205 protein-coding genes, 2 tRNA genes, 1 rRNA gene and 2 pseudogenes (2 of these 210 cut by a window edge) are annotated in these 230,686 nt (G+C 41.6%); 77 read left to right on the forward strand and 133 right to left on the reverse strand.

Annotated elements, in window-relative coordinates; all coding sequences use genetic code 11:
- The 28 genes and pseudogenes from K6V21_RS22355 to K6V21_RS22490 form a co-directional block, all read right to left on the reverse strand.
- On the reverse strand, nucleotides 1-705 hold the start of the coding sequence (locus tag K6V21_RS22355) for a tape measure protein (protein ID WP_224319925.1). 3,864 nt of this gene lie to the left of the window's left edge; the window shows 705 of its 4,569 coding nt (coding positions 1-705); the start codon lies at nucleotides 703-705; its stop codon lies off the left edge, out of view.
- A gap of 189 nt (nucleotides 706-894) precedes the next feature.
- Complete coding sequence (locus tag K6V21_RS22360) at nucleotides 895-1,281, reverse strand: hypothetical protein (protein WP_224319926.1); 387 nt, start codon at nucleotides 1,279-1,281, stop codon at nucleotides 895-897.
- A 69-nt stretch (nucleotides 1,282-1,350) separates the two neighbouring features.
- Nucleotides 1,351-1,893, reverse strand: a complete 543-nt coding sequence (locus K6V21_RS22365) for a hypothetical protein (protein WP_224319927.1) — start codon at nucleotides 1,891-1,893, stop codon at nucleotides 1,351-1,353.
- A 4-nt stretch (nucleotides 1,894-1,897) separates the two neighbouring features.
- Nucleotides 1,898-2,293 (reverse strand): hypothetical protein, encoded by a 396-nt coding sequence (locus tag K6V21_RS22370; protein ID WP_224319928.1) that lies wholly within the window; start codon nucleotides 2,291-2,293, stop codon nucleotides 1,898-1,900.
- Complete coding sequence (locus K6V21_RS22375) at nucleotides 2,290-2,586, reverse strand: hypothetical protein (protein ID WP_224319929.1); 297 nt, start codon at nucleotides 2,584-2,586, stop codon at nucleotides 2,290-2,292. The genes K6V21_RS22370 and K6V21_RS22375 overlap by 4 nt, the downstream gene beginning before the upstream one ends.
- On the reverse strand, nucleotides 2,577-2,900 hold the full coding sequence (locus K6V21_RS22380) for a hypothetical protein (protein WP_224319930.1): 324 nt from the start codon (nucleotides 2,898-2,900) through the stop codon (nucleotides 2,577-2,579). The genes K6V21_RS22375 and K6V21_RS22380 overlap by 10 nt, the downstream gene beginning before the upstream one ends.
- Nucleotides 2,897-3,211: a DUF6706 family protein gene (locus tag K6V21_RS22385; RefSeq protein ID WP_224319931.1), complete on the reverse strand. Its 315-nt coding sequence runs from the start codon at nucleotides 3,209-3,211 to the stop codon at nucleotides 2,897-2,899. Before K6V21_RS22385 ends, K6V21_RS22380 begins: the two co-directional genes overlap by 4 nt.
- Nucleotides 3,208-4,287, reverse strand: coding sequence for a hypothetical protein (locus tag K6V21_RS22390; RefSeq protein ID WP_224319932.1), 1,080 nt, complete (start codon nucleotides 4,285-4,287; stop codon nucleotides 3,208-3,210). The genes K6V21_RS22385 and K6V21_RS22390 overlap by 4 nt, the downstream gene beginning before the upstream one ends.
- Before the next feature lie 17 nt (nucleotides 4,288-4,304).
- Nucleotides 4,305-4,904, reverse strand: a complete 600-nt coding sequence (locus K6V21_RS22395) for a head fiber protein (RefSeq protein WP_223126662.1) — start codon at nucleotides 4,902-4,904, stop codon at nucleotides 4,305-4,307.
- A gap of 5 nt (nucleotides 4,905-4,909) precedes the next feature.
- Nucleotides 4,910-5,554, reverse strand: a complete 645-nt coding sequence (locus tag K6V21_RS22400; RefSeq protein ID WP_224319933.1) for a hypothetical protein — start codon at nucleotides 5,552-5,554, stop codon at nucleotides 4,910-4,912.
- 285 nt (nucleotides 5,555-5,839) lie between these two features.
- A complete protein-coding gene (locus K6V21_RS22405) occupies nucleotides 5,840-6,670 on the reverse strand; it encodes a hypothetical protein (RefSeq protein ID WP_224319934.1) in 831 nt (276 codons plus the stop codon).
- A gap of 67 nt (nucleotides 6,671-6,737) precedes the next feature.
- Entirely contained in the window at nucleotides 6,738-7,130 is a 393-nt protein-coding gene (locus tag K6V21_RS22410; RefSeq protein ID WP_138291663.1) for a type II toxin-antitoxin system HicB family antitoxin, read from the reverse strand.
- 35 nt (nucleotides 7,131-7,165) lie between these two features.
- A complete protein-coding gene (locus tag K6V21_RS22415; protein WP_004288889.1) occupies nucleotides 7,166-7,354 on the reverse strand; it encodes a type II toxin-antitoxin system HicA family toxin in 189 nt (62 codons plus the stop codon).
- 132 nt (nucleotides 7,355-7,486) lie between these two features.
- Nucleotides 7,487-9,016 carry a phage portal protein gene (locus K6V21_RS22420; RefSeq protein WP_224319935.1) on the reverse strand — a complete coding sequence of 510 codons (1,530 nt, stop codon included), beginning with the start codon at nucleotides 9,014-9,016 and terminating at the stop codon, nucleotides 7,487-7,489.
- An 11-nt stretch (nucleotides 9,017-9,027) separates the two neighbouring features.
- Nucleotides 9,028-10,296 (reverse strand): PBSX family phage terminase large subunit, encoded by a 1,269-nt coding sequence (locus K6V21_RS22425; protein WP_224319936.1) that lies wholly within the window; start codon nucleotides 10,294-10,296, stop codon nucleotides 9,028-9,030.
- Entirely contained in the window at nucleotides 10,293-10,808 is a 516-nt protein-coding gene (locus tag K6V21_RS22430; RefSeq protein ID WP_224319937.1) for a hypothetical protein, read from the reverse strand. Before K6V21_RS22430 ends, K6V21_RS22425 begins: the two co-directional genes overlap by 4 nt.
- Before the next feature lie 5 nt (nucleotides 10,809-10,813).
- Nucleotides 10,814-10,996 carry a hypothetical protein gene (locus K6V21_RS22435; RefSeq protein ID WP_224319938.1) on the reverse strand — a complete coding sequence of 61 codons (183 nt, stop codon included), beginning with the start codon at nucleotides 10,994-10,996 and terminating at the stop codon, nucleotides 10,814-10,816.
- 3 nt (nucleotides 10,997-10,999) lie between these two features.
- Nucleotides 11,000-11,740 (reverse strand): annotated as a pseudogene (locus K6V21_RS22440) (ParB N-terminal domain-containing protein).
- 178 nt (nucleotides 11,741-11,918) lie between these two features.
- A complete protein-coding gene (locus K6V21_RS22445; RefSeq protein ID WP_224319940.1) occupies nucleotides 11,919-12,593 on the reverse strand; it encodes a phosphoadenosine phosphosulfate reductase family protein in 675 nt (224 codons plus the stop codon).
- 200 nt (nucleotides 12,594-12,793) lie between these two features.
- On the reverse strand, nucleotides 12,794-13,183 hold the full coding sequence (locus K6V21_RS22450; protein WP_224319941.1) for an ASCH domain-containing protein: 390 nt from the start codon (nucleotides 13,181-13,183) through the stop codon (nucleotides 12,794-12,796).
- Between the two features lie 32 nt (nucleotides 13,184-13,215).
- Nucleotides 13,216-13,288: transfer RNA gene (locus K6V21_RS22455), tRNA-Val, on the reverse strand.
- A gap of 71 nt (nucleotides 13,289-13,359) precedes the next feature.
- Nucleotides 13,360-13,566, reverse strand: coding sequence for a DUF3873 family protein (locus tag K6V21_RS22460; protein ID WP_224319942.1), 207 nt, complete (start codon nucleotides 13,564-13,566; stop codon nucleotides 13,360-13,362).
- On the reverse strand, nucleotides 13,563-13,886 hold the full coding sequence (locus tag K6V21_RS22465) for a hypothetical protein (protein ID WP_147401441.1): 324 nt from the start codon (nucleotides 13,884-13,886) through the stop codon (nucleotides 13,563-13,565). The genes K6V21_RS22460 and K6V21_RS22465 overlap by 4 nt, the downstream gene beginning before the upstream one ends.
- A gap of 2 nt (nucleotides 13,887-13,888) precedes the next feature.
- Nucleotides 13,889-14,083 carry a hypothetical protein gene (locus K6V21_RS22470; protein WP_224319943.1) on the reverse strand — a complete coding sequence of 65 codons (195 nt, stop codon included), beginning with the start codon at nucleotides 14,081-14,083 and terminating at the stop codon, nucleotides 13,889-13,891.
- Nucleotides 14,084-14,271: 188 nt separating this feature from the next.
- The gene (locus tag K6V21_RS22475; RefSeq protein WP_118462722.1) at nucleotides 14,272-14,484 is read right to left on the reverse strand and encodes a hypothetical protein; all 213 of its coding nucleotides are present in this window, start codon (nucleotides 14,482-14,484) and stop codon (nucleotides 14,272-14,274) included.
- A 13-nt stretch (nucleotides 14,485-14,497) separates the two neighbouring features.
- Nucleotides 14,498-14,695: a hypothetical protein gene (locus tag K6V21_RS22480; RefSeq protein ID WP_118462724.1), complete on the reverse strand. Its 198-nt coding sequence runs from the start codon at nucleotides 14,693-14,695 to the stop codon at nucleotides 14,498-14,500.
- 43 nt (nucleotides 14,696-14,738) lie between these two features.
- Entirely contained in the window at nucleotides 14,739-14,912 is a 174-nt protein-coding gene (locus K6V21_RS22485; RefSeq protein ID WP_224319944.1) for a hypothetical protein, read from the reverse strand.
- Between the two features lie 69 nt (nucleotides 14,913-14,981).
- Nucleotides 14,982-15,230: a hypothetical protein gene (locus tag K6V21_RS22490; protein ID WP_118462730.1), complete on the reverse strand. Its 249-nt coding sequence runs from the start codon at nucleotides 15,228-15,230 to the stop codon at nucleotides 14,982-14,984.
- A 189-nt stretch (nucleotides 15,231-15,419) separates the two neighbouring features.
- On the opposite strand from K6V21_RS22490, the gene K6V21_RS22495 reads away from it, so the two are divergent.
- Entirely contained in the window at nucleotides 15,420-15,665 is a 246-nt protein-coding gene (locus tag K6V21_RS22495) for a helix-turn-helix domain-containing protein (protein ID WP_224319945.1), read from the forward strand.
- Nucleotide 15,666: 1 nt separating this feature from the next.
- Nucleotides 15,667-16,272 (forward strand): hypothetical protein, encoded by a 606-nt coding sequence (locus K6V21_RS22500; RefSeq protein ID WP_118462733.1) that lies wholly within the window; start codon nucleotides 15,667-15,669, stop codon nucleotides 16,270-16,272.
- 11 nt (nucleotides 16,273-16,283) lie between these two features.
- Here K6V21_RS22500 and K6V21_RS22505 read toward each other — a convergent pair whose 3' ends face one another.
- The 18 genes from K6V21_RS22505 to K6V21_RS22590 all read right to left on the reverse strand — a co-directional run bounded on the left by K6V21_RS22505 (nucleotide 16,284) and on the right by K6V21_RS22590 (nucleotide 26,960).
- A complete protein-coding gene (locus tag K6V21_RS22505; RefSeq protein ID WP_224319946.1) occupies nucleotides 16,284-16,721 on the reverse strand; it encodes a hypothetical protein in 438 nt (145 codons plus the stop codon).
- 88 nt (nucleotides 16,722-16,809) lie between these two features.
- Nucleotides 16,810-16,989 carry a hypothetical protein gene (locus K6V21_RS22510; RefSeq protein ID WP_224319947.1) on the reverse strand — a complete coding sequence of 60 codons (180 nt, stop codon included), beginning with the start codon at nucleotides 16,987-16,989 and terminating at the stop codon, nucleotides 16,810-16,812.
- A 19-nt stretch (nucleotides 16,990-17,008) separates the two neighbouring features.
- Entirely contained in the window at nucleotides 17,009-17,383 is a 375-nt protein-coding gene (locus K6V21_RS22515; RefSeq protein ID WP_224319948.1) for a helix-turn-helix domain-containing protein, read from the reverse strand.
- A 25-nt stretch (nucleotides 17,384-17,408) separates the two neighbouring features.
- A complete protein-coding gene (locus tag K6V21_RS22520) occupies nucleotides 17,409-18,353 on the reverse strand; it encodes a site-specific integrase (RefSeq protein ID WP_224322080.1) in 945 nt (314 codons plus the stop codon).
- Nucleotides 18,354-18,419: 66 nt separating this feature from the next.
- Nucleotides 18,420-18,599, reverse strand: a complete 180-nt coding sequence (locus K6V21_RS22525; protein ID WP_224319949.1) for a hypothetical protein — start codon at nucleotides 18,597-18,599, stop codon at nucleotides 18,420-18,422.
- A 29-nt stretch (nucleotides 18,600-18,628) separates the two neighbouring features.
- Nucleotides 18,629-18,826, reverse strand: a complete 198-nt coding sequence (locus tag K6V21_RS22530; protein ID WP_224319950.1) for a hypothetical protein — start codon at nucleotides 18,824-18,826, stop codon at nucleotides 18,629-18,631.
- A 17-nt stretch (nucleotides 18,827-18,843) separates the two neighbouring features.
- Entirely contained in the window at nucleotides 18,844-19,095 is a 252-nt protein-coding gene (locus K6V21_RS22535; protein WP_224319951.1) for a hypothetical protein, read from the reverse strand.
- A 26-nt stretch (nucleotides 19,096-19,121) separates the two neighbouring features.
- Entirely contained in the window at nucleotides 19,122-19,400 is a 279-nt protein-coding gene (locus tag K6V21_RS22540; protein ID WP_224319952.1) for a hypothetical protein, read from the reverse strand.
- Between the two features lie 521 nt (nucleotides 19,401-19,921).
- On the reverse strand, nucleotides 19,922-21,007 hold the full coding sequence (locus tag K6V21_RS22545; RefSeq protein WP_224319953.1) for an IS110 family transposase: 1,086 nt from the start codon (nucleotides 21,005-21,007) through the stop codon (nucleotides 19,922-19,924).
- Nucleotides 21,008-21,127: 120 nt separating this feature from the next.
- Nucleotides 21,128-21,367: a hypothetical protein gene (locus K6V21_RS22550; protein ID WP_224319954.1), complete on the reverse strand. Its 240-nt coding sequence runs from the start codon at nucleotides 21,365-21,367 to the stop codon at nucleotides 21,128-21,130.
- 13 nt (nucleotides 21,368-21,380) lie between these two features.
- Nucleotides 21,381-21,656 (reverse strand): hypothetical protein, encoded by a 276-nt coding sequence (locus tag K6V21_RS22555; RefSeq protein ID WP_224319955.1) that lies wholly within the window; start codon nucleotides 21,654-21,656, stop codon nucleotides 21,381-21,383.
- Nucleotides 21,657-21,672: 16 nt separating this feature from the next.
- Entirely contained in the window at nucleotides 21,673-21,978 is a 306-nt protein-coding gene (locus tag K6V21_RS22560) for a hypothetical protein (protein ID WP_118437364.1), read from the reverse strand.
- A gap of 504 nt (nucleotides 21,979-22,482) precedes the next feature.
- Nucleotides 22,483-22,896, reverse strand: a complete 414-nt coding sequence (locus tag K6V21_RS22565; RefSeq protein ID WP_224319956.1) for a hypothetical protein — start codon at nucleotides 22,894-22,896, stop codon at nucleotides 22,483-22,485.
- A 24-nt stretch (nucleotides 22,897-22,920) separates the two neighbouring features.
- Complete coding sequence (locus tag K6V21_RS22570) at nucleotides 22,921-23,121, reverse strand: hypothetical protein (RefSeq protein WP_195669419.1); 201 nt, start codon at nucleotides 23,119-23,121, stop codon at nucleotides 22,921-22,923.
- A 3-nt stretch (nucleotides 23,122-23,124) separates the two neighbouring features.
- Nucleotides 23,125-24,483, reverse strand: a complete 1,359-nt coding sequence (locus tag K6V21_RS22575; RefSeq protein WP_224319957.1) for a replicative DNA helicase — start codon at nucleotides 24,481-24,483, stop codon at nucleotides 23,125-23,127.
- Nucleotides 24,473-25,216, reverse strand: a complete 744-nt coding sequence (locus tag K6V21_RS22580; protein WP_224319958.1) for a hypothetical protein — start codon at nucleotides 25,214-25,216, stop codon at nucleotides 24,473-24,475. Before K6V21_RS22580 ends, K6V21_RS22575 begins: the two co-directional genes overlap by 11 nt.
- Before the next feature lie 98 nt (nucleotides 25,217-25,314).
- Complete coding sequence (locus tag K6V21_RS22585) at nucleotides 25,315-26,487, reverse strand: DEAD/DEAH box helicase (RefSeq protein WP_224319959.1); 1,173 nt, start codon at nucleotides 26,485-26,487, stop codon at nucleotides 25,315-25,317.
- Nucleotides 26,484-26,960 (reverse strand): recombination protein NinG, encoded by a 477-nt coding sequence (locus K6V21_RS22590; RefSeq protein WP_224319960.1) that lies wholly within the window; start codon nucleotides 26,958-26,960, stop codon nucleotides 26,484-26,486. The genes K6V21_RS22585 and K6V21_RS22590 overlap by 4 nt, the downstream gene beginning before the upstream one ends.
- A gap of 36 nt (nucleotides 26,961-26,996) precedes the next feature.
- Here K6V21_RS22590 and rrf point away from each other — a divergent pair.
- Nucleotides 26,997-27,107, forward strand: a 5S ribosomal RNA gene (gene rrf, locus K6V21_RS22595).
- Between the two features lie 224 nt (nucleotides 27,108-27,331).
- On the opposite strand, the gene K6V21_RS22600 is transcribed toward rrf, so the two are convergent.
- The 14 genes from K6V21_RS22600 to K6V21_RS22665 all read right to left on the reverse strand — a co-directional run bounded on the left by K6V21_RS22600 (nucleotide 27,332) and on the right by K6V21_RS22665 (nucleotide 33,898).
- Nucleotides 27,332-28,204, reverse strand: coding sequence for an RNA polymerase subunit sigma (locus tag K6V21_RS22600; protein ID WP_224319961.1), 873 nt, complete (start codon nucleotides 28,202-28,204; stop codon nucleotides 27,332-27,334).
- On the reverse strand, nucleotides 28,161-28,418 hold the full coding sequence (locus K6V21_RS22605) for a hypothetical protein (protein ID WP_224319962.1): 258 nt from the start codon (nucleotides 28,416-28,418) through the stop codon (nucleotides 28,161-28,163). Before K6V21_RS22605 ends, K6V21_RS22600 begins: the two co-directional genes overlap by 44 nt.
- Before the next feature lie 2 nt (nucleotides 28,419-28,420).
- Nucleotides 28,421-28,858 carry a hypothetical protein gene (locus tag K6V21_RS22610; RefSeq protein ID WP_224319963.1) on the reverse strand — a complete coding sequence of 146 codons (438 nt, stop codon included), beginning with the start codon at nucleotides 28,856-28,858 and terminating at the stop codon, nucleotides 28,421-28,423.
- A 3-nt stretch (nucleotides 28,859-28,861) separates the two neighbouring features.
- Complete coding sequence (locus K6V21_RS22615) at nucleotides 28,862-29,326, reverse strand: DUF3127 domain-containing protein (RefSeq protein WP_224319964.1); 465 nt, start codon at nucleotides 29,324-29,326, stop codon at nucleotides 28,862-28,864.
- An 8-nt stretch (nucleotides 29,327-29,334) separates the two neighbouring features.
- Nucleotides 29,335-30,237 carry a hypothetical protein gene (locus K6V21_RS22620; RefSeq protein ID WP_099147145.1) on the reverse strand — a complete coding sequence of 301 codons (903 nt, stop codon included), beginning with the start codon at nucleotides 30,235-30,237 and terminating at the stop codon, nucleotides 29,335-29,337.
- Nucleotides 30,224-30,808 carry an ERF family protein gene (locus K6V21_RS22625; RefSeq protein ID WP_099147144.1) on the reverse strand — a complete coding sequence of 195 codons (585 nt, stop codon included), beginning with the start codon at nucleotides 30,806-30,808 and terminating at the stop codon, nucleotides 30,224-30,226. Before K6V21_RS22625 ends, K6V21_RS22620 begins: the two co-directional genes overlap by 14 nt.
- 23 nt (nucleotides 30,809-30,831) lie before the next feature.
- On the reverse strand, nucleotides 30,832-31,059 hold the full coding sequence (locus K6V21_RS22630) for a hypothetical protein (protein ID WP_055167878.1): 228 nt from the start codon (nucleotides 31,057-31,059) through the stop codon (nucleotides 30,832-30,834).
- A complete protein-coding gene (locus K6V21_RS22635) occupies nucleotides 31,056-31,418 on the reverse strand; it encodes a DNA-binding response regulator (protein ID WP_224319965.1) in 363 nt (120 codons plus the stop codon). Before K6V21_RS22635 ends, K6V21_RS22630 begins: the two co-directional genes overlap by 4 nt.
- 18 nt (nucleotides 31,419-31,436) lie before the next feature.
- Nucleotides 31,437-31,661: a hypothetical protein gene (locus K6V21_RS22640; RefSeq protein ID WP_224319966.1), complete on the reverse strand. Its 225-nt coding sequence runs from the start codon at nucleotides 31,659-31,661 to the stop codon at nucleotides 31,437-31,439.
- Nucleotides 31,662-31,688: 27 nt separating this feature from the next.
- Nucleotides 31,689-31,815 (reverse strand) — tRNA-Val (locus tag K6V21_RS22645).
- A 259-nt stretch (nucleotides 31,816-32,074) separates the two neighbouring features.
- Entirely contained in the window at nucleotides 32,075-32,272 is a 198-nt protein-coding gene (locus K6V21_RS22650; RefSeq protein WP_138291696.1) for a hypothetical protein, read from the reverse strand.
- A 71-nt stretch (nucleotides 32,273-32,343) separates the two neighbouring features.
- Nucleotides 32,344-32,940: an NUMOD4 domain-containing protein gene (locus K6V21_RS22655; protein WP_224319967.1), complete on the reverse strand. Its 597-nt coding sequence runs from the start codon at nucleotides 32,938-32,940 to the stop codon at nucleotides 32,344-32,346.
- 414 nt (nucleotides 32,941-33,354) lie between these two features.
- Complete coding sequence (locus tag K6V21_RS22660) at nucleotides 33,355-33,564, reverse strand: hypothetical protein (RefSeq protein ID WP_138291697.1); 210 nt, start codon at nucleotides 33,562-33,564, stop codon at nucleotides 33,355-33,357.
- A gap of 1 nt (nucleotide 33,565) precedes the next feature.
- Nucleotides 33,566-33,898 carry an SH3 beta-barrel fold-containing protein gene (locus K6V21_RS22665; protein WP_224319968.1) on the reverse strand — a complete coding sequence of 111 codons (333 nt, stop codon included), beginning with the start codon at nucleotides 33,896-33,898 and terminating at the stop codon, nucleotides 33,566-33,568.
- 202 nt (nucleotides 33,899-34,100) lie between these two features.
- Here K6V21_RS22665 and K6V21_RS22670 point away from each other — a divergent pair, with 202 nt between their 5' ends.
- From K6V21_RS22670 to K6V21_RS22710, 9 genes are all read left to right on the forward strand, one after another.
- On the forward strand, nucleotides 34,101-34,448 hold the full coding sequence (locus K6V21_RS22670) for a helix-turn-helix domain-containing protein (RefSeq protein WP_224319969.1): 348 nt from the start codon (nucleotides 34,101-34,103) through the stop codon (nucleotides 34,446-34,448).
- A 3-nt stretch (nucleotides 34,449-34,451) separates the two neighbouring features.
- The gene (locus K6V21_RS22675) at nucleotides 34,452-34,718 is read left to right on the forward strand and encodes a hypothetical protein (RefSeq protein ID WP_224319970.1); all 267 of its coding nucleotides are present in this window, start codon (nucleotides 34,452-34,454) and stop codon (nucleotides 34,716-34,718) included.
- Between the two features lie 13 nt (nucleotides 34,719-34,731).
- Nucleotides 34,732-35,724, forward strand: a complete 993-nt coding sequence (locus tag K6V21_RS22680; protein WP_224319971.1) for a hypothetical protein — start codon at nucleotides 34,732-34,734, stop codon at nucleotides 35,722-35,724.
- Between the two features lie 95 nt (nucleotides 35,725-35,819).
- A complete protein-coding gene (locus tag K6V21_RS22685; RefSeq protein WP_224319972.1) occupies nucleotides 35,820-36,785 on the forward strand; it encodes a YbjQ family protein in 966 nt (321 codons plus the stop codon).
- A 10-nt stretch (nucleotides 36,786-36,795) separates the two neighbouring features.
- A complete protein-coding gene (locus K6V21_RS22690; protein WP_118424376.1) occupies nucleotides 36,796-36,990 on the forward strand; it encodes a hypothetical protein in 195 nt (64 codons plus the stop codon).
- 257 nt (nucleotides 36,991-37,247) lie between these two features.
- Nucleotides 37,248-38,285 (forward strand): endolytic transglycosylase MltG, encoded by a 1,038-nt coding sequence (mltG, locus tag K6V21_RS22695; protein ID WP_224319973.1) that lies wholly within the window; start codon nucleotides 37,248-37,250, stop codon nucleotides 38,283-38,285.
- A 98-nt stretch (nucleotides 38,286-38,383) separates the two neighbouring features.
- Complete coding sequence (locus tag K6V21_RS22700) at nucleotides 38,384-39,976, forward strand: thiamine pyrophosphate-dependent enzyme (protein ID WP_224319974.1); 1,593 nt, start codon at nucleotides 38,384-38,386, stop codon at nucleotides 39,974-39,976.
- A 4-nt stretch (nucleotides 39,977-39,980) separates the two neighbouring features.
- A complete protein-coding gene (locus K6V21_RS22705) occupies nucleotides 39,981-40,562 on the forward strand; it encodes an indolepyruvate oxidoreductase subunit beta (protein ID WP_007217792.1) in 582 nt (193 codons plus the stop codon).
- A 22-nt stretch (nucleotides 40,563-40,584) separates the two neighbouring features.
- Nucleotides 40,585-41,892 (forward strand): phenylacetate--CoA ligase family protein, encoded by a 1,308-nt coding sequence (locus K6V21_RS22710; protein WP_044272092.1) that lies wholly within the window; start codon nucleotides 40,585-40,587, stop codon nucleotides 41,890-41,892.
- Between the two features lie 499 nt (nucleotides 41,893-42,391).
- Here K6V21_RS22710 and rplT read toward each other — a convergent pair whose 3' ends face one another.
- The 15 genes and pseudogenes from rplT to K6V21_RS22785 form a co-directional block, all read right to left on the reverse strand.
- Entirely contained in the window at nucleotides 42,392-42,742 is a 351-nt protein-coding gene (rplT, locus tag K6V21_RS22715) for a 50S ribosomal protein L20 (protein WP_007214085.1), read from the reverse strand.
- A 96-nt stretch (nucleotides 42,743-42,838) separates the two neighbouring features.
- Complete coding sequence (rpmI, locus tag K6V21_RS22720) at nucleotides 42,839-43,036, reverse strand: 50S ribosomal protein L35 (protein ID WP_007214084.1); 198 nt, start codon at nucleotides 43,034-43,036, stop codon at nucleotides 42,839-42,841.
- Nucleotides 43,037-43,104: 68 nt separating this feature from the next.
- Entirely contained in the window at nucleotides 43,105-43,701 is a 597-nt protein-coding gene (infC, locus tag K6V21_RS22725) for a translation initiation factor IF-3 (RefSeq protein ID WP_044272088.1), read from the reverse strand.
- 122 nt (nucleotides 43,702-43,823) lie between these two features.
- Nucleotides 43,824-45,764, reverse strand: a complete 1,941-nt coding sequence (gene thrS, locus K6V21_RS22730) for a threonine--tRNA ligase (RefSeq protein ID WP_224319975.1) — start codon at nucleotides 45,762-45,764, stop codon at nucleotides 43,824-43,826.
- 79 nt (nucleotides 45,765-45,843) lie between these two features.
- Nucleotides 45,844-47,883 carry a tetratricopeptide repeat protein gene (locus K6V21_RS22735; protein WP_217713564.1) on the reverse strand — a complete coding sequence of 680 codons (2,040 nt, stop codon included), beginning with the start codon at nucleotides 47,881-47,883 and terminating at the stop codon, nucleotides 45,844-45,846.
- Nucleotides 47,884-47,999: 116 nt separating this feature from the next.
- Entirely contained in the window at nucleotides 48,000-48,554 is a 555-nt protein-coding gene (gene def, locus K6V21_RS22740) for a peptide deformylase (RefSeq protein WP_217713563.1), read from the reverse strand.
- A gap of 59 nt (nucleotides 48,555-48,613) precedes the next feature.
- The gene (gene ruvX / locus K6V21_RS22745; protein ID WP_007213998.1) at nucleotides 48,614-49,036 is read right to left on the reverse strand and encodes a Holliday junction resolvase RuvX; all 423 of its coding nucleotides are present in this window, start codon (nucleotides 49,034-49,036) and stop codon (nucleotides 48,614-48,616) included.
- A 128-nt stretch (nucleotides 49,037-49,164) separates the two neighbouring features.
- Nucleotides 49,165-50,052: pseudogene (locus K6V21_RS22750) on the reverse strand (OmpA family protein); the annotation flags it as partial.
- Nucleotides 50,053-50,429: 377 nt separating this feature from the next.
- Nucleotides 50,430-51,179, reverse strand: a complete 750-nt coding sequence (locus K6V21_RS22755; RefSeq protein WP_224319977.1) for a YjbH domain-containing protein — start codon at nucleotides 51,177-51,179, stop codon at nucleotides 50,430-50,432.
- A gap of 54 nt (nucleotides 51,180-51,233) precedes the next feature.
- On the reverse strand, nucleotides 51,234-52,745 hold the full coding sequence (locus K6V21_RS22760) for a carboxypeptidase-like regulatory domain-containing protein (protein WP_224319978.1): 1,512 nt from the start codon (nucleotides 52,743-52,745) through the stop codon (nucleotides 51,234-51,236).
- A gap of 10 nt (nucleotides 52,746-52,755) precedes the next feature.
- Nucleotides 52,756-53,754 (reverse strand): hypothetical protein, encoded by a 999-nt coding sequence (locus K6V21_RS22765; protein WP_224322081.1) that lies wholly within the window; start codon nucleotides 53,752-53,754, stop codon nucleotides 52,756-52,758.
- A gap of 359 nt (nucleotides 53,755-54,113) precedes the next feature.
- Complete coding sequence (locus K6V21_RS22770; RefSeq protein WP_224319979.1) at nucleotides 54,114-55,235, reverse strand: OmpA family protein; 1,122 nt, start codon at nucleotides 55,233-55,235, stop codon at nucleotides 54,114-54,116.
- A gap of 51 nt (nucleotides 55,236-55,286) precedes the next feature.
- Entirely contained in the window at nucleotides 55,287-56,036 is a 750-nt protein-coding gene (locus K6V21_RS22775; protein WP_224319980.1) for a YjbH domain-containing protein, read from the reverse strand.
- A gap of 48 nt (nucleotides 56,037-56,084) precedes the next feature.
- Nucleotides 56,085-58,178 carry a hypothetical protein gene (locus tag K6V21_RS22780; protein WP_224319981.1) on the reverse strand — a complete coding sequence of 698 codons (2,094 nt, stop codon included), beginning with the start codon at nucleotides 58,176-58,178 and terminating at the stop codon, nucleotides 56,085-56,087.
- A gap of 16 nt (nucleotides 58,179-58,194) precedes the next feature.
- Nucleotides 58,195-59,076: a hypothetical protein gene (locus K6V21_RS22785; protein WP_224319982.1), complete on the reverse strand. Its 882-nt coding sequence runs from the start codon at nucleotides 59,074-59,076 to the stop codon at nucleotides 58,195-58,197.
- Nucleotides 59,077-59,513: 437 nt separating this feature from the next.
- On the opposite strand from K6V21_RS22785, the gene K6V21_RS22790 reads away from it, so the two are divergent.
- The 5 genes from K6V21_RS22790 (at nucleotide 59,514) to K6V21_RS22810 (ending at nucleotide 66,823) form a co-directional block, all read left to right on the forward strand.
- Nucleotides 59,514-60,653, forward strand: coding sequence for a site-specific integrase (locus K6V21_RS22790; RefSeq protein WP_224319983.1), 1,140 nt, complete (start codon nucleotides 59,514-59,516; stop codon nucleotides 60,651-60,653).
- Between the two features lie 1,220 nt (nucleotides 60,654-61,873).
- The gene (locus K6V21_RS22795; RefSeq protein ID WP_224319984.1) at nucleotides 61,874-63,121 is read left to right on the forward strand and encodes a hypothetical protein; all 1,248 of its coding nucleotides are present in this window, start codon (nucleotides 61,874-61,876) and stop codon (nucleotides 63,119-63,121) included.
- Nucleotides 63,122-63,185: 64 nt separating this feature from the next.
- Complete coding sequence (locus tag K6V21_RS22800) at nucleotides 63,186-64,727, forward strand: carboxypeptidase-like regulatory domain-containing protein (RefSeq protein ID WP_224319985.1); 1,542 nt, start codon at nucleotides 63,186-63,188, stop codon at nucleotides 64,725-64,727.
- A gap of 66 nt (nucleotides 64,728-64,793) precedes the next feature.
- On the forward strand, nucleotides 64,794-65,543 hold the full coding sequence (locus K6V21_RS22805; RefSeq protein WP_195426044.1) for a YjbH domain-containing protein: 750 nt from the start codon (nucleotides 64,794-64,796) through the stop codon (nucleotides 65,541-65,543).
- Nucleotides 65,544-65,602: 59 nt separating this feature from the next.
- The gene (locus K6V21_RS22810; protein ID WP_224319987.1) at nucleotides 65,603-66,823 is read left to right on the forward strand and encodes an OmpA family protein; all 1,221 of its coding nucleotides are present in this window, start codon (nucleotides 65,603-65,605) and stop codon (nucleotides 66,821-66,823) included.
- 91 nt (nucleotides 66,824-66,914) lie between these two features.
- Here the strand turns inward: K6V21_RS22810 and K6V21_RS22815 are convergent, their stop codons facing one another.
- The 17 genes from K6V21_RS22815 to K6V21_RS22895 all read right to left on the reverse strand — a co-directional run bounded on the left by K6V21_RS22815 (nucleotide 66,915) and on the right by K6V21_RS22895 (nucleotide 99,407).
- A complete protein-coding gene (locus K6V21_RS22815) occupies nucleotides 66,915-67,886 on the reverse strand; it encodes a PCMD domain-containing protein (protein WP_044264024.1) in 972 nt (323 codons plus the stop codon).
- Nucleotides 67,887-67,905: 19 nt separating this feature from the next.
- Complete coding sequence (locus K6V21_RS22820; RefSeq protein ID WP_044264026.1) at nucleotides 67,906-69,012, reverse strand: sulfotransferase family protein; 1,107 nt, start codon at nucleotides 69,010-69,012, stop codon at nucleotides 67,906-67,908.
- Between the two features lie 12 nt (nucleotides 69,013-69,024).
- The gene (cysN, locus tag K6V21_RS22825; protein WP_224319988.1) at nucleotides 69,025-70,488 is read right to left on the reverse strand and encodes a sulfate adenylyltransferase subunit CysN; all 1,464 of its coding nucleotides are present in this window, start codon (nucleotides 70,486-70,488) and stop codon (nucleotides 69,025-69,027) included.
- 104 nt (nucleotides 70,489-70,592) lie between these two features.
- On the reverse strand, nucleotides 70,593-71,501 hold the full coding sequence (gene cysD / locus K6V21_RS22830) for a sulfate adenylyltransferase subunit CysD (RefSeq protein ID WP_007214383.1): 909 nt from the start codon (nucleotides 71,499-71,501) through the stop codon (nucleotides 70,593-70,595).
- An 11-nt stretch (nucleotides 71,502-71,512) separates the two neighbouring features.
- Entirely contained in the window at nucleotides 71,513-72,118 is a 606-nt protein-coding gene (gene cysC / locus K6V21_RS22835; RefSeq protein ID WP_044264033.1) for an adenylyl-sulfate kinase, read from the reverse strand.
- A 10-nt stretch (nucleotides 72,119-72,128) separates the two neighbouring features.
- Complete coding sequence (locus K6V21_RS22840; protein WP_217716155.1) at nucleotides 72,129-73,682, reverse strand: SLC13 family permease; 1,554 nt, start codon at nucleotides 73,680-73,682, stop codon at nucleotides 72,129-72,131.
- A gap of 21 nt (nucleotides 73,683-73,703) precedes the next feature.
- Nucleotides 73,704-74,522 carry a 3'(2'),5'-bisphosphate nucleotidase CysQ gene (gene cysQ, locus K6V21_RS22845; RefSeq protein ID WP_224319989.1) on the reverse strand — a complete coding sequence of 273 codons (819 nt, stop codon included), beginning with the start codon at nucleotides 74,520-74,522 and terminating at the stop codon, nucleotides 73,704-73,706.
- 243 nt (nucleotides 74,523-74,765) lie between these two features.
- Nucleotides 74,766-76,325 carry a Gfo/Idh/MocA family protein gene (locus tag K6V21_RS22850; protein WP_217716154.1) on the reverse strand — a complete coding sequence of 520 codons (1,560 nt, stop codon included), beginning with the start codon at nucleotides 76,323-76,325 and terminating at the stop codon, nucleotides 74,766-74,768.
- 60 nt (nucleotides 76,326-76,385) lie between these two features.
- Nucleotides 76,386-79,754 carry a glycoside hydrolase family 2 TIM barrel-domain containing protein gene (locus K6V21_RS22855; RefSeq protein WP_408912626.1) on the reverse strand — a complete coding sequence of 1,123 codons (3,369 nt, stop codon included), beginning with the start codon at nucleotides 79,752-79,754 and terminating at the stop codon, nucleotides 76,386-76,388.
- 79 nt (nucleotides 79,755-79,833) lie between these two features.
- Complete coding sequence (locus K6V21_RS22860; RefSeq protein ID WP_224319990.1) at nucleotides 79,834-82,512, reverse strand: glycoside hydrolase family 2 TIM barrel-domain containing protein; 2,679 nt, start codon at nucleotides 82,510-82,512, stop codon at nucleotides 79,834-79,836.
- Nucleotides 82,513-82,529: 17 nt separating this feature from the next.
- Nucleotides 82,530-84,020, reverse strand: coding sequence for a sulfatase family protein (locus tag K6V21_RS22865; protein WP_224322083.1), 1,491 nt, complete (start codon nucleotides 84,018-84,020; stop codon nucleotides 82,530-82,532).
- Nucleotides 84,021-84,053: 33 nt separating this feature from the next.
- A complete protein-coding gene (locus K6V21_RS22870) occupies nucleotides 84,054-85,280 on the reverse strand; it encodes a glycoside hydrolase family 88 protein (protein WP_224319991.1) in 1,227 nt (408 codons plus the stop codon).
- Nucleotides 85,281-85,412: 132 nt separating this feature from the next.
- Nucleotides 85,413-87,092, reverse strand: a complete 1,680-nt coding sequence (locus K6V21_RS22875; RefSeq protein ID WP_224319992.1) for a RagB/SusD family nutrient uptake outer membrane protein — start codon at nucleotides 87,090-87,092, stop codon at nucleotides 85,413-85,415.
- A 14-nt stretch (nucleotides 87,093-87,106) separates the two neighbouring features.
- Nucleotides 87,107-89,881: a SusC/RagA family TonB-linked outer membrane protein gene (locus K6V21_RS22880; protein WP_224319993.1), complete on the reverse strand. Its 2,775-nt coding sequence runs from the start codon at nucleotides 89,879-89,881 to the stop codon at nucleotides 87,107-87,109.
- A gap of 30 nt (nucleotides 89,882-89,911) precedes the next feature.
- Nucleotides 89,912-91,774 (reverse strand): RagB/SusD family nutrient uptake outer membrane protein, encoded by a 1,863-nt coding sequence (locus K6V21_RS22885; RefSeq protein WP_224319994.1) that lies wholly within the window; start codon nucleotides 91,772-91,774, stop codon nucleotides 89,912-89,914.
- A gap of 21 nt (nucleotides 91,775-91,795) precedes the next feature.
- On the reverse strand, nucleotides 91,796-94,939 hold the full coding sequence (locus K6V21_RS22890; protein ID WP_224319995.1) for a SusC/RagA family TonB-linked outer membrane protein: 3,144 nt from the start codon (nucleotides 94,937-94,939) through the stop codon (nucleotides 91,796-91,798).
- A 433-nt stretch (nucleotides 94,940-95,372) separates the two neighbouring features.
- On the reverse strand, nucleotides 95,373-99,407 hold the full coding sequence (locus K6V21_RS22895; protein WP_224319996.1) for a hybrid sensor histidine kinase/response regulator transcription factor: 4,035 nt from the start codon (nucleotides 99,405-99,407) through the stop codon (nucleotides 95,373-95,375).
- Between the two features lie 306 nt (nucleotides 99,408-99,713).
- Between K6V21_RS22895 and K6V21_RS22900 the strand changes: the two genes are divergently transcribed.
- From K6V21_RS22900 to K6V21_RS22915, 4 genes are all read left to right on the forward strand, one after another.
- Nucleotides 99,714-101,093 carry an alpha-L-fucosidase gene (locus K6V21_RS22900; RefSeq protein ID WP_224322084.1) on the forward strand — a complete coding sequence of 460 codons (1,380 nt, stop codon included), beginning with the start codon at nucleotides 99,714-99,716 and terminating at the stop codon, nucleotides 101,091-101,093.
- 11 nt (nucleotides 101,094-101,104) lie between these two features.
- Nucleotides 101,105-102,214, forward strand: a complete 1,110-nt coding sequence (locus K6V21_RS22905) for a glycoside hydrolase family 105 protein (protein ID WP_224319997.1) — start codon at nucleotides 101,105-101,107, stop codon at nucleotides 102,212-102,214.
- A 2-nt stretch (nucleotides 102,215-102,216) separates the two neighbouring features.
- On the forward strand, nucleotides 102,217-104,286 hold the full coding sequence (locus tag K6V21_RS22910) for a glycoside hydrolase family 2 protein (RefSeq protein ID WP_224319998.1): 2,070 nt from the start codon (nucleotides 102,217-102,219) through the stop codon (nucleotides 104,284-104,286).
- Nucleotides 104,287-104,401: 115 nt separating this feature from the next.
- A complete protein-coding gene (locus K6V21_RS22915) occupies nucleotides 104,402-106,552 on the forward strand; it encodes a polysaccharide lyase 8 family protein (RefSeq protein WP_224319999.1) in 2,151 nt (716 codons plus the stop codon).
- 193 nt (nucleotides 106,553-106,745) lie between these two features.
- Here K6V21_RS22915 and K6V21_RS22920 read toward each other — a convergent pair whose 3' ends face one another.
- Nucleotides 106,746-107,252, reverse strand: a complete 507-nt coding sequence (locus K6V21_RS22920; protein WP_224320000.1) for an SPOR domain-containing protein — start codon at nucleotides 107,250-107,252, stop codon at nucleotides 106,746-106,748.
- A 43-nt stretch (nucleotides 107,253-107,295) separates the two neighbouring features.
- Entirely contained in the window at nucleotides 107,296-107,706 is a 411-nt protein-coding gene (locus K6V21_RS22925) for a lipocalin-like domain-containing protein (protein ID WP_217716140.1), read from the reverse strand.
- A 409-nt stretch (nucleotides 107,707-108,115) separates the two neighbouring features.
- Here K6V21_RS22925 and K6V21_RS22930 point away from each other — a divergent pair, with 409 nt between their 5' ends.
- Genes K6V21_RS22930 through K6V21_RS22940 form a run of 3 tightly spaced genes read left to right on the forward strand, consistent with a single transcriptional unit; the run spans nucleotide 108,116 to nucleotide 108,991 of the window.
- A complete protein-coding gene (locus K6V21_RS22930; RefSeq protein WP_007214520.1) occupies nucleotides 108,116-108,325 on the forward strand; it encodes a YtxH domain-containing protein in 210 nt (69 codons plus the stop codon).
- Between the two features lie 32 nt (nucleotides 108,326-108,357).
- On the forward strand, nucleotides 108,358-108,723 hold the full coding sequence (locus tag K6V21_RS22935; RefSeq protein WP_149926246.1) for a phage holin family protein: 366 nt from the start codon (nucleotides 108,358-108,360) through the stop codon (nucleotides 108,721-108,723).
- A complete protein-coding gene (locus tag K6V21_RS22940; protein WP_217716139.1) occupies nucleotides 108,707-108,991 on the forward strand; it encodes a hypothetical protein in 285 nt (94 codons plus the stop codon). The genes K6V21_RS22935 and K6V21_RS22940 overlap by 17 nt, the downstream gene beginning before the upstream one ends.
- 77 nt (nucleotides 108,992-109,068) lie before the next feature.
- On the opposite strand, the gene K6V21_RS22945 is transcribed toward K6V21_RS22940, so the two are convergent.
- Nucleotides 109,069-110,043 (reverse strand): type I phosphomannose isomerase catalytic subunit, encoded by a 975-nt coding sequence (locus K6V21_RS22945; protein WP_217716138.1) that lies wholly within the window; start codon nucleotides 110,041-110,043, stop codon nucleotides 109,069-109,071.
- Nucleotides 110,044-110,243: 200 nt separating this feature from the next.
- Here K6V21_RS22945 and K6V21_RS22950 point away from each other — a divergent pair, with 200 nt between their 5' ends.
- From K6V21_RS22950 to galK, 3 genes are read left to right on the forward strand one after another with little or no spacing between them, the layout of a single operon-like run.
- Complete coding sequence (locus K6V21_RS22950; protein WP_224322085.1) at nucleotides 110,244-111,341, forward strand: aldose epimerase family protein; 1,098 nt, start codon at nucleotides 110,244-110,246, stop codon at nucleotides 111,339-111,341.
- 45 nt (nucleotides 111,342-111,386) lie between these two features.
- Nucleotides 111,387-112,730, forward strand: coding sequence for an MFS transporter (locus tag K6V21_RS22955; protein ID WP_217716137.1), 1,344 nt, complete (start codon nucleotides 111,387-111,389; stop codon nucleotides 112,728-112,730).
- Between the two features lie 54 nt (nucleotides 112,731-112,784).
- Complete coding sequence (galK, locus tag K6V21_RS22960) at nucleotides 112,785-113,939, forward strand: galactokinase (protein WP_217716136.1); 1,155 nt, start codon at nucleotides 112,785-112,787, stop codon at nucleotides 113,937-113,939.
- Nucleotides 113,940-114,052: 113 nt separating this feature from the next.
- Here galK and K6V21_RS22965 read toward each other — a convergent pair whose 3' ends face one another.
- Together K6V21_RS22965 and K6V21_RS22970 are read right to left on the reverse strand one after the other, a co-directional pair.
- Complete coding sequence (locus tag K6V21_RS22965) at nucleotides 114,053-116,035, reverse strand: alpha-L-arabinofuranosidase C-terminal domain-containing protein (RefSeq protein WP_224320001.1); 1,983 nt, start codon at nucleotides 116,033-116,035, stop codon at nucleotides 114,053-114,055.
- A gap of 25 nt (nucleotides 116,036-116,060) precedes the next feature.
- Nucleotides 116,061-117,548, reverse strand: a complete 1,488-nt coding sequence (locus K6V21_RS22970) for an arabinan endo-1,5-alpha-L-arabinosidase (RefSeq protein ID WP_224320002.1) — start codon at nucleotides 117,546-117,548, stop codon at nucleotides 116,061-116,063.
- 173 nt (nucleotides 117,549-117,721) lie between these two features.
- Between K6V21_RS22970 and K6V21_RS22975 the strand changes: the two genes are divergently transcribed.
- The 23 genes from K6V21_RS22975 to K6V21_RS23085 all read left to right on the forward strand — a co-directional run bounded on the left by K6V21_RS22975 (nucleotide 117,722) and on the right by K6V21_RS23085 (nucleotide 154,678).
- Nucleotides 117,722-121,990: a two-component regulator propeller domain-containing protein gene (locus K6V21_RS22975; RefSeq protein ID WP_224320003.1), complete on the forward strand. Its 4,269-nt coding sequence runs from the start codon at nucleotides 117,722-117,724 to the stop codon at nucleotides 121,988-121,990.
- A 973-nt stretch (nucleotides 121,991-122,963) separates the two neighbouring features.
- Complete coding sequence (locus tag K6V21_RS22980; RefSeq protein ID WP_224320004.1) at nucleotides 122,964-126,173, forward strand: SusC/RagA family TonB-linked outer membrane protein; 3,210 nt, start codon at nucleotides 122,964-122,966, stop codon at nucleotides 126,171-126,173.
- 38 nt (nucleotides 126,174-126,211) lie between these two features.
- The gene (locus K6V21_RS22985) at nucleotides 126,212-127,963 is read left to right on the forward strand and encodes a RagB/SusD family nutrient uptake outer membrane protein (protein WP_224320005.1); all 1,752 of its coding nucleotides are present in this window, start codon (nucleotides 126,212-126,214) and stop codon (nucleotides 127,961-127,963) included.
- A 31-nt stretch (nucleotides 127,964-127,994) separates the two neighbouring features.
- On the forward strand, nucleotides 127,995-129,779 hold the full coding sequence (locus K6V21_RS22990; RefSeq protein ID WP_224320006.1) for a bacterial Ig-like domain-containing protein: 1,785 nt from the start codon (nucleotides 127,995-127,997) through the stop codon (nucleotides 129,777-129,779).
- Between the two features lie 83 nt (nucleotides 129,780-129,862).
- Nucleotides 129,863-131,764 (forward strand): arabinan endo-1,5-alpha-L-arabinosidase, encoded by a 1,902-nt coding sequence (locus K6V21_RS22995; protein WP_224320007.1) that lies wholly within the window; start codon nucleotides 129,863-129,865, stop codon nucleotides 131,762-131,764.
- Between the two features lie 165 nt (nucleotides 131,765-131,929).
- Nucleotides 131,930-133,069, forward strand: a complete 1,140-nt coding sequence (locus K6V21_RS23000) for an aldose epimerase family protein (RefSeq protein ID WP_044264098.1) — start codon at nucleotides 131,930-131,932, stop codon at nucleotides 133,067-133,069.
- Between the two features lie 25 nt (nucleotides 133,070-133,094).
- The gene (locus K6V21_RS23005) at nucleotides 133,095-134,789 is read left to right on the forward strand and encodes a sodium:solute symporter (protein WP_022392534.1); all 1,695 of its coding nucleotides are present in this window, start codon (nucleotides 133,095-133,097) and stop codon (nucleotides 134,787-134,789) included.
- Nucleotides 134,790-134,889: 100 nt separating this feature from the next.
- A complete protein-coding gene (locus K6V21_RS23010) occupies nucleotides 134,890-135,567 on the forward strand; it encodes an NUDIX hydrolase (RefSeq protein ID WP_217714381.1) in 678 nt (225 codons plus the stop codon).
- A 79-nt stretch (nucleotides 135,568-135,646) separates the two neighbouring features.
- Nucleotides 135,647-136,330 (forward strand): L-ribulose-5-phosphate 4-epimerase, encoded by a 684-nt coding sequence (locus K6V21_RS23015; RefSeq protein ID WP_007663863.1) that lies wholly within the window; start codon nucleotides 135,647-135,649, stop codon nucleotides 136,328-136,330.
- Nucleotides 136,331-136,372: 42 nt separating this feature from the next.
- Entirely contained in the window at nucleotides 136,373-137,881 is a 1,509-nt protein-coding gene (gene araA / locus K6V21_RS23020; protein WP_217714298.1) for an L-arabinose isomerase, read from the forward strand.
- A gap of 2 nt (nucleotides 137,882-137,883) precedes the next feature.
- Nucleotides 137,884-139,482 (forward strand): xylulokinase, encoded by a 1,599-nt coding sequence (locus K6V21_RS23025; RefSeq protein ID WP_217714299.1) that lies wholly within the window; start codon nucleotides 137,884-137,886, stop codon nucleotides 139,480-139,482.
- A 275-nt stretch (nucleotides 139,483-139,757) separates the two neighbouring features.
- Nucleotides 139,758-142,106: a glycoside hydrolase family 127 protein gene (locus tag K6V21_RS23030; protein ID WP_224320008.1), complete on the forward strand. Its 2,349-nt coding sequence runs from the start codon at nucleotides 139,758-139,760 to the stop codon at nucleotides 142,104-142,106.
- Between the two features lie 35 nt (nucleotides 142,107-142,141).
- Nucleotides 142,142-143,686, forward strand: a complete 1,545-nt coding sequence (locus K6V21_RS23035) for an alpha-N-arabinofuranosidase (RefSeq protein WP_224320009.1) — start codon at nucleotides 142,142-142,144, stop codon at nucleotides 143,684-143,686.
- Between the two features lie 175 nt (nucleotides 143,687-143,861).
- Entirely contained in the window at nucleotides 143,862-145,871 is a 2,010-nt protein-coding gene (locus tag K6V21_RS23040) for a transketolase family protein (protein ID WP_217714302.1), read from the forward strand.
- 128 nt (nucleotides 145,872-145,999) lie between these two features.
- A complete protein-coding gene (gene rpiB, locus K6V21_RS23045; RefSeq protein ID WP_007217730.1) occupies nucleotides 146,000-146,434 on the forward strand; it encodes a ribose 5-phosphate isomerase B in 435 nt (144 codons plus the stop codon).
- 277 nt (nucleotides 146,435-146,711) lie between these two features.
- On the forward strand, nucleotides 146,712-148,115 hold the full coding sequence (locus tag K6V21_RS23050; protein WP_217714303.1) for a glycoside hydrolase family 28 protein: 1,404 nt from the start codon (nucleotides 146,712-146,714) through the stop codon (nucleotides 148,113-148,115).
- A 170-nt stretch (nucleotides 148,116-148,285) separates the two neighbouring features.
- Nucleotides 148,286-148,561: a tetratricopeptide repeat protein gene (locus K6V21_RS23055; RefSeq protein WP_224320010.1), complete on the forward strand. Its 276-nt coding sequence runs from the start codon at nucleotides 148,286-148,288 to the stop codon at nucleotides 148,559-148,561.
- 21 nt (nucleotides 148,562-148,582) lie between these two features.
- Complete coding sequence (locus tag K6V21_RS23060) at nucleotides 148,583-148,810, forward strand: indolepyruvate ferredoxin oxidoreductase subunit alpha (protein ID WP_007217729.1); 228 nt, start codon at nucleotides 148,583-148,585, stop codon at nucleotides 148,808-148,810.
- A 19-nt stretch (nucleotides 148,811-148,829) separates the two neighbouring features.
- Entirely contained in the window at nucleotides 148,830-149,915 is a 1,086-nt protein-coding gene (locus K6V21_RS23065; protein WP_022392544.1) for a 3-methyl-2-oxobutanoate dehydrogenase subunit VorB, read from the forward strand.
- Nucleotides 149,916-150,097: 182 nt separating this feature from the next.
- On the forward strand, nucleotides 150,098-150,859 hold the full coding sequence (locus K6V21_RS23070) for a thiamine pyrophosphate-dependent enzyme (protein WP_044264126.1): 762 nt from the start codon (nucleotides 150,098-150,100) through the stop codon (nucleotides 150,857-150,859).
- Between the two features lie 24 nt (nucleotides 150,860-150,883).
- Nucleotides 150,884-151,426, forward strand: a complete 543-nt coding sequence (locus K6V21_RS23075) for a 2-oxoacid:acceptor oxidoreductase family protein (RefSeq protein WP_007215003.1) — start codon at nucleotides 150,884-150,886, stop codon at nucleotides 151,424-151,426.
- Between the two features lie 213 nt (nucleotides 151,427-151,639).
- Nucleotides 151,640-153,829, forward strand: a complete 2,190-nt coding sequence (locus K6V21_RS23080) for a putative porin (RefSeq protein WP_317197603.1) — start codon at nucleotides 151,640-151,642, stop codon at nucleotides 153,827-153,829.
- Between the two features lie 12 nt (nucleotides 153,830-153,841).
- Complete coding sequence (locus tag K6V21_RS23085) at nucleotides 153,842-154,678, forward strand: transporter substrate-binding domain-containing protein (RefSeq protein WP_081743648.1); 837 nt, start codon at nucleotides 153,842-153,844, stop codon at nucleotides 154,676-154,678.
- A gap of 93 nt (nucleotides 154,679-154,771) precedes the next feature.
- On the opposite strand, the gene K6V21_RS23090 is transcribed toward K6V21_RS23085, so the two are convergent.
- Nucleotides 154,772-156,700 (reverse strand): NAD(+) synthase, encoded by a 1,929-nt coding sequence (locus K6V21_RS23090; protein ID WP_224320011.1) that lies wholly within the window; start codon nucleotides 156,698-156,700, stop codon nucleotides 154,772-154,774.
- 138 nt (nucleotides 156,701-156,838) lie between these two features.
- Between K6V21_RS23090 and K6V21_RS23095 the strand changes: the two genes are divergently transcribed.
- The 4 genes from K6V21_RS23095 to K6V21_RS23110 all read left to right on the forward strand — a co-directional run bounded on the left by K6V21_RS23095 (nucleotide 156,839) and on the right by K6V21_RS23110 (nucleotide 164,200).
- Nucleotides 156,839-158,731 (forward strand): ATP-binding protein, encoded by a 1,893-nt coding sequence (locus K6V21_RS23095; protein WP_224320012.1) that lies wholly within the window; start codon nucleotides 156,839-156,841, stop codon nucleotides 158,729-158,731.
- A gap of 106 nt (nucleotides 158,732-158,837) precedes the next feature.
- Complete coding sequence (locus tag K6V21_RS23100; RefSeq protein WP_007215009.1) at nucleotides 158,838-159,248, forward strand: Fur family transcriptional regulator; 411 nt, start codon at nucleotides 158,838-158,840, stop codon at nucleotides 159,246-159,248.
- 50 nt (nucleotides 159,249-159,298) lie between these two features.
- Nucleotides 159,299-159,856, forward strand: coding sequence for an NADH peroxidase (locus K6V21_RS23105; protein WP_022210016.1), 558 nt, complete (start codon nucleotides 159,299-159,301; stop codon nucleotides 159,854-159,856).
- A 216-nt stretch (nucleotides 159,857-160,072) separates the two neighbouring features.
- Complete coding sequence (locus tag K6V21_RS23110) at nucleotides 160,073-164,200, forward strand: two-component regulator propeller domain-containing protein (RefSeq protein WP_224320013.1); 4,128 nt, start codon at nucleotides 160,073-160,075, stop codon at nucleotides 164,198-164,200.
- 70 nt (nucleotides 164,201-164,270) lie between these two features.
- Here K6V21_RS23110 and K6V21_RS23115 read toward each other — a convergent pair whose 3' ends face one another.
- Nucleotides 164,271-166,850: a glycosyl hydrolase 115 family protein gene (locus tag K6V21_RS23115; RefSeq protein WP_408912627.1), complete on the reverse strand. Its 2,580-nt coding sequence runs from the start codon at nucleotides 166,848-166,850 to the stop codon at nucleotides 164,271-164,273.
- A 362-nt stretch (nucleotides 166,851-167,212) separates the two neighbouring features.
- On the opposite strand from K6V21_RS23115, the gene K6V21_RS23120 reads away from it, so the two are divergent.
- The 12 genes from K6V21_RS23120 to K6V21_RS23175 all read left to right on the forward strand — a co-directional run bounded on the left by K6V21_RS23120 (nucleotide 167,213) and on the right by K6V21_RS23175 (nucleotide 184,851).
- Complete coding sequence (locus K6V21_RS23120) at nucleotides 167,213-170,359, forward strand: SusC/RagA family TonB-linked outer membrane protein (protein WP_217714308.1); 3,147 nt, start codon at nucleotides 167,213-167,215, stop codon at nucleotides 170,357-170,359.
- A 16-nt stretch (nucleotides 170,360-170,375) separates the two neighbouring features.
- A complete protein-coding gene (locus tag K6V21_RS23125; protein WP_217714309.1) occupies nucleotides 170,376-172,253 on the forward strand; it encodes a RagB/SusD family nutrient uptake outer membrane protein in 1,878 nt (625 codons plus the stop codon).
- Between the two features lie 32 nt (nucleotides 172,254-172,285).
- Entirely contained in the window at nucleotides 172,286-175,111 is a 2,826-nt protein-coding gene (locus K6V21_RS23130) for a SusC/RagA family TonB-linked outer membrane protein (protein ID WP_224320014.1), read from the forward strand.
- Between the two features lie 27 nt (nucleotides 175,112-175,138).
- A complete protein-coding gene (locus K6V21_RS23135) occupies nucleotides 175,139-176,896 on the forward strand; it encodes a RagB/SusD family nutrient uptake outer membrane protein (RefSeq protein WP_224320015.1) in 1,758 nt (585 codons plus the stop codon).
- Nucleotides 176,897-176,932: 36 nt separating this feature from the next.
- Nucleotides 176,933-177,967: a DUF5627 domain-containing protein gene (locus tag K6V21_RS23140; protein WP_022210020.1), complete on the forward strand. Its 1,035-nt coding sequence runs from the start codon at nucleotides 176,933-176,935 to the stop codon at nucleotides 177,965-177,967.
- A gap of 34 nt (nucleotides 177,968-178,001) precedes the next feature.
- Nucleotides 178,002-180,215, forward strand: a complete 2,214-nt coding sequence (locus K6V21_RS23145) for an endo-1,4-beta-xylanase (RefSeq protein WP_224320016.1) — start codon at nucleotides 178,002-178,004, stop codon at nucleotides 180,213-180,215.
- Between the two features lie 11 nt (nucleotides 180,216-180,226).
- The gene (locus tag K6V21_RS23150; RefSeq protein ID WP_224320017.1) at nucleotides 180,227-181,867 is read left to right on the forward strand and encodes a glycosyl hydrolase; all 1,641 of its coding nucleotides are present in this window, start codon (nucleotides 180,227-180,229) and stop codon (nucleotides 181,865-181,867) included.
- Between the two features lie 149 nt (nucleotides 181,868-182,016).
- Nucleotides 182,017-182,538: an RNA polymerase sigma factor gene (locus K6V21_RS23155; protein ID WP_195653630.1), complete on the forward strand. Its 522-nt coding sequence runs from the start codon at nucleotides 182,017-182,019 to the stop codon at nucleotides 182,536-182,538.
- A complete protein-coding gene (locus tag K6V21_RS23160; protein ID WP_224320018.1) occupies nucleotides 182,535-182,951 on the forward strand; it encodes a hypothetical protein in 417 nt (138 codons plus the stop codon). Before K6V21_RS23155 ends, K6V21_RS23160 begins: the two co-directional genes overlap by 4 nt.
- A gap of 24 nt (nucleotides 182,952-182,975) precedes the next feature.
- Nucleotides 182,976-183,419, forward strand: coding sequence for a DUF6108 family protein (locus tag K6V21_RS23165; protein WP_224320019.1), 444 nt, complete (start codon nucleotides 182,976-182,978; stop codon nucleotides 183,417-183,419).
- Nucleotides 183,420-183,453: 34 nt separating this feature from the next.
- On the forward strand, nucleotides 183,454-184,329 hold the full coding sequence (locus K6V21_RS23170) for an outer membrane beta-barrel protein (protein WP_007215026.1): 876 nt from the start codon (nucleotides 183,454-183,456) through the stop codon (nucleotides 184,327-184,329).
- A gap of 54 nt (nucleotides 184,330-184,383) precedes the next feature.
- Entirely contained in the window at nucleotides 184,384-184,851 is a 468-nt protein-coding gene (locus K6V21_RS23175; protein WP_195653626.1) for a nucleoside deaminase, read from the forward strand.
- Nucleotides 184,852-184,958: 107 nt separating this feature from the next.
- Here the strand turns inward: K6V21_RS23175 and K6V21_RS23180 are convergent, their stop codons facing one another.
- Both K6V21_RS23180 and K6V21_RS23185 read right to left on the reverse strand, forming a co-directional pair.
- Nucleotides 184,959-186,614 carry an OmpP1/FadL family transporter gene (locus K6V21_RS23180; protein WP_224320020.1) on the reverse strand — a complete coding sequence of 552 codons (1,656 nt, stop codon included), beginning with the start codon at nucleotides 186,612-186,614 and terminating at the stop codon, nucleotides 184,959-184,961.
- Between the two features lie 33 nt (nucleotides 186,615-186,647).
- Nucleotides 186,648-188,036 carry a hypothetical protein gene (locus K6V21_RS23185; protein WP_224320021.1) on the reverse strand — a complete coding sequence of 463 codons (1,389 nt, stop codon included), beginning with the start codon at nucleotides 188,034-188,036 and terminating at the stop codon, nucleotides 186,648-186,650.
- A gap of 283 nt (nucleotides 188,037-188,319) precedes the next feature.
- Here K6V21_RS23185 and prmA point away from each other — a divergent pair, with 283 nt between their 5' ends.
- Nucleotides 188,320-189,162, forward strand: a complete 843-nt coding sequence (prmA, locus tag K6V21_RS23190; protein WP_224320022.1) for a 50S ribosomal protein L11 methyltransferase — start codon at nucleotides 188,320-188,322, stop codon at nucleotides 189,160-189,162.
- 122 nt (nucleotides 189,163-189,284) lie between these two features.
- Here prmA and K6V21_RS23195 read toward each other — a convergent pair whose 3' ends face one another.
- The 16 genes from K6V21_RS23195 to K6V21_RS23270 form a co-directional block, all read right to left on the reverse strand.
- Entirely contained in the window at nucleotides 189,285-190,235 is a 951-nt protein-coding gene (locus K6V21_RS23195) for an MraY family glycosyltransferase (RefSeq protein WP_224320023.1), read from the reverse strand.
- Nucleotides 190,236-190,332: 97 nt separating this feature from the next.
- Nucleotides 190,333-191,229: an NAD-dependent epimerase/dehydratase family protein gene (locus K6V21_RS23200; RefSeq protein WP_224320024.1), complete on the reverse strand. Its 897-nt coding sequence runs from the start codon at nucleotides 191,227-191,229 to the stop codon at nucleotides 190,333-190,335.
- Between the two features lie 30 nt (nucleotides 191,230-191,259).
- The gene (locus K6V21_RS23205; RefSeq protein ID WP_224320025.1) at nucleotides 191,260-192,459 is read right to left on the reverse strand and encodes a glycosyltransferase family 4 protein; all 1,200 of its coding nucleotides are present in this window, start codon (nucleotides 192,457-192,459) and stop codon (nucleotides 191,260-191,262) included.
- A gap of 8 nt (nucleotides 192,460-192,467) precedes the next feature.
- Nucleotides 192,468-193,319, reverse strand: a complete 852-nt coding sequence (locus K6V21_RS23210; protein WP_224320026.1) for a dTDP-4-dehydrorhamnose reductase family protein — start codon at nucleotides 193,317-193,319, stop codon at nucleotides 192,468-192,470.
- Between the two features lie 19 nt (nucleotides 193,320-193,338).
- The gene (gene wecB, locus K6V21_RS23215; protein ID WP_044264168.1) at nucleotides 193,339-194,469 is read right to left on the reverse strand and encodes a non-hydrolyzing UDP-N-acetylglucosamine 2-epimerase; all 1,131 of its coding nucleotides are present in this window, start codon (nucleotides 194,467-194,469) and stop codon (nucleotides 193,339-193,341) included.
- 17 nt (nucleotides 194,470-194,486) lie between these two features.
- Complete coding sequence (locus K6V21_RS23220) at nucleotides 194,487-195,560, reverse strand: polysaccharide biosynthesis protein (RefSeq protein ID WP_044264170.1); 1,074 nt, start codon at nucleotides 195,558-195,560, stop codon at nucleotides 194,487-194,489.
- 47 nt (nucleotides 195,561-195,607) lie between these two features.
- Nucleotides 195,608-196,918, reverse strand: a complete 1,311-nt coding sequence (locus tag K6V21_RS23225; protein WP_224320027.1) for a UDP-glucose dehydrogenase family protein — start codon at nucleotides 196,916-196,918, stop codon at nucleotides 195,608-195,610.
- A 1-nt stretch (nucleotide 196,919) separates the two neighbouring features.
- On the reverse strand, nucleotides 196,920-198,080 hold the full coding sequence (locus tag K6V21_RS23230; RefSeq protein WP_044264174.1) for a glycosyltransferase: 1,161 nt from the start codon (nucleotides 198,078-198,080) through the stop codon (nucleotides 196,920-196,922).
- A 149-nt stretch (nucleotides 198,081-198,229) separates the two neighbouring features.
- Complete coding sequence (locus K6V21_RS23235) at nucleotides 198,230-199,330, reverse strand: glycoside hydrolase family 99-like domain-containing protein (RefSeq protein WP_224320028.1); 1,101 nt, start codon at nucleotides 199,328-199,330, stop codon at nucleotides 198,230-198,232.
- Nucleotides 199,331-199,348: 18 nt separating this feature from the next.
- A complete protein-coding gene (locus K6V21_RS23240; RefSeq protein ID WP_081743650.1) occupies nucleotides 199,349-200,545 on the reverse strand; it encodes an O-antigen polymerase in 1,197 nt (398 codons plus the stop codon).
- A 39-nt stretch (nucleotides 200,546-200,584) separates the two neighbouring features.
- Nucleotides 200,585-201,532, reverse strand: coding sequence for a glycosyltransferase (locus K6V21_RS23245; protein ID WP_224320029.1), 948 nt, complete (start codon nucleotides 201,530-201,532; stop codon nucleotides 200,585-200,587).
- Between the two features lie 22 nt (nucleotides 201,533-201,554).
- On the reverse strand, nucleotides 201,555-202,607 hold the full coding sequence (locus tag K6V21_RS23250; RefSeq protein ID WP_224320030.1) for a glycosyltransferase: 1,053 nt from the start codon (nucleotides 202,605-202,607) through the stop codon (nucleotides 201,555-201,557).
- Nucleotides 202,608-202,640: 33 nt separating this feature from the next.
- Complete coding sequence (locus K6V21_RS23255) at nucleotides 202,641-203,723, reverse strand: polysaccharide pyruvyl transferase family protein (RefSeq protein WP_052356196.1); 1,083 nt, start codon at nucleotides 203,721-203,723, stop codon at nucleotides 202,641-202,643.
- A gap of 99 nt (nucleotides 203,724-203,822) precedes the next feature.
- Nucleotides 203,823-204,371, reverse strand: a complete 549-nt coding sequence (gene rfbC, locus K6V21_RS23260) for a dTDP-4-dehydrorhamnose 3,5-epimerase (RefSeq protein ID WP_224320031.1) — start codon at nucleotides 204,369-204,371, stop codon at nucleotides 203,823-203,825.
- A gap of 163 nt (nucleotides 204,372-204,534) precedes the next feature.
- Complete coding sequence (locus K6V21_RS23265) at nucleotides 204,535-206,103, reverse strand: ATP-binding protein (RefSeq protein ID WP_224320032.1); 1,569 nt, start codon at nucleotides 206,101-206,103, stop codon at nucleotides 204,535-204,537.
- 177 nt (nucleotides 206,104-206,280) lie between these two features.
- Nucleotides 206,281-206,433: a hypothetical protein gene (locus tag K6V21_RS23270; protein WP_224320033.1), complete on the reverse strand. Its 153-nt coding sequence runs from the start codon at nucleotides 206,431-206,433 to the stop codon at nucleotides 206,281-206,283.
- 109 nt (nucleotides 206,434-206,542) lie between these two features.
- Here K6V21_RS23270 and K6V21_RS23275 point away from each other — a divergent pair, with 109 nt between their 5' ends.
- Both K6V21_RS23275 and K6V21_RS23280 read left to right on the forward strand, forming a co-directional pair.
- Nucleotides 206,543-207,505, forward strand: coding sequence for a hypothetical protein (locus K6V21_RS23275; RefSeq protein WP_224320034.1), 963 nt, complete (start codon nucleotides 206,543-206,545; stop codon nucleotides 207,503-207,505).
- A gap of 39 nt (nucleotides 207,506-207,544) precedes the next feature.
- The gene (locus K6V21_RS23280) at nucleotides 207,545-209,551 is read left to right on the forward strand and encodes a bifunctional DNA primase/helicase (protein ID WP_224320035.1); all 2,007 of its coding nucleotides are present in this window, start codon (nucleotides 207,545-207,547) and stop codon (nucleotides 209,549-209,551) included.
- A 132-nt stretch (nucleotides 209,552-209,683) separates the two neighbouring features.
- Here the strand turns inward: K6V21_RS23280 and K6V21_RS23285 are convergent, their stop codons facing one another.
- Nucleotides 209,684-209,941, reverse strand: coding sequence for a DUF4248 domain-containing protein (locus K6V21_RS23285; protein ID WP_224320036.1), 258 nt, complete (start codon nucleotides 209,939-209,941; stop codon nucleotides 209,684-209,686).
- 229 nt (nucleotides 209,942-210,170) lie between these two features.
- Here K6V21_RS23285 and K6V21_RS23290 point away from each other — a divergent pair, with 229 nt between their 5' ends.
- The 3 genes from K6V21_RS23290 (at nucleotide 210,171) to K6V21_RS23300 (ending at nucleotide 211,367) form a co-directional block, all read left to right on the forward strand.
- The gene (locus K6V21_RS23290; protein WP_224320037.1) at nucleotides 210,171-210,710 is read left to right on the forward strand and encodes an HU family DNA-binding protein; all 540 of its coding nucleotides are present in this window, start codon (nucleotides 210,171-210,173) and stop codon (nucleotides 210,708-210,710) included.
- A 100-nt stretch (nucleotides 210,711-210,810) separates the two neighbouring features.
- A complete protein-coding gene (locus tag K6V21_RS23295) occupies nucleotides 210,811-210,924 on the forward strand; it encodes a smalltalk protein (protein ID WP_217714328.1) in 114 nt (37 codons plus the stop codon).
- Nucleotides 210,921-211,367, forward strand: a complete 447-nt coding sequence (locus K6V21_RS23300) for an N-acetylmuramoyl-L-alanine amidase (RefSeq protein ID WP_217714329.1) — start codon at nucleotides 210,921-210,923, stop codon at nucleotides 211,365-211,367. The genes K6V21_RS23295 and K6V21_RS23300 overlap by 4 nt, the downstream gene beginning before the upstream one ends.
- On the opposite strand, the gene K6V21_RS23305 is transcribed toward K6V21_RS23300, so the two are convergent.
- The 13 genes from K6V21_RS23305 to K6V21_RS23365 form a co-directional block, all read right to left on the reverse strand.
- The gene (locus K6V21_RS23305) at nucleotides 211,364-212,245 is read right to left on the reverse strand and encodes a hypothetical protein (RefSeq protein ID WP_224320038.1); all 882 of its coding nucleotides are present in this window, start codon (nucleotides 212,243-212,245) and stop codon (nucleotides 211,364-211,366) included. The genes K6V21_RS23300 and K6V21_RS23305 overlap by 4 nt on opposite strands.
- A 213-nt stretch (nucleotides 212,246-212,458) precedes the next feature.
- Entirely contained in the window at nucleotides 212,459-213,328 is an 870-nt protein-coding gene (locus K6V21_RS23310) for an aldo/keto reductase family protein (protein ID WP_217714331.1), read from the reverse strand.
- Nucleotides 213,319-214,851, reverse strand: a complete 1,533-nt coding sequence (locus K6V21_RS23315) for a lipopolysaccharide biosynthesis protein (RefSeq protein WP_217714332.1) — start codon at nucleotides 214,849-214,851, stop codon at nucleotides 213,319-213,321. Before K6V21_RS23315 ends, K6V21_RS23310 begins: the two co-directional genes overlap by 10 nt.
- Before the next feature lies 1 nt (nucleotide 214,852).
- A complete protein-coding gene (locus tag K6V21_RS23320) occupies nucleotides 214,853-215,437 on the reverse strand; it encodes an MBL fold metallo-hydrolase (RefSeq protein ID WP_217714333.1) in 585 nt (194 codons plus the stop codon).
- The gene (locus K6V21_RS23325; protein ID WP_217714334.1) at nucleotides 215,438-216,517 is read right to left on the reverse strand and encodes a 3-oxoacyl-ACP synthase III family protein; all 1,080 of its coding nucleotides are present in this window, start codon (nucleotides 216,515-216,517) and stop codon (nucleotides 215,438-215,440) included.
- Nucleotides 216,518-216,529: 12 nt separating this feature from the next.
- Nucleotides 216,530-216,910 (reverse strand): hypothetical protein, encoded by a 381-nt coding sequence (locus K6V21_RS23330; RefSeq protein WP_217714335.1) that lies wholly within the window; start codon nucleotides 216,908-216,910, stop codon nucleotides 216,530-216,532.
- A 9-nt stretch (nucleotides 216,911-216,919) separates the two neighbouring features.
- Nucleotides 216,920-218,023 carry a 3-oxoacyl-ACP synthase III family protein gene (locus K6V21_RS23335; RefSeq protein WP_217714336.1) on the reverse strand — a complete coding sequence of 368 codons (1,104 nt, stop codon included), beginning with the start codon at nucleotides 218,021-218,023 and terminating at the stop codon, nucleotides 216,920-216,922.
- An 11-nt stretch (nucleotides 218,024-218,034) separates the two neighbouring features.
- A complete protein-coding gene (locus K6V21_RS23340) occupies nucleotides 218,035-218,775 on the reverse strand; it encodes an SDR family NAD(P)-dependent oxidoreductase (protein WP_217714337.1) in 741 nt (246 codons plus the stop codon).
- Between the two features lies 1 nt (nucleotide 218,776).
- Nucleotides 218,777-219,814: a 3-oxoacyl-ACP synthase III family protein gene (locus tag K6V21_RS23345; RefSeq protein ID WP_224320039.1), complete on the reverse strand. Its 1,038-nt coding sequence runs from the start codon at nucleotides 219,812-219,814 to the stop codon at nucleotides 218,777-218,779.
- Nucleotides 219,815-219,818: 4 nt separating this feature from the next.
- The gene (locus tag K6V21_RS23350; RefSeq protein ID WP_217714339.1) at nucleotides 219,819-220,049 is read right to left on the reverse strand and encodes a phosphopantetheine-binding protein; all 231 of its coding nucleotides are present in this window, start codon (nucleotides 220,047-220,049) and stop codon (nucleotides 219,819-219,821) included.
- Nucleotides 220,050-220,092: 43 nt separating this feature from the next.
- Nucleotides 220,093-221,925 (reverse strand): Coenzyme F420 hydrogenase/dehydrogenase, beta subunit C-terminal domain, encoded by a 1,833-nt coding sequence (locus tag K6V21_RS23355; protein WP_224320040.1) that lies wholly within the window; start codon nucleotides 221,923-221,925, stop codon nucleotides 220,093-220,095.
- Nucleotides 221,926-222,283: 358 nt separating this feature from the next.
- The gene (locus tag K6V21_RS23360) at nucleotides 222,284-222,760 is read right to left on the reverse strand and encodes a UpxZ family transcription anti-terminator antagonist (RefSeq protein ID WP_224320041.1); all 477 of its coding nucleotides are present in this window, start codon (nucleotides 222,758-222,760) and stop codon (nucleotides 222,284-222,286) included.
- 43 nt (nucleotides 222,761-222,803) lie between these two features.
- Entirely contained in the window at nucleotides 222,804-223,343 is a 540-nt protein-coding gene (locus tag K6V21_RS23365; protein ID WP_025831502.1) for a UpxY family transcription antiterminator, read from the reverse strand.
- A 691-nt stretch (nucleotides 223,344-224,034) separates the two neighbouring features.
- Between K6V21_RS23365 and K6V21_RS23370 the strand changes: the two genes are divergently transcribed.
- From K6V21_RS23370 to K6V21_RS23390, 5 genes are all read left to right on the forward strand, one after another.
- The gene (locus K6V21_RS23370; protein WP_224320042.1) at nucleotides 224,035-224,919 is read left to right on the forward strand and encodes an Abi family protein; all 885 of its coding nucleotides are present in this window, start codon (nucleotides 224,035-224,037) and stop codon (nucleotides 224,917-224,919) included.
- Between the two features lie 314 nt (nucleotides 224,920-225,233).
- Nucleotides 225,234-226,724, forward strand: coding sequence for an amino acid adenylation domain-containing protein (locus tag K6V21_RS23375; RefSeq protein ID WP_224320043.1), 1,491 nt, complete (start codon nucleotides 225,234-225,236; stop codon nucleotides 226,722-226,724).
- Nucleotides 226,725-226,736: 12 nt separating this feature from the next.
- Nucleotides 226,737-226,979 (forward strand): acyl carrier protein, encoded by a 243-nt coding sequence (locus K6V21_RS23380; protein ID WP_217714344.1) that lies wholly within the window; start codon nucleotides 226,737-226,739, stop codon nucleotides 226,977-226,979.
- 3 nt (nucleotides 226,980-226,982) lie between these two features.
- A complete protein-coding gene (locus K6V21_RS23385; RefSeq protein ID WP_224320044.1) occupies nucleotides 226,983-228,371 on the forward strand; it encodes an MBOAT family O-acyltransferase in 1,389 nt (462 codons plus the stop codon).
- A gap of 21 nt (nucleotides 228,372-228,392) precedes the next feature.
- Nucleotides 228,393-229,430: a histidine kinase gene (locus tag K6V21_RS23390; protein WP_224320045.1), complete on the forward strand. Its 1,038-nt coding sequence runs from the start codon at nucleotides 228,393-228,395 to the stop codon at nucleotides 229,428-229,430.
- 40 nt (nucleotides 229,431-229,470) lie between these two features.
- On the opposite strand, the gene K6V21_RS23395 is transcribed toward K6V21_RS23390, so the two are convergent.
- On the reverse strand, nucleotides 229,471-230,292 hold the full coding sequence (locus tag K6V21_RS23395) for a glycoside hydrolase family 25 protein (RefSeq protein ID WP_007217682.1): 822 nt from the start codon (nucleotides 230,290-230,292) through the stop codon (nucleotides 229,471-229,473).
- 112 nt (nucleotides 230,293-230,404) lie between these two features.
- Nucleotides 230,405-230,686, reverse strand: the end of a protein-coding gene (locus K6V21_RS23400) for a diphosphate--fructose-6-phosphate 1-phosphotransferase (protein ID WP_044264258.1). It continues 1,365 nt past the right edge of the window; only the last 282 of its 1,647 coding nucleotides appear in the window; its start codon lies beyond the right edge, outside the window; it ends in the stop codon at nucleotides 230,405-230,407.

The raw sequence follows: 230,686 nt of genomic DNA on the forward strand, positions 1-230,686 counted from the left end.
TTGCGCCATGAGCGCATCGGCTTTCTCCTTGCTACCTAACAACGTTTGAATGGCAGTATCGGCCGCTTGAAACTCACCACGCACACGAATCATTTCAGAGCCTAATGCTTTTAATACGCCAGCTCCACCAATAACAGCCAAAGCTTTCTTCCACGAGACAGCAACCCCATTGTTTGCTTCAGTGACATCTTTTGCATCATCCTTGTAAAGCGCATATTCATCACGGATCTTTTTTACTGAAAGACGTGCTTCTGCTTGCTGCTGAGTAAGATTAAACAAAGCATCCCGTTCTTTGCCAAGTGCTCTTTCTTGCTCTCTGATATGGTTAAGTAGCGCTTTATCTTCACCACCTCTTGAAACAATATTCTTATATAGTTCCTTATTTTTACGGATAGTTGTTTGAAGAGAGCCAACAGCATTCTTTTGGGCAATAATCTTTTCTGTAAACCCGTTAACGGATTGTGAGGCGTCGAAGATTTTCTTCTTAAAATCCCCCTCCATTACAGCACCAGCTTGGGCTGCCTTTGCCACCAATCCGTCAAGCTGTTGAGTAGATGCCGCAAGTTGGGTATTAAGTGTTTTGAAAGTGGCAGGAGATTGTGTGCTGTCCATGCTCTTCAATTCCTGCTTTAACTTTACAATCTCATTACGAAGTTTTACAACTTCTTCCCAGTCGCTACTTACTTTGAAATATAATTTAGACATACTTATTTCTTCGTTTTACCAATTCTTTACCACTGATTTTCTTAACCTTTTGTCCGCCATATACAGCGTGTAATTTATCCCTTTGCATCATCAACAGGTTTCTATAAGGAATAACCTCAAACACTTCTGTGTAACTTAGATGAAGCGTATCTATAAGATGAGCTATCTGCCCAAAGAATGTTGTGTTTCCTACTGTTTCGGTTTTGCTGCCAGCATCGACACATTCTTCATCGAGCTGACACACTGAAAAGCCGAAATATCCATCATAGAAAAACACACTTCCAAAGTTTCTTTAATTTCTTCAAAAGTCCCATTTTTCAAAGCCTTAGCCATTTTTTCATTACCGCAGATAAAACATGAAATTCCTTTCAGCATATCATTGGTAGCTTCAGGAAGTTCATTGATTGCTTCCATGATGTTATCTCCAACCATACCGATATTAGAAAAATGTCGTATGGCACGGCAAATAACTTTAATAGTAGGCGGTTTGATAGTATAAACCATTCCTCCTATCTCTACATTTTTGAAATCCAATCCCAGCAAGGCATCAGATACTATTTTCGCAGCTTGATTCATAATCTTTAAATTAAAAAGGGCAAAGCAAACACCGTCCACCCTGCCCTTTTATTAACTAATCATTTTACCTTACCCTGCCGGAGCTACTACTTCCGACTCATCAAACCATTTCTCAGAAGCCAAACCATCCACTCCAGTAGTAAGCGGAACGGCTGCAACAGCTAATCCGATGGCCTTATCGGTATTCGACCCGCGGGCGTTGATAGCCGCTTTCGGGAACACCACATAAACTCCGTCTTTGGTTTTACCAATCACACATTTATGAATAGGCTTATACTTGCCTCTTTCCCAATTCTTTTCAGTGGCTTTTCCGCCTTGCAAATCAGCCTTTGTAGCATAATCATACTCACCAATGGTAAAGTTGATTTTCACCTCACCTGGTTCGGACGTTTCCCGGTAGTACTCACCCGTCAAAGCGTTTTTGTAACGAGTTACACTCGCCTCCGCTTCTTCGTACTGATACGTGTCACCGTGTACGTTCTTGACCCGCTTCGTTGCTGCATTTTTCAAGATAGCAGCAACCTCCGCACCAGTCAATCCAGTTGCTGCGGCTGCAACCGTCGTTATAGGTTCCGCATAATACAATTCGTCAATTTCTACAGCTGTAATCATAATCTTATAGTTTTACATTTAATACTTCAAACAAAATTCTCACATTCACATAATGACACTTCAAAGCTGTGTCCGCTTCCGTGCCGATAGAATCAATGGAGTAACGATAGGTCGTGCCGTCATAGGCGCTTACCACATCATCAAATCGTTTGTTTGCTTCTCTTTCGAGTTCATTCAAGCGGATGGTGTTTGCTTCATTTTCGCTTAAATCAGGAACACAAAGATTCACTTCCGCGAAAGACTTCTTCCAATAAGTCCCCGGCTGTTGCTTCTTTGCATGGATAACGATTCTTTCAGACTTCAATTCGCCCGTCAGCGTTTCACCGTCAGGCACTATGTCTATTCCGAAAGCCTTGCAGTCCCGGTAGAGGATGTTTCCTATGTCGGTGGTTACTATCATTCAAATTCTTCTTTTAATCGTTTCTCCGCATATAAAGCGGCACCACTTAAAACATCATATCCCTTAGATTCAACGAATGAAGCGTATTCCGCTTCGTTTTTCAGAGTTAAGCCATTTTCGTCAACATCGTAATCATTGGACGTTCTCAGAGTGAGTGTGTGGTCTTGATAGTCGCCATGTTCCTCTGCGTATTTCACAGCTTCATCACCCACATCAATCATCTTCTTCTCAACTTCCCATTCTCCTTCATCGAAGAAATCATCGACATCTGAAAAATCGAAATCTACATCCATAATTCCGAGTAGTTAAAGTAGTTTGTACTCTTCACCGTGTAAACCTCGCCTTGACCTCTCACGTTCTCGTCATCCATACAACGGACTTCATCACCTGCCTTAACAGTGATTCTTTTCTCGCACACTACATGATAATTCGGACGATATACAGAGCCGTTATTGGATGAAAATTCTTTGGTAGTATTATCATCACAACGGCACTTACATACATCCTGCCAGCTCTCACCACCAGTTCCGGGGATAGGTCTGCCAAACTCATCCTTTTCCATCGGCGTGATAACCTTTACCTGCAATATGTGTGGAGCGAATATCATAAGAAGGTACATTTAGGTTTGTTACTCAGTTCGTCTTTCAAACCGTACTGTTTACATAAAAATGAATAGTAGTCCTTAACGCCTTCAAGATTCCAAGACATCGAAAAACCGCTTTCACTGATTGAAGTGGCACGAAGCAATAGAGAGGGGATGAACTTCGCAATTGCCACAGAAACACGACTGTAGTAACCCTCGTTCATCTCATCCTCTCCGCTTATCTTCGAGGTAAGACACATATCCAAAAGGTCAGCCTCCGACAATTGAATGCCGAAGGTCTGAAGCTTCTGTGATATGTATTCATTTACTGTCATGCGTTCATCGTTGAAAGGTCGAAGTTCACAATCTTGTTCGGAGCTATAAACTCAGGAATCCACTCTGCGGTGTATTCCATGTATCTACCCTCTCCATCACGATAGTTGCATACGGACATCTGACCTTCTGCTTTATTGTAAGAGCGTCCCGGAACTGGGTCAGTCATCACATACGGCTTATGGTGGCGCATCTTCATTACACTATCTGTCCGCAATAAGGTAATGCGGTCATCTGCATAAATCTGCACATTTTCACCGTTCTGATTCTCTACGTAATCTTCCTTGATTTCGATTGCAGGAAGACCGATGCCCGTAAAGATGGTAGAAGCAAGTTGTGATGTTATCAACCCAGTAGAAAGGTACATTTCATTAGCGGTAAGATTCATCTTAAACTTGTCACCGAACTCACTGGAACCGATAATGTTCTTAGCAAATGTGCTACGAGACATAATCATTTTGGAGAACACACCGTATTTGGCTTTAAGCTTCTGAATCTCCTGCTGCAAGTAAGAGATAAATTTCGCTTTTTCCGCTACTGTCGGAGTGATGAAATGGAACGGTAGTTCAATATCAAGCAACTCAATGTTTTCCTTGTTGTCTGCAAGGTGAACCTGAGCCTTACCGGTCATCAGAAGCTCGGGAACGACAATATCCATACGCTTGTGCGGAGCAAGCAAAATCTGACGGTAATCATCAACGATAAAGTCAATAATTTCCTGCAAAATCGTACGCTGGTCAGCGGTGTTTGCTGCATTGAACTTATCAATAATGTCCTGCAATTGTGACAGACGTTCAATATCCATCTGATAACGGTCGCCCAAATAGGCGATTTCAGTATAACCGCTTCCGAGTGAGCGTCTTTCGCGAATGGGCTTCTGGTCATTCTTGCCAAGGATGGAACCGGCAACGACACCTGTAACTGTTCCCAAATAAGTTTTGAAAACACGCTGCTTGGTTTCCAAGAAATCTCCGTATTGCTTCCAATAGATTGTATCCAATCTCAATTGAAGAACACGGTCAATAATCGCTTGGACGATATTGGGATCTGTAAATAAAGTTTGTATGGTCAAATTCATATCTAAACTTTTAATGATTAATACTCAAACTGGAAACGGCTTGTCAATCCCACCTTATCCATCTCATGGATCGGAAGAACCAACTTGCTTTCCTTTACCTCATAGGCTTGCATCAAGAGAGTGCAGAGAACCGCTCCATCGCTCTCAACTTTCTTCGCATCATAAAGAACGAAGTTTGCAGTGTTCTTCTTCACTGTTCCACCCACTGCGGTAGCTTCGAAAAGAACCGTATCCTTAGCGATATTTTCTCCGAAAGCCGCTTTGATGGTTAATACATCATAATCCTTGGTTGACTTGTCGATAGATGCTACCTCTGCGCCTTTCTTTCCGCTTCCGATGAACATACCCTGATAAGCCAAAGAATCTTTTGCCACCTTGATGGTGAGATTAGAGTCTCCTGTGGTATAAGCTTCAACCACTTTCACATTGCGGACGGGAACGAGTGTCCGTTTCTTCAAGTCCGCTTGTACAGGTGTGAATACAGGAAGAACAGAGCCTACTACAAGGTTGGTAATATCCAACTTCCACGGTCCGCTCTTTCTGACACCCGTCTCAACACGGTAGAACTCTTCCGGTTTGTATTCCGGGGTCAAGTTATACTTAGTACCTGCTGCCATAAATTTTACTTTTTAGATTCAACAATAGTTTTTGTTCCTTCCGAAATCATATTCGCAATAGATTCAGCTTCCTTCTCCATCTTTGTTTCCGCTGATTCAGGAGGAGTCACACCACTAAAGCCGATATTGGCAAGTTCCTGTTTAGCGTCCTTGAAATAAATGTCTAAGTCTGCATCATCAGGAATCGCATAACGCTTTGCGAATGTTTCGGGAATACCATACTCCTTTGCCTTTGCCAAAATCTGCTCTTGTCGGGTAGCCTGTGACTTCTCCGTTTCAAACTGAGCGAGCTTGTCAGAAAGCGGTTTAACGGCTGCACTCACTGCATTGGCAATGATGGTAGCCATATCATCCGGCTTGTCTTCCGCTTTGGTGGTTGTGGTAGTAGTGGTAGTCTCGACTGGCTTACCGTCTTTAAGGTTATGCTTCTTCTCGTAGTTAGTCACTGCCGTTTTTGAAGCATCCCCGGCACGGAAATCACCATAGGAATTAAGCACGTCCGAAAAGCTGATACCCTCAACAATGGAGTTTACCTTTGTCTCGTCCGTTACACCCTCTGCCTTTTTGGTGGCAATTCGGGTTAAGATAGCAGTGTCCACCCCAGAGAATTTCTGTTGTAGTCCTGCTAAAATTTGTTCTAAGATTGTCATACCGTATGAATTATTAAATTTGAAATTCAATTTGTGGAAGTAAAAATACCACCAATACAAATGATTAGTAAATATTTGAACTCCTGATTCGTGACCTTCGCGTTGATGTCACAAATACGGTATAAAAGTAAAAAGTAAGTGGGTGGAAGGGAAATAATTAGATAGGTGATATACGACAATGAAACGATTGTCGTAAAATGATATAAAAAAGGCGTGAAACCAAATGGAACCACGCCTACAAAATTATTAATATACACTTTATATGATTTTGACTATAACTGAAAACTAATATTCAAGATTTCTTATTTCAACCTCCAATTCTTTTATTTTTTCATTTTCATCATTAAGCAAATCAGTTGATGCACAATTCAACGCTTTGGTAAGTTTATCCATATTATCTTTTTGAATATCAAAAACATGAATAAATTTATCTTTCCACTCATATATCATATTATTTCCTGCCATTTTTAGCATTGACAATTGTAATTTATCTTTCTCTTCTACAAAAGGCAATAAAATATCAACATTAGCAAAACTCTTATGAGCGCTCTTATCCATAGTGTTCAAATACTTAATATATGCTGGTAGTATTTTATTATAGATATTCACAAACTCATTAACAACCCCGTGATAAACAATATACTCTGCACTTTTTTCTTTATTCTGAAAAAAGAATTCTATTCTCTTAAGTGCATTCAATACAGAAGATTGATAATCGTATACCTTTGCAATCAATTCAGCATTTGTTGTTTTATAATCAATATACTGTATTAACTTAATAAACTCATTGAACTCAAGTATTGATATATTACTTTCTATAATTCCTTTTAATTCTTTGTATAAAACTTTGTAATTATCTACTTTATTACGTAATGAAATAAGCTTTTGTTCTTTTACATATTCCCTTCGACTATAATTCCGCTGCATTACAACTCCAACAGATGTTGCAATAACCGACGATATTATATTACCCCATATTGTTAACCAAACTTTTTCATCACCTATAACAGGAAAAAATGATTGTAATGGTAATATGAAATTTAATAGCAATAACAATGAAGTTAATATTATTACAATCCATATCCATCCTTTCCAGTATATATGTTTCTTTCTCATATCAACATCTATTAACGGATAAACCATTATTCCAGTCTCTACCTTAAATCTCAAAAAGCTGACGTATTCACAATAGATTTATGGCAGACAGTTCCTTTGTCAATGATTGAATACCCCTCTGAATTTTCTCTAACTGCTGCCTGCGAGGTTTGTGAACTCCGGCAGCATAATGCCACAACTGGCGTTCATTGATTCCTGTAATACGGCTCAATGCAGCCTTAGTAAAGATATTACTGTAATAGTTGATAAATGTAGCAGCATCAATCTTAAACTTCAACTCAAACTCCCCAGATAACACTTCGCAGGGACTATCGTTATCTTCCAAATATAACTCGATCGCCTCCTTCATATTATCCTCCAACTCCTTCATGTCATTACCTACAGTTATGACCGGAGCACCTTCGATATAAGCACTCAAATTCTTTCCTGCATGTTCTACAATCACTTCTACTGTTTTCATATTACCTCCTTTTTAAAATTGAGAGAACAAGGGGGCTACTTTAGCCCCGCTTGTCTCAAAATGCTGTAATAAGTGCCTTTCTCAACGCCTTTGCTATTATGATTCGGTACAATAACCACTTTACCATCTTTTTCAAATTTCATGTGGCTACCTTTCTGACTCTTTAGAACAAAACCGTTTTCTTGCAACATAGTTACAACGTCTTTTACTGATTTGTAACTCATAACGCTTTGGACTTAATTACCATGCAAATATAGTAATAATACGAATATTATCAAAGCATTTATTCGTTATTTTACTATGAATATAAAAATAGCGGTAACTCCGAAGAATTACCGCTAACCATTCTATTTTTCTTATACTAAAATTATAAACCTCGTAATTTTTCTGACTAAGAAGCGTTTTTTTTGTCCCTTATTTCCGATTTGCTCATTCTTTGCTGCTTGCTCCTCTTTGATTTCTGCAAGTTCCTCTTCTACCCTATCAGCATTCCCGGCAAACATAATCCCCTCACGTGTTGACCAAATGCCACCACTGACAGCGGAGACGGCAGTAGTCACCTTGTCGTTCAAATCATCAATCATATATGGAACAAGGTCTGTTTCTATGTCAATGGTCTGTGATGCCTTACTAAACTCGGAAGGATTGATAGAACCTAAAGCAGAAACAAGGAAATTAACCCTTCGCTGTAAAAACTCACCTATCACTTCCGCATGATTACTTACGCTCATATGGGCACCCATGAACATGAAACGGAAAGCGGTTCCTGATGCTTTGCCTACACCCTTCAATGTCTCAAAGGATATTCTTGGAGTATTGGACATATCATAAGCGTTGTTCGTAAGTGTTTCGGCTTCAAAACGTATTGTTTCTGGGACTTGGTTCCACGTCAAATATTGAGCATCTGCACCTTGCCCGGTAAGCTTCACGATTTTGTCTTTATTCTTCCCGACAAAGCCTTCCACATCACCGACTAATTTTAGCAATGGGAAAAAATGATAATCTATGCAATCGGCATAATTGGATAACAGTTTCTCTAATCGGACACGGAAGGTCTTTATCTTCTTGCAATAAGGTTCGGGACGATAGGCATAGAGAATCGGCAGTTTGGGGAATCCATGAGCGAAAGCTATTCTTTCTTCGTACCCCTTAGATAAATCCCACTGATAAACCATCTTGTCCGTAATAGTCATAAAGCAGATGACTTCCGAATCATCCATGAGCTTCTTTTTGTACTCACGTGAGAAAGCAATCATTTTACCTTCATCGTTGAAGAACGGATAAAGCTTATCCCCACGGAACGGAGACCATAATACGCTTTTCAGCTTCTTGGTAGGTTTTACCTTGCCTCCGAATGTAGTCTTAACTTTCTTCCAAAACTTAGCCCAAAACGAATCATCATCGGTCACATACCAATATTCGGCTACTTCCTGCTCAGAAAGCCAAGAACGGACAATCTTCTTGTTCTGATACTTGATTTTATTGGACTTAAATACAGCCTTGACAGCATCCAGCAGCTTTTTCTCGTCATCATCGGTCGGAGTGCAATCCATAGATGGCTCGGTCCCGACAGTGAAAGCTGTTTGAATGTTCACTATATCCTGTTCCAATGGAATAGAAATACGGTTTACCGGTTCGTCCTTGTACTTCGCTTCAATTTCGTATGTTTTACCGGTCTCTTCATCGAAAACTTTCTCCGCTTCTTTTTCAAGCACCTTTCTGTCTGGATACTTCTCTTTATCCACCATGATTTCATGGCGCTCCGGATTCCAATCATCCCACAATTCGCAACGGTTGGGAAGCTCGGTTTTTCTACCTTTCTTCAAGTAGCTTATTTTCTGCCCGATGTCAGGCAATGCTAATATTTCTTCAAGCGTTAATGGCATAATCTATATTTTTAGTGTGTGAATATTCCAGTTAAATCTTTCGGCTTCAAAATGCGTCCAAGCAAACAACCCAATACATAATATCTAATGGCATCCATCAAATGATTATATTCATCTACTGGCTCATTGATGTAGTTTCCATCCTTATCTTTGTCCCAAACATATTTCCGAAGTTCAGTAATAATATTGTAAGAGCGTTCTGTTACAAAGAACTCCATGTCTTTAATCTTATCAATACCCGCTTTGATTGAGCCGGGAAACTTATCTACCGGATAAATATTCACGCCTCTGTTCTTTATCTCTTGAATCAATCGAGGGTCTTGCGAATCGGCAAAAACTTTCATAGAGAAAGGTTTTAATCTGTTGGCAATAGCCGACGAAAGCATATCCGTTTCATAGAAAAGTTCATCAACATACAAACGGTTATCAATGATGCCACATCTTACAGCAGCGGAAGGATCATTAGTAAATCCAAAGTCCTGCCCTATTCCTACCTTTTTGCATTCCCGTGGGAACTCCTTCACAATACCCCACTTCTTGAATACCGCACCTTCCGCCACGTCAGCCCACCGACCGATAACCACATGAGCATATTTTTCGGGGTTGTTTACCTTCATATCCTCCACTTCTTTCAAGAACTCAGGTGAAAGATTCTCCAAGTTATCAAAATACGTAGTATGGATATGAAGTACATTCGGATGAGTGGAGATTTGAACCTGCACACCGTCAATCTCCACCAGCTTGTGAGTTTTCTCAATATACTTCTGGTAGATGAAGTGATTGGAATCGCACGGATTCATTATGATGATAATCCGGTTCTGAATTCCTTTTTTACGGATGGAGAGCATTATTTTATCGAACTCTTCTTCATTCGTCCACTCTTCCGCTTCATCACAGACGAAAGTAGTGATGCCTTGAATAGATTTCAGTTTTGCCGTCTGATTCCCGGAAGAAGTCTTGATGCCTCGGAACATGATACGGCTCTTAGTCATTTTATTGACTATATCCGTCTTGGTAGTTTTGAAATACTTGGTTGTTCCGTCTAACTCTATCTTCTCCATCATTTCGGGGATGATAGACATACCGGCAGAAACCATCGTGTAGCGGGTGTAGAGAATCTGATGAACAATCTTCTCGGCCTCCGTCATTTCAAAGGTCAGCCGTTCGATGAAGGTTGAAGCGTTGAAAGACTTACCGGAGCCGCGACCACCGGTGATAAGGATAATGAATTTCTCATTATCGGTGTATAGAGGGTGGTATATTGCCTGGGGTTCTATCATTTCAGTTTGTCTTTAATCCAGGAATCAATACTGATACCGTGGTTTATGTCAGTAGGAATGTCAGCTTCTTCATCCTGCTTACGTTCAACTTTTCTCCAATCTTCATCGTAATGATATAACCAAACAGACTGCGCTTGTAAACTTGGAGCCAGTTCACCTTCTACGATTTGAACTTCTTCCTCGCCCGTCAGGTTGCCCTCTCTGTCCTTAATTTTTCTGATAGTGGTGTTCTTAGTCTTAATACCACCAAGAGCCATAGCAAGGAACTTAGCACGTACAAGAGCGTTTATAGCACAACGCGCACGCGATAATACTTCGTTCAATTCGGGGTACTCACCTTTCTTCTCACAAAAAGTTTGAGGACATAACCCAACGGCATGAGCAATTTCCTTATCAGTGAATCCCTTTTTAGCATACGATTCTACGAGAGAAAGAAAGTCCTCGCTTGTATAGTCAAACTTTGGCTTTCTTCCTCCTTTACCTTTTCTGCTTTGAGATTCACTATTGCTCATATTACTTATTCACTCCAAGGATTTTCGTCTTCTTCCTCAACGTAAATCCGTTTTAGTCTATCAGATACTTCTTTCAATTCATGTTTCATCTGCTTTACATGAAATTCGGCAGGCATGGGAATTTCCATTGCGCCTAATAGGTTATCTATCGTGTCGATAACTTCCGCAAATTCATCTGGTGCAATCATATATCAATCTATTCTTTCTACTTGTTCATCAAATACCTCTCCCTTTATAAACTTCATATCTGGTTCATACCCGAACCTTTCGCAGAAAGCGGCTTTAGCTTCATAGGTATCGAAGGACAACATCACATAGGCATCCATGTTCTCGGCTTGCTTCTATGCGTTTTCTTTCACCCGTTGCTTGACCTCTTTCATGTGGGCAACCTTTTCGGCACGTTCCAACTGTTTGGCGGCCTTATCGGCTTCTTTCTGTTCGGAAACTGGGACCATCATATCAGACAGAGCATCTGCGATAGAGCTTTCTTCTTCGGTTTGTAACAGGTAATCGACACCTATCATGTTCAAATCGGCATCCGTTAAACCGGCGTCTTTCCAATCAATATCGGGAACAATTCGGGCAAGAGCATCAAAATCCCAAGTACCTTGTGCGTTAGGGTTGTTCATCAAAATGTTCAACTCTTTTTCCTGCTGTTCATCCACATCAATGACATCGACACGGATACAGTAGTCGTTATCGGGAAACTTCTGTAATTCGTCCATGACGGATAAACGCTGGTGTCCGCTGACTACGGTAAACCCTGTACGTTTGTTCACGACAATTCCACCTACCAGTCCAAATTTCTTGATACCACGTTTTAATGTCTTGCGTGATTCCTCGGATAGTTTTCGGGGATTATAGTCTGCAAGGTGAATGGCGGAACGGTTAAGCTCCACCGATTCACTCTTTATGTATTTACTCAGTTCCATGTTAGCCATTGCTTAAACCTCTTGCAGCCTGCTGCGCTCTTGCATTCTGATATGCACGATTTACTCTATATGCACGGGCATAAGCACCGCTTCTGTTCCAATTGATGTTGCTATAAACTCTTCTTGCTTGTTCTGCAAGTTGGGCTTCTGATTTTCTTCTAACTCGGCAATCCTCCAATTATTTTTGTTGATTATGATACTCCCAAAGCACTCTTTCAGCCATTGGGAAAACTTTATAAATTCTCTGTAAATCCTGCGGGTAATTCTTCTCCATCCAAAGCATACAATCAAGATTGAAGCCTACTCCCGAACTGGCTTTCAATGAATACCGAACTGGTTCGGGTAAATTATGCTGCCTCATATAAGCAAGAATATCTTTCTGTGTCCAGTCAGCCAAAGGATAAACCATACCGTTATTCTCGTAACTATTTGCCTCATAGACTTTCAGCATCAAACGCCTATTCATTCCATCAGCCTTTTTCATACCCATGAATGTGTAATAAACACCATGAGCAAGCTGCATAGCTTTTACCACATCAGCAAGTTTCAGCAACTTTACTTTCGGATTAGGTACGCAGTACATGCCACCTCTAAGAATGTAGGTAAGATTCCAATGAGGCACTTGTACAAACTCTATCTTCGGATATTTGGCTTTAGTCCAGTTTATCCAACGGTTAATATGCTCTAAATCCTTGACGAAGTACATGAACACACAAACAATCCGGTCAAACTTCGGATAGATTAAATCAAGCAGAACAAGCGAATCTTTACCCAAGGATAAAAACAGTAAAGCCTCATTCGATTTTACCCGAATGAGGTCTATATACCGGTTCGCTTGCTCTACCTTATTCATAGCTAACCACCTGATAATCCAAATGAAACACGGAGGTCACTGTAACGTTGTCTACGTGAACCTAACTGGGTGGCGCTTGCCGTACCCCTACGATTAGCAACTAATCTACCGCCTGCACCTGCACCGTTCATGTTCCGACGGGGGCCGGCTACTTTGTTAATCCTTCTTCTGACTCAGCAAATCAATTTTTAATAAAACAATTAATCTATATGTTTCTCTAATATCTTGCCCAACGTGTAATCAATTTGAGCAGCTAAATACTCTTCACCTTGATGCTCGTAAATAATATCGTTACCGTTTTTATCGGTAAGGATAACCGCTTCTGCCGACTTTACCTCAACAACGATATAAGGGCGTTTGCCTGTATAAGCACCTGTAAGAAGTTTGATGGCATCATACTGAATTGGCTTCAACTCAACTTCACCTTCTTCAGGTAATTCTGCATCAGCCGGATATTCTTTACCACCACAAAGGTAGGTGATATACTTCTTTGCGTTGGTAGGCCTGATTTCACGGTATTCGTGAGTTTTCTTACCGGTCAATATTTCATCAAAATACTTTTGCTTAATACTAAGCGTCAAAATGTTCATAATCGTGTCAATTTAAAAGTTAATAATCATTGTTGCGGGACAGGGATTCGAACCCCGGACCTCTACCAAGTCAAAGTAGCGAGCTGACCACTGCTCTACCCCGCGATAGTACCCCAAAGATACTACCGCAACCAAAGATAATGAAATATCTTCAATCGTTATACACGACAATCGGTTTATTGTCGTGAACTAAGCCAAATATCTCTTTCTTCTCTGCAAGCTTTCAGTGTTGGGGCTACAGTTGCAAACAGATCACCTGATTCTGTTCGATAATCATACTGATACATTCGCTTTGGCTTACCTTTGATTTTCACTGTGAAGGTGCAATAATTCTCTTTACCTGGTTGGCATACGCTGCAACCGTTTTCGTTTATTGAGTTCATAAGCTATATTTTACTGTATTATCTTCAATCCAAACCTCAGACGCATTTCGTCTTTGCATCACACTATCATGGTAAACTTGATTTTCTTTGGATATTCTCGCAAATTCAGTTTTAACTTGGCTTAATTCACGCTCTAACCTTAATACTTTTTGAGAATCCGATTCACCGTTATCTTTCATAAATGGTGTCATTTCCATATCTCGCATTGCATCCAAATGGTCTATAAAATCACTTGCAACTTTCTCGATTACATCGGTTGATGCAGAAATATCATATTCTTGAAATATATCTGCCATTGCTTCTATATCTTCATTTCTCATAATCATTCAGTTCTATAAGTTTTACCACCAAATTTCTCATCGCCATCTACCAATATATGATAGCTGATATAAGGCTTGTTCTCTTTATCGTTATGCTCTTTGCATTTAACCCTTGCTTCTTCAATTGTATCGCATTTGCACATGGTGTATTCGGGATAGCCATCGAAGTATCTTACAACTCTATATTCTTTGCTCATAATCATTTACGTTTTTCAATATTGCTTTTAATTCTACACAACACAAGTAATATATATATATCAATGTCATACAGATAATATACAATAAGCAATCTGTTTTGCTAATTGATTTTGTAACATGAGAGGCTGAAATGAAAACAAACATTACAAAATACGTGATTACATCTGCTCTATTCATACGCTTTTATTTATTTTATTGGTTTCCAATGTGTAATATATCCATCATCTAAATTGCTATAATACTCTTCTTCGTCACTTAAACCTAAACACACCCAAACTTCACCATCTTTATCTACAGTGCCAGTATATTCATAGTCACCGGTATGTAATTTCACCTTTTCGTTAACGGGAGGAATGCAATCAGCAATCCTTATCCACCCTTCATTATCCAATGTTTCCATAATAATCCAACATTTAAAATTTCACATTCAATCTCTCTTCACTCGTATAAGCCACAACAAGACCAGTTTCATCATGCTGTATGGTGATGTACTTTTCACCCCTCTCTATAGTAGAGAAGTCGTACGGCGTACATAGCTTACCCAACACTTTGCCCAGTTGCTTCATCAATGGGGCTTCGGGGCTGATAACTAAAACTAAATCCGCTTTCATAATCGTGTGTATTGTGGTAGCCCGAAGGCTACCGGATTAAAACTTAGAACTTCTCTATTTTGAGATTGTCGTTAATGATAAACATACGTCCACACTCTAAAATCACATGAGTATCCGTGACTCTCTTTATCACTCTTACTACATCATCGTGCGATATGCGTGGTGTGCCATCTGCATAGTGACCATTAGCTAAATCACCTGAAATTCTGTATCTCAAACCAATTTCTATTTCTTTTATATTCATAATCTTCTATATTGCGCAGGGCAAAAGCCCTGCCGGTTAAACTTATAATATTGTAATCTCTTTGCTACCTATTTCTGTATCTACATTCAGAACCTCATACTTTTGAGCCTTGTAGTTGTAAACGATCTCACAAGTATTGAAACCTCTACCATCTTCTCTTTGGTCATAAACAGTATTTATATGCTGATACATTTTATTGCCTAACATGAAGTTTACCTTACCTGACGTGCAGAAGTAAAATGCTACTGCATATTTCAATGTCTTCTCTTCATCAATCTTCTTTGTTGCCATATCTTATATATTTTAATTGTTATTCAAACTATGTTTTTATTATCACGATGCAAATATCAAATTTTATTTTGAATAAAACAAATTTTGATAGAAAATTTTTCAAATTATTTTTTGATACTATTCTTTATATATTCTATGTATAATTTGAAAACTATTCCTATCTTTGCATCAAATTATAATTTGAATATCATGCTAAGAGTACAAGAAATCTGCAAACAGCAGGGCATTACCATGCAAGACCTTGCTAAAAGAATGGGAGTGACATATCAGGCCTTGTATGCCGCAGTGTCCGGCAACCCTACCATTGGGAAGTTAGGTGAAATAGCAAAGGCATTAGATGTAGGAATAATTGACTTACTGAATGAGGATAAAGAAGAAAACGCTATTATTTGCCCCCATTGTGGAAAAAAGATAAAAATAGAGAAAGGAGAATGATATGGATGTCAATACAATTATCAATATTATTGCTGTCATTTTAGCCATAGGGAACTTTATATTCTTGTGCAGTATATCTCGAAAGAAAGCATATAACGAAGAAAAAGGGAAGAATCTTGCTACCAAAGAAGACATAGAAAGCATTACTAATATCATTAAATCAGTAGAATCCCAATACAATAATTCATTAGAATTGTTCAAAATGGAATTACTCAATGAATATGAGTTTTCAAAATCACTTTTTGAAATATGCAATAATTTAGACAAAGAGTTAATAAATCATCTAATTGAATGTAAAAAAGACATTGAAATGGATGAAAGTTATGAGTCACAAGGACAATTAGGACAAGCTATTAAATCTATCAATGATTTAGGAGATTTCTTACACTGTTACGAATCTAGATATTCAAATTTAAAGAACTTCAACAAATTAATACAAGAATGCGATAAAATGTATGGTGTCTATATTGATTTAGATAGCGGAAGAGATATTCAATTTACAAATTATCGTCCCATAACAAAGAAGGTTCAGAAGTATATAAAAGACATACTTAAAATAATAATTCCACCAATTAAAGTAGGTAACGCAGAAAAGCCGGAGCACTAAACTCCGGCTCATTAATTGATTAGCCCTTTGAATTTTAACCGATTTACGATTTCGGTGTAAAGATACTCTATATCCCCACTGAAATCCCCATAGTTCTGATACAGAAACACGACATCCGCACAGTTGTCGGAAATGGTACATTCTGATTGAACTCCAAGAACCTTTGCTATTTCTGGACGTAACCCTGATGCCATTTTCCCACCGGCAAGCGAGCTTGGAGAAAACAGGTACAGGATAATGAAAATGAACTTCTTTCGTTGTGTTACACTATCAATACAAGGGGGAAGACTTCTGCTATTCAACAACTCAACGAAGATTTTATAGATATCCCCAATAAGGCTTTTATCTCTCAAAATCGGTAAAGCTAAGGTATTTTCTTCTTCTGAAAGTTCTGATTTCTCAATTCTGATTTTTTTAAGACGAATTATTTTGTTAAAATCCAGTTCCATAACACAATTATTTTAAAAGTAAATAGTATATTTGCATCATAATCGTGTGAGGAGCTGGTTCATAGTCGTGTGTGGGCTGGCTCTTTCTTTATTTTACAGACTTATCTTTTCTCTGAATAGTCTCATCCTTTTCGTCGATTCCTCTACCCCACATCATTGCAGAATATAGAGCGCCTGCATATAAAAAGAGCTCCTCACTATTGGTAAGGAACTCAACTTTCAAAGCCTTATCAAAAGCTTTGCTGTATAAGTATTTATTTATTTCCATTTTTTCTCAAATCATATTTTTATATATATTTACTAACCGTAGTTCGACTTACTCCAAGTGTACGAGCAATGTCTTTAAGAGGCATCCCTTCCTGTACAAGTTTGCCTACCTCTTCAACTTCAATATGCACGCGAGGATTTCCTCCTTTCCTTTCTGGAGAGGGTTCAATCCCAAACTGACGCCGCCTCTTTTGAGCGTATTCCTTGGTACATTTGTCTTTGGTTACATAGATAACAGTACGCTGGTCGATGCGTAGAGGATATAACCTTTTCTCAATCTCCCTGTGCTCTTCTACGAGACGTTCGGCATCTCCGTTGACCGTTGTATCAACTTTCTTGTATCTGTCTGAAATAACTTGTTTATTACGTTTTCTGATATTGGAATTTACATTCATAGTTATATTTACTGTTTATTGGTTATTACTTTCTAAAAAACATATCCCCGGAAATTGATCGGGCTGTATCGTCACCTGTCAACCGGATGTAACGGAAGAAGTTCTGTTCAGTCCGGTGTCCGGTGAGTTTCATAATCTCAAAGGTCTTCATCCGGCCAGTGAGGTACATGTTGGTAGCTGCGCTTCTCCTCGCAGTATGACTGCTGATCAATTCCCATTTCTCACGAGTGACGGTCTTTAATTTACCACCTTGTGTATAAGAGTAAGTCACAAGATCATTCAGTCCGATTTCCTTCATAATCACCTTTAGATACTTATTAAAGTATTGGATGCAAAGTCCACCGGGAATATCACCGCCATATTTCTCAAAGATTTCTTTCACATAATCATGTGCAGGTACTTTAACGTCTACATTGGTTTTCTTGGTCCGTTTGATAATATAATCGCCCTGATAGTTATCCTTCGTCAGTGTGGAGTAATCAGAATAACGAAGAGCAGTGAGGCACCCTACCACAAACAAATCACGGATGCGCTCTTTAGCCCTGCGTTTATCTTGTTTCTCGAACTTATAATAATAAATGCGTGTAATTTCGTTCATGCTGAGGAATACGGCTGAGGTTTCCTCCAGCCGGATGTCAATCCCTTCATAAGAAGGGTCTACCGCATAATTATACTGGCTTGCCTTTCGTACCATAGACTGAATTTTTAAGATGTAACCAACGATTGTATTATGTCGTAATCCGTATTCTTCGAGATAGACAATGAAATCATCCAGAAACTCCTCAGTGATTGAGTTGGTGAAAATATCGCAATCATACAACTCTGAGAATTGATCGATATGCTTCATGATTGCATCATAGACTACTGCATAGTTTGCAGACTTGCGTCTGGATCTCTTTTCAAGTACTTCGCGTGCAAAACCTGTGAAGTAAATTCCTTCAAGCGGTTTTTCTTGCCGGAAGTGGTTAATATAGTCCTTTCTCGCTTGGCGGGGCTGGACCGAGGAAAATACTTGTAATGTTGCGGCTGTATCATTTTAAGGGTTATTATCATCATTATCCGTATCGGAGGAAATATCCTCTTCTATTTCGATTCCATCTTCACAAGCTACATTCTCACAGAATGCCTCTTTTTGATGAAATTCACACCATCCGTTACCGAATGAATCTTCATTGGTGAATAGCTTGCATTCGCCACATACTTGTTTCTCATTCATATAAATATTCCTTTCTATTTCGATTTACGTTAATCTTCATCATATACACAAAGCACCTCAATGTCTTTAAAAGAATAGCTTTCGGCACAATATTTTATTTCGTCTATCTTATCCGCTATATCCTTTTCTGTAAAGTCTATTGGCAGATTCAATATCGTGTCAATACGATTTGTAAAACTTGTACTGGAAACATAGTTCCCTGTAACCCTTACTTTTGCTTTCTTCATATCATTTCTTATTTGATTTACGTTAATTGATTTAATGATGTATTATCAAAATATTCACAAGCAACATCATCAGCTTTTGCAGCATTTTTACCGCCTAAACAACATTCACAAAAAGAGTCACAATCGCCGCAATGGTGTGTCATAATATCAGAATATTTTATACTTGTACACGTTCCATACTCAGGAGGTGTAAGATTACGTAGACAAATCGGTTCACCGTCTTCGTTTATTTGACAATGAGCACAATATTCACAATCAAAATGTGCCATAATGTTCCTTTCTTATTTGTTTAGAATTACTTCTTTAAAATCTTTTTAGCAGCAGTTTCAATGACTTTTATGAGTTCATTCACCTTGCTGTAATCACTATTCTTATTACTCAACCTTAGTTGAATTACAGTACAAAAGGCAGTTTCAAATTCTTCTGCTTCCCAGTCTCCGAAGTCATAATGAAAGAACCAATTATTAAAATTAGATATGCTTTCGTCAGATGGTACATGAAGTGAATAACCTGCCTGTGAGTCCGTATTTATCTCTATGGTAATGTGCGCAGCACTAACGCCGAGTTTCTTCATATCAGATAAAAATCAAATGACCGCAACGCTTGTTAGGGCAAATTGCAAACTTATCTTCCTCTGTAATAGTGATAGTGTGCCACTTGTGGCACTTCTCGCAAAAAATCTTCTTATTCATATTTATCTTTCCATTTAAAATCCAAACAAAGTTGGATAATTCATTAATAATTAACTTTTGTCTATTATCTTTGTATCAGGATGTTAAGAGGAAGTAGGCTCTGCTGAGGAGCAACCTACCAGCAATAAGCATCCTGACGGTACGCAGTAATGCTACTTAGGGAGGCGGTCACACGCCTCTCTTTTTGTATTACTGATATCGTCTGATATGGCTAAGAAAACCTAACCATAATCCTATGGTAAAACAAACTTTCCATAGCAGACACCGCATAAGGGGCTGCAAGTTCCTTTATCAGTCAAACCATAAATGAGGGTTACAAACTTGTTTGAGCGGACTTCAAAGCCGCATAAATATGATAGCATTTCCCTCAAAAGAAAGCTGTTTTACCTTATAGGATTCTGTATCATTTGACAACACACGGTATATATTCCTTTTCATGTTTGAGTACATAATATATTCTGTTTACAAGCCGTCTGGCAATCTTTATGATCGACTTCTGGGGATTCATACGTTTACGGTATTCTGTATAGGCTACTGTCATTGCAGGATCCTTACGGATTGCAATCCATGCAGCTTCTACCAAAAGGCACCGGAGCATGAAATGGCGGCGTACCGTTATATCTCCTGTGCCGTTACTCTCACCGCTCGAATGGCACATGGGTACCAGACCGATGAAAGAAGTCAGATGGTCAGCATTCTTGAAACGCACTATATCGTCAAGTTCAACCATTAGGGTGGCGGCTGTTGTAACGCCTATTCCGGGAACAGAAGTCAGAAGACGTATCGGCTTCTCAAAAGGTGCTTTACGTGATATCTCACGGATGGCACGTGTCTCCTGGAGAAGCATCATGCGCAAACGCACGAACTGTTCCAAGTGCAGTTCCAAAGTTTTCTTGCCATACTCCGTTGAGAGTTCGAGAGAATGCAGCCAGGTCAGGAAACGTTTTGACCAACAGCCTATCGAGCATCGGGTAAACTCTTCGGGTATCTCCACTCCATGAAAACGAAGCAATGACTTGATGCGGTTCTTCGCACGAGTGCTGTCTTTTACTATCAGGTTTCTCATCCTTATCAAAGAGCGCATTTCGAGGACATCTGCCTTGGGAACGTATATCCCTTCCAGCGAACCCGAACGTAATTCACGAGCCAGCTTGTTGCAGTCCACGGCATCCGTCTTACGAAGTTTTTCCTTACTCATGGTCGGTACATCGGCAGGATTGACCACGATGTTGGTTATTCCTAAATCCATCAGCTTCTCGTGTATCCAAAAGCCGCAGAATCCTGCTTCATACACAGAGAAGTAATTGGCTCCCGGATAATTGCTCACAAGATACTTGTGCAATGCTTCAGGTTCAGGAATTTGGCTGAACCGCTTCAGAACACTGTGTTCTGATAAAATTGCAACCGACCAACTCTTCAGGTGGACATCAATTCCTACATAAATATTTTGTCCACTAAAATCTAATTTGTTACTTTGTACACGTTTCATAAGCTATATCGTTTTTAGTTAATAATGTATCCGCTATAATACAAAGTTAACTAAAATGGTATAGCTTTTTTGCGCTACATGTCACTATCCGTCTTTTCCGATTTTAAACATAGGAACTTGTTAAGAATTAATTCTTTTAAAATGCGTAATACCTTCTTGGCGTTTGCAACCCAAAGCCCATCCGCCTAATCGAACGTGGCAAGAAGAAGGATTAAACGCCATATACGGCTTATCAAATCTCATAGTTTCCACTTTACCGTAGGATAATACTTCTACAATCTCCCCATCTTCCGGCATATTAGTAAAAGACCACTCTTCAAACCCTGTCGGTATTTGATTTTTATCTGGATAATAGTTCATATCTTTTCTGTTATTAGTTATTCTTTGAAATCCAGTTATCAGTATCACAGTGAAAGCAATATCCACTTTTAGGATGTTCCGCACCGTCTTTAGCTCCACAAGTTCCACAATAATACTCCTTATCATATTCCGGGGAAAGACCTTTATTCCGTTCTTTGACGACTGCTTTTCTTTCTTCAAGCATCATCATTTTATCGGGATTACGGCTCAAATAAAACTTTCTGACTTTATGTATTTGCTTTTCAAATAGTTCGTCAGATTCAGCTATTTGCCTTGCTGTATATTTCATATTTTTCTATTAAAAGTTAAACTTCGGGTATAAGCATCCAACAATCAACTTTATCCCAATCACAATATATATGATTCACTTCTGGATAAAGCCATTCTTGACTCAGATTATCCCAACGCAAAACGACTTTTCCGTATATTTGGGAAGAACATAATACAAGTTGTTTATCCTCCGGAAATTCTTCATCAATACTTATCCACGGGGATTGCTTTGCCTGCCATCTAGCTCCTTCTTTAAATCCTATTCTAAAACAAGTTATTTTGTCCCAATCAGGATGTACTCCACCAATTTCATTTATGGCTTCTTCTAAGGTCTGTTTCATGGTTAATCAGTTAATGTTTACGTTTTACATCTATCCAGGCCGTTACAATTGCGCATACAAGGTTTACTATGCTTATCCCTGCAAGAATTCTTGCAAGCCATAGTATCCCTATATCATAAGCCGTCAAACACGCAATAAGTGAAAGCCAAAATGTTATTTCCTCAAATTGATATCTCTTCATTACTAATTTGATTTTACTTAATATCTACTCAATAAGTTGTAAAATATTCGTTTCTTCTCGATGTACTTAAGTCCGTTTCTACGAAGTTCCCTCTTTATATGAGACACAACCATCTGATAACCATTCACACCAACATAGATGCAGTCCTTGTGGTGTCTTTCAGCTTCGTGAAATGCAAACCAAATTGATGTATCACAATATCGGTAACTGTCATTCTGTACACCTTCATAGCCTTTACTCATTATGAAGTGGCCAACTTCATTTGCTTCTTCTTCTGAATAGCAAATAGTAAATATATTATTCATATTTTATCTGGATTTGAATTAGTTTTTAAATGGCAGATAATCGTTTTCGTATAGCCAACAAAGCATATCATAGGCTGCATCAATAATACTCTCAGAACTAAAACTTGCGCATTCATGTTCTGCATTCATACGAGCGTATTTAATTTTCCATTCGTTCTTTCGCCTATCCATAACTTCTAATGTAAGCCAATATACTTCGTCAATTATTGGCGGCAGCTTTTCAAGAATATCCTGCAATGTATAGACGTTGACAGATTCCTTTATACTATCATCGTTCAGATAATGATTTTCCTCAACTAATATTGAAATAAGATGCCTATTTTCTCCGTCATGTTCATCATATTCAAGCTTCACAAATGATGCATTACTTGTATCTATTCCAAGTTTTTGCAAATGATTCATCTGCTCTATTGATAATACCTGTTTACTCATTATTTTGCCTCCTTCCTTTATTGTTTATTTATTTCTTATTTGTATATATCCCCTGCGTTCAGTTTCCCGAAGAAGTTCCATATCTTCATCTTTGATGTCACAGGGAGTCTCACCATTCACGGTAGTGTAGTCCGGGATATTAAACTTATCCCTGATTCTCTTTTTGATTCTGGGGATGTCTTTGGGATCAAGATGCCTTGTTTCCCAATAAATGGTAACTCTCATCATTTAAAATGGATTATCGTCTTCCACATCAGCAACACTGCTTCCTGATAATGGAACGGAGTCAAGATTATAAAAACAAGTCGTAGCGGCATTGAACCCACAGATGAACCGTAGCAATCCAATGTTTCGTCCTTTAGCAATATCTATCATAGCCGTTCCTCTAGTATCTACATTGGAAAAATCGGTCGGATAAGATTTCTTATTGACCTCAGGACGGTAGATAAGAATAACAACATCGGCGGCTTCTGCTATTTGTCCACTGTCACGAAGCCGTGCCAACGTAGGAACCGGATTCATGGTATCCCTATTCAACTGGGAAAGGGCTATAATCCAGATATCAAGCTCCTTGGCGAGGTTCTTCAACCGCCTTGCCACATCACCCATTTGCTGTTCCTTATTAGCTCCCTTCATGTTGACATTGAGAATCTGCAAATAGTCTACGATTGCACCATCAATCCCAAACTTTAGCTTCATGTAACGGATTGAGGATAGTATCGTATCAATATTGGAGGTACTTCGGTCATCAAAGTAAATACCCTTACCTGATACCTTGCCAATACCTTTGTCAACCGCCTGTAACTGCGAATCTGTCAAGCGTGAGTACATGATCTGATTGGCAGGAACACCGCTCTCCATAGAAAGAATGCGAGCTGTTATTTGCTCTTTCTTCATTTCCATAGAATACATGGCAATCTTAGCTCCTAAATCAGCCGCATTTCGCATCATTGACACTGCCAGACTAGTTTTTCCCATGCTTGTTTCTCCAGCAATGATTATCAAGTCCGACTTCTGTAATCCTCCTGATTTGGAATCTATCTTTTCAAATCCGGTAGGAGTTCCAGTCATTGGTCTATCACCGGATAGATTTTCATTTATCATGCTGTAAACACTTTCAAGCCCATCATTAATGGTCGTGACAGTCGTACTGCTGGATTTGAAAAGAGAAGCAAGCTCATCACTTACAGAATTAGTAACATCAAGAATATCTTCTGATTCCGAGTAAGAGTTTGAAACGAGATATTGACCTATGACATAGAACTTACGCCTTATGGTCAAATCATGAAGTCTGGCTGCGTACTGATACAGGTCAAAAGTACTGTTAGAGGCAATTTGCATGTATTCCACCAGATTAAACTTCACTCCATTGGTGATAAGTCTGCTTTTGACAGTTATCATATCCGGTCTGTTACCGGATGATACCACCTGGAGAATGGCTTGGTATATCTGTTTGTGAAACGCATTATAGAATGATTCTTCTGACAGTAATTCCCTGACCTCCTCAAGAGCATTGCGCTCTATTATAATGGTGCCTAAGACCAGTTTCTCAGCATCGTCATCACGTAGTTGAATATTAACTTCCATATTCTTTCTTTGCCCAGTTTAACACCGTCCGATAAAGGTTGGTGTATCGTTTACGTAAATCCTTTCGATTCTCTATCTGTTCAATGATGTCCGCTATCTGTTTACCCGTATACTTCTCTTTGAGTTTTAGGAACTCAGCTTCTGTGATTTGAGAAGGGAAGTTTTTAGAATTGCTACAAAAAGGAGCTTTCCGGTCTAGCCATTCATTGAATTTTAGATAATCAGGATTGAGAGAGGGTGAAGAAGGTTCACCTTCTTTCTTATCTCCGTTAGGAGATTCTTTCTTATCTTCCTTTTCCTCTTCCTTTTCCGCCGTAGTGTTCACGTCGTTATCACGTAGTGTTGACGTAGCGTTCACGTTGTTATCATTTAAAGCCTTATTAATCAAACTTTTTGCTATATCCTTACCGATATATGATTTATCGTATCTCTTATCAAGGATTTGATGACTACGGAATGTGCGGATATAATAGTAGCTTTCTTCTGCGTGAATAATAGGTACTAACATCCGGGCATCCACTAAGGAATCTATCCACTTTTTTATTTCAGATACGCGTAAACTCTCATCGTAAGGGAATATTTGAGACTTGAGTAATGCAGCATTACCTTTGATAACTCCGAAATCATCAGCGAAGTTCCAGCAACCAATAAAGAAAAGGCGGCACGGGATTGGTAATTTACCAATCTTTTCATCTTCCCAAAATTCAGGTTTTATCGTCCTTATTCGTGCCATATAAACATTTAATTAAGTAATACAGATTTATTTCTCCACTTCTCGGACATTTCGGTATATGTTCAATGTCCTTAACTACTTCTTTTATACTTTTCATATTAGAATCTTACGTTAGTTAATTGTCTATCATTAGAATAAACTGCCCACTTACCGTTACCACTATCAAACAGCCGTAAGTCCGACACCTCCCCGAAACGCTTGATGTTACCGCAAAGGTCAACGATCCATCCTGCTTCCTTTGAAGGATGCGGACGGATAGCTCGACCGACTATCTGGTACCACATGGCGAGTGACATCGTAGGACGTGCCATAACTACCGTATCAAGTTCAGGATAATCAAAACCTGTAGTCAATACTCCAACATTGGCAACAACCGGGATTTCACCGGATTTAAAATGCTTGAGAATCATATCACGAGTAGAGTTTGGGGTATCACCGGAAACGATAGCACAACCAGGTATAGACACAGTTAATCGTTCGGCTTCTTTTAAGAACCGGGTAAATACCAAAATGCCTTTTCTCTTACCACCTGCTCTGGGATTCATCAACCTTTGGACGATGTGAACAAGATAACCGTAAAAGTCTATTCGTTCGTATTCCCTTTGGACCGATTTATCCGTATAGTCGGCACCGGTGGTATTTACTTTCAAGTTGAGTTCATTCCACCCTGATGGGTTCATCGGGTAGTAGTTCAACTTCGCCAGATAGCCCATATCAAGTAAAGTTGATACCTGTACATGGTAAATGACCTCTGAAAAAACATGGGGCTTTGTCCGGGTGATGAATTTCAGCATAGAACCGAAATCACGCGAGGAAGACAACCTATAAGGAGTTGCCGTCAAGCCAAGAACCTTACACTTCACCGCATCGAAGAAATCCTTGTACATACCTTCTTTCGGATTTACAAGGTGACATTCATCCACGATGATGTTCTTGAAGTGGATGAACAGTTCGGGATGATTCTTTACCGATCCGATTGTTGCGAATGTTATCCGACTTATTTCCTTTGAGTTGAAGGAAGCCGAATAGATTGAGCAGTCAAGTATGCCGTATGAACATAGCTTTTTGAAGTTCTGTTCAAGTATTTCCTTGCTTGGCTGAAACACCAAAGTGTGCCCCTCAAGCCTTGCGGCTATATCCGCTATGATAAGCGATTTGCCACTTCCCGTAGGCAAAACCATGATGGCATTTGTTTTCTTCGCTTTGTTGTTGAAGAAAGAAACGGCTGCATCAGAGGCTTTCTGTTGGTAATCACGCAATACATAACTCATAAACCTTTCTCCTTTCGTAACTTCTTATTGAGTGCTTTGTAATACTTAATTAGTTGCTCGTACTCAAAATCTGACATCTTAGAAGTACCAGCAGCTTTCACTTTCAGCAAGTCAAATTTCAGTTGCCCGATTTTGGCTATCAGATTCACCCGATAGCCTTCAAGGTGGTCGGCACGGAAACGGTTGCACGCCCGGCATTCGGCATGGCAATTGTTCTCATCAAATCGAGTAGCCAGATGCGTGCGGCTGAAATAGTGCCCGCAGTCGGCTTGCCCGAATGGTTTTATCTGTCTGCATGAGATACATTTGAAATAACCGTTTGGCATACAATCACGAAGCCGGATGAAAAGGGAAAACTCTTTATCGAGTTTCGCTTTCAAATCCGGCTTCTTCTTTACTGTTATCCCTGCTTTATCAAACAAGGGTAAAGGCTTGTCTTTCTTTTTTTTCTTTTGTTTTATGTAGTATGGCATAAATGTATTATTTTTGCACGCCTCTTTACGAAAGGGGCAAGTGATTATAGCACGAGGGTTCCACCTCTTCCCATTCCGAACAGAGAAGTTAAGCCTCGTCACGCCGATGGTACTGCGTAACAGTGGAAGAGTAGGTAGTCGCTGGTTAAAAGATTATTTTATAAAGTTTAAAAGATTAGGGAGTACTCCCAATATACCATAGATAATTTTATAATAACCAAAAAAAATTAAAACAATGGTAAATTTTTTAACTGCCGTTTTAGTTTTTGTAGTAGGAACATATACAGTTCGGCTGATAGACTATTGCTATAATAACTATATTATAAGATAATTTCCAATCATGGAACCCCGGTCAAAATACCGGGGCTTTTTTATTCCATATAAGCCATTGAAAACTCTTTCGGAATAAACCGCCCAACTGGAATAGGTTTGGCAGATTCAATAGCTGTATGAACTTCCCTCTTTTTGAACTCATGTCCCTTTTCTTTGGCTTGTTTCTCACATTCTTCCTCTTTATTTTTGAGGTAGTGAGTAATAAGCATCATCGCTCTGTCAACGTTGAAGGTGTTCACGACAAAGGTTTGGACTCTTTCGTCTTCATTCTCCCCTTCCGTAAATGTGATTTTCGTCTCAATCTGGTAGAATTTCTTTTCATTCGGTTTAGATTCTTCGTCACTATCTTCCGTCTCATCGTCCATCTTGTCAACGTATTCTGCCATAGTGATTTCATTTTTGAGATAGGCAAGCGAAGCATCGTCAACCTTGCGTTCTTTCAAGTTGTCAGTAAGAATTACGCAGGAATCGAACTCCTTTATCATTGTCAAGGTGAATCCAAACTGGTAATTAAGTTCAATGTAGTCTTTCAAGATAAGGCAAGCATTCTCTAGCCCAGTGGCATACAACAAGAATTTATACTTCTTGTCGCTTATTTGCGCTTGTGCAAGATAAGGATATAAGAACTTGTTCTCATTCTCGAACGCCAAACGGTTCTGGTTGCTGACCTCCACTTCCTTGATACCGTCTGCTTCCATACTGAAACGAATTTTCGCCAAAGTGTCTTGGTCTATTAGCGTACCACGATCAAAAAGGACTTCATTACGTTCAATGTTTACCGTTTCACCGGTATCTTCATCAATGAAAGATTCCTCCCATGTTTTGAGAACACGCTTTGCAAGGTACATGTTAAGCATCTTCTTTGGATCAGATGTCACGTACCGGATTTCTGTTTTTCTTGTTTCTATCATTATTCTTTAATTTAGAAATTAGTTCATCTTTCATTCTCAATATTCTGGCCATGCCTCTCATCCGGGACTGAGCAGCGAGATACATTTGTTTATACTTAGCCGCATCCGTTAAGGCACGCTCGTATTTGGCTGTCTTTTCATCGGCAAACCTGCCTATGCTGTCACGCTTATAAAGCTTTGGAGGCTTAACCTCATTCCCGAATAAGTCGTTCATGACTAAATAAATTCTTTGTTACGTTCGATTTCTTGTTCTATATGGATAAGAAACTCATTCTCATTCGGTGCAGGCAAATAAATACCAGCTTGCGCTTGAGACCAGTTTCTAAATCTTTCAATTGCAGTTGTCATTTCGCCAGTGGTAAGTTCCGAACTGCTTCTCATGTAGGTTATCTCCTTACCCTGCTTATTGATTTTCTTACGTTCAAATAAATCACGATTACAAGTTTTTTTAAAATAGTCAAGTTTGACTTCTTCAAGGCTGTAGCCAAATTCACAAGCAAAGAAAGACAGTAGTAAATGAAGATAGGAGTTCTGTGCTAAAGAGCGATTGGGAAGGCGTTTTTTGACCTCTACAACCGCCCTTTGCTGAAAGAGTTTGTTTACATACTCTTTGTACCTGTCAATCTCATAAGGATTATTTAGATTGAAAATCATACGCTAAAAAGGTAAATCATCTTTTACATTACCATTCGCATCAACAGGAGGCGGAAAGTTCTGCGGTTGCTGCTGATAAGTCGGCTGCGGTGCCGGTTGTTGAATTGGGTGCTGTACCGATACAGTCTGTGGAGATTGCGATACACCGCCACGCGCTTCTATTTTATAGCATCGAATAGACGCCATACGTTTAAGTTCCCCATCCTGATTTGTCCATGAACGCCCCTGTAAGACAAATGATATAGTCACTACATCATCATTTTTATAGCGGTCAAGTTCTGCACATTTGTCACCCGAAAACTCCAAAGGAATAACATTCTCATACTCGCTACGCTCACCTGTATAAGGGTCATATGTGGTTGCATCAAGAATAAACTCTCGTTTGGTAAATGGATTTCCTCCATTCTTGGATAGTATTTGGACGGTCTGACTGATTTCGATTATCCGTCCGGTTATTTGATTTGCCATAATGAATATTATATTACTTTTAATGTTACGCTACCAACTATCGGAGATTCTTTCAAATATTTGTTATAAACTCCCGGATAGTCTTTCTCGAATTTTTCTTTATCGAATGATTTTCGAATGCTATCCTTTTTACGGATAAATTGTATTGAATCACTCTTCCAATTATAGACTCCGGATTTCACCATCTCTTTCATTACTCCATCCGTAAGTTCCTTCTTCTTGTCTGCCCAATATTTCGCTTGTTTTTCTATTTCAATTATGGATAGTTCCATTTCTTGATAATGAGATGGTAAAGTAATATTGGATATGGGTAGGGCGTAGGGGTTAACGAACTGGATGCCATTCATATCACAAGTCAAAAGCGATTTTATAACATCAGAAGGGATTCGTTCTACATCTATCAATTCAGCGATAGAGCCTCGCAACCAGATAGCAAACAATCTATCAACTTTTGCGCCTGGATTCTGCAATTCAAAGAGATAAGCATAAATAGATAATTGCCAACGCACATACTCCTTATCCAATTTATATGTGGTTTTAATATCACCCAAGTGAAAGGTATCTTCATTTTCTCGATAAACCTTATCTATTGAACTTGCATAATGTTCATTGTCGGATACAAGGTATTCACTATCTTCAATAATCAATCCATTAAGTTGTATTAAGTTGAGATAGTTCTTCGCTTCTTCACAATCAGGAATAACCCCTAATGAATCGGCTATTTCACAACATTCATGTATATAAGAACCTTTTTCTGCTGCGTTATCAATCCGATATTGAGGAATCCCTTTTAACTTATCGGGAAATAATTGCCTTTCAATTATCCCTGTAATTCCTGAGAGAAACACACCGTTCAGTATATAGGTGTGTTTCTCTTGGTTGAATACAACTTGCGATTTATTGAGCTGCATTGTTTAATTCTTTTTTCTTAGTGGATAATGCGTTCATAAAATCTTTGTTCCCCTGCAAACTGTTATAGCTATTAAATATCTGCGTTAGTGTCTGCACACTTTGCGCGCCTTTAACTTCTTGCAGAGCCATTGCCAGATAATCCGTTTCTTCCGGTGTAATTGAGTCTGGGTCTTTTGATTCTTCTGTAGGGATGAGAAACATTTGCAACAGTGAATACTTTAAAGCAATACTCATTGCCTTATTCATTCCTTTATCACCTGAATCCATCGCTTCTCCTACGTTAGTGGTTTCTACAAAAGAACCATCAGTAGTCATATAGCGGAACTTTATCATCGCACGGGTGAATGTATTAGTACCACCGCTTTTCGTTGGTCTATTTTCAGTGGTGAAATTCTGTACTTCTTGAAGGATGAACACATCATTTTTTGAGAATAACTCATGAAGTTCATTCATAACGTTATCAATGCCACGGAATTTAAAACCTTGTTGCTGGTTTTTTTCCGACTTTGTTATAGCCTTTGTTTCTTTTAGAATACTGGCTATCTTAGTGTATATAAGTTGGTCACTCATAATCGTAAAATTTAAAGGGTTAATTATATTCTTTGTTCTTTAGAATCAATAGCATAGAGAAGTACATCACAAGCATTGATTGCATAAGGAGACATTTTCGTGGTTCCGGTCTTTTCTGCCCGTATTTTCTTTTCTGCTATCAGCTTTTCAAGTCTATAACGACCGCCTACAAACTCTTTTGCTTGCTCTTTATTGAGAGACACTCTGCTACCTATTCGATAGAGAGTGTTTAATTTTGCTTCTGCATTCATTCTAACCTCCTTACTCTTTCAATAGTTTCAACTCTTGTTCTTCGTGCCCTTCTCATATCGCTCTGTTCGTGGTAAAGCGACAAAGAAAAGACACATAATAAGCCACAAGCAACGGATGTACGAATGATAGGTGAAAAATCCATTGTGAATTTCACACCAGCTATCCGTTCATAAAGCATGGTTGCCAATTCCCGACCATTCCTCACCTGCAAAACATCAAAAGCTTTCTGCAATTGGTTGTTTATCGTGCTAACTGCTCGGCATTTGAGATCAGCAATTTCTTTCTTTTCATACCCTTGTGCATACATTCGTGCTGTAATCTCGCATTCAGGGGTGAGTTCTGTTAATACTCTATTCATAATCGTGTGAGTTAATGATTAGTAGTTCCTTACTACATAAAACTTTCCTTTAGGAGCTCCTTCTTGTTGAATAGAATAAAGTACATCTTCCGGTTCTACAATTCGATTGGCTCTCGCCAAACGATTCAAATCTTGAACCATACGGGATACTTTCACATAAAGAGATAAAGAGAAAGGTAGCTTATCATTTTTCTTTATCAGCTTCTCTTTGACTTTTTTTCTTTCTTCTGATTCTTTTGCCATAAGATTTAATTTTAAATTAATGATTCGTGGACAAGCCCGGGCTCGAACCGGGATGAGATGTCTGCTTTCATGATGCGTCCAACATTACTTGCATACAGATTTTCACTGAACTCGCTCTGGTATTGAGTGCGTCTACCAATTCCGCCACTTATCCCCAATAATAAAGGTGCACTATCTTCACAGACCGCACACCCCAGTACAAACACAAAATAAAACACGACAAAAACAGTTATGTCAATAATCCTCTTTCAACTCCGAAAATGTCAAAACAGTGAGTATAATAGATAAGACAAACATTATAGATGTCAGTATGACACCGGACACATACATGGGACTATCCTTGATAACAGCATTACATAGTATCACTGTCATACATAATAATAAGATCACTGAAAAAGAAAACATAATCACTTTCATGGCAACTTCTCCTCTACTTTAGCAAGCGTGCATTTACTTTGGTGAACTGCGTCATCAATACGCAGCATTAAACTATCCATTTCTCTTGTACGTCTAATAGACAAAGCCGCCAAACAATCAGTAGTAGCTTTCAATTCAAGTGAAAGTTCTTTTACTGTATCTTCCAAGAACTTAAGGTACTCATTTACTTCCATAAGAATAAGTATTAGTTTGTGCCCGCCAACCTTTTAGACAGTTGTACCAGTAATCGAGAACTGACGGTCTTTTATATCAATACCAGTACGGACGCCCAACCCGAAAACATCCACTTAAATCCATAACATGTTTTCTTTACACCTTTACAACACCTTGCAATGTTCGCTCTGTTGTAGCCAAATTCTCTCTCAATGGCATGGAGACTTTTGAACTCCCTTATGAAGTTCCCGTTTAAATCAAGCTGTATTACTTTCTTTTCAAGAACTTCAAGCCATTTTCTCTTAGCTTTTTTATTCGATATTTTATTTGAGATTTTTGTGTTAGGGTTATTCCTGTTTTCTTTCTTCGTAACCCATTTTAAATTGCAAACACGATTATCATCACGAATGGTATTTATGTGGTCTATTTCGGGCTTGTTACTTACATTTGGTATGAATGCAAGAGCAACCAACCTATGAATCAAAAAGAAAGATTTAATTTTGTTTTTTATTAGAAATACATACACATAACCTACATTGTTATACCTCAACTTCAAATTGCGTCCATGTGTAAACACTTTTCTACCAGATAAATATAATGTGATTCTGTCAAGGCTTCTTACTTTACCTAAATTGGATACTTGGTATAAACCTTCATATCCTTCAATATTTTTCCAAATTTCGTCCATATACTTTTAAAAATTAGTGCTAACAGAGGAATTCGATTCCAAGCATCACGCTTTTCTGTTAGCTATATGTTTCGATGTGCGTGTCGGTCGCCAAATCCGTCATTACTTACACCTCAGTGACTATGGTTACACATCTGTTAATCGTTAAACATTGCACAACTCACAAGCTCCAACTTGCTTATGTGCGTTCATTATCTTTGGTTGACCTAAACGGCTTATGAATTACACCGTAAAGGCTTTTACAATATTTCAAAGAACTAATCAATAGTGCCCGTGTAGAATATTCTCTACGTCTGCACGGGCTGTCGTGCGTGATATAATCGTGTGATTAATCATCATAAAAGAACTTCTCACCCGGCTTTCTGAATAGCCTATACCCAGCGTACAGGCTCATTAATGTTATTGCTATTTCTATCATACCGCCATTCTGTTAAGTTGAAACTCTATGTAATCAATCTCTTCTTGAATACCTTGCAGCGCTTCTTCTTTGGTGTCAGTATTACAGTATGTGCAAGCTTCTGCCTCTGACATACCGTCCACTCTATCAAGCTCAGTACAAGCCTTATCTAAAGACTTTTCAAACTCATAAGCATCTATGCTGTCACAAACTCTATACTGTCTCATATCAAGCGATTTTTAAAAGGTTAGCCTTTTTATAGCATCTGAACTCTTGGCGTTCAGTATCGAAATAAGTTTGAACAGTATCGTTCTTTGCTCTCTTATCTGTACCAGTAATAGCAGGCATCAATTTCTCACAAAGAGTACCATATGCCTCTCTCACAGAACCATCTACTTTTTGAAAGTAGAACTTTACAATCTTACTTTTCATTTCAGCTTTCAGCTTCAAGTTAGCCCAAGCAACTTTTAATGCTTCACTTATTGAAAAACCGTTTCTCTTCACGAAAGACCATGCAAGTGACATGACCTCTTTCATTTGATTTTTAAAATTCGCGCTCATAACCGTGTGATTTAATATGTTTATACTATTTTATCCTATCAATCAGTTTTGCATCTTTGTTGCGTCAATGAATGATTGATGACGCAAATGTAATCAAATATATTACATGTAATATCTTTAGATTACATTATTATCATTATTTAACATTTTAGATATTACGCACTAATTTCTGCTAATGAAAAAACTTTAATAACTTTATTATATGAAAATCAATAGATTAAACATTGGAGAAGAAGTCCGTAAAAAGGTAGATGAAAGCGGATTATCAAAGGCTAAATTTGCTGAATTACTGGGTATTGCAAGACAGAATATCGAAAAAACAGTATTTCAAAAGCATAGCCTTGACACCGATTTGCTATGTAATATTAGCGAGGTGCTAAATTGTAATTTTTTCGATTACTATAAATCTGGTGATTCGTGTAATAACACAGATTACATAAAACAAAAGGAAATTAAAGCCACTTTATCTATAGAAATGGGTAGTGAGAAAAAAGAGCAGGTTCTTCGGTTTGTATTTGGTGATAATAATATTGAAATCTTAAATAAATAGACTATGCGGATATATATTTTTGAATATAACGAAAGCGATGGAAATTTTCATCAAAATTATAATGGCATTGAACAAGGAACAAATGGTTATCAAACTGTCTGTGAAACTTATGAATACATTTGGGACCCATTTTCACGAATGCTTCATAGACGATATAATTTTTATTCAAACGAACGTCCTTCTTTTACCACTATACAAACGGAGTGGGAAAATTATCTTTTATTAAGAAAGGATATTGAAGATTACAAAAAACTCAATACTATAGATTAATAAAGGATAGAGAATGAATAAAATAACATACATTTTGGGTGCTGGAGCAAGCTATGGTGAACGCGACCAGAAAGGAAAAATCAAAAGAGGAGTTCCCATCATATCAGAATTTAGTATAGCTATTCATTCATTGATAAAATTGCTTTCTGAAAAATGCAACGGATTTACTGGTAAAGAGAAAGAAACCCTCTTATTAATTAAGGATGAGCTAAAATGGCTATCAGATAGATGTGGAGATTATCCAACTATTGATACTTATGCAAAAATGTTATTTATCACTCAAAAGAGTGAGATATACAATCGAGTAAAAAATGCTCTATCCATCTACCTAACACTTAATCAGTTATTTCTTCCACATGATTTACGTTACGATGGTTTTATAGCATCACTATTGAATGAAGACAAGAAGTTCCCTTCAATAGATATACTAACATGGAATTATGACGCACAGTTTGAATTAGCATATTCCGATTATTCTAATGACGGAAAGTATATAATGAAGCTATGGGAAAATTTGAATGTAATTAGCAAGACTATTACCACAAAAAATAAAAATAAAGATGTATTTTCTATTGCAAAATTAAATGGAACTGCATTATTTATAGATAGGCAAGATGAGAAAACAATTATAGATATTTTCAATGGAGGATATGATCTTAATAAAGCTATAGTAAAAATAGGAGAGATATTGCATTATAATAATTTATATAGAAATACACTTTCTTATTCTTGGGAAAGAAACGATGAATTTATTAAAAGTATTATAGAGCGCGTAAAAAATACAACATCACTGGTAATCATTGGATATTCTTTTCCTTATGTCAATAGAGAAATTGATAGATTAGTAATACAAAGCATGGAATATCTAAAGAAAATTTACATTCAAGACCCTTTTGCTGATGATATAAAAGAAAATGTACAAGCTATCTTGCTTGATAGCGGGAAAGAAGTAACAATTATTACTAAAAAGAATACGAAGCAGTTCTTCATTCCTAATGAACTATAAATTAAATATAGACATCAGTTTCATAGTAAGTGAATAATTTAGCCCCATCCCGGACGCTTTCAACGAATTAAAAAACAAACTAAATATCTGATACTATGATAATAACTACAACAAACAATATCGAAAATCACTCTATAAAGCGATACTTGGGAGTAATAAACGCCAACATAGTTATTGGCGCAAATTTCTTCTCCGATTTTGCAGCATCGCTAACGGATGTTTTTGGCGGTCGTTCCAATACTTACCAAAACAAGCTGAACACCATATACAAGGATGTTATGGCTGAATTAGAAGAAAAAGCCAAATATTTTCAAGCTGATGCCATAGTTGGATTGCATATTGACTTTGACGAAGTTTCAGGTGGAGGTAAATCAATGTTCATGGTTTCTGCCTCTGGAACTGCTGTTATGATAGAAAGCAACTTTGAGGATAGATATTTCATGTACAAAGCTCTCAGCGATATTCATGATTATTGGACAAAAGGATTTCTATCAGAAGAAGAATATAACTATGGAAAAGCAAGGATTATAGAAAAATACAACAGTGCAATTTCCGAAGAAATCAAAGTTGTCAAAGAAACAAAGGAATATGAAGCAAAAAGATTAAAAGAGCAAGAAGAGCAAAAAGCTCATGCTAAAAAAATATTCGAAGAAAAACTTTACGAAGCGAAGAAGAATTTAGAAAACAGATGCCCATGTTCAGAAGAAGTTATTAAAGCAACTACTCCATTTCAAATACAAGCAGCTGATTATGATTCAATCTCTTACAATACAAATGATTCCATGGAATCAATCATTGCTAAATTTATTAGATTAAATAAAATACCAGAAGCATGTAAATATTATATAGACGAAACAGGCCTATCAGAAAACGATGCAATTGAATATGTCCTTGACACATTCAAAAAAATAGATGTTATAGATAAGGAAGTATTTGAAAAACTTCTCAATAAACTAAAAGTTCTAAAAAGCAAAGGATTTATAGAACAGGCTATTAATGAATATCAAAAATTCACACTGTCAGAAAGAGATATAGCAGAAATATATATCAATACCTTATAAAATAAGAAATATGATTGACTTATTAACCATTATACTCCTAATATTTGGAGTATTGCAAATCATCCTCTTCTTCAAAGTATGGGGGATGACGAACAACATCAAAGATATACGAAACAAATACCTCAAAGATGAGGACGAGAAACGAAGACAAGAAGCGGAGTACGATCCTCCTAAAATCAGCAAAGGGACAAAGCCAACAATGTAACCTCATTATTAACAGTTCAATCCTACTACCAAACTAACAATTGTATAGCAGATTGTGCTTTAAAGAATTCTGACAATCGTAGGAACCTACATGAATATCAGCAACATACGTAGGAATCTATAAGAGACTTCGTAACGCGTAGGTCGCCAGTTCAAGTCTGGCTAGCGGCTCAAAGGAAAGGAGATGCTTATGCATCTCCTTTTTTATTTCATAGATTCTTCTTACCTTTGCCTGACTAAAGAAAACTGTAGAAACCGATGAAAAAGAAGACAAAAAGAATTCTCATAGGAGGGTTGATAGCCCTGTTCCTTATTGGCGCAGCTTGTGCCGGAACATTCTATTATTATTTATTCTATCCACAGTTTCATCCCTCCAAAACAGCTTATATTTATATCGATAAAGACGATACACCGGATTCCATATATAACAAGGTAAAAAAACAGGGACATCCGAAAAGTTTTTCAGGCTTTCTCTGGATGGCTAAATGGCGTGACTACAATTCAAACATCCACACTGGACGCTATGCCATCCGCCCAGGAGAGAGTGTTTACCACGTCTTTAGTCGTTTATATAGAGGATATCAAGAACCTATAAATCTGACCATTAGCAATGTACGTACTTTAGATAGACTTGCTCGCAGCGTAGGTAAACAACTTATGATTGATTCTACTGAAATTGCAGCAATAATGAACGACTCGCTATTTCAAAAGAAAATGGGATATACAAAGGAAACAATGGCCAGCCTGTTCATTCCCGAAACTTATCAAGTATACTGGAATATGAGCGTACAGGATTTCTTTGACCGTATGAAGAAAGAACATGAAAAATTCTGGAATCAGGAACGACTAGCCAAGGCCACAACCATAGGCATGACACCGGAAGAAGTATCAACGCTCGCCTCTATTGTAGAAGAAGAAACAAATAACAATGAAGAAAAGCCCATGGTTGCAGGTCTCTACATAAATCGTTTAAATAAGGGTATGCCCTTACAGGCCGATCCCACCATTAAATTCGCACTTCAAGATTTCGGTCTAAGAAGAATTACGAATGAGCACCTGAATGTAAAGTCACCCTACAATACTTATCTAAATGCCGGATTACCACCGGGACCGATACGTATTCCTTCAACCATCGGCATTGATGCTGTGCTGAATTATGCAAAGCACAATTATATTTATATGTGTGCCAAAGAGGACTTTTCAGGTACCCATAACTTTGCTTCCAATTACGCTGATCATATGAAAAATGCTAGAAAATATTGGAATGCTTTAAACGAAAGAAAGATTTTCAAGTAAAATCGTAATAAAATAAAAGCAAAAGGCTATATTTGCGAGTGAAAAACGCAGATTATTTTCTTATTAATAATCCATGACTAACATTAAAACAATCAGATATGAGCAAGCAACTCTTACTTGGCGATGAAGCCATTGCACAAGCTGCATTAGATGCCGGACTCTCAGGTGTTTACGCCTATCCCGGCACTCCTTCCACGGAAATAACAGAATACATCCAAATGGCACCCATTACGACTGAACAAAATATTCACAGTCGTTGGTCTTCTAACGAAAAGACCGCAATGGAAGCCGCTTTGGGTATGTCATTTGTTGGTAAACGAGCATTAGTCTGTATGAAACATGTAGGTATGAATGTAGCTGCCGACTGTTTTATCAATTCAGCCGTTACCGGTGTAAAAGGTGGATTAATCGTAATAGCAGCGGATGATCCCAGCATGCACTCTTCACAAAATGAACAAGACAGCCGCTTTTACGGTGATTTCTCACTTATTCCCATGTACGAACCAAGTAATCAGCAAGAAGCGTACGACATGGTTTATAACGGCTTTGCATTCTCTGAAAAAATCGGTGAACCGATATTATTGCGTATGGTCACCCGTCTCGCCCACTCTCGTTCAGGTGTAGAACAAAAGGCCCAACAAGTCCAGAATGAAATATCTTTCAGTGAAGACCCACGCCAATTTATCCTATTACCAGGTAATGCACGCAAACGTTACAAAGTTTTGTTGGAACGTCAGGCTGAATTCATTGAAGCCTCTGAAAGTTCTCCATATAATAAGTATATAGATGGTCCTAACAAAAAAATGGGTATCATAGCTTGCGGTATCGGCTACAACTATCTGATGGAAAACTATCCTAACGGCTGTGAATATCCTGTATTAAAGATTGGGCAATACCCATTACCCAAGAAACAACTTCTACAGCTGGTAGAAGCCTGCGATGAGATTCTGGTATTGGAAGATGGACAACCTTTCGTTGAGAAACAGTTGAAAGGTTATCTCGGCATTGGCGTTAAAATAAAAGGACGTTTGGATGGCACATTGCCACAGGACGGTGAATTAAATCCGGACAAGGTAGCGCGCACCGTAGGAAAAGAAAACAAATCAGAGTTTGGAGTGCCTTCTCTTGTAGAAATGCGTCCACCTGCACTTTGCGAAGGTTGTGGCCATCGTGATATGTATACTGTACTGACGCAAGTACTAAAAGAAGAATATCCAACTCATAAGGTATTCAGTGATATCGGTTGTTATACTTTAGGAGCCAATGCGCCATTCAATGCCATCAATTCATGTGTAGACATGGGGGCATCCATTACAATGGCAAAAGGTGCCTCTGATGGTGGTCTTCACCCTGCAGTGGCAGTCATCGGAGACTCAACTTTTACCCATTCCGGCATGACAGGACTTCTAGACTGTGTCAATGAAAATGCTAATGTTACCATTGTCATCTCAGACAATGAAACTACCGCTATGACAGGCGGTCAGGATTCCGCCGGCACAGGACGTATCGAAGCAATCTGCGCTGGTATCGGTGTAGCTCCTGAACACATTCGCGTAGTAGTTCCCCTTAAAAAGAATTATGAAGAAATGAAACAGATTATCCGTGAAGAAATCGAATATCGTGGTGTATCTGTTATTATTCCACGCAGAGAATGCATTCAAACTTTAGCACGTAAAAAACGAAACAAGTAAAACCATGAAAAAAGATATCATACTTTCCGGCGTTGGTGGACAAGGCATCCTCTCTATCGCCACAGTAATTGGTAAAGCCGCCCTTAAAGACGGATTATATATGAAACAAGCGGAAGTACATGGCATGAGCCAACGTGGCGGTGACGTACAATCCAATTTACGTATCAGTGATCAACCTATTGCCTCTGATCTTATTCCTTCAGGCAAATGCGATTTGATCATCTCACTTGAGCCCATGGAAGGACTACGCTATCTCCCCTATTTAAGTTCTGAAGGCTGGCTGGTAACTAACGAAACTCCGTTCGTTAATATCCCCAACTATCCAGCAGAAGCTGATGTGCGGGCAGAGTTGGATAAATTACCCCATAAAATCGTTCTGAATGTGGATAAGGTGGCTAAAGAAATTGGTTCTATTCGCGTAGCAAATATTGTTTTGCTTGGGGCTACCATTCCCTTTCTGGGAATTGATTATGAGAAAATACAAACCAGCATCCGCGAAATCTTCGAACGCAAAGGCGAGGCTATTGTAGAGATGAACCTCAAAGCACTGGCTGCCGGAAAAGAAATTGCCGAAAAATTAATGTAAAGACCCTCCAAAACAAACTACCATGAATAACAAATACTGGGAAGAAGACATAGAGACCATGAGCCGTGAGAAGTTGCAGGAATTGCAACTTCAGCGGCTTAAAAAGACGATAAATATTGCAGCTAATTCACCGTATTACCAAAAAGTGTTCCAAGAACATAATATCACAGCTGATAGCATTCAAAGCCTCGAAGATATTCGAAAAATCCCATTTACCACTAAAGCTGATATGCGTGCCACCTACCCTTTTGGTCTAGTTTCAGGTAATATGCAGGAAGATGGGGTACGTATTCATTCTTCAAGTGGAACAACCGGTACTCCGACTCTGATTGTTCATTCTCAGCACGATCTGGACTCTTGGGCAAACCTGGTAGCACGCTGTCTCTATATGGTAGGCATACGCAAAACGGATGTTTTCCAGAATAGTTCCGGATATGGTATGTTCACCGGAGGATTAGGTTTCCAATATGGAGCAGAACGTTTGGGAGCACTGACAGTTCCTGCTGCTGCCGGAAACAGTAAGCGACAGATTAAATTCATCACTGATTTCAAAACAACTGCGCTTCATGCTATTCCCAGCTATGCTATTCGCCTGGCAGAAGTCATTCAAGAAGAAGGTATAGATCCGACAAGCACCAGCTTAAAAACACTTGTCATTGGTGCTGAGCCTCATACAGATGAACAACGGAAAAAGATCGAACGTATGTTAGGTGTTAAAGCTTATAACAGCTTTGGTATGACAGAAATGAACGGTCCTGGAGTTGCTTTTGAATGTCAGGAACAAAACGGCATGCACTTCTGGGAGGATTGCTATCTGGTTGAAATTATTGATCCTGAAACAGGAGAACCAGTTCCAGATGGAGAAATTGGTGAGTTAGTATTGACCACTCTCGACCGCGAGATGATGCCGCTTCTACGGTATCGTACCCGAGATCTCACCCGTATTCTTCCCGGAGAATGTCCATGTGGACGCACCCACCTACGCATTGACCGTATTAAAGGACGTAGCGATGATATGTTCATCATTAAGGGAGTTAACATCTTCCCAATGCAAGTAGAAAAGATATTGGTACAATTCCCACAATTAGGCAGCAATTATCTTATCACACTGGAAACAGTAAACAACCAGGATGAAATGATTGTGGAAGTAGAACTCAGCGATCTTTCTACTGATAATTACATTGAATTGGAAAAGATACGCAAAGAGATCACACGTCAATTGAAAGACGAGATATTAGTGACTCCCAAACTGAAACTAGTGAAAAAAGGTTCCTTGCCACAAAGCGAAGGAAAAGCAGTCAGAGTAAAAGACCTACGTCAAAATCACTAATTCTTTCAAGAGATTACTCTCTCTACATAAAAAAACATCCCATGAAGCGAAATAAACTCATGGGATGTTTTTTTATGTAATAACTCCAAAGATGACGAAGTGGCATTAAAAGAAAAAAGGAACGGTAATCAACCAAGACTACCGTTCCCCTTTATAAAAAAGCCGCACCGATGATGTGATGAAACTCCGAATGACATGATTTGAGCGCTCGTCCTCTTTGTAATCCACTGACTCAAAGGTTACCCCGAAGGGCGTGGCCCGCCATTGAGAAGCGAAGCTTGTCTCGGTATTTCATAATAGTTTGATGAGTTTCCCGATCCAATCAATGCGGCTATATTTTCTACAACAAATGTAGTAAGTTTCCGTCAAAGAAACAAGGAAAAACATGATTTTGTTTCCTTCTGACAAGACATTTTATATAATATCTCCCCTAGTATAAGCAAAAAGTGCCGATTACTCATTCGTAATCAGCACTTTGTCAACTATTTGCTAAATAAACTTAAGCTGCTTTTGCTTTAGCTACGATAGCCTTGAAAGCTTCCGGATGGTTCATCGCTAAATCAGCCAAAACTTTACGGTTGATTTCGATTCCTGCTTTGTGCAAAGCACCCATCAGCTTAGAATAAGACATACCTTCCAAACGAGCTGCAGCATTGATACGCTGAATCCACAAAGCGCGGAAGTTTCTTTTCTTGTTCTTACGGTCACGGAACGCATAAGTCAAACCTTTCTCCCAAGTATTCTTGGCAACGGTCCATACGTTCTTTCTTGCACCAAAGTAGCCTCTGGTTAATTTCAAAATTTTCTTTCTTCTTGCTCTTGAAGCAACGTGATTTACTGATCTTGGCATAGTTTTACTAATTTTTGAATGTTAGCGCCATTACTTCACGCAACGGACTTAAAGCTAATGCATTCGGTTAATACTTTAAAATACTTTGTACGCTTTTTACTTCATTGCTAAGAGTTCCTTAACTTGGCTTACGTTTGTCACGTCAACTGTAGTTGAATGGCACAAGTTTCTTTTTTGCTTCTTAGTTTTCTTAGTCAAGATATGACTGTGAAAAGCGTGCTTTCTTTTGATTTTACCTGTTCCGGTAAGAGTAAATCTCTTTTTAGAACCGGAGTTAGTCTTCATCTTTGGCATCTTACTTATTTTTAAATTATTTAAATTATATGGCAACGCACTATACCTGTGGCGTTACTCATTTCTTTTTATTCTTCTGTTTCAGCCGGAGCCGCTTTCGATCCTTCTGCGGATTTCGGTGCTGCAGGCTTCTTTGGTGCCTCTTTCTTTTTTGGAGAAAGCTGAATGGTCATTCTTTTCCCTTCCAATACCGGCATTTGGTCTACTTTCGCATAGTCTTCCAAATCATTGGCAAATCGCAGCAATAGCACCTCTCCCTGTTCTTTAAACAAGATTGAACGACCTTTAAAGAATACATAGGCTTTCACCTTATCACCATCTTCCAAGAATCCTCTGGCATGTTTCAACTTGAAGTTGTAATCGTGATCATCGGTTTGTGGCCCGAAACGAATCTCCTTCACATTTACTTTAACCTGCTTTGCCTTCTGTTCCTTCTGACGCTTCTTCAGCTGATAAAGAAATTTAGAGTAATCAACGATTCGACAAACAGGGGGTTGCGCGTTTGGAGAGATTTCCACGAGATCCACCTCACGCTCTTCGGCAAGCTTTAATGCCTGAGCTATCGGATATACGTTTGGTTCTACTTCATCGCCCACTATGCGGACTTCTTTGGCACGGATTTGCTCATTAATCCGGTATTGCCCTTTTAAGCTGTCATTTTTCATTAAATAACCTCTATTTCCAGTTTGTTTCTTATTTATTACTCCCAAATTATTATTTTTTAAGTTAGATAAAAGCTATCTTTAAGACATCACTATATGCTATGCTTTTATAAGTGGGCGCAAAGTTACCATTTATTTATCATATTCTGAACTTCTTCGTTCAAAATTTTAGCAAATTCTTCAAATTTCATGGTACCCTTATCGCCTTCCCCTTGCTTGCGGACAGAAACTTCTCTATTCTCAGCTTCTTTTTCACCCACAATCAACATGTAAGGAATACGCTTCAATTCGTTATCGCGAATCTTACGTCCTATCTTCTCGTTACGCTCATCCACAATTGCACGAATATCGTATTGTTTCAAGAATTTCTTCACTTCTTGTGCGTAGTCATTGAATTTTTCGCTGATGGGCAGAATAGCCACCTGTTCAGGAGTCAGCCACAATGGGAATTTACCAGCCGTATGCTCAATAAGCACAGCAACAAAACGCTCCATAGAACCAAACGGCGCACGGTGTATCATTACCGGACGATGTTTCTGATTATCAGCGCCTGTATATTCCAATTCAAAACGCTCCGGCAAGTTATAGTCCACCTGAATGGTACCCAACTGCCAACGGCGGCCGATAGCATCTTTCACCATAAAATCCAACTTCGGACCATAGAAAGCAGCTTCACCATACTCAATTCTGGCAGTCAAGCCCTTTTCTTCACAAGCCTCAATGATAGATTGTTCAGCTCTTTCCCAGTTTTCATCGCTACCAATATATTTTTCACGATTCACTTTGTCACGCAAGGAAATTTGAGCCTCTACATTGGCAAAGTCCATGGAACGAAATACAATTGAAATAATATCCATCACACGCAAGAATTCATCCTTCACCTGATCGGGACGGCAGAAGATATGTGCATCATCCTGCGTAAAACTACGTACACGCGTTAATCCATGTAATTCACCACTTTGCTCATAACGACAAACCGTACCAAACTCAGCCAAGCGCAAAGGCAGATCTTTATATGAACGCGGAGAATTCTTATAAATCAGACAGTGATGAGGACAATTCATCGGTTTCAAGAAGTACTCCTCTCCTTCTTCGGGCGTATGAATAGGCTGGAACGAATCTTTACCATATTTTGCATAGTGGCCGGAAGTGATATACAACAACTTGTTACCGATCGGGGGAGTGATAACCTCCTGATAATCGTAACGTGCCTGGATACGACGCAAGAATTCCTGCAGACGCAAGCGCAACGCAGTCCCCTTCGGCAACCACATCGGCAGTCCTTTACCCACTGTGTCGGAGAACATAAATAAATCCATTTCCTTACCGATCTTACGATGATCACGCTTCTTGGCTTCTTCCAGCATAGCCAGATATTCATCCAACATTTTCTTTTTCGGGAATGTGATACCATAAATACGCGTCATCATCTTACGATCCTCATGTCCACGCCAATATGCACCGGCCACCGACATCAACTTAATAGCCTTGATCGGCGCGGTAGTCATCAAGTGTGGACCACGGCATAAATCCGTGAAAGCACCTTGTGTATAAGTTGTTATGCGACCATCTTCCAATTCGGAGATCAACTCACACTTATAGTTCTCACCACGGTCACCGAATTTCTTCAATGCATCCGTTTTTGAAATATTTTCTCTTACAACAGCTTCCTTCTTCGCCACTAATTCTGCCATCTTGGCTTCAATAGCCGGAAGGTCAGATTCTTTAATGACAGCTTCACCCGGATCCACATCATAATAGAAACCGTTTTCGATGGCAGGACCAATACCGAACTGAATACCCGGATACAATTCCTGTAAAGCTTCGGCCAGCAAGTGAGCACTGGTATGCCAGAAAGCGTGTTTACCCTGCTCATCTTCCCATTTATAGAGAACAAACTCAGCATCCTCATTGATAGGACGTCCCAAATCATAAATCTCACCGTTCACGCCACATGCCAGCACTTCCTGTGCCAGGCGTGAACTGATACTTTCTGCAATCTGCAGTCCCGTTACTCCTTCGTTATACTCACGTACGGAGCCGTCTGGAAATGTTATCTTTATCATAATGTTGTGTATATTTCAATTTTCAGAACGCAAAAATAGCTAATTCTTTTTTGATATTTTATTTTTTAGCAAAAAAATGTTATTCACGCGTATCGGTAAACCTCTTTATAATATTATAAGCCGATACGATACCCAATTCACCCGCCTTACTCAGATCTGTAATTCCCTGCTTGTTGTTACCCAAGAAGATATGAGTCAAACCACGGTTGAAATAAGCTTCAGCAAAATCTTTGTTCAATTCAATAGCCTTATTATAATCCTCTAATGCCCCACGATAATCTTTCAACATTGATGATACATTGGCACGGTTATAATAGCCATAAACAAAATCAGGAGCCAATTGGATGACATGATCCAAATCATTTTTCACAATATCATAATCTATTGACGTTACTTCTGGTTGTTTCTTACTATCGGAAGAAGCTCCGGGAACACCTTCAGTTAACTCAGCTTCCGCTTTTTTATATTCCAGCTGTTTGTAGCGCACCAATGCTCGCATGAAATAAGCCGGGAAGAATTTATCATCCAGCAAAATCGCCTGCGTAAAGTCATCAATGGAGCTGGCAAAGTCTTGAACCAAATAGAAGTCAAGCCCACGTAAGAAACGTTTCTTGGCATCTTTGTCATCTGCTACAATATCCGAGGTATGCGAGTCGACCAAAGCAAAATGGAATCTCACTTGTTCTTCCGTCAACGGAGCTTCCATATTAGTGATACGCAAAGGCTTCGGGAACAATTTAGAATGGTTCAACTCCTCGATATACTTATGGAAATGAACGATACGTTTTACCTCGCTTAATTTCTCATAATAGGTCAGCGCATACATCGGCTCCATCTTGATAGATACATTCCGGTCCTGTACACGTCCGCGGTAATCACTCTTATACTTCTCATCCTGCTCAGAGTCGTCAGCAATCACAATCTTCCGGTAATTGTCCATATTCTTATCGGACTTCTTACGCGTCTTACTCTTATCCTCACCATCCTGAGCATTATTATCCGCGACATCCTTATTATCTGCCGTAACTCCGTTACGTTTGTCAATCTGCATCTTCATGAGTTTGAATTCATCCTGTTCAGCTCCCTTACGATCACCGATCTTCTTACGAGCTTCAGCACGATGATAATATCCTGCCATAAAGTTGGGGTATTCATCAATCACTTTCGAATAATCACTGATTGCACCACGATAATTTCCGGTCTGTGCACGTAGCAAACCACGGTTAAAGGTTGCCATCATATTATCCGGCTCTATCTGCAGAACGAAATCAAAGTCTTCTATTGCACGGTTATCATCACCCACCTGAGCACGAAGCAAACCACGGTTATAGTGTCCGAGGAAGTTATTCGGATCAATATCCAATGCCAGATCATAATCACTCATGGCACCTCTCAAATTATTCTGATGAAAACGAGCCAATGCACGATTAATATAATTACCCGCATTCTTTGCACTCAAATGAATAGAATGATCCAAGTCAGCTTCAGCATCCGCATACTTTCCTTGTTGCAGACGGACAATAGCGCGTGCTCCCCACCCGTCAGGATCATAGCGATCCATTTCAATCGCCTTTTCAAAATCATTCAAGGCCTGTATCGTATCTTTCTGCTTCAGTGATACTTCACCACGCATCAGATAAGCACGAGTATATCTGGGCGCTATTTTCAACAATTTCCCCAGATCCTCTTTAGCTGCTCCATAGTCCTCCTTCTGCATGTGGCAAAGAGAAAGATTATGCCACAAGACAAGATTTTCCGGATCATATCTCAAGGCTGTCTTATAATCCTCTATGGCTCCGTCATAATTATTCTGCCGAATACGAGCCAACCCACGTATTTGATAAGCGCCTACCACAAAAGGATTACGTTGGATAGCAGCATTACAGTCCGCTTCCGCACCTTGAAAATCATCCAAATTAATCTTTGCCAAACCACGAAAGAAGTAAGGCTCATATAAATAAGGCTTGGCGTTAATTACTTGGTTGAAATACTGGATAGAAAGCACATAGTCTTCAAAATACAATGCGTTACGCGCGATTGTCATCACCCGCTCCGTATTGATCTGCGCACACAGCAACGTTGGAAGCAACAGGAAAGCCGTCAGTATCTTTTTTATCATCTTGTCTTATAAATGCTTGTAAACGAAACAAATTTAATGCTTTTCATTTACCTAGCAGGATTAGCGGAAGACTTTTTATATTTTTTGAGCCTTTTATACCATATTATAAGATTGGCTTATTTCACAGTTTTCACTTTATACGTGCAATGAGCCTTGCCCTTCAACATCGCATTCAGCTTTCCCTTAATCATTTGCTTACGCAGGGGAGACAAGTGATCAATAAACATCTTTCCCTCCAGATGGTCAAACTCATGTTGCATCACACGCGCCAAATAACCTTCAACAACCTCATCATGCTCCACCATATCTTCATCCATATACGTAACATGAATTTTATTACCACGTTTCACAGACTCATGGATACCAGGAAGACTCAAACACCCTTCTTCCATAGATATATCTTCACCAGATACTTCTAGGATATGAGGATTGATATATGCTTTCCGAAAATTCTTATATTCCGGATAATCTTCAGACAGTACATCCAAATCCACTACTACAACACGAATCGGAAGTCCAACTTGTGGAGCTGCAAGTCCCACACCTTCTGCATGGTCCATCGTTTCGAACATATTCGCTATTAACTCTTTCAAACCAGGATAGTCGGGAGTAATATCTTCCGCCACTTTTCTCAATACGGGCTGCCCGTACACGTAAATGGGTAAAATCATTGTTTATCTAATTACAAATTATTAAATCACTATTATATATAAGTATATATACCTTATTATTATAAGGCAAAACGTTTATTCTCCAAATAACTTTGCAGGATAATAGTCGCACTGATTTCATCTACCAAAGCTTTATTCTGTCGATCTTTTTTCTTCAGCCCGGCCTCCAGCATAGTACGATGTGCCAAAACAGAAGTAAAACGCTCGTCGACATACTCAACAGGCATTGCCGGCAATTTTTTCTTCAACAAACGAACAAAAGGCTCTATTCGCTTCATATTTTCCGAAGCTTCATTGTTCATTTGTTTAGGAAGCCCTACAAGAATGCGTTCCACCGGTTCTTTTCCTACATAATCAAGGATGAACGTCAACAGTTCATGTGTAGGTACAGTTGTCAACCCGTTAGCAATCATTTGCAACGTATCGCTGACGGCTATCCCCGTACGCTTTTTACCGTAATCAATCGCTAATATTCTACTCATAATGGGCTACAAAATTACGATTAAAATTTGATATTTGCCTCATCTGCTGTCATAATAACAAAAAAGGAGGCCTAACTCATGTTAAGCCCCCTCTCTTGTTTAGAGTTTACAACTCTTTGCCCTATATCTTATTCCAGAATTACTACTCGGTTCAAATAGTTCTTACCGAACATGTTAGCAGTACCACCGAATCCAACGAGTTCGAGCTGATCCTTATCAACACCTTCCTTAATCAATGCGTCGTAAACAGCCTGAGCACGTTTTTCAGACAACTTCTGGTTCCAGGAAGCGCTACCCGTAGCCTTGTCAGCATAACCGGCAACTTTGTACTTCTTATCCGGGTTAGCCTTCAGAATCTTGGCAGCCAACTGGATGTTAACCATACCGTAATCATCGATGCGAGCGCTACCAATCTTGAAGAAGATGGCACGAGGACCGGCAACTTCAATTTCCTTCACTACTTCCTTAGTTACAGGCTTAGCGTTAGCCAAAGCGTTCTTAGCGTTAGCCAGGTCAGCCTGAGCTTGTGCCAGTTCACTTCTGTACTTATTGATTTCGTTGTTGATAGCATTCTGATCAACTTTCGAGCCACAAGCTACGAACTTCTTGCCACCGAAAGTATAAGTAACACCTGCAGTCAGATGAATATAACCATCGGTATTAGCGCTACTATAAGCACCCAAGATTGACGGAGTAACCTGACCGCGAGCTTCTACGTCGATAGCCAAAGATCTATTCACATTAAATTTAGCTCCTACACCTACACTGGCACCAACTAACCAGCGTAAATCGTGATTAACAGGCGTAGTAGTTGCAGGGTCAATCGTTGTAGTATATTTAGTATCGCCAGTCGGAGTCGTTACACCGCCATCAGTCTTATAACCCAATTGCCAATCTGCATAATTTTTCACAATGTTAACTGAAGGACCTGCAAATACGCTCAACTCAAACAAACGATCCGGGTTATAACCACAAATCAGGTTGGTAAGGTTCAACATAGCGTCGGCGTTCAAACCTACATAGTTTTCTTTACGCTCTTTGCGATTATCCAAATCCAGGAACGGATAAGCAGTTTCCTGCTTTGATTGCCAACCATAGATTTGTCCACGAACTCCCCATATAGGAGAAATGTACTTACCCACTGACAGGTTGATCAGCGGAGTCACCGTCTTACCAAATTTGGTGTCAGGATTCGTACCAGCCTGTGCACCTACCCCCACACTGATAAAGATATTGTCCTTCCAGCTTTCACTGTAGTACTTCTCTTTAGTTTGTGCAGTGGCAACAACAGCCGCTCCCGACAACAGTAAAGATAATATTACTAATTTACTTTTCATTGTTTTTTAGTTTTTATTGTTTAACTCTTTATACTTATTCACTTTTCAGGCGAAACTTACTTCAACGTAAATCTAAACATGAGTCCGCCGGTAAAATATTTCATTTTTTGCAATTCTACCTGCGCATGCAAATGGTTGAAAAGCAAATAGGTGGCACCCAACGCAAAATCTTTCGAATCATATTCCGCTATCACCCTCAAATCCGGTGCGAAACTGGGATTGTAAGTGATACCCGCCGCTATTCCGTTCAGCTTGTACTCCTTTCTCTGATTATATAAATAAGAGAGGTGTACTCCGATTTCTTCTGTTCCTATCGGCAGATGCTTGGTTGCAGCTATATAAAAACGGCTGAAATATCCGTTTCCGCTTGATGAACCAACTACCCCACCTCCGGAAGAAGTAAACGGGTCTGATGTTCCCAGAACCACAGCCGGCATATACTTCCAGAATTGCCCTTCTTTCAAAGCTCGCAGTCGGACAGAGAAATATCTGTCCTGATTCGTAAAACCCGAGTAACCGTAAGGTTTTAAGCCCAGTGCTTCCGCTTTAAAAAGTGTGCATGTGTATGCCACTTCCAACCAGGGGAAAAAGGTCACATTCAGGTAATAGTTGTACGTATGATAGTACCACGTAGGAGGAGTTATCTCCTTGTTCATAAAGTTGGCACCCAGCATTATTGTCTTATCTTTCTGCATTTCAGCGGAAGGGGCATGCAACAATCCAGTAGTACCATAAGTTAATTGAGCCGAAAGTACAAACGCACAGCATAAAAATATGCACGTTGTTATAAATCGTTTTATCTGCATTCTTTTCAATTCGTTTATACTCCCGACTTAATTGTATAGATTGCTATCCCACGATTATTCAGGAACTACAATACCACCACCGGCATTACCACTTCCATGACCATGACCGTGACCGTGAGCATGAGATACAGTATCTACAATATAGTTACTAAGTTCAATACCATTAGCTTCTTTTACTACATTGTTAGCACCATTCAATTTCGTTAATGTACCTTCAACCGGAACATCATTAACTGTAATACTTGCCACTTCACGAGTTATCTGATTATATACACGGGTAACATCCAGTGTTTTCAACCAATTATCATAAGGAATTACGTAATCGAAATCAGTTTTTGAGTTTAATGTTTTTTCTTCTTTACCGAATTCCGCGATTACATTGACAGTCATCAAGCTTGCAATTTGCTCATAGATTGGATTACCAGCTGTCAGTCCTGCTTCTTTCAGCTTAGTCTCATAATTACCCTCTACTTCTACAGTACCGATATAATCCGTATAAGTAATGTTAAATGGTAAACCGGCCGGTTCATCATCATTGCAGATATCTACAGTGACTGTTTTAAAGAATTCTTCAAGTTTCTTAGTCTGAGCAGGATCAACCAGATTTACCGCATAGTTGATCGGTGAATCAACTTCACTATCACTTGTGCCATCGTCTTGAATCTCTATTCTCTTCTTGAATGTAATTGTTTCATTATTCGGTCCTACAATCTCAAAGACAAATGTTGCAGATTTCTTTTCTGAGTCAGCTCTTGTTACAACAGTGAACAAGTCAGCGGGAACCTCAAAATTATAAGTATAGCCTTCGTCAACTCCAAGTACCTTTGACTTTTCCTCATTATATAAGGTAATAGCTTTAGCATTATATAGAGCGCCATTAACAGTCAATACACCAGAGATTTTTACTACGCCAACGGGAGCTTTCGTCAAAGTAACGATAATAGTTTTATCCTTTCCGCTTTCAGAAGATCTAAGTTTCAGCAACTCAGCAGTTACATATTTGGTTACATAGCCTTCTTTTGTGATTTTGATTATATAAGTCTCACCACCAAGAACAGCATTGACATCTGTAACTTCAGTTCCAGATACAGTCTGAATCGTATAATCTGTACCGAAAGTCAGATTACCTAGTTCAGTATCTTTCACAGCAAGCTTATAAGTACCTTCATACTTAGGTTGCATAGCAACAAAAGCAGGATATACAGCAGTCTGACCAGCTTCAATCTTTACAACATCCACTGTAACTTTTGTATCTTCATAGTTAGCTGCGCTAACAGTGAGTTCATAAGCTTTGGGATCCGTAACTTTTGCTGTAAATCCGCCCTTGCTAACAGTTGCGGTAACATCTCCTGCTACGTTAGCGCTTGCAATGGGAGCCAAGGTTTCAGCATCAACTACTGTACCGGCAATCGTATAAACTGGAGCCGGGAGTGTAACTTCACCGGCAGGACCATTTACATCCAAGCCTTCATCCTTATAACATCCGGTTAAAAGAGCCCCAGATAAGGCTACTACGGTTAATGCCAATTTAGCATTAAAACCACTGAATAAACTTTTCTTTTTCATCTCAATAAAATTAAAAATTTAGTAATTCTGATTTAATAAAATATGGGTTAAAACTATTATTCTGCATTATATTCTCCCCCGGGTTCGCTCTATATCCTCTATAATAATACTGTTCATTGCCGGCATTGTAGGCAATTCCCATATTTTTAGATGGAGTAACTCGTGGAATATATCCTTTTCTCTTATATTTATAAGGTGGCAATGCCACTTGGAACCTGAATCCTCCGTTAGCACTTGCCCCCTCCGCTTTCATTGCGTAGAAACCTATTGAAGCATAACGAAAGTGACGAATCAAGTCGAACCTCACCCCTTTTTCTCCTAACAGATATTGTTCTACTTTCAGACTTGCCTGCACATTATAATGCGGATAATAAAAATTCGCCCCTAAAGCCCAGGTCATTCTTGTTTTCGTGCCATAGGTCCATTCAAATCCATCCCATCGTTGTGTAGCAGTCAGTCCAATCCGGCCTTCTACTGAAAACCTTTCATCCTTAAATGTATGTAGTAGTCGAAGGTCTCCTCCATAGCGTTCAGCATTAAACATTCCCAAAGTTCCGGTAAGCCATATATTATAAGGCAAGCGAACGGTTTGTTGCAATGTTAAAAAGCCCGGATGTACTCTATCGGCTCTTCGTCCATACCCGTCATTATAAACAGGAACAACAACCTGCGCCGTCAACTTCATCCCTTTCCAAAACGAAACTTCAATTGCCGGTGACAAATTAAACAGCACCTGATAAATCTGCGTTATAATCAGATTCTTCAATGAAACTTCCGGATATACCACCACATCTACCTTAAACAAAGAGCTATTCTTCCTCCCTATTTTCCGTGCTTCCTTCCACGTTCCACCCAAATCATAGCTAACATTCCAATCCCGACGACTCGCTTCCGGAACACTATCACCGATTATCGGTTTATAATAGAGAGAAATCTGAGGTATATTATTGTCTAAAACAATTACCCTACATGGCTTTTTATCCGGAAACCGGGAGAGGTATCGTTTAATCTAGTTGCATTTTGTAATATCCTGATAATCAAACAATAATGCGTTATTTATAAAAAGTAAAATATTGAGATATTTGCCGTTTTTCATGTTATGCAAAGCTTTATTGTTACCTGTTTGTTTCTCAATTCGTTTGTTGTATTTAATAATTATTTAATTATATATTTATCAAAAAAAATCATTGAAGGACTTCTTAATGTAAATAATTGATATTTCCTAATTATATTCTAATATTGCCACATAAATAATTTCATTATCAACCAGTAATTACTTGATTTCTTTATAACAAAAAAGGTGTCTAGCAATAGCTAAACACCTTTTCTCTTTTATAGAATTTCTATTATATTATAAGAAATATTATCTTATTCCAGGATTACAACTCGGTTTAAATAGTTCTTACCGAACATATTAGCGGTACCACCGAACCCGACGAGTTCAAGTTGATCCTTATCAACGCCTTCCTTAATCAATGCGTCGTAAACAGCCTGAGCGCGTTTTTCAGACAGCTTCTGGTTCCAGGAAGCGCTACCCGTAGCCTTGTCAGCATAACCGGCAACTTTGTACTTCTTATCCGGGTTAGCCTTCAGAATCTTAGCGGCCAACTGGATGTTGACCACACCGTAATCATCGATACGGGCGCTACCAATCTTGAAGAAGATGGCACGAGGACCGGCAACTTCGATTTCTTTCACTACCTCCTTAGTTACAGGTTTAGAGTTAGCCATGGCATTTTTAGCACTTGCTAGGTCAGCCTGAGCCTGAGCCAGTTCGTTTCTGTACTTATTGATTTCATTGTTGATGGCATTCTGATCAACTTTTGCACCACAAGATATAAAGTTCTTACCGCCAAAAGTATAAGTAACACCTGCGGTCAGAGATACTGCACCATCCGTGTAGGCGCTGCTCTTATTCCCAAACATAGAAGGAGATACTTCACCTCTTGCCTCAATATTGATATCCAAATACTTGCTCACATTGAACTGTCCCATCAAACCTACAGAACCGTTAATCAAAGCATTTAATTTATCTTGCTCACCATAAGCCTTTGCAAAAGTCAATCCGGGACCTGCGAACACAGATAAAGTAAATAAGCGCTCCGGATTATATCCGCAAACAGAGTTAGACAGGTTATACATAGCATCTGCACGCAGAGTGAAATACTTCTTGTTCTTAACCTCAGCATAAGTGCCTTTTATTTGTCCGCGCTCTGTATACAGTGTCGACCATAATCCGGCAACTTGTCCGCGAACTCCCCAGATAGGATTGAACAGTTTACCCACTGACACATGAATCAGTGGTGTGATGGCATGTCCGAAGCCATAATCAAAGTTGTCAGGATTAACACATGCCTGAGCTCCTACACCAGCGCTTATAAAGATATTATCTTTAAATTTTTCGCTGTAGTATTTCTCTTTGGTCTGTGCAGTAGCTGTAAGAGCTAATCCCGCCAACATGATAGATACTATACCAAATTTACATTTCATTGTTTTTTCTATTTTAAAATGATTAACTCTATGCTTTTTCTGCCAGATTCTTTATTTCAACCGGAACTGGAAACATAATCCACCCGTGAAATATTTCATCTTTTGCAGTTCCACCTGTATATGCAGATGTTTTAAAAGCAAGTAAGTGGCTCCCAATGCAAAATCTTTTGAATCATACTCCGCAATCATTCTTAATTCAGGCACAAAAGTTGGATTATAACTAATACTCGCCGCTATTCCATTCAGTTTATACTCTTTTCTTTTATTATATAAATAAGAAAGGTGTACTCCTATTTCTTCTTTTCCTATGGAAATATGCTTGGTGGCCGCTGCATAGAAACGACTATAATATCCGTTTCCTTCTGTAGAACCAACCGAACCTCCTCCGGATGAAGTAAATGGATCTGATGTTCCGAAAACAATAGCTGGCATATACCTCCAGAATTGTCCTTCTTTCAAAGCCCGTAACCGGATAGAAAAATATCTATCCTGATTCGTGAATCCTGAATAGCCATAAGGCTTTAACCCTAAAGCTTCTGCCTTAAACAGGGTGCAAGTATAAGCAACTTCCATCCACGGCAGGATGGTAACATTCAAAAAATAATTGTACGTATGGTAGTACCACGTAGGAGGAGTTATCTCCTTATTCATAAAGTTTCCTCCCAGCATCACTGTCTTGTCCTTTTGCATCTCTGCCGAAGGAGCATGCAGTAAACCGGTAGTTCCATAAGTCAATTGAGCCGAAAGCATGGATGATACACTGATAAGCAGTGTCGCAATGAACATCCGTTTTATTCTCATTATGTATAGTCCCATGCTTTAGGTTCAATTGCATTATTTAAAACAGGCTTATTCGAAATCGATAATACCACCGCCTGCATTCAAATCCTCACCATTGCCATGTCCATGAGTATGACCAATAGCATAATTTGCAGTCAGAGTTGTAGAGATAATCTTCTTAACTACCACTGTTACGTCTGTAGTCTTTTTGTTCTTATCAATTACATGAACAGTATATGATCTTCTTACTTGTTTTCTGACCATACTGAAGTCGTTAATTTGCTTGTATGCAGGAACTGAGATATCTACAGATAGAGCCGTTTTTGAGTAACTGTTCTTCGGTGCAATGTTAGCATTGTCTTTCAGAATCATGTTTTTCAGCAACATTGTTACGTAAGATTTCGTTTCTGTATTCATGCCGGTCAAGGCAGCTTCAACAGCCAAGGCAGGAGTATTTCCATCATAAGCAGTTCCACCCATGTAGTTACCTTTTACAGTAACTACAGCTGCTGCAGAGCCTGTATAGCAAGGCTTATTGATGATTTCAGCATCCAGCTTAACACTGTCTACAGGAACGATAGCTGATTCAAAACCGAAACGGAATTTAGAGAAGTGATTGATTTTACCAACGAAAGTGCCTGAAGTCATATCGTATTCAGCATAATTATTAGCATCAGCTGACCACACACCGGTTTTTTCGTTTTGATAAAGAACACCTAATACATAGTCAGGTTCTACAGTAACAGTAACCGGAGCCTGGAACTTAACTTCCAACGGCTGAGAGAATACGGTACCGCTGGGTTGTCCTTCGTAAGTACGTACAGCAGCGGTTGCCTTTTCAGTTTGTATATCGCGAGTCAGCTTGATTGCTTGAGCCTGGCCACCTACATAATAAACTTGTGTGTTAGCAGGTAATGTGATCTGATCAGCAACAGTTTTAGTCTCTTGAGTTGTTTCACCTGTTGTTTCATCAATAACAGCTTCTGTAGATACAAGTTCTACTACGAGAGCCTCTTCTACTTTTACCACTGGAATATCAATTTTAGTAATATCCTCAATTCCTAGTTCCTCAGCAACTTTCTCGATATCTGCTTTTACTTCCGGCTCTTTAACATCTTCAACTTTCGTCGGCTCAGCTTTATCTACAGGCACTTCAATAGTCTGTTCACCACCCTTACTTGGATCTTCATCAGGGATATCACTGCTTTCAGCTTTCAAAACAACTTCAATGGAAGTCACAGAAGTAGCACCAGTTTCAACCAATTTCACAACTGTGGCTTTTGCTTGTGCAACATAACCGGCTTTTGAAACTGTAACAATAGCCAATGTTGTAGGAGTGATATGTTCAGCTGCTACTTCTATATTGAAATAACCACGATTATCAGTAGTGAGATCAGCTTTGAATTCACCAACTTCAACTTTTACAGTAGCGTCGGGCACAGCAGCATCTTTTTCATTGGTAACGAAGCCGCATACATAGTATTTAGACACCTTTGCAGTTTCCTCCTTTTGCATCAATACGGCAACTGTAGAAGTTACAATCTGGTCGCCTTCGCCTTCTTCTGCAGTAACAGGAGCTACGGTGATAGTAGCGTAAGCGTTTTTGTAACCCTCAGCTGTAAGAACAGCATAATAAGTGCCCGGTTGTACCCCTTCTACTGTGAATGTGTTGTTAACAACTGCAATTGTACATCCTGGTATAACTACTGACGACAATTTTACAGCAGTGCTACTTTCATCAGTTGCAGTACCTTTTATGGCATATTTTACAGTCTTGTATGTCGGAGTATCATACCCCGGATACATAGCTGCGTTAACTGTGTAGACAGCGGTTTTGCCATTTTCAATCTTTTCCACATACACTGAAGTCGTGACAGTCTTGTAATCATCTTTAGTAACAGTCAGAACGTTCAGCCCTTCTGTTGCATCTAAAGTATAAGTACCATCATCAGCAGTAGTAGTACCGTTCACTTTGGCGCCAGACAACGGTTCTCCGGTAGAAGCATTAGAAACGACACCTGCAATTTTGTATACCGGTTTCACTGTACTCGGTGCCTCTGTCGTTAATTCTTCTTTTTCGTAGCAGCTGGCGAACATGCCGCAGATTGCTACTAACATTAACGCTAACTTCACGTTAATACCAAACAAACTTTTCTTTTTCATCTCAATAAAATTAAAATTAATAAACTAATAATTCTGATTTAATAAAATATGGGTTAAAACTATTTGATTGCATTATATTGTCGCCGGGCGACGAACGATAGCTTTTGTAATAATATTGCTCGTTCCCTGCATTATACGCCATTCCCATGTTCTTGGAAGAGGTAAAACGAGGAATATATCCTTTCCTCTTATATTTATAAGGTGGCAAGGCAATCTGAAAACGAAAGCCGCCGTTGGACTTTGCGCCTTGCGCTTTCATTGCGTAAAAGCCTATTGAAGCATAGCGGAAATGCCGGATAATATCTACTCGCACTCCTTTTTCACCCAATAAATACTGTTCAAGTTTCATAGTCGTCTCTACATTATATTGTGGCCAATAGAAATAACCTCCAACTGACCATGTCATTTTTTTCTGTGTTCCAAAGTGGCAGGTAAATCCGTCCCAGTATGCCGCTCCTGTATATCCGATACGTCCTTCAATTCCAAATCTGTTATCACAGATTAAACGATGACTGATCTTCACATCTACTCCATAGCGTTCGCTACTGAAATGTCCTACTGTAAGTGTTCCCCAGATATTATGGGGCAATCTTACCGTTTGTGATATGCCAATAAAACCAGGATGTATCTTATTATACATATCCGGATATCCGTCATTATAAATAGGTACTTCCAGTTGTGCTGTCAGTCTCATCCCTTTCCAGAAAGAGACTTCTATTGCCGGTGCCAGATTGAACAGAACCTGATATATTTGCGTAATTACTAGGTTCTTCAATGATAATTCCGGATATATTACCACGTCCACTTTAAACAAAGAACTATTCTTCTTTTTTACTTTACCTGCCTTTTTCCAATTAGTACCCAGATTATAGCTTACATCCCAATCCTGCCGAGCCACCTCTGGTAAACTATCGCCTATAATTGGCTTATAAAATAATGAAATTTGGGGTACGTTATTATCCAGAACAACAATCCGGCATGGCTTTTTATCCGGAAATCAGGATAAGGAAATATCAGATAAATAAAACATACAATTAGCTAATATTTAGCGAATTGCATAATACTAAACAATATCATTACTTTTCTTTATTGTTTCTTTTTTAGACATTAATATTGTATATTTGTTGCTGGTTTGTTACTATTTCTACATCATTGAAACAAATGGGCCTTCTTTTTATTTTTCTAATATTCAATAAATTAAATATAAATAGAAGTAACAGAACAGAATAAAACTCAAATGCAGAATCATTTGAAACCTGTTTTTGTTACCATGGTGTTACTATAAAAAATAATATGTATGCTATTTTCAACAGATAGAAGATGCTAAACAGAGATATGAAGGAAGAACTAAAAATAAAAGAGCCAATAAAGCTGAGAGTCAAGCACCTTGCTAATGGCAATAAATCGATATATCTTGATATGTATATGGATGGAAAACGAAAATACGAATTCCTGAAATTATATATTATACCTGAATATAATAAATCAGACAGGGTACGTAATAGTGAAACACTAAAATTAGCAAATGCCATTAAAGCCCAAAGAATTATTGAATTACAAAATCAGAGTCATGGTTTTAAAATCAATAAAACATCTCACATTAAACTGATTGATTATATACAAGGCGTTGCTGAGAAGAAGTCCGAGAATGAGGTGCGCAAAACGGTGTTACATGCTGTAGTCTATCACCTTAGGCGTTATGACCCTAATGATACCCTGTTAAGCCGGATAGATAAAGATTATATTTTGGGATTCCTGGATTATCTAAAAACAGCAAAACAAACTCATACTAAGAAAGAGAAACTTCTGCATGTAAATACTCAAGTCTATTATTATAAAATGTTGAGGTATTGTCTGAATTATGCAGTATCGGAAGAACTGATATCGGCAAACCCTATGAATAAAATGAAGAATGAAGAAAAGCCACATAAACATCGTACAGAAAGGGAATATCTCACGATTGACGAAATAAGAAAGTTGGCGCAAACTCCTTTTTATAATGCTTTATTAAAGAAAGCTTTTCTTTTCAGTTGCTTTTGTGGATTGAGGCATTCTGATATCATAGCTCTTACATGGGGAAATATAGAAATGGACGAGGAGGGTAATTCCCGGCTACATATCATACAAAAGAAAACCAAGGAGGCTATTTCTTTACCTTTGAGCCAAGAAGCTATAAAACAGTTGCCGCAGCGAGAAAATGCTAAAGATGGCGATATAATATTCAAAAAGTTAATAACATTGGGAAGAACAAATGAAATTTTACCGAAATGGGCTGAACAGGCTGGGATTAAAAAGCATATTACATTCCATACAGCCAGGCATACCCATGCGACTATGTTGCTAACTTTAGGCGTCGATCTGTATACCGTTTCTAAATTGCTTGGGCATACCAATATACAGACCACACAGATTTATGCCAAACTTGTTGATGAAAGCAAGAAAAAGGCAATTGACCTCATACCCAGTATAACATAATTTATCTCATAAAAGCAAAAGGATTATGATACAAATTGAAATACGTTTGTAACATAGGATTTCTTCATTCTCACTTTAAACCCTGAAAGTCATTTCAGAAAATGCAGAATGACAAATGCAGGCAAGTAATATCAAAATGATAGCAATTTATTCTTTTTAATGTTCTAATTGATAAGTTATACTTGTTTTATATGACACGTTACATTTGCGAAATTTGCCTTCCAGCATATTTTATGAATAAACAATGATTATATATTCCGTAATTATGCATATTGTTGCAGGTTTGTGGGCTATTTATACAGAAAAGGGTTACTACTTATAGATAAAAGGGCTACTACATATAAGCTATATCATTACTACTTATTGGCAAAAGGGTTACTACTTACTGGTAATAAGCCTATTCGTCTCAATATTTCACGTTTATCAACAAGCGTTTTGTCCTAAAAAAGATGTAATTATTTCGATATACATCTAATAATCTGACTTTTGCTGTTTTTTTATTCTTTCTTTTCATCATCACATCCATTAGATTGAAAACAATGGATTCTCAGCTAACTAAAAATACAAAATGTCAAAAAGATTATTTACCTGCTTTTTGAAACTTTGCACATAACAAGGTTAAAAAACTCCTGAACTTAAAAAAAGACAGATCGTATGTTTATAAAAGGGACCCATTGGCGGAATTAATGTTTTCTTTCTCGCGTCTGCAAGGACTCAAAACCGGGTTCTGTTCGCACCTGCCCCATATCTGGTCCGTACCTGCTCCGTAGCAAATTCGGTTAAAAGTACCTCTAACCGAATTTGCTACGGAGCAGGTACGGACCAGATACCTATTTGATAGGTTCCTGACTAAAGCCAGGCCAACGGCTAATCCCGCCAACGAGTAAAATGAGGTTATAAATTATCATTGTAAGTACGTAGAATGAACTTATGGAACTTTTAAGCAAATAATAATTCGTTTTTTATGAAACGCATATATAATCAGAATTACGTTTGAAGGTCTATTTTTCATATAAATGTCGCATTTATTAGTCATTTATTAACCTCTTAATCATGCATTATAAGCTTATAGGCAAAGAATGTTAGCGTTATGAGAACAATTATGCAGAAAAAGCTACATTATTTTATTTTTTCATGTAAAATTCTTTGGTATTATTAAAAATGTGTCTATTTTTGCACCATATTTTGTGTCGTAAAGATATGAAAATTGAATAAATAAAATGAGGTATAGAAACTCTAACATGGGAAAGTGTCTAGCTACTAAAACAATAGCACAATGTGCGGCGCTCTTTTTATTCTGTTTGCTTCCTTTAAAGGGAATTTGCCAAACAGGAGAAAGTACGGTGAATACTTTAGTAGAGATGGGATTTGAAAATGTAGGGTGGACGGAAGATGGCAAAGAGCGTGTATACGTCTTGCAAAATTCTGCGTATCGTCTGAATGGAGTCGGCATTGGCAAGGCGGTAGACATTATTCAAAAAATGGGTTTACCGGATAAAAAGCCATGCAGGATAATTGTTCTAGATAATAACGTACCTCAAATTTCTCTTTACTATAAACCGATAATCGGTGACAGCGTCCCTGAAGCAAGTCGTACGGATTGGGACGTTAGTTACAATTTAGGTGACTCATGGAAGCTGGTTCGGAAAGAAAAGAGAAAAAATAGTTCTTTGTTTAAGGTAGATGTGGTTGTGTATCCGGAAGTATCATTAAAAAATCTGGTGATTACGCAGGTATACCAAGTGCTTTTTAACTTATCACCAGCAGTCGAGGTCTCATTTTGGAAAGGGATGAAGTTAACTGCGCAGGTTATTTTCCCGGTTTATAACGACGGGTATGGTGATTTAGCGGATAAAGTACGCCCGGGATTTCTGACATTACAGCAAACTGTTCGCTTACCATATAATACATGGCTTACAGGAACTGTCGGAACATTTAATGCCAGTCGGTATGGAGGTGATTTAAAATTGCTTCATGTGCTAAAAGCCGACGAGCGTTTCTCGTTTGAAGGACGCATAGGGTTAACCGCTGCGTATGAATGGGATGGATTTGAATTTTACTATGGAACAAAGACACGCTTGACATGGAGTTTAGGAGCCAATTTTTATTGGCCCGAATATAATGTTCAGGCAAGTTTGAAAGGTGAACAATATCTATTGGGTGAAAAAGGCGTACGGTTTGATTTGATTCGACACTTCCGCTATTGCTCGATTGGCTTTTATGCAATGAAAGCGCAAGGAGCAAAGTCAAATGGCGGTTTTAGATTTCAAATAGCGCTCCCACCTTATAAATATAAGAGAAAAGGATATATACCGCGGGTGACGCCCTCAAAGAATATGGGTATCGCTTATAATGCAGGCAACGAACGCTATTATTATAAGGGATTCCGGGCTAACGCAAGCGAGAACATAATGAGTAATAATAGTTTTAATCCATATTTTATTAAATCAGAATTACTAAATTTTTAATTTTATTGAGATGAAAAAGAAAAGTTTCTTTAACGGCTACAATGCTAAATTAGCATTAGCCGTAGTGGCCTTAACAGGGTCATTACTCACTGGATGTTACAAGGATGAAGGATTGGATATCATCGATCCCGATCAGAGTGTAACATTGCCAGCTGCCCAGTACACAATTACAGGTACAATTTACAGTGCTGAAGGTACTATCTTGACTGCTGCAACAGTTACATCAGATAAAGGTACTGTTACTCAAAGCAGCGGGTCTTTCACTATTTCAGGCTTGTCACACGGTGCTGTAAAGGTTACAGCTAATTGCACAGGTTTCGATAAACAAGAGACAACTGTGAACATTGCTGAATTGAAACCGGGACAAGCTGCTGTTTATCCTGTTAACTTCGTATTAGGCAAAACAGCTACAACCAAAGAAGTTGAATTGAGATATGACCTCAAGGTAACAGTTTTGGATGAAGACATGAATGTAATCAACGATGCTGACGTAACTGTATATGGTGCAGGTGCTACAGAAGTAGATTATGAAACTACTCCTCTAACTGCCGGTGCATATAAGATTAAAGCAAGCAAAGACGGATTTGTATCTACTATCCAATACATATCTTTGCCGGCTGCTAAGAAAGAAGTAGCTATTGACTTCGCAGACGCATTTGCTACTGAAGATTACGCAACAGAAATCGTTCTGGTTAAAACTGCTACAGGAACAGTAGTTCTTGCGGGTGACTTGAAGTTTGGTAACAGATGGATGTTGGCAAAAGTTGTACGTTTGTACAATGACAAGGGCACTCAATTCTACGGTGAAGGTAACTCCAACACTTATGCGTATAAGTTTAATGTTCCTGAAACTGAATTCGTAGAAGAGACTACAACCAGAGCCATTTCTTCTAAATTCTTTAGTGCTACTTTCAAGATCGTAGATGAAAATGGTATTGAAATGACTTTAGTTCAGAAGATTGCTAAACCTACAGCTAGTACAGAACCGGGTGGAGAAACTCCGAATGTTGAAGTGAAGATTGATTTCTCATTCAATGTTGAAGTTACAAGAACTAATGCTGCTCCTACTCTTGTACCGACAGTAGATACTTTTGATCCTATGATTGTAAATGGAACTGATAGAGTTAAGCAATATACTTATGACATTCCAGTATTAGTAGGTATGAAGACTATTGATATACAGGGAGGTAACCTTGGCAGTGAAACTGCATTAGGTGTAGCAGTTGCTCAAGCTATGAAGGCAGCTACTGATACAATCGTTGCTGATGGATACAAAAACGAACTTATAGAAAAGGGATACAAATTCGAATTAGCACCTTACACTGCTGTTAAGAGTATCACTTCTAAACAAGAATTCGTTGATTTCACTATAGGAGTAACAAAGGTAACTTCTACTACTATTATTACTTCAGGAGATGAAGAACCTGTTGAAACGACTACAGATGTAGACATGGATCTGTCTGGAGTATATGCGAAATACCAAGCTGCAGGTACAGCTACCGTTAACTATGACGATATGGAAATCATTAAGGTTTCTCACGATCATGGTCATGACCACGGTCATGGTACAGGCAACGCTGGTGGTGGTATCATCGAGGCTGAATAATTCTGATTGTTAAGAACAATAGATCACAGATTGACCCGAAAGTATAAAGTGTATAGAGAAAGGCAGATGCAGATGAAGCGAATAATAGTTACGTACTTGTTTTTATGCTGTGCGTTTGTACTTTCGGCTCAATTAACTTACGGTACTACAGGTTTGTTGCATGCCCCTTCCGCAGAAATGCAGAAAGATAAGACAATAATGCTGGGTGCCAACTTTATGAACAAGGAGATAACTCCTCCTACGTGGTACTATCATACGTACAACTATTACCTGAACGTGACCTTTTTCCCCTGGTTGGAAGTGGCATACACATGCACACTTTTCAAAGCGGAAGCACTGGGCTTAAAGCCTTACGGTTACTCAGGTTTTACGAATCAGGACAGATATTTCTCTGTCCGGCTGCGAGCTTTGAAAGAAGGGCAATTCTGGAAGTATATGCCGGCTGTGGTTCTGGGAACATCAGACCCGTTTACTTCTTCCGGAGGTGGGGTAGTTGGTTCATCAAGCGGAAACGGATATTTCAGCCGTTTTTATATAGCTGCAACCAAGCATCTGCCGATAGGAACAGAAGAAATCGGAGTACACCTCTCTTATTTATATAATCAGAGAAAGGAGTACAAGCTGAACGGAATAGCGGCGGGTATCACTTACAATCCCAGTTTCGCACCGGATTTGAGGGTGATAGCGGAATATGATTCGAAAGATTTTGCGTTGGGTGCCACCTATTTGTTGTTCAACCATTTGCATTTACAGGTGGAATTACAACGAATGCAATATTTCACTGGTGGATTGATGTTCAGGTTTAACCTGAAATAAGAGAATGGTGAAGAATGAATAAGTAATAAAGAGTTAAATCTATTAAAAACTAAAAAACAATGAAAAGTAAATTAGTAATATTATCTTTACTGTTGTCAGGGGCAACCATTGCCAATGCACAGACTAAAGAAAAGTACTACAGTGAAAGCTGGAAGGACAATTTCTTTATCAGTGTAGGCGTGGGTGGACAAGTTGTGACCAACCCCAGCAACTTTGATTATGGATTCGGTGAATCCATAACACCTCTGGTGAATGTATCACTGGGAAAATTCTTCAGCCCGGTATGGGGTATCCGTGGTCAGGTTGCCGGATGGTCCGGTAAACTTCATACTCAATACCCTTTTGAAAACGTAGGCAAAGAGGAGAATTGGTATAACTATAAGAAGAAGTTCGTTGCATTGAATGCTGATGCAATGCTGAACCTGACTAACCTCTTCTGCGGTTACAAAGAAGGCCGTAAATTTGAGTTTATGTTCTTTGTAGGTCCTACATTGAATATCTCAAATTCTTATAGTACCTGGAATCTTGCAACAAAGACCACTGAGGTTACTAACGCTGATGGTTCTTTGACTTATAAGCAAGAACTGGATCCTTCTAAGAGTTATCCTAAAGATGATAAGGTACGTCTGTTGGTTGGCGCAAGCTTAGGTTTGGGTGCTAAATACAACATTGACCAGAAATGGGCTATCGATCTCGAAGCTCGTGGTACAGTATCTCCTTCTGTTTTCGGTTCTGTAAGCGATGCTAAGACTGAAGGTATTGTAGGCTTAACTGTAGGTGCAACCTATACTTTCGGTGGCAAGAAGTTCGTAGCTTGTGGCTCGAAAGTTGATCAGAATGCTATCAACAACGAAATCAATAAGTACAGAAGTGAACTGGCACAAGCTCAGGCTGATCTGGCTAATGCTAAGAACGCTTTGGCTAACGCTAAGCCTGTAACTAAGGAAGTAGTGAAGGAAATTGAAGTTGCCGGTCCTCGTGCCATCTTCTTCAAGATTGGTAGCGCTCGCATCGATGATTACGGTATGGTTAACATCCAGTTGGCCGCTAAGATCCTGAAGGCTAACCCGGATAAGAAGTACAAAGTTGCCGGTTATGCTGACAAGGCTACGGGTAGCGCTTCCTGGAACCAGAAGTTGTCTGAAAAACGTGCTCAGGCTGTTTACGACGCATTGATTAAGGAAGGCGTTGATAAGGATCAGCTCGAACTCGTTGGATTCGGTGGTACTGCTAACATGTTCGGTAAGAACTATTTGAACCGAGTAGTAATTCTGGAATAAGATATAGGGACAAAGAGTTGTAAACTCTAAACGAAGAGAGGGCGGCTAACTGATGTTAGCCGCCCTCTTCATTTTATACTGAAATAATATTTTAATATACCAGTTTCACATTATCGATCCAGAGTGAATTACCGGGAGAACCTATGTATGCTCCTCCATGGCTGGAAGTAAACTGCAATAATAAATGTGTAGGAGCATCTTCTTCTGTTCCCCATGCTACTTCTTTGACCGGAACACTTTCACCTTTACTATTAATTGCGTAACGTTCTTCTACTTGCAAACGCATCATATGAGGCTTATAAGCAGGATCACCGGTAATATCTCCATACATGACTGAATACGTAGCATTATTATGCCAATCAGTGGTATTATAGTAACGAACCACCATAGTCCCTACCCGCTTAGCAAAAATATTGCCATCTTTGTCTTCCCAACGCTTCTGCAAAAACAAATTCACCTCCGGGAAGTCTTTACCTTCTACGTCCGTTATCCGGCTAAAACCGGTAGCACGAATACGCTTTTCCCTATCAGACATATTAACTTTATAGTCAAACTGCACAGCGATAGGTTTCTTGGTAAAGGGAATACCGGAATTCAGCATCTTTTGCGGATTCTTTGTGCCCTTAATCGGCTCATTCACTTCCCCCAAAAACATAGAACCTGCGGCAAGTACTGTGATATCAACAATACCCAATACTTTTACGCTTTCCATACGGGTATCCATACGGGCACAGTAGCCATCACCACGCTTCTCGGGAAACACTGAAGTATTGGTTTTAGTAATACCCGTTACACGCGCCATAACATTCGAAGTAGCCCATGGCGAACCACCCATATTCTTATAGGCCTTATTCTCACGAATAGTTGCAGTCGGTCCGATAGCATATACATTCTTCAACGCACCACCGATAATGCCCGACTCTTTAATCTGACGGTCTATCCATTGATCCATGTCTCCGAACGGAATCATTTCCACAGTATGCTGTTGCTGCTGTGCAAGTGCCGTTCCGCAACATAAAAAAGCGGATAGCAAACCGTACATACAAATTTTCTTCTGCATCATCTCATTAGCTTTTTTTTAATTAAAGTTCATATTTCCACTGCTCCAATGCAAAGTTCCAGTTATCCTGAACCAATTGCACGGTGCGATCATCATATCTATATTTATTCTTCTTATATCCCTTCTTTCCACCTACATACTTTTCTATATCATTGCGTGCTTCAGCAAACCCGGGAATAGACAAATCGCGATAAATCTGCTCAGTCATCCCCATAGCATCCGCTTCGAAGTCTTCGAACTTCACTTCCACCAGATTACCGGCAGGAATGCAAGATTTATCAGCCTCGTATTTATGATACAGTTTGGCATAAATAGAAAGAATATTCTTTTCAATTTCGTCATTACTGATGTCCTGCAACTTCAACGGCTGGATTGTATTCGTGAAGAAACTTCGGGTACTCTCGAACACCGTATAAGGATTACGCATCAGATAGATAAATTTAGCATTAGGGAACATTTTGACCAGCTCTTTCACACGTCCCGTATGGGGCGGATTCTTACTCAAGAACTGTGTTCCGTTAGTATTCCACAATGATATCTTAATCAATTTGGTAAATACTTCTTCAAAAACCTTCAGTTCCTTTTCCGTTATATCATCGAACAGCAAATATTTATCTGCATATTCCTGCTGATACTTTGGGAGGAACCAAAAGTTATAATAGGTATAAGGCATCATATTGGCAAGTGCAAACTCTTCTTCCTGTGGCAGATCTACAGCAAGTTCCATGTTATCTGTAGGACGCTTATCAGGCATCAGCCAGCTCATGTTCTTCTTGAAGAAAGGCTGTCCCCACATCATCAGATGCGGAAATACAGTTTGGTAAGTAGTATTATAGCCAAAATGCTTGTCGCATGAGAAGACATTATGCACAAAGGTCGTTCCGCTGCGCCAATGGCCAAGAATGAATACCGGATCATGCTCTAGCGGTTGGGATGCCAACCGTTTCTCATAACGTCCGTTCTGTAAAGGAGCCAGTGTAGAAAGCAGACGACATACCGCCTTAGTCAAACGGTATTTGCCTTTGTATGCCGCATCAATTTCCCGTCCTTTCGTAATGGCATTAAATGTTTTCCAATCGGCTCCCACCAAAGTATTTATAGGGAGTTTGTTAAATTCCAGTAAACCCATAATTATGGTACATTATTTGATTATTTTCACTTCAATACCTTGGCGCTTCAGATCTTTCACCGCTTTTTCTATAGCTTCATAGTGTTCGGGAGCAATTTCTAACTTCGGTAAGTTCAAAACCGGAAGATCTTCAGAAAGATGCATATCCTTATCCTCTACCCTATCGATAATCATACCGACAGCACTGGTATTATTGGTAATCGGATCAATCAGAATGAATGCACCTGTTGCCTTATTTTTTTGATAAGGATCAAAGAATAATTCCTTGGCAGTAGTAAGAACAACACGGGCTATCTGATTTAACTGCATAGGCAGATCATCAGGCATCAATTGTCCATTATCAACGGACAACTGATCCATCGTATTAACATCTACTTTATATTTAATGCTACTGATACGTGAACGACTCAAATTAGTAGTCTGCTTGATGAAGAAGGATTTATTGAGATCCATCGGCTCTTCATCCATCCACACCAGCATGGCCTCAAAATTGCGATCTACAACTGGTAAATTATCAGGATGTACCAACATCTCTCCTCTCGATACGTCAATCTCATCTTCCAGCGTTAAAGTTACAGATTGAGGCGGAAAAGCATAATCCAGTTCACCGTCATACGCAACAATGCTCTTAACACGTGATTTTTTGCCTGAAGGTAACGCTATCACTTCATCCCCTTTACGCACTATCCCTGATGCAACTTTACCGCAAAAACCACGGAAATCAAGATTAGGGCGCAATACATACTGTACCGGGAAACGGAAGTCCGACAGGTTATGATCGTTATCAATATGGACAGTCTCCAAGAAATCGAGCAAAGAAATACCATTGTACCATGGAGTGCGTTCAGACCTCTCCACTACATTATCGCCATCCAAAGCGGAGAGCGGAATACAAGTCACATCAGGAATACCCAATGGTGCAATAAACTGTTTATACTCTTTAACGATTTCATTAAAGCGCTCCTCAGAGAAGTCTACCAAGTCCATTTTATTAACAGCCAGCACCACATGCTTAATGCCCAACAAAGACACCAGAAAAGAATGACGACGCGTCTGTGTAATGACACCGGTACGGGCATCTACAAGAATGATAGCCAGATTAGCCGTTGAACCGCCGGTAATCATATTACGCGTATATTGCTCGTGTCCCGGAGTATCAGCAATGATGAATTTACGATTATTAGTAGAGAAATATCGATATGCCACATCAATCGTAATACCTTGTTCACGTTCTGCTTTCAGACCATCTAGCAGCAATGCGTAATCAATGTGATCACCAGCATTTCCCATACGTTTACTATCACGTTCCAATGCATCTAACTGGTCTTCATACAATTTCTTGCTATCAAACAACAAACGCCCGATCAGCGTAGATTTTCCATCATCCACCGAACCGGCAGTCAGAAAGCGGAGTAAGTCTTTCTGTTCGTCTTTATCCAGAAACTCCTTGATATTTAGTTTAGAGTTATTCTCCATCACTTTTTACTTTTTAATTGTCACCTTTATCTTCTTAAACCTAAGCATTAAAGTTCTAAAGGTCAGGTTTAAAATTCCAATCCTCAGGTTTTAATTTTTAATTCTTAAAAGTATCCCTCACGCTTTTTCTGCTCCATACTGGCATCCTGATCAAAATCGATTACACGGGTGGTACGCTCACTCTTGGTGGTAGTCATCATCTCCTCTACAATTGTCTCAATCGTATCCGCATTGCTCTCTACCGCACCAGTCAACGGCCAACAGCCCAATGTACGGAAACGTACCATTTTCATCTTTATCTGATCACGATATTTTTCAGGCAGGCGGTCATCATCTGCCATAATCAAATTACCATCAATTTCTACGCACGGACGCTCCTTGGCATAATACAACGGAACAATAGGAATATTTTCCAAACGAATGTATTGCCAGATATCCAGCTCCGTCCAGTTACTCAACGGGAACACACGAATGCTCTCTCCCTTATGCACACGGGCATTGTAGATATCCCACAATTCCGGACGTTGGTTCTTCGGGTCCCATTGGTGGAACTTATCACGAAAAGAAAAAATACGTTCTTTCGCACGTGATTTCTCTTCGTCACGACGAGCACCCCCAAAAGCTGCGTCAAATTTATATTTATCCAGAGCACTCAGAAGAGCCTTAGTTTTCATCAAGTCTGTGTGTACTTTACTTCCATGAGTAAACGGTCCTACACCTGCATGAAAAGCTTCCATATTACTTTCTACGATCAGATTCCAGCCATGCTTTTTGGCATACTCATCGCGGAATTGAATCATTTCCTTAAATTTCCACTTCGAATCGATATGCATCAACGGGAAGGGTACTTTACCCGGATAAAAGGCTTTTTCGGCAAGGCGAACCATTACCGAAGAGTCTTTTCCAATACTATAAAGCATCACCGGATTTTCAAATTCCGCTGCCACTTCACGGATGATATGAATAGACTCTGCTTCGAGTTCTTTCAGATGGCTCAATTTATATTCTTCCATTTTTTATATAATCACTTTTTAATCTGTATTTTCGGTAAAATGAGGTCGAGCAGTTGGTTGACTGACTCTTCCAGGCTGAGTTTTGAGGTATCTAACGTCAATGCCGGATGAAGAGGTGCTTCAAACGGAGCGGAAATCCCCGTAAAATTTTTAATCTCTCCCCGGCGTGCCTTTGCGTACAGCCCCTTTACATCCCTACGCTCACACTCAGCCAAAGGGGTACTGACATACACTTCATAGAAGTCCTCCTGCCCGATGATATTAGCCGCCATTTCTCGGATATCATTGTTAGGACTGATAAAAGCAGCAATAGTTATAATGCCTGAATCAATAAAAAGTTTGGAAACTTCTGCAATACGGCGGATATTTTCTACACGATCAGCTTCACTAAAGCCCAAATTATTATTGATGCCGCTACGGATATTATCCCCGTCCAGAATACGGCAAAGTAAACCTCGCTTATGCAATTCGCGCTCCAAAGCAATAGCTATCGTACTTTTACCGGAACCGCTCAATCCGGTAAACCATATCATCACACTATGCTGACCGAGAAGTTCTTCTTTATCCTCTCTCGACAACATCCTATCAAAAATCGGATATATATTATTGTCTGTCATAATCTAATTATTAAAAGGGCCAAATTAATGGAATAAGGAATATGGATATCAAGAAAGCTATAATATTCAGCGGCAATCCGATACGGACAAAATCAGTGAACTTATAGTTTCCAATACCTTGCACAATCAAATTTGTCTGATAACCGATAGGTGTAGAGAAACTGGCAGAGGCAGCCATACAGATCACTACAAAGAAAGGCATAGGGCTGACACCCATCTGCGAAGAAATGGAGAGCGCTAAAGGGAAAGCTAATGCAGCAGCGGCATTATTGGTTATCAATTCGGTAAACAAGTTCGTAATGATAAATACAGCTGCCAGCAACACCTGAGGACCGTAATGTTCAGTCATACCAATGATATAACTTGCCACTACATCTGCCACACCGGAATTAACCATTGCTTTACTGATGGCAAAAGCACACGCAATTGTTATCAGGATATCCCATGAAATGTATTTAGTGTACTTACGGGCCGGAAAAATTTTAGTCCACGCCATAATGATAGTAGTCACAGAAACAAAGAAAAACATATCCAGCTTGATATTCGGAAATGCTTCTTTCACAACCGGCAGTTCGCCTACTGTAGCACCGGTAATCATCAATATCAGCAAAAGAAGGGCAAACCAACGTTTCCCCTTTCCGGGAACCGGTTCGTTATCTTTGCCATTCGCCAACAAAACGAATACGGAAGATTCTCCCCAAGTTTTAACAAAAGAATCATCCGCCATCACCACTAAAGTATCACCCTCACGCAAAACCTCATTATCCAGATTCGCAGTAATACTTTGTCCGCTCCGCTTTATTTCCTTAACAGCTGCTCCATAGTGACGCTGAAAATTAAACTCTCCCAACTTCTTGTTAATACCAGGAAAACGAGGACCAAGTACAGCCTCAACCCGATGCAAACCAACATCTTCTTCCGGTTCGTCATCTTGCTTCACAGCATCCGTACGAACATCCGGCAAGAGTTTAGAAGAAAATAGAAATAAATAAATAATTCCTGCTATAGCTATGAAAATACCCACTTTGCCTAATTCAAACATAGTAAATCCTTCATAACCTGCCTCTAATATCATGCCGTGTACTACCAGGTTAGTAGAAGTTCCGATAAGAGTACATATACCCCCCAAAATAGTCACATAAGAAAGAGGTATCAAAAACTTGGTAGCAGGTAATTTTACCGACTCTGCCCAACGCTTGATTATCGGAGCAAATATTACAACAACAGGAGTATTATTAAGAAAGGCAGAAATAAAAGAGATAGTGGGAAGCATACGAAATTGGGCTTTAAACACAGTCGTCTTGCCCTGAGGAAGCAACTTTTTGATAACCTGTCCCAATGCTCCGGACTGACGAATACCCTCACTGACCAAAAATAGCATAGCTACGGTAATCATTCCTTTATTACTAAAACCTTCCAGCATCTCTTTGGGTGTCAGGATGCCGGCACATAAGAACAAAACTACAACGGAAAATAGCACCATGCCGGGGCGCATTTTATCCAATGCCAATGCCACCACCATGCCCAAAAGTGCCAATAGCACAAATATTATCTCAAATGTCATACATTATACTGTATCTTGTTACTATTTCATTTGCTTAGGTTCCACCACAAACCACGGATTCAGTAAATTCTCTTTATTGTAACAAAGCGGCTCTTCTTTTCCAGCCTGATAAACTTCCAATCCGGCAGCACGTGCAATAGCATGTCCTGCTGCCGTATCCCATTCCATGGTAGGTGCAAAACGAGGATATACATCTGCCTTTCCTTCGGCTACAAGGCAGATTTTAATGGAACTACCACTAGATATAAGTTCTACTTCCGAGTGTTGGCGCTTCATTTCTTCGATATAAGCCTCCGTCTCCGGAGTTAGATGCGAACGGGAAGCCACGATTACAAATTTACCTCTTTCGATAACAGAAGGCAGACGGGTAGCGGATGCAATCAATTCATCCAGTGAAGCATTTCCGCGAGAAGTTACATTGGAGAGTTTGTATGCCCCAATGCTTTCTTCTGCAAAATAAAGTTCCTGTTTCACAGGAAGATAAATAACTCCCATTACGGGTGCTGAATGATTAACCCATGCGATATTTACAGTAAACTCTCCATTTCGTTTAATAAACTCCTTGGTACCGTCCAGAGGGTCTACAATCCACAAAGCATCCCATCCACAGCGTTCTGCATAGGGTAAATGTTTCCCTTCTTCACTCAGAATGGGAAAAGGAGTATCGCACAGAAAACCGGTAATCGTTTCATGTGCCTTGCGATCCGCAATGGTTAAAGGGGAGTTATCCGCTTTTTTTTCTATTTCAAAGTCCGATGCCGGGTCATTATAGATGGAAAGAATGTCTGCACCGGCTTGCAGAGCAGCATCTATTGCGCTTAATATATATTTTTGTTCCATATATGGTATCTATACTTACACATAGTGTGCAAAATTAAAAACTTTTTCATCCTCAAAAGTTTCCGAGCTTCGTTTTATAACTTCTTTTAAACTACCTAATACATTTATAAGCACTTTTCACAATCAATAAATCGAAAAAGGAACTCCAAACGTTGAAGTTCCTTTTTCGATTCAAAAACAGCTTCTTCTCCAGACTGTTTTTATTTTAGATTTGCGCTACTTTTACCTAATCTCTACTTACATCTACTTTTTATTTTCCATAGCTTCGCCCGCCCATTCTACGGCACCTTTTTCTTTCAGCTTTGCCGTGATTTTTTTGGCTTTCTCCATGGCAACACTTTCATCTTCAGGGGAAGCATAAGCATGCTTATACCCCTTCACTTTATTCCATTCGCCACGGGTAAAGTCCGGGAAAGCAACGGCTGCACAATTGTTGTCCATAGACAATTCGCCTAACTCGGCCAGACAACACCATTCTGCCAAATCATAGACATCCATATCTAAAGGAAGTCCATTTTGCAGGCAATACACCAAACGGCTATCCATAATAAAGTCCATGCCACCATGACCACCAACCTCTTTTGCCATTTCACCATATTTCTTCAGGATGGGATGCTGATATTTCTGCACTAGAGCTTCCATATCTTTTTTAGGCATAAAACTATGGGAATTCAAGTTATCTACCTCAGGTGCAACTCCCGACGCATTCAATTGTTTTGCATCCAATGCATAACCTTCTATCGGATATTTATTTGCGAACCCCTTGGTACCGGTCAACTGATATAGACGGTTATAGGGTTGCGGAGTCATCACATCATGTTGTATCTCAATCACCTTTCCATTCTCCGTACGAATCAACGTAGTTGTATGGTCACCGTTACGGAAATTCTCACAAGGCTGTCCCGTTCTTTCTTCTACCAACGACTTACCTACTACCGATTTGGTGTCCATAGCAACGAGTGTCTTCATACGGTCACCACGATGTATATCCAACGCTTGCGCTACAGGGCCAAGACCATGAGTGGCATATACATCTCCTCGATGCTTCATATTATATTCCAAACGCCAACCCAGTTTGTCATCTTCACCATTCTTCCAGTAATGATCCCAAAAAGGTTCCAGATTATGAATATAAGCTCCCTGGGCACGAACGACCTCACCAAACACACCCTGTTGCGCCATATTCAGAGTATTCATTTCAAACCAGTCATAACAGCAGTTCTCAAGAATCATACAATGTTTGCGAGTCTTCTCGCTCATATTTACCAATGCCCAACACTCTTTCAAGTCCATAGCAGAAGGAACTTCGATGGCAACATTTTTATTATTCTCCATCGCACACATAGCGACAGGGAAATGATGCAGCCAATCTGTAGCGATATACACCAGATCTATATCATCCCGTTTACACAATTCTTCGTATCCTTTCTCACCTGAATATATAGCGGCTTTAGGCATAGAAGCTCTCTGTAGATACTTCTGACATTTCTCTGCCCGTTCCTTTTCATAGTCACATAAAGCAACGATTTCTACACCCGGAATATACGTAAAACGTTCTACGGCTCCGGGACCACGCATTCCCAAACCTACAAATCCCACACGAACCACTTCCATTTTAGGTATGGTCAGCCCTATTACACTTGTTTGTCCGGCCGGACGCTCGGGAGTTTCTACAACAATAGTTCCCTTGTCCCAACTCCATTTTGTCCCTTTGTCTGAAACTTGTTGTTCAGACGATGTTTTAGCTGTGCACGCAACCAGCGCAATACATGCGCTCAGCAATAAAAATTTAAATTTCTTCATACATAAATTATTATTGTATTCCCTTAATAAGAGGAATATGTTATTCATAACATTACAAAATTAATAATTATAACGTAGTGACTTGTCTACATCACCCTTTGCCCTCACTGGTACAAATGTAAATCCCCATTCGTAATTTTGATTGGCAGGTATCGTATATCCAGGCTGCACTTTTGCTCCCCAACTGTCATAGCCAGCTACTCCTTGTTGCCTCATATCTACACAAACCTCCACAAAATCCCGAGGAACAATATCATTAATATGAGTCATTTTCCGTATCAGATTTCTGGCTTCATCCACATTATGCTGATTAATTTCCTCCGGAGAACGATTCCTCCATTGATATGGACGCGATGATTCTTCCGAATCAAAATCCTCCACCGTATTTCTCAAAGCATTAAAGCCTATAGTCTGTTTAGCCTGAACCAATAGGCCCCGACCATTTTTATCAGTCAAAGCTACCCAGCGTGTATCCGTACGATGACCGTTTTCTTGTGGACGAACATAATCTACATACATGAAATCAGCAGTAGTCTTGTAACGTCCTACCATACTTCCCGCATTACGATCAATGTAATTTTCTTCGGGACCACGCCCAAAGTATTCTACTACATTCATATTTTGCGGTATACGGAAACGCACACCAATACGAGGTACTTCGAGCTGATCTTTATTCTCTTTCTTTTTACCGGGAGTATAAGTGGCAAGATGAGTATCTTCCTGAACTTCAGTTCGTATAGCTTCCTGATCAGTTGCAGTAAATTTCACATTCACATTTATTATTCCATCCGGATATATTCTATAATCCATCAAGTATTGGTTGCCAGCCGGTAAATTATATACTACACTCAGAACTGCATTTTGTCCTTCCATACTTATGGAAGCATTACTAATATTAAAATTACGACTTGAAGTTTTCCAAATCAACAAACGTTTCGGATTTGTATTCCCATAATCATTATCATTAGGTGCCCGCCAGAAGTTGGGTTGTACTCCAAATCCACGGTCAAAATACTCAGTTCCATCCACTTTATATGAAGTAACCAGACCTGAATCACGATTAAACTCAAAATAAACCTTAGATGAAGAAACAATCAGATTATTTCCTTCTTCTTTAAAGCTCAAGGCAGGTCCCGCAGCTTTATGTGCCGCTTTATCAACTGTTACCGGAAGTCTGAATTGTTCATATGCTATTTCGTGTCCAACCGATATCAGGGGTTCCGGCTGAATAGTGACTACACTGAAATGCACAAAATACTCTACTCCAGCTTTTCCCTGCACATTCTTCACCGGAATAGTAAATTCCTTTTCTGCCTGAGGAGCGACATCCAATAATAACTTCCCTTTTTTCAGCACCATACCATTAGCACGTAATTCATATTGGATGGTATACTTTCTCAAATTAGTAAAATAAAATCGGTTGAACACTCGATACTTACCGGAAGTTGCATCAACAACACTAAACATCACATTCTGATGCACATATTTCACTTCCGCCATGGCAGGATGCGGTTTGCGGTCAGGACCGACAAGTCCATTACAGCAGAAATTACCATCACTCGGCATATTTACACCATAATCGCCCCCATACGTCCAATACTTACGTCCATTCTCATCTGTTCTTAATAATCCCTGATCTACCCAGTCCCATATATATCCACCTTGAAGATTAGGATATTTATAAATCTCTTTCCATTGATCCCACAGATTACCATTTGAATTTCCCATTGCATGAGAATACTCCGACGGAACCACCGGCCGGTCAGACCCAGTTTCACCAATATACCTCAGCCATTCTGCGCTGGGATATTGGGGTACATACATATCCGTATTCCATTCCCACTGTGCACGTTCATAGTTCACAGGCCTATCCATGAGTTCCTTATCCTGTCCTTTTATCCATAAATATGTCTGATAGAAATTGTAGCCATTACCAGCCTCATTTCCCAAAGACCAGAATGTAACAGAAGGATAGTTCTTGTTCCGTTCATACATATTTGCAGTACGATACATGTGTGGCTTCAACCATTCCGGATTATTGCCCAATGATCCACCTTTGCGCAAATCGTAATACATTCCATGTGACTCAATATTGGCTTCATCGTATACATAGAGCCCGTACTCATCACACAACTCATAAAACCGACGGTCTTGCGGATAATGACAAAGACGAACCGTGTTCAAATTATTACGTTTCATCAATTCAAAATCCTTGCGCATCAGTTCTTCCGTTACATAATGCCCCGTTTCTTCATTATGCTCATGAATATTGACACCTTTCAACTTCAAAGGCTGACCATTAATAAGTAACACAACATACGGTTTCCCTTTTTTAGCTATTTGATCAATCGCCTTGATTTCAATACGCCGGAAACCGACATTGAAAGGAATAATCTCCGTCACTTCACTTCCTTCTTTCAACGTAATCAACAATTTATAGAGATTAGGAGCTTCAGAAGTCCAGGTTTTTACTCCGGGCAAACTTGCATTAAAGGCAACCGTTTGAGTTTCTGCGCTCTTTACCTTACAATCACTTACGCCATTGACTACAACCCTACCGGAAACTTTATCTATCAATTCATAAAGCACTTGCATCTTTTTACCGGCAAGAGCATGATTACGAACATCAACGGCCAACTTGAAAATGCCATCAGTATAGCTGTCGTCCAATGTAGAGATCACCCTGAAGTCTTTTACAGCTACTTTGGGCTGAGAATAGAGAAACACATCACGCTCAATTCCGCTCAGACGCCAGAAATCCTGACACTCCAGATAGGAGCCCGTACTCCAGCGAAAAATCTTCAAGACCAATGTATTCTTACCATTCCGGAGATATTTATTTATCAAAAACTCCGCAGGATTTTTAGAATCTTCATTATAGCCTACTTCATTTCCATTCAGATACACATAAACTCCGGATTTAGCGCCCGCAATATGCAAATAGATATCTCGTGACATCCAGTCTTCCGGCACAGTTATTTCCCGACGATAAATACCTACGGGTATATCTTCCGGCAATTGTGGCGGTTGCGGATTAAGCGCTTTGAATTCATATCCATGATTCGTATAAATAGGTGTACCGTATCCTTGTGCTTCCCAATTACCCGGAACCTGAATATCACTCCAACCACTCATATCGGCTACAGTCTGAACAGCATCTCCCGGCAAATTATGATGCGAGTCCGAGTAATAGAACTTCCATGTTCCATTCAGCAATTTATAGTATTTACTATTCTCATATTCCCCACTTAGTGCAGACTGACGGCTATCATACGTCATAAAAGCCGTGCGTGGCTCTTCCCTGTTCACCGAAACAGTTTGTATGTCCTGCCAATACGGAGTTTTAATCGTTTTCACTTCACCTGCCATTACCGTAAATAAAGCACCTAACAGACATACTGCAACTAAACTTATTATATTTTTTTTCATACTATCAGATTATTAAATTTCATCGCATACAAGGTGAACACATTTCAGATATGTTTCAAACGTGTCCCAAATATAGATATTATTTTTTTTCTCCAAAACTTTCCTGTTGTAATTCTACTTCACGCAATTCATATTTAGAAATCCTTCTTTTCAATCGTAAAATTTCCTCTTTCATTGAATTAAGTTCCAGATCGTCTGTCCCGTGAATTTCAACTTTTTTTTCGGCACTGCTCCGAATCTCAACCGGATTATAAATAAAGCGCATCACAGGCTTCACAGACTTATATTCAAACTCACAAGGAGCAATAGCATGTACTCCTTCTCCCAATACTTCTGCCCGGATATTTATCTTTCCTGCATTTGTTGTCGCACGAATCAAGACAGGGGCACTTCCCCAATGGGCCGGTACAGGATTGCATGCAATATCGCAATCCCCCAACAATGTAGCCTCACCCGTAACCGTAAAACGTACAGAAGTATTATTCAGTCTCTTTACCGTACCTTCCTCATCTACAATCTCCGCTATTAACGTAACAACATCTGAACCATCAGCACGCAAAGGCAAACCGTCATCATCTACACGAAGGCGCAGGCTCACTGGCCGCCATGAAGGATACTTTTTATTGGTTGCCACAATCTTACCGTTTACCAGCCCTTCTGCCAATATATATGCTTCTTTTCGTTTTCCGGAACGGGCCAAAACCTTCAATTCCATAAAATGAAAAGCATCTTTGAAAGTAATAATAGGAGAAGGCATTTTGCACTTATCGGTAGAACGTTGGTAAACGTATTTTTTACCATTCTCAAAAACAGTCAAATGCACTTCTTCACAATTAGAATAAACTGTAACGTCTTCGGGTGAGAAAGGTGTCATCTCATTCGCTACATAGACCATAGGCCCACTCTCTGCCGGAAGTTTGTCCGATTTGCCAAAAGGTCTCTGTGCCATAAACATATAATAAGACATTTTGGGCTGGCGAAAAGCATCCATTATTCCACCATAGAACGGTTGAGGGTGATATCCGCGTTGATGATCAAAGGCATGCCACAAAGTTCCACCTACATGTGCAAGTTGCGAAGCGTAGAGTGTCTCCAGGCACGTATAAGGATAAGTGGGAGAAGCATAGTGTACAGCTTGTTGTAACATAGGACTTTCTCCCCACGAACGATGTACCCTACTGTTTGAATTATGGGAATTCCAATCATCTACATTATCCCCGAACTCCCGAGTAAAGTACATGATTTCTTCTTTCAATGTACCGGCATTATAAACCGATTTCTTGCCACCGGACACAGATGTAGGATGAGTGTAAATCACAGGAAAATAATCACTTCCCGGTGATCCCGGATCACAGGCAGAAAGAGCTTGTTCATACGGGTATTCTTCATCGACAGTTTTCTTCGCATTATGAGCATATTCCTTAGGAAAATGTGTTTCATTCAAAACCGGTTCCCACATAAAAGTAGAAGGATGATTACGATCACGACGAACCAGACCACGAATATCAGAGTAGGCTCTTTTTGAAAAAACCGGTTCATCATTCCAGAATTGCCATCCGGCAACAGCCAATATCGTTAAAATACCGAATTCGTCACAGGCATCCAGAAAAGCAGGATCATGAGGGTAATGAATACAGCGCACAACACGAATTCCTGCATCACGCAGTTTTTTCGCATCGCGCCAATGTAAAGAATTGGGCAGTGCGTTACCGATAATAGCAAAATCCTGATGACGATTAACTCCTATCAGCTTATCCCGATAAGGTTTATTATTCAAGTACAGACCATCTCTCCCTCTGTATTCTATTTTACGAATTCCTACTTTCTGTAACATTCCATCAATGAGGATACCATTCCCATCTACCAATTTAATCTCTAACTGATGCAAAATAGGAGAATCAGGTGTCCAAAGCTCCGGACACTCCACATACAGATTCACATCATAATAATTTGCCCTGTCCTTTCGTAGCGAGAGATTTTTTACTCCTCTGCTAATCTCTTTGCCTGAGATATCCCGCAACGTCAGCATAAGTTTTCCTTTAAACAAACCTGACGACTCATTATGCAAATGAATTTTCACACCTATTTCAGCTTTATCTTCCGAAACAAAAGGGTAATGGATAAAAACACCGCCCCCTGCAATTTCATCTTCATAATTAGCATCCGTAATATGTACTTGATTATGAGCTATCAAGAAACAATCCCTATAAATTCCTCCAAAATAAGTAAAGTCCAAAGCTTGCTGGGGTTTACCAGGCAGAAATGAGGGATCATCACTATTATCCGCACAAATAGCCAATGTATTAGTCGTCTCAAAATTCAATCCTTCCGTTACATCTACGATGGCTGGCAAATAACCATTATAATGTTTTCTAAGTAACTTTCCGTTAAGCCAGATCCGTGACTTACCCATTATACCTTCAAAGTGCAGATAAACTATCTTATTTTTTAGATTATCAGGTACAGAAAAGGTTTTCCGATACCATGCCTCTCCTTGATAATTAATATTACCACTTGCCTCTTCAGGAAGTAGTTCGATTCCATGTGGTATACTCACAATATCCCATAAAGAGTCATCAAAATCTCTTTGCCATGCATCCGGACAACTTCCTTTATGAAATCTCCATCCTACGTTCATGTTATATACTTCACGCCCACTACCGGCGAGCTCATAAAAACCTGCCGTAGAAAAATGCGATTCACCAGCCTGCAAGCCTGAAGCGAAAATCACCAATAAAAAAAACACAATAGTACACATCAGTCTATTATTTCGGGTTACTTACTCTTTTCCAACTCTAAAATCCTCTGAAAAGCCTTTATCTTCTCCGGGTACCTACCAGCTAAATTATTTTTTTCTCCGATATCCTTCTTCAAAAAGTACAGTTGATCTTGCGGAGCATTACCTAATTCCGTATTTGTGAGTTTTTCATAGGCTTTTTTATCACTTGGCGATATATACTTCCACTCACCATCAGATACGGCCAAGCTACCAGCTTGTTCTACCACATAATCACGACCTTTTTTATCTTTCCCATACCATGTGGATAATTGCTCCCGACTATCTTTCTTCTGATCACATGTAAGAGATACTCCTAAAAGTTCAGACATGCTTGCTAAGAAATCAACTTGTGAAACTAAAGCTTTTGAAACTCCTTCCTTTACCTTACCCGGATAACTGACAATAAATGGTATGCGTGTTCCAGCTTCAAAACTACTATATTTACCTCCTCGATACGCTCCCCAAGGACGGTGTTTACCCAACAATTCTACTGCCTGATCCTGATAACCATCATCAACAACAGGCCCGTTATCGCTAGTCAATACAATTAATGTATTCTCCCGCAATCCTAACCGTTCAAGGGTTTCCATTACCTGACCGACAGTCCAGTCAAACTCTATAAGTGCATCTCCCCGGGCCCCCATTCCACTCTTACCCGCAAAACGTGGATGCGGAACACGAGGTACATGCACATCATTAGTAGCAAAATATAAAAAGAAAGGATGTTCCTTATTACGTTCTATAAACGCTAATCCGTGAGCAACAATACTATCATTTATATTTTCATCTTTCCACAAAGCCTTCTTCCCTCCTTTCATATAGCCGATACGTGAAATTCCATTAACAATAGCCTGATCGTGCCCATGATCAGGACTTGGTTTCATCAAAGTCAGCAGTTCTGGGTGAGTCTTGCCTAATGGTTCACCATGAAAAGGTGTTTTGTAACTTACATAAATCGGATCCTCCGAATCCAAATCCACAACACTTCCATTTTCTACCCAGACACAAGGTACCCGATCTCCCGTAGCAGCCATAATATATGAATAATCAAAACCAATATCTTTCAGTCCGGGAGTTATCAATTCATTCCAATCCTGTTCACCGGTTTTATCCCCCATACCTAAATGCCATTTACCTACAGCACCGGTAACATACCCCGCCCCTTTAAACAGGTCGGCCACCGTGTATTGTTCCGGTCGGATAATCATTCCTGCATCTCCGGGTGCCACTCCGGTATCCGTCCGCCTCCAAGCGTAATGCCCAGTCAGAAAAGAATAACGTGAAGGAGTACTTGTTGCAGCCACAGAATGCGCATCAATAAAACGTACACCTTGATTAGCCAACTTTTCCACATTAGGCGTATGTATGGCTTTCTCACCATAACAACTCAAATCACCATAGCCGATATCATCAGCCATAATAACAATGACATTGGGCTTTTTTATTTGTTGCGCAAATAACGTGACAGGTAAAAAGACACAAGTCATCCCGGAAAATATAGTTTTGGTATATTTCATAGCTTACTTTTTTTGCTTACTATTATATCTCAATAATGCTTCCAGATAATAATAATCTGCATATATTAAAGGAACATCTATCTCACTTCCATGAGGTATACTTCCTACACTATGCATCAGAATAAAATTACAGTTTGTTCCCGTTTCCGCCAGATAAGCCGGAGAAGAAAGACTCTTCAATATATGTTCAGCCGCCTGACCATACTTTTCCCCATCAGCCGCATAATCTGCCAACTCTAAAAAAGCTGAAGCAGCTATCGCTGCTGCCGAAGCGTCACGTGGTACTTCTTTAAACATCTGCGGATCATAATTCCAATCAGGAACATATCCTTCCTGTCCGGCATTAAAATCCCAATAGGGTACCCCGTCTTCCGGAAGATTAGAATGATTCAGCCAAAAGTCGGCTGTATGTACCGCCATATCCAGAAAATCCTTTCTCTTTGTCTCACGATAGGCCATCGTATAGCCGTAAATAGCCCAAGCTTGTCCACGCGCCCAGGCTGAGTTATCCGAAAAACCCTGACAAGTAGCTTTATGAAGCACCTTTCCGGTATCTTCATCATAATTCACTACGTGATAATTACTGTAGTCTGCACGGAACTGATTCCTCGCAGTAGTTTCAGCATGTGTATTAGCAATCTTTGCATAGATAGAATCTCCTGTTACTTTCGTAGCAAAATACAAAAGTTCCAGATTCATCATATTATCAATGATTACAGGATAGAACCATTCATCTATTCCGTTCCACGCTTTCCGGTAATTCCACGACTCTATACAACCCGTTTTTTGGTTAAAACGAGTACACAGTGAACGGGCAGACTCTACGAGAATATCTTTATAGGTTTCATTGCCAGTCAGACGATAGGCATTACCAAAACTACAGTACATCAGAAAACCGATATCATGGTGATTGGTCAGCTTCTTCAACGGTTCGAGAGCTTCCGTCCATTTTATTGCAGCCTCTTTCCAGTTTTCATTACGATTATGTTCATATACATACCACAGGCATCCCGGATAGAATCCTTCGGTCCAATCATTCTTTTTCGTAGTTTTCAATTTCCCGTCTTTTATGGTACGCGGATACTCAGTAGGTTCCGGTATCGCTTTCAATTGAGCGGAAAGTTGCTGTTCCGCTCGTTCAAAGCCACGAGACACAATATTTTCCTCATTCTTTGTGCCACACGAGCAAAAAACAAGCAAACATAATATCCAAAGTTTATTTATTTTCATCCTTAATTCCTCTTACCTAAAATAATGATTATTTATTCAATGTATATACTCCATAGCGGCTCATTAGCAGAAAGGCCGCTCTAGCTTTTTAATGTAGCGACGGCCTTTCTTTGTTAATATGTACCGCATCTGCTATTTCCAGCCCGGATTCTGCTTCAATTTGTCATTCTTGAAAAGTTCCGTATTAGCAATCGGATAGAAGTATAACTTATCATCAACCGAACGTGTATCCAACAATTGTCTTGCATAATCTACACCTGCTTCTCCCTTGGTTATCTTCACTCCATAAATATCTTTTGAGGCATCCAGTTCTTTCCAGCGACGGAGATCCCAAAAGCGATGTCCTTCAAAGGCAAGTTCAACTCTACGTTCATTCTTCAGACGTTTCAGAAAATCTGCCGGCGATAAAGTTTCAGACAATGCAGGCATCTTTACTCCATCTCTGCCACGCACTAGATTTACAGCCTGCAATGCAGACATACCACATTTTTCATTCGTAAATGTAATGTCATCATAGGCATTGACCATAGCCTCTGCATAGTTCAACAAGACTTCCGCATATCTGAACAATATCCAGTTGTGATGAGCCTTTGTAGTGGGTGCACCCGCTTCGAAGCTTACACTGCTATTAACATATTTACGCAAGTAATACCCTGTTGTCGTAGCATTAGTCAATGGTAATCCATTGCTTCCTCCTTCCCATATTTCCACTTCTTTATCCGCAGGCCACTTCATACTATTATGTACAATAGTCAGATAAAAGCGAGGATCTCTCTGAGCATAAGGATTCTCACGCATAGCTTCATTATTCCAGTCAAAAGGTTCACCGTTATTCATTTCAAACGCGCTTGCCAGATTGTCTGTCGGACAAGTAGATGTCTTTCCGCCTGTCACTCCCATAGGGAAATTAGAAGCTTCGAAACCATTATTTTCTCCGTTAGGACGGGCCCAAATGACCTCTTGACTTTTATTATTCTGCGCTCCGAACAGATTTGCAAAATTCTTATCCAAAGTATATCCCAAAGCAGACTGATTACCTATAATTTCATAAGCGGCTTCTGCAGCGGTAGTCCATTTACTCTTATCGTTATCCGGATTGAACAAAGGACTTGCAGCATATAATGTGGCACGAGCTTTCAACGCCAAGGCAACTCCCTTTGTCACACGTCCTGTCTCCTGTTCTTTTCCGAAGTTCGTATAACTCGCCGGAAGCAGTTTGGCCATTTCCGTACATTCGGAAATTATGAAATCCAAAACTACATCGGCTGATACAGGTTCTGCATTATTCGCCTCTTCTTTAGTAACAACTTTTGTTATTAACGGGATGTTCCTATAACGTTTCACCAACTCAAAATAGAAGAATGCACGCAAGAAACGAATTTCATATTCATAATTCGGATATTCCTTCATCCAGTCTTCATATTCGTCTCCATACTTCCAGTCTTCAAAAGTTAGTCCCACCATATTTTCCAAATAGAAATTAGCATCATGAATTCCTGAATAATAGTTGGAAAATTTGTCGTCAATCGTAGCATTAGCAGACCAGGTTCCATTTACAAATCTCTGTACCTTTGATGTTCGGTAAACATGTACGGCATCATCTGTTGCCGCATCCTGCATCGCTCCGTCAATACTACAGAAGTCCTGAGGCAAATAACTATAGACATTCGTTACAAATTGCTTAACACGTGCATAACTTCCCTGAATTTGCTCTTTTGAATAATAATCCGACTCATTGCAGTCCATGAAATCGCAGGCAGCAAATAAAAACAGTGACAGAAATATTATTATATATTTATTTATAGATTTCATATTGTTCTACTTTTTTAGAAAGATAAATTAAATCCAAATGCATATTGAGTCATAGTAGGATGCGATGCACCGATAGCCTCCGGATCGCGGATATCAATTCCATCAATACAGAACAAATCATGCGCACGGGCAAAAATTTTCGCTCCACCTAGAAAACCGGTCCTCTTCAACAGTTTTTCCGGAAGTTTATAGTACATTTCCAATGTTCTCAGCTTCAAGAAAGAGGCATCAGCTACCCACAATGAATTATTGTTATAGTTATTATCCGATCCTGAATAAGTAAGGCGCGGAAGGGTACCATTCGGGTTTGTCTCGCTCCAGCGGTTCTCATAATAATAAGTAGAAATCGTATTGTTACCTACTATAGGACGATAAATACTTCTTGTATCCAACATTTTGCTGTAATTACCTGTGCCTTGAAACAGAGCATACACACCCAACCCTTTATATTCTGCTCCCAAATCGAACGAATAATAAATTTCGGGACATGTAGAGTTATACCCTAACGCTACCTGGTCATAATCATCTATCCGGTTATCACCGTTCTGATCCTTAAACATCAGATCTCCAGGGCGCACATCGCCCAGATATTGTTTGACTTCACGATTATCAATCTCTTCCTGTGATTGATAAATCCCCACCACTTCATAACCAAAAAGCTGATTTAAAGAACCTCCTGTACGCTTCAGATAATCATAAGGACGATATTCTTCATTTTGTTCTATAATCTTGTTGCGTACAAACGAGAACTGCCCGCCTACGTGGTAAGTGAAATTCGAAATCTTATCATCCCAGTTCAAAGCTATTTCAACACCTTTATTGTCAACAACCCCGTCATTGGCTTTCGGCACTGACATACCTAATACACCAGAAACCGCATTACTGCCACTAACAAGAATGTCCGTACGATGATCATAAAAAGCATCAATAGCCAATGATAATTTATTCCAGGCTTTGAAATCAACTCCGACATTCAGTTTATGAGACTTTTCGTATGTCAGTCCCTCAACTCCCAATTGAGTCAGTTTCATGCCGCTCATAGAGGTTGGAGTATTCTTAAAGAAGTATGAACCTCCGCCACCGTAAATATCTTGAAATAGGTTTACGTCATAATCAGCACGTCCGGAAATACCATACGAAGCTCTTAATTTCAGGAAGTTCAGCCAGTCGTTCTTCAGAAAACTTTCTTCCGACAGAATCCAGCCGGCACCAATAGCCGGGAATATTCCCCAACGATCATCGGGATTAAGTATGCTGGATGCAGAACCGGACAATGACAAATCCAACAAATAGCGATTATTATATGCGTAATGTGCCTGACCTATTACATCCATAAAGGCGCGTCCCGTATTACGTCCTTTTGACTTTATCTTATCCATGGAGTACATGAAAGTAGCATTCAAATCATGCTTGCCCCACTGTCTGGTAAGGTTGGCATAAGCCTCAAAGTTGAAGTGAGTGATAACGGAACCTACACTTTTTGAATAAGAGAGCGTACCTTCATTGGCATGAGTTTTAAATTCTTTCTCTCCCGTCTCCAAATTTAAAACAGCCGATTCGTAACCGAAATTCTTCGTATTGCTATCCCAATAGGCAGCAGTGTTATCCAATGCAACTTTAATACCACCGGTCAATCCCGGCAACAGAGCCGCCAAGTCCTGTTTCAAGTGTATATCAGCAAACAAGGCACGAGTCTGAGAACGTGCGTATCCCTTACCTGAAATATTAGCGACCGGATTATTTCCATAAGTCGTAGTACCTCCCCAAATTCCCCTTTCTGTCTTAATGGGAAATGCACCGGCAGGGACTTGATATATGGCCGTAAAGATATCACCAACCCCTGTTCCCGGACGATTATGTTCAGAGAAGTTACCCAACAAATTCAATTGTACAGTCGTAGTAGGTGAGGCCGTAATATCTAAGTTTGTACGAACATTCAGCTTAGAATACTTAAGTTGAGTGGAGTAACCATCATTATCTCCTGTAGGCTGCAAAATACCACGGTTGTCCAGAAAGTTCAACATCGTATAGTAGCTTACAAACTTACCGCCACCACGTGCCGAAAAAGTTATATTATCCCCATAGCTGGCTCCTCGCAACGTCTCGTCCACCCAATCTACATTAGGATAAAACAACGGATTGGTCTGATTTTTAAAAGCATCCAGTTCTGCCGCCGAATAACGCGGCATTGAACCATCATTCTTCATTGCCTCATTCAACGCTGACGCATAAGTATATCCATCCACAAAATCGGGTAAACGCTTCGGAATAGCCATATTAAACTCATAAGAGAAATTGATCTGAGGAGAGGTCAGACTACCCCGTTTCGTCTTAACTAAAATCACACCGTTGGCACCACGGATACCGTATAAACTGGTAGCTACCGCATCCTTCAATACGCTGACCGATTCTATTTCTTCCGAACTCAGTTCCTTAAGAGAGCGTTCGAAACCATCGACCAATACAAGTGGACTCTTAGAATTTAAAGTCCCCATACCACGCACATACATGGTAGCTCCGTCTTCCCAAACCGCACCGGTATTCTGCAACACCTGTAACCCCGGTAGCATACCGAACAATTGATTCGTGGCATTAATGCTATTCTTATGCGAAAGCTTATCGCTGGTAGCCGTAGAAACGGCACCGGTAACCTCTCTTGCATCATGAGCAATATTGCGGCCATAGTCTATAACCACTTTATCCTTATGAATCGTCAATGTGTCTACTTGTGCCATCAGGTTGAATGAGCACAGTACACTTGCCAATATGATATTTATCTTTTTATTCATACTTTTGTTTATCTATGTTTTTCAGATGTATTATTCCCAACCGGGATTTTGTATCAATCCATATCCTTTATTGATTTCATTCTGCGGGAAAGCACTCAGATACCATTTCTCCGAGAATCCACCGGGATTCCACCAGGCACGGCTTTGTTCTCCTCCCAGAAGCGGAAACTCTTCACAAATATAGCTACCGTCATTCTTATTCTTATAGATATTCAATCCATGCAGAGGAGAAGAAAAATTATCCTTCATTTTCCAGCGGATTAAGTCGAAAAAGCGTACCTCTTCATAGCCAAATTCGCAAGCACGCTCACGAAGGAGCTCTTTTCTAAATTCTTCCTGACTCAATCCTTTCTTCAATCCTTTCATACCGACACGTGCACGTACCTTATCGACATAACGATAAGCCTGGTCATTCGGCCCGTTATTGTACTCATTCAAAGCTTCCGCATAACTCAAGTAAATTTCCGCAATACGCAGATGAGGCCACTGAATGACATGACCGTTATACTCGCCCGCACGGTCCAGCCCCCATTTCCTGCAAGATAATCCCGTTAATAGAGATTTGGCTGTTACTTGACCTTTATTCCAATCTTTCCCAGCCGGATAATTCTCCTTATCGTCCGGTTTTTCCTTTGTTACGCCAGCCACTCTGTTTTGAAAGAGGTCTCCATCCAGAATGAATGTTTCACTGAGACGAGGATCTCTGTTGACGAACGGGTTCTTTGTATGTTCCGGATTATTCCAATCAAAATTCTCTCCATCGGCAGTCGGGAACATATCAAAATATTCCTTTGTAGGACAGATTGCTCCCCAACGAATAGACTGATTGGTATAGGGTTGCTGATTAGCTTTATAGTAGTTCTCTCTGCGGACTGATATTAAAGTTTCGGTAGTACCACGATCAAAATAAGCGGCACGGAAAGCATAACGATAGTCACTGGGATTAACATCTTCTTTTTCGACCAGTTTGTAAAAACCATTACTGTCAACAGCTTTAAAGAAAGCCTCGCAGGCATCCATTGCATGTTTCCAACGCTCACGGTCATAGTTTCCGAACCAAGTCATCATCGCATCGGAAGCAGCCCCCTGATAGTAAGGTTGATCATTATTAAACAGCGGACTAGCCACAAAAAGCAATACCCTTGCTTTCAGCCCCATTGCACCGGCTTTGGTCAGACGCCCATCCCAATTAGACATCTCCGCTTCTGATATATGCCAAGGGAACTCCGGACAATCAATAGCTTCATTCAACAATCTTACGATAAAATCGACCGTCTGCTGCAAAGTAGCCCGGCCAGGCATCTCAGCTTCAGGCGAGATCACCTTATCCACAATAGGCAAACCTCCATAATGGCGTAGCATGTGTGCATAATAAACCGCTACCATAGTTTTAGCTTCCGCTTTCAGGCGTTCTTTCTCTGCCTGATCCATATCAGGCACTCTGTCGATATTGGCTACAATTAACCAGGCATTACGGATAGCCGACCACATGTGGGTTTCATTGTCATTAAAACGAGCTTTAGTAGCCATATACGTCCCTCTCGGTGAGTTTTCCGTACCGGCATTATAGTTACCGGCATAATAGACTTTATTAACCCCTGAGTATCCCAGATAATCCTGATTCAAATCTGTCAGTCCTTCAATATTTCCCAACCACATCGTATTCCAATAACTATTCGACGTTTCCAGTCCCATCGGTAAATATCGATAACTGTACCACAAAACCCTGCGGGCATACTCAGCAGTAGAAAAGACCGTGTCGATTGTGACATCCGTGCTGGGGGGCTTTTGCAGGAATTTATCTCCGAAAGCCAAATCCTCGCATGCGTTGGTGGAAATCAGCAATCCCAGCAGCAACACAATAGCATGAAAATGTTTCTTTATATTTTTCATATCATTTCTTTTATTTAAGCGTTAAAATCCAATCTTTAATCCAAAGTTTATAACTTTCACCAACGGATAGGTATCCCCGCTAGGATTACTTTCGGGGTCACTGAAGCCCAATGAGTCAAATGTCAATAGGTTATAACCGGAAAGAGAGATGCGCAAAGAACTCAGATGAATCTTGCTCAACATACCTTGAGGAAAAGAATAACCGATTTCCAGATTCTTCAGACGAACATAAGAAGCGTCACGCAACCATAAATCAGAATCTTTATAATTGTTCGGCTTACTGTTTGTCAATGAAATGGCCGGTGCTTTTGCGGAATTTCCCTTCTCCGGTGTCCAGGCATCATCTATCATATACTTCAACAGAGAGCGGTTATTAGTACTTCCAAACGGATAACGGTAAAAGTCCGCAACCAAACGGGAAGTCTTAAATGCCCCTGCCCACGTCATACTGAAATCCAAGCCTTTCCAAGAAAAGCCCATTGACAGATTGCCCGTAAGCAATGGATAAATAGGATTGCCAATGGCCGAAACATCATTATTATCGATCTTATGGTCTCCGTTCAGATCCTTATATTTCACATCACCGGCCAAGGGGGTAAAGCCTTCACCATGATCGGGGATTCCCCCCTCTTTCCCTCTCAGCGAAGCATAATTGGCCGCATCCTCTTCCGTAAAGAAACCGTCATATATATATCCGAACTGTTGTCCGACAGGACGGCCTGTCCGGCGCATCCATTCGTAAGGCTGAGGAATCTCATCATTAAACACAATCTTGTTCTTGGCATATCCCCAATTGGTTCCGATATGATATCTGACATTCCGGATCTGATCTTCCCAACGAGCCGTCACCTCGAAACCTTTATTATCAACTTTACCCATATTTACGATAGGCAAACTTACGGCAAGATAACCGGGGTTGATGTTACGGGATATCAAAATGTCTTTGCGGTGTTCGATGAAGTAATCAAAAGACGTTTTCAGACGGCTGTCAAAAAAGTGTAAATCAACACCATAATTCTGTTTGGCGGCTGTTTCCCAAGTTACATTCGGATTACCGATCCTCGATTCTTTTGCACCGACCAATACATTATTAACTATTGAGCCAAAACCGTATTTTTCAGTGCTGATTGTATAGGCATCGGGAAGATACAGGAATCTGGAACCGTCAGAAACAATATCATTACCGACAATACCATACGAACCGCGTAGTTTCAGATAACTGATATATGGTTTTAAGGATTTCATGAACGGCTCTTCCGAAATGATCCATCCTACAGAGCCTGCGGGGAAGAAACCAAAACGGCTGCCTTCAGCAAAATTCTCGGAACCGTTATATCCAATACTGAAATCTGCTAAGTAGCGGGTTTTATAATCATAAGTAGCACGCCCTACAAGACCTACATAACTACGGGGAATACCGGGGAATGACTTATCAGAATAGTAATATTTCATGTTTTGGTTATACATAAACAGAGCAGACACGTTATGAGGACCGAATTTTCTCTGATAATTCACTGCTGCTTCCAAATACCAGTCACGGGACTGACCATATTTTTCATCGCTATACCCCAGGGTTTGCATCTCCTGGTTTTTCTTCAACAAGACTTCACCTCCTTCTCCCAGAAAGGCCTCATAACGGTCAGCACGCCCTTCACGACGCTTAGTTATACTCACACCACTATTATAGGCGCCTTTCACGTGAGCTTTCAAACCCTTTGTAAGGAAGTCAAGTTTCTGATCAAGCACAAAGTCAAAGTTCACCACATTATTATCATACGTATTGAAACCTTTTCCATAGTAAGAGTTCAAGGCATCATACACAGTGCCGAATTTTCCAAATGTCTGCGCATTAACGGTAACCCACTTTCCATCTACAATACCCGGTCCCGCAAAGGGAGCTGTCCAATATATATCCCTGAACAAACTTTTGACATTTGTAGCCGTACCGTTATTGTAATTAGGTTCACGCCTGTCAGTCAAGCGGCCTCCCAGATTGATTTTCATGGAAGTAGTTTTAGTTACATCCACATCCATGTTCACACGGTAGTTGTAACGGTTGTATTTAAAACCGGTCTTGTGCCCGTGTGTGTCAAACGTTTTAAAAAGTCCGTCCTGAGTAAACACACCCAGCGAGGCAAAATAGCGAACGCGCTTTGAACCACCTGAAATATTAAAGTTATGCTGAGTCTGTACTGCAGTCTTTCTTATCAGCATATCAGTCCAGTCTGTGTCCGAATAAATCAAAGGATTGCTGTGCGTGCGGAATGCTTCCACCATTTCGGGAGTAAACGCCAGATTTTCTTCTGCCACTCCATCACGCAACTGAGCATTATTGTAAGTCGTTGCATAATCATAACTATTAGCGAACTCCGGTATACGGGTAGGCAACTGAAGTGCCATACTGGTAGAGAAACTGATTTTAGCTTTGCCTTCCTGTCCGCGTTTTGTAGTGACCAGAACAACCCCATTGGCACCACGAACCCCAAATACGGCAGTTGCCGAAGCATCTTTCAATACCGTGATGTCTTCAATTTCATTTGGATCCAACTGATAGAATGAACGTTCCACCCCATCCACAAGCATCAAAGGAGCAGACAGACCTTCGGTTAATGATCCCACACCACGTACATAAATCGTAGCATCGTCGGCACCCGGCTGTCCACTGGACTGTACGCTGGACAATCCCGGAACCTTTCCACTCAATGCATTAGCAATACTGCCCACAGGCGATTTCATGATTTCATCTGACTTCACCGAAGCAATCGCTCCCGTGACTGTTACTTTCTTAGTAGTACCGTAAGCAATTACCTGCACTTCTTCCAGCGTGGTAACATTTTCAGTCAGCGTTATCTTCAGTTCCGACTCACCTTTATAGACAATCTCTTTATCCTCGTAGCCTATAAATGAAACTACAATAGTAGCCCCAACCGGAACTGTCAACGTAAATTCTCCATCCAGATTGGTTGCCATACCATTCTGGGTTCCTTTCACAAATACAGTAGCACCGATAACCGGACCCATATCGTCCAGTACAACACCTTTCACTACTTTTGTCTTAGCTTGCTGTGTAATAGCTGTTGACCGGGAATGACTTTCATCCCCCCAAGCCCTGCCTGAGTGCACGACCAATAAAGCCAACGCGAGTAACCATACTTTGTTTCTCATAAAATAGATTTTGATTAATATTTATTAACTTTGTGCTCACAGGGAGCAGCCTCGATAAGCACAATGCAAACTAAACCTAATTTCCTGACTTGCATTTTCCCTGTATATATGATACATGTGCACTAATTGTATATCGGACGATCTGTGCCACACTTCGGACTTTTTTAACCCTATACTCTGTGGAATAAGCGCGGTAACTCCTCCTCCCCAAGTAGTATTATCCGTCATCTTACGATATAACTTCCGTTACCCCACAGCGTAATTTCCGTCACTCCACAGGGGAACGCTCGTTACAATAAGGGGGAAAGGTCGTTACAATAAGGGGTAAAGACCGTTACAATAAGGGGTAAAAGTCGTTACACCCAGCGGTAAATGCTTTTACATCTCGAAGGAAAACAATGTAAATGCAAGATATTGATAGCCAGTGCATTTATCAATTCTGTTCCGAATCCGTTCCTTTCAAAGGTTCCTTCCGATATGCCAATGGAGACACACCGTAAAAGTCCTTGAAGCAACGACTAAAATATCGGGGAGAAGCAAAGCCCAGTTGATAAGAAATCTCCGATATATTATATTGAGGTGCTTCCTGTAACAACCGCAACGCCTCTTCCAGCTTCAGTTTTAAAGTAAACTCATTGGGAGTGAGCCCCACCACTTCTTTCAGGCGGGCAAACATTTTACTACGCCCCATATTCAGTTCGGAAGCCAGCATACTCATGTCAAAGTCCGGATTATCAAAGTTGCGTTTTATAATCCTTGTTGCTTTATCCAACAATTCCTGGTCAGCTACATTCAGAATACCAGTTTCCGGAATCGCCGTCACTTCAACCTGCGCCGCCTTATCGAGCAACTTCTTTCTGCTCTTCAACAGATTGCCACAACGAGTCAGAAGCAATTTCACGTTAAACGGTTTGGTGATATAATCATCCGCACCAAACATATATCCTTCTATCGTGCAGTCTTCCGAAGTCTGCGCCGTGAGCAATACCACCGGCATATACGCCAATTCCAGGCAGTTCTTTATCTTATAGCACATTTCTTTACCGGACATCACCGGCATCATCACATCACTGACTACAATATCCGGATGCCACTGTTGCGCCATTTCAAAACCCACCTGTCCGTTGGTAGCCTTATACACCGTGTATGTGGGTGAAAAGATGTTTGCCAACATTTCCAGCACCTCTTCATCATCTTCTACAAGCAGCACGCGGGGCATTCCTGTTTTATCCTCTGCAATTTCCGTCTCATCTTTCTCCATCGTATCATTCAGCAATGCTATTTCATCCATAAGCATATCCTTATGATCAGAGTAAGACTTCACTGCTTTTTCATATTCCAACTCCTCTTGCGTAAACTGTACGTTCCCAATGGGCAGGTATATCCTAAAAATACTGCCTTCTCCCAATGTACTGTCCACTTTAATCTCCCCTTTATGGGCATCTACTATCCCTTTAATTAATGCCAGTCCGATACCGCTCCCCAACAGTCCTTTCCTGGAGTATTCGTCTCCTACCTGATAAAAACGCTCAAATATCTTCTGCTGTACATCCCGGGGAATTCCACAACCACTGTCAGCCACCGCAATTTCAACCATCCGTTGCTGTCGCCTGATAGAAACCTTTATACCTTTTCCTTCCGGTGTATACTTAAACGCATTCGACAGCAAATTAAAGACTACCTTCTGCATCTGCACCGGATCAAACCACAAATCCACTTCCTCCTCCACATGTTCGAATGTATACTCCATATTCCTCTTATGGGCAAAGTCGGCAAACAGTTGATAAATGTCCCTCACGAAAGATATTACATCCACGCGCTCCACCTTCAATTTCATGAATCCCTGTTCCTGCTTCCTGAAATCCAACAACTCCGTTATCAGGAGACGCAGGTTGATCGCATTTTTATGTATTCCCCGCAAACGCTTGTTTACGATAGGAGCCAGCTTTTCCATTTGCAACAGCATCTCTACCTGCCCTATTATTAAAGTCAGCGGGGTACGGAACTCATGTGATATGTTCGTAAAGAAACGCAGTTTCATTTTGTTCACTTCTTCTATACGCTCTTTCTCATTCTTTTCTTCTGCCAAAGATAATGCCAGCAGTCTGCGAGCCATCTTTACCCTCCAGAAACTATAGACAATGCTCGCAATCACAAGGAAATATATAAGAAACGCCCAAACCGTGGCAAACCAAGGACTATGTATCGTAATGCCAAGCATTATTTCCTTAGGCTCCCCATTTTCCATTTTATTCCCGAAATCACGGACTTTCAATATATAATTGCCCGGAGCCAGGTTTGTGTAATTCACTCTTAACTGGTTCGTCAGCACCCAATCTTCATCAAAACCTTCCAGTTTATACTGGTATTCATCTTTTCCTTCCAACTCCACATAATTGGAATTGGAAAAATTAATCATTATATTGTTCTGTTCCGAAGATAAATCTAAGTGCCTTGTAAATGCCAGTGCCTGGGATAATACTCCCGACCCGTCATCGGGAGAAACCTTCATGTTATTGACATAAAGACCGGAAAAATAGAATTCAGACGACCTACTCTCACTCGCCTGATACAAGTCTTTCTCTCTGAATGCAATCAGCCCGTCTACCCCTCCTATATAAATCAGGTCATCATCAGCCATTAAAATGCCACCGCCTTCAGCTACTGCCGAAATGCCTCCTTTAAGTCCCAATTCTATAGAATGAATGGAGTCACTAAAAGGAGAATAAATAGAAAAGCCTTCGTCTCCGGTTATCAGTATATTGTTCATATGCGTTTCTGCCAGGTTATAGCAAAAATCACTCAGCAAATGGCTGCTTTCTTTTGTATAATGTTTCCAATTTTCCGTATCATGATTATAAGAATACACGCCGTCTCCCAAAGTGGCTATATAAACCGTTCCATCAGAAGCCTCCATGATGCGGGTGATCCGGGCATTCGTGACAACACTCCCTTTCAGTTCTACACATTCCAATTGTTTCCAGTCACCTATCTTTATCCTGTAAAGTTTAAAATCCGCTGCCAGCCAAACATATCCCCGCGAGTCAATCTCAAACGTCAGAAAAAGGCGCTCCTTACTGAGCAACTGAAACTCATTCCTTTCCGGATTAATTCTCCAAAAGCCATTACGAGCAGTTACATACAACCATCCATCTTTAAATATAGAGTGATAAATAATATGGTTTGGGCCCTCTCCCGTCCGCTTGTAATGGTCAAAATAATGATAAAAACGATCCTGTTTTCTGTCATACCGGCTTATTCCACCAGTATATGTACCTATATATACCTGATCGTTTTTTTTATCATAACTTATCGTTTTTATATTATTATGGTAAATAGAGTTCTTTCCGGAAGACGTGTAATAAGTAAAGATTCCACTTGTCCTGATCAACCTGTTCACACCTCCCCCATCAGTGCCAATCCACAAATTATGGTCTTTATCTTCGACCATCTGCCCCACAATAGGAAAGTTTAAGCAATGATTGTTAGTGTTGTCATAAGGATAATACAGAAATACATCCTTCGACTGATTGAAATAATTAACGCCACCGTAATAAGTGCCTACCCATATAGTGCCTTGCCTGTCTTTATAAAGAGAAAAAACAGATTGATGTTCCAAAGATCCCGGATGATAATCAGGACGGTAGACACGATATGTATCCGCATAAGGATTATAAACCTGCAAACCCTCAAAGGTTCCAAACCAGACATTCTGCCATTCATCTTCTACAAATCCTCTTATTTGCTGACTTACAACACGCTCTGAAGAGTATTCTTCCTTTGTAATCTTCCCATCTCTGCCTACTCTATACAACCCTTGCATGCGCGAAGCAATCCACAACTCTTTACGGCTACTTACAAATAACTTGAATATCTCAATATCGGGAAGCACACATTTTACTTCTTCTCCCTCCACTACATACAGCCCGCTTGCCGCCCCTATCCAGATCTTTCCGCCTGACATTTCCATACACATGACAGAAGCCACATTCAACTTACGGTAAAAACATAATGAGTCCGCATCGGTATCATATTTGAATAAAGTGTCGCGAACAGTACACCAGACCTCCCCATCTAAAGTTGCCAGAGCCCCGACACCAGCCGGAAGCAGCTCTTTAAACCTTTCCTTGTGGATGTCATACTTAATGAGAGCTCCGCTATTCAACATCAGAATATCACCATTTGAATCGCCTATAATCTGGTTAACCACTCCGTTGATGAGGTTCTTTCTTCGATGTTGACAATCTGTGATATCATAAGACTTATACTTGGAAATCTCTTTGCTATCGTAAACGTTCACTCCCTCATTCGTGCCAAACCACATACGTCCCAAAGTATCTTGATAGATAGCCAGTACCGAAGGGCTGGAAAGTCCGTCCTTCATTGTCAGTTTTTTAAAGTATTGCCCATAAAATTCGGCGGGTAACAACATCAGAAAAAGCAGTAGTATGTATTTAAGTCGGTTCATAGTAATATAATTCTCAAGGTTATATAATACAAATACGAGTTGTGTTTGCAAAAATATCTAAAAGAGTTCAAATATCAATAGGTTATCCTACTCTATTTTATGCTACAGTATGCCAAATCTGTCCGTTTTTGCGGCACATTTTGTCCATCCGCCTCTATCTGGAAAATATTGCCAGGAAGTAGTTCAAAAAACATATACCTTTGTTCCTGTCTCAAAACACATTAAATTAATAATTTTACTAACATTATGAAGAAACATTATCCGGCAATCGCCGCACTCCTGATCCTGTTCTTATTCCCTTCCTCCATGCAGGCGCAAAAGGCGCTACCTGCCGATATGGAAATAGAACTGCACTATGGTGCCGACCGCTTAGGTAAACGTCCCGATCAGGCTATGCAGAAATTCAGAGAAAACCGTCTGGGAGCATTCATACACTGGGGGCTATACGCCATACCAGGAGGCGAATGGGAAGGCAAAGTATATAACGGAGCCGCCGAATGGCTTAAGTCGTGGGCCAAAGTTCCCGCTGACGAATGGCTGCAACTGATGCAGCAATGGAATCCTGAGAAATTCAATGCAAAAAGATGGGCACAAATGGCAAAAGAAATGGGAGTGAAATATGTAAAAATTACTACCAAACATCATGAGGGCTTCTGTCTGTGGCCAAGTCAGTTCACCAAGTACACGGTAGCCAATACCCCCTATAAGAAAGATATCCTGGGAGAACTGGTAAAAGCCTATAACGATGCAGGCATTGATGTCCATTTCTACTTCTCCGTAATGGACTGGAGCCATCCGGACTGGCGATACGACCTTAAAAACGAGGAAGATGAAAAAGCTTTCCAACGTTTTCTTACGTTCACGGACAATCAACTGAAAGAACTCGCCACCCGCTACCCCACCGTCAAAGATTTCTGGTTCGATGGAACCTGGGATGCAAGTATCAAGAAAAACGGCTGGTGGACTGCGCATGCCGAACGTATGCTGAAAGATCTCATCCCCGGTGTAACCGTCAACAGCCGCTTGCGTGCCGATGATTATGGCAAAAGACACTTCGACAGCAACGGGCACCTGATGGGAGACTATGAATCAGCCTACGAACGCCGGTTACCCGATCCCGTAAAGGACCTGCAAGTAACGAAATGGGATTGGGAAGCCTGCATGACCATCCCCGAAAACCAATGGGGCTACCACAAGGACTGGTCATTGAGCTACATCAAGAATCCGGTTGAGGTGCTGGAACGCATCGTTCACGCCGTATCCATGGGAGGTAACATGGTAGTCAACTTCGGCCCCCAGCCGGATGGGGACTTCCGTGCAGAAGAAAAAGAACTTGCCAAAGTTATCGGTAAATGGACAGCCCGGAACGGTGAATGCATCTATGCCTGTGGCTACGCCGGCTGGGAGAAACAGGACTGGGGTTACTACACCGCCAAGGGCCACCATGTCTACATGGTGGTATTCAATCGTCCCTACTCCGGACAGCTGACCGCCAAAACTCCAAAGGGAACCCAAATTATCAAGGCTTCCCTACTGAACGGAGAGAACATAAAAGTCACCGAAACAGCCCGCAATGAATATAATGTAAGTATGCCCAAACATGAATTCAACGAGCCTTTTGTCATCAAACTCGAAATAAAATCATCCGAAAGTATAACCAATAAATATCGTGAAGCACTCACCTAAAAAAAGTAAAAATGAAACGTTTAATTATCTATTCCATCCTGTCCGTTACAGCCTTGTGTTCCTATGGACAAAGCAATTTTAATAAAACGGAAATAAAATCTATCATGAAACGTGTGGCTGACTGGCAAATAGCCAATCCGGCAACAGGTGCGGAACATGACGACCTGAACTGGACCTATGCCGCACTGTACATGGGAATGATAGACTGGGCCGAATTGACCGAAAAAGAAGACGGTGACAGCCAATATTACAATTGGCTCCTGAAAATAGGCCGGAGAAATGCCTGGCAAATGGGAAAGTACATGTATCATGCAGACTTCATCGCTGTAGGACAAGTCTTCTTGGAAATGTATCAGAAATATAACGATCGCAATATGATGCTTCCTACCCTGGCACGCACGGAATTCGTCATCAACCATCCTTCGGCCAGCACGCTGGAACTGGATTACAGGAATATGGCAAGCCTGGAACGCTGGTCATGGTGTGACGCACTATTCATGGCTCCTCCCGTATATGCCAAAATGTATATGCTGACGAATGATTGGAAATATATCGAATTCATGAATCGGGAATACAAAGCAACTTACGATTACCTTTTTGACAAAGAAGAAGAGCTTTTCTACAGAGATCACCGCTACTTCAAACAGAAAGAGGCCAATGGTAAGAAAGTTTTCTGGGGACGCGGTAATGGCTGGGTGTTAGGCGGACTTTGTGAAATTCTCCAGACACTACCCCGAAATAACATGCACCGCCAATTCTATCAGGATCTCTTCATCACTCTGTCCAACCGCATCGTCCGGTTGCAGGGCAAGGACGGATATTGGCATGCAAGTCTGCTGGACCCCGACTCTTATCCTTCACCCGAAACAAGTGCCACCGGCTTCATTGTCTATGCACTGGCCTATGGTGTCAATGAAGGGCTGCTGGACAAAACTGTCATGATGCCCGCCATCGAGAAAGGTTGGCAAGCCCTCGTCAAGGCAGTGGAGAAAGACGGCAAGCTGGGTTATGTACAACCCATTGGTGCAGATCCCAAGAAAGTGACTCGTGAAATGACGGAGGTCTATGGCGCAGGAGCGTTCCTGCTAGCCGGCAACCAGATTTATAAAATGGTTCCATAACTATGAGAAGACCGGTATTCATATTTCTATTATTTTGCCTTTGTGGCATCACCTCACTGAAGGCACGCGACATCGTGCCCTTCAACGACAAGTGGTTTTTCAAGAAAGACTCACTCTCTACCGAAGTTACCATTCCACACACCTGGAATGCTACGGATATGCAAATAAAGGCAAAAGCCTTTTATGAAGGAAGCGCCAGTTACCGGAAAAGCTGTCTGTTTCCCGAATCCTGGAAAGGAAAACGCCTTTTCCTGCGCTTCGAAGGTGTGGGGAGTTGTGCGGAAGTATACGTCAACGGTAAACTCACCGGAAGCCATAAGGGAGGATACTCCGCTTTTACATGCGAAATCCAAAACGAAATCAAATTCGGTGAGGAAAACGAAATCAAAGTGCTGGTGGACAACACGGCACGCCCTGATGTTATCCCTGTCAATCACAATCTGTTCGGCATATACGGCGGTATCTATCGCCCGGTATGGCTCATCATCACTGATAGCTGTAACATTGCAGTGACCGATCATGCTTCATCGGGCGTATACATCTCACAAAAGAACGTATCGCGGCAATCAGCAGAAATCTCGGTAAAGGTAAAACTGGATAATAACGGGCTACATCCCGTTCCCGTAATTTTGGAGAATGTAATCTATGACGTCACAGGCAAACAGATTGCTGCTGAACGCCAATCATTCGACCTGCAATTCCAAGGGATGCAGACACGTACCAGTCATTTCAAACTAAAACGACCGCACCTATGGCAAGGACGGGAAGATCCTTATCTGTACAAGGTCACCTCACGCCTGTATCAGAATGGAAAAGTGATTGATGAAATATCGCAACCGCTGGGAGTGCGCAACTATGAAATAATTGCCGGAAAAGGTTTCTTCCTTAACGGGAAAAAGTATCCCATGTACGGCGTCGCCCGCCATCAGGACTGGTGGGAAACCGGTGCTGCTCTCAGCAACGAGCAACACGATACAGATCTGGCTTTCATCATGGATATTGGAGCCACCACCGTTCGCTTCGCCCATTACCAGCAGTCAGAGTACCTCTATTCGCGCTGCGACAGCTTGGGACTGATCATTTGGGCCGAAATACCATTCGTAAACCGCGTTACCAGCAAAGAGTGGGAAAATGCGCACAACCAACTGCGCGAATTGATCCGCCAGAGTTTCAACCATCCTTCCATCTACGTCTGGGGATTGCACAACGAAGTTTATCAACCCCATGCCTATACGGCACAACTTACCCGCTCTCTGCACGACCTGGCTAAGACGGAAGATCCCGGACGATACACTGTAGCCGTGAACGGCTATGGCCATGCCGAACATCCGGTGAACATGCAAGCTGACATCCAGGGCATGAACCGCTATTTCGGCTGGTACGAAAAGAAAATCCGGGATATTGATGCCTGGGTAGAACATTTGGAAACGGAATACCCCGAAATGAAACTGATGCTGACGGAGTACGGAGCCGATGCAAACCTCCAACATCAGACTGAGTTTCTGGGAGAATCGCTGAACTGGACTAAAGAGTTTTATCCCGAAACATTCCAGACCAAAACCCATGAATATCAGTGGGCAGTAATAACAAAACACCCGTACATCATTGCTTCATACGTATGGAATATGTTCGACTTTGCCTGTCCGATGTGGGAACGCGGAGGAGTACCGGCACGCAACATGAAAGGGCTGGTTACTTTTGACCGTAAAACCCTCAAGGATTCTTATTTCTGGTACAAAGCCAACTGGAGTAAAAATCCCGTCCTCTATCTGACGCAAAGAAGAAACAATCAGCGGGAAACCCGAACCACCAGTGTCACAGTATATTCCAATCTCGGCACCCCGAAAGTTTTCCTGAACGGGAAAGCATTGGACAACATCCGGAAAGGATATACGGAAGTGCATTATATCATTGACAACGTGACACTGGCAAATGGGGAAAACAAGCTGCAAGCCGTCATTACAGACCGGGACGGAAAGGAATATGCCGACGAAATAATATGGCATTATCAAGGTGAACAACGCCGGAGCACCGATAACCGTGAAAACCGGAACGAACACTCCGGCTTTTGAATGGAGCTGCAAATGGACAATTATAGCATATAAAACAGATAAAAAAATAAGGTCGGTATCAATTTACCGACCTATATTTGCCCCAACTTAAATAATACATTAAACCGAAAATAATATGAAGACCACAATCCGGCTTATAACATTAATTGTCATAGGGAGTCTGATGTCAGCAAAAGCCTATCCGGCCAGTTTTGCTCTAAACACTCCGGGTCCCGATAACGAGTATGAAGCGTTAATGCAGAAAATCAGGCTTGACTTTGCCAAAAACCCTTCCATTGATAAAGATTTAAAGACCTACAACGAAGCGGACGGCTCATTCACAGATGTGGATTACTCCAGTATCGAACGAACCAACTGGCCGCCAATGAAACACATTGACCGTCTCTCCGACTTTGCTTTCGCCTATACCAATCCCCAAAACAAGTATTATAAAGACGAAAACCTGTTTGCCAAAATACAAAAAGGACTGGAATACTGGCATGAACGCAACCCGTGGTGCCACAATTGGTGGTACAATCAAATAGCGGAACCTCAACGTCTGGGCATATTACTGATACAAATGCGTACAGGCGAGAAACAGCTTCCGGTCGAACTTGAAAAGAAGATTTTGGAACGAATAGAGAAGGATGGCGGACATCCTGCCAAATGGACAGGCGCCAATCGTACCGACATTGCACTGCACTGGATCTACCGAGCATGTCTTTCTGAAAATGAAACCGACCTGAAAATTGCACTCGAAAACGCATACAGTCCCGTAGTATATACCACCAAAGAAGGTTTTCAGCACGACAACAGCTATTTTCAGCATGGTGCACAACTCTATATCGGTGGCTATGGAGACGAAATTCTGAAAGGTGTCACCCAAATAGCCATGTATACCAAAGGAACCCAATATGCAATTCCTCAGGATAAACTGGCATTACTGAGCAGGTTCATGCGTGAAACTTATTACGCCACCATACGCGGACAATATATGCTGTTCGATGTATTAGGAAGAGGTGTAAGTCGTCCTGGAGTCACTAAGAAGTCCCATACAGCCTTGTTCGCCAAACGCATGATTGAACTTGATCCGGCTCACACCAATGAATACCAAGAAATCATCTCGCGCCTGAGTGGAAAACAGCCTGCTGACTATGCTTTGTCACCCAGGCATACCCACTATTTCCGTGGAGATTATACCTTACATATACGTCCTGCCTACACTTTTGATGTCCGGATGGTATCTACACGAACAGCCCGTTGCGAATATGGGAATGGAGAGAATCTGAAAACCTACTTCATGTCCGACGGATGCACCAACATAGTTACCGAAGGAAATGAATATGCCAATATCTTCCCGGTCTGGAACTGGACTCGCATCCCAGGAGTAACAGCCCCGCAAGTTCCCCAAATACCTTTAGCAGCCAGTGACTGGCAAACACCCGGCACCTCTACTTTTGCCGGAGGAGTGTCCGACAGCCTTTATGGAGCATCTGTCTATTCATACACTGATTCATACGCCGACATCAATACCAGTGCACGGAAAGCATGGTTTTTCTTCGATGAGGAAGTGGTATGTCTGGGAGCAGGTATCCACTCTACGTCTCAATATCCTGTGTATACAACCGTAAACCAGTGCCTGTCCACTTCCGGAAAAGCTATATTACGCCACAAAAATAAACAGACTGAAATAGCACAGGGCAATTTCAACTACACTTCTCCTGAGTGGATCCTTCACAATAAAATAGGGTACTTATTCCCAAATGGTGGAGATTTATTCGTATCCAACCAGCCGCAAACAGGAAGCTGGTATGATATCAATCACACTGCTCCCAAAGATAGTGTGCAAAAAGATGTCTTCACTATATGCCTTGACCATGGCGAACAACCATCAGATGAAACTTATGCTTACATTATCGTACCTGGCATGCAAACAGCCGATGAGGTAAAAAAGTATCAGAAGAAAAAAAACATTGAAATTCTATCCAACACAGAAAATCTGCAAGCAGTCAGAAGCAATAAATCAGATCTATTGCAAATGATATTTTACTGCGCAGGAGAGTTCACATACAAAGATCTCACAGTAAAGGTAGATAAAGCCTGTGCATTAATGGTAAAAATAAAGGATCAAAATGAAATGAAACTTCATATAGCAGACCCGGGACAGACGCAATCCAATATAACCATAGACATCCGGATGCGAAAACAATCAAAAACAATCAATTGTGATTACCGGAACAGTGGCATTTATGCCGGATCTACCAAGGCCTTTGATATCGTCCTTTAATCATATCACAATCAATTGACCTAACACAATATCAACTTTCCCCTAAAGTCTCAATCAGTTGAATAATCAATCTTGATTGAGACTTTGTTCATCTCACAAAAAAGAAGAGCGTATCAAAATTTCTTTTAATACACTCTCATCTTGAAAGGGAAGTTTTCCTTTCTATCAATCAAATATCAAATAAAATCTAATATTATTTGAGACGATACAGCAACCAGGCACTCTGGAAATCCTTACGGTTGGAGTATTTAGACTTGAAAGCATCGCGCGCATCAGCTGCAGAAGCTCTGTCGGTAAAAGTGCTCACAATTACACGATACATTGCTGCATCCGGATTAAAGGCAATCACAGCGCTATAACCTTCCTTATCCAGAAAATCTTTCAGGCTTTCGGCATTAGCCTTCACACTAAAGCTACCACAAACCACACTGTAATCTTTCAAACCGCCCACGCCAGAAATTACTTCCACTTTTTCCTGACGTACACCGGCAGTTGCAACAGGCACACTTTCCACAACCTTTGCTTCAACCGGAGCACTCACTACCGGAGAAACTTCTACCGGTTCAGTAACCTGAGGTTCTGCCAGTTCTTGCTGTTTTGCTTTTTCATATGCTTTTTTGTAAGCGCTTTCACTCGATTTACAAGAAGAGAATGCAAATGCAATGCACAATCCCATTCCTAAAAATGCTAATTTTTTCATAATCATATTGTTTTTGTTAGTAATTTCTACAATCTATCTACACTTAATATCTGCGGAATATATAACGAACTCCCTCATATTCCAGATGAAGGGATGAAGAAGTCAAATCTTCCATTGTAAATGTCCGTTCTCCATTTTCCCACCCCATATAGAATGAATAGTTTTCGTCTTCCATACTTTGAGGCAGCAAAATAATAGAAATTTTATCTCCTTTCAAAGAATAATTTCCAAAAAACGTTTGATAGCTACCATTTTTCAGCAAACAAATGGCAGAAAAGCTACCTTTCTGGAAATTATAAAAGATGCTATCTTGCCGTTCAATAGAACCGTCAGCATATTGATATTGCCTCAACTGCCACTTATCATCCAAATCACCGTCAACATTACTACAAGCTGCCAGCACAAGCACTATCAACCCAATAATCAGAAATATCTTTCTCTTTCCTATCTCCATGTAGCTAATATTCCGAATAATAAGACAAATGTACGTGGAACAATCAATCTAAAGGGCAGCATTATAGTTAAATTAAATTAATCACGTTTCTTTTCCTAACAGACAAAACCAGGTTCGAACCATACCCGGGCATTACCTGAGCCGTACCTGCTCCGTGCTGGCTCCGTATCTATACGCTTAGAGTAGCTACGGAGCTAGTACGGAGCAGGTACGGAGTTAGTACGGACCTGATACGGAGCCAGTACGGAACAGATACGGAGCCAGTACATTCCGGACAGTTCTCGGATTAGTACCGAGTCCGGAACAGAAAAATAAATATTTCGAAAAAAAAGAAGTTAAGCGAACAACTTTATAAAGAAAAATGTTAGCTTTGTAGTATAAACCTCTATAAATAGAAAGGAGAACAATTATGAAAGGATTAAATGTACTTGTAGCTTTTCTGGGCGGTGCAGCAGTAGGCGCAGCCGTTGGTATTTTATTTGCTCCCGAAAAAGGAGAAGACACCCGCCATAAGATTGCGGAAATTCTCCGCAAAAAGGGAATTCGTCTGAACCGTAGCGAGATGGAAAATCTGGTAGACGAAATTGCGGCAGAAATTAAAGGCGAAGGAGCCGAATAAAACAAAACCTACAAAAAAACAGAGCCACTATGATGTTCGCAGACGACAGAAGTATTGAAAATCTCCAGCAATTATTCGTTGAGTTTAAGAAATATCTGAAACTTCAAAAAGAATATACCAAACTGGAAATAACCGAAAAACTCTCAATCCTGCTTTCCGCCTTGGTACTACTATCGGTGGTTATCATTCTTGGCATGGTGGCACTGTTTTATTTGTCATTTGCATTAGCTTATATATTAGACCCGCTTGTAGGCGGACTTATGGTAAGCTTCAGCATCATCGCCGGCTTCCACCTTCTACTCGTTTTATTAGTAATCACTTTCCGCAAGAAACTCATCATCAATCCAATGGTGAACTTCATTGCCGGACTGTTCTTTGAGAATGATAATGAAAAATGATACCATCATGAACAATATGCCTGACTCCTCTTCCATGACTCTGGAAAGTATCGCGCTACGAAAAAAAGAATTACGGAAGAAATTGCATGTACAGAAAGAAATCATGAAGGATACGGCAAGAGAACTGTTTGCACCCCTTGCACCCGCTGCCGACAAGGGCAACGCCATTATGCGCGCTTTCAACACGGGCATGGCTGTCTTCGACGGATTGATGCTAGGAGTAAAGATGATGAGAAAGGTCAGAAGCATGTTTGCCACCAGAAGATAAACAGGCGCCATAAAGCAAAAAAAGCCGCGTTCTTCCATTGAGGGACGCGGCTCTTTTTATTGATTCAATTCCAATGATTACAGATATGTTTCGAGCAACTTCACGCCGCCGTCTTCCGGAACAATCGTAACTTCTTGCGTAATCGCAGGCAGCAATATCGTTTCACCTGCACGCACAGCAATCTCATTCTGGCTGTCGTCCGTGATACGGCATGCGCCTTCCACACAAATGAAAATCACAAATGAATCCAATTCAGAATAGTCACATGTAATTTCTTCTGTCATGTCATAGAGAGAAGTAGTGAAGTAAGGACTGGCAACCAATTCCACCGGTTCATTCTTCAAATGATCATATTCTGTACGGAAGTCATCCTGCACATCAGCAAAATTAATTGCTTCAGTAGCCTGAGTAGTGTGCAACTCGCGAGATTTGCCTTCTTTGTCTTTCCGGTTGTAATCGAAAATACGATAAGTGATATCCGAAGTCTGCTGAATTTCAGCAACAAAAGCACCGGCACCAATACCATGCACACGACCGGCAGGCACATAGAACACATCCCCCGGTTTTACATCGCACGTTTGCAGCACTTCAGCAAAGGTTCCATTATAAACTCTTTCCTTGTATTCTTTCGGAGTTATCTGCTCAGAAAAGCCGGAAATCAGTTTTGCCCCCTTATCTGCCGATACCACATACCACATTTCATTCTTGCCGAAAGAATTGTGGCGTTTTCTCGCCAACTCATCTCCCGGATGTACCTGGATGGATAAATCCAACCTGGCATCAATGAATTTTATCAACAAGGGAAACTTTGTGCCAAAACGAGAGTAATTCACTTCACCGACAAGTTCATGACGGTATTTTCCCACCATCTCAGGGAGCGTAAGGCCTTTGTCAGGCCCATTAGCGACGACAGACTCGTTGTCTTCTACAGCCGAGATTTCCCAGCTTTCGCCTACTCCGGATAGCGTTTCATTCAATTGCTTAAAAGCAATAATCTTGTCGCCTCCCCAAAGCGTCTGCTTCAGAATAGGCTCAAATTTCAAAGGATACATTCGTAGTTTTTGTTAGAGCTTTAAATAAAAATGTTACATTTTTTTAGATTAACGCGACAAACTTACAAAAAATATCAATTCGCCTCGTAAATGTTAAACGCTAAACTTTCCTAAAATGTTCTTCACATTTCAAGATAAACCCTTGGGAGTACGGAAGAATTTCTTTTTATTTGCAAGAAATTTAATTTTATACCATGGATATGATAAACACCGTGTCAACGGAAAGTAACTTGTCGGGTTTGAACAAGGAAGACTTTCAAAAAGATATAAATAACAAGAAGACTGATTTATTTATTCTTAAAAATGCTCAGGGAATGGAAGTTGCAGTAACTAACTATGGATGCGCTATCCTTTCCATTATGGTCCCCGACAAAAACGGGAAGTATGCTAACGTAATTCTGGGACATGACAGTATAGACCATGTAGCCAACAGCCCCGAACCTTTCCTCAACACTACTATCGGACGCTACGGAAACCGTATAGCCAAAGGAAAATTCACTCTTTATGGCGAAGAGCACAATCTGACAATCAACAACGGACCAAATTCTTTGCACGGTGGACCCACAGGTTTCCACGCCAGAGTGTGGGATGCAGTCCAACCGGATCCGACGACTGTTGTATTCAACTATACATCCGCAGATGGCGAAGAGGGCTTTCCTGGTAATCTGGAAGTAGAAATGACCTATCGTCTGGAAGATGAAACCAATGCACTGGTTATTGAATACCGGGCTACCACAGACAAGGCAACTGTTGTCAACCTCACCAACCACGGCTTCTTCAATCTGGCAGGTATTGCCAATCCCACCCCTACGGTTCTGAACCATACCATTACTATCAACGCTGATCATTATACTCCCATTGACGAAGTGTCCATTCCGACAGGAGAAATCCTGAAGGTAGAAGGTACTCCTATGGATTTCCGTACACCGCATACCATCGGTGAACGTATTGATGATAAGTTCCAACAATTGGTGAATGGTGCAGGTTACGATCACTGCTACGTACTGAATAAGACAGAGAGTGGTGAATTAAGCCTTGCCGCTACTTATACGGAACCCGAAAGCGGACGTACAATGGAAGTGTATACCACAGAGAACGGTGTACAACTCTATACAGGGAACTGGCTAGGCGGCTTTGCAGGTGCTCACGGAGCTACTTTCCCGGCACGCAGTGCTGTTTGCTTTGAAGCACAATGTTTCCCCGACACACCTAACAAACCACATTTCCCATCGGCCGTATTGCTCCCGGGCGATGAATACCAACAAGTAACCATTTACAAGTTCGGTGTACAAGAATGAATATAACTAACCTAATTTTATAACTAATTTAATTAATTAAAAACCATGACACAACAAAAACAGAACGGTAATCTTGTCGCTATTATTACCATGTTCTTCATTTTTGCGATGATTTCCTTCGTTACCAATCTTGCTGCACCATTCGGTACGATTTGGAGAAACGAATATGCGGGTTCGAACACTTTAGGTATGATGGGGAATATGATGAACTTCCTGGCATATCTGTTTATGGGAATTCCTGCCGGTAACATGCTCGTTAAGATCGGTTACAAGAAAACTGCATTGATTGCAATGGCAGTAGGTTTCCTCGGCTTGTTCACACAATACCTTTCCAGTTTATTCGGAGCAAATGCCGAAGTTTTCGCATTCGGCGAATATGTTATCAAATTAAATTTCGTTATCTATCTGCTTGGTGCATTCATCTGCGGTTTCTGTGTTTGTATGCTTAACACAGTGGTGAACCCGATGCTGAACCTCCTTGGTGGTGGTGGTAACAAAGGTAACCAGTTGATTCAAACAGGTGGAGCCCTTAATTCTTTGTCCGGTACATTGACTCCGCTTTTCGTAGGTGCTTTGATTGGTACAGTAACTTCCAAGACAGCTATGTCAGATGTTGCTCCTCTCCTCTTTGTCGCTATGGGTGTATTCGTAGCTGCATTTATTATCATTTCTTTTGTTGCTATTCCTGAACCACACCTTCAGAAAGGTGGAGTGAAGAAAGAAAAATTCTCTCACAGCCCATGGAGCTTTCGTCACACTGTATTAGGTGTAGTTGGTATCTTCATCTATGTAGGTATCGAAATCGGTATCCCGGGTACACTGAACTTCTATCTTGCCGACGCAAGCGATAAGGGTGCCGGAATTATGATGAACGGTGCTGCTATCGGTGGTGCTATTGCTGCTATCTACTGGTTACTGATGCTTGTAGGACGTACTGCAAGTAGCGCTATCAGCGGTAAGGTTTCCAGCCGTACACAGTTAATCGTTGTATCTGCCACTGCTATTGTTTTTGTATTGATTGCTATCTTCACTCCGAAAGATGTAACAGTTTCAATGCCCGGTTACACTGTAGGTGAAGGCTTTATGATGGCACAAGTACCCGTCAGCGCATTGTTCCTCGTACTTTGCGGTCTTTGTACTTCTGTAATGTGGGGTGGTATCTTCAACCTTGCAGTAGAAGGATTAGGAAAATATACAGCACAAGCATCCGGTATCTTCATGATGATGGTTGTTGGTGGTGGTGTATTGCCGTTGATCCAACAAAGCATCTCTGACTCTGTAGGTTATATGGCCAGCTACTGGCTGATTATCGCAGCTCTTGCTTATCTGCTGTTCTACGGCTTGGTAGGTTGCAAAAATGTAAATAAAGATATCCCAGTAGAGGATTAACGCAATTAAAAGGTATAGGTAATTAATTTATTCACTTATAAATTTAAAAAGATTATGGATATAGAACACGTAAGAAGCCGTTTCATCAAGCATTTTGACGGAACAACAGGAGCAGTTTACGCTTCTCCGGGACGCATCAACCTCATTGGTGAACATACAGACTATAACGGTGGTTTTGTATTCCCCGGAGCAATCGATAAAGGCATGATTGCTGAAATTAAGCCGAATGGCACTGACATGGTAAGAGCTTATTCTATCGATCTGAAGGATTATGTGGAATTCGGTCTGAAAGAAGAAGATGCTCCCCGTGCAAGCTGGGCAAGATATATCTTCGGTGTATGCCGTGAGATGATTAAGCGTGGCGTTGATGTAAAGGGCTTCAATACAGCTTTCTCCGGTGATGTACCTTTGGGTGCAGGTATGTCTTCATCTGCCGCTTTGGAAAGTACATATGCGTATGCATTAAACGATCTGTTCGGTGACAACAAGATAGACAAGTTTGAACTGGCTAAAGTAGGTCAGGCAACTGAACATAATTATTGCGGTGTAAACTGCGGTATTATGGACCAGTTTGCTTCTGTATTCGGCAAGAAAGGCAGCCTTATCCGTCTGGACTGCCGTTCACTGGAGTATCAATATTTCCCGTTCGATCCGAAAGGCTATCGTCTGGTATTGGTAGACTCTGTAGTTAAGCATGAGTTGGCTTCTTCAGCATACAACAAGCGTCGCCAAAGTTGCGAAGCTGCCGTTGCCGCTATCCAGAAGAAACATCCGCATGTAGAATTCCTGCGCGACTGTACCATGGAGATGCTACAAGAGTCAAAAGCTGAAATCAGCGAGGAAGACTTCATGCGTGCAGAATACGTAATCGAAGAAATCCAGCGCGTACTCGACGTTTGCGATGCTTTGGAAAAAGGTGATTACGAGACTGTAGGCCAGAAGATGTACGAAACACATCATGGTATGAGCAAGCTCTACGAAGTTAGCTGCGAAGAACTCGACTTCCTGAACGATATTGCATTTGATTGCGGCGTAATAGGTTCCCGTGTAATGGGCGGCGGTTTCGGCGGTTGTACTATCAACTTGGTGAAAGATGAGTTGTATGATACATTCATCCAGAATGCCAAGGATAAGTTCAAAGAGAAATTCGGCAGAAGCCCTAAAGTTTATGATGTAGTCATCAGTGACGGTGCTCGCAGATTAGTTTAAAACTAAAACAATCCAATCTTAAAAGGGCGTCTTCCCATCACGGGGAGACGCCCTTGTCTTTTCAGCCTTTTTCAAAAAACTAATTAGCTAACCTAATTTCCAATCCATTAACCTTATCCTTTTTCGAAGATATAAACAGCAAATGTCTTCGGTTCCAACTCTATATTCAACACCTGACCATCCATTGAAACCGGAGTTTCCTGCGGTTGAATGGCAGACGGCTGCTCAATCGTATTATCTTTGTCAGGATCAGCCGAACGAAGCTTGATGCAACGTCCACCGGACAGTATATCCTGTTTCTTCAATCCTTCAAACTTCAAAGACAGAGGCTGGGCCTTATCGGAAGTATTGGCCACCTTTACTATAATTTCATTCTTATCCTTATCATAGACCGCACTTGCAAACAGTCCATTCTGATCTTCGGCACCTGTTACAGCCTTCTTATTCATCGTCAAAGAAAGCACATTAGTACCCTTGTGATGCCCATAGAGTTGCTGCACATAGTAACTTACAGTACGGACAGAGTTGAGATTATCAAACCAAATCATATCCGGGCGCCATTGCCATCCTTCCACATGAGCAAACAAAGGAGCATAAGTGGCCATGTGTACAATATCTGCATTGCGCTCCAATCCGGTCATAAATGCAGCTTCAAGCAGAGCGGCATTAAAATGGTTCCATTTCTTCCCCTTACCATGACAAGCATATTCTCCTGCAAACACTTTCGGACCTTTACGGTCATAGTTATCATAACGTCCCCCCTCATTCAGGAACCAGTTTTCGGGACGATAGAAATGTTCATCCACCAAATCAACTTTCAGGCGTTTCATTTCCGGCCATAGATATTCGAACTGTTTTCCTTCAGAGTCCGGACCGGAGCTTCCGATAATCTTGATATCCGGATAGGCTTTACGAATAGCCTTGATAAATGGTTCGAGATGTTCCGGGTATTCCGGTCCCCATTGCTCATTACCTATACCAATGAATTTCAGGTTGAACGATGCAGGGTGTCCCATATCGGCACGCAGTTTTCCCCATTTCGTGGTCACATCCCCATTGGCAAATTCAATCAGATCAAGAGCATCCTGCACATAGCTATCCAAATCGCAAACAGCCACATGTGCCTCTGCATCAGAATTCTGGAACTGGCAAGACAGGCCGCAACTCAATACAGGAAGCGGCTCTGCTCCTATTTCCTCCGAAAGCTGGAAGAACTCAAAGAATCCCAATCCGTAGCTTTGGAAATAATCGGGATAGAAACGATGCGGGAAAGTATATTCCCAACGATTCTCATTCAACGGGCGGTTCTCTACCGGACCTACAGACTTCTTCCAGTCATAGCGTGTAGCTAAATCTGTTCCTTCTACGATACATCCGCCAGGGAAGCGGAACACACCCGGCTTGATATCAGCTAAAGCTTGCGCAAGGTCTTTACGCAAACCATTCTCATGTCCTTTCCAGGTATCGACCGGGAAAAGAGAGACATGTTCCAAATCAACCGTACCCTTTGATGCCAGGAAAATACGAAGAGTCGCCTTCGGATCAGTTACACCCGGTTTTAGGATAACCTGATACTTTTTCCATTCTTTCGAATCAATCGTCAATGTCTCAGTAGCAAAAGCATGGTGCTCACCCATAGATTTGGTATCTACAAGTTCAATACGGATTTTTTCGGATGTTCCGCCTTGGGGCAAACGTGCCCATACAGAGAAGCGATACTCCTCTCCTGCTTTTACACCGATACCGAAGAAACCTTCATTATCCAATCCCGTATGCTTATGCGGATGGCCCGGGTCGGCCAGACGGACATAGTGCGGATTTCTTTCAAAAGGACCGTCATCTTGAAGCGTTACATTACCAAAGGTTTTCCATCCCATCAGATGTTGTGGGAACTCAAACGAACGGTTCTTCACTAACTCGGCATAAAGTCCGCCGTCAGCGGCATAGTTGATATCCTCAAAGAACAACCCATACATAGTAGGCTGAATCTCTGCGCCCAATTTCTTGGTTTGTATCACAAACTCATTAGTTTGTGCCTGAAGCGCCATACCTGCGGTCAGGGTTAGCGTCGCTAATAATCCAGTGTATCTTTTCATGGTTTTAAAATAAAATTATAATTGGTTATTTAGTTCTTTTTCCCCATACGGAGCGCCCACGGCTATCCAGCCCTGTAAAGAGGACAGTTTCCGCTTCATTCTCCCAGTCGTGCCCGGCAAACACAATCAGATTCTTTACCACTTCTCCGTCCAGTGTCAGTTGTAAGGATTGGTCTTCTCTGGCAAAATCCCAGGTTCCTTTATCCTCTCCTAACTTTCCATCTTTCTCCAGATATAAAAGGTGAGACATATTCCATTCTCCATCTTGCAGCTCACCTTCACCCCACAATATCTGCCCGGCTTCCAGTTGGCGTTCATACAGAGGTTCCTGTACACGGATAATTTCCCACTCGCCCACTAAATCTGCCGCAGAGAACTCCCGGGGATTACTACCAGCATAACGTTCAGGCGATACGACAGGCCATCCATCTTTAGTAAAAAAGACTTGTCGCACATGGAGATCCATCATCTGGTTTTGTGGTGACAAACGTCCCTGATGAGCCATGAAATATTGTCCGTCATCTGACGTGAATACTGCACAATGCGCTGTGCCGGCCCAACCCGGATGGTTCTTGAAACGGTAAGGAGCTGTAAGGATAGGAAAATTATTCGTCGTATCTTTCAACTCTTTGCCGAAATAATCAATGAACGGACCTTCCGCTTTGTCTGAACGCCCCACACGTACATTGTAGGTTGTCATCAACGGATCATAGGATACAAACAGATAGTATTCTTTCAAATCAGGATTGTAGATAATTTCCGGAGCTTCCAGATTATCCTTCTTATAATTGGCGCGACGTGCTACCAGATGTCCCCTGTCACCATCCAGCATAGGAAGACCGGTTTCCGGATTCAGTTCCACACAATACAGGCCACCGAAGAATGAGCCGTAGTGCATCCACCATTTACCGGTTGAAGGGTCTACAGTAATACTGGGATCAATAGCATTCATGGCTGTCGTATCATCTGTCTTAACAGCACACCCAACCAACGTCCAAGGACCTTCAGGAGACTCCGACTCAGCCAGTCCGATATAGGATGTTTTACGTCCGAAAGCCGACACACAATAGTATAGCCTATACTTATTATTATAGGGAATGATATAAGGTGCCCAGATATTTGTCGCCCCATGCCCTCCTGCATGAGAGCGCACCCACTCTACCGCTTCCTGCGGAATTTCGGGCAATGCCCAGCCAAGAAATTCCCAATTCACCAAGTCTTTGGAACGGCGCATCTGAATAAACCCCAAAGGCACCCCCTTTTCTTTTGCTTCTTTACGATTTTCCCGGAAGATAGCATCCGTGGAATACATATAGTAATAATCGCCTATCTTGCGGCACGACGGATCGTGTACATTGTAGGTTCCCCATGATTGGTAATCTCCCATGGAAGATAGTGAAGAGTAATCATCCGCCCACGGATTAGGCGAAGAGACCGGAATAAAAACCGAATGAGTGCAACCGGAAAGCAAACCGGTCAGCAATAGGACAGTTATACATGCTATATTTCTCATAATATTTTAATACTAAAATAAATAATAGCACAAAAATACGCCGCGTTCAGTCTTCGCAAGGTGGAGAAATGGACTTTTAAGGTGGACATTCAGCCAACTAATGCAAAAAAAGACAAGAGTTTTTTTGCCATTACTATTAATCCACTAATTTTGCTTTTACTAATCTAAACACCATGAAGATACACAAGATTTTCCACCTTATTATATTATACAATATTCTGATAGGATATACTTCCCTTCAGGCACAAGACCTTTTTGCCGACCGGTATAATGCTACTTACATTACCATAGATGAAGGATTATCCAATAACTTCGTAGATGACATATACAAAGACAGCCGAGGCTTCCTTTGGATTGCAATGTCAGGCGGCGGGCTCTCCAGATACGATGGATATGAATTCATAAACTTCAACCCCACCACCCCCTATTGCAAGCTCAAGAGTAACTTCATACGCAATGTGCATGAAGACTCCTTTCAACGCCTTTGGGTTGTATCAGAAGGGGGGACAGACATCATTGATCTTACATCCATGCAATCCGTTCTTCCGGACAATCCGGAGGGAATGCTGGCAAACCTCATCAGACAACCGGCCGCTTATGTAACACAAGATGCACTGGGATGCATCTGGTTATATTGTGGAGGTCAGCTACACCGCATTTCTTTTGATGCTAAAGGAAATGTTGAAAATATCTATTCACTCCCGGTTCCCAATCCTTATAGGAATGATATCATTTTTAAAGATATGGAAAATGACGGAAATATCTGGATTGGTTTCAACGGGACACTATACAAGGTAGGTATGAATGCCCAAGGAGAACTGAAAGAAACACCAATAGCCAGTTGCCTGAGCTTTGCTCCGGATACTTACTTTACAGATTTTATAATCAAAGAAAATGAAATATGGATAACAACAAACCAGGGGCTTTTCCGATATAACAAGAATGAAGACATCGTGAAGCAGTACGAACACGTTCCCACTAATCCATATTCACTCTCACAGAATTTCCTCACCCAACTTGCTATAACAAACGACAAGCAATTACTGATAGCCAGCCTAAAGGGCATCAACATATATAATCCTATAAAAGATAACTTTGAGCACATCGGAGACCAGTTTTCCAATACAGGCAGCCTGCTGAACAGCAATTTCATCAATTGCATCACCGTAGAAGGCAAACATATCTGGATAGGAACAGAAAGTGGAGGTATCAACAAATTGACTTCCAAGCGCCTGTCCGTACAGAACTATCAGCATGACAACAAAAACCCGGAAACCATTTCCCAAAATCCGGTGAATGCCATCTACGAAGACCGTAACGGCTGCTTATGGATAGGCACGGTAGAAGGAGGACTGAATAAAAAGGAAGCGGGAAGCGATAGCTTTACGCACTATACCCACGAAAGCGGTGCACTTACACACAACTCGGTAAGTGCCATTACCGCCGACGGAGAAGGAAGATTGTGGGTCGGCACATGGGGGGGCGGCATCAACCTGATGAACCCGCAGAATCCCCAACGCAGGATAGAAGCCATTACGGCAGAGAACAAAAACAACTACCCCATAGACTTTATCGGCGCACTGGCTTACGACTCCATAAACAACGGCATGTGGATTGGAGCCAATCAAGGAGTATTCTTCTACGATTTGGTACGTAAACAGCTCCGCTCTCCGTTTGCCAACCGTGCTGCCGAAAGCATACGCGGCAGTATCGGTTCTATCATAGACAAGGACGGACAGTTATGGATAGGTTGCCTGGACGGTGTCTATATCATCGACCTTCATTCCCGTCGCGCCTCATCGCCGGACAGTGTATTCCAATACCGGCATCTGAAATATAAACTGGATAATCCCGCTTCCGGACTGATAGAAAAAATCTGTTGCTTCTACGAAGCCCAGGACGGCACGCTATGGTTGGGAAGCAACGGCTACGGCATATATAAACGCATCCTGAACGAACACGGAGAGGAATCTTTCATCTGCTACGACTCCTCTCACGGGCTACCCAACAACAGCATCCGCAGCATTCTGGAAGATGACAAGGGATGTATCTGGATAGCAACCAACAACGGGCTGTCACGTTTCCAGCCCACAGAAAACTGTTTTATCAACTATACCCGCCAGGACGGACTTGCCGATACACAATTCTATTGGAATGCCGCCTACCGCCCCATGCAAAGCAAGCTCTACTTCGGTACGGTGGCCGGACTGGTTGCCATAGACTGTAACCTGCCTACCGTTCTGACACAGCCTTCGAAAGTACGCTTCACCCGTCTGAAAGCGGGAAATGAAGAAATATTCCCCGGCAGCGAATATCTGCCGCAGGACATTGCCGTAAGCAAGAAAATCTGCATACACGAACGTGAGAAGTCTTTCTCACTGGAATTTTCCGCACTCAACTTCGAGGCCGACAACACAGCCACTTACAGCTATCGCCTGCTTGGTTTTGACAACCAGTGGGTGCATGTGCCCAGCAACCGGCGCTTTGCAACCTATACCAACCTGTCCCCGGGCGACTACACGCTGCAAGTGAAATATACGCCCTATGCCCAGGCAGAAGAAGAAAATATAACGGAGCTTCAGATTACAATCCAACCCTATTTTTATAAAACAAGATGGTTCATGCTGCTCGTTGTCATTCTCGTAGCCCTCGCTGCATGGCAATTCTACCAATGGCGCATACGGAGTCTGAAAGAGCAGAAAGAACGGCTGCACCAAAAAGTGGAGCAACGTACCCATGAACTGAAAAGACAGAAGCAACTGCTGGAAGAACAGACCGAAGAACTGTCCCGCCAAAACCAGATGTTGAAGCAACAGAACGAAAAGATTACCCGGCAGAAAGCGCAACTTACCAGGATGACGCGCAAGATACAGGAGCTGACTTTTGACAAAATAGCATTCTTCACTAATATCACACACGAATTCCGCACCCCGATAACACTGATTATAGGTCCGATAGAGCGTGCGCTGAAGTTGAGTTACAATCCGCAGGTCATCGAACAGCTGCACTTTGTAGAACGCAATTCCAAATACTTGCTATCGCTTGTCAACCAGCTCATGGACTTCCGTAAAGTGGAGTCGGGCAAGCTGGAAATAGTGAAAACGCGCAGTAACTTCCTGAACTTTGCCAACGAGCTGATTATGCCTTTTGAGGTCTTTGCCAAAGAAAGGAATATCACGTTGAAACGCTATTACCGGATGCCCTCACCGGAAATATCCTATGATGAAGAAGCCATGCACAAGGTCTTGACGAATCTACTGAGCAACGCTATCAAGTTCACGCCCAACGGCGGAAACGTATCCTTGTTCATTGCCCTGCTGCCACCCGCCCATAACCGCAAAGCCACGCTTTACATCTGCGTCAGCGATACCGGCAGCGGCATTATCGATGATGATATAAGCAAGATATTCAACCGCTTCTACCAGTCGAAAGGACAGACCAAATATCCGATGTACGGACAAGCGGGAAGCGGCATCGGACTCTACCTGTGTAAGCGTATCGTACAAATGCACGGTGGTGAAATCCATGCACAGAACAACCATACGGTCGGGTGTTCGCTGCGTATTCTTCTGCCGGTAACTCCGGAAAACAGTACGACGGAAACAATAGCCGAAAGTACTCCACAGCTTACGATTGCCGACGACACGGTACAGGCATCCGAGAACACCGGAAAGGGCCTGTCTGTTCTGGTCGTAGAAGACAACGCAGATATGCGCGGATATATCCGTTCTATCCTGCGGGACCAATATAATGTACTCGAAGCAGCTCATGGCGGGGAAGCCCTGACCATACTGAACTCGCATGCGGTAGATTTCATCATCAGCGACCTGATGATGCCCGTAATGGATGGCATCGAGCTGTCCCGTCGGGTAAAGGAGAACTTCACTATCTCTCATATCCCCTTCCTCATGCTCACTGCCAAGACATCGCAGGAGGCGCGCTTGGAAAGCTACCGCATAGGAGTAGATGAGTATCTGCTGAAACCTTTCGACGAGACTCTGCTGCTTACCCGCATTGAGAATATCCTTGAGAACCGCAAACGCTACCAGAAGAAGTTTGCCATAACCATGGATATAAATGCGCTGAATATGGAAGAAGAATCGGATGACAAGAAATTCCTCAACCGCATCATGGATATCATTAAGGAGAACTACAAAAACTCCTATTTCGAGGTCAGCGATTTCTGCGAAGCGGCAGGCGTGAGCAAGAGCCTGCTGAACAAAAAGCTGCAAAGCCTTGCAGGGCAGTCGGCAGGGCAGTTCATACGCAACTACCGCCTGAACATTTCTCGCGAACTGTTACTGAAAAACAAGGAAAACAAAAGCATGAACATTGCTGAAATAGCTTATGAAGTAGGATTCAACGACCCTAAATACTTCACCCGGTGCTTTACCAAATACTTTAATGTGACACCAAGCGCACTGCTCAATGAGAAAGAATAGTTTTACCCCGGCAAGAATTACTCTTTGCCTCGGCATATAAAAACATACCCGTTGGCGGAATTCATTCGTTTCTGCACAGTTATGAATCTTTTCACCACAGAGTAACACAGGGTATCACAGAGTTTAATCAATTTGAAATCAAAAGAATAGAACTCCGTGATACTCTGTGTTACTCTGTGGTGAAAACTCCTTTTTACACAATTATGAGCTAAATCATTATTTATAGAGCATTTCACTCATTTGTCATCAGTCTTATTTGTCCTAATTGATTACTAGCAAAAAAACTTTATTCAATCATCTGATTATCAACAGACTAAAGGCCTACCAATTCAGTATACGACTGAATAGGGTTCACTATACGAGTGAATGGCATTCAGTATACGACTGAATTAGGTTCAGTATACGGCTGCTCATGTAATAAGGATAAATCATAAGTATTATTTATCTATGAGAAACTTCCCGTTTAGCTCCTGTGCAGATATGAATGAATTCCGCCAACAGGTAAATACATTTGCTCCTGTATGTAATATCATTCACGTGCCGGGGTAAATATGTTTACACAATGAGGTAGATGCATTTACATACTGAGGTAAAAAACAATAACCCCACACAATAAACTGTATTTTCTACACTTAAAAATCCATTTATCCACCTCTAAAACGCGTTTGTCCACCCTTATTTACTACACAAGCCCTACTTTTGTCATGCAATTGGTACTCAATCCTTCGGAAGAGAGCCATACATTAATGTTTAATTTTAATCTTAATATTATGAAGAATAACAAAAGAATGGTTGTCGCATTACACGTGGCATCGATCCAATTCAACCTTCCCTTATTGATTCCATTACATTTATGAAATCTGTAACTCGACTGCCTCCGGTAGTCAACGCCGGGTCGTACATCAATCCGGCATCGTAATACGGTTAATAACAAATCTAATCTATTAAATTAACAACCTTAATACTTTTAAAAATGAGGAAACATTTATTTTTCTCCGTAATGCTTAGTCTGTGCGCCTTTGGTGGCATGGCGGTGTATTCTACACCTGCAATGGCTACCGTGGCACAATCTTCGACTATCAAGGTTCGTGGTCAAGTAGTCGACGAACAAGGTGAACCCATGCCAGGGGCTACCATCAAGATTAAAGGCGGACAAGGCGGAACCATTACCGACCTGGACGGAAACTTCCAATTGGAGGTTCCCGGAAACGCTACCCTTTTGATAAGCTATGTGGGGTTCAAGGAACGTGAAGTGGCCGTTCGCAATCGTGCCATCATTGAAACCATCCAGTTGCAATCCGACGACCAGATGCTTGAGCAAGTGGTTGTCGTGGGCTACGGTACACAGAAGAAGTCCGACTTAACCGGTTCTGTTGCCGTAGTAAATGCGGAAGCCTTGAAACAGACATCAAACTCCAACATCTCCACCATGCTCGAAGGTAAGGTTTCCGGTGTGCAAATCACCTCCGACGGCCAGCCCGGTGCCGATCCGACCGTCCGCATCCGTGGTGTCGGGTCTTTCGGCGACACCTCTCCTCTTTATGTTATCGACGGTGTTCCCATGGGAACTTCCATCCGCGATTTCTCTTCAAACGATATTGAAACCATCCAGGTACTGAAGGATGCTTCAGCTGCTGCCATCTACGGTTCGCGCGCCGCCAATGGTGTGATTATCATCACCACCAAACGTGGACAAAAAGACCAACCACTGAAAGTGGACTACAATGGATACTTCGGCGTGGATTATATTCCTAATGACGTCTATGATGTAATGAATGCTGACCAGTACAGCCAGTACCTCGGTCAGGCGGCCGCAAACTCCAACACTCCGTTGCCATCGGGATACACGCTTAACAGCGAAACCGGAAAATATCAGTTCCAGGATGCCACCAACACCAACTGGTTTGACGAAGTATTCAAGACGGGTATCCGCCAGAACCACAATGTGAACCTCTCCGGAGGTGGCGCCAATAACACCTATAATATATCATTAGACTATTTCAACCAAAAAGGGACTCTCGAAGGTGCCGGTCCTAACTACGAACGTTACACTGCGCGTGTCAACAACACTATGGACACCAAGTTCATAAAGTTCCAGACCAGCCTTGTTTACTCTCACTCCAACCAAGATAACATGGGCTTGTCGAATGCTTCCGAATACGTTCAAGGTTTGTATGGCGACGTAACCAACGTGCTGCGCGGCGCCTTGCTGATGCAGCCCACCATCAAGGCATACGACTCTTCGACATGGGTACTTGACAACTTGGTAGGAATCGCCAACAACTACAATTATGACGCTTACGGCTATGGCGTTTACTACGACACCGTGCATGGTGACATCTCCGCTTCCAACCCGTTGCTGGTAAATAACCTGCTGCAACGCAACACCCGCGTGGACCGCTTCGTGGGAACCGGATCGGCCGATGTGGATCTCCTCAAGATGATTGGCGTCGATAGCAAAAATCATAAGCTCAACTATAAAATCAACCTCTCTTACAGCAAAACCCATTGCAAAGACTTTACTTGGATTCCCGCATGGGTGCAGAGTAACCGTGTGTACTTGTCCAAAAGCAACGAACGGCTCACCAAGGGGTCGCGCGACTACTCGGATGCGCTGATAGAGAACGTGCTTACTTACGACGGTACGATGGGCAAGCACCACATCAACGTAGTGGCAGGCCAGACTTACGAAGAAGAAAACACCGACCTGCTGACCGGATGGGGCATCAACTTCACCGAACCTTACTTCCTACAGCTCCAGAATGCCGCCAACACGTATTCAGAAAGCTACGAATACAAGCATTCCCTCTTGTCCTACATCGGTCGTATCAACTACAATTACGATGACAGATACCTGTTCTCGGCAACCGTGCGCCGCGATGGTAGTTCCCGCCTGTCCAGAAACATCCGTTGGGGCACCTTCCCCTCCGTCTCTGTGGGCTGGCGCTTCGACAAAGAGAGCTTCTTCCCTTTCGATCCAAATACCGTGAACCTCTTCAAAGTCCGTGCCAGCTATGGTGAACTCGGTAACGAGAATATCGGTGAGTATATGTATCAGGCTGTCATGTCGCGCAACAACATGACTTACAATTTCAACGGTAACGTAGTGACCGGTTCTGCCGTTTCTACTTTCGTGGACAATAACTTGGCATGGGAGAAAAAGAAGACCTACAATGTGGGTATCGACCTCGCCTTGTTCCGCAACCGCCTGGAGTTTACAGCCGAGTGGTACAAGAATTCCAGCGAAGACCTTTTGTATGCTGTTCCTGTTCCGGAACAAGCCGGTGTGTCCAATACTACCGTTACAATGAATGCCGCCTCGATGAACAACTCCGGTTTTGAGTTTTCGGCTACCTACCGCAACCGCGACCATGACTTCAAGTATGAACTTTCGGCCAACCTCAGCACGTTGCGCAACCGTGTGACTTCGTTAGGCTTTGGTACCGACTCTTACATCTCCGGAGCCTACATTACCAATGTAGGCCAAGAAATAGGTCAGTTCTACGGCTGGGTTTATGACGGTATTGCCCGCACACAGGAAGATTTGGACAACCATGCCACTCAAGAGAGCGCCCAGATTGGCGACTGCCTCTATAAGGACGTAAGCGGACCGAACGGTGAACCCGACGGTAAAGTAGACGCCAACGACCAAGTGGTGCTGGGCAGCGGTATGCCTAAGATTCATTTCGGTCTTAGTGCCCGCTTTGAATACAAGCGTTTTGACTTGAGCATCGCAACTTTCGGTGCGCTGAACTATCACGTCAGCGATGACATATACAACTCGCTTAACTCTTCCTACGGCTGGGGAAACAAAGAGGTGGGTATGCTCGATGCCAACCGCTTTAGCGAAGACGGCGGCACTTACCTCTCCAACGTGCCGCGCACCTATGTCACCAACAGTGCCAGCCTGGCTTGGAACGACCTTTTCAGTTCACGCAAGATTCAGAACGCAGCCTACTGGAAGATTGCCAATGTAGAATTGGGCTACAACTTCCCTGACGGGTGGTTCGGCAAATATGTATCTGATGTACGTTTCTACGTGTCAGCACAGAATCTCCACACATTCACCGGCTATCACGGTTATAATGTTGACTATGCGGGAGGAACTTTCACCCCGGGATATAACTTCTGTTCTTATCCTACTGCACGCACCTTCATGTGTGGCGTTCATTTTACATTCTAACCGTACTATCTGGTACCTAAATACTAAAAACATATCTTATGAAACTAAAGAAATATTCACTTGCTCTCATCTTGGGACTTAGCACTCTATTTTCTTGCAATGACAATTTAGGTCTGTTGAATCCCAACCAGCAAACCTCAAGTACTTTCGGCTTTAATGCCGATGATTTGGAGGAATGCGTGATTGCCGCCTACAACCACATCCGTATGGAGGGTTCATACGCCCGTGTAGGCTACACCATCGACGTGTGCCGTGGCGATGAAGCCTGGAACTCTTCACAAGTGTGGTATATGCCTTTCGATGACCTGAATGCAGAAGTCACTTCAGACATTACGTGGTGGCCCTGGCGGGAATGGTATTACACCATCAACGTATGCAACTTCGCCATTTCCCGTTTGGATGAAGATAACAGCCAACTTTCTGATAAGATGAAACGCATCAAAGGACAAGTGCTTTTCCTGCGCGGACTGTCGTACTATAACTTGGTCGGTTATTATCAGAATCCGCCCCTCATTACGGACTACGCCACCTACTCCTCGCTCGAAGGACTTTATGGCAGCAACAGTACCTACGATGACGTACTCGACCAGATAGAAAAAGATTTCCAGGGAGCGATTGAATTGCTTCCTTCCCGCGACGAAGGCAGCGAGTGGAGCGGCGGACGTGCCACCTGCGGTGCTGCGGCAGGCTATTATGCCCGCGCCCTCATGATGCGCCAAAAGTACAGCGACGCACTCCCGGTGCTGAAAGACATCATCGGCAAGAAGTATGGCACTTATAGACTGATGGACAACTATGGAGATAATTTCCGTGAAGGTTCGGCCTACGAGAACAATGCAGAGAGCCTCTTCGAAGTGCAGTACCTCGACTATGGAGCGCAGGGCACCGATGATGAATGGACTCCGGTGAACACAAGCCCCAATGCCACACAAGGGTCGGCCGTTGAGAGCAACTTCGCTCCCGGCAACTATGGTGGTTGGGCTGATATATCAGCTTCACCCTGGCTCTATCAGCTTTTTAAAGGAGAGCGCACCACGAATGGTACACTCGACCCACGTCTTTACTGGACCATCGGAACCTACGAGCCCGACTGGGCGGATTTCGAGTTTGGCAATGTAGCTTATACGCAAACACTTACAGCCACCGACAATATCGTGACCAACAACATTTACGGTGGCCTTCCGATTGCCAAATTCACGAATCTCCGTACCGGTCTGTACAGCACCGTCGTTACAGGTTTGAAATGTGGTATCAACCTGCGCCTGATGCGCTATTCTGATGTACTGCTACGTGCCGCTGAATGCGAAAACGAGGTTAATGGTCCCACACAGCAGGCTATCGACTGGATCAACGAGGTGCGTAACCGCGCCAATCTGGCAGACTTAGAGCTTCAGGACTTCAGCAACGCCGACAAACTCTTCGAACAGATAGCCAATGTGGAACGTCCTAAGGAGTTCGGTTGCGAATTCGGTCGAGGCTTCGACCTCATCCGCTGGGGCTTCTTCTACAACAACGGCCGCTTGCAGCAGCTCAAGGAACACGGCACGGTACGCCGCTCTACAGTGGGAGTAAAGAATCCTGTGAACTACAGCGATATAGCAAACGATTCTGAACTGAAGAGCACTTTCGATACCTACTTACCGGGACACGAATTCCTGCCCATTGTGCAGCAGTTGATGAACAACAATCCAAATTTGAGAGGTAATTCCGCCAACTACAGCACGGATAACTCCTCTTATTTCAGTAGCAATGGCTGGACAGTACGTCCGGTTGTAGATTTAAGCAAATAAACAAGAAACGTTAATCAATTAATTTAAGACAATGAGATTACTCAAAAAAATAGCATACGCTTGCTGTTCCGTAACCTTAGGGTTGCTGGCACTGACAGGTTGCGAGGGTGGCGAACTTTACGATGTAAACGCCCCCGATTGGATTTCCGATAAGATACAGGAAATAGAAGACTCGAAGAAACAACCGGAAGAAGAAGTGCTTGAAGGCATGCAAGAAGATGTGTACACCATCGGAAATACGGATTTCACCTCCGGCTGGTGGGCTGCTTTCTCCAAGTATTACGTGGTACCCGATGGCGAGAAGTGGAATGCGGTGATCAACCTCCACATCAACCCGGCCGACAACACGTATTACAAGAACTTTGCCCTTGTCATCACCAACGATGTGGATCGTGGAGGTACAGGATATGCCGAATACGGAGTCATCCGCTTTGACGTCACAGGTAGCCCTGAAACTTACAATTCACAGTGGGGCGATCATATCAATTTCCAGTACATCTCGGGCACGTTGCTTCTCGATCCCGATGCCAGCAATGCAGACCCTAACGTACAGAGTTTGGGCGGCAAGGTGACACTCACCGTTGACCGCACCAGTGAAAGTGCTTTCACCGTAAAGATGACCAACAGCGCAGCCACCAAGACTTACGCGCAACCATACAAGGAAGAAAATCTGAACGCAGATGCGAGCAACACCAACATCCGTTGCTTCCTGATTCCCGAAGGTTCTTACATCGACTTCCAACAAACCAACATCGTTCCTATTGGCGGCCTTACTTCTGCTCAAGACAAAAATCCGATATCAATGGTACTGCAGAATGTACCCGACCAGGTCAACGTAGGTACTTCGCTCGAAGAAGCCATGACCAATGTTTCGGCCATCGTTACCTTTGAAGAGGGAGTGAGCAAAACTGTATCGGCTTCCGAACTCCATTTCTCTGCCATCCCCGATATGGAGCAACTGGGCGTGAAAACTCTTGTGGCCATCTACAACAAGACCTTTAAGGGTGAGAATTGCGAACTACCGATTGTGGCTAACGCTATTTTTGAAGTCGTGGAAAAGATTGTATCCATTGAGGTGACTACCCCACCCTCGCATATGCAATACTATTATTACACCTCGGCTGCTACCAATACTTTGGCAGACTGGACGATGGCCTTCGACCCAACAGGTATGGTGGTTACAGCAGCTTACGCCAACGGAAATTCAAGAGTCGTTGACAATGCGAAACTCAGCTTCTCTGCCGTTTCTGCGAAGACAGGTTCTCAGACCGTTACCATTACCGCCGAAGAAGGAGTCACTGCAACAGTAGAAGTTACCGTATCCGAGTCAATACCTTCTGAAGTGACCAACACAGCCAAGATGGTAGGAGCTGAAGACAACTCAACGGCCTTCTGGGGAGCTTTCTCAGACGACTTCAAGGTACCTGTGGGCGAGACAAAGTCCATCACCTTCACCAACTACAGCAGTCTGGCTGGGAACTATAGCAACTTTGTTGTGGTTCTCCGCAAAGCCGATACTGCCACCGAATACGCAGTGGTCCGCGCCGACAACTTTGGATGGGGCGACGGATTTGCCGCTTGCCTTTACAGCGGAACACAAGGCGACTGGAGCACTTGGCTTGCCGGTATGAATGGAGCCAAAGTCACGGTTTACGTGACCAACTGCGGTAATGGCACTGCCGACGTTCAGGCAGTGATGGAGGGTACTACAGGTACAACTTCTACCCAGTACTATTTAGGTATCAATACAGTGGATTCCAACGACTTGAACTTCGCATTAACCGTTGACGGTTGTCATCTCGTCTTCAATGAATAAGAATAACTATTAATTTCTTTATCATCCATATCGTTCCTCTTTACCAGAAGAACGATATGGATCTTAAAAAACCTATCAATCAAATGAAAAGACTAACATTTTCCTTAATATCCCTGCTGACGGTCTTCACTTTCATGGCTTGCTCCGATGGGCTGGACAACATCGAATACAATAGAAACAGCGATATAGTCGTAACCATTCCTGAAATAACCGCAACCACAGGCACCTCACTGACCGTCACTTCATTGGTCACCGGCAATGTCAATCAGGTTGTCAAGAAGGGCTTCTGCTACAGCGCCAATGCCCAGAATCCAACCATCAAAGATAACGTAGTGGATGCCGACGAAGACTTCAACGCCACGATTTCCGGCTTGACGGGCAATACCTCTTACTATATCCGTGCTTATGCCTACAGTAACAGCCGTTACACCTACTCGGATGTGCTCACGGCAACCACAGAAAGCCTAAGCCTTGACGAACAGCTCAAAAACTACGTGGCACCCGCCTATGTGGACAATTACGTGGACATAGCCAGTTGGGACCAACGCCATGAATGGAACCTAGCAAACGTGCACGACCCCACCGTGATGCTGGCCGAAGACGGATATTACTATATGTATCAGACGGATGCTTCCTACGGCAATGCACATACAGCCGGCGGACACTTCCACGGCAGACGTTCCAAAGACCTCGTGAACTGGGAATACTTAGGCGGAGTGATGCCATCACTGCCCGGTTGGGTAATTCCGAAGCTGAATGAAATCCGCAGTGAAATGGGGCTGAGCGAAGTTTCGCCCGAAACCGCAGACTTCGGTTACTGGGCACCCTGCGTGCGCAAAGTGAGAAACGGGCTTTACCGTATGTACTACTCCATTGTGTGCCCCGGCTATTTAGACGGAGCCAACTCCTGGGGCGAACGCGCCTTCATCGGTCTATTGGAGAACTCAAACCCCGCCGACAACAACGGTTGGGAAGATAAAGGCTATGTCATCACCAATGCCTCAGACAAAGGGCTGAACTTCCACATCAGACCCGACAACTGGGCTAACTGTTACTACAAGTGGAACGCCATCGACCCAAGCTACCTGATAGACAACGATGGGAAACATTACCTGATTTACGGTTCCTGGCACAGCGGTATAGCTGCCTTGGAGGTAAACGCCGAAACAGGGAAACCGCTGAATACACTGCCAACTCCCTGGGGAACCGGCGAAGATATTGCCGCATACGGTTCATTGATTGCCACCCGGGAAATGGGAAACCGCTGGCAAGCCTCGGAAGGACCGGAGGTCATCTACAACGCTGCCACCGGATACTATTATCTGTTTATGGCTTATGACGCATTGGAAGTCCCCTACAACACCCGTGTCTGCCGCTCCCAAAACATCTATGGTCCCTACCTCGGCATAGACGGCACCAACCTGACCGAAACCGGAGGGGAGATGCTACCCATCGTCACCCACCCCTACAAATTCAACAACAGTCATGGATGGGTAGGAATCGCACATTGCGCTGTGTTTGACGACGGCAACGGCAACTGGTATTATGCTTCGCAAGGCAGATTCCCCGAAAACGTGGGAGGAAATACCTATAGCAATGCCCTCATGATGGGACATGTACGCTCCATACGGTGGAACTCCCAAGGCTGGCCGGTCGTAATGCCCGAACGCTACGGAGCTGTTCCTCAAATAGCCATTACGGAAGATGAACTGGTAGGCAACTGGGAACACATCGACCTGTCTTATTCCTATGGAAAACAGAAGGAATCGAGCAACATGACCCTCGCGGCCGACCATACCATTACAGACGGCACCTGGAAAGGGGGAACCTGGAGCTATGATGCAGAAAAACAAATACTGACTGCCAACGGAGTGGAACTATGCCTGCAACGTGAAGCCGATTGGGAAGCCAATCCACGCACCCACACCATTGTCTATGCTGGATATACCAACAGCAAGACATATTGGGGCAAGAAAACAAAATAAGCATCCCTTGACATACTGAAACAGCTTTGAAATATACAATTTTCAAAGCTGTTTTTTTTCTTTTATGTTACATAACATATTAAAGTGTACATCTTACACTAAATAAAAGTGTTACTTTTACACCCAAAATCGGATAATTATCTCATTTACATTAAAAATAGAACCATGAAAAACAATTTTCTACTTGCAGGAATTGCCGCACTGATGTTATCTGCGTGCAATAACAAGCCAGCTCAGGAGTTGACTTTGTCCGGTCTGAATCCGGTGAATTTCCAAACAGAAGTGAACAATGCCAAAACAGGTCTTTACACCTTGAAGAACAAGTCGGGCATGGAAGTGTGCATTACTAACTTCGGTGGCCGTATTGTTTCCATTATGGTTCCCGACAAAAACGGGAATATGCAGGACGTTGTTCTGGGTTTCGACAGCATTGCTGACTATGTAAACATCCCGAGCGACTTCGGTGCTTCCATCGGCCGTTATGCAAACCGCATCAACCAGGGAAGAATTGTATTGGACGGAGAGACGATCCAATTACCGCAAAACAACTTCGGACACTGTTTGCATGGCGGTCCTAAAGGCTGGCAATACCAAGTATATGAAGCCAATCCGATTGATGAAACTACTCTGGAACTGACTCGTATCTCACCGGACGGTGACTCTAACTTTCCCGGCAACGTAACTGCTAAAGTTCTTTTCAAACTGACAGATGACAACGCTATAGATATAAAGTATAGCGCTACTACAGATAAGAAAACAGTCATCAACATGACTAACCACTCTTACTTCAACTTATCCGGTAATCCTTCAAAAGCTGCAACAGATCATATCTTATATGTAAATGCAGACAATTACACTCCGGTAGACAGTACTTTCATGACCACTGGAGAAATCGTAACAGTTAAAGATACTCCGATGGACTTTACTACTCCTAAAACAATAGGACAAGACATCACAAACTTCGACTTCGTTCAGTTGAAAAACGGAAATGGCTATGACCACAACTGGGTACTGAATACGAATGGAGACATTGCTCAATTAGCAGCAAAACTGACTTCACCTGAAAGCGGCATCACTCTGGAAGTATATACCAACGAACCGGGTATACAAGTTTATACCGGTAACTTCCTGGACGGAACTGTAATAGGCAAAAAAGGCATTACTTATAATCAACGTGCTTCCGTATGCTTGGAAACACAACACTATCCCGACAGTCCTAATAAGCCGGAATGGCCTAGCGTGGTATTGGAGCCGGGACAAACTTACAACAGTGAATGTATTTTCAAATTCTCAGTAGAGAAATAATAGTTAACTTTTAAATATTAGAATTGTGGAAGCATTAGATTGGATTGTAATTGGAGTCTTCGCTTTAGCTCTGATTGGTATTATTGTTTGGGTTGTCAAACAGAAACAAAATGACTCAGCGGATTATTTCCTGGGTGGACGTGACGCTACGTGGATTGCTATTGGTGCATCTATTTTTGCATCAAACATTGGTTCGGAACACTTGATCGGACTGGCTGGTGCCGGAGCATCCAGTGGTATGGCTATGGCACACTGGGAAATCCAGGGATGGATGATTCTTATTTTGGGATGGGTATTCGTACCGTTCTATTCAAGAAGTATGGTATATACGATGCCGGAATTTCTGGAACGTCGTTATAACCCGCAATCCCGTACTATATTGTCTGTAATCTCCTTGATCAGTTATGTACTGACTAAGGTAGCGGTTACGGTATATGCCGGTGGTCTGGTATTCCAACAGGTATTCGGCATTGAAGAACTCTGGGGAATCGATTTCTTCTGGATTGCAGCTATCGGTCTGGTTTTGATCACTGCATTATATACGATCTTCGGTGGTATGAAGTCAGTACTTTATACTTCTGTATTGCAGACACCGATTTTATTGTTAGGTTCACTGATTATCCTTGTACTCGGTTTCAGAGAACTGGGTGGATGGGACGAAATGATGAGAATTTGTGGTGCGGTAACTGTTAATGATCAGGGCAACACCATGACGGAATTAATTCGTAGCAATAGTGACCCGAACTTCCCTTGGTTGGGAGCATTAATCGGATCAGCTATCATCGGTTTCTGGTACTGGTGTACTGACCAGTTCATCGTACAACGCGTTCTTTCAGGTAAGAACCAGAAAGAAGCACGCCGCGGTACTATCTTCGGAGCTTATCTGAAATTGTTACCTGTATTCTTGTTCTTGATTCCTGGTATGATTGCTTTTGCACTTCATCAGAAATACCTCGGTGCAGGCGGTGAAGGTTTCTTGCCGATGTTGGCTAATGGCAGCGCCAATGCCGATGCAGCTTTCCCGACACTGGTAGCCAAGTTGTTGCCGGCTGGTGTGAAAGGTCTGGTGGTTTGCGGTATCCTAGCAGCTTTGATGAGTTCGTTGGCATCTTTGTTCAACTCATCTGCCATGCTGTTTACAATTGATTTCTACAAACGCTTCAAACCGAAAACTTCTGAAAAGAAACTGGTAGTTATCGGTCAGATGGCAACTGTAGTGATTGTAATTCTGGGTATTTTGTGGATACCTATCATGCGTAGCGTAGGCGATGTACTTTATACTTATTTGCAAGACGTACAGTCTGTATTGGCACCAGGTATCGCCGCAGCCTTCCTGTTGGGTATCTGCTGGAAGCGTACTTCTGCACAAGGTGGTATGTGGGGATTGATCGCCGGTATGGTAATCGGCCTGACACGTCTGGGAGCAAAAGTATATTACAGTAATGCAGGAGATGTGGCAGGTGGTACATTCAAATATCTATTCTATGATATGAACTGGTTGTTCTTCTGCGGATGGATGTTCCTGTTCTGTATCATTGTAGTGATAGTAGTCAGTCTGGCAACGAAAGCACCGTCTGAAGAAAAGATACAAGGATTGGTATTCGGTACCTCTACCCCGGCACAATTGGCAGAGACACGCGCCAGCTGGAATCATTGGGATATTATCCATACGGTTATTATCCTGGGTATCACTGCCGCTTTCTATATCTATTTCTGGTAAAATAGCGACGAGCTACAAGCTACAGGCGACGAGTGCCATCCGGCATGATAGCGTAGCCACTTGTAGCTTGTAGCCTGTAGCTCGTAACTAAACATATATGATGAATAACTATTATAGTTCAAATCCGACCTTTTACGTTGGTATCGACTGCATCATCTTCGGTTTCAACGAAGGAGAACTGAGCCTGTTATTGCTGAAACGAAACTTTCAGCCGGCAATGGGTGAATGGTCTCTGATGGGTGGATTCGTGCAACAAGGTGAAAGTGTGGATAATGCTGCCAAACGTGTACTGGCGGAACTCACCGGCTTGGAAAATGTATATATGGAGCAAGTAGGGTCGTTCGGCGAAGTGGAACGTGATCCGGGAGAACGGGTTATCTCTGTTGCTTACTATGCATTGATCAACATCAACGAGTACGACCGCGAACTGGTGCACCAGCATAATGCCTACTGGGTAAACATCAATGAATTACCGCCTTTGATCTTCGACCATCCGCAAATGGTGAAACAAGCACGGGAATTAATGCAACAAAAAGCATCAACAGAGCCTATCGGCTTCAACCTGTTACCGAAGTTATTCACGCTGTCTCAACTGCAAAGCCTCTACGAAGCTATTTACGGCGAACAGATAGACAAGCGTAACTTCCGTAAACGGATAGCCGAAATGGACTACATTGAAAAAACAGATAAGATTGATAAAACAGGTTCCAAACGCGGAGCTGCCTTATACAAATTCAATGAAAAGGCATACCGCAAGGCACCGATTTTTAAACTGTGATAGAGTGATAATGTGATAGAGCGATATCGCCTTTATCACCCTATCACATTAACACCTTATCGCATTAACAAATGAAATTATGCTGGAAGAACTGAAAGAAAAGGTATTCCATGCCAACCTTGAACTGGTGAAGCATGGATTGGTTATCTTCACCTGGGGAAATGTATCGGCTATTGACCGTGAAACGGGGCTGGTAGTCATCAAACCTAGTGGTGTAAGTTATGACGATATGAAGGCGGAAGACATGGTGGTGGTGGACCTCGACGGCAAGGTAGTGGAAGGACGATTGAAACCGTCTTCAGACACTCCGACCCACGTGGTACTCTACAAGGCTTTCCCTGAAATCGGCGGTGTGGTACACACCCACTCTACTTACGCTACTGCCTGGGCGCAAGCCGGATGTGACATTCCGAATATCGGAACGACACATGCAGATTACTTCCACGATGCCATACCTTGCACGGCAGATATGACAAAGGAAGAAGTGGAAGGAGCGTATGAAATGGAAACCGGAAATGTAATCGTGAAGCGCTTTGAAGGGCTGAACCCTGTACACACGCCGGGAGTACTGGTAAAGAATCACGGTCCTTTCTCTTGGGGAAAAGATGCGCACGATGCTGTACACAATGCAGTGGTAATGGAACAAGTGGCCAAGATGGCAAGCATTGCTTATGCCGTCAATCCGAAACTGACCATGAATCCGCTGTTGGTAGAAAAGCATTTCAACCGCAAGCATGGACCTAACGCTTATTATGGACAGTAAACAATCGACAGTTTAAAATTAACAATTAAAAATCAAAGAATTATGAACGCATTTGATCAATATGAAGTATGGTTCGTAACCGGAGCACAGCTCCTGTACGGAGGTGACGCAGTTATCGCAGTAGACGCACACAGTAATGAAATGGTAGCCGGATTGAACGCCAGCGGCAAATTGCCGGTAAAGGTGGTTTATAAAGGTACGGTAAACTCTTCTAAAGAAGTAACTGAAGCTTTCAAAGCTGCTAACAATGATGAGAAATGTATCGGTGTTATCACCTGGATGCACACTTTCTCTCCTGCCAAGATGTGGATTCACGGTTTGCAGGAACTGAAGAAGCCGTTGCTGCACTTCCATACTCAGTTCAACAAAGAAATTCCTTGGGATACCATGGATATGGACTTCATGAACTTGAACCAGTCTGCTCACGGTGACCGTGAATTCGGCCACATTGTAACCCGTATGCGTAAAAACCGTAAGGTAGTAGTAGGGCATTGGCAAGATGAAAAAGCACAGGGCCAGATTGCAACATGGATGCGTGTTTGCGCCGGATGGGCTGATGCACAGGATATGCTGATTATCCGTTTCGGTGACCAGATGAACAACGTTGCTGTTACTGATGGTGACAAGGTATCCGCTGAACAAGTTTTGGGTTACCACGTAGACTACTGTCCGGTAAACGACCTGATGAAGTACTACAATGCAGTGGAAGACAAAGATGTACAGGCAATGGTAGATACTTACTTCAAAGAATACGACCATGCTCCTGAACTGGAAAAAACCGGAACAGAAGCTTATACCAAAGTATGGAACTCTGCAAAAGCAGAAATCGCTCTCCGTCGTATCTTGAAAGACACAGGTGCCAAAGCATTTACTACCAACTTCAACGACCTCGGTGACTTTGACCAGATTCCGGGATTGGCTTCTCAACGTTTGATGGAAGAAGGTTATGGTTTCGGTGCGGAAGGTGACTGGAAAACTGCCGCTTTGTACCGTACCACATGGTTCATGAGCCAAGGTATGCCGAAAGGTTGTTCTTTCCTGGAAGACTACACTTTGCATTTCGACGGTGAAAAGAGCGCTATCCTCCAGGCACACATGCTGGAAGTTTGTCCGCTGATTGCAGAAGCAAAACCGAAACTGGAAGTACACCGTCTTGCCATTGGTATCGATAGCGAAACTGCACGTCTTGTATTCACCAGCAAACAAGGTGAAGGCGTAGCCGCTACTATCGTTGACCTGGGTAACCGTTTCCGCCTCATCGTGAACAAAGTAGAATGTATCAAGAGCAAACCGCTGCCCAAACTTCCTGTTGCCAGCGCATTGTGGATTCCGATGCCGAACCTCGAAATAGGTGCCGCTGCATGGATTTTGGCAGGCGGTACTCACCACACCAGTTTCTCTTATGATCTGACCGTAGAATATTGGGAAGATTATGCAGAAATGGCAGGTATCGAAATGGTAGTTATCGATGAAAATACAACTATCAGCGAGTTCAAGAAAGAACTGCGCATGAATGAAGTATATTACATGTTGAACAAAGCGCTTTGTTGATTATGAAACCAGACGCAAAATCAACCATCGAAGCAGGCAAGGCCATTCTTGGCATAGAATTCGGTTCCACTCGAATCAAGGCTGTTTTGATTGACCAGGAAAACAAGCCCATCGCTCAAGGAAGTCACACCTGGGAGAACCAGTTGGTTGACGGACTTTGGACATATAGCGTTGAGGCCATCTGGTATGGACTGCAAGATTGTTACGCCGACCTTCGCTCAAACGTGAGAAAGCTCTATGACATAGAAATAGAAGCTTTGGCAGCAATTGGCGTCAGCGCCATGATGCATGGTTATATGGCATTCAATGATAAAGAAGAGATTCTCGTGCCCTTCCGTACTTGGAGAAACACCAATACAGGTCAGGCTGCAGCTGCTTTATCAGAGCTGTTCGTTTATAATATTCCTCTGCGTTGGAGCATTTCTCATTTGTATCAGGCCATTCTGGACAACGAAGAACACGTGAAAGATATCAATTATCTGACAACGCTCGCAGGTTTTATCCATTGGCAGATGACCGGTAAAAAGGTATTAGGCATAGGCGATGCATCTGGTATGCTCCCTATAGACCCGGTTACCAAAAACTACTCCGCTGAAATGGTGGCCAAGTTCGACGAGTTAATCGCTCCGAAGGGATATGACTGGAAATTGCTGGATATTCTTCCCAAGGCATTGCCGGCTGGTGAAAATGCAGGTTTCCTGACACCGGAAGGCGCTAAGATGCTCGACGTATCCGGCCATTTGAAAGCTGGAATACCGGTTTGCCCGCCCGAAGGAGATGCAGGTACCGGTATGGTTGCAACCAATGCCGTTAAGCAGCGTACAGGAAACGTATCGGCAGGTACATCTTCATTCTCCATGATTGTATTGGAGAAAGATCTGTCAAAGCCCTACGAAATGATCGATATGGTTACTACTCCCGATGGAAGTCCCGTAGCCATGGTACATTGCAACAACTGTACATCTGACCTCAACGCATGGATCAACCTGTTCAAAGAATACCAGGAACTGCTGGGTATACCTGTAGATATGAACGAAGTATATGGAAAACTCTACAACCATGCCCTGACAGGCAATGCGGATTGTGGAGGTCTCATTTCATTCAATTACATCTCAGGCGAACCTGTAACAGGATTTGCAGATGGAAGACCGATGTTTGTACGTTCGGCCAATGACAAGTTCAGCCTTGCGAACTTCATGCGGACGCACTTGTATGCTTCTGTCGGTGTCCTCAAGATTGGTAATGACATTCTTTTCAAAGAAGAAAAGGTGAAAGTTGACAGAATCACAGGACACGGAGGCTTGTTCAAGACTAAGAATGTGGGTCAGAGAGTACTTGCAGCAGCATTAAACTCACCTATTTCCGTAATGGAAACTGCCGGTGAAGGTGGTGCCTGGGGTATTGCGTTGCTGGGGTCATTCCTTGTGAACAACGAAAAAAAGCAACCTCTCGACGCCTTCCTGGATGAGCAGGTGTTTGGTGGAGATGCAGGTGTTGAGATAGCGCCTACAGCTGAAGATGTAGCAGGCTTTAACGCATACATCGAAAACTACAAGGCAGCACTGCCCATCGAAGAAGCAGCAGTGAAATTCAAAAAGTAATTCCTACTTCAAGGAATAAACGAATGTAATAGTATAGGGAGAAGCTTCGGCTGCCACGTGGGTGCTGTTGGCACCGGAGCAACTCCCTATACATTCGTTCTACAAGCTCGGACAATTCATTGAATCCGGCAAAGCATTGTTGCCCGTTCAGGCAAAGCACTGTTGCTCGCTTGGGTGAAGCATCGTTGCCAGCTCAGAAGAAGTACCCTCACCCGCTCAGGTGAAGCACCTTCGTCAGTAAGCAAATAATCTCTATACCTCAAATATAATATAATATGAAAACGATCCTTATTACTTACCTGTTCCTTTTTTGTTTTCTCCTGACCGGGAAAGCTCAAACCCAACAAGAAGTTTCCTATTTCCCTTTGCAAGACGTCAAGCTGTTGGAAAGCCCCTTCCTGCAAGCCCAGCAGACCGACCTGCACTACATCATGGCCATGGAGCCCGACCGCCTGCTCGCCCCTTTCCTGCGCGAAGCCGGACTGACGCCCAAAGCGTCAAGTTATACCAACTGGGAAAACACCGGACTGGACGGACACATCGGCGGACATTACATTTCCGCACTCTCTATGATGTATGCCGCTACCAGAGACACAGCCATATACAATCGGCTGAACTATATGCTGAACGAACTACATCGTGCACAGCAAGCCGTAGGCACCGGATTCATCGGAGGCACTCCCGGAAGCCTGCAACTTTGGGAAGAAATTAAAGCCGGGAATATCCGTGCCGGAGGTTTCGACCTCAATGGCAAATGGGTACCCCTATACAATATACACAAGACTTATGCCGGACTGCGCGACGCTTACCTCTATGCCGGAAGCGACCTTGCCCGCCAGATGTTAGTGGCCCTCACCGACTGGATGATAGACATCACCGCAGGACTCACCGACCAGCAAATGCAAGACATGCTCCGCAGCGAACACGGAGGACTGAACGAAACTTTCGCTGATGTTGCCGAAATCACAGGTGACAAGAAATACCTGGAACTGGCACGCCGCTTCTCCCATAAAGTGATTCTGGACCCTCTTGTGAAGGATGAAGACCGCCTGACAGGCATGCATGCCAACACACAGATACCAAAGGTTATCGGCTACAAACGTATCGCCGACCTCGCACAAGACCAGAACTGGGATCACGCCGCCCGCTTCTTCTGGAACACCGTGGTAAACCATCGTTCCGTCTGCATCGGCGGCAACAGTGTACGCGAGCACTTTCATCCGGCAGACAACTTCACATCCATGCTCAATGATGTGCAAGGTCCGGAAACCTGCAATACTTACAACATGCTTCGCCTGACAAAGATGCTTTACCAAACTTCTCCCGACATTCGTTTTGCCGATTATTACGAACGTGCTTTATATAATCATATTCTTGCCTCACAACAGCCAACAAAGGGTGGATTTGTTTACTTCACCCCTATGCGTCCGGGACACTACCGCGTTTATTCGCAGCCGGAAACATCCATGTGGTGTTGCGTCGGTTCCGGATTAGAGAATCACACCAAATACGGAGAGTTTATTTACGCCCATGCAAAGGATACGTTGTATGTAAACCTCTTCATCCCCTCCCGTCTGACCTGGAAAGAGAAAAAGATAACCCTGGTACAGGAAACCCGTTTCCCCGACGAAGAGCAAATCAAATTCCGCGTGGAAAAGAGCAAGAAGAAAGCATTCAGCCTCAAACTCCGTTACCCCTCCTGGGCTAAAGGCGCCAGCGTTTCCGTTAATGGAAAAGTACAGGAAACAAATGCCCAACCGGGAGAGTACTTGACCATTCACCGCAAATGGAAAGCCGGAGATGAAATCACACTGAATATGCCCATGCAGGTTGCCTTGGAGCAAATACCGGATCGGGAAAATTTCTATGCATTCATGTATGGGCCTATCGTACTTGCCAGCCCCACAGGGACAGAGAATATGGACGGGCTTTATGCAGATGACAGCCGTGGCGGACACATTGCCCATGGCAAACAGATTTCCATGCAAGAAATACCGATGCTGATAGGTTCCGCCGCATCTCTGCCTCAATCACTCCGGAAGATAAACGATGACTTGGTTGCATTTACTTATACCGGTAGTGTCTATCCGGCACAGAAAGAAGCGCTGAAATTAATTCCCTTCTTCCGTCTTCACGATTCCCGTTATGCTGTTTATTTCCATCAGGTAACCGAAGCTGAAGTAGAAAGTATCCGCAAAGAAGTGGCATTGAGCGAGCGTAAAGCAATGGAACTTGCCAACCAGACTGTAGATCTCATTTTCCCCGGTGAACAACAGCCTGAATCGGATCATGGTATTCTATACGAACAGGCAGAAACTGGAATCAATAAAGACCGTCACTTCCGGCGTGCCAAAGGTTGGTTCAGTTATAACCTCAAAGTAAAAGAGGAAGCCAGCCAGCTCATGATCACTGTACGGAAAGAGGATTATACCAAGGTAGCCATCCTTCTTAACAATGAAAAACTGACCGTTAGTCCTACGATCAGCAAACCTGATAAAGAGGATTTTATAACGATCTGTTATTCTTTACCCCAAAAGTTAAGTGCAGGCAGCTATCCGATACGCTTCAGTCCCGACGGAACAGAGTGGACACCTGCTATTTATGAGGTCCGCTTACTCAAATAAAAACTATTACGAACATCATATAACTAATAACCATTATGAGAAACAAACTATTATTCAGCAGCGTTCTTTTAGCTGCATCCGTATCGCTGTCCGCACAAAAGAGTGCAACGATCACGCTTCATGCCGACCAAGGCACACAAGTTATTCCCAAAGAAATCTACGGCCAGTTTGCCGAACATCTCGGTACTTGCATCTATGGTGGACTTTGGGTAGGAGAAAATTCGGATATTCCCAATATCAAAGGTTATCGTACCGACGTATTCAATGCACTGAAAGAACTTCAGGTTCCTGTACTTCGTTGGCCGGGTGGCTGCTTTGCCGATGAATATCACTGGATGGACGGTATCGGTCCGAAAGAGAACCGCCCCAAAATGGTAAACAATAACTGGGGAGGTACAATTGAAGACAACAGTTTCGGTACACATGAGTTCCTCAACCTCTGCGAAATGCTGGGTACTGAACCTTATATCAGCGGAAACGTAGGTAGTGGTACTGTAGAAGAACTGGCAAAATGGGTAGAATACATGACTTCCGAAGGAGATTCTCCGATGGCAAGACTTCGCCGCCAGAACGGTCGTGACAAAGCATGGAAAGTGAAATACCTCGGTGTAGGTAACGAAAGTTGGGGATGCGGCGGAAGCATGCGTCCTGAATATTACGCTGATTTGTATCGCCGTTACTCCACCTACTGCCGCAACTACGACGGCAACCATCTGTTTAAGATTGCCAGTGGTGCAAGCGATTACGATTATAACTGGACTAAAGTCCTGATGGACCGCGTAGGTGGACGTATGAACGGACTCTCTCTCCATTATTACACCGTAACCGGCTGGAGCGGAAGTAAAGGAGCAGCCACAAAGTTCGACAAAGACGATTATTACTGGACAATGGGTAAATGCCGTGAGATAGAAGACGTTATCAAAAAGCACTGCGCCATCATGGACGAATATGATCCTAAAAAGAACGTAGCCCTTATGCTCGATGAGTGGGGTACCTGGTGGGACGAAGAACCCGGCACCATTCCCGGACACCTTTACCAGCAGAATACCTTGCGTGACGCTTTCGTTGCATCTCTGAGCTTCGACATCTTCCATAAATACACCGACCGTCTGAAAATGGCGAATATTGCCCAGATAGTGAATGTATTGCAATCCATGATCCTGACAAAAGGTAAAGACATGGTGCTGACTCCCACTTATTATGTATTCAAGATGTACAATGTACACCAGGATGCCACTTTCCTCCCACTCGATCTGAACTGCGAAATCATGGATGTGCGCGACAACCGTAAAGTACCTATGGTAAGTGCCACAGCTTCTAAAGACAAAGACGGCAAAATTCACATCTCAATGTCTAATATCGATGCCGACAATGCACAGGAAGTTACTATCAACCTGCCGGATGTGAAGGCTAAGAAAGCCGTTGGTGAAATCTTAACTTCTGCCAACCTGACGGATTACAACTCTTTTGAGAACCCTAATAATATAAAATTAGCTCCGTTCAAAGAGGTAAAAATCAATAAAGGCGTATTGAAGATAAAACTACCAGCCAAGTCTATTGTTACTATAGAGTTACAATAAATCAGTCGAAAAGGCTTATTGTATTTTAAACAAGAAGCTAGCGGAAGTACAGCAAAAAAAGAGGCTCTTTCTATGTTGCGAATTACGCATAAAGAGTTATCTTTGTCGCTGTTAAAATTAACAAGTGACACTTCAACCTGCTTTATTATAGTATTCAAATCAAATAAATATCAATATGAACGACAACAAACTTATGAACCGTGCAGCGGATAATATCCGTATCCTCGCTGCTTCTATGGTTGAGAAAGCTAATTCCGGTCATCCGGGCGGTGCCATGGGCGGTGCCGATTTTGTGAACGTACTCTTCTCTGAGTTTCTGGTGTATGATCCCGAAAATCCTGCATGGGAAGGTCGTGACCGCTTCTTCCTGGACCCGGGTCACATGTCACCGATGCTCTACTCTCAGTTGGCATTGGCAGGCAAATTCACACTGGATGAATTGAAAGAATTCCGCCAATGGGACAGCCCCACTCCGGGACACCCTGAACGCGACATCATGCGTGGTATTGAAAACACTTCCGGCCCGCTCGGTCAAGGTCATACTTTTGCAGTGGGTGCAGCTATCGCAGCTAAATTCATGAAAGCCCGTTTCGAAGAAGTGATGCAGCAAACCATCTACGCTTATATTTCGGACGGTGGTGTACAGGAAGAAATTTCTCAGGGTGCAGGCCGTATCGCAGGTGCACTGGGACTGGATAACCTCATCATGTTCTATGATGCCAATGACATCCAGCTTTCTACTGAGACCAAAGACGTAACCATCGAAGATACTGCCAAGAAATACGAAGCTTGGGGCTGGAAGGTGATCAAGATCAACGGTAATGATCCCGACGCTATCCGTGGCGCTTTGAACGAAGCGAAAGCAGAAAACGAACGTCCGACCCTGATTATCGGTCATACCGTAATGGGTAAGGGTGCACGCAAGGCAGATGGTAGCAGCTACGAAGCTAACTGTGCGACTCACGGTGCTCCTCTGGGTGGTGATGCTTATGTAAATACCATCAAGAACCTGGGTGGTGATCCGACGAATCCATTCGTAATCTTCCCCGAAGTGAAGGAACTGTACGCAAAGCGTGCTGCTGAACTGAAGGAAATTATGGCTAAGAAATATGCAGCTAAATCAGAATGGGCAAAGGCTAATCCTGAAAAGGCTGCCAAACTCGACCTATTCTTCTCTGGTAAAGCTCCTGAAGTAAACTGGGCAGCTATCGAGCAAAAAGCAGGTGCTGCCACACGTGCTGCATCAGCTACCGTATTGGGCGCTCTTGCTACTCAGGTAGAAAACATGATCGTTGCTTCCGCCGACCTTTCAAACTCTGATAAGACAGACGGCTTCCTGAAAAAGACGCATGCTTTCAAGAAAGGTGATTTCAGCGGTGCATTCTTCCAGGCTGGTGTTGCCGAACTGACTATGGCTTGCTGCTGTATCGGTATGGCACTGCATGGTGGTGTAATCCCTGCTTGCGGAACATTCTTCGTATTCTCTGACTATATGAAACCTGCCGTACGTATGGCTGCACTGATGGAAGTTCCCGTGAAGTTCATTTGGACACACGATGCATTCCGTGTAGGTGAAGACGGTCCTACTCATGAACCGGTAGAACAGGAAGCTCAGATCCGTCTGATGGAAAAACTGAAAAACCACAAAGGACACAACTCTATGTTGGTTCTCCGTCCGGCAGATGCAGAAGAAACAACAATTGCCTGGAAACTGGCTATGGAGAATACTACTACTCCGACCGGTTTGATCTTCTCTCGCCAAGATATCGCTATGTTGCCCGCTGGAAACGACTACTCTCAGGCAGCCAAGGGTGCTTACATTGTAGCAGGTTCTGATGAGAACCCGGATGTAATATTGGTAGCTTCGGGCTCAGAAGTATCTACACTGGTGGCAGGAACCGAATTATTGCGCAAAGACGGTGTGAAAGTACGTATCGTATCTGCTCCTTCCGAAGGTTTGTTCCGTAGCCAGGCTCCGGGATATCAGGAAGGTGTTATCCCTGCTGACGCCAAAGTCTTCGGTCTGACAGCCGGTCTGCCTGTAAACCTGCAAGGTTTGGTAGGTGCTCACGGTAAAGTTTGGGGATTGGAATCTTTCGGTTTCTCAGCTCCTTACAAAGTACTGGATCAGAAGTTAGGTTTCACTGCTGATAACGTTTATAAGCAAGTAAAAGCAATGTTATAAAAAGCCCTGGTGCATACCGGGCGAATGATTATTCGCCCCTACAGGTTGTAACAGGCTTGTAGGGGCGAAATATTTTTCACCTGATATCCCATTATAGAGCCTCTAAATCAATTACACTACAACAGAAAATGAAAACAATTGGAATTTGTTCCGACCACGCCGGATTTGAATTGAAACAATACGTCAAGGGGTGGTTGGAAACTAAAGGATGGGAATACAAAGACTTCGGAACCTATACAACGGAAAGCTGCGACTATGCGGACTTTGCTCATCCCCTGGCATTGGCCGTTGAAGCCGGAGAGTGTTACCCGGGTATTGCTATCTGCGGAAGTGGTGAAGGTATCAGCATGACACTGAACAAACATCAGGGTATTCGTGCTGCGCTTTGCTGGACAGCGGAAATTGCCCATCTGGCACGTCAGCATAATGATGCCAACGTACTCGTCATGCCGGGACGCTTCATCAGCACCGAAGAAGCTGATATGATTATGAGAGAATTCTTCAGCACACAGTTTGAGGGTGGACGCCATCAGAAGCGTATTGATAAAATACCGGTGAGATAATCATCCCAACTTGAAATTACACTTGCAGGTGCAGGAACTGGTACTTGCAGTAGTGTAAGGTAACGCTTGCGGATGTGTAAGGCAACACTTGCAGTAGTGAAGGCTTACACACCCGCAAGTGTTTTTTAGTTTAGTTTATACACCTTCTTCAGAGCTAAGAAATATAAACACATCAATTTTTACACCTTTTATGCCAAAAACTCTTCCCTATAATAGAGTCACTTTCCGTACTTTTGCCCACATATCTAATAACCATTAAAAGTAAAACTGGAAACGCATGAAAAAAGTACTCGGAATTATTTCCCTGCTTCTCTCGGCCACATTGGCAACAGCCAACTCGATAGATTTCGATAAGGCTTTCAAGGAGAGTGCAAAGATTGAAAAGCAAATCAAGAAAACATCTTTCCCAAAACAGACGTATCTCATTACGGACTTTGGTGCCAAGCCCGACACCCCGGATACTCCCTGCCATGAGGCAATCAACCAAGCTATCGTTACATGTTGCCTGAATGGTGGTGGTACGGTTGTAGTTCCCAAAGGTACATTCTACACAGGTCCCATCACACTGAAAAGCAACGTCAACTTTCATGTAGAAGAAGGAGCCGTATTGAAATTTTCAACTGACCAGAGCCTCTACTTTCCCGGAGTTATCACCCGTTGGGAAGGAATAGACTGCTATAATGCCCGCCCGCTGATTTATGCATACGGTGAAACAAATATCGCCATCACCGGTAAAGGGACTATCGACGGACAAGGCTCTAACGAAACCTGGTGGCCTATGTGTGGCGCTCCCCGTTATGGCTGGAAAGAAGGTATGGTGGCACAACGCAACGGCGGACGGGAACGCCTGCTGATGTACGGTGAAACCTCCACTCCTATTTATAAACGTGTAATGACACCTGAAGACGGATTACGTCCGCAACTTATCAACCTGTACTCATGTAATACAGTGCTGATAGAAGATGTAACTTTATTGAATTCTCCTTTCTGGGTTATTCATCCGCTATTCTGCGAAAGCCTTACCGTACGCGGCGTATACGTTTATAATCGCGGTCCCAATGGCGATGGCTGCGACCCTGAATCCTGCAAAAATGTATTGATAGAGAACTGTACCTTCGATACCGGAGATGACTGTATTGCTATCAAGTCCGGACGTAACCAGGACGGACGTAAATGGGGTGTTCCCAGCGAGAACATCATTGTACGCGGCTGTTATATGAAAAAAGGACATGGCGGTGTAGTCATCGGTAGCGAAATCTCCGGCGGATATCGCAACCTGTATGTAGAAAACTGTAAGATGGATAGCCCAGACCTCGACCGTGTTATCCGCATCAAGACCAGCACCTGCCGCGGCGGACTGATTGAAAATGTGTTCGTGCGTAACGTCACCGTAGGCCAGTGTCGCGAAGCCGTGCTGCGCATCAACCTGCAATACGAAAACCGTGAGAACTGTAACCGCGGTTTTACTCCTACTGTCCGCAACGTTCACCTAAAAAATGTAACCTGCGAAAAGAGCAAACTTGGTGTCCTTATTATCGGTCTCGACGACGATGATCATGTGTACAATATCAGCGTTGAAGATTCCCACTTTAATAATGTTGCCAAAGATGGAAATGACATAAAAGGAGCTAAAGACGTTACGTTCAAAAATCTCTATATAAATGGAAAACTTGTAAAGTAGCGGAACCACATTTTATATCATATACGCCCGAAGTCGTGACATTCTGACAGAATTTCATTCAACTTCGGGCTTTTTATTTCCCCATTTTTCTTATTTTTCACAGAATACTTGTTCGTTGTCTCTAAATAAAAACTATCTTTGTATTCCAATAATCCGGAACTCAATACGATATGGAGCAACTGAAAACTATCAAAGAGCTTATCAATCAAGGAGATGTAGCAGAAGCTATCCGGCAGCTCGATGAATATCTGATCACCGACTCTACCGACCGGGACGAAGCTTTCTATCTCCTGGGAAATGCCTACCGCAAACAAGGTAACTGGCAACTGGCTTTGAACAACTACCAGTGTGCTATCGACCTTAATCCCGACAGCCCTGCCCGCGAAGCCTATCGTATGGCAATGGATATCCTGAATTTCTTCAATAAGGATATGTACAATCAATAACATATAAAAGTAACGTAAATTATGGCAAAGATTAAAGGAGCAATCGTAGTGGACACCGAACGGTGCAAAGGCTGCAATCTATGCGTGGTAGCCTGTCCTCTGCATGTAATAGCCCTCACCAAAGAGGTGAACGTAAAAGGGTATAACTATGCCCACCAAATATTGGAAGATACCTGCAACGGCTGTGCGTCGTGCGCCCAGGTTTGCCCGGACGGATGTATCTCTGTTTTTAAAGTAAAAGTTGAATAAATCTGTAAATCAGTAGAATATGGCAGAAGAAGTTGTATTAATGAAAGGAAACGAAGCCATCGCCCACGCCGCTATCCGTTGCGGTGCTGATGGATACTTCGGTTATCCTATTACTCCGCAATCGGAAGTATTGGAAACTCTTGCCGAACTGAAACCCTGGGAAACTACCGGTATGGTAGTACTGCAGGCAGAAAGTGAAGTGGCAGCTATTAATATGGTGTACGGCGGTGCCGGAAGTGGAAAGATGGTATTAACCTCATCGTCCAGCCCCGGTGTCAGCCTGAAACAAGAAGGTATCTCCTACCTGGCAGGTGCCGAATTACCCTGTTTGATTGTAAACGTAATGCGTGGCGGTCCCGGATTGGGAACCATCCAACCCAGTCAGGCAGACTACTTCCAGACTGTTAAGGGTGGAGGTCACGGTGACTACCGTCTGATTACTTTGGCTCCCGCTTCCGTACAGGAAATGGCTGATTTCGTTGGATTGGCCTTTGATCTTGCCTTCAAATATCGCAACCCGGCTATCATTCTTGCCGACGGTGTTATCGGTCAGATGATGGAAAAGGTTGTATTGCCTCCGCAAAAGCCCCGCCGTACAGATGCAGAAGTTATCGAGCAATGCCCGTGGGCTACTACCGGTAGAGTAAACGGACGCAAGCCCAATATCATTACTTCTCTGGAACTGAAACCGGAAGAGATGGAAAAGAATAACATCCGCTTCCAGGCTAAATACAAACTGATTGAAGAAAACGAAGTACGCTTCGAAGAAATCAATTGTGAAGATGCCGATTACCTGATTATCGCCTTCGGTTCTATGGCCCGTATCGGGCAAAAAGCAATGGAACTTGCACGCGAAGAAGGTATCAAAGTCGGTATACTGCGCCCCATTACCCTTTGGCCCTTCCCCACAAAAGCCATTGCAGCCTATGCTGAAAAAGTGAAAGGCATGCTGGTTACCGAATTGAATGCGGGACAGATGGTTGAAGATGTACGCCTCGCTGTGAATGGTAAAGTAAAAGTAGAACACTTCGGGCGTCTCGGCGGTATCGTACCCGATCCGGAAGAGATTGTAAGTGCACTGAAAGAAAAATTAATCGAGAAATGAACCCTGATAAGATAAGAAGCGTATTGAATATACTCTTTATGATACTTGCCTTGGCAGCTATCATCGTATATTTCGTTGCAAAGGATGACTTCAAACTGTTCATCTACGTTTGTGGCGCAGCAATATTCGTTAAGCTGATGGAGTTTTTTATACGGTTCACCAACAGATAAGGAGAAGTGATTATGACAAAAGAAGATATTATCAAGCCTGAGAATCTGGTTTATAAGAAACCGACTCTGATGAACGATAATCCCATGCACTACTGTCCGGGATGCAGCCACGGTGTGGTACACAAGCTGATAGCCGAAGTAATCGAAGAAATGGGCATGGAAGACAAAGCAGTAGGTATCTCCCCCGTGGGATGTGCCGTGTTCATCTATAACTATCTGGATATTGACTGGCAGGAAGCTGCACACGGACGTGCACCCGCTCTTGCCACTGCGATCAAGCGCCTGTGGCCGGACAGACTGGTATTCACTTACCAGGGAGACGGTGACCTGGCATGTATCGGTACGGCAGAAACAATTCATGCACTGAACCGCGGTGAAAACATTACTATCATCTTCATCAACAACGCCATTTATGGTATGACGGGTGGGCAGATGGCTCCTACTACCCTGGTCGGCATGAAGACTTCTACCAGTCCTTACGGACGTGATGTTCATTTGCACGGTTATCCGCTGAAGATGGCAGATATCGCCGCACAACTGGAAGGAACCGCTTACGTTACCCGCCAGAGTGTACAAACAGTCGGTGCTATCCGCAAAGCAAAAAAAGCCATCCGCAAAGCATTCGAGAACTCCATGGCAGGCAAAGGCTCCAACCTGGTAGAAATCGTTTCTACTTGTAACTCCGGTTGGAAACAGACACCTGCGCAATCTAACAAATGGATGGAAGAGCACATGTTCCCGTTCTATCCGCTGGGTGACTTGAAAGATAAATAATCACATGCTAAAAGACTAAGAACAATGAAAGAAGAAATCATTATAGCAGGCTTCGGCGGACAAGGCGTATTGTCTATGGGAAAGATTTTGGCATACTCGGGACTGATGGAAGATAAGGAAGTGAGTTGGATGCCCGCTTACGGACCGGAACAACGTGGTGGTACAGCCAACGTTACGGTGATTGTAAGCGATGAGAAAATCTCCTCTCCTATCCTGAGCAAGTATGACGCTGCCATTATTCTGAACCAGCCCTCACTGGAGAAATTCGAAAGTAAGGTAAAGACGGGCGGTATCCTGATTTACGACGGATATGGTATCATCAACCCGCCGACGCGTAAGGATATCAAAGTGTATCGTATCGACGCAATGGATGCAGCCAATGAAATGAATAATGCCAAAGCATTCAACATGATTGTGCTGGGTGGATTGCTGAAACTGAAACCGATGGTTACGCTGGATAGCGTACTCAGAGGCTTGAAGAAGACATTGCCCGAACGTCATCATCACTTGATACCGATGAATGAAGAAGCGATTAAAAAAGGAATGGAATTGATTAAAGAGGTATAATTCCATTGACTCTTACGATAAATCAATAAGCCCTTGCAATAGTTCCTTTTTGCAAGGGCTTATTTTATAAGTTACCATATTTATATCAAAGAAATAAAAAGTACGTTTGTAAAAATAGGCAAAAAAGGCTGAATTCCGCAAGCGAATAATTTTTTATTGTATCTTTGCGCCTAATTATGAGACGCATTCTACTGACATATACTTCTATTCGTATTGGGATTGCTGGCAGCACAGGCACAGCGACCACTCAATACATTGGATAATCGTGACCGCTATGGGAATCAGGTTGACCCGTCAACACAACCAGATAGCCTGGATACCAGCACTGACGTTCAAAGTATTCCGCCTAAACTCTATATGTGGCAATTAAGCGAGACTCTGGGTAACCGGACCATCGTTCCTGCCGACACTCTTTCCTTGAATTTCCAGAATACAAACCTGGTAGACGGTATGACGGGACAATACAATTTCCTGGGTAATCTCGGTTCTCCTCGTCTTTCACGTATATTCTTTGATCGTGAAAGCACCGAACCGACTATTTTTATGACGCCATTCTCCAGTTTCTTTGTTCGTCCCGATCAGGTATTCTTCACCAACAGTAATGTTCCTTATACAAATCTGACTTATTATAAAGCGGGTAATAAGATAAACGGTGAAGAGCGATTCAAATCTTATTTTTCTGTCAATGTAAACAAACGGTTGGCATTTGGCTTCAATTTCGATTACCTGTACGGACGTGGATACTACTCCAATCAGTCTACTTCGCACTTCAATGCCGGTATATTCGGAAGTTATATTGGTGAACGCTACCAACTGCAAGCTGTCTACAACAACTTCTTCATGAAGATGAATGAAAACGGTGGTATAGCAAATGACGGTTACATTACCCGCCCCGATACAATGGCTGACGGTAAGAAAGAATATGAATCCACCACTATTCCTGTGAAGCTGGAACAGACTTCAAACCGTAACAAAGACTTCTATATTTACCTTACGCAACGCTATCGGTTAGGATTCAAGCGGAGAGTATTGAAAGAAGTAGCCCAAAACAATAACGTTAAACAAAACTTCGCTCCCACGGCAGCATCTACTGCCATGATTCCCGACACTGCCATTACAGACAGCTTAGGTATTGATAGTTTAGGTGCTGACAGTTTAGGCACCGACAGCCTTTCAGCAGAAAGGCTTGCAATGAGAAAAAGCCTGAGTCTGGATAGCCTTAACAACGCCACCGCCTTGGCAGAAGATACCAACTACGTTGAAGAATTCGTCCCTGTCACAAGTTTCATTCATACTTTTAAAGTGGAGCGCTCACGCCATCGTTTCCAATCATACAACGAACCGGAGGGTATGTATGAAAACACTTACTTCAATAAAAACGGAAGTGTCAGCCGGGACTCCACCACAGCATTCAGCATAAAGAACATCTTTGGCATAGCCCTGTTGGAAGGTTTCAACAAATATGCCAAAGCAGGATTAACCGCTTATATCTCTCATAAGTTCAGCCGTTATGACCTGATGAATGCAGATTCCATGACGGTAGACCGCTTTACGGAACAAGAAATATTTGTGGGCGGTGAACTTGCCAAACGACAAGGTAAAGTCCTTCACTATTCCATAGATGGTGAAATAGGTATTATGGACAAAGCGCTGGGGCAATTCCGTGTACATGGTAATATGGATTTGAATTTCCGATTGGGAAAAGATACGGTAAACCTTATCGCACGAGGTTTTGTGACGAATACACTACCATCTTTCTATATGCGGCATTATCACTCCAACCATTTCTTCTGGGACAATGACAATATGGAGAAAGAATTCCGTACCCGTGTAGAAGGCGAATTAAACATTGACCGCTGGGGTACTAATCTTCGTGCCGGTGTAGAAAACATCAAGAACTATACCTATTTCAACCAGAAAGCTGTACCCGAGCAGTATAGCGGTAATATACAAATACTTTCAGCAACACTGAAACAGAACTTCCGTGCAGGTATTTTCCATTTGGATAACGAAGTAACCTGGCAAAAGTCAAGCAATGAAACAATTCTCCCATTGCCACAACTTTCACTATACTCCAACTTATACATTCTGACCAAGTTGGCAAAGAAAGTTCTTACGGTGCAATTGGGAGCCGATGTGCGCTATTTCACCAAATACAATGCGCCGGCCTATACGCCTGCCGTTCAGCAATTCCACCTGCAACCGGGAAATGACCAGGTAGAGATAGGTGGTTATCCTATAGTGAACATTTATGCAAACCTGCAACTGAAGCGTACGCGGCTATTCGCTATGTACTCTCACGTAAATCAAGGCATGGGTACGCGTAATTCTTTCCTTGTACCACACTACCCCATCAACCCGAGCCTGCTTAAGCTAGGTGTTTCGTGGAATTTCTACGATTAAAACTCTTTCCACATGAAGATCCCGAAAGCCAAGATTCTGAAATACGCTGCTATGGGTATAATAGCTGCCTTCATTGCTACCTTCTTTTTTAAAAAGGAGAAGCAGCAAGGGCATCCGCGTGACTATGCAGAAATTGCAGCCGAGAAAATAATCCGTGCTGCCACAGAATATAACTCCATCAGTTTCTATGTTGACGGAGATACGCTATCGGGCTTTCATTATGAACTGATAGAAGCGTTTGCCCGTGACCATGGCTGGAAAGCTGCCATCACTCCCGAAATGAGTTTTGACAAACGGCTGGAAGGACTTGCAACAGGCGAGTTCGATGTTATCGCTTATGGTATTCTCGCCACCAGTGAACTGAAAGACTCTTTGCTCCTTACTACTCCGATTGTACTTAATAAACAGGTTCTCGTACAGCGCAAAGCCATATCTCCCACTGACTCTCTATTCGTTAAAAGTCAGTTAGACCTGGCAGGCAAAACCCTGCACGTAGTGAAAGGATCGCCTTCCATCCTCCGTATTCGTAATCTGGGAAACGAAATTGGTGACACTATATATATTAAGGAAATAGATAAATACGGTTCGGAACAGCTGATATCACTTGTAGCTCATGGGGATATAGATTATGCCGTATGCGATGAAAGCATCGCCCGTGCCGTAGCGGATAGTCTTCCACAGATAGATATCAATACCGATATCAGTTTTACCCAGTTCTATTCCTGGGGAGTCAGCAAACAATCACCTGTTCTATTGGACAGCCTCAACAGCTGGCTTCAGACTTTTCGGAACAGTGATGAGTTTAAATCTATCTACCGTAAATATTACCGGACTTCAAATAAAAGATAAGTTCCTTTCAAACAAGCTTATACAATAAAACCGGAAGTTCCCTGTGCGGAACTTCCGGTTTTATTCTTTTCCATTCCTAGTTTCATGCCTTGATCAAGCAAGGCTCTCTACTTCCCGAAGCCACATCTCTGATGATGCATCGCTTGGCATACGCCAATCCCCGCGCGGACTGATGGAAATACTACCTACTTTAGGTCCGTCCGGCAGACAAGAGCGCTTAAATTGTTGATTGAAAAAGCGGCGGAAGAATGTCTGCAACCATTTCTTGATTGTCTCTTCATCATACACGTCCTTAAATGTACGCGCTGCAAGGAAGAATATCTTGGAAGGACGGAAACCACAACGAAGGAAATAATACAGGAAGAAATCATGCAGCTCATAAGGACCTACCAGATCTTCCGTTATCTGTTTGATATTGCCGTTTTCATCTGCCGGAATCAATTCAGGACTAATCGGAGTATCCACAATATCCAGCAGCGTCATGCGTGAAGCTTCGTCCATATCATTCTCGGCTACCCATTTCACCAGATATTTAACCAAAGTCTTAGGCACACTTCCATTCACACCATACATGGACATATGATCTCCATTATAAGTAGCCCAGCCCAATGCCAGTTCCGAAAGATCGCCCGTACCAATTACCATTCCCCAAGTCTGGTTGGCAATATCCATTAGTATCTGCGTACGCTCGCGCGCCTGAGCATTTTCATAAACTACATCATGCACATTGATATCATGGTCTATATCTTTGAAATGCTGAATACAGGCTTCCTTGATGCTGACTTCACGAACAGTGATTCCCAAAGAATTCATCAGATCTACGGCATTCGTATGCGTGCGGTCTGTTGTTCCAAACCCCGGCATTGTTACACCAATAATATCTTTACGAGACCATCCCAATTTATCGAAGGTTTTGACACACACCAGTAATGCCAATGTAGAATCCAAGCCACCGGAAATGCCGACTACCGCACTCTTGGCAGCAGTGTGTACCAGACGCTGAGCTAAACCGGAAACTTGTATGGAGAATATTTCCTCGCAACGCTCGTTCAACTCAACTCCTTGCGGCACAAAAGGATGAGGGTCAAAACTACGCGTCAGGTTCAGTTCTTTGCTATTTACATATTCTGTAGAAACACGTACCGCCTCTCCCGGCGCGCAATGCGCCCGACAAGCGGAAAAAGTTGTATTAACACGACGTTCCGTGCGCAAATGTTCCACATCTATTTCACTGATAATCACCTGTCCCTCGAAAGAGAAACGCTTACTGCGAGCTATTAGGCTGCCATTTTCGAAAATCAGTCCGTTCCCTGCAAATACCACATCCGTAGTAGACTCACCGAACCCACACGAACAGAAAACATAACCGGCAATGCAACGAGCCGACTGCTGGCTGATCAAAGAACACAAATAGTTGTGCTTACCAATCCCTTCATTATCCGCCGACAGATTAAACAGAATTTCCGCACCTTGCAATGCCAGTGAAGAACTGGGCGGAATAGGTGCCCACAAATCCTCACAGATTTCAATGCCGAACGTTGTATCCGCAGTTTCGAACAATAAGTCAGTTCCCATTGGAACCACCTGTCCACAAAGGCGTACGCTCCTTTCGCTCACATCCACAGCAGATGTAAACCAGCGTTTCTCATAAAATTCCTTATAGTTGGGGAGGTAAGTCTTGGGCACTACTCCCAACACCTTTCCTTTTTGAATTACGACTGCGGCATTCAGCAATACTCCGTTCATCGCTATCGGCATGCCAAGTATGGCTATGATATCCAGCTGCCTTGTATTACTTACAATCTGTATCAATCCCATTTCCGCCTCTTCGAGCAATAATTGCTGGGCAAACAGATCACCGCATGTATATCCCGTCACACACAACTCAGGAAAAGCAATGATCTGCACACCTTTGCCTTCGGCTATGATTATTTCCTTTTCAATCTCACGGGCATTGAACTTACAGTCCGCCACCTTGACACGGGGCACAGCCGCCGCTACCTTTACATATCCGTAATTCATAAGGATGTCATTTATAATATTTGACGGCAAAAATACGCTTATTTATCCACAAACACAAAATTATCATTTCTTTCACTCGGTATATCCTAAATAATTAGTACTTTTAGCGGCATTTTTAAAACACGTTATACAAAACTCATGAGAGCTCCTAATACAGTCCATAAATGGTTACTTTCCCTGATATTTCTAATCGGGTGCCTGTCAGTTTCCGCTAAAGAAAAAGAGTATATATTATTCCTCAGTTCCGTCAATGCAGAAGAAGCATGGATTCATGGTTTCCGGAACGAACTTCAAAAACGCTTCCCTTATGAAGGAAATATCGAATTACGTGAATACTTTCTGGCAGTCCCGGTGCTTACCAATGAAGAAGAAGTCAAACAAGCCCAAGATAATCTTCTGCAAACATTTCCTACACCACCTAAAGTTGTCATAATCGTAGGAGATCCGGGATGGTTGGTCAGTGCGCCCATCTTCGACGGCCCCTGGAAAAATATCCCTGTCATACTTTGCTATTCACGCGAACGGGTTCCCTCTACTCTGCAAACATTATTAGCAAAAACTCCTTTGACAGAAGCAAACAGTATTCCTATCGAAGAATTTAACAAAAACTACAATATCACCGTACTGAAACAACCCTATTACATCAAGGAAACTCTGACACTCATCAAGCAGCTTCAGCCGGAAGTCAACCGGATTGCTTTTATTTCCGACAACCGCTATATCAGCACAGTTACCCGCCAAGCCGTGAGTGCGGTGATGCAAAAAGATTTTCCTGATCTAAAACTGGAACTTTTATCTTCAGAGCAAATAAGTACAGAAGAATTACTGGATACACTTACCAGTTACAAGAAAACCACCGGCGTCATCTATTATGCATGGCTCCGGCAATATGGAAATAACAAGAATTACTATCTGTCGGACCATCTCAAGAAGATACTTCCCAGCTTCCTGGAAGTTCCTGTATTTACATTAGCTGACTTAAACCTGCAAGAAAATCTCTATGCTGGCGGACATTATATCTCTATCCATGACTTCACGGATACGGTAATGTCCACAATCAGTCGCATCCTATCGGGAGAAACAGCCTCTTCCATTCCTTATCAGAATGGCGGAGTTGCACATACCTATCTGAATTTTGCCGATCTGAAATGGTGCAAGATATCAGAAGATTTATATCCGAAAGACGCTATTTACTTCTTTCAGCCTCCTACTGTCTACCAGCAGTATAAGACTTATATCTGGATGACAATCCTATTTATCGCTTTGTTCATCACCCTGTATATCTTCTATTATATTCATTCCCAAAAGCATAAAAAGGAGCTGATTCTTGCAAAGGAACGTGCCGAAGAATCCGACCGCCTCAAATCAGCTTTTCTTGCTAATATGAGTCATGAGATACGCACTCCGCTCAATGCTATCGTGGGCTTTTCCAGTATCCTTGCTGAAACGGCTAATACGCCTGAAAACCGTGAATATATCCGGATCATTGAAGACAATAACTGCCTGTTGCTACAACTCATTAACGATATACTCGACCTGTCCAGGATAGAAGCCGGTTTGCTGGATTTCTGTTATACCGAAGTAGACATCAACGGCTGTATCCGTAAACTTGAAGATGCTTTCCATTTTAGAATGCCTGCAAATGTGGAATGTATTGCAGAGTTTGGCATAAAAAAATGCTACATCTATACAGAAAAGAATCGTCTGAGTCAAGTACTTGGCAATTATCTCTCCAATGCCATTAAGTACACCACAGAGGGAAGTATCACTGTCGGCTACTATCCACCCAAAGACGGAAACATGCGATTCTATGTGCGGGACACCGGTTGCGGAATTTCTCCCGAAAAGCAGAAAGCTATTTTCCAACGTTTTGTAAAGCTGGACAACTTCAAACAAGGCACCGGCCTTGGCTTATCCATTTGCCAAATGATTGCCGAAAAGATGCATGCCACCGTCGGAGTTTCTTCCGAAATAGGTAAAGGTTCCGAGTTCTGGATAGAAATACCTTACCAGCCAATTCACACTATTTAATAAAAAAGAGGAAAAAAGAATGGAAATCTTTTGGTAAAATCGAATAAGTCTTTATCTTTGCAAGCGAAATAAAAATGTAATTATTACAAGTTTGAATTAAACGAATATGGAAGTAGTAGTAGAACGATTGCAAGGACATAACATTAAACCCTCGGTACAGCGTATTGCTATCATGAAATATCTTATGGAGCATCGCACACATCCGACGGTAGATGAGATTTATACGGCATTATCTCCTACTATACCGACACTCTCAAAAACTACAGTCTACAACACGCTGAAGATTTTGAGCGAACAAGGAGCCGCACAAACGCTTACCATCGACGAGCGTAATACATGCTATGATGCCGACACCACTCCACATTCACATTTCTTGTGCAAGCGTTGCGGAAGAATCTATGACTTGCCGTGTGACGATGCAATAAAAAAAGTGGTAGATACGGATATGGATGGACACGAAGTGCAGGAAATCCATTATTATTACAAAGGAATCTGTAAACAATGTAAAGAAGACTAACGTTTTTTATAAAACGAACGAATAACTAATTCAATTAAATCAAAAAGAAAATGAAAAAATTTAGATGTACTGTATGCGGTTACGTATATGAAGGTGATGCCGCTCCTGAGAAATGCCCGTTGTGTAAAGCTCCTGCCAGCAAGTTCGTAGAAGTTGTAGAAACCACAGAAGGCGGTCCTCTGTCTTTTGCTGACGAACACGTGATCGGTGTAGCTAAAGGTTGTGATGATGAAATGATTAAAGACCTGAACAACCACTTCATGGGTGAATGTACAGAAGTAGGTATGTATTTGGCTATGAGCCGTCAGGCTGACCGTGAAGGTTATCCCGAAGTAGCTGAAGCTTTCAAGCGTTATGCTTGGGAAGAAGCAGAACATGCTTCTAAGTTCGCTGAACTGTTGGGTGACTGTGTATGGGATACCAAAACTAACCTTGAAAAGAGAATGAACGCTGAGTCAGGCGCTTGCGAAGACAAGAAACGTATTGCCACTCGTGCAAAAGCTCTGAATCTGGATGCTATCCATGACACTGTTCATGAAATGGCAAAAGATGAAGCTCGTCACGGTAAAGGCTTTGAAGGTCTGTACAACCGTTACTTCAAGAAATAATCCTTTTTAGTATTTTTAGGGAAAGAGGTTGCCATTCTGGTAACCTCTTTTTCTATGATACTATTCATCCCCTCTCAAGTTATCCCACGAAATGTAACACATCATTTGCTATACGTTACATTCCCCTTTTATAAAGGGGTTTTCCTCCATATTATGTTTGCGAGAATATCTGTTTTCAATTACTTTTGTATCACAATTGCTAACCCCAACGTAATCATGAAAACACTATTATCCATCTTATTCCTTTTCTTTGCAACCTACGGATACAGTCAATCAGAGAAACTATTTACGGTAGACCGTGAATTATCAAACAGCAATATCAATCAAATCTATCAAGCTAAAGACGGAGTCATCTGGATAGCCACCGAAGACGGACTTAATCGTTACGACGGCGCCAAGTTCAGTGTGTACAAACATAAAGAAGGAAATGACAGTTCATTAGTGGATAACAATGTACGGATACTCTTTGAAGACAGCAAAGGGAACTTCCTGGTAGGCACACAACGCGGGCTACAACTTTACGACCCTGCAACAGACCTCTTTAAAGAAATCCCTATTCTGTACCAAACAGGAATAAACATGAGTGCACATATCAGTACGATCCTGGAGCGTAAGAATGGAAAGTTATTAATAGGTACTTCCGGTCATGGCATTTACTCATTAACATTAGGAGGAACAGAGCCTCTTATCAAAGAGGCACAACTGCCGGTTCCCAGTTTTTTCATCACCTATCTATTCGAAGACCAAAACGAAAACCTATGGGTTTCTACAGAAGGAAAGGGGTTATACCGTATTGATACATCAGGTCAAATATATCACTATTTCATCGGAAAAGAGAATGCCTGGAATATAGTCACTTCTATTTGCCTGGATGAAAAAGGGAATATCTATGCCAGTAACATAAACAAAGGAATATTCATCTACGACCAGCAGAAAGATACTTTTACCCCTATCTCCTGCCCGATACTTCCCGCCCTGCCTATCAATACAATATACGCTGCCGGGCAAGGAAAAATCTATATCGGAACCATAGGTTACGGCATCAAAGTATATGATATATACACACAGAAAATAAAGGAAAGCGAGTTCAGTTTCAGTACTTTCGATTTCAGCAAAGCCGATGTACATGCCATCACAAAGGACCGAGCAGGCAACTTATGGCTGGGTATCAACGGCAAAGGAGTTATGCTTCTTCCGGCTACAACAAACCAATTCAAGTACATGGGCTACAAATCTGTAACAACCAATAAAATAGGTTCTAACAGTATAAAAGCAGTATGCAAAGATAATGAAGGGACTTTATGGCTCGGAACAGCAAATGACGGTATATATGGTATAAAAGGAAAGAATAAACCTTCCCTGCATTTTGAGCACAAAGAAACCTCCAATTCTGTGCCATCCACAATCAACCACATTCACCAGACAGCAGACGGCAGATTGTGGCTGGCTTCGCCTTTGGAAGGGCTGGCAGAGATGGACCCCAAGACCGGCCTGTGCCGATACTATAAATTACAGGACCATCATCAAAATGAAGTAAAAAATATATCGTATCTGACATCAGACAAGAACGGTGAACGATTGTGGGTGGCCGTTATGGGCGGAGGCGTATTTTACATCGATCTAAAAACCGGAAAAGTCAACAGATGCGATACTTTTGAAAGCGGAAAAGAATATCAGGAGAATTACAATGTACTCCACAACCGTTGGGTAGCCTCATTGCTGTACACCCGCAACAATAAGTTATATATCGGCACCTACGATGGCTTAGGATGTCTGGACGTACCCACAATGAACTTCGCCTCAACCTATGGGAAAAACAGGATATTCAGTGGCAGTATCATACTGACCCTCTTCGAGGATGAACAAGGCGACATCTGGGCAGGTACCACCAAAGGACTCATTCATATAGACGGAAAAAATGGAAGCTCTAAAACTTATACTACACACGATGGATTGCCCAATAATACCATTTGTGCCATTCAAGGAAACAAACAACATGGATTATGGATAAGCACCAATTACGGTATCACAAACATGGACCCGGAAACAGGTACCTTTATCAACTACTATGCAGGCAATGGGTTACAAGGAAATGAATTCAGCAAAAATGCCGCCTGTACAGATAAAGATGGATATCTCATCTTTGGAGGTATCAATGGTATCACCTTTTTCCGACCAGCAGAAATCACTACAGAAGTCAAAAAGCCCGAGGTTAGAATTGCCGACTTTTACATCCATAACAAAGCTGTAAAGAAAGGTACACGTTCCGGTAACCACGAAGTTATAGAAACAGCAGTACAGGAAGCCAGCCGATTCCGTTTATGTCATAGAGACAACTCGTTCAGCATCGAATTCTCAGCCATGGAATTCTATAATCCGGAACGGATCACCTATCTTTATTCCATGAATGGAGCAACCTGGATGGCATTAGCTCCGGGCGTCAACAGAGTTTCTTTCAGTGATCTGGCACCGGGTACTTATCACTTCAGGATGAAAGCCAAAGACTATACAGCCTACTCGGAAGAGAAAGAAATCATCATCCAGATAGATCCGGCATGGTGGGCATCAGGTTGGGCCAAATTAATATACATCTTATTGACATTATCAATCATCGGATTCATTGTGATGCAAGTGCATCATCGTTACCGTATGCATCAAAAGATGTTGCAGCACATCCATGCCGAGCAAATTAACGAAGCAAAGTTACAGTTCTTTATTAATATCTCTCACGAAATACGAACTCCGATGTCGCTTATCATCAGTCCCTTGCAACAATTGATGGCAAAAGATAAGGATGCAGAATGTAGAAAGCTCTACAGTACTATACAACGGAATGCCGAGCGCATCCTGCAATTGGTAAACCAATTAATGGATATCCGAAAAATAGACAAAGGACAAATGTCCCTCATGTTTAAAAAGGCTGAAATAGTTAGTTTCACCCGTGACCTGTTAGAAACCTTCGAACAACAGACAAGGGTAAAGAAACTCGACTTAAAATTCCACACCTCTGCTCCTGAAATAGAAATGTGGATAGATCCTAAGAACTTTGACAAGATCATCCTGAACCTACTGTCGAATGCTTGTAAGTTCACACCTGAAAACGGACAAGTGGAAATCAGCCTCAGCACAGGTGAGGATACTCACCTTCCCAAAAATGCACCTCTGCGCCGATATGTTGAGTTCACAGTTGCGGACAGTGGTATCGGCATTGCTTCCACTGAGCGGGAACATATATTCGAGCGATTCTACCAGATACGCAACAGTCAGAACAACTCAAATATAGGAACAGGTATCGGGCTTCATCTTACACGCTCTTTAGTGGAGCTGCATTACGGAAATATTCACGTAGAGGACAATGGCGAAGGCAAACCGGGCTCCCGGTTTATCATACGGCTACCGCTAGGAAAGGGACATTTGAAAAAGGAAGAAATAGAAGAAACAACGGCCGCCGACACCATAATAAATATCCCGACGGCAGAACCGGCTACCATAGCTTCCCCGCTGCCTTATGATGACGATGAAGAAGCCAACGGCAAAGTCCGTGCCCGCAGTCGTCGCCATGTGCTTGTGGTAGAAGACGATGAAGAGATTCGCCACTACATCTGCCGCGAACTGAGCAATGACTTTTACATGACCGAATGCAGTAACGGAAAAGAAGCGTTAGCATCGATATTATCCCATACGCCTGATCTGATAATCAGCGATGTGATGATGCCTGAAATGGACGGACTGACACTCTGCCGCAAGATACGACAGAATGTGAACATCAACTATCTACCCATCATCCTGCTTACCGCCCGTACCAGCGAGGAGGACAATCTGGAAGGGTTGGATACCGGTGCCGATGCTTATCTGATGAAACCATTCAGCATTGAGTTGCTGAGAAAAACTGTCTTAAACCTCATCCGCCGCCGGGAACAATTGCGTAATGCTTTCAGTGGCCGTCAGAATCAGGAGGAACAAATCTCAATCCCAGAAGTAAAATCTCCCGATGACCGGCTTATGGAACGTGTCATGCGCGTTATCAATGAGAATTTAGGCAATCCGGCATTAACTGTCGAAATGATCAGTACGGAAGTAGGTATCAGCCGTGTACATCTGCATCGCAAGCTCAAAGAACTCACGAATCAGACTACACAACAACTCATTCGTAACTTGCGTCTGAAGCAGGCAGCCACCCTGTTGGCCGACAAGCGGCATAGTATAACAGAAGTAGCTACATTAACCGGTTTTACGCATCCCACTTACTTCGCCACGGCATTCCGCGAAATGTATGGCATATCACCATCAGAGTATATGGAACGCCATATAGGGCAGGATAAAACGAAAGATGGCATCTTTTGATATGAAAGATGCCAACTTATGCAACAAGAGATGCCAACTTTTGATAAAAAAGATGGCATCTTTTACATAGCTATTTTAAAGTTCTTGTCCGAGGGCTTTCCGTTAGGTTAAGCCTACCGGGCATATCGCCTCCGCAATCTACTATGATCTTATGCAATACTATCGCCGGACTGAGAGGGCGAATAGTCAGAGTATGTACCCCGGCCTCCAGAGTGACATCAGGAAAAGTTACTTTTGACTCTATCACCCGTGCCGCTCCCGCAGGATACATTTTTGAATAACAGTTGGCCCAAGTCAGGTCTGAATTGTAATTCACGATTTGTTCTTCACCGTCATCTAAACGAATGGCATAACTATGCCCTCCCTTAATAAAAGGCAAGGTACTATCCAATATCAGGCGTACACGCACACCGGACAAGTCAGACTTTAATCGCATTTGATAGATCAACGAAGCACCGGATACCGGCTTGGTATATGGCATCAAAGAAAGTCCGGAGAGTGTACGTCCCAAGTCCGGTATAACAGTCCATTGTGTACCTGGTTCCTGAACGGATGTAGCAAAACGCTCCGCTTCCATTACCACTACACCACTGTTCTCTTCGTATTCATAACCACCCATTGCCATATTTCCGTTCTGGGAAGCATCCACACGGGTTACTTTCGGCATTATATTTCCTCCTTTCGGTTCATCCCATGAAGTATAGCCTATATGGGTCTGATCCATCATGTGTTTCCATTTGCCACCGGCAATATTATTATTATAATCGGCGCATAGCTCCGCATCTCTCAGGAAGCAATACTCCACACGATCCGCCCAGGCATTGGCACGTACATCATTTTCAGCAACCAACTGCCGGTTCATGGCGGTAGCACAGTACATTTCATAAAGATTGGCCATAGCCTGCACAGGGAATAATATCAGCTCCTTATAAGCATCGCGCCTATTCTCCGGCAGCAAAGCAAACTGACGGACAGCATGTGCTTCCAATGCCAGAAACTCATCGGCCACAGCTTTAAATTCACCACTTTGCAAATTATAGGTTTTGTGATCTAACATCTCTGCCGTCACACGAGCGCAATACTTACAATAAAGATTTAAAATTCGTGCAGCTTCGTCAGCATATTCATTGCCAAATTGCTGGCGGCAAAATTCTCTTGTATAATCCATCAGATTACCCGCATTAAAAGCATCAGGATTCCATGCCATTTTCAAGAAGAAATCCGTAGGAAACTCATTCGGTTTCAAATCACCTACATTCAATATCCACATCTTATCCACACCATAAGCATACGTCAGATAAAGTTGTTCCCACATATGCTGGATTTGAGTCATATTCAACCACTGATAAGCACGCGGAGCACCATGCAAATCCACATGATAGTACATGCCATAACCACCGGGATGACGTTTAACACCCGGCTCGGGCAGACGGCGAACATCTCCCCAATTGTCATCACATAACAGAATTATTACATCATCCGGTATCTGCATACCTTGATCGTAATATTCCAGTACCTCACTATAAAGCGCCCATAATTGTGGAGTCTTAGAAGCAGATTTTCCCGTAACCTCGGCTATGATACGACGCTGTTCTTTCACTATATTTTCCAACAGTTTTGTATCCGTATCAGGTCCCATCGGCGCATCACCGTCACCACGCATCGCAATGGTCACCACTTCTTCTTTACCCCGCATACGCTCTATACCTTCACGGAAAAAGCGGTTGATACCATCTTTGTTTGTCTGATAGTTCCAGGCTCCATACACTTTACGATTGCGAGCATACTCCTGATGGTTACGCGCCATAGGCTCATGGTGGGAAGTACCGATTATGATCCCCATCTCATCAGCCAATGGACTGTTCATGGGATCATCCGCATAGAAAGCAGCACTCCACATAGCAGGCCATAGGAAGTTGGCTTTCAGGCGAAGCAGTAATTCATACACATGCACGTACATTTTACTATTGAAGCCACCATAACGTTCCGTGGTCCAACCTCCCATGCAAGGCCATTCATCATTAATAAAAATACCGCGATACTTCACTGCCGGTTCTCCGTCGGTATATACACCTTTTTTAATATAGAGTTCCTCATGCCGTTCCGCCGGAACATCCGCCCACCAATACCAGGGAGACACCCCTATCTGACGAGATAACTCATAAACTCCATAGATAGTTCCACGCTTATCGCTACCAGCAATTAACAACACTTCACCCGGTATTCCTTCCACCGGATCTTTTACTGTGGTGATTATAAACTTCTCATTCATGCCTTTCAACTCGCGGGCATCCAGTTTCTTCGATTTCACCAATTGCTTTATGAATGGAGACTCGTCAAAAGAACCAATAAGAATACGTACATTTTGCCCATCCGTACTTCCCTTCCGTTTTGCATCGGTCACTAATGCAGGACGTATATCGGCCACTTTATAAAAATCCTCCTGTAAATTATGTACAGCCGTTAATACTCCTTTATGTTCCTCATCAGCACATAAAATACTGAAACTCCTTTGTTGAGATGTTACAAGCTCCAACGTACCTTCTTCCCGAATGAAAGAGACAAACTTATCCGCCGCTTGCAGTGCCGAAGCCAGAGTGAGACAAAGTTGCAGGCAGACAATCCGTGTTTTTAATGATATTCTCATCATGTAGAAATAAATTAGATTAATAATACTGTGAAACAAAGGTACACGCCCTCCAGAAGCCTGCCAAAGATCACTGTTACAGATACTTTCAAGCATATTACGAATTAAAAGAATAAGACTGTGTTACATCAATTAAAGTCTATGATACACCCCTAATATAGAATGCAACATCAGTTAATCTTTCTGCAATAGCAACATATTTATTACTATTATTATACTTCCTACTTTTGCTTCGGGAACAAAAAGGTTCTTTATCATTATTTATTAATCTTAAAACTAAAAGAATTATGGAAAGCATGTATGACAACAGTTAATCCTGGCTTTATGACATCAGAGAAAACATAGTTATTAACTATCTTAAACTAATGGTAATGAAAAATGTAAAAAAGAAAATTCAAAGGATTCCTTACTTGTTTCTTTTGATGCTTTTTAGCTGCCTGACAGCTTCGGCACAACAAGGAATAACAGTGAAAGGAACAGTCGTGGACGACAATGGCGAGACTATAATTGGAGCCTCGGTAGTTGTAAAAGGAAATAATTCAATAGGTACGATCTCAGATATAGACGGTAATTTTGTATTGACCGTGCCCAATGAAAAGTCAGTTCTTGTCGTTTCGTTTGTAGGTATGGAGCCGCAGGAAGTGAAGGCTTCTTCAAAAGGGACAATCAAAGTAGTTCTGAAAGATGATACACAGCTACTGGACGAAGTTGTAGTAGTAGGTTACGGACAGCAAAAGAAAGCGTCGGTGGTAGGAGCCATTACACAGACTTCCGGAAAAACGCTGGAGCGGGCTGGAGTAAGCAATTTAGGAGCTGCCTTAACGGGTAACCTTCCGGGAGTCATTACTTCCAGTTCTACCGGTATGCCCGGTGCGGAAGACCCGAAGATTATTATCCGCACACAGAGCTCGTGGAATAATAGCGAACCCCTGGTACTGGTAGACGGCATCGAACGTGAAATGAGTTCAGTAGACATCTCCTCGGTGGAGAACATTTCTGTATTGAAAGATGCATCCGCTACTGCTGTTTATGGTGTGAAAGGTGCTAATGGAGTAATCCTTATCACTACCAAACGCGGTAAGGAAGGAAAAGCCAACGTACAGATCAAGGCCAATATGACAGCTAAAGTAGTATCAAAACTCCCTGAAAAGTATGATGCTTATGACACATTCTACTTGATGAATAACTCCATTGAGCGCGAAGCTTGTCTCAATCCTGCCGGATGGGCAAACTACACACCGGCAGCCATCATCGATAAGTATCGTCATCCGGCCAATGCCGAAGAGTGGGACCGCTATCCTAATGTGGATTGGGAGGATGAGCTTTTCAAGAAAGTTGCTATGTCCTATAATACCAGCGTCAACGTATCAGGTGGCACTAAAGTTGTAAATTACTTCGCAGCTGTAGATTTCGTAAACGAAGGTGACTTATTCAAGAGCTTTGAAAACGGACGTGGTTACAACTCCGGCTTTGGCTATAACCGCATCAACGTACGCAGCAACCTGGACTTCCATTTGACAAAAACGACCAAATTCTCTACCAACCTGTTTGGTTCGAATGCACAACGTCAGCTGCCTTGGGATATGAGCGACAATGACACCGGTTTCTGGAACTCAGCTTATAAATCCGCTCCCGACGCCATGCGTCCCGTCTACTCCAATGGTATGTGGGGATGGTATGCGCCGCGTGATGCCGATGTACCCAACTCAGCCTATTTCCTGGCTGTAGGCGGTAAAGAGAAACGCACCACCACCAAAATGACTACTGACTTCATTTTGGAGCAGGACCTGGCTATGCTGACCAAAGGACTGAGATTCAAGGCGAACTTCTCTATGGACTACACTTTTGCGGAGAACAAACGCGGCCTCAGTGACCAGTACAACGATGCACAACGCATCTGGGTGGATCCGGATACAGGCAATATCTCCTATAAATATGACCCTGATACAGGAACAGGACTCGACAAAGTCACTAATCCGATCTATTGGTTACAACAATCCGGTAGTGCAAACATTGGAGCCACTTATCGCAAACTATACTACTCCATGCAGTTTGACTATGCCCGCACCTTCGGCAAGCATGAAGTGACCGGTCTTGGCCTTTTCAGCCGATTAAAAGAGGCACAGGGAAGTGTGTTCCCCATCTATCGGGAAGACTGGGTATTCCGTTTTACCTATAACTACGCCATGCGCTATTTCTTCGAGGCGAATGGTGCTTATAACGGTTCCGAAAAGTTCGGTCCTGATTATCGTTTCGCCTTCTTCCCCTCCCTCTCACTGGGTTGGATGATCAGTGAAGAGAGTTTCATGAAAAAACTGAAATTCGTCGATATGTTAAAGCTTCGCGCTTCTTGGGGACGAGTAGGTGATGATGCCGTGGTCGCTCCGTGGCAGAGATTTACAGCTGGTCGTTTCTTATACAAAGATCAGTTGAGTTATGGTGGTAACACTGTCATGGGTAGCATCAATCCGGACAACTCTCCTTATACTCACTGGAAAATCTCTTCTCTGGGTAACCCGGATGTCTCTTGGGAAACTGTAGAGAAACGTAATATTGGTTTAGACTACGCTTTCTTTAATGGACTGATAGCAGGTTCAGTAGATGTATTCAACGATACCCGTACGGACATTATAATTAGCGGTGACAGCCGTGCCATTCCGTCTTATTTTGGTACAACGGCTCCCCGAACCAATTTAGGTAAAGTCAACAGCCACGGCTATGAATTGGAATTACGTTTGAATCATGTATTCAACAATGGTCTACGTGCCTGGCTGAACACCAGTATGACTCACGCCATCAATGAAATCAAGTTCAGAGATGACGCTCCCTTGCTACCTGCTTATCAGAAGGGAGCCGGACATACAATTAACCAAGTATATTCATATATCGACCATGGGAATCTGGCTACCTGGGACGATGTGATAGGTAGTAGTAATTGGACAACCGGAAATGACATGAAGTTACCGGGCGACTACAATATTATAGACTTCAACGGTGACGGTATAGTTGACAACGACGACCGTGCTCCTTATCAGTATGCCAGTACACCACAGAACACCTATAATGCCTCTCTCGGTTTTGAGTGGAAAGGGTTCAGTTGCTTTGCCCAATTCTATGGCGTAACCAATGTAACCCGTGAAGTCAATTTCCCGACATTCCGTTCTACAGCCCACGTAGCTTATGCAGAAGGTTCATACTGGACACCGGGAGGTAATGCCACCCTACCCACTCCACGCTGGGGGACTACTGTAGACGCAGCTGCTACCGGAACACGTTACTGGTATGATGGTGCTTACCTTCGTCTGAAGAATGTTGAATTATCCTATACATTCAAGAACAATTGGCTGAAGAAAATGGGCATCAATTCCTGCCGTCTCTACTTGAACGGCGACAATCTCTACATGTGGACCGACATGCCGGATGACCGTGAAGCCAACTACGGTACAGGCTCTTCGGACGGTGCCTACCCTACGGTACGCCGCTTCAATTTTGGTATCGACATAACCTTATAATAACGAAGAGATAATTATGAATAAATATATAAATAAACTATTTATGATGTCGGCTATTGCAATGGCTGGCATAATGGGGATGACCTCATGTACAGACTATCTGAACAAAGCTCCGGAAAGTGACTACCAGGATAATGACCCCTACAAGAATTTTAAGAACTTTCAGGGTTTCACTGAAGAACTCTATAATTGTATCCCGGTAGTTTCAAACAACAAAGATGCCGGACATACTTGCTTCAACTATGGTGAAGATGAATACTGGGAACCACAGGAAATGCGTATGCAAGCCCGTAGTGTGGACAACGGAGACTTCTGGGCCTGGACTACTGTTTACTATGGTTACCCGAACAATCAAGGCTCGGCAGGTTCAGACAACCGAACTGACAAAGGTCACTTATGGGCCAACTCCTGGTATGCTATCCGTAAGGCCAATATCGGCATCGCCAACCTCGGCAATCTGATAAGCGCCACCGAGGAAGAACGTAATCTCATAGAAGGGCAACTTTACTTCTTCCGCGCATGGTACCACTTTATGCTAATGGAATGGTGGGGCGGCATGCCGTATATTGATACAGTGTTGTCTTCGGATGTAGCTCCCACGTTAGCCCGTCTTACATGGCAAGAATGTGCGGAAAAATGCGTAGCCGACTTTGAACATGCAGCCAGTCTACTTCCTGTTGATTGGGATGCAACCACCGCCGGTAAAGTGACTTTAGGCAAAAACAATATGCGTATCAACCGTATCATGGCTTTAGCTTATAAAGGCAAGACCTTGCTTTGGGCAGGCAGTCCGTTGATGAACTGGGCTTCCGGAGGTGCAAAGGAATACAATGCAGAGTTGTGCAAACGAGGTGCCGATGCTCTCGGACAAGCCCTTGCCCTCACCGAATCGACCAACCGTTACGAACTGGCTGACTTCTCCGAATATAACGACATCTTCCTGTTGCATAACTCAAGCGGCAAGCTGAACGGAGTAAAAGAGTCCATCTTTATGGAGAATATCAAGGATTATAGTGGACGCTGGCGCTGGAATATGGTTAACGACTTCCGACCTCAATCCATTGAGTATTCCGGTATTAAATGCTATCCTACCGCCAACTACGTAAACTACTATGGCATGCAGAACGGTTACCCGATTAATGACATGACAAAGGCAGATGCCGAATCAGGCTATGATCCCACACATCCCTGGAAAAACCGCGACCCACGCTTCTATAAAACCATCATGTTCGACGGTGTGAAGTGGAAAAGTACCGGTGGTGCAGGTGGAACGGCAGAACTTTTCACCGGAGGTAGAGAGAGTGAAGAAGCAAATGAAAAGAAAGGCTGCTTCACAGCCTATATGAACAGCAAACTCTGTCCGCAATTGATGAATACGGTTGACGGTTATAAAGAAAACAATATCATGATCCTCAGCCTTATGCGCCTGGCAGATGTATATCTGATGTATGCTGAAGCTACGGCTGTAGGCTACAACGGTCCGAAGGGTAAAGCTGCTACCTACTCACTCACAGCCGAAGAGGCATTGAACAAGATCCGCGAACGTGCCGGGGTAGCTCCCGTACTCGACAAGTTCCTGGGTAGTACTGCTGACTTCCTGAGCGAATTACGCCGTGAACGCGCCGTGGAACTGTCCTTCGAAGGTTTCCGTTTTATCGATCTTCGCCGCTGGATGCTTCTCACCCAATATCCTTACACACTGAAGACCAAGATTGAGTTCGACCGTGCCGATCCTAGTGACTATAATTATGACGAACCGGAAGAAAATGCTATCAAGAACTTGCGTGAAGTAGTATTGCTTGAGCGTAAATATACCGACAGACACTATTGGTATCCGCTCCCTAAAAAGGATGTTAGCATGTATGAAGGGTTCTACCAGAATCCCGGATGGTAATCTTGACGTATTAACTAATAATGACGCAAAAAATGAATAGAAAGTTTATATATATTGGCTGTACTGTTTTCGCCATGTCTCTGTTTCATGCAGGAGGTATTCAGGCGCAAGAAGAAAACAAAGATAGCCTGGTGAATGTGGCTTTCGGTACGGTTGCCCAGGAAGACTTGACGCATGCCATTTCTACGGTCAACACGTCCGAACTGACCAAAAAAGTAAATAGTTCCAGTAGCTTAGTTGGACTGGAAAGTCTGATAGGTGGATACACCGGCAACGTATGGGGGCAAGAAGCACTTGTCCTGGTGGATGGAGTACCCCGCAGTGCAAGTAATGTACGCGCTTCGGAAATAGAGAGTGTTTCGGTAATGAAAGATGCTGCTGCCGTGGTACTTTATGGTAGCCGTGCAGCAAAGGGTGTTATTCTAATCACTACCAAACGCGGTAAAAATGAACCGATGCGCATCGACGTACGGGGCAATGCAGGCATTAATGTTCCCAAATCTTATCCCAAATATTTGGACTCAGACTGCTACATGACCCTTTACAATGAAGCTTGCCGTAATGACGGGCTGTCCCCAAAATACAGCGCATCAGACATCTACAACACTGCCATGGGAACCAATCCTTATCGTTATCCGAACATTGATTTCTATAGTTCGGACTATCTGAAAAAGGCATATTATAATGCAGATGTGACAGGTGAAGTATATGGAGGTAATGATCGCACACACTATTACCTGAATTTCGGTATGGATTATAGTAACGACCTGCTGAAATATGGTGAATCAAAGAATGCCTACAATATGCGTTTCAATGTACGCGGTAACGTAGACATGACACTTGCCTCATGGCTAAAGGCTACTACCAATGCGGCAGTTGTCTTTACCAATCAGTATGCAGGTCGCGGAAACTTTTGGGGAACTGCATCCACCTTGCGTCCCAATTGGTTTGCTCCGCTATTACCCATCGACATGATGGATACCAGCGTCGCTCAAATACAGGAATATATTACCAACAGTAATCACCTGATTGACGGCAAATATCTGCTTGGAGGAACATCGTCCGACATGACCAATCCTTTTGCTGATCTTCTGGCTGCCGGATATGTCAAGGAAAAGGCACGTATGTTTATGTTCGATGTCAGCCTTGCCGCCGATCTGGGTTCTTTATTGAAAGGCCTGACGTTTAAGACTTCTTATAGTGTAGACTATACTTCTTACTATTCGGAAGCTTTCAGCGAGACCTACGCCGTTTATGAACCTACATGGTCTCAGGTGAATGGCAAAGATATGATTATTGCCTTGAAGAAACACAATGAAGACAAAAAAGATCCCAATGAATATGTCGGCAAGTCCACTTACGATCAGACCATGACGTTCAGTGCACAGTTTGACTATGCCCGCACGTTCGCAAAATACCACAACGTAGCAGCTACATTCATAGGCTGGGGTTATCAAACGCAGAATTCTGCTGACGAAAACCATGAAAGCAGTGATTATCACCGTACCAGTAATGTGAACTTAGGCTTACGGGCATCCTACAATTACAATCATAAGTATTATGCCGATTTCAGTGGTGCCGTGATCCATTCGGCCAAATTACCCGAAGGCAAGCGTAACGCTTTCTCTCCGTCAGTCACTTTAGGCTGGAGAATCAGCAAAGAGAAGTTTATGGAAAATGTAAAGTTTATAAACGATCTGAAAATCACAGCATCTTATGCCAACCTGCATCAAGATCTTGACATCTCCGATTATTACCTGTATAAAGGAACTTTCTCCAAAAGACAAAATGAAGGATTCTATGTACAATGGCACGATGGCACAGCGGGCGGATGGACTCCAGCCTCTAAACGTGGCGATAATCCTAACCTTGGTTTCGTCACACGTGAAGAGTTCCGTGCAGGTATTGATGCTACGCTATTCAACCGTCTGCTAAAGTTGAACGTCAACTATTTCAGGCAGGACACGAAAGGCTTACTTACCCAAGGTTCCTCTTCCATATATCCTACGTACTTTGCTTTAAGCAGTAACTCCACCTTCATGCCCTGGATCAATTATAACGAGGACAGACGCAGTGGTTTTGACTTCGCGCTGAGTGCCAACAAGAAATTCGGCGATTTTGACGTAACACTCGGTTTCAATGGTATGGTGTACTCCTCCGAAGCTCTGAAACGTGACGAACTTTACGACGAAGATTACCAGTATCGCAAAGGTCGTGCACTCGATGCTTCCTACGGTTATGTATGCGAAGGTTTCTTCCAGGATCAGACTGACATAGACAATCATGCCCGTCAAACATTTGGTACGGTAAAACCCGGTGACCTGAAGTACAAAGACATTAACGAGGATGGTGTAATCGACAGCAAGGACCAAATTGAATTAGGAAAGAACGGTTGGTCAGCTCCTCCTTTCTCCTTCGGATTGAACTTAACTGTGAAATGGAAAAATTTCTCGCTATTTGCCATGGGATCAGGTCAAACCGGCTCTGTAGACTTTAAAAGCAGTTCCTACTACTGGAACCGCGGTACGAGCAAATTCTCAGAAGTGGTATGGGGACGTTGGACCGAAGATACAAAGGATGTGGCCACCTACCCACGCCTGACCACCACCAATGGTGACAATAACTACCGCAATTCCACTTTCTGGATGTATAAGCGTAACTATTTCCGCCTGAACCAGGTGCAATTGACATATGACTTCCCTGAAAATACTTTCAAAGGAACGTTTGTTCGTGGTTTAAGTGTTTATTGCGGAGGTAGCAATCTGCTTACCATCTCTAAAGAGCGGAAGCATATGGAGCTGAGTACCGGTTTCCCTCAATGCCGTAACTTCTATGCAGGTTTCAAGGCTGCATTCTGATTTTATTGATTAATAAAGAAGAAGATTATGAAAAAGAAAATTATACCTTTTATAATAGGTGCCCTGATGCTCACCGGTTGTGATGATTTGTTTTCACCAGCCATCGAAAACTTCCAAGGCGTGGAAAACATGTACAACGATGCGGAATACGCACGGGGAATATTGCACAATGTATACAGTCTGATTCCGGGCTATTACGATAACAGCGAGTATGGCACGGATGACGCCGTAACCAACCAGCCAAGTAATGTGTATCTGCAAATGGCCACCGGTGCCTGGACTACAAGTTCATATAATCCACAGAATCAGTGGACCAATTCCTACGGTGCCATTCAATACATCAACCTCTTCCTGGAGAATGTGGGAGGCGTAAAATGGTCGGATGATGAAGAACTGAACAAATTGTTTGCGCAACGCCTCACTGGCGAAGCTTACGGACTCCGTGGGATGTTCTATTTTTATCTGCTTCGTGCCCATGCCGGTTTTGGTGCAAATGGCGAACTGCTCGGTGTGCCCATATTTACAGAACCTCAGACAATAGAATCGGATTTCAATCAACCGCGTGCTTCGTTTCAGGCTTGTGTAGAACAAATCTACAATGATCTTTCCGAAGCAGAGAAAAGACTTCCTTATGAGTATGAAGATGTTTCAGGAAGCGTTCCTGCAGATTTCCAGAGTCTCACACAAGACGTCGGTAAATACAACACCGTTATGGGTGCCAAAGCACGTCAGTTGTATAACGGAATCATAGCCCGTGCCTTCCGTACACGCACAGCCGTACTGGCTGCCAGTCCCTTCTTTGAAGATGCTTCCAACGCTGCCACATGGGCGGATGCAGCTAATGCCGCAGCAGCTGTAATAGACTACAAAGGAGGTCTATCAGGATTAGCATCCGACGGAGTGGAATATTACTCACCCACTATTATAAATACAATTAAGGATGGTGCCAATCCAAATGAAATCTTATGGAGAGGAAACAAAGGAAGTGGTGATAACGACCAGGAATCACAAAATTTCCCACCGAGTTTGTACGGTAATGGTTACATGAATCCGTCGCAGAATCTGGTCGATATATTCCCCATGGCCAATGGATACCCCATCAATGACGCAGCCAGCGGATACGATGCCAACAATCCTTATGCTGGACGCGATCCCCGTTTGGGCAAATACATCTTTTACAATGGAAGTACAATCAGTGAGAAGAGTATAACAATCAACATCAATGAGGGAAATCAAGACGGCGTTAACGTGACCGAAAACCGCTCGACCCGAACAGGCTATTACATGAGAAAACGCTTGCGCATGGATGTGAACTGTAATCCGGCATCCATTTCCAAACAGCCGCATTACACACCCCGTATCCGTTATACTGAAATGTACCTGAATTATGCTGAGGCAGCCAATGAAGCTTGGGGACCGAAAAACGCCAACGGCAGAGATTACTCCGCTTACGATGTAATCAAAGCCATCCGGAAACGTGCCGGCATAGGTGGTACCAATGATGCCTATCTGGAAGCATGCGCTGTCAGTAAAGAACAGATGCGTGAACTGATCCGCAATGAACGTCGACTGGAACTCTGCTTCGAAGGATTCCGTTTTTGGGATCTCCGTCGCTGGAAAGCCGACCTGAACGAACCGGTATATGGCATTAGCTGGAATGGTAACAGTTATCAGAAGATAACCGTGGAAGAACGTTCGTATGAAGACTACATGTACTGTTGTCCTATCCCAAACTCTGAGATATTGAAGTACAGCAACCTCATCCAGAATAAAGGATGGAAATAAACAAAATTGTGAACACTATTAATAAAATAGCATGATATGAAAAAGAAATTAGCATATATCGGACTGGCTTCATTACTCTTGTCTTTCACCGCGTGCGAAAGCTCTGACAATGAATTCTCCGACTTCGATTATCAAACTGTATATTTTGCCAATCAATATGGTTTGCGTACCATTGAATTGGGAGAAGACGAATTCCTCGATAACTCTTTGGATAATCAGCACAAAGTATCCATTAAAGCAGCTTGGGGTGGTGGTTATACCAACCGCAAGAATGTAATTATTGATACTCAGGTAGATGAATCGCTTTGCGAAAACCTCTATTTCAAAGGAAGTAACACTCCTGTTACCCCTATGCCTACCTCCTACTACACCCTGGCCGCCAACCAGATCAATATTCCCAAGGGTGAAGTTATAGGTGGTGTGGAGGTACAGTTTACCGATGCATTCTTTGCTGATAAAAAGACTCTTGATAATTATTACGTGATTCCTCTGAAGATGACAGGCGTACAAGGTGCAGACTCCATCCTTCAGGGTAAGGCAGTCGTAGCAAACCCTATGTTGACAAATAGTGGCGACTGGAGTGTACAACCCAAGAATTTTGTACTTTATGCTGTAAAGTATGTCAATCCCTGGCATGGTGAGTACCTGCGTCGTGGAGTGGATCAAGCTGTGATAAACGGTGTTTCTTCGCAATTGGTACGCCACCAGCAATATGTAGAGAAGGATGAGAAAGTAAATATTACAACTGAAAGCCTGAAAGACAATATTCTATCCTTATCAACCAAGGACGCGCAAGGTAATCTTTTCAATTACAACCTCAGCTTGACTTTTACCGAAGATGGAAATTGCACAGTAGGTAGTACTTCCGACGATCTCATCATCTCCGGTACCGGTAAATTTGTGAAGAAGGGCGAAAAGAACAGCCTTGGCGGTAAAGATCGTAATGCTATCTATCTGGACTATACAATTGACTTTAAAACCAAAAACATGCAGTACGCCACCAAAGATACGTTGGTGTTAAGCAGTCGTGCCGTACAAGGTGGCAAGTCATTCGAGATAGAAATAAGATAGTATTATCTGGTATAAACGTTTAAACAAAGAAAACATGAAATACTTTAATCATAAGATAATCGGTATTGCCATGATGTGTGTAACGGTTATGGCATGCACCGATAAGTACGATTGCAACCTTCAGGTAGAAAAGCCTGAAGAAGTGGCCAACAGCAAATACCTGGCCAGCTTTGATTTGCTGAAATCGTACATTACCCGCGATGCCGGTTCACCATTCAAGTTTACGGCAAACTTGTCTGCAACAGACTTTTTTAAAAAAGACATTGCTTACAGCACCATACTTAGTAATTTTGATGGTATAGATATTGGCGGTTCCTTCACACCTGTCAATTCATTGAAAGAGGATGGTTCCTTCGATTTTGGCGGAATGCAATTAGTATCTGATGCTGTCAAAGGAACGGACATAACGCTTTATGGTGGTACGCTCTGTTCCAACCAAGGACAACGCACCGCTTACTATAATGAACTGATACAGCCCATTATTATCCCCTTCGTACCCGAGAAAGGCAAAACTGTGATTTGTGACTTCGAGAATGATGAACTCGGCACAGCTTATGGTATGACCGGGGGAAGTCTGGCTGTGGTGGAAAACGATCCGGATGGGAAGAGTGGCAAAGCACTGCATGTAGGTACCGATGACAACAAAGCTGCCTATTCACATCCTAAGTTCAACGTCAAGTTACCGGAAGGCCGAAAACTGGGCGATTACATCAATCTGACCATTGATATGCGTATTGTAAACGAAGACGGTATATATGGAGCAGGTATGAGGGTCTTTATTAATGGAAAAGAGTTCAACGTTGGCATGAATGCTAAAACTTTCGGTTGTAATCCCAACACTTGGAATCGCGGAGCGGTCATCAGCTTAAATAGCGCCACAGCTCCAGGTTTCATATTGCCGGATGAAATGAAAGGACTTACTGAATTTGAGCTTGCCGTCGGATCCGCCTCTGGAGGAGCACAATACTTTCTCGATAACATCGTGATGAATTATGAGCTTCCCGGAACAGGTGTCACTAAAATTGACTTTGAAAAAGATGAACTTGGTACATCTTATCCGATGACAAACGGAAACTCTTCCGTTGTAGAGAATGATCCTGAAGGCAGTGGTAAAGTATTACACGTAGGTACGGCTGCCACCCCTTGCAATAGATCTTATCCTAAATTCACTGTAAAATTGCAAAACGGAAGAACGTTAGGTGACTACATAGGTCTTTCTCTCGACATGTACCTGATAGATGGCAAAGGTGGCTGGGGTGACGGCATGCGGGTAGTGATTAATGGACAAGAGTTCAACTGTGGCCAAGGACCGTTCAACTTCGGTTGTGAAGCTAACAAATGGGGACGAGACAAGATTTATATCACATTCCTGAAAGAAGGTGAAACTGCGGGAAGTGGAAAGATCGCTATTCCCAATTCCATGAAGGATCTGACCGAGATAGAACTGGCCGTAGGTTCAGGCTCGGGCGAGTGGCATGCTTACATCGATAATATCAACCTCCACTGGAAAGCCGACGATACCATCATCGAAAAAACTCCCGAAGAGAAAAAGAACATCTTCACGGAAGAGATGAATAAATGGATCGGTGGTATAGTAAATGCCGGTGGTGAATCTGTAAAAGTATGGAATATTGTAGGCGAACCACTTGACAAAACCATGGATGCCAACACCTTCAACTGGGGTGAATACTTGGGCGAAGTAGAATATGCACGTACAGCCGTGAAACAGGCCCGTGACACAGCGAAAATTGATCTCAACCTCTTCGTCAGCAATACATTCAATCAATCTGATGAGATGGGACAGAAAGCCGATGAATTGATTGCATTGGTAAAATCCTGGGAAGCAGATGATGTAACCCGTATTGACGGATACAACATCCTTCTCCATGCGGTTTATTCCAAAGATGCCACTTCCCAGAAAGCCAATGAAGAGATGATTTCCGAATTGTTCGACAAGCTGGCACAGACCGGTAAACTGATACGTGTATCCGACCTCAGTATGATGGTGGAAGATACAGAGGGTAAGTTCATCCAGACCAGTAAACTGACTGCCGATGAACGGAGTGCCGCCGCCAACTATATAGCTTTCATCATGAAAGAATACCGGAAAACTATCGCATCAGACAAGCAATATGGCATATCCATTTCAAGTATGACCGAAACCAGTACCGGTAACAAGATTTGCCCCTGGAATTCGGGATACAATCGAAATGGAATGTATGAAGGAATAGTTGAAGGATTGAAATAACCCGAAGTATAATGAAACAACTTATTAGAAATCTATGCATTTTTCTGATGGGAATGTCATGTTGGGCATGCTCTGATAATAATAATGCGGAGACTGATGATAACGGGAAGGGCGCATATGCGCTCTTCCTTAAAAAGTCAATTACAGTGAGTGCCGGTGAAAATCAGACGGAGGTTGTTATAGAGTGGGCAAAAACCTCCTGGGAGATAACCTTCGAACAGGGAGATATTGTAAAAAGTATAACTCCGATGTCAGGTGGAAGCAGTGATGGAGAAAAGCAGTACACAAAGATTCAAGTGGTTTGCAATGCTAACGCTTCAATGAAACAACGTACACAGACTATTCACATTACTGACAAAACCAACAAACAGACTACTGATTTATTGATAGAACAGGAACCGGCGTTCAAGTCTGTTACACTTAATATTGACCCTACGGTGAAATATCAGCCGATAGCAGGATTCGGTGGAATGTACAATCCTAAAATTTGGTGTGGCGGAAACCTCATTTCTGCCCGGCAATTAGACCAAATGTATGGTGAAGGCGGATTGGGCTACTCCATCCTTCGCCTGATGGTTTATCCCAACGAATCTGATTGGAATGCTGATGTAGAAGCGGCTAAAGCGGCACAGGCCAATGGAGCAATAGTTTTTGCATGTCCGTGGGACTGTACAGATGCTCTCTCCGAGCAAATCAAGGTGAACGGCAAAGAAGTAAAACATCTCAAAAAAGAAAACTATGGAGCATACGCCGATCATCTTATCCGTTATATCAATTTCATGAAACAGAATGGAGTAGATCTTTATGCCATATCTGTTCAGAACGAACCGGATATGGACTTTACTTACTGGACTCCTCAGGAAGTGGTAGATTTTGTGAAGCAATACGGTGCCAAAATCCGTGAAACCGGAGTCAGACTGATGTCTCCCGAAGCATGCGGTACGCCGCCCGAATACACGGATCCGATAATCAACGATGCCGGAGCATTTGCACAGACCGATATTATTGCCGGACACCTTTATCAAGGTTTTACAGACCTGGATAATGGATACGTCAAAAATCGTCACGATTATATCTGTGGTCTCTATCCTCGCATCCAAGGGAAGACCTGGTGGATGACGGAACATCTCTTTAATGACGGGGAAAAATCAGATGATCCGTCAGCATGGGAATTCCAAAAGTGGCAATACTGCCTCAACCATCTTGGCAAAGAAATCCACATGTGTATGGAGGGCTATTGCAGTGCATACGTATACTGGTATTTAAAGCGCTTCTATGGATTGATGGGCGATAATGACAAGCGCAGCCCGGTGGGTGAAGGTGAAATTGCTAAGAATGGTTACATCATGGCCCATTACGCGCAGTACGCCACAGGTACTACCCGCATTAAAGCTGTCTCGAATAATACAGGGGTATGTGCCACAGCCTACATCAATGAGGCAGGAAATGAAGTAACAGTTGTATTGCTGAATTTCACTGGAGCCACCCAGTGTATAGAAATACCGTTGGCAGGAATGAAGCGTGCAAGTGCCGTTGAAACCAATGAAAATAAAAATATGGAAGTTATCAGTACTGAGATGCTGGAATCCGGTGAGGGTGTATATGTACTGTTGTCCGGTAACAGCATAGTCTCTGTCCGGTTGACCTTATAATTGCATGAAGTGATATGGAACCACTCAAGTAGTTCATATTCTCCCCAAATGGTAAGTGTTGCCAAAGCAAAACAAAAAATTGCTTTGTGCAACACTTTTTTTTATTTTTGATGTCACGTTCGCTTTACACGTTCGTCTTAGTAATGTAAATGGAACTCAAACAATTTAAAATATCCGTTCTACCCCTCCGCAATAAGCTATTGAATTATGCGCGGAAGTTGACCGAAAGTCCGGACGATGCAGAAGATGCCGTACAGGAAGTCCTGCTCAAGCTATGGAACAAAAGGCTTGAACTGGAACAGTACCGCAACATTGAAGCATTCGCCATGACCATGACACATAATCTCTGCATGGATATGTGGCGCACCAGACATACCGCCAGCGTACCGTTAGAGTATGTACAGGATGCCACTCCCGGTGGAACACCGGAACGGTTGCTTGAGATAAAAGACGAAATCCGTCTGATGCATGAAATTATTAATTCATTGCCTACCTTGCAGCGCACCATCATGCGGATGAAAGACATCGAGGAGTACGAAACGGAAGAGATTGCCGACATCACAGGCTGTAATCCGGAAGCTATCCGAAGTAACCTGTCGAGAGCGCGAAAGAAAGTGAGAGAAATTTACCTGCAAACCGTACAAGAAAAAATAAGGAGGAAACAAGCATGAAGATAGAAGAATTAATAGACCGCTATTTCGAAGGACAGACCTCATGTGAGGAAGAACGCGAATTACGCAGTTTCTTCACGCAAGAAAATGTACCGGAATCGTTACAAGTATATCGTCCCTTGTTTGTCTGCCTGGATCAGGAAGTAAAAGCATTCCGACAAGAAAATGCTCCTGTTAAAAAGCCTTCCTTCCGCCGTCGCTTTATTTACACAGCGGGAGGAATAGCAGCCGGAATTTTATTAGTGATCGGCATTGCCGGTACGCAGCGATACCTTCACCCCACTCCGGAAAATTACGTCATTATCGACGGTAAGCAATACACCGATGCAAACCTGGTGCATGAACAAGCCCTTGCTGCTTTCCGAGATATGCGAACTACGGAAGATGAAGTACTTGATCTGATGTTTGAATAATAAAAAGAACTAATAGATACAATTATGAAAAAGTTCACTCATACCCTGCTATGCTGCCTGCTGCTCTTGTTCAGTACCGGCATGTATGCCCAGAAAGGACTGCAAATAGCATCCGTATTTCAGAAATACGGCAATGAGAAAGGAGCCACTTACGTGGAACTGTCCAAGATGTTATCCAAGAATTGGGACATCACCCATTACCAAAGCCTGAAACTGACAAAGGCAGAAAAAGCATTACCGGATATCTACCGGTGTCTGGAATCCGACCGGGAACATGCCAGAAAAATAAAAGAAGTGGTGACAGACGGACGTATTCAATCGGGATACTACCAGTTGCCTCCGGTAAAAGATAAAATAAACCGCTTCATACTATTCCGGCTCGGCAAGAAAGGAGAAGCCACACTTATCTATATCGAAGGCGAAATAGACAGTGACGACCTTGTCACACTGATATTCAGCAAAGACTAATTCTGAAATTTATAAATCACAAATAATAAAACTTATGAAACGAATTTTCTTTTTATTCCTTATCATGACTTCCATGACAGTCGTGGCACAAGAAAGCATCCCGCAAGATACAACTCTCTATCTCAACGGACGGAAGATCATCATTAAAGAACATGATGGCAAAATCAAAGTGAAAATGTATGAGGCGAAAGCCGACAATGACACCATCGAAAACACCCAGGTATTTGAAGGTGTGTATCTGGACGGCCGCAGCATTGAACGAACCACAACGGTTTCCGTGCCTTTCGTGAAGAAGAAAAAAGGCTATTACCGCTTTGATCCTCACTACCCCGCCATCTATTTCGGCTTTAACAAACTGGCAAGCAATACATTTCAGTACTCTGCCAAAGTACCTCAACTTGGCTCGAAATCCTGGGAATGGGGTATCAATCTGTTTAATACCGGAGTTGCCATAACCCGTAACAATCATTGGGGATTAACCACCACTCTCGGTTTAGCACGTATCGTCTATAAACTGGATGACAATTACGGCTTTGAGAAAGTAGACGGCATCACCGTTTGCCGGCAAGCCGAAGATGTGGATTATCAAAAGAGTTGGCTACGCTATTGGGCTTTCCGTCTGCCTGTCAGTCTGGAATGGCAAACCAAATTCGGCAGTCGCCGTGCTTTCATTGCCGCTGGTCCGGAAGTGGAATGGCGTGTAGGGGTTAAATCCAGAGCCAAATATGATGATAAGAAACATACTTTGAGTAGCAAGCTGAATACCCATCCGCTTGGCATGAATCTGCTGCTACAGGCTGGTTACGGTTGCTTGGGGTTCAATGCCCGTTTCGCTCTCACTTCTTTGTTTGAAAAGAATAAAGGACCCGAGCTCTATCCGGCTTCTATAGGCATAGGTTGGTATTGGTAAATACAGAAAACATTGTTATCTTTGTCAGTAACTCTAAAAATAATCATTTTTATTATGACCAAAGAAGAATTAATGAGAAAAGCGATTGAGCTCTCCACGGAGAATGTCGCTAACGGTGGCGGCCCATTTGGTGCCGTCATTGCCAAAGATGGAGAAATCATAGCTACCGGTACGAATCGTGTGACATCCTCATGTGACCCGACAGCACATGCCGAAGTCAGTGCCATTCGTGCAGCAGCCACCAAATTAGGAACTTTCAACCTCAGTGGTTGCGAAATCTATACCTCTTGTGAACCCTGCCCCATGTGCCTCGGTGCTATCTATTGGGCCCGACTGGACAAAATGTATTATGGAAACAACAAGACTGACGCCAAAAATATAGGTTTCGACGACTCTTTCATATATGATGAAATCGCTTTAAAACCTGCCGATCGCAAACTACCTTCAGAAGTATTGCTACACAACGAAGCCATCAAAGCTTTCGAAGCATGGGCTGAGAAAGAAGATAAAATAGAGTATTAAGAAATTAGAAAACAAAAGTCCCCGGAGTACTGCTATCTCTCCGGGGACTCGAATTTAATACACAAGGTATTTGCAATGAAAGGTTATTTGCTTATATTGTTATTCTTTTAGAAACGCATACCTAAAGATAATATCACCTGGCTGCGAGTATTAGTCAACTTAGCAGCTGTAAGTCCTACTTCGCCATCCTGAGAAGAATCGAAAGGATAAAAATCACCTTTCTGTACTGAATATTTGTAAGCTAAATCGGCATAAAATGCAGAGCCTCTGTAACCGATACCCAGTGTGTAATTACTCAATGATTTAAGATTAGCATAATCCGTATCAGTGTTAATGGACTCTATAGGCAATGCCTTAATGGCATCCTTCTTGAAAGCAGAGCTACTATAATTATATCCGGCACGCAAAGCAAACTGTGGAATTACTTTATATTCAGCACCAATACGGAAAGTATTGACGCCCTTCAAACAGAGTTTAGACTCATTACTTTGCCATTCCATCTTATCGCCATCAGAATAATAGAACTTAGTTGTCGAGTAGTCTTTATACTCATATTCAGCACCTAAAGCCAATTGAGTTCCTACTGTATATCCCAAGCTCAGATTATAAGTCCATGGAGTGTTCATCTGATATTCTTGTTTCAAATCTCCATTATTCAAATAATCAAAACTATCCACCGTTGTAGATACAACCTTATCTCCCTGATAGAGATCGGAAACAAGACGAGCTGAAGTAGACCATGTCAAATTATAGAAAGTCGGAGTATGTATGGCAAATCCGAGACGTAAAGGTGAATCTTCAAACGGACGAAGAATAGCACCAAGTTTAAAGTCAAAGCCGGCACCACTTACTTTATTGAAACTTTCCAAGATGTATCCGGAACCTGTCGGTTCTCCATTTCCTGTACGGAAATCTTCATCATACAATGTATATTTATTATAGTCTACATCATAAGCTCCTATCGTTAAGCCAAGATAGAAACGATCATTAAAGTTGAAAGAAACATTAAAATCAAACTGATTTACTCCTCCACTTTCCCGAGAACGGAATTCACGTAAATAAGGATAGTCACCGTCTCCTAAAATGCTTGTATAGAAATTATAATCCTCATATAATGGTTTACCATTTTCATCAACAACTGGGTGACCATCCGCATCCTTCATAGGATAAGGTGTCTTATCAGTAGTTATTGAAGGATTTATCAGGTGTCCCTCCCATCCCAATGCAGAAAGCCATCCGATATCATTTGCATTAAAAGGATTGCTACTCTTCCATATTTCCGGTGTAATCCTATCGGACATAGCTGCCATCTGATAGGTCTGCGAATAACCATTCAAGTCTCCTGCCATAGTCATGTTCCGGTTGAAAGATTTTACTCTCTGATAATTAAAGGCAAAGTTGACATAGCGTAACGACGTAACATTACCAACCTTGGTAGAGAACACAACACCTGCATTATCAAAATTCCAACGGTTTTTTCCCATATTAAATGTCTGTCCGCCATATTTGCTTTCGACATCTGTCATCGAATAACCGAAAGATGCTACTATATCGTTACTACGATAGATACCAATACCCGCAGGGTTCGTACCGATAGTAGAAATATCACCCCCTAACGCTCCCATTGCGCCTCCCATACCTACGAAACGAGCAGTACCACTTAGATCTTTACTGGCTATATTCGTAGCATCGTATACCGTCTGTGCCCCTGCACCTACTGAAACGAACATAGCAAGGGCTGTTAGAATCATTATCTTTCTCATAATTCATTCATTTTTGTGTGAAACACTTAACTTTTATCTTCTTCTGCTTGAGCCACCGCCACCGCCGCCACTGGAACGTGTGGAACCTCCACCGCCACTGGAATAGCTGCTGCCACTGGAACGAGAACTGCTTCCTGATGAATAACTACTGCTGGAAGAAGAGCGGGTGGAAGGAGCACTATAAGACCGTGAACTACTGTTAGAAGAACGGTTATTATCATTAGAGTAGCTGCGCGGAGCAGTCGAACTACCACGGTTATAGGTAGAAGTGCTACTACTACGCGTTGAAGTACTTCTTACGGTGCCGCTACTCCCCGAAGATGATCTCGTTGAAGTGCCACGAACTGTACTGCCACTACGCACATTTCCTACGTTGCTATTATAAGAAGAGCTGCTACGTGTACTACTTGGACGCGTATAGGTAGAACGTCTTGACGAAGCCGCATCCGTGCGGGTTGACATTCCCGGACGTTCACCGGAAGAACGGGTTCCCACTACCCGACGGGTGGTAGTTCCACTTTCTCCACGTCTTACTTGCCCACTCGTGCTTCGTCTGGTCGTACCTGTCACTCTGCTGGTTCCGTCAGTACGCCGTGCAGTCGTTGTACTACGTGTTCCGTTATAGCGTCTGTTCGTATATGTGTCACGGCTTCCCCAATGGTTACCTCCCCAGTGTCCACCGCCACCGGGATACCAGCCACCGCCAGGATAATAATGATGATGATGGTGTCCCCATCCCCAACTCCAGCCACCGTAGAAGCCGCCCCAGCCATAGGACCAGCCACCGTAGCTGTAATAAGGTGAGTATCCACCCCAACCGTAATAAGGATAGCCTCCCCATCCGTAGGAGTTATAACGCCAATCCCACCATAAGCGGTTAGAGAAAGTCGGGAAAGCATACGCATACATTCCGTCGGTATAAACGTTCCAGTCCCATGAATTCAGACCGTAAACGATATCCCAATAATACGGACTACTGATGCTCACGGCATAACGTGGGTTGCGGAAACGTACGATACGCATAGCATATTCATAATCATCTTCCGAACCGTCGAAGCCATTTACCCATTCACCGTCCGGATCGGGCACTGCTTTTTCCTTAATATATAAGGTATCGTCTTCCATAACGAAGTCATTCTCACGGGAATCATAACGACGGTTATACTCATCTACATCACGTGTATTCCCTTTACGATCCTGCACTACAACAGTAGTATTACCCGGCGACGTATAAACCGTAGTCGGTGCATTCGACTTTACTACAATTTCTTCAGCCGGAGCAGAGCTTGTAACTTTCTTCTCCTGCTTCTTTTCCTTCTTATCCTTAGAAGGAATGTAGTAAAGGTCGTCATCTATGCTCTGCGCCGCAACCATCCAAGGGAGGCACAAGGCAAAAAGCGATAAAAAAACAATCTTTTTCATATGGGTGTGGTTTATAGGTTTTTACATTAATCCATTTTATCACGTCACAAAGATAACGACGGATTTTACCGTATACAGGAGAATTTCCCCAAATGATTATAGGGATTTCCCTAAATGCCCTATCTTTATAGAAGATAAACTGCCTCTCAGCATAACTTTTTCATGCAAGCATGAAAGTTCTGCATTCGATTTGCATTATCTTTGCAGCTAGTAAACAAATATACAAAGAAACTGGTTCGCTTCGCTAACAATCGCTTTGCATTTAACAATAAATTATATTCCAATGAAATATTTAGAATTTATTTTCCGCACTTCCCCTTGTACAGAAGTAGTAAACGATGTGCTTTCCGCTATCCTGGGTGATGCAGGTTTTGAGAGTTTTGTTGAACAAGAAGATGGTATTGCCGCCTATATACAAAAAGATTTGTATAATGAAGCAACTGTAAAAGCAGCTATTGACGAATTCCCCCTACCGGACACACAAATAGAATATACTTTTACAGAAGCCGAAGATAAAGACTGGAATGAAGAATGGGAAAAGAACTTCTTCCAACCGATTGTGATTGGTGACCGCTGTGTCATCCACAGCACTTTCCACCACGATGTTCCCCAAACAGAGTATGACATTGTCATCAATCCACAAATGGCTTTCGGTACAGGACATCACGAAACCACCAGCCTCATTATCGGTGAACTACTGGACAGCGACCTGCAAGGCAAGTCCCTTCTCGATATGGGTTGTGGCACTTCTATCCTTGCCATTCTTGCTCGCATGCGTGGTGCAGAACCTTGTACTGCCATTGATATTGATGAATGGTGCGTTCGTAACTCACTTGAAAACATCGAATTGAACCACGTAGACAATATTTCTGTATTTCAGGGAGATGCCTCTTCACTGGAAGATAAAGGTCCGTTTGACGTAGTCATTGCCAACATCAACCGGAACATTCTGCTGAATGACATGAAACAGTATGTGCGTTGCATGCACAAGGGTTCCCAACTCTTTATGAGTGGATTCTATGTAGATGACATTCCTCTGATCCAGGCAGAGGCCGAACGTAACGGATTACACTTTGTACACCATCAGGAGAAAAACCGTTGGGCAGCAGTGAAATTTGAACTTTAAAGCTTACTCATCCCGGGTAGCATCTACCGGAGAACACCGGCTGATGCTACCTGTTCAATTATGAACAAAAAAAATCCCGACAAGACAATAAATGTCTGCCGGGAGCCAGTATGAGTATTATCTCAAACAGATAAATGTAAGCTAAAATACTTCCTCATGAACCATATATAAATGAAGCTAAGCAATAAAATAGCGCATAAAAGATACAAGTATCCCCAATTCTGGCAATAGATATATCCGATAATCACTATTGCCTGCACTACCATATAAGCCAACGAAACCACAACATGAGGTATTTTCAACTCATTGGCCATCAACTGATACATGTGTTTCCGATGTGGTAAGCCTATGTTTTCATGGAGCATCAGACGGTGAATAATAGTCAAAACACTATCAACTCCGTAAACCGCCAAAAGAATAATCCAACTGAAATCCTCCGTTTTCAAAATCAACTTCCCTATCAGGAAAAGCAATATGAAAGCGATACTCACAGAGCCTACATCACCGGCAAAACACTTCGCCTTCCTGCGGAAATTAAAAAAGCAGAACACCACCACAGAACAAAGCACCGTATAAATCAAAGCCGGTTCAACAAAGGTTACCATTTCTGCATTAATATAAGCCAATGCTCCTAAAATAATCAATGAGTAGCCACCTGTAATACCATTAATGCCATCCATGAAGTTATAAGCGTTGATGATACCTGTGCAAACAATCAATGCTATGATGATCCACCACCAGGAAAGAGAAAACAAGTCCCATTGATAAAACATCAAGGCCATGGCAGAAAAGTGAAACACCAGCCGTAATCCTTGAGAAGTAGAACGAATATCATCTACAAAGCTGATAAATGTTATTAGGGTTAATGCCAATATAAACCAAGGATATTCCCAATCATTAGTCAGGAAATAGGCCAAAGCTCCGAAATAGAAAATAATGCCACCTCCACGCAAAGTAATCCGTGAATGAGAACTACGCTCATTGGGTTTATCTATGATATTAAACTTATCAGCTACCCTAAAATAAAAAAGTTCTGTCAGGAACAACAGAACCAAAATAATTACGTAATACATTATTCGTTTTTATTAATCCAGTGAAACCATACCTGAACACAGACAAATAAAAAAGCTGCTACACTTACTACAGCTATTACAATCCAAAAGTATATACTCATTCTATCTTGAAATTTTCTAATACATTTGTTGGCTTCCACCCTAATTCACGCATTGCTTTCTCATTACTAAAGGTTAGCGACTTAGTTATTTTATTAAGCTTCAATGAATTTAATGGCGCTTTCTTACCCAAGCAGTCCCCTATCAAAGCCATACCTTTTGCCAGCCAATAAGGGATCGATAAAGGCAGCGATTTATTCATCTGTTTACAAATCAGTGTTTCCAATTCCCTGAATGTAGGTTGATAACTATCACATACATTATAGATACCACCTTTTCTAGCCAGCAATGGAATCAGATTCGCAATATCTTGCACCATCAACACACTTTTCCGAGCTCTACCATCTGCAATACTGAAATACCTTCCTCTACGAATGCCTGTTATCATCGCTCCCAAATTGCCCGGAGGATTAGGGCCAGCTATCAAGGAAGGGCGAATTATCCCCAACACAACATTGTGTTTCCGACACCAATTCTGCAAATACTCTTCCGCCAGACGTTTACTCATAGCATAAGGAGTGGTTCCATTTAGCGGATACTCTTCCGTGATATTCACTCCATAATCACAACCATATACTGCTACTGTAGAAATAAAGATAAAAGCTCTCGGTACTCCAACCTTCTCTAACGCTGCACAAAGATTTTTCGTTCCCTGTAGATTTACATCGAAAAACGCCTGTCGTTCAGTTTCCGTTTTAGGAATAGAATGGGCTTTTCCGGCGGCATGTAATACAATATCATAACGTTCGTGTAGCACCGGAACCTCCTTAGCAATGTTCACTGTATAATTATCTTGTTGGGTTAGGCCAACAGTTATGACATCATGCACTCTTTCTAAAAAAGGGTGTACATTGTTGCCCAAGAACCCGGAGGCTCCTGTAAATAAAAGTTTCATGAAAATTTATAATTCTCTAAAATCTAAAAATCAACTCAATAAAGCATAATATCGATTCAAAATTCTTTCCTTTGCAAATACCGTATCTGCGACAAGTCTAGCATTATTCTGGATAGATATTAAACTGTCTTTATTTTGATAGATATACTCTATCATGTTTTTCAGACTATATGGATCATCAGGCTTTACAAGCCAACCGATATTATATTCCTTTATACATAATGCAATTTCTGATTTTTCATCTCCAATATATAGTATAGGTTTACCGGCTGCCATAATATTGTAGGACTTAGACGGAACTCCTAAACCATACATACCATCACTTAGTGTTACAATCGCAACATCACAAGTATTCAGAAAGTCTTTTTGCATAGAACGTTCTTGAAATCCTATATAAATCACATTCTCTTTTTGTTCACCAAATGCTTTAATCACTTCCGCTTTCGCCCCACCGCCAATAAATAAAAACGAAATATTCTTATTTTCCACAAGTGAAATAGCAGATAATATATTATCCAAGCCTTGTGCATATCCTAAATTTCCTGCAAACTGAAATATAAAGCCAGAAATTTCCAATTGATTATACAAACGAGTGTCTTCCTTACGTAAAGGAAAAACCTCTTTATGATCCGCCCAATTAGGTATCAGTTCTACTTTTGTCTTTCCTTTAGTTTTTCTTTTGATAACTTCTGTCATATCTCTACCAATGGAAATACAGAGATCAGCATTGACGTATGACTTATCAAAAATCTTTTTTAGAATTTTATATCCTAAAGAAGATATATTTATCTTTTTGATTGCTACCAAGTTTTCTGGAAAGATGTCATGTACTAAAAGTTTATAGTGAATCCCCTTAAAAAATGATATCACAGGAATCAATGCCAGCAGAAAAGCAGGATTTGTAACCACCAATAGTTCCTCTTCTCGCTTTACATTCTTCAAAATTTTAAAAGCAAGAAATATACTTGAAAGAAAAAGTCGGAACGCACGTTTTACAAAGTTATTTTTATTTATTTCTGCCATCAATACACGATGAATATGTACTCCATTATGTATTTCAAACTTTTTGGGATGATAATTCTCAATTTCATTATATTTGGCTCCAGTACAGATTACATGTACATCCATACCTTTCGAAACCAAATATTCAGAAATCTCGGTCATATAGAAACCAGTAGATGTAACTACCGGATAATAAAATTCAGAAACAATCCAAATCTTTTTCTTCATTAAATCATTTAATAAGAAGTATACAAATCAATATATTTTTTCATCCAGATAGCTTGTTCTTCTAACATATAATGATAGCTTGGAACTTCATAATCAAAACGGAGAGATTTTTTAATAGATTTATCTACTCCATTTGCATCGCAGGATGTGATCTCAACATTCTGTTTTTGCCAAATTTCTTCAAACATACACAACAAGTCATATTTTGAAATACCAATGCCATTACTTAAATGAACCAATCCAGTAGTTCCACTATCTAAAGCATAATCAATAGCTTTTGCCAACTCCAAAGTAGTTACTCCACCCCATACAGCTGTCCTGAATCCACGAATCTTACCACTCTGATGCATAAACCAATGAAACAACCCCTCACCATTATTCTTTAGTTCAGGGCCAATAATAGAAGTACGGATCGTCAGATCTTTATCATTAATAATTTCCCCCAAGGCTTTACTACGCCCATACACATCATCAGCATCCCGAAAATCATCTTCTGTATAATTTCCTTTCTTTCCCGAAAAAACGCAATCAGTACTTATATGAATCAACTTGGCTCCAACCTCATCTGACAATCTTTTTAATAAATGTGGAAAATAAGCATTTATCAAAATAGCATTATCAGGATGCTCTTTGGAGCCTTTGATAAGAATGCCGATGCAATTGATTATGATTTCCGGATGCACTCTATGAACCACATCAGCGACCGCATCACGATTTGTCACATCCACAACTATACTGTCTTCTGTCAACGGAGTACGATAGACCACATTGGAAATATCATATTTTCCCATGCTTCGAAGATAGTAATAGGTTACATGTCCGGCCATGCCCGTGGCGCCGAACAATAAAACTTTTTTCATCTAATATTCAAATGTAGGTTTAGAATGTCTTATGCCATACCGTACGGTTAACATAATCTGTATAGGAAAGAATGATACGGACTACTTTCTTAGAAACATTGTTTGCCGCATAGTCCGGGATAGAATGAATAGTATCTGCACCCTCTGCATATTGAGACGTAACTACATCTATTGAATCCAAAATGCGATTACTATTTAGTCCTGTCATTATCAACGTACCTTCATCCATACCTTCAGGACGTTCATGAGCTTGACGGATTGTTATTGCTGGAAAATGGAGGATAGAAGATTCTTCTGTAATCGTACCACTATCTGAAATCACACAAAAAGCATTTTGCTGAAGCTTGATATATTCCATAAATCCAAAAGGTTTCATGAACTCAATCATTGGATTGGAATTTACAAAACCAATAGATTCCAGTTTCTTTCGGGTACGAGGATGAGTAGATACAATCACTTTCTTATGATACTTCTCAACAATAGCATTTAAAGAAATGAGTAAATCAGAGAAATTATTTTCCGAATCTACATTTTCCTCACGATGAGTGCTGACTATAAAATACTCTCCCTTTTTCAAACCTTCCTTCTCCAAAACCGTATTTCTTTCAATTTCGTCTCTATGATATAAAAGGACTTCTGTCATTGGAGACCCAGTCTTTATAATAGTTTCCGGACGCAACCCTTCAGCCAGAAGATATTTGCGGGCATGTTCAGATAGAGGCATATTGATGTCGCTCAGATGGTCTACTATTTTTCGATTAATCTCTTCTGGAACTCTTTGGTCAAAGCAACGATTTCCAGCTTCCATGTGGAAGATCGGAATTTTTTTACGCTTTGCCGAAATCACAGAAATACAACTATTAGTATCACCATACAACAGTACAGCGTCCGGTTTCACCTCCTCCATCAACTCATCAGATTTACGAATTACGTTGGCTATCGTTTCCGCCGCATTCTTACCGGCAGCATCCAGAAAATAATCAGGTTTACGGATGCGGAGTTCCTGAAAGAATATCTCATTCAACTCATAATCATAATTTTGTCCGGTATGCACGATTATATGTTCCGTATATTTGTCCAGTTCGGCCATTACCCGGCTCAGCTTTATAATCTCAGGTCGGGTACCAACAATTGTCATTACTTTCAACATAGCTATAATTATATTTATTACTCACTTCTGATCTCACGAGCCTTAGCCTTTGCCTCAAGTCCCATATCTTCACGGACAAAACGAAGTCTCAACAACAGTTCCTTCATACCTTCCACATCCAAGCGGCGAGTGTTATGACTATGATAATCCTCTACCTTAGAAACTTCTTCATTGCCCTTGGTGAAATACTTATCATAGTTCAAATCACGAGTGTCACAAGGTATACGATAATAATCCCCCATATCGATAGCGCGAACCATTTCTTCACGAGTTACTAAAGTTTCATACAACTTCTCACCATGACGGGTACCTATCACTTTCACTTCCGTATCAAGATACTTTCTGTCAACTTTAGCATATGTTTCTTTCAATGCTTGCGCCAACGTTTCCAATGTAGCAGAAGGAGCTTTCTGTACAAACAAATCACCGTTATGCGCATGAGTAAAAGCATATATTACCAAATCAACCGCATCGTCCAATGTCATCATAAAACGTGTCATATTGGGATCAGTAATAGTAATAGATTTACCTTCCATCATCTGTTCCACCCACAAAGGTATCACAGAGCCACGACTGGCCATCACATTACCATAGCGAGTACAACAGATCGTCGTTTGAGCACCTTCCCCCAACTCACGTCCTTTGGCTATTGCAACTTTCTCCATTAAAGCTTTACTCATTCCCATAGCATTAATCGGGTAAGCAGCCTTATCGGTAGAGAGGACAACTACACTTTGCACACCATGTTCTATAGCTGAGTTCAAAACATTTTCAGTACCCATTATATTGGTCCTGACAGCTTCTACCGGAAAAAATTCGCAAGAAGGCACTTGTTTCAAAGCGGCAGCACTGAATACATAGTCTACACCATTCATAGCAACATCTACAGAGGATTTGTCACGCACGTTGCCAATATAATATTTCACTTTAGGATTTTGCAATGCATGGCGCATGTCATCCTGTTTCTTTTCATCACGAGAGAAGATACGAATTTCCTTGATATCAGAATCTAAAAAACGACGTAAGACAGCATTACCAAAAGAGCCTGTCCCACCGGTAATTAAAAGAGTTTTGTTTTGAAATACAGACATAAAAATTATATTTTTAATTTATCTACTAGTTATTTGAGATGACATATTTACGACCCTATTGTCAGATATATTAAACCTTCCAAATCAGATGAGCCAAAAACATTCCTACCATCAATCAATACCGGATTTTCTTTCATAGCTCTCTTTATAATAGCCCAACTTGGCATACGAAATTCTTTCCACTCTGTTACATGAAAAATAGCATCAGCATCTATTACCGTATCATACATATTATTTCCGTAAGAGATTACATTACCGATTCTACGTTTACACTCATTCATTGCTACAGGATCATAAGCACAAATTTCACAACCAGCCTTTAACAAGCTATCAATCAGAACAAGAGCAGGTGCTTCACGCATATCATCTGTTTCAGGTTTAAAAGCAAGTCCCCAAATTGCGACCTTTCGGCCTTTTATGTTTCCACGAAAATGTTTATTGAATTTTTCAAAAAGAATATTCTTCTGATGCTCATTAACTTCTTCTACTGCATTCAGTACACGCATTGTATAACCATTTATTGATGCCGTTTTAATCAAAGCTTTTACATCTTTTGGGAAGCAAGAGCCACCATAGCCACATCCTGAATAAAGAAACTTACTGCCTATACGGCTATCCGAACCAATTCCTTTACGCACCATATTTACATCAGCCCCCAATAGTTCACAAAGATTCGCAATATCATTCATAAAACTAATGCGAGTAGCAAGCATAGAATTCGCTGCATATTTCGTCATCTCCGCTGAAGGTATATCCATAAAAATTACTCGAAAATTATTCAGCAGCATAGGTTTATAGAGCCGTGTCATCACCTCTTTTGCACGTTCCGACTCTACCCCTATTACTACCCTGTCCGGTTTCATAAAGTCATCAATTGCATTACCTTCTTTCAAAAATTCAGGATTGGACGCCACATCAAACTCTATATTTACGCCACGTTTATTCAACTCTGTTTGGATAGTCGCTTTCACCTTTTCAGCTGTACCAACCGGAACCGTACTTTTAGTCACTACAACCAAATACTGATTCATGTTTTGACCTATTGTCTTTGCCACCTCCAATACATAACGGAGATCCGCACTACCGTCCTCATCAGGAGGAGTACCTACGGCACTAAACACAATTGTTACACTATCTAAAACAGAAGCCAAATCTGTAGTAAAGCGCAAACGTCCTGCTTTTATATTACGAAGCACCATACTCTCTATATTGGGCTCATAAATAGGAATATTTCCACGATTCAAATTTTCAATTTTCTCAACATCTACATCTACACATACCACATTTGCGCCAAGTTCTGCAAAACATGTGCCTGATACAAGGCCAACATAACCGGTTCCAACTACTGCTATATTCATATCATTTATTATATATAAAATCTGGGGTAACTATAGAACGATTTAAAATCCAATTATACAATTTTCGAAATTGACCAGTTACAATTTCACTTGAATATGTTTTCAAGATGATATCTCTAGAAAGAGTACCTTTTTGCTCCAAAAGTTCCAATGGCAAAGAAAGTGCTTCTTGTAGCACAGAGAATATACTATCAACAGATGGAGTAATCCACCAACCAATATCTTTTTCCTTCAAAACATCCCACGGTGTTCCAGTAGTTGTAATAACTGGAATTCCACAACACATAGCTTCAGCTATTGCCATACCAAAATTTTCACTATATGTCGGAAGAATAAATAAATCGGCACTATGGAGTATATCGATTTTATCTTTTCCATATTGCGGTCCTACCAATTCTATTTGCAAACCACTATATTCTGTTTGAATAATCTTTTTTATGTTTTCAAAAGTATATTCCGCATCCCCTTCACCTGCTATTACCAATTCCCACTGACTTCTAATATTCTCAGGTAACTTCTTCCATGCCTCAAACAATATTAACAGCCCTTTTTTAGGATGAAGTCTTGACAAAAACAAAAGCCTTTTTTTATCTCTTTCTCCAATATTCCATTTTTTTAAAGGATAATTATTTATTTCAATACTATTTGGAATAACAGCAATAGGATTATTAAAGCCCAATGATCTTATATGCTGAGCTTCCATATCAGCCGTTGCATGTATACATACAGCTTTTTCTAAGTCATATCTTTGATAAAAGAATAAAGCTATTTTCTTTTTTAAGGCTTTTTGAGATAATGACCACGGTTCAAGCGCACCTCTGGGAGTCCATATATAAGGAATATTTTTCCTTTGACACAATTTTGCTACATTATGCAATTCTAATGTCCACAAATTATGCAATTGAACTAAATTTGTACAAGAATCTATCGAAGCTACATAATTACTACAATTAATTTTATCTATGAACTTTACTTCTGGGTTTACCAATCTAACCTCAATAGCATTTTCATCTAACAAATTAGTATTCGGAGATAATGAATTATAAGCAACTATTACATTTTCAAATTCATCATTCTGCAAACCGCAACAGAGCGTAGGTAAACTCCTTGATGGCCCCCCCGCACTTTTATCTAAAGTATTGATACAATGAAATATTTTCATATAATATATACATTCACACGTGACTACCAGGTTCCATATTTCCCTTTAGGTTACATTGAATTATTTTATTAATTAAGAACTAGTACCCTTTGCAGAGTATATCTTTTCTATAAGACACGTTAAAAAAACAATTTGAGTATTTACAGACCTTACTCTTGATTTATTGATTTATCTATCGCTTTCTTCAAAGCCCAAATATATTCTTTGCCATTTTGTAAATCGGGCTCCATGTAATTACCTTCTCCCCATTCATTCCATGATTTCAAAAATATAATTTGTTTTGAACTGGGCTTAGACCTAACAGCATCTATCACCATTTCTGCATGCTTCATAAAAAGCTTTGGAGTAGATCCCTCAAAAACGACACCACGTTTACCACTCCTTGGAGTATGATCCCAATTGGGAAGAATAGAAGGGAAAATATTTTCCGCACTATCCACTTCTTTTTTTATGAGATGTTTAATCATCTTTGAGTATTTCAATCTTAAGGGATAGTGAAATGTTTTGTATCTAAATAGGTTAAACATATTTTCTCTAATACACTTAGAATCAAACCGATAAGCTCCTAAACGCAACATATTGATCGCATCAAAGCCATCATTTAGCAATCTGCTATTTTCTTTTTCATCTATAGAATACGCTACAAAGAAAAAAGAATCGGCAATGCCTGATTCCTTAATCAATTTATTCCATAAACTTTTAAAATTAGGAAAATCAGGAATCAGCAAAGGACGATATATTACAAATAATGGTCGATTATCAATTCTTATATATCGCTTATCTGAGATAATAGGAATTATAGTCTTAAAATGATTTATAATATCATCATCTCCCGGATATTGTTGCTCTATCAATATCTTTCCCTGAGATTTATGCTGTGTATTCCAAGACTTAGATAACCATGAATCATTTGCCCAGCCTAAACAAAAAGGGAAATCAGGTTTCCCTGTTTTTACTACTTCATTAATTGGATATTCTAACAATTGTTTTCCATTCCCAAACCAATAATGCCAATAACAAAAGCCATACACCCCAGCTTCCCTAGCCAGTTCAGCCTGCGCTTCTCTCACTTCCGGAATTCTCAAATCATAAAAGCCTAAATCTTTTGGTATTTTGGGCTGCAAATGATGTCTAAACAAAGGCTTTGCCTTAGCTACATTAGTCCATTCCGTAAACCCATTCCCCCACCATCCATTATTCTCTGGAATAGGATGATATTGCGGCAAATAATATGCAATAATTTTAACCATGATATAATAATTGTGTTATTACGCTCTCAGGTGCATGCGCCCGATTGTCGCTCTTTGAATAAATTTTAGTAAAAAGTATATAATCCAAGCTTCCAATAATTGAATTCCATACCCACGGCCCAACACAAATACACCATTAAATATCAACATAGAATACGTAAGCAGTAAATATATGTCAGGTATGTCAAGAAAACGATGCCTACCTATTTTGCAGAAATAACTGCAGAATATAATAGCCACCAGAACTGTTCCCACTAAACCAAAATCAAGATATAGTACACCAACAAACGTAATAAAATTCGTTCCAAAATGAGTCCCAAACCGGACATCCTTTAAACTACTACAATCAAACATATATGCGCCATTGGCATAGTTCTGAATAGTGTCCATAACTCCATAATTAAAAGTTAACATGGAATGTCCCAAATAATACATCATCGATTCACCGGCATCAATATTGAGTGAACTCTCTTCAAAACGGCTTACAGTCACCGCAATAAAGTAGATCAAAATCAGAGGAATAATTATCGAGACAGCAATTATCAATGTTCGCTTCACATATTTTGGCAAGATATCTTTCATCATTAAGTAAACGATTGCAAAATTCGCAAACAAAGCGACCATACCTCCCCTACTCGCCAAAGAGATAGTGGCCAATATAACAGGAAGAAATGCAGCAATCCCCAATAAAAAAAGAAAAATCTTGCTTTGTTTTTCCTTTGCCAGAAAAGAGAAAAAAAGAACCATACCCAAATATCGAACATGAAAAAACAAATTAGTAAATTTCGAAAATAGATTACCTTCCTTTTCTTCATGAGCCATCTCATATATATCCGCCAGATCAGAAGAATATAAACTATCTAATGCTATCGGGAAATACACAATACTACTAAATATAGCCAAAACAATATAAACTTTGGCTATAGTTCGATAAACATTATAACTAGATAGCGGATTTTCTTGAATAACAAAACGGTTCTTCATGAATGGCTTCATGAAGATTAAGATCACAATATATAAATACAGAAATGAGAAAAAAGAAAAATGCCAGAAATGAGAAGAAGCATTGTAATTAATGACACAAAAAAGCGATATCGTAGCATACATGAACATTAAAAATACTCCCACGCTTATCGTTCTATGCTTACTATATACATAGATAAAAGTCACTACATAAAGGAAACTATTAATAATAGTAACAATAAAATCATCCATTCAAACTATATAAAAGTACATCAATCAAAATGCAGTCTACTATTTTTTACCAATCACTTTGGCAGATACTTTAAAACCAGCAACCATTATTAAAAGTAAAACAATCTTATATTTGAAAGAAGCCAGAAGTAGTGCTTTTCTTAATAAAGTAGATTTGTTCTTCCAGTCTTGTATATAAGCACTCAGTACTTGATAATTATTTTGAGCAACAGCCTTAACTATAAGGTATGAATACGAGAAGTAATAATGTACAAATATTGCACTATCGAGTTGTTTTATCATACAGTAGTCAAGTATTTTTCTCAATGTATCAAGTTGTTGGGTACGTTTTCTCAACGAATAAGTAGAATTACAGATAGACCCTTCGCGTACTACATAATAATAGCATCCCACCTCTGAAATAACCAATGACGAAACACATTGTGCGATTTCAGGTAAGATATATCCATCTTCAAACAATCGACCTTCGGCAAACCTTGAATATAAGAATATATCAATTTTATAAATACATCTCCATACCGCACAATTATACTTGTTCGAAAACAAATAATTAAGTACATCAGTTTTATTAAGCAAAACTTGTGGATCATTTTTATAAAGGATATTATCCGTATCAGAATATTTACAATATGGCAATATCATCATATCAATATCTGGGTTTTGTTCCAAGAATTCCATATTAGCTTCATAAAAATCACTAGATATGAAATCATCACTATCAACAAATGATACATAATTACCTTTTGCTACATTCAAACCGGCATTCCTTGCGCTACTTAATCCGCCATTCGGTTTATCTACTATAACAATTCTATTGTTTGTAGCTTCATAGCGTTTGCAAATGCTCAAACTATTATCAGTACTTCCATCATTCACCAAAATTAATTCAAAATTCTTAAATGGTTGAATCAAGATACTATCAAGACATCTTTCTAAGTACTTCTCTACATTATAGACAGGTACAATTATTGATAACAATAAGTTCATATTTTGCTATTTAATATTCTCTTTAACAATCCATCATTTTCTTCACTACATCATTAAACTGCTCAAAACTAAGTTGTTTACTCTTCAAGAGCGAAGCCACTTTCATTGATTGAAGTGTTTTCTTTTGCATCAACACTTCAATTGCTGTCTTAAAACTATTAATGTCATTCTTACAAAATATAGCATTGCTATTATCACAATAATCCCGAATAGAACCTACATCACTAACAATAATAGCTAACCCCATTGCCATGCTAGTGGTAATAACATTACTTCCCACAGTATCATCCATAATATTCAATGAAATATCCGATTTACACATCAAATTTCTTAGTTCATCCTCAGAAACAAAACCAAATAATTGTATATCATCCGATCGTTTAAAATACCCATCTAATGGCAATTTTCCCTTGCAAATTATAAAACGAACCCCCTCAACATTATTCACAATATCTGCCAGTAATCTAAAATTTCTTTTCATAGCCCCCATTACAATAACAGTAGGTTTTAGAGTTGGCTCTGAAGTTTTAATTTGATAATAATAACTAGAATCAACATAGTGTTTTATAGTAAATACTTTACTTTTAGGCACTCCCATTTCAACAAAATATGCTGTTAAAGAAGAACCAAACGTTAGTAGATAATCAACTTGTTTCCCCCACTTTAAAACTTGATTTTGTGAAAAAAAAGACTGCAATGACAATGGAGTAAGATGAGCTAATGCAATTCTTTTGACTTTAGGTCTAAACAATTTAAATGTTTTAGCTATTCCTAATTGGGAATAAGTAGGTAACAAATACTCTAATAGAATAACACTATCTTCATTTCTAATTTTGATCAGTACAAAAAATGTAATAAACAGATGATACAAAGGTATCCATATTCTATCAAAAATATAAGCTTTAAAAAATCGAAAATACTTATTTGAAGAGCTTACAAACAGATTTTTATTATCCGGAAATATTATTAGTTCATACTTTCCCGGATAGTTTTCTTTCAATAGCTGACACATATGCTTCATACCAGCATGATTGCCATCAGTATTCTTCCAATTTTGACAAAATATATAATTCATAAAAATAATTTCAGATTTTACGACTTTAACAGATTAACAGTTATCCAATGCAGTTTTCAAAAACGTAATTGATATATTTCGATACTTTGCAATACATTCCTCCATTTCAATCCAATCTATTGACAAACATCGATCAATACGTGTAGAAGTCAGTTCTTGTGATGATTCAATCATTAAATCCATCAATCCAAACATTTCTAGTAATGAAGTAAAACGCGCTAAACCACGAGACCTATTTCCCATCACAATAAAAGGTTTTCTGAAAATAATAGAGAAAATACATCCATGATACGAATCTGTGAAAACAAAATCAGCATCCTTAAAAGCTTTCAACCAATTCTCAACGCTAGGCATTGAGGAAGTATTCAATTGAATTGAATAGGCTTTTTTCTGCAAGTCAGACTCTAATTTTCGAACGATAGAACCCTTTTCCGAAGTCATATCAAGTAAATAGCAAAATAAGTTACCATTAAAAGCTATTGATTCTGAGTCCCCTATCAATTTATCGTAATCTGCTTGACATAGAAGTAATGTAGGATCCAAAACGTGTACCGGAGGAACTGTTTGCCATTTATATACATCACGAATCAGACCTATAGCAGAGGACTCACGTATTGAAACCGCATGAAATAACTTCAACAAATCACCACATATCTGAATTTCACTTGCTGAATATTCAGCTTTATCTGTTCCAAAAGAAGCTGCATAGCTGATCTTTTTACATGCACTATTTTTCACAAAATCCAAATAATAATTCTCTATTGGATGAACATATAGAGGACGCCAAACTTGATCAGACCCTACTATTACAGCATCAAAGTACTGCAATTTATCCAATCCTTTAACAGATCTAATTTCAGAGGTTCTAGGAGTTATGTATTTCAAAAAAAAAGGATTTATATTGCTATTTACTTTCTTTTTTCCTAAAATGAGTCTTAAAAAAGTTTTTATCTGACTTTTTATTATTACTTTTTTCTTTTTCTCTACAAAATCAACTTTATCAATGTATGTAACATCATGCCCTAAGCTTTTAAGTATAGATAATAAGGCATAACATTGGAGTACCCAACCATAATTTGCATTTTTATGAAGAGACAATAAACCTATTTTCATCATTTCTTAAGTATAATCTTTGTTTTACTATTCAAAAGATGGTCTAACAGCCGCAATATATATTCCACACAGACAAATATTTAGTACAAAGCATCTTTATAGTTAAAATAGCCATTCAGCATCTTTCAACCTCAAATGCAATCTATCCTTCTCGCTCAGTACCACCTTATCTCCCGGTATCCCCCAGTCAATCCCCAAATCCGGATCATCCCACGCAATCGCCCCCTCGTTTTGCGGTGCATAAAAATTATCACATTTATACTGAAAAATAACCTCTTCACTCAACACACTAAAACCGTGAGCAAAACCACGAGGTATAAAGAACTGACGATGATTTTCATCTGTCAACTCTACTGCTACATGCTGCCCAAAAGTGGGAGAATTTTTACAAATATCTACAGCCACATCAAGTACCGCTCCTTTCACAACACGCACCAATTTACTTTGAGCAAAAGGCGGCTTCTGAAAGTGTAAGCCACGAATGACTCCATAAGAAGATTTACTTTCATTATCCTGCACAAATACAGTATGACACACCTTTTCTACAAACTCTTTCTGATTAAATGACTCAAAGAAATAGCCACGAGCGTCCTTAAAAAGACGGGGTTCGATGATGACAACGCCATCTATCGGAGTCTTAATTACGTTCATTTTGATATGATTAAAATAAAATGGATGGATTTTATACGGACACGACCGATACGTATGCTTCTTATCCTATAAGCACTAATGATGCGGTCGTAAACGTTCCAACGTTTCACAACCTACAATAAAATTATACTACAAGATTACACTTTCAGGAAAATTACACTTTTCAATGAACCATCTCTATCTTCCAATCCCCCAGCGTCCTCCGCTCACTATCGAAATTAATCCCGACCTTGACCACCGGCAGACCGCACAGCGCAAAACGTTCGGGATAATTCTTCAGATTAATCTGATCCATGGCGGCATCGGCCGTTTTGTCCAGCTTCAGCTCTATCACGTAGAGAGCGGACAAACTACGCATCACCACATCCACACGACCGCGCGGAGTGCGCACTTCCACATCCACATACATACCCAGCAGACTGAAAATTGTGTAAAGCAACGATTGGTAATGGCCTTCATAATCGGTATTGTCACAATAAGGAATCGTAGAAAGGAAAGTCTGCAACAAGCGCAGTCCATCATCCAATCTCTTTTCATAGATAGCCTCGTACAGCAGAGCCACCGTGGTAAGCCCATCCATAGTATATTGATGCAGATAACCGGGCAACAAACTCTTCATCAAACCCAGGCGCACTTCTTTATTGGGGATATCCAGCAGATAAAGATTCGTAATGGGAGAGTAATCCTTTATCGTGATATAACCGCTTTGATAAAGCAACGGAGTGATATTCGTTATCCGCTCGGTAGGCGCATCAAAAGATTCAGCCAGCGCTTTCCGGTCTCCAATCTGTTGAGGAATTACATGATATTTATTCAACATCTCTATCAGATAGGTAGGTGTGCCACTACCGAACCAATAAGAATTCATCTTGCCATCGGCAAAAGCGTTCAACAAGCTGAAAGGATTGTATATGTCGGGCGACGGCCAGGTGAAATGATAGCCGTCATAATTATCTTTCAATTTGGCAAGAACCTCGTCACGGGTCAATCCCATACGTGTCGCCAGTATATCCACGTCATTATCCATCTGCGTCAGCATTTCTTCTTCACTGATACCGCAGATGGCCGCATACGGTCCATCCATACTGATGTTCTTGATATTATTCAATTCACTAAAGATGCTCAGTTGGGAAAACTTTGTGATGCCGGTGAGGAACACAAAACGCAGATAAGGATCGCAAGCTTTCAACGGACTATAGAAATTGCGCATCACATCCCGAAGCACAGGCAAATTCTTTTCTTCATGGACAACGTCAAGAAGAGGGGCGTCGTATTCATCAATGAGGACAACAACCTGGCGGCCGGTTTGATGGTAAATACGACGGATAAGTCCGGAAAAACGATCATTCAAGGTCACTTCCTCATTCACTTTACCGTACGTTTCTTCATATCTGTACAATTGAACGCTTAGCATTTGTTCCAAACGTTCCTTATCCACATGCTTTGCCATGCTCATGTCAAAATGAAGCACCGGATGCCGACTCCATTCCGTCTCCATCTTATCGATGGCAAGACCTTCGAACAACTCCTTCCGACCTTCAAAATAAGCATGCAACGTGCTGGTAAGCAAACTTTTCCCAAAACGACGAGGGCGGCTCAGAAACACATACTTAGAATCGAAATGTGTCATTCGATAAACGTATTCCGTCTTATCTATATACAAATAGTTCTTTCCACGGATTTCCGAGAAAGTCTGTATCCCTATCGGATAAAGTCGTCTTTGCTGTTCCATATCTTTCAGTTTACTTCGAAATCATCTTCAGCTCCCTTCGCTTAGATTACAAAGTTACGATAAAATTTCATCTAAACCATGCGTCCAACAGGTATTTTTCCATAGCATAGCGACATTCAGTACACCGCTCCTCATCCGTATTCTCACGCAAATAGTGAAAGATCCGAATGTAATAGCTCATGCTAACGTCTCTCCAATTATCACCTGATAATACGTGCGATTACTGATTCCACAGCTCTCACACAATTCTTTTACCGGAATTCCGGAAACTTCACGGAGAAAAGCAATGCTATCTCCCAAAGCCTTGTAAGTATAAGCTACTTTTTTCATATTCTTCTTTAAAATAATGTTAATATTTAACACGGATTACCAACATGATGGTAACACCGCTATTTTCTTTCTCCATAACTTCACCGCAAATTCTTAAAACAAACAAGCAATGAAACCACTCAAACCAACCCTCTCCATAGCGGAACTGCAAAAGACAATCGGCCTCTGGAAAAGTCGCAAGATTACGGATTCGGTCATCCCAAAACTCTTGAACCTGTACCTCGGACTGACACCTTACATGAATGAAGGAAAGGCCTATCCGGTGGAGAACTTCTACGAGATCAGTATAGCGCTGGCATTCAAGAACGCCAAGTTTCTCACGGAAGCCGTCAAACGATGCGGCTCATTCGGGATAATGCCCGAAAAAAACGCATATGGGATGAAATTATTTTACTCCCCACTCTGGGTGGGGAAGATTTCACAGGAAGAATTACCGGACGAATTTCCGGAAACTTATCCGGTAGATGATATATATAATATTAATAATACTAAAGGGAGTTCTTCTGACGAAAAAGCTTCGCCTGAAGGCGACATACCTTTAGAGGATAATTCTTCTAAAAAAAATATTGTTACACCGGAATCTTTAGCTGCCGCTAAAGAGTTTTTTCATCTTATCAATAAGGATTCCACGCAGAAAGCACAGATACTAACGCCACTCATCAATTGGTTCCAACTGCACGAAGGACTCACACGCAAACACGCATGTGAGAATCTCATTTATCTGGTCAATGAACTACTAATTCCTTATTTTGCTTCGCAAGCACGATTCATGAAATCCAATCACACCGGACGGCTATGCTGGTTGAGCAATCTGTTGAAATCAGCCCACGGACAACATCTGTTAAACGACGCTGCAAGAACAAACAGAGAGAAACGAAAACAAGCAGTTCATGAAATAAGAAGTAATCAACGCAGCAATCACCCTCTCAACGAATTCGAATGGACAGATCCCGAATCCGAAATGCGATTCTACGACGATGAGATGGAAGGAACAGTGAATATACCCGAGGATGCACCACCAAGACCATCAGCAGAAGCGACATGGAATGTGTTAAGCAACAAATGGGTATAAAACTCTCCCATAAACCATAATTTATAATTCATAAATCCAATGAAACCATTTTATTATCTATGTGACTTTCCCGAACGTAAGAATGCAGGAAAGAACTTCGTAACAGAGTGCCCTAAATGCGGCAAAAAACATCTTTATATTTCCAAAACGACAGGAGCTTTTCACTGCTTCTCCAGCGGTTGCGACTTCAAAGGGAAGCTCAAAGACTTCTGGGAAGAAAGGCCGAGCTATAATTCGTCATTTACCGGAACAGCCGGTGATAAATTTATGGGTACACATTACCCTACCCACAATATCCGCCAGGAAAGAGAATCGGGAAACGGCAGTGGAAAAGCCACATCCGAAGTACCTATGATTCCCGAAGATTACAAAAAATTACCTCCCGAAGTATTCTCCAAAATCAAACCTCTGACAGATGATCCCGAGACTAAGGACCAGAATCAACTCGCTGCCCGACGCTATCTTGCAGATCAAGGCATCTCACTGAAAACGGCTATTGAAGCCCATATCGGCTGTCTCATGCATCGCTGCTACGGCAAGGATGAAGCCAACAAGAGCACCGGAACCATGCATCATTGCATAGCCTACGTCAACTTTCTGAACGGACAGCCCATAAATGTCAAATATCGCTCGTGCGATCCCTCAACTATCAAGGCCACAGATGAAGGAGAAACAACCGGCAGGGAAAAAGCTGCCGGATATACCAAATTCTGGAGCCAGGATTCACCAACCACACCTTGCCCACCTTACCACATCGACTGCATCAATCCCCTGAAGGTAGCCGAGGAAACCATCCTCCGACTCATCATCACCGAAGGTGAAAAAGATGTGCTTACACTCAAAGAAGCAGGCTATCATTACGTTATTAGCGTACCCAACGGAGCGGCAAGCGATCTCTCTAAAAGTTTCGAAGCCTTCGAACCCTGGATAGACCAAGTGAGGGATATCGTGATCTGCGGAGACATCGACCTACCGGGAAGAACCCTGGTGAAGCATCTCACCGACTACTTCGGAGAGCGTTGCCTACTCACCACACTACCCGGCGACTGCAAGGACATTTCCGACGTACTCGCCACATACGGCATCGAAGTCGTACACGAAATCATCGAATCCGCCCGACCGCAACACACAGCGGACATCGTCACCGTAAGCGAACGTGCAAACGGGATTCTGAACGTGCTGCACGGAGAATACGACCACGGATACGACGTAGGTTACGGCCCCTTGACCGACCATGTATTCCACCCCACCGACCAGGGAGGCCTGATTATCGAGACCGGAGTACCCAACAGCGGAAAGACCGATTTTCTGAACGACCTCACGTGCCGGCTCATGGCCAAGACCGGACGCTATGTATGTTACCTCTCTTTCGAAGTGCCCGACAAAGACAAGCATATCGCCCATCTCGTGCAGCTCATGCTGGGAAAAGTGAACACTGTAAATTATACCCAAGAACAGTTGAAACCTATTGTCAGTTTCCTGGATAGCCACATGGTGCACCTCGACTTGCATGAAGTATCCCCCACTCCCAACAATATCATCGCGAGAGCGGACATGGTGCGGCGCACCCTTCCACTGAAATATCTCATTATCGATCCATACCTCTTCATGGAGGTGGAAACCAACCGGTACAACACCGAAACCCAAGCCATAAAAGCCATGCTGACGCAGATGCAGGCATGGGGCAGAACCAACAATATATGGGTCATCATCGTAGCCCATCCGCGCAAACTCACCAAACTCAACGGGAAGAACGAGCTGGAAGAGATTGACATGTATACCATAGCAGGCAGTGCCAACTGGGCCAATCTGGCCGATTTCATATTTTCCATATCCCGCATCAACCGGCAGGACAGCAACTATACCCGACTCGACATGCTGAAGGTGCGCGACCAAGACCTGTGCCAGACAGGAAGCGTCCTATATGTCCGACAAGCCTGCGGACGTTACGACGAACGGGAGTCCGAAGAGCAAGTAATAGCGGAAGCACAAGGCAAAGTCATGAGTAGGGATCATTCACCTTGGATCAGGCTCATCGAAAGTTGAGGGGAATAACACTTGCGGTTGCGTCGGGCTATGCTTGTGCAAGTGTATGCTTACACAGCCGCAAGCGTCAGGCTTTGCAGCCGCAAGTGTCAAACATCACAAGTGCCACTTTCAAATCTTCCCTCTCAAGCCTTAAGGTCTCCCTATATACTCAAAAATCAGTTCCACCTGCTTGCTGGTAAAAATCTGTTGAGCAGAACGGTAGCCCGTATCCAGCAAAGCCTGATACAGAAGCACGTTCCCGCGCAACCAGCGCGAAAGGCGGTTAAGAGCCGAACGCTCCCCGATTTCAGGCGCGTATGCACGCGCTAACTCACTTTTGGAATAAGGACGGACAGGCCATTCTTCTACGGGTACATCCGTATCATGACTACATGTAATTTTCTTCATTTTACGATAACTTTTAGAGTACTGTTTATGCTATAAAGGTACAAAAAAGTCATCGGATATCACCTATTCCGAAACAGGTTTATCAAGTGTCAATGTCACTCATTTTCACAGGTCCGGGAGGTTGTATCTTTGTATTGCTCACCACGGAGGACGCAGAGTTTCACAGAGCCGACCGAGCCTTTCCGCGAGAGCTTAATTATTTAATTATTAACTATTTAATTTATTAACCATGGGATTGAATTACAGTATCGCAATGCTCAAAAATCCGCAAAACCAGGATGAGAGCGCAAAGGCGTATGCCAAGTCACAAATCACAGGGGAACTGTCCCTGAAAGAACTGAGCCGCCGTGTAGCCGCGCAGACCACCGCCAGTCGTGCCGACGTCACCGCGGTTATCATCGCTACCGTGGAAAACATGATTGACGGCCTGCGTGCAGGCGAACAAGTAGACTTCGGAGATCTGGGAAAATTTCGTCTTCAAATTACTAGCCGGGGTGCAGAAACCGCGGAAAAATTTACGGCTACCAACATCACCGGAGTTAATATCCAATTCATTCCGGGCGAAGATTTGAAAACCATATTCTCGGGTCTTGAGTTTTCACTCGTACCTACCCGTGCTGCCACGCGTCTGCTGCTCAAAGCTCAAAAGGCAGGACAGACGACAGTGGACTTTTCAAAAACGCCCTCTTCCGATGGAAATTCCGGCAGTAAACCGGATGACGGTGGCAACACCGGTGGCGGAGGACTGGATGAAAACCCGCTGGGATAGAATTTAAAAGCGTAGCCTTCAGAAATTAACAATGAAAGGCTGCGCAGATTCCAATTACTAATTATTTATTACTAATAGCTAATTACTAAATTACAGTTACATGGAAAAAAAATCAAATTCAACCTGGAGTGTAATCATCAAAGTTGTAATTGCCGTAGCGTCCGCATTGGCAGGCATATTCGGACTGAATGCCTGCATGGGCTTAGGAGCATGACGACGGGCAGTTTCTATCAGAACTATCGGGAGGTACGCCTCCTGGTAGTTCATTGCTCAGCAACACGATGCGACAGAAACTTCTCAGTAGAAGCTTTGCATCGATGCCACTTGGCAAAAGGGTTTGCAAGTATCGGTTATCATTTCTACATCACACGTAATGGACAGGTACACATTTGTCGTCCGGTTCACCAGATCGGGGCACACGCCACGAGCTGGAATGATAAAAGTATTGGCATCTGCTATGAAGGCGGACTCAACGAGGACGGTCAAACGGCTGATACGAGAACGTATGCACAAAAATGTTCACTCCTGGATCTATTAAGGCAGCTAAAAGCGGATTATCCAAAAGCAAAGATATTAGGACATTATCAGCTCAGTAAATCAGTGCATAAGGCGTGTCCCTGCTTTGACGCAAAACAGGAATATCAGGAACTCTTCTAATCAAGAGTTCCAATCCGCTTTATATCTTCAAGAACTTGATGAGTAAAAGCTTTTCTCCCTTTGAGATTCATAAAAAGAGCGTTGAAATAATATTCGTGCCTAGTGAAACGATTATCGTACGTATAATCAAGACAAGGTATCCCCATCTGCTCGAATATACGAATAAAAGACGTAATATAAGTTTCGTATGCCCGCGGCGTGAAGTAAGCACAAAGGGCGGCAGACATAGGCAATGACACTATGACGGGCTTGTAGCCTCTTTCTCGCAAAAATTCTATCATATTGCACATCATCAAAACAGACACATCCCTACCTTCCTGCAACTCCTTTGTTAAAGGTGCATCCAAACTTTGGATATTAAACTCCGGCTTCCAACACTTCTCTATCCAGCAACGCGCATCCTCCTCCATTTCAATCGCCTGCATAGGCTGTCCTGAAATATCCAATCGACGATCAGGATCAATATCTTTTACCAGATAACGTAAAGCACTAAAATTGTAAAGCAACGGATATTGCATATAACTACATAAATCTTTAAACTTGGGATGATACTTAATCTGCAAACCATCAAGAATGGACGCAAACTTTGCAAGATAACGCTTACTTGACGGATATCGGTTTAAATATCCACTGACCGACGAGAAAGCCACAATAGGTAGAATGACCGTGGCACCTTGCTTCATAAAGCTATGATAGAAGCGTAACACTTCCAAGTCCATATCAAGTCCCTGAGTTCCCGATGACCAATTCTGCCCTCTGATATCCTCGTAGAAGAATGCGAACCGGGCAGGATTGCTTCCAACATTAACCACTTCATAATTACGTTGCAAGTTGCTACGATAGCCGTTATTACTTACAAATTGTTTGGATAAAGCCATATTATTCTTCCACCAATTCGTTTTTTTGACAAGCTTATTGAGCACAATAAAAAACATGATCACACAAAAGACTATAAAAACTGTTATGGCGCAAACAAATCCCCAAAAAGAACTCAGATAACATATTACCACATAGCATATCAATGCTAACATCACCACCACTCTATGACGGCTGGCCTTTACTAATAACTTCAAAAAAATAGTCATATATAATTAAAATCCTGCACAGTTAGACGATTCGGGATGATAACGGAAATTTTGATTTAAAGTTGAAATGGTATTCATATCTTCTTTCGTAATTTCAAAAGAAAAGATATCTGATATTTCTTGAATGTGATGAGTCTTGAAAGCACGGAATATAGGTGCAATACCACATTGTATGCTCCAACGAAGCATTATCTGCGCCACAGACTTGTCGTACTTGACTCCAAGCTGCAACAGTGTAGGATTCTCTTTCACCAGTGCAATCATAAGGCAAAGTGAAGAACATGCCTGCAAAGCAATATGCTTATGTTTACAATACGCTTGTAAATCCTCGCAGACATTGAACGGGTGTATTTCCGTTTGCACTACATGAGGTATGATTTCTGCCACGCCCTCCATTGCCTCAAGATGACGCACACGCGCATTGGCTATACCAATCGCTTTTACCTTACCTTTACGGTAAATCTTCTCCAACTTCTTCCAATTTTCAATATAATGACCAGGTACCGGCCAATGCAACAACATCAGATCGAGTTGTTCCAAACCTAAGGTTTTCAAGCTTTCATCTACATAATTCTCTATATTTCCTTCATATTGCTGAGCATTTCCAATCTTGGATGTGATAAAAAAATCATCGCGCTCAACCAGCCCCTCTTTAACAAGCATTTTGATACTCTTACCAATAAATCTTTCACTCTTGCCATAGTCGTGCGAAGTGTCAAGGCCTTTGATATTAGCATTATAAGAATTTTCTATAATCCGCTTGAATTGATTCAAGTCTATATCTTTCAAACCCATTATTAATGGTAATCCCTGAAAAAGACGAGGCATTTCAACCCCGTTGGCCAATTTTATATCACTATCACCTATTACTTGCATATCTTGGATTTAATATAATGAACGATTTTGCTTCTATCCTCTTTATTCATTCCAATATAATACGTACAAACAGCCATAGCAACCACACTCGTGCAACATACCGCTACGAGTGAAAAGAACGGGTAACTGGACGTTATATTTGATACGCCCAACATACACACCATTGAAATGGCCACAATAACCAAAGAACGCATATACACCATCCGGCTATAACGACCGATACTGAAAGGTATCTGCCTACGCAATACTATCAGCTCAAGATAGTTGCACAAGATATTTACAAAGAAACAAACGACATAGCAAGCATAAGGTGGGAACCCTAAAATATAGGCTGTATAGCTAAGGGGCAAATTGAGCAAAATACTGGCTCCACCCGCATAGAGATTGAGCCACTTGATATTACCCGATGCATGCACAGCTAGCACAACGGGCCGTGCAAACGCTCTAACCATATTACAAAGCATCAGACAGCGAATGAATATAGCGCTATATTCCGGTACTTCTTTTAACCACAACCCCAAAACATAATCGATCTTCAAGAATAACGGTAGCGAAATTGTACAAAACATCAAGAATGAGTATTTCGAAGAGCCACGCACCAGACTCATCATCTTTTCAGTTTCACCTAAACTGAAAAGTTTGGTTATCTGTGGACCTACAGCCACCATAAAATTGTTAGAAAACTGCCTAACAGCCATTTCCACCTGTAAAGCAATACCTCGTGCTGCATTGACTACAACCCCGAAGAAGAAGTTAATCATCAGGTTAATACCTTGTGCGTATCCAGTAACACAAATTGTCCCCATGACGTCCCACAAAGAAAAACGAAGCATAGACTTGTAGTAATGCTTTTCGTTCACTATACGCAACCTGCATTCTTTAAATTTGCGTTTACAATAGAACCGATAGAAAAATTGAAGTGATATTTGCCATCCGCATATCATAGCTCCATAAAAGAGCAAACGGTCAAAACTATCAATTGCGATAAGAAAAAGCACCATCAAAAGCTTAAAAACAGCCTCCGCTATACCTACAAAAGCATAGATATTCATTTCCTCATGCGCTATGATACAAGCACTGTAAGGTACCTGCGTCAAAGAAAGCATACAGGTTAGAACAGAAAACTGATACAACCAGTTAGCCACCACTAATCTTCCTTCGGGTACGACAAGTATATTATTAACATACCATAAGCCTATCGTTTCCGCAAGTACAAATACAATGAGAGCAATAACGGTATGAATTAAAAACGATGCACTAAAAGTCTTACCTAATCGTTCTTTATCGCCACGGCCTAATTCAAATGTAATGAATCGGGAAGAACCTGATGATAATGCGCCGTTGATGATGGCAAATATTGAGACTATACCGCCAACAACATTGTATAGTCCATAATCTTCTATCCCTAAAGCATCGAGCACCAATCGTGATGTGTAAAGCGTTACAGCCATCACGAATAACATACGAATGTAAAGGAATAAAGTATTCTTAGCTATTCTTCTATTAGAAGATACCTGCTCCATCTTATATCTTTGTTATCTCGCCATGACCAGAACAAAGAACTTTGTTCAAGGCCATAGATTCTATTAATTTCGCACTCGATACCGCCTCGAACTTATTAGAGCCGGGAAGATTGGTGACTACTTTAATGCCGGGAATATAAGAATCTCCCGAAAATAGATAATCATTTACAATATAACTAATACAGCTTTCTGAATGCCCTGGTGTAAAAAACGCCTTGGCACTTGTAAAGCCAATATTGATTTCTATTCCGTCTTCAACCACAAATATCTTTTCCTTTTTATTAAAGATAAATGGTTTTTCGTGAAAGAATGACATATTTTTTTTTGCAGAAAGTAATCCCTCCCTACCATAAATATTCGTAAAAACGCAACAATCCGGATATATTTCAAAGAGATCATTCAGCCCATATATATGGTCGAAATGCGTATGTGTAAGTAGTACCCCTTTTACCTTTTTTGAAGGTAAGGAAGAGATTATATTGTCTATGTCACCACAATCCACAAGCCACACATCAAAGGCAGTGTCATCCTCCAAAATATAAGTATTGGAACTGAATATGCTATTAACAACTTTAGTAACCTTCATTCATTGAACCCGTATCCCGTTTTCTACTTCAACAATATCGCTAATTTTCAAATCAAAAAAAGGTACAATGGCATTTGCCCAAGTCATGCCTACACCAAAAGCGCTCATAAACAATCGCTTGTCACCATCCATCTTACCATTCAGCTGATCAACAATGGTAAGCGGTATAGAGACAGAAGAAGTATTACCATATTTATCTATCGTAGAAGGAATCTTACTAAAATCGAGTTTTAGTTTCTTTGCCAAATAACTATTAATAAAATTATTGGACTGATGAAACGTATAATAATCCAGCGAGTGAACATCAACCCCGCTCCATTTAAGTAAAGCCTTCATATCACGCGGTATTTCAGTTATTACGAAGTTAAACACATCAGCCCCCTTCATATAACCTTGCTCATCGTTGCGAATATTCCCATATTCATCAACAACTCTCTCTCTGAGAGTTTCAATAGAGCTTGGATTACGGTAGCCCCCTCCATTTATCTTGATCAAATCACCACGAGAACCATCAGAATTCAAAGAGAACCAACTATCACCTATTTTCTTATTGCGCTCTACAATGGCAGCCACACCTCCATCGCCAAAGAGGAAAGCCGTACGTCGGTCTTTTGGAGAATACACCTTTGACCGTGTTTCTCCGTCAAGAATCAGAGCTTTGCGAAGGCCAGACTGCTGCATCATCGCAAATACTGTACTTAAACCATAAATAAAAGCAGAACACCCTAAAACCATGTCAAAAGCTATGGTTGTAGAAGGCAGGCCAAGACGATCCTGCAAAAGCACAGAAGTGGCAGGCATACGATAATCACCCGTCTGCGAAATAAATAGAAGTAGATCTATTTCACTCTTATCTATATTATTGTCTGCAATCAACTTTTCCGCAGCTGCGAAACAAAGGTCGCTCGAACAGGTCTTCGCATCAGCAAAACGACGTTCGAAGATGCCAACTTTATCAACAACCTGCTTTACCTGATTTTCAGAAAAGTATTGAGTATATTTATAGTTGTCTATTACTTGTCGTGGTATCGCAGCAGCCAATGCTGTAATGCCTACTCCTTTATATTTTAAAAAAGCCATAATCTTTTTACTTCAAGAAAAATATTCCCTATTTTTTATTTGTGTATCCACTGTAAGGCATATGCGATTCTTTGCATCTTTAACTTGAGCCCTTACAATACCTATACCCATATCTTTGACCATATCACAAAGCTTCACAATAACTTTGTAAGATTCATCAAGATATATCGGGCGGATGAACTTAGCAGAACGCTGTATGTTAATAGATTCCGGATAGAGTTTCGATAGAATACCACCTACCAAGCATACGGAATACATGCCATTGATCAAGACACGTGCATCCCCATGTTTACGGTGCAATTCATTCAAATCGCCAATAATATCGCAAAATATCACCTGTTTATCGTAATTGATAAGCAGATCGGCTTCATAAGTTTCTCCTATTTGTAACATCTGATAAAATTACTCTATGCCTATATCAGCAGGGCTATTGATAATACCTTCAGTAAAAATATTGTCGGTTTCTGCAACTGGTAATATATCATTTGTATTGATCCGGGCTGAAGCCACTCCCCATGATAAGCCAATGCCAAATGCTTGGATAAGGCAATTGAGCTCTTTGTTAGAGTTATCATAACCATAAGTATCGCATAAAGCAAGAATGAGAGATGTTGCGGTTGTATTGCCATATTTGTCTACTACCAGCGGCATCTTTTCAAGAGGGATACCCAGTTTCTTGGCAATTTTTAAGCAGATAGCCTTATTGGCCTGATGAATAGGAAAACAATCATAGTCATCCACTTTTGAACCGGTTTTCTCAAAAAAAGCCTTAGTGGTCTTTGGTACGGCTGAAATTGAGAATGCAAATACATCAGCACCGTTCAGCCACGTATTATACAATGTATTCTTACTGCCATTGGCAAGAGTGAATACTTCGTGTGTAGCATCCGGATTACGGAAACCTCCGGCAGGCACAATAATAGCTTTGAATCCAGAACCATCTGAACAAAGCATTTCCTCAATGACATTCTCTTCTTCCGTTTTCTCAAGAAGAATTGCAGAACCGGCATCACCGAAAAGCAATGCGGTAGAGTCACCTTGATAGGTACTTTGAGACGACATTTCGCCAACAAGCAAGAGCACCTTCTTAATATCGGATGTCTGCATCATAGAGCATGCAGCCTGCAAGCCATAAGGTGTAGCAGAACAAGCCAAACGAAGATCATAGGCTACGCAACCCTGAGAAAGTCCCAGTCGATAATGTAAAATGCAGGCGTTTGACGGACGCCAATAGTCTGTAGAGAAGCCAACAAACAGTACTGCGCCAATCTCTTCACGATTAACATTTTTATGTTGAATAAGACGTTCCGCAGCATCGTAGCAAAGGTCTGATGCGGTTTGATGTTCGGCTGTAGTATGAATCTGTTCAATGCCAACGTTAGCCTTAAACTTTTCAATATACTCTTTGCCCCATACATCTGCTCTATCATCTGTTTTAACGATATGTGAAGGTATAGAGGTAGCTACACCTGTAATTTTAATATTACTAAATTTGAAATAAGGCATAAATTATTATTTTATAGTTTACATCCTCCATCGATGAACAAAGAAATGCCTGTTATCCATGACGCAGCATCCGAAAGCAGATAAACAGCTCCATAAGCTACTTCCTCTGGTTTGCCATACCTCTTAAGAGCATATTCTGCCGCATTCTTCTGCATATCTTCTTCTGAATAAGAACCACCATAAATAAGAGGTGTTTCAACCATGCCGGGACAGATAGAATTAACACGAATACGTGGAGCCAATTCTTTGGCACAAGAGATCATCATCGAGTTAAGCGCAGCTTTGGATGCCCCATAGATTGAGTTTCCCGCAGGAAAACCTTTAATTCCTCCAATAGAAGCTATAATAACAACAGAGCAATTCTTATTCACTTTCTTTGACTTAACAAGTTGACGGAGTAACTCAACAGGAGAAAATAAATTTGTGGTAAACATGTCTTGAAACTGTTCTGGTGTTGCAAATTTGAAAGGAACTGTTTTCATCTGTCCTGCACACAAGACAAGGCCATCATAAATAGCACTACCCAAAACCAATTTCTTTATGACATTGGCATCATTAAGATCACCCACATAAGTGTCGTGGTTTTCACCTGTCAATAATGATAGAGTTTCATTGAGACGCTCTTCATTGCGACCACAGATAGTAAGCGTTGCTCCCATCTTAGAACATTCTATTGCAGTGGCTTTACCAATGCCGGAAGAAGCTCCTGTAACAAGGATATGCTTGCTTTCTAATGAAAATGGATTATACATATTATATCTCTACTAAATCTGATATTACAATATTATCGGTTTCAAAAGCCACAGTAGCCCAAGAAAGCCCTACACCAAAACCACAGCAAAGCAATTTTGCAGGCTGATTTTCAATCTTATTTTTAAGTTGCGTGACTATTGTCAGAGGTATGCTGGCAGAAGATGTGTTACCGAATGTAGGCATACTGATAGGAACTTTCTCAGGATTAAGCTTCAACTTCTTCTGAATCATAGCGTTCATCTTTAAATTTGCCTGATGGAAAACGAAATAGTCATAAGCCTGATAATCAAATTCAAATCTTTCAGCCAGTTTCTTGATTGATTTTGGAGCGGTAGAAATGCCAAAGCTGAACACATCCATACCTTTCATGCGGCACTGCAAACGTGTATATTCCTTACCATCAACAATTTCTTTCTTGAAAGAGTTTATAGATAAACCATTGCGAACTCCTCCATCAGGCATAATAATGGCATCATAGCCACTACCATCTGTTCCAAAATGGAAATTAAATGGTTGGGCATCAGAACTGTATTCTAATGCAGTGACTGTACCGGCAAAGCCAAAAAGAGGGTCATCTTCTGGCATAAGACGCTTTGCATCCCCTGCCATCAATAAAGCTTTTGTTATGTTACCAGTCTGCATCAAAGACGCAGCAATGCTAAGACCGTAAACCCAACCAGAACAACCTAAATTAACATCAGCCGCATAACATTCCTTGCTTAATCCTAATCTGTCTTGCAATATGCAAGAAGTAGCAGGAAATCTATAATCTGCGGTTTGCGAAACAAATATAATAGCACCTACTTCCTTTTTATCCCAATTTAAATCAGCTAATAATTTTTCTGAAGCTGCATAACAAAGATCTGAAGTACATGAAGTGTTATCCACACGACGTTCACGAACGCCTGTCATTTCAACAAATGCCGCGGCATCATAGTCTGCAGAATAAACCATTGAACCATCATTACGAACAATAGTTGCCGGAACACCGGCTGCAAAGCCGGCGATCCGAACATTATCAATTTGAAGAAATGCCATGCATTTAAGCCTTACTTTGAATAAGATTAAACAAGTCCTCGATAGTCTCGGATGTCTTGATATCATCTCCTTTCAGAGTTATATCATACTCTTCATCCACCATAGCAATGATAGAAAGAGCTGAAAGTGAAGACCACTCTTCAAGAGCCTTAAACTCTGTATCAGCTCTGAATTCAGCAGCATCTGTTTCGTCAAATTGTTCTGCAAACTTTTCAATGAATTCTGTTAATTCCATAATGTTTTTTAGTTTTTAAATTATAATATATAATAGCGTGACTTTAGTATTTCCAATGTACATCAGTTTGCACCACACGGGCGGGATTTCCCGCAACAAGAGAATAAGGAGGGACATTGGTCGTGACTACTGTATGGGCACTAATTATGGCTCCATCTCCTATCTTAACCCCCTGCATGATGGTACAACCTTCACATAACCATACATGCTTGCCAATAATGACCGGCTTCGATGTTTTATAGCCTTGAAGAGACACATGATGTCCACCATTATTGTCTCTAATAGTCACATTCCGCCCAATACGGCAATCTTCACCGATTTCAATGTGATCTCCGCAAATCAAAGTTAAGCCCATATTGGGTCCCCCTCCCTTGAAGTTTCCAAAATCATTGTGTATAATAAGCGAGGCGCCTTTGAATACTTCAATATCGCAACCATAGCCTGCACTAAAATTGCTGTCTACCTGAAGTGTAGCACCTTCTTCTACAAGCAAGCGGCTTTCAAGCTTTGAACCATGTACTCTTCGGCTTCCCATATGAAAACGAGCGTTCAATATAATGTTCGCTTTAGGATGGATATCCCAAACGGTATAACGTGAAAGGGCAATATACCCCCCTCTTTGTATATTAGAATGAATAGATGAAGGTGGCAGAAAATTCAATTTAACTAATTTCAAAAAATGATATGGACTTCCAAAAGACAACTGTATCAATCTTCGGATACAACAAACAATATTCTTTAGTTTAATTCTTACCGAAGAGTTATTAGGTACCGGAAAATATTTTGCTTCCAGATCTTCAAAATTCATATATTGCGCATCTTTGAAAAATTGTTCCCTGTCAACTTTGCTTGGAGACAAAGATTTCATAATGCTGGGATTACCAAGAACGGCCTCCTCGAATGGAAATTCAATACACTTGATTTTTTGCCGAATATCTTCAAATAATGCTGCACCCTTTTCTGAATTGACTAGAACTAACGAAGTACCTACATTATCATCCATTGATGGATCAAACTTTTCGATACCCCAACAATCAGCAAGAGTGATATCAGCGATACGAGGCATACCCTTAAACTTGCAGCTGTAGCAAGATGGACGACAAAATGCATTAGTTTGCAGATAGCCGCGTGTCATTCCGTTGAGGGGAGATGGAATGAAGAGACTTTTACCATTAGCAAAGATATATTTGGCAGCCATTAGATGCCACCCAAGCTCTTTATTTTTGGCTTTTTGCCAAATAACCTTTGAACCTTCTTTACGTTCAAGACTTTCGCGGAACTTAGTTCCAATCATTGGAGAATTAATACCTCTACACACAAAATCCGCAATAATAAGATTCTCATACGGCTTGCGTAAAAAGGTCCTAAGAGCCGCCATTTGGCAAGGACAGCCGCAGACAAGGACTTTTTCACCAGATTTCAAGATTTCTTTCACCTGCTTAAAAAATCCGACACAACTACTTTGAGTATATTTTGAACTACGCAAAGCAAGCAAGTCTTTTTTATCATTGGAGATGAATTGCTTCACATTGAAATTTTCATCATATATTGCTCCACCCACATAACCTCTGTCACGATACATTTTTTCCGCAAGAGCTGAGAAAAGTCCACCGGAAGTAGAATCAAAACGCACTTCAAGATTCTTGTGTATAGCTGCATAACACTTTGGCACTTCAAAATCATTCTTTTTCAGTTTATCAATATTGATAATTGGACAAACCTTCTCACACAATCCACAATTGTTACACTTACTCTTGTCTACCTCCGGATACCAAAAACCTTCAATATCCGTTTTGAAAGTAATTGCATCATGAGCACACACGTCGCCACAGGCATTGCAACCGCAACACATTGCTTTATCCGAAATATCAATCATATGAATGGAAATACTTAATGAAAATATAAAATTCTGACCAACTCACTCTTCTGGTAAGCCAGCATATATATTCACACTGCAATAAAATGATGCAGCGCCAATAATAAAAAGGGAATAATTACAATTGATTTATCAATCTATCAAGCGTGACCAACAATTGACTTATTGGTTCTAACAGGGGAAGTATATCTTCACTTGCAAAATCAAAGAAATCATTATAGTCACCCGTTACGCGATTTTGTAATAAACGGGAATGCAGATGGCCTTCTTCTTTCGTCAAAAGACCTTTAGATATGAAATTCAAGCCAAACTGACCTAACCACACCGTTATGACTATGAATACTTATACCAAATTGAATCACGCCTCAGCCTCTTCCCACGGATAAGGATTTTCTTCGATATTTTTCAACTCTTCAATAATCTCTACTTGCTCTTCCGTCAGTCGAAAAGTGCCCCAACTTTCGATAATGGCATGAGCTTCCTTATTTAATTCCTCTTCATAAATTTCACCATAGCAATAAGTCAGTAGGCGAACTTTCAATAACGAAGCAGGAATCAGTGGAAGAACGTTAATACTACGCTCCAGAACTTTCTGAATATATTCCTGTTTATGCCCATTATCATACATTGTGGCATTGAAGGCCACCAAAAGCCCTAAACACAACTCAGCTTCAGCTTCAGGAGTTGAACCATGTTTTCCATACGAGTTTAGAGCTGATTCATAAACATCACGATTCAGACGGGTGAAACTATCAACATAAATCGGACTGCCATCCTGACCTAGAGTGAGAAGACTGTGAGCCAGGGAAAATAAGGATGAAACTTGATCACTCATATATTTAATTATGATTTAGAATTTATGATTTATGACACTGAAATCAGTCAGTTATCGGTTCTACAAGCGAAGAGTGAATAAAAGTCGTTGCAACAGCCATGACACCTTCAATATTGACAACCACACGACGGTCGCGACGGATACGGACAAATTCCCCCACTGCACCCTCGAAAACTCCCCCTTTTACGCGCACTTTCTGACCTCTTACCAGTTGCAATTCAGCAGGCTCTACATAAATAACCGATTCCTCGTAGGTACCAGCAACAAGAATGAAACTACGCATCTGATCTTCCGGAACGATAACAGGAAGATGATTTTCGCGATTCATAATGTAACGTATAGGGATATTCATACCGGCTCTATCCTTCAATGTATCGATACGCTTACGAGTAGAGCGAATGAAAACAAGGTTATGCACGGCAGGAACAAACTTACAAATGCGACGGCCATCTTTCACGACATAATCGCGACGCATCGGAATAAAATTCTCTATCTTCTCTTCATCCAGAAAAGCTTTCAGAGCCAGTTCACGGCCGTATGTGACACGTACTGCAAACCAGTGGAGGCGAGGGGTGATGTTCACGTCAGAATATTCTTTGGGGACACCGGTGTAGTGAAATACTTACCGATCATTTTATGTAATGCAGTTGTTTTCAACAACTTATTTAGCATTCATCTTATTCCAAAGCGTTCCGTCATCTCGATCAAAAAGCAGTGAAACAGTTATGTAAAAAGGCTATTAACGAAGAGGTAAAAGAAGACGAAGTGTCTTTTAATCGTTCGTTTAATGTGCGCAATCTTAAGCGCAAAAAATAAATACCAAGAATTATAAAAATGAGAAGATATTAAATCTATTTTCCTTTAGTATAAAAGATTGATTATCAGCAATATGATATCTAAAATATTTTTTATTAGAAATATTTTTATTAAACACCTTGTACATTCGAAAAATACCCATTATCTTTGCGCACATTAAACGAACGTTTTTGGGACACCCTTACATTCTTACCATACATCACTGTATATCAACATATTATATATATTTATCATTTCTCAAAATTTCTTTTCAACTTTCTTTCCATAGTAAAATAATCTCCAGCCATTTATCTATCAATCAGCACTATAGTCTTTACAATAAAACGAATTCTCAAATAATCCATTCATTGCTGTAGTATATTTGATAAAAGCCGTACCTTTGCGTCAAGAGTGCATGATTGTCATTTGTTTACTTTAGAGATAGATGTCAACCATCAATTATGAATACTAAATAAAAAATGGCAGAAGTAGCAACAACAATAGATGAACAGATCAAACTCTTGAAAGACAGAGGTATGAATATAGAAGACGAAGTAAAAGCAAGAGAAAATTTAATGGACATCGGTTACTTTCGACTTGGCTTTTATTGGTTCCCATTTGAAAAGACATATCCAAGAAAAAACAAAAGAGATCACAACTTTAAAGAAGACACAAAGTTTGACTATGCAATCAGATTGTACTACTTTGACTTTGATTTGAGAAATCTTATATTAAGATATATAAGTCGCATAGAGGTGAATTTCAGAACGACTCTAATATATACAGCCTCCAACAAATATAAAGAAGATCCGTATTGGTACATCAATCATAAATATGTTAAATCTACATTTATAGATGACAATCTTTTTATAAATGCTATTGCTGATGTCAGCAAGGAAGCCGTTATTAAGCAAGATTTGAAAGAACACAAACGAAAATACGCCCCAGCATGGAAACTTATCGAGAACTTAACTTTTGGCGTGGTTATATCATTGTATGACAATCTGGTCGATGGAGGTTTAAAACATGAAATTTCTAAGGTATATGGAGTAGAATCTCCGAATCAATTTTCTAATTATATCAACACTATCAGGCGCTTAAGAAATAGTTGTGCACATGGCAAAGTCCTATTTGATATGAATTTGCCGGAAGCAATAAGTAGTGGACCTGCTGGAGATCTTTCGACCAGAAAAACCATGTTGTTTGGTGCTTATCAAGTATTTAAATATATTCTTAATAGGGTATCCTCTAATCGTGTCAATGATATGGTTATAGAACTAAAATCATCTTTCTATAAAACTGACTATCAAGCCGTTAAGGATGTCATATACAACAACTCCGGGTTCAGAGAGAATAATATTTAAAATCTAAAAATGGATTCAAGATATTGCAGTTTCAAGATTTTATTGTATCTTTGCAATAAGTAAAGTGCACTTGATTACTATATGTTTTCATACTGCACTATAAAAGGAACTGATGAAGGCCTGTCTATATGACAGGCCTTTTTTAAAATTTCATATTTCATAAACACAAACTTATTTTAAAGCATCCCTCAGCATACATTTTTATTTTAACACACATTAAGTCCTTCTCAATAGGGAGAATATCAATTCCTACTGTCTTTACTACACAGAAAACGAATTAGACATTTACTATAAACTATAAAACCACGAACAGGATGGAAAAGAATCAAAAAGATATGATCGATGAGATCATAAAGGCTTTTGAGAAGTACACAGAGCATCAGGCATTTGTTATTAACAACATCACCTATACCTATCGTCAGCTGTCTGAAATTGTATATAGAATATCCGCTTTGATTAATAGCAGGGAAGATAAAATCATCGGCATTATAGCCGAAGATAAATTGGAGACTTATGCCTCCATACTGGCAGTATTAATCAGCGGGAAAACGTATGTCATTCTACACCCGGCCTATCCCAGACACAGGAATAGAAAGATTGCGGAACTCGCCGATATTCATTTAATTCTATATACAAAGGACATCCGTGTATTGAACCTGGATACCGAACACGTAGATTTTATATGCACTTCGGAGTTACAGGAAGTAGTTCCATCTTCTTCTGACATACATCCGGAAAAGAATGAAAATGCTTATATCATTTTCACCTCCGGCAGTACGGGAGAGCCGAAAGGAGTCCCCATCTCCCGTAACAACCTAAACGCTTTCTATAACGCATACAGCCATCTGGACTGGCAGTTGGACGAGAATGACCGGATGCTGCAAATGTTCGAACTAACCTTTGACGTTTCTATCGTTTCTTTCTTATTTCCCCTGACAATAGGTGCATGCATATATACAGTCTCTCCGGAAGGCGTAAAGTATATCAACGTCATTGAAACCCTGGAAAAATATAACCTCACATTTGCTGCCGTAGCCCCCTCCCTACTCCAGTTATTATTACCCTATTTCTCTGAGATACAACTTCCTGAACTCAAATACCTGATAGTTACCGCCGAAGCATCGGATGTTGAATTACTATCTGCCTTCAGAGCCTGTGCGCCCAATGCCTCTTTTGTGAACCTGTATGGTCCCACAGAAGGAACAATTTATTGCACAGCTTACCGGATACCGACCACCTCATGCAAACATCATAACGGTATGATTGCTATAGGAAAACCATTCGAAGGAGTAGATGCTCTAATTATGGATAATAACGGTAGCCCCGTCGCCACAGGCGAAACCGGAGAACTCTGGATCAGTGGCAGACAAGTGATGAACGGCTATTGGAACGCTCCTGAAAAGACCAAAGAATGCCTCATCGAAGGGAAAGATGGAAAGACTTATTACAAAACCGGTGATCTCTGCCAGATAGATGCTGACGGTGATATCATATATTGCGGTCGCAAAGATTCGCAGATTAAACTTCAGGGATTCCGCATCGAACTAAGCGAAATAGAACACGTGGTGAAGAAGTATTTCAACAATGAATGTAAAGCTGTCGTCATCCCCAAATATGGAGAAAACAATCAGTGCGAATTACATCTGGTAGTTGAAAAAGTCCATCTCGACAAACACCAGATAGAAGAACATATGAACAGCCGGCTGCCTTTCTACATGATTCCCCAGCACATACATTGTATGGAACATTTCCCACTGAACACCAGCAGCAAAACCGATAGAAAAAGAATACTGGAACTAATATAAAACTAAACTAACATGAATACGCAAATGATTTTAAATGAACTGAGCCTGATTTTTCAGGAGATATTGAAGAGAGACAACATTGTTCTTACCAGTGAAACCACCGCCCAGGATGTGGAAGGTTGGAATTCACTGACCAATATGTTACTGATAAGCAAAATAGAGAAAGATTTCAATGTTCACTTCACCTTCAGAGACATTGTCCGATTCAAGAATGTAGGAGATATTTGCAATGCCATTCTCACCAAAACCAAATAAGACATGTCATTCATATCTTTGAATTTTGTCACACTGTTTGTATGTACCTTTCTTTTGTACTACACACTTCCACCTAAATATAGAAAAGCTATACTCTTGTTGTCAAGCTGTGTTTTCATAGGCTATTACCACATAGCTTTCCTGATCATAGCCCTTCTCATTTCACTGGCTACTTTTTTTCTCGGTAAATGGGTGGGACAATCAAAACATGAGAAGGATGCGAAAAGAATCTATATTTCGGGCTTGTGTTTTCTAATTACAGGCTGGTTGGCATTCCGATATGCCAACCTCCTGCCAGGCGTACACTGGCTATTCCCCTTAGGCATCTCCTTTTATACCTTTCAGGCCCTTTCGTACCTGACGGAAATCTATTGGAAAGAAGAAGAGTCGGAAGAGAACCTCGCTGACTTCATGATATACATGCTCTTTTTCATGAAATTCCTGTCAGGACCTATAGAGCGGGCGAGAGATATGCTTCCACAATTGAAATCGGGTAAACCGGTAGCATATCCATCCATTGTCTACGGAATGAAGCTGATTGTAGTGGGGCTGATAAAGAAGTTGATACTTGCCGATTATATTTCTCCTTATATAGATGGTATTTTCAACTCTATACATACGGCATCCGGTATACAATTACTCATGGCATGCCTTTTATATCCGGTAGAATTGTATGGTGACTTTTCCGGTTATACGGATATTGCACTTGGAGGTGCCTGTATGTTGGGATTCAAACTCAACCCTAACTTCAACCGCCCATTCATAGCACAAACCACTGCCGAATTCTGGAGAAGATGGCACATGTCTCTTTCTTTTTGGGTTAGGGATTACTTATATCTGCCCCTATCTTCGGGTATGCGCCGTTGGGGACAGTGGGGCGTATTCCTGAGTCTGAGCCTGACATTTGCAGGATTAGGTGCCTGGCATGGTGCAGGATGGAACTATATTATCTATGGGCTCATCCAGGGGCTTATTATTTTCTATGAAATGAAGACTGCCACAATCCGTAACAAGGTAAAGAATTGGATAGGCAATCCCCTGTTTGCAACCCTGTCCATCCTCCGCACTTATCTGCTTTTCGCAGTTTCCTTGATTTTCTTCCGTTTAGAGTCGGTGAGTGATGCGCTCTATTACATCAGAAACATCTCGTTCAGCACCCATGCCAGCTGGAAAGAAGTAAGCATCGGAATTCCGGATCATAATTGTATTGTGGCCGGTAGTGCTCTTGTACTGATTTTAGTTTACGAATATTTTATGTCGAAACGAGATCTTTTAGAAGCGTTGGAAAAACAACCCATGCTTGTCAGATGGGGCATTTATTATCTGCTGGCCATTATGTTCTTTACCCTGGGACAGTTCAATTCCGACAGTTTTATTTATTTGCAATTTTAATCTAAAAACAAAGATAGCAGAATGAAGAAAAACAGTGAGCGAAGTGCAGCTATGCGCTTCACGATGAAACTATCTATACTCCTGATGCCATTTATAGTCTTGCTAGTGGTGTATTTCCTCAATGATCCTTTTATGGTTTTAAGGCATTATAACCGTTATGATAACTCTCCCGTCATGTTAAATGAAGGCTATATCGGTTGGCAAATGTATATGAACAACCGGGATTCCATTGCATTTGATTCTTTTATCATGGGAAATTCCTGCACCATGGCCTATCAATGTCATGAATGGGAAAAATACCTGGATGGTGGCAGGGCGGTACGCCTGTTCGGAAATGCAGAAAGCATAGCCGCCATCAGTAAGAAGTTGCAGGCTTTGGAAAGAAATGGTGCAGAAATAAAGAATCTGCTCCTCATTCTGGATAAAGAGTCATTGGGTAAAGACCAGCTTTCAAGCAACCATAACCATGTGTTGCCTCCGGCTATCTCAGGAATCAGCAACTTTAGTTTCCAAGAGAAATTCTGTCAGGCCTTCTTCTTCCCTAATTTCCTGTTTCCTTATCTCGATTATAAAATATTTCATCAACATCGTCCCTATATGCAAGGAGTGATAAACCCTTATGGCGCAATCAGAGATGCAGTAACAAATGATGCAATCAATCCCAGAGAGAGGATGATCCGGGATGAAGGAGAAGCATATTGGGAAAACCACAAAAAAGAGTTTGTGAAAGCCAGAGACTGTAATTATAGAAATGGTGAATACCGGGAAGGTGAGCGATTCTTATGGGAAACACAGACCGGATTATTAAAGGAAATAGATCAAATCTGCCGGAAACATAACACCTCGGTTAAAATCATCATCAGTCCCGACTATAACCAGATCAGCATAAATCCGACAGATGTGGAAATATTGAAAGACATTTTTGGCTATGAAAACGTATTCGATTTCAGTGGTATCAATGAATATACGAACGATATTCATAACTACTACGAAAGAGGACATTACAGACCGATACTCGGAGCACTCTTATTACAAAAAGTATATGCAAACCATAACTGATTTGAAATACATATTAAAAGTAACAGCTTATTATGCGAAACTATTTCTGTAGAGTAAGCGCCCGCAATTGTTCCAAAGATCCGTTAAATACATTCAAATCGACCTCTTCCCTGATACCGGGAACATTGCCCACATCAGTATGTTGCCAGAAGTGCCATGGACCTTCATATTTGACGGAGTCTACGTAATAGTGGGCAATCCAGTAGGGGTAAGTATTGAATACCGAATCACTAAGATAGCGGTTCTTGAATTTATAAGATGTATAAAGAATCGGTTTCACACCATAATGTGATTCTATACGGTCGAGCCAGGTTTTGACAGCAATCCTTAAGTCATGGGGCGTACTTTTACCAATAGTTTCGACATCAAGCACAGGTGGCAGATCTCCGGGAATAAGCTGGACCGTACGAATAAAGAAATCGGCTTGTTTTAGCGGATCTGTTTTAGGAGAGAAGAAATGGTAAGCTCCGCGAATAAAACCGTAACGATGCGCCTGATCAAAATTGAACGGGAAAGTATCGTCAGCATGATCACCACCTTCGGTAGCTTTCATAAAGACAAAATGGATAGGAAATTTGGTTGTTTTGTTGGTTGTCAGTTGCACCCAGTCAATACTGCCTTGATAATGGGAGATATCAATGCCATGCACTTCATAGTCGCAAGGCATACATACCCCATATCCTTTCTGGCCATAACAAGGTTTCCAACGATAGGCATACGGACGAATGAAAAACCAATAAAACCCGGCTGAGAATACGGCAATGATACAAACAGCAAGTATTGTACGTAACCATGCAGGCATGATACGCGCTTCGCTTTTCTTTTTACCGCGACGTGCAGCAGATTTTCTTTTAGTTGCCATGTAATATTCAAAACAGAACGCAAATTACACAAATTACGCAAATAGATTATTCAAATTTGTGTAATTCGCATAATTTGCGTTCTTTTTATTAACTCTTCGTCAGCTTACCGATTTATTTAGCTTGCTCTAACTGCAAAGTCTTCGTCGGCTGGTCACAAACTTCCGTAGGTCCGAAGTACTGGATCGGTCCCGGATATACATAATCTGTAGTGATAGCCCACTGGTCGCGCTGAGCAGCAAATGCCTTGAACGGAGCACCATCCAGTTTCACCAGAGCTTTCTGGATTACCGGTTTCATTTCACCGTGACGGCGTTCCATGTTCATCATCATCGTGATGGGCACACCACCTGCAATCCATTGGTCAGCAGGAGCCGTAGTGTTGCGTACAGAAGA

The organism is Bacteroides cellulosilyticus, from assembly GCF_020091405.1.
Classification (GTDB): domain Bacteria; phylum Bacteroidota; class Bacteroidia; order Bacteroidales; family Bacteroidaceae; genus Bacteroides.

What these genes read in the sequence shown, in the direction of transcription:
- K6V21_RS23395 (WP_007217682.1), bottom strand. Translation starts at nt 230,292, where the DNA reads ATGGCAACTAAAAGAAAATCTGCTGCACGTCGCGGTAAAAAGAAAAGC.
- K6V21_RS23065 (WP_022392544.1), top strand. Translation starts at nt 148,830, where the DNA reads ATGGCAGAAGAAGTTGTATTAATGAAAGGAAACGAAGCCATCGCCCAC.
- K6V21_RS23015 (WP_007663863.1), top strand. Translation starts at nt 135,647, where the DNA reads ATGCTGGAAGAACTGAAAGAAAAGGTATTCCATGCCAACCTTGAACTG.
- K6V21_RS23345 (WP_224320039.1), bottom strand. Translation starts at nt 219,814, where the DNA reads ATGGCATTTCTTCAAATTGATAATGTTCGGATCGCCGGCTTTGCAGCC.
- K6V21_RS22365 (WP_224319927.1), bottom strand. Translation starts at nt 1,893, where the DNA reads ATGATTACAGCTGTAGAAATTGACGAATTGTATTATGCGGAACCTATA.
- K6V21_RS23225 (WP_224320027.1), bottom strand. Translation starts at nt 196,918, where the DNA reads ATGAATATAGCAGTAGTTGGAACCGGTTATGTTGGCCTTGTATCAGGC.
- rplT (WP_007214085.1), bottom strand. Translation starts at nt 42,742, where the DNA reads ATGCCAAGATCAGTAAATCACGTTGCTTCAAGAGCAAGAAGAAAGAAA.
- K6V21_RS23055 (WP_224320010.1), top strand. Translation starts at nt 148,286, where the DNA reads ATGGAGCAACTGAAAACTATCAAAGAGCTTATCAATCAAGGAGATGTA.
- araA (WP_217714298.1), top strand. Translation starts at nt 136,373, where the DNA reads ATGAACGCATTTGATCAATATGAAGTATGGTTCGTAACCGGAGCACAG.
- K6V21_RS22540 (WP_224319952.1), bottom strand. Translation starts at nt 19,400, where the DNA reads ATGAAGAAACTCGGCGTTAGTGCTGCGCACATTACCATAGAGATAAAT.
- K6V21_RS22970 (WP_224320002.1), bottom strand. Translation starts at nt 117,548, where the DNA reads ATGAGAAATATAGCATGTATAACTGTCCTATTGCTGACCGGTTTGCTT.
- K6V21_RS22425 (WP_224319936.1), bottom strand. Translation starts at nt 10,296, where the DNA reads ATGATAGAACCCCAGGCAATATACCACCCTCTATACACCGATAATGAG.
- K6V21_RS23090 (WP_224320011.1), bottom strand. Translation starts at nt 156,700, where the DNA reads ATGAATTACGGATATGTAAAGGTAGCGGCGGCTGTGCCCCGTGTCAAG.
- K6V21_RS23295 (WP_217714328.1), top strand. Translation starts at nt 210,811, where the DNA reads ATGGAAAAAAAATCAAATTCAACCTGGAGTGTAATCATCAAAGTTGTA.
- cysN (WP_224319988.1), bottom strand. Translation starts at nt 70,488, where the DNA reads ATGGAGAATAACTCTAAACTAAATATCAAGGAGTTTCTGGATAAAGAC.
- K6V21_RS22770 (WP_224319979.1), bottom strand. Translation starts at nt 55,235, where the DNA reads ATGAAATGTAAATTTGGTATAGTATCTATCATGTTGGCGGGATTAGCT.
- K6V21_RS22850 (WP_217716154.1), bottom strand. Translation starts at nt 76,325, where the DNA reads ATGAAGAAATTTAAATTTTTATTGCTGAGCGCATGTATTGCGCTGGTT.
- K6V21_RS23310 (WP_217714331.1), bottom strand. Translation starts at nt 213,328, where the DNA reads ATGCAAGTAATAGGTGATAGTGATATAAAATTGGCCAACGGGGTTGAA.
- K6V21_RS22400 (WP_224319933.1), bottom strand. Translation starts at nt 5,554, where the DNA reads ATGACAATCTTAGAACAAATTTTAGCAGGACTACAACAGAAATTCTCT.
- K6V21_RS23305 (WP_224320038.1), bottom strand. Translation starts at nt 212,245, where the DNA reads ATGGCTTTATCCAAACAATTTGTAAGTAATAACGGCTATCGTAGCAAC.
- K6V21_RS22915 (WP_224319999.1), top strand. Translation starts at nt 104,402, where the DNA reads ATGAAGACCACAATCCGGCTTATAACATTAATTGTCATAGGGAGTCTG.
- K6V21_RS23170 (WP_007215026.1), top strand. Translation starts at nt 183,454, where the DNA reads ATGAAACGAATTTTCTTTTTATTCCTTATCATGACTTCCATGACAGTC.
- K6V21_RS22600 (WP_224319961.1), bottom strand. Translation starts at nt 28,204, where the DNA reads ATGATAGAAACAAGAAAAACAGAAATCCGGTACGTGACATCTGATCCA.
- K6V21_RS23175 (WP_195653626.1), top strand. Translation starts at nt 184,384, where the DNA reads ATGACCAAAGAAGAATTAATGAGAAAAGCGATTGAGCTCTCCACGGAG.
- K6V21_RS23220 (WP_044264170.1), bottom strand. Translation starts at nt 195,560, where the DNA reads ATGTCTGTATTTCAAAACAAAACTCTTTTAATTACCGGTGGGACAGGC.
- K6V21_RS22480 (WP_118462724.1), bottom strand. Translation starts at nt 14,695, where the DNA reads ATGAAAGCGGATTTAGTTTTAGTTATCAGCCCCGAAGCCCCATTGATG.
- mltG (WP_224319973.1), top strand. Translation starts at nt 37,248, where the DNA reads ATGAAAAAGAAGACAAAAAGAATTCTCATAGGAGGGTTGATAGCCCTG.
- K6V21_RS23210 (WP_224320026.1), bottom strand. Translation starts at nt 193,319, where the DNA reads ATGAAAAAAGTTTTATTGTTCGGCGCCACGGGCATGGCCGGACATGTA.
- K6V21_RS22460 (WP_224319942.1), bottom strand. Translation starts at nt 13,566, where the DNA reads ATGAACTCAATAAACGAAAACGGTTGCAGCGTATGCCAACCAGGTAAA.
- K6V21_RS23105 (WP_022210016.1), top strand. Translation starts at nt 159,299, where the DNA reads ATGAAAAAATTTAGATGTACTGTATGCGGTTACGTATATGAAGGTGAT.
- K6V21_RS22555 (WP_224319955.1), bottom strand. Translation starts at nt 21,656, where the DNA reads ATGAAATATACAGCAAGGCAAATAGCTGAATCTGACGAACTATTTGAA.
- K6V21_RS23290 (WP_224320037.1), top strand. Translation starts at nt 210,171, where the DNA reads ATGGGATTGAATTACAGTATCGCAATGCTCAAAAATCCGCAAAACCAG.
- K6V21_RS22900 (WP_224322084.1), top strand. Translation starts at nt 99,714, where the DNA reads ATGCAGGCGCAAAAGGCGCTACCTGCCGATATGGAAATAGAACTGCAC.
- K6V21_RS23140 (WP_022210020.1), top strand. Translation starts at nt 176,933, where the DNA reads ATGAAAAAGAAATTAGCATATATCGGACTGGCTTCATTACTCTTGTCT.
- K6V21_RS22360 (WP_224319926.1), bottom strand. Translation starts at nt 1,281, where the DNA reads ATGAATCAAGCTGCGAAAATAGTATCTGATGCCTTGCTGGGATTGGAT.
- K6V21_RS22385 (WP_224319931.1), bottom strand. Translation starts at nt 3,211, where the DNA reads ATGACAGTAAATGAATACATATCACAGAAGCTTCAGACCTTCGGCATT.
- K6V21_RS23150 (WP_224320017.1), top strand. Translation starts at nt 180,227, where the DNA reads ATGAAACAACTTATTAGAAATCTATGCATTTTTCTGATGGGAATGTCA.
- K6V21_RS23370 (WP_224320042.1), top strand. Translation starts at nt 224,035, where the DNA reads ATGGCAGAAGTAGCAACAACAATAGATGAACAGATCAAACTCTTGAAA.
- K6V21_RS22655 (WP_224319967.1), bottom strand. Translation starts at nt 32,940, where the DNA reads ATGGACGAAATTTGGAAAAATATTGAAGGATATGAAGGTTTATACCAA.
- K6V21_RS22760 (WP_224319978.1), bottom strand. Translation starts at nt 52,745, where the DNA reads ATGAAAAAGAAAAGTTTATTCAGTGGTTTTAATGCTAAATTGGCATTA.
- K6V21_RS22450 (WP_224319941.1), bottom strand. Translation starts at nt 13,183, where the DNA reads ATGAACATTTTGACGCTTAGTATTAAGCAAAAGTATTTTGATGAAATA.
- K6V21_RS22570 (WP_195669419.1), bottom strand. Translation starts at nt 23,121, where the DNA reads ATGAGAGTTACCATTTATTGGGAAACAAGGCATCTTGATCCCAAAGAC.
- K6V21_RS23270 (WP_224320033.1), bottom strand. Translation starts at nt 206,433, where the DNA reads ATGAAAAAAGTAGCTTATACTTACAAGGCTTTGGGAGATAGCATTGCT.
- K6V21_RS22620 (WP_099147145.1), bottom strand. Translation starts at nt 30,237, where the DNA reads ATGCAGCTCAATAAATCGCAAGTTGTATTCAACCAAGAGAAACACACC.
- K6V21_RS22910 (WP_224319998.1), top strand. Translation starts at nt 102,217, where the DNA reads ATGAGAAGACCGGTATTCATATTTCTATTATTTTGCCTTTGTGGCATC.
- K6V21_RS22510 (WP_224319947.1), bottom strand. Translation starts at nt 16,989, where the DNA reads ATGGAAATAAATAAATACTTATACAGCAAAGCTTTTGATAAGGCTTTG.
- K6V21_RS22575 (WP_224319957.1), bottom strand. Translation starts at nt 24,483, where the DNA reads ATGGAAGTTAATATTCAACTACGTGATGACGATGCTGAGAAACTGGTC.
- ruvX (WP_007213998.1), bottom strand. Translation starts at nt 49,036, where the DNA reads ATGAGTAGAATATTAGCGATTGATTACGGTAAAAAGCGTACGGGGATA.
- K6V21_RS22665 (WP_224319968.1), bottom strand. Translation starts at nt 33,898, where the DNA reads ATGAGCGCGAATTTTAAAAATCAAATGAAAGAGGTCATGTCACTTGCA.
- K6V21_RS22690 (WP_118424376.1), top strand. Translation starts at nt 36,796, where the DNA reads ATGATTGACTTATTAACCATTATACTCCTAATATTTGGAGTATTGCAA.
- K6V21_RS23040 (WP_217714302.1), top strand. Translation starts at nt 143,862, where the DNA reads ATGAACGACAACAAACTTATGAACCGTGCAGCGGATAATATCCGTATC.
- thrS (WP_224319975.1), bottom strand. Translation starts at nt 45,764, where the DNA reads ATGATAAAGATAACATTTCCAGACGGCTCCGTACGTGAGTATAACGAA.
- K6V21_RS22625 (WP_099147144.1), bottom strand. Translation starts at nt 30,808, where the DNA reads ATGAGTGACCAACTTATATACACTAAGATAGCCAGTATTCTAAAAGAA.
- K6V21_RS22585 (WP_224319959.1), bottom strand. Translation starts at nt 26,487, where the DNA reads ATGAGTTATGTATTGCGTGATTACCAACAGAAAGCCTCTGATGCAGCC.
- K6V21_RS22630 (WP_055167878.1), bottom strand. Translation starts at nt 31,059, where the DNA reads ATGAATGCAGAAGCAAAATTAAACACTCTCTATCGAATAGGTAGCAGA.
- K6V21_RS22780 (WP_224319981.1), bottom strand. Translation starts at nt 58,178, where the DNA reads ATGAAAAAGAAAAGTTTGTTTGGTATTAACGTGAAGTTAGCGTTAATG.
- K6V21_RS22505 (WP_224319946.1), bottom strand. Translation starts at nt 16,721, where the DNA reads ATGGAACTGGATTTTAACAAAATAATTCGTCTTAAAAAAATCAGAATT.
- K6V21_RS23000 (WP_044264098.1), top strand. Translation starts at nt 131,930, where the DNA reads ATGAAAAACAATTTTCTACTTGCAGGAATTGCCGCACTGATGTTATCT.
- K6V21_RS22605 (WP_224319962.1), bottom strand. Translation starts at nt 28,418, where the DNA reads ATGAACGACTTATTCGGGAATGAGGTTAAGCCTCCAAAGCTTTATAAG.
- K6V21_RS22975 (WP_224320003.1), top strand. Translation starts at nt 117,722, where the DNA reads ATGAAGATACACAAGATTTTCCACCTTATTATATTATACAATATTCTG.
- K6V21_RS22530 (WP_224319950.1), bottom strand. Translation starts at nt 18,826, where the DNA reads ATGAAGAAAGCAAAAGTAAGGGTTACAGGGAACTATGTTTCCAGTACA.
- K6V21_RS22870 (WP_224319991.1), bottom strand. Translation starts at nt 85,280, where the DNA reads ATGAAAATAAATAAACTTTGGATATTATGTTTGCTTGTTTTTTGCTCG.
- K6V21_RS22705 (WP_007217792.1), top strand. Translation starts at nt 39,981, where the DNA reads ATGAAAAAAGATATCATACTTTCCGGCGTTGGTGGACAAGGCATCCTC.
- K6V21_RS23340 (WP_217714337.1), bottom strand. Translation starts at nt 218,775, where the DNA reads ATGTATAATCCATTTTCATTAGAAAGCAAGCATATCCTTGTTACAGGA.
- K6V21_RS22415 (WP_004288889.1), bottom strand. Translation starts at nt 7,354, where the DNA reads ATGAGTTACAAATCAGTAAAAGACGTTGTAACTATGTTGCAAGAAAAC.
- K6V21_RS22955 (WP_217716137.1), top strand. Translation starts at nt 111,387, where the DNA reads ATGACACAACAAAAACAGAACGGTAATCTTGTCGCTATTATTACCATG.
- K6V21_RS22925 (WP_217716140.1), bottom strand. Translation starts at nt 107,706, where the DNA reads ATGGAGATAGGAAAGAGAAAGATATTTCTGATTATTGGGTTGATAGTG.
- K6V21_RS22610 (WP_224319963.1), bottom strand. Translation starts at nt 28,858, where the DNA reads ATGATTTTCAATCTAAATAATCCTTATGAGATTGACAGGTACAAAGAG.
- K6V21_RS23315 (WP_217714332.1), bottom strand. Translation starts at nt 214,851, where the DNA reads ATGGAGCAGGTATCTTCTAATAGAAGAATAGCTAAGAATACTTTATTC.
- K6V21_RS22860 (WP_224319990.1), bottom strand. Translation starts at nt 82,512, where the DNA reads ATGTGTACTATTGTGTTTTTTTTATTGGTGATTTTCGCTTCAGGCTTG.
- K6V21_RS22805 (WP_195426044.1), top strand. Translation starts at nt 64,794, where the DNA reads ATGCAGATGAAGCGAATAATAGTTACGTACTTGTTTTTATGCTGTGCG.
- K6V21_RS22685 (WP_224319972.1), top strand. Translation starts at nt 35,820, where the DNA reads ATGATAATAACTACAACAAACAATATCGAAAATCACTCTATAAAGCGA.
- K6V21_RS23030 (WP_224320008.1), top strand. Translation starts at nt 139,758, where the DNA reads ATGAAAACGATCCTTATTACTTACCTGTTCCTTTTTTGTTTTCTCCTG.
- K6V21_RS22410 (WP_138291663.1), bottom strand. Translation starts at nt 7,130, where the DNA reads ATGAAAACAGTAGAAGTGATTGTAGAACATGCAGGAAAGAATTTGAGT.
- K6V21_RS23280 (WP_224320035.1), top strand. Translation starts at nt 207,545, where the DNA reads ATGAAACCATTTTATTATCTATGTGACTTTCCCGAACGTAAGAATGCA.
- prmA (WP_224320022.1), top strand. Translation starts at nt 188,320, where the DNA reads ATGAAATATTTAGAATTTATTTTCCGCACTTCCCCTTGTACAGAAGTA.
- K6V21_RS22965 (WP_224320001.1), bottom strand. Translation starts at nt 116,035, where the DNA reads ATGAAAAGATACACTGGATTATTAGCGACGCTAACCCTGACCGCAGGT.
- K6V21_RS22515 (WP_224319948.1), bottom strand. Translation starts at nt 17,383, where the DNA reads ATGAATGTAAATTCCAATATCAGAAAACGTAATAAACAAGTTATTTCA.
- K6V21_RS23325 (WP_217714334.1), bottom strand. Translation starts at nt 216,517, where the DNA reads ATGGCTTTTTTAAAATATAAAGGAGTAGGCATTACAGCATTGGCTGCT.
- K6V21_RS23010 (WP_217714381.1), top strand. Translation starts at nt 134,890, where the DNA reads ATGAATAACTATTATAGTTCAAATCCGACCTTTTACGTTGGTATCGAC.
- K6V21_RS23195 (WP_224320023.1), bottom strand. Translation starts at nt 190,235, where the DNA reads ATGTATTACGTAATTATTTTGGTTCTGTTGTTCCTGACAGAACTTTTT.
- K6V21_RS23235 (WP_224320028.1), bottom strand. Translation starts at nt 199,330, where the DNA reads ATGGTTAAAATTATTGCATATTATTTGCCGCAATATCATCCTATTCCA.
- K6V21_RS23350 (WP_217714339.1), bottom strand. Translation starts at nt 220,049, where the DNA reads ATGGAATTAACAGAATTCATTGAAAAGTTTGCAGAACAATTTGACGAA.
- K6V21_RS23160 (WP_224320018.1), top strand. Translation starts at nt 182,535, where the DNA reads ATGAAGATAGAAGAATTAATAGACCGCTATTTCGAAGGACAGACCTCA.
- K6V21_RS22420 (WP_224319935.1), bottom strand. Translation starts at nt 9,016, where the DNA reads ATGCCATTAACGCTTGAAGAAATATTAGCATTGCCTGACATCGGGCAG.
- K6V21_RS22445 (WP_224319940.1), bottom strand. Translation starts at nt 12,593, where the DNA reads ATGAATAAGGTAGAGCAAGCGAACCGGTATATAGACCTCATTCGGGTA.
- cysC (WP_044264033.1), bottom strand. Translation starts at nt 72,118, where the DNA reads ATGACAGACAATAATATATATCCGATTTTTGATAGGATGTTGTCGAGA.
- K6V21_RS23240 (WP_081743650.1), bottom strand. Translation starts at nt 200,545, where the DNA reads ATGGATGATTTTATTGTTACTATTATTAATAGTTTCCTTTATGTAGTG.
- K6V21_RS23380 (WP_217714344.1), top strand. Translation starts at nt 226,737, where the DNA reads ATGAATACGCAAATGATTTTAAATGAACTGAGCCTGATTTTTCAGGAG.
- K6V21_RS22375 (WP_224319929.1), bottom strand. Translation starts at nt 2,586, where the DNA reads ATGGATGTAGATTTCGATTTTTCAGATGTCGATGATTTCTTCGATGAA.
- K6V21_RS22735 (WP_217713564.1), bottom strand. Translation starts at nt 47,883, where the DNA reads ATGATAAAAAAGATACTGACGGCTTTCCTGTTGCTTCCAACGTTGCTG.
- K6V21_RS22470 (WP_224319943.1), bottom strand. Translation starts at nt 14,083, where the DNA reads ATGAGCAAAGAATATAGAGTTGTAAGATACTTCGATGGCTATCCCGAA.
- K6V21_RS23180 (WP_224320020.1), bottom strand. Translation starts at nt 186,614, where the DNA reads ATGAGAAAGATAATGATTCTAACAGCCCTTGCTATGTTCGTTTCAGTA.
- K6V21_RS23070 (WP_044264126.1), top strand. Translation starts at nt 150,098, where the DNA reads ATGACAAAAGAAGATATTATCAAGCCTGAGAATCTGGTTTATAAGAAA.
- K6V21_RS22565 (WP_224319956.1), bottom strand. Translation starts at nt 22,896, where the DNA reads ATGAGTAAACAGGTATTATCAATAGAGCAGATGAATCATTTGCAAAAA.
- K6V21_RS23230 (WP_044264174.1), bottom strand. Translation starts at nt 198,080, where the DNA reads ATGAAAATATTTCATTGTATCAATACTTTAGATAAAAGTGCGGGGGGG.
- K6V21_RS22880 (WP_224319993.1), bottom strand. Translation starts at nt 89,881, where the DNA reads ATGAATAAAAAGATAAATATCATATTGGCAAGTGTACTGTGCTCATTC.
- K6V21_RS22390 (WP_224319932.1), bottom strand. Translation starts at nt 4,287, where the DNA reads ATGAATTTGACCATACAAACTTTATTTACAGATCCCAATATCGTCCAA.
- K6V21_RS22430 (WP_224319937.1), bottom strand. Translation starts at nt 10,808, where the DNA reads ATGAGCAATAGTGAATCTCAAAGCAGAAAAGGTAAAGGAGGAAGAAAG.
- K6V21_RS23145 (WP_224320016.1), top strand. Translation starts at nt 178,002, where the DNA reads ATGAAATACTTTAATCATAAGATAATCGGTATTGCCATGATGTGTGTA.
- rpmI (WP_007214084.1), bottom strand. Translation starts at nt 43,036, where the DNA reads ATGCCAAAGATGAAGACTAACTCCGGTTCTAAAAAGAGATTTACTCTT.
- K6V21_RS22950 (WP_224322085.1), top strand. Translation starts at nt 110,244, where the DNA reads ATGATAAACACCGTGTCAACGGAAAGTAACTTGTCGGGTTTGAACAAG.
- K6V21_RS22670 (WP_224319969.1), top strand. Translation starts at nt 34,101, where the DNA reads ATGAAAATCAATAGATTAAACATTGGAGAAGAAGTCCGTAAAAAGGTA.
- K6V21_RS22990 (WP_224320006.1), top strand. Translation starts at nt 127,995, where the DNA reads ATGAGATTACTCAAAAAAATAGCATACGCTTGCTGTTCCGTAACCTTA.
- K6V21_RS23115 (WP_408912627.1), bottom strand. Translation starts at nt 166,850, where the DNA reads ATGATGAGAATATCATTAAAAACACGGATTGTCTGCCTGCAACTTTGT.
- K6V21_RS23330 (WP_217714335.1), bottom strand. Translation starts at nt 216,910, where the DNA reads ATGTTACAAATAGGAGAAACTTATGAAGCCGATCTGCTTATCAATTAC.
- K6V21_RS23200 (WP_224320024.1), bottom strand. Translation starts at nt 191,229, where the DNA reads ATGAAACTTTTATTTACAGGAGCCTCCGGGTTCTTGGGCAACAATGTA.
- K6V21_RS22790 (WP_224319983.1), top strand. Translation starts at nt 59,514, where the DNA reads ATGAAGGAAGAACTAAAAATAAAAGAGCCAATAAAGCTGAGAGTCAAG.
- K6V21_RS23250 (WP_224320030.1), bottom strand. Translation starts at nt 202,607, where the DNA reads ATGAATTATATATTTTGTCAAAATTGGAAGAATACTGATGGCAATCAT.
- K6V21_RS23025 (WP_217714299.1), top strand. Translation starts at nt 137,884, where the DNA reads ATGAAACCAGACGCAAAATCAACCATCGAAGCAGGCAAGGCCATTCTT.
- K6V21_RS22820 (WP_044264026.1), bottom strand. Translation starts at nt 69,012, where the DNA reads ATGGGTTTACTGGAATTTAACAAACTCCCTATAAATACTTTGGTGGGA.
- K6V21_RS22380 (WP_224319930.1), bottom strand. Translation starts at nt 2,900, where the DNA reads ATGATATTCGCTCCACACATATTGCAGGTAAAGGTTATCACGCCGATG.
- K6V21_RS23265 (WP_224320032.1), bottom strand. Translation starts at nt 206,103, where the DNA reads ATGGAACAGCAAAGACGACTTTATCCGATAGGGATACAGACTTTCTCG.
- K6V21_RS22935 (WP_149926246.1), top strand. Translation starts at nt 108,358, where the DNA reads ATGTTCGCAGACGACAGAAGTATTGAAAATCTCCAGCAATTATTCGTT.
- K6V21_RS22930 (WP_007214520.1), top strand. Translation starts at nt 108,116, where the DNA reads ATGAAAGGATTAAATGTACTTGTAGCTTTTCTGGGCGGTGCAGCAGTA.
- K6V21_RS22395 (WP_223126662.1), bottom strand. Translation starts at nt 4,904, where the DNA reads ATGGCAGCAGGTACTAAGTATAACTTGACCCCGGAATACAAACCGGAA.
- K6V21_RS22710 (WP_044272092.1), top strand. Translation starts at nt 40,585, where the DNA reads ATGAATAACAAATACTGGGAAGAAGACATAGAGACCATGAGCCGTGAG.
- K6V21_RS23110 (WP_224320013.1), top strand. Translation starts at nt 160,073, where the DNA reads ATGAAAACACTATTATCCATCTTATTCCTTTTCTTTGCAACCTACGGA.
- K6V21_RS23050 (WP_217714303.1), top strand. Translation starts at nt 146,712, where the DNA reads ATGAAAAAAGTACTCGGAATTATTTCCCTGCTTCTCTCGGCCACATTG.
- K6V21_RS23355 (WP_224320040.1), bottom strand. Translation starts at nt 221,925, where the DNA reads ATGATTGATATTTCGGATAAAGCAATGTGTTGCGGTTGCAATGCCTGT.
- K6V21_RS23360 (WP_224320041.1), bottom strand. Translation starts at nt 222,760, where the DNA reads ATGAGTGATCAAGTTTCATCCTTATTTTCCCTGGCTCACAGTCTTCTC.
- K6V21_RS22650 (WP_138291696.1), bottom strand. Translation starts at nt 32,272, where the DNA reads ATGGAAGTAAATGAGTACCTTAAGTTCTTGGAAGATACAGTAAAAGAA.
- K6V21_RS23165 (WP_224320019.1), top strand. Translation starts at nt 182,976, where the DNA reads ATGAAAAAGTTCACTCATACCCTGCTATGCTGCCTGCTGCTCTTGTTC.
- K6V21_RS22815 (WP_044264024.1), bottom strand. Translation starts at nt 67,886, where the DNA reads ATGATGCAGAAGAAAATTTGTATGTACGGTTTGCTATCCGCTTTTTTA.
- K6V21_RS22495 (WP_224319945.1), top strand. Translation starts at nt 15,420, where the DNA reads ATGCTAAGAGTACAAGAAATCTGCAAACAGCAGGGCATTACCATGCAA.
- K6V21_RS22995 (WP_224320007.1), top strand. Translation starts at nt 129,863, where the DNA reads ATGAAAAGACTAACATTTTCCTTAATATCCCTGCTGACGGTCTTCACT.
- K6V21_RS22660 (WP_138291697.1), bottom strand. Translation starts at nt 33,564, where the DNA reads ATGAGACAGTATAGAGTTTGTGACAGCATAGATGCTTATGAGTTTGAA.
- K6V21_RS22635 (WP_224319965.1), bottom strand. Translation starts at nt 31,418, where the DNA reads ATGAATAGAGTATTAACAGAACTCACCCCTGAATGCGAGATTACAGCA.
- K6V21_RS22840 (WP_217716155.1), bottom strand. Translation starts at nt 73,682, where the DNA reads ATGACATTTGAGATAATATTTGTGCTATTGGCACTTTTGGGCATGGTG.
- rpiB (WP_007217730.1), top strand. Translation starts at nt 146,000, where the DNA reads ATGAAAACAATTGGAATTTGTTCCGACCACGCCGGATTTGAATTGAAA.
- K6V21_RS22370 (WP_224319928.1), bottom strand. Translation starts at nt 2,293, where the DNA reads ATGATAGTAACCACCGACATAGGAAACATCCTCTACCGGGACTGCAAG.
- K6V21_RS23205 (WP_224320025.1), bottom strand. Translation starts at nt 192,459, where the DNA reads ATGAAGAAAAAGATTTGGATTGTTTCTGAATTTTATTATCCGGTAGTT.
- K6V21_RS22920 (WP_224320000.1), bottom strand. Translation starts at nt 107,252, where the DNA reads ATGAAAAAATTAGCATTTTTAGGAATGGGATTGTGCATTGCATTTGCA.
- K6V21_RS22775 (WP_224319980.1), bottom strand. Translation starts at nt 56,036, where the DNA reads ATGAGAATAAAACGGATGTTCATTGCGACACTGCTTATCAGTGTATCA.
- K6V21_RS22985 (WP_224320005.1), top strand. Translation starts at nt 126,212, where the DNA reads ATGAAACTAAAGAAATATTCACTTGCTCTCATCTTGGGACTTAGCACT.
- K6V21_RS22945 (WP_217716138.1), bottom strand. Translation starts at nt 110,043, where the DNA reads ATGTATCCTTTGAAATTTGAGCCTATTCTGAAGCAGACGCTTTGGGGA.
- wecB (WP_044264168.1), bottom strand. Translation starts at nt 194,469, where the DNA reads ATGTTGAAAGTAATGACAATTGTTGGTACCCGACCTGAGATTATAAAG.
- K6V21_RS23035 (WP_224320009.1), top strand. Translation starts at nt 142,142, where the DNA reads ATGAGAAACAAACTATTATTCAGCAGCGTTCTTTTAGCTGCATCCGTA.
- K6V21_RS22680 (WP_224319971.1), top strand. Translation starts at nt 34,732, where the DNA reads ATGAATAAAATAACATACATTTTGGGTGCTGGAGCAAGCTATGGTGAA.
- K6V21_RS22550 (WP_224319954.1), bottom strand. Translation starts at nt 21,367, where the DNA reads ATGAACTATTATCCAGATAAAAATCAAATACCGACAGGGTTTGAAGAG.
- K6V21_RS22890 (WP_224319995.1), bottom strand. Translation starts at nt 94,939, where the DNA reads ATGAGAAACAAAGTATGGTTACTCGCGTTGGCTTTATTGGTCGTGCAC.
- K6V21_RS23390 (WP_224320045.1), top strand. Translation starts at nt 228,393, where the DNA reads ATGAAGAAAAACAGTGAGCGAAGTGCAGCTATGCGCTTCACGATGAAA.
- K6V21_RS22795 (WP_224319984.1), top strand. Translation starts at nt 61,874, where the DNA reads ATGAGGTATAGAAACTCTAACATGGGAAAGTGTCTAGCTACTAAAACA.
- K6V21_RS23375 (WP_224320043.1), top strand. Translation starts at nt 225,234, where the DNA reads ATGGAAAAGAATCAAAAAGATATGATCGATGAGATCATAAAGGCTTTT.
- K6V21_RS23300 (WP_217714329.1), top strand. Translation starts at nt 210,921, where the DNA reads ATGACGACGGGCAGTTTCTATCAGAACTATCGGGAGGTACGCCTCCTG.
- K6V21_RS22885 (WP_224319994.1), bottom strand. Translation starts at nt 91,774, where the DNA reads ATGAAAAATATAAAGAAACATTTTCATGCTATTGTGTTGCTGCTGGGA.
- galK (WP_217716136.1), top strand. Translation starts at nt 112,785, where the DNA reads ATGGATATAGAACACGTAAGAAGCCGTTTCATCAAGCATTTTGACGGA.
- K6V21_RS22700 (WP_224319974.1), top strand. Translation starts at nt 38,384, where the DNA reads ATGAGCAAGCAACTCTTACTTGGCGATGAAGCCATTGCACAAGCTGCA.
- K6V21_RS22560 (WP_118437364.1), bottom strand. Translation starts at nt 21,978, where the DNA reads ATGAAACAGACCTTAGAAGAAGCCATAAATGAAATTGGTGGAGTACAT.
- K6V21_RS22405 (WP_224319934.1), bottom strand. Translation starts at nt 6,670, where the DNA reads ATGAGAAAGAAACATATATACTGGAAAGGATGGATATGGATTGTAATA.
- K6V21_RS22525 (WP_224319949.1), bottom strand. Translation starts at nt 18,599, where the DNA reads ATGAATGAGAAACAAGTATGTGGCGAATGCAAGCTATTCACCAATGAA.
- K6V21_RS23245 (WP_224320029.1), bottom strand. Translation starts at nt 201,532, where the DNA reads ATGAACTTATTGTTATCAATAATTGTACCTGTCTATAATGTAGAGAAG.
- K6V21_RS23385 (WP_224320044.1), top strand. Translation starts at nt 226,983, where the DNA reads ATGTCATTCATATCTTTGAATTTTGTCACACTGTTTGTATGTACCTTT.
- K6V21_RS22980 (WP_224320004.1), top strand. Translation starts at nt 122,964, where the DNA reads ATGAGGAAACATTTATTTTTCTCCGTAATGCTTAGTCTGTGCGCCTTT.
- K6V21_RS22545 (WP_224319953.1), bottom strand. Translation starts at nt 21,007, where the DNA reads ATGAAACGTGTACAAAGTAACAAATTAGATTTTAGTGGACAAAATATT.
- K6V21_RS23100 (WP_007215009.1), top strand. Translation starts at nt 158,838, where the DNA reads ATGGAAGTAGTAGTAGAACGATTGCAAGGACATAACATTAAACCCTCG.
- K6V21_RS23155 (WP_195653630.1), top strand. Translation starts at nt 182,017, where the DNA reads ATGGAACTCAAACAATTTAAAATATCCGTTCTACCCCTCCGCAATAAG.
- K6V21_RS23075 (WP_007215003.1), top strand. Translation starts at nt 150,884, where the DNA reads ATGAAAGAAGAAATCATTATAGCAGGCTTCGGCGGACAAGGCGTATTG.
- K6V21_RS23335 (WP_217714336.1), bottom strand. Translation starts at nt 218,023, where the DNA reads ATGCCTTATTTCAAATTTAGTAATATTAAAATTACAGGTGTAGCTACC.
- K6V21_RS22895 (WP_224319996.1), bottom strand. Translation starts at nt 99,407, where the DNA reads ATGAACCGACTTAAATACATACTACTGCTTTTTCTGATGTTGTTACCC.
- K6V21_RS22865 (WP_224322083.1), bottom strand. Translation starts at nt 84,020, where the DNA reads ATGACTTGTGTCTTTTTACCTGTCACGTTATTTGCGCAACAAATAAAA.
- K6V21_RS22490 (WP_118462730.1), bottom strand. Translation starts at nt 15,230, where the DNA reads ATGGCAACAAAGAAGATTGATGAAGAGAAGACATTGAAATATGCAGTA.
- K6V21_RS22580 (WP_224319958.1), bottom strand. Translation starts at nt 25,216, where the DNA reads ATGGCACGAATAAGGACGATAAAACCTGAATTTTGGGAAGATGAAAAG.
- K6V21_RS22855 (WP_408912626.1), bottom strand. Translation starts at nt 79,754, where the DNA reads ATGAAAAAAAATATAATAAGTTTAGTTGCAGTATGTCTGTTAGGTGCT.
- K6V21_RS23120 (WP_217714308.1), top strand. Translation starts at nt 167,213, where the DNA reads ATGGTAATGAAAAATGTAAAAAAGAAAATTCAAAGGATTCCTTACTTG.
- cysQ (WP_224319989.1), bottom strand. Translation starts at nt 74,522, where the DNA reads ATGGAACAAAAATATATATTAAGCGCAATAGATGCTGCTCTGCAAGCC.
- K6V21_RS23185 (WP_224320021.1), bottom strand. Translation starts at nt 188,036, where the DNA reads ATGAAAAAGATTGTTTTTTTATCGCTTTTTGCCTTGTGCCTCCCTTGG.
- K6V21_RS23060 (WP_007217729.1), top strand. Translation starts at nt 148,583, where the DNA reads ATGGCAAAGATTAAAGGAGCAATCGTAGTGGACACCGAACGGTGCAAA.
- K6V21_RS23085 (WP_081743648.1), top strand. Translation starts at nt 153,842, where the DNA reads ATGAAGATCCCGAAAGCCAAGATTCTGAAATACGCTGCTATGGGTATA.
- K6V21_RS22905 (WP_224319997.1), top strand. Translation starts at nt 101,105, where the DNA reads ATGAAACGTTTAATTATCTATTCCATCCTGTCCGTTACAGCCTTGTGT.
- K6V21_RS22615 (WP_224319964.1), bottom strand. Translation starts at nt 29,326, where the DNA reads ATGGCAAATCAAATAACCGGACGGATAATCGAAATCAGTCAGACCGTC.
- K6V21_RS23255 (WP_052356196.1), bottom strand. Translation starts at nt 203,723, where the DNA reads ATGATGAAAATAGGTTTATTGTCTCTTCATAAAAATGCAAATTATGGT.
- K6V21_RS22755 (WP_224319977.1), bottom strand. Translation starts at nt 51,179, where the DNA reads ATGCAGATAAAACGATTTATAACAACGTGCATATTTTTATGCTGTGCG.
- K6V21_RS22810 (WP_224319987.1), top strand. Translation starts at nt 65,603, where the DNA reads ATGAAAAGTAAATTAGTAATATTATCTTTACTGTTGTCAGGGGCAACC.
- K6V21_RS23095 (WP_224320012.1), top strand. Translation starts at nt 156,839, where the DNA reads ATGAGAGCTCCTAATACAGTCCATAAATGGTTACTTTCCCTGATATTT.
- K6V21_RS22875 (WP_224319992.1), bottom strand. Translation starts at nt 87,092, where the DNA reads ATGAAATCTATAAATAAATATATAATAATATTTCTGTCACTGTTTTTA.
- rfbC (WP_224320031.1), bottom strand. Translation starts at nt 204,371, where the DNA reads ATGAACGTAATTAAGACTCCGATAGATGGCGTTGTCATCATCGAACCC.
- K6V21_RS23285 (WP_224320036.1), bottom strand. Translation starts at nt 209,941, where the DNA reads ATGAAGAAAATTACATGTAGTCATGATACGGATGTACCCGTAGAAGAA.
- K6V21_RS22465 (WP_147401441.1), bottom strand. Translation starts at nt 13,886, where the DNA reads ATGAGAAATGAAGATATAGAAGCAATGGCAGATATATTTCAAGAATAT.
- K6V21_RS23275 (WP_224320034.1), top strand. Translation starts at nt 206,543, where the DNA reads ATGAAACCACTCAAACCAACCCTCTCCATAGCGGAACTGCAAAAGACA.
- def (WP_217713563.1), bottom strand. Translation starts at nt 48,554, where the DNA reads ATGATTTTACCCATTTACGTGTACGGGCAGCCCGTATTGAGAAAAGTG.
- K6V21_RS22500 (WP_118462733.1), top strand. Translation starts at nt 15,667, where the DNA reads ATGGATGTCAATACAATTATCAATATTATTGCTGTCATTTTAGCCATA.
- K6V21_RS23320 (WP_217714333.1), bottom strand. Translation starts at nt 215,437, where the DNA reads ATGAAGGTTACTAAAGTTGTTAATAGCATATTCAGTTCCAATACTTAT.
- infC (WP_044272088.1), bottom strand. Translation starts at nt 43,701, where the DNA reads ATGAAAAATGACAGCTTAAAAGGGCAATACCGGATTAATGAGCAAATC.
- K6V21_RS22435 (WP_224319938.1), bottom strand. Translation starts at nt 10,996, where the DNA reads ATGATTGCACCAGATGAATTTGCGGAAGTTATCGACACGATAGATAAC.
- K6V21_RS22475 (WP_118462722.1), bottom strand. Translation starts at nt 14,484, where the DNA reads ATGGAAACATTGGATAATGAAGGGTGGATAAGGATTGCTGATTGCATT.
- K6V21_RS22535 (WP_224319951.1), bottom strand. Translation starts at nt 19,095, where the DNA reads ATGGCACATTTTGATTGTGAATATTGTGCTCATTGTCAAATAAACGAA.
- cysD (WP_007214383.1), bottom strand. Translation starts at nt 71,501, where the DNA reads ATGGAAGAATATAAATTGAGCCATCTGAAAGAACTCGAAGCAGAGTCT.
- K6V21_RS22590 (WP_224319960.1), bottom strand. Translation starts at nt 26,960, where the DNA reads ATGCCATACTACATAAAACAAAAGAAAAAAAAGAAAGACAAGCCTTTA.
- K6V21_RS22640 (WP_224319966.1), bottom strand. Translation starts at nt 31,661, where the DNA reads ATGGCAAAAGAATCAGAAGAAAGAAAAAAAGTCAAAGAGAAGCTGATA.
- K6V21_RS22675 (WP_224319970.1), top strand. Translation starts at nt 34,452, where the DNA reads ATGCGGATATATATTTTTGAATATAACGAAAGCGATGGAAATTTTCAT.
- K6V21_RS23125 (WP_217714309.1), top strand. Translation starts at nt 170,376, where the DNA reads ATGAATAAATATATAAATAAACTATTTATGATGTCGGCTATTGCAATG.
- K6V21_RS23135 (WP_224320015.1), top strand. Translation starts at nt 175,139, where the DNA reads ATGAAAAAGAAAATTATACCTTTTATAATAGGTGCCCTGATGCTCACC.
- K6V21_RS23130 (WP_224320014.1), top strand. Translation starts at nt 172,286, where the DNA reads ATGAATAGAAAGTTTATATATATTGGCTGTACTGTTTTCGCCATGTCT.
- K6V21_RS22940 (WP_217716139.1), top strand. Translation starts at nt 108,707, where the DNA reads ATGATAATGAAAAATGATACCATCATGAACAATATGCCTGACTCCTCT.